The following is a 226,160-nucleotide window of genomic DNA, read 5'->3' on the forward strand; positions in this document are numbered from 1 at the left end:
AAGATGTCGATGGTCGTCCGCCGTGAGGAGGGCAAGCTCAGGACCTATTGCCACCTCGGGACCGGCAACTACCACCCGATCACCGCCAAGATCTACACCGACCTGTCCTATTTCACCTGCAATCCCGTGATCGCCCACGACATGGCGAACATCTTCAATTTCATCACCGGTTACGGCGAACCGGAACAGGGCATGCAGCTGGCGATTTCGCCCTACACGATGCGCCCGCGCATCCTGCGCCACATCGAGGAAGAGATCCAGCATGCCAGGAACGGTGCTCCGGCGGCGATCTGGATGAAGATGAACTCGCTCGTCGATCCTGATATCATCGATGCGCTCTATCGCGCCAGCCATGCCGGCGTCGAGATCGATCTCGTCGTGCGCGGCATCTGCTGCCTGCGTCCGCAGGTGCCTGGTCTCTCGGAGAAGATCCGCGTCAAGTCGATCGTCGGCCGCTTCCTCGAGCACAGCCGCATCTTCTGCTTCGGCAACGGCTACGGCCTGCCGTCCGACAAGGCGCTGGTTTACATCGGTTCGGCCGACATGATGCCGAGAAATCTCGATCGTCGCGTCGAGACCATGGTTCCGCTGACGAATCCGACGGTTCACGAGCAGGTCTTGTCACAGATTATGCTCGGCAACGTGATTGACAATCAACAAAGCTACGAGATATTGCCCGACGGTACGTCGCGCCGCATGGAAGTGCGCAGGGGCGAGGAACCGTTCAATGCGCAGCAGTATTTCATGACCAATCCGAGCCTGTCGGGCCGTGGTGAAGCTCTGAAGTCCAGCGCGCCGAAACTCATCGCCGGCCTGCTCGAAGGCCGCAACAACAAGTAATACTGGACCTAAATGGTTGAATCTGAAGCCCAGGGGCGCCTTCCAGGGATCGCTCCGGTCTCCGTTGTCGACATCGGATCGAATTCCATTCGTCTCGTCGTCTACGAAGGCATGTCCCGCTCGCCGACCATTCTTTTCAACGAAAAGGTCCTCTGCGGCCTCGGCAAGGGCATAGCCGTCACCGGCAAGATGGATGAAGAGAGCGTCATCAGGGCTCTGGCGGCGCTGCACCGTTTCAAGGCTCTGTCCGACCAGGCGCGCGCCGCCACCATGTATGTGCTGGCGACGGCCGCCGCCCGCGAGGCGAGCAACGGTCCCGATTTCATCCATCAGGCGGAAACCATCCTCGGCCGTAAGGTTCGCGTGCTGTCGGGGGAGGAGGAGGCGAAATTCGCCTCGCTCGGCATTATCAGCGGCTTCTTCAATCCCGACGGCATTGCCGGCGATCTCGGCGGCGGCTCGCTGGAACTGATCGACATCAAGGGCAAGGAGTTCGGCAAGGGCATCACGCTGCCGCTCGGCGGCCTGCGCCTGTCGGAATATGCGGGCGGCTCGCTTTCCAAGGCCAGAGCCTTCGCCCGCAAGCAGGTGAAGACGGCAAAGCTCTTGTCGAAGGGCGAGGGGCGCACTTTCTACGCCGTTGGCGGCACCTGGCGAAACATCGCCAAGCTGCATATGGAGATGACACATTATCCGCTGCATATGATGCAGGGTTATGAAGTCTCGCTCGAAGCGATGATGCTGTTCCTCGAACAGGTGGTGACCGCGCGCGATTCCAAGGAGCCGGCGCTGCAGGCCGTGTCCAAGCACCGCAGGTCGCTGCTGCCCTTCGGCGCCGTCGCCATGAAGGAAGTGCTGAGCGCCATGAAGCCGTCGATGATTTCCTTTTCGGCGCAAGGTGTGCGCGAGGGCTATCTCTACTCGCTGCTGTCCGAGGGTGAGCGCCGTCTCGATCCGCTGCTGGCCGCCGCCGGTGAATTGGCGATCCTGCGTGCCCGGTCGCCCGAGCATGCCCGCGAACTGGCGGAATGGACCGGCCGGATGATGCCCTTCTTCGACGTCCAGGAAACCGAAGAGGAAAGCCGCTATCGCCAGGCCGCCTGTCTGCTCGCCGATATCAGCTGGCGCGCCCACCCTGACTATCGCGGCCTGCAGGCACTGAACGTCATCGCCCACTCTTCCTTCGTCGGCATCAGCCATCCCGGCCGTGCCTTCATCGCACTGACCAATTATTACCGTTTCGAGGGGCTGCACGACGACGGCGCCACCGGCCCGCTTGCGCAGATCGCCACGCCACCCTTCATCGAGCGCGCCAAGCTGCTCGGCGGCATGCTCCGCGTCGTCTACCTCTTCTCGGCCTCGATGCCGGGCATCGTCAAGAACCTGACCTTCCGCAGATCATCGAACCCGGACTTCGACCTCGAATTCGTCGTTCCCTCCGAATATCGCGATTTCGCCGGCGAACGCCTGGACGGCCGCCTGCAGCAGCTGTCGCGGCTAACGAATAAGAGGCTGGCGTTTCGGTTCGAATAGGGCAGAGATTTTTAAGGGCCGTTGTTGACGGCGCCATCCCTCCACTCTCCCTCATTCCTGTGCTCGTCACAGGAATCCAGCCACCGCGCGTCCGCGCGGTGAATGACTCACTTGCTTTTAAAGATTCTCCCGCGCTCAAGGACTTGAGCGCACTGGATTCCTGTGACGAGCACAGGAATGAGGGAGGAAGTGGGTGCGTAAACCAAAGAAAAAGGCGGCACTTCCGCACCGCCCCTCCATCTCACATCAAACCCGAATTACTTCGCGTTCAAAAACTCACCAACCTCAAGCAGGCTGAACTCGTTATTATCCGCCTTGTCGACGGCGCGGCCGGCCGAGAAGGGCAGGTTGTTGTCGTTGCCGATGATGATGTGGGTGGCGTCGACGCGATCGACGTTTTCGATCGTCACGAACGGCATGTCGTAGACGCCGTCCTTGGCTCCGGCCTTCTTCTTGTTGTCGGGGTCCTGGATGTTCAAGAGGTCGATATAGCCGATCTTGCGGACGGCCTTGCCGGCATTGGCGTCGTTGAACTCGATCTTGTAGACGCGCTTCAGTTCAGTCGGCGCCTCGAAGCAATCCGGCTTCGGCTGCTTCGGATCGGCGCAGGCCTTGTCCTTGGTGCCGGCGCCGCTGTCGCGCTCGATGACGAGAGCGGTCGTATCGTCGAGCATGTTGAAATCGCCGATCGACACGCCCTTGTCATCGAACGGATAGAGCCAGCTGCGGCCGGTCCACTTCTTGGCGGCGGCGTCGAATTCGATGATGCGGATGGCGGTGTGGCCGTCGGCCGTTTCCATCGTGCCGTCATCCTTGTAGATGGCGCCTTCGAGCAGGCCGTAGAGCTTGGCGCCGTCCTTCGACATGGCGAGGCCTTCGAAGCCGCCGGAACGCTTCAGGTTGAAGACCGGCATCTTCGCGGCCGGATTGCCCGGCAGCTGGATCAGCGGATTGTCGGGCGACAGCACCGGCTTGCCGTCGAGCGTGGTGGCAATCACATCTGTCAGGCGGCCCGCGGTGTCGAATTTCAGGATATAGGGGCCGAACTCGTCGCCGAGCCAGAAACCATCGGCAACCGGCTGGATCGATTCGATGTCGAAGTCGGCCCCGGTGAGGTAGCGCGTGTCGGTGCCTTCGAGCACGATCGGGAACGGAGCGATCTTGTTCGGGTCGGAGAGGAAGAGGTTGTTGACGACTTCAGCCTTGTTGGCGGCCCAGTCGAACTTCATCTGATGCAGGAACAGCATGGAGTCGGAGGAATTGGCCTTGGAACCGAAGCCATTATCGGAGAGCGTCCAGAACGTGCCGTCGGCCATCGTCTTGATGCCCGAGAAACCCTGGATCGGCTGGCCGTCGAACGGAAGCTTCAGGTCGGTCACACGTGCACCGTCCTTGCCGGGAACGGTGCCGAGCGCTTCGGTGCGCTTGCGGTCTTGCGTCGTGAACTTGCCGGAATGCTTGAGGAATTCGGGGGCATTGGCCGGGGCCGCAACCATGGTGTTGGCAGGCAGGATCGCCTGGCCGGCGAGCTTGGCCGGGAATTGCTGCTGGTCGGCCGAAACGGGGCCGGCAATCAGGATGAAAAGCGATACGGAAGCAAAAAGGACGTTCTTCATAATATCCCCATGGAACGGATGCGAATGGCTTTCCGCTTAGCAGGGCTTCCGTGTCAGCGAATTGACGGTTGGGTGAAGCTTTGGTGACGGGTGATAAAAGCGCTTGCTCAGCCGTGCAGAACGACTGCGGGCGTGTTCAGAACGGTCACCGCACGCGAGGAAAGCGCCATGACGCCGAGCGCCTGGCCGCGTCCCTTGACGGCATGGATGCCGAGATCGTCGCAGGAGATGTCGTCGGGAAAGGTCAAGCGCCGGGCAAGCTCCGCGGAGATCAGCACCTGTCGGTTCAGACTGCGGCAGAGCGTCTCCAGCCGCGCGGTCGTATTCACCGTATCGCCGAAATAGCTGATCTTGTGGTGATCGACGCCGACTTCCGCGGTGATGATCTCGCCGCCATGAAGGGCGGCGCGAAGCTTCGGTACCTGTCCGTAATTTTTCCGCCAGCCGGCGGCATTGGCTTCGATATCGGCGATGATATCGAAGATGCAGCGCACGCAGCGCGCATCCTTGACGCCACGGGCAAGCGGCCACGTAATGATCGCCGCATCGCCGACATAGTCGTTGATCATGCCCTTGTGGCGCCGGACCGGCTCGGCGAAAGTCGCAAACAGCGAGCTCAGCAGCTGCTGTGCCCGGAGGTCGCCGTGCTTTTCGGCAAAAGCTGTCGAATCGACGAGATCGATGAACAGGAAGACACGCTCTTCCTTGACTGGATTGCGATAGCGGCTGATGAGCATGCTGACGAATACTTCGCGGCCGAGCAGTTCGCGCACGCGAAGGATGAAGATCAGTGCCGAGCAGACGGCAAGCGCATAGAGGAAGACGTCGAAGGGCATGATGACGAGATCGAGGAGCGACGACGGCTTCAGCACGCCGAAGGCCCGAAGGAGCAGGCCGGCGCAGGCAAAGCCGATGCTCATCAGGATCTCGTAGATCACCAGCTCAGTGATGATGAAGATGAAGGTCGGCAGCTTCTGGATGCGCCGGTAGAGCCCCCGGAACAGCACCTTGCGCTCGAAGGCGATGATCGGCATGCCGATGAAAAGCGCGAAGATCGCGCCGATGACCGGCGTCTGGTCGGAGTAGAACATCGAATCATAGACGACGCCGCTCGCCGCCAGGACGAGGACGATCAGGATCCAGTTCTGCGTCGGAGATATTTCCCGCATGCCGCCCCTTCGCTTCGCAGTTTCGCCCGGCCATTGTTTCAGCTGGGAAAACAGCGTCAAGCGAATTCGATTTGGTGTCAGAGCGCGACGGTTTCAACCTTCCGGCCGGCGAATCGCAGTCCGATCTGGCCCTGGATCAGCTGCAGCGCCGGCTCGCCGAAAAGATCGCGCCGCCAGCCGTGCAGGGCCGCGACGTCGGCCTTCTCGCCATCGGCGGCGATCTTGTCGAGATCCTCGCTGTTGGCGATCACCTTCGGCGCTACGCCGTGTTTTTCCGAGATCAGCTTCAACAGCACCTTCAGGAGTTCGACGGCGGCAGCGGCCCCTTCAGGGGCCTGCGCCTGCCGCGGCGCATGTGGCATCTCCGCCTTCGGAAGCGCGAGCGCCGCGTTGACGGCCTCGATGACGGCGGCGCCGGAGGTCGAGCGCTCCCAGCCCTTCGGAATGGTGCGCAACCGGCCGAGCGCTTCTGTATCCTTGGGCTGCTGCTGGGCGATCTCGTAGATCGCATCGTCCTTCAAGACGCGCGAACGCGGCACGTTGCGCGCCCGTGCCTCGCGCTCGCGCCAGGCGGCGACATATTTCAGGATCGCCAGCTCCTGCGGCTTGCGCAATCGCATCTTCAGCCGCTGCCAGGCGTCATCAGGATGCATGTCGTAGGTTTCGCGGGCCTCGAGAACGTCCATTTCCTCGCGAAGCCACGACGTGCGGCCTTCGCGGTCGAGCTGTGAACTCAGCGACAGATAGACGTCGCGCAGATGCGTGACGTCGGCCAGCGCATATTCCAGCTGCTTGTCGGAAAGCGGCCGGCGGCTCCAGTCGGTGAAGCGCGACGACTTGTCGATACGGACGTTCTTGATGCGACTGACCAGCTGATCATAGGAGACGCTGTCGCCGAAACCGCAGACCATCGCGGCGACCTGCGTGTCGAAGATCGGATGCGGAATGAGATTGCCGCGATTGAAGATGATTTCGATGTCCTGGCGTGCGGCATGAAAGACTTTCAGCACCTTGGTGTCGGCCATCAACTCGAAGAAGGGGGCGAGGTCGATGCCCTTGGCCAGCGGATCGACGAGAACCTCTAATGTCGGGCTTGCCATCTGGATCAGGCAGAGCTCCGGCCAGAAGGTCGTCTCACGCAGGAATTCGGTGTCGATGGTAATGAAGTCGGACTTGGCCAGCTCTTTGCAGGCGGCCGCCAAATCGGCGGTGGTTTCGATCATATCAATTCATTCGCAAGGAAAAGGTCGGTTGAACCTTCCTTCTCCTTTCGCTTCGATATGTCAATACAACAGCATAAGCTTCGCGCATTGCTGGCGAAGAATCACGTCCAAACTGAGGCAAGCAAATGCTTCAGCTCACTCTGACATAGCTGGTCATGCCGGTCTTCTGATGTTCGATGATGTGGCAATGCAGCACCCAGTCGCCGGGATTGTCGGCGACGAGGGCCAATTGCACCTTCTCGTCCGGCTGGACGAGGTAGGTGTCGGAGATGAGCGGCATCACCTCCCGCGTCGAGGACGAGATAACCGTGAAGCTCATGCCGTGCAGATGGATCGGATGGGCGTGCGGCGTTGTGTTCTCCAGATTGAAGACATAGCTCTTGCCGAGCTTCAGTTCCGCCAGCGGCGCCGTCGGATCCGGGGTATCGCCCGGCCAGGGCACCTTGTTGATCGCCCAGAAGCTGTAGCCGAGCGTGCCGCAGATACTCTCGACGGCGGCATTTTCCGCGGTGGCGCTCAACACCAGCGGAATCTGTTCGGCAGCGGAAAGATCGGCCTTAGGAACGGGGTTTTCGGCAAGCGGGCCGAGATCGCCGATATTGCGTTTCAACGACGGTCCAACGGCGCGCAGGCTGGCAATCGTCTTCGGCGTCGTGCCGCGGATATCCTCGAGCGTCGCGACGGCACCTTCGCCGTCCGGCATGCGCACGGCAAGATCGAGCCGCTGTCCGGGCCCGAGCTGTAGCAAGTCGAGGGGAAAGCGTTTCGGCACCGGATTGCCGTCGATGGCGATGACGGTCGCATCGGCGCCCCCCATCGTCAGCGAGAAAATGCGCGTCACGTCGGTGATGGCGATGCGCAGCCGCACCAGTCCCCCGGCCGGCGCGTCATATTGCGGTTCCTGATGCCAATTGGCAGTGCGCACCGTGCCGTATGTGCCGCTCTTGGCGGCATCGCGCGGCCGAAAGGGGGCGATGAACTGCCCGTCTCCGCCAAGCCGCCAGTCGCGCAGGTTCAGCAGTACCTCGGCATCGAAATCGGGATCGGCCGGGTCCTCGACCACGAGCATGCCGGTCATGCCGTGTCCCATCTGCGTCAGCGTGTTGCAATGCGGGTGATACCAGAAAGTGCCGGCATCGGGTGGCGTGAAAGCATAGTCGAAGCTGTCGCCGGTGTAGATATAGGGCTGCGTTACGAAGGGCACGCCGTCCATGCGGTTGTCGATGCGCAGCCCATGCCAGTGGATCGTCGTCGGCTCGTCCAGCTGGTTGTTCAGCCGTGCCGCGTAGGGCTGCCCTTTCGTCATCCTCAGAACCGGCGGCATGCCGTCATGGCCCCAGCTCATGACATCCCGGGTCGGCCCTTTCTCGGTCAGCATGGCCTCGGTCTTCACAGCCGTCAGCAGCTGCGGCTCCGGTGCTGCCGCGGCAGGTCCGAATTTGCCGGCAATGCCCATGCCGACTCCGTAGGCGCCCGCGACAGCGGAGGCCTTGAGAAGGTTGCGGCGGGTCAGGAAAGGCATGCGTGGCTCCACGATGAGAATGCACCTCCTTTTAAAGTTGACCGCCACCTTCATCAATACGGCAAGCGCAGCCAAACTGCCGCAGCTACGGGCCGCGGCTTCGCCATAAACGCGTGCCAATCGCGTGGCGAGCACGCGCCAAGCCTTGACAAATCGGAGCGTCCATGCGCTTTTCCGCCCGATTTTCTTGTCGGCGCTTGAGGGCGTTTGAACCCTTGCTGCCGTCTTAAGCCACATGCCAGGAATTGAGATCATGCATCGCTATCGCAGCCACACATGCGCCGCCCTCCGCAAGACGGATGTCGGCTCGACCGTCCGTATCTCCGGCTGGGTCCATCGCGTTCGCGACCATGGCGGCGTTCTGTTCATCGACCTTCGCGATCATTACGGCATCACCCAGGTCGTCGCCGATCCCGACAGCCCGGCCTTCAAGCTGGCCGAGACCGTGCGTGGCGAATGGGTCATCCGCATCGACGGCCTCGTCAAGGCCCGCACCGAAGACACCGTCAACAAGACAATGGCGACCGGCGAGATCGAGCTCTACGCGCAGGAGATCGAGGTACTGTCCGCCGCCAAGGAATTGCCGCTGCCGGTTTTCGGCGAGCCTGATTACCCTGAAGACGTCCGCCTCAAATACCGCTTCCTCGATCTTCGCCGCGAAACGCTGCACCGGAACATCGTCAAGCGCACCCAGGTCATCTCGGCGATGCGCCGCGAAATGGGCGCTGTCGGCTTCACCGAATATACGACGCCGATCCTGACGGCCTCCTCGCCGGAAGGCGCGCGCGACTTCCTCGTTCCCTCGCGCATCCATCCCGGCACTTTCTACGCGCTGCCGCAAGCGCCGCAGCAGTACAAGCAGCTGCTGATGGTTGCCGGCTTCGACCGCTACTTCCAGATCGCGCCGTGCTTCCGCGACGAGGACCCGCGCGCCGACCGCCTGCCAGGCGAATTCTACCAGCTCGACCTCGAAATGAGTTTCGTCACCCAGGAAGATGTCTGGAACACCATGGGTCCGCTGATGACCCAGATTTTTGAGGAGTTCGCCGAAGGCAAGCCGGTCACCAAGGAATGGCCGCGCATCCCCTATGACGAGGCGATCCGCAAATATGGTACAGACAAGCCGGATCTGCGCAACCCGATCGTCATGGAAGCGGTAACCGACCATTTCGCCGGCTCCGGCTTCAAGGTCTTCGCCGGCATGATCGCTTCCAACCCGAAGGTTCAGATCTGGGCGATCCCGGCAAAGACCGGCGGCTCGCGCGCCTTCTGCGACCGGATGAACGCCTGGGCGCAGAGCCAGGGCCAGCCCGGCCTCGGCTATATCTTCTGGCGCAGCGAGAACGACAAGCTCGAAGGTGCGGGACCGCTCGCCAAGAACATCGGCGAGGAGCGCACCGAAGCGATCCGCACCCAGCTCGGCCTCGGTGATGGCGACGCCTGCTTCTTCGTCGCCGGCGAGCCGGCAAAATTCTACAAGTTTGCCGGCGAAGCGCGCACCAAGGCCGGCGAGGAACTGAACCTCGTCGACCGCGACCGCTTCGAACTCTGCTGGATCGTCGACTTCCCCTTCTTCGAATGGAACGACGAGGAGAAGAAGGTCGATTTCGCCCACAACCCGTTCTCCATGCCGCAGGGTGGCCTCGATGCGCTGCAGAACCAGGATCCGCTGACGATCAAGGCTTTCCAATACGACGCCGTCTGCAACGGCTTTGAAATCGCCTCGGGCTCGATCCGCAACCAGTCGCCGGAAACCATGGTCGCCGCCTTCGAGAAGGTCGGCCTCAGCCAGCAGGACGTCGAGGATCGTTTCGGCGGTCTCTACCGCGCCTTCCAGTACGGCGCCCCGCCGCATGGCGGTGCGGCCTTCGGCATCGACCGCATCGTCATGCTGCTTGTCGGCGCCAAGAACCTGCGTGAGATCTCGCTGTTCCCGATGAACCAGCAGGCCCAGGACCTGCTGATGGGCGCGCCGACCCCGGCAAGCCCGACGCAGCTGCGCGAACTCTCGATCCGGCCGATCCCGCCGGTCAAGAAGGACTGAGAAAACAGGCTGCAAAGCGCCGATCGGCGTCCTTACGGCAGCGGGTGGCTGGGCGCTGTTCCAACATCCGCGCTGCAAGATGAACCTCGGTGGCCAGCATCGTCCTTGGAGGCCCTGCGGGGCACCTCAGGATGGGGCCGGATAGAGGTCGTTTTCAGAAAGATAAAAGGCCCGGCGGTGCGAACGGCCGGGCCTTTTCGTGGTCAGATCAAAGCGATCAGTCGTTGGCCGAAACCTTGACGCCGAGCACCTGCGGCAACGTGTTCGGAGCGCCCATGGCGGCACCGACGATGGTCGGGAAAGGCACCGGCTTTTCAGGGGTGGCCTTGACGGTCAGGCTCTTCGGGTCGTCGAGGAAGGTGTTGACGGCGGCCGAAACGGCGTTCTGAAGTTCCGGGATGTTGAGCTGCGCCAGCATGATCGGCGTCATCGCCTTCAGCGAATCCGCCATCTGCTTGCCCGACATGTTCTGCTGCGCACCGGCGTAATCGAGCGCGCGCTTGGTGATCGAGGCATCCTCGAAGCGCACCTGTGCGCCTTCGAAGGACAGCTGCTGCATCAGCCCCAGCATGGCAAGGCCGAGCGCCTGCTGCGCCTGTTCCTTGTTCGGATTGGCTTCGGACTCCTTCATCGCATCCTGCATCGATTTCATGAAGGCCATCGTATAGCCGGAGATCTTGAAGCCGAGGTTGAGCTTGCCGATGTTGGTGAAGTCGAAGCCGATTTCCGAAACGTCGATCGTGCCGGGCCCGAGCTCCCAGGCGCCCTTCATGGTGATGTCGCCCTGGACATGCTGCAGGGCGAGCTTCTCGATCGCATCCTTGCTCTTGGGATCGTCAGTCTTGGTGAGATCGGCCTTCATGCTCTTGAAGGCGCCGTCGAAATCGAAGCCGGATTCGTCCTCGCGCAGCGTCAAGTTCATGTCGCTTTGAAGCAGCGAGAAGACTTCCGTGCCGTCCTTGACCACTTTCAGCGGGCCGGTATGGGCAGTCTCGTAAAGCATCATGCCATCGAGTGTGTCGCCGCCCGGCGTTGCCGGGACGGAAATGCCGCCCAGCGTCAGTTCCTGCGCCGTAACGGTCACGCCGTCTCCCGTCTTGTTGATGTCGGGGAAGGCCGCTTCCTCGATGTAATAGCCGCCTTCCTCGTCTTCCTCCACGCCGGAAAGGGTGACTTCGCCGATGGGCAGGCTTTCGCCGCCGGTCGGCTTGACCGTCACATTCCTCAACGTCACGGTCGTTCCGTTGATATCGACGCCTTCAGCCGAAATCGTTCCGCCTTGAGCCTCATAGGCGGCATTGATCTTCTTCAAGAGATCGGCGCCGTCGAGAGCGAAAGCCGAGCCGGCGAGGGAGAAAAAGGCGGCGCCCGACAGCATCAGCCGCGTTGTCCGGTAAATGTTCATGGGTGATTCCTCTGGTGGCGTGGTGGCGGTTGGAAATCTGCAGTTACGCTACTACGGATTGGGCCCGCTTTGTATTTGCGGACTTCTAAATTTCCGTTGAAAGGAACGGCAAACGAAGTCCAAATTGCGGCCGAACGTTTGTCTCATCCTTTGATGTCGGTGCCAAGACTTCATCCACAGCTGCAATACCCCGGATTCCTTGCCCGCCGGCCGCTTCTGGGCTAGTCAAGACCCATGGGACAAGAGATTTTGCCGCCTTCCGGCGGAGACGACGACAATATCCAACCGGTCGACCTCAAGGCGGCTCTCGAGCAGCGCTATCTTGCTTATGCGCTGTCGACCATCATGCATCGCGCTCTGCCTGACGTGCGCGACGGGCTGAAGCCCGTCCATCGCCGCATCGTCTATGCGATGAACGAGATGGGGTTGAGGCCGACCTCGGCCTTCAGGAAATGCGCCAAGATCGTCGGCGAAGTGATGGGTAACTACCATCCACATGGCGACCAATCGATCTATGACGCGCTTGCCCGTCTCGCCCAGGATTTCTCGCAGCGCTACACGCTCGTCAACGGCCAGGGCAATTTCGGCAATATCGATGGCGACAGCCCCGCCGCCATGCGTTACACCGAATCGAAGATGACGGCGGTTTCCGAACTGCTGCTCGAAGGCATAGACCAGGATGCCGTCGATTTCCGTGACACCTATGACGAATCGAATTCCGAGCCGGTCGTCCTTCCCGGCGCCTTCCCGAACCTGCTCGCCAACGGCTCCTCCGGCATCGCCGTCGGCATGGCCACCTCGATCCCCTCGCACAATGCCCATGAGCTTTGCGACGCCGCGCTGCATCTGATCAAGCATCCTGATGCCACCGTCGAAAAGCTCGTCGAATTCATCCCCGGCCCGGATTTCCCCACAGGCGGCATCATTATCGACAGCCGCGACAGCATCATCGAGAGCTATCGCACCGGCCGCGGCGGTTTCCGTGTGCGGGCCAAATGGCAAACCGAGGATCTCGGCCGTGGCGGCTACCAGATCGTCATCACCGAAATTCCCTTCCAGGTGCAGAAATCGCGGCTGATCGAGAAGATCGCCGAACTGCTGATCGCCCGAAAGCTGCCGCTGCTCGAAGATATCCGTGACGAGTCGGCCGAGGACATCCGTGTCGTCCTGGTGCCGAAATCCAGGAGCGTCGATCCGACGATTCTGATGGAATCCATGTTCAAGCTGACGGAGCTCGAAAGCCGCTTCCCGCTCAACATGAACGTTCTGTCGATGGGCCGCATCCCGCGGGTCATGGCTTTGAACGAGGTGCTGAAGGAGTGGCTGGACCACCGCCGCGAGGTGCTGCAGCGCCGCTCGCGCTTCCGCCTGGCAGCGATCGACAAACGTCTCGAGATCCTCGGCGGCCTTCTGGTCGCCTATCTGAATATCGATGAAGTCATCCGCATCATCCGCGAGGAAGACGAGCCGAAGCCGGTCATGATGGCGCGCTGGGATCTGACCGACAATCAGGTCGAGGCGATCCTCAACATGCGGCTGCGCGCCCTGCGCAAGCTGGAAGAATTCGAGATCCGCAAGGAGTTCGACGAACTCACCAAGGAAAAGAGCGAGATCGAGGCGCTGCTAGCCTCCGACGACAAGCAGTGGCAGACGGTTGCCTGGGAAATCGGCGAAGTGAAGAAGAAATTCGCCAAGGCGACCGAGGTCGGCCGCCGCCGCACCCAGTTCGCCGACGCGCCGGAGGCCGATGAGGAAGCGATCCAGCAGGCGATGATCGAGAAGGAACCGATCACTGTCGTCATTTCTGAAAAGGGCTGGATCCGCGCCCTGAAGGGCCATATCGCCGATACGGCGACGCTGACCTTCAAGGAAGGCGATGGCCTGAAGGTGGCCTTCCCGGCGCAGACGACGGACAAGATCCTGATCGTCACGACAGGCGGCAAGGCCTTCACGCTCGGCGGTGACAAGCTGCCGGGCGGTCGCGGCCACGGCGAGCCGCTGCGCATCATGGTCGACATGGACAACGACCAGGCGGTGCTGACCGCTTTCGTCCACGATCCCGCGCGCAAGCAGCTGATCGTCTCGACGGCCGGCAACGGCTTCGTCGTTGCCGAGGCCGAGCTGATCGCCAATACTCGCAAGGGCAAGCAGATCATGAATGTCGCGCTGCCCGAGGAAACGCAGCTGCTCGTGCCCGTCGGCGGCGACCATGTCGCCGTGGTCGGCGAAAACCGCAAGCTGCTGGTCTTTCCCTTGGCGCAGGTGCCCGAAATGACGCGCGGCAAGGGCGTTCGCCTGCAGCGTTACAAGGATGGCGGCATTTCGGACGTCCGCTGCTTTGCGATGTCGGATGGCCTCGTCTGGGAAGACAGTGCTGGCCGTACCTTCACGAAGAACAAGGACGAGCTTGCCGAATGGCTGGGCGACCGCGCCAGCGCCGGCCGCACCGTGCCGAAGGGTTTCCCGCGCAGCGGTAAATTCGCCGGTTAACGTGATTGCGGCAAAGTTGCGGGGCGATTTTGCCTTGGGAACTGCGTGAAAACAAAGGGGCCGAGCATTTCTGTGCTCGAATGCTCCGAGCCGCAAAAATTCCGTCGCCCGTCTCTTGGCGGCCGCCGGAACTTCTCTATCTCTCTGCTGTTACCGAAAAGAAGAGAAGGCCGATTCTGTGGGCGGACGGAACTGGCTGTGGCCCGTACGCCTGGGGAAGGCGCGCGTGCCCTTACCGGAGGAAAATCGATGCCCGCCAGCACCATCAAATTGCATGTCAGCCACACCTATAGAGTGCCGCCCGCTGTCGTCTACGACGCCTGGCTCAACCCCGAGATCGCCCGCCGTTTCCTGTTTGCCACCGATGACGGTCACGTCATCCGCGCCGATATCGATCCGCATGTCGGCGGCCGCTTTTTCATCGTCGACCGCCGCCCGACCGGCGACGCCTTCCACCAGGGCGTTTTCCTGGAATTGAAGCGACCGCGCCGCATGGTCTTCTGCTTCTCGGTCGAAGAGCACGACCACAATTGCGACCGCGTGGAAATCGACATCGAGCCCCTTGGCGGCGGCAGCCGTCTGACGCTGACTCACGAAATGTGTGCCGAGTGGGCCGCGCATGAGGAAAAGACCCGAAAAGGCTGGGCGCATATCGTCGAAGGGCTCGGCCGCGAGCTGGAACAGCAGCAGATGAAGGCTACGGGGTGAGCGGCACGCTGAAATCCCTGAGGAAGCGGGTCGCACCTTCTTCGTCGATCTCGCCGGCTGCGACGTCTAATACAAATGCAATGACCTGCGCGTTATCTGCATCGATGACGTACCGGTTGAGGTAGAGAAACGTAAACGCCGCGAGATAGCCTGTACGCTTGTTTCCATCCACGAATGGGTGGTTCCTAACGATGCCGTAGAGATAGGCTGCGGCGAGTACGAAGATATCGGTTTCGCCATATGCAGCCTTGTTGAGTGGACGTGCCAAGCTGGTTTCCAATGCATTGGCATCTCGCAGACCAGACAAACCGCCATGCTCGGCAATCTGCTCACCATGCATATTTTCGACCGCTTGGCGGCCGAGCCATTTAAGCCGTATCATTTTGCGAGTTCGCGCAGCGCCACTCGATATTTTTCCATGCCGATGCGGGCTGCCCGCATTTGTTCGGCGAGGTCTGCTGATTCCGGCACGAGGTGGATGTTACCCTCGATCTCCCGCAGTTCGAGGCTGTCTCCGCTGCTGAGACCCAACCGCTGCAACACCTCTTTAGGAATGATAACCCCTTCGGAATTACCGATCTTGCGGATCGTGACGTTCATTTGCTTCATCCTCTTATGTGGTAACGTAGTTATAACATGAGGGATTGACAGGCGGCAACGTCTATTCCGCCAATGGCCTGACGCTCCTTCGCCGGACCATCCAGAAGCAATGCCCGGCGATCGCCGCCACCAGAATGCCGCCGCCAAGGAGCGTCATCGTCGCCGGCGTTTCCGCAAAGATCAGCCAGACCCAGATCGGGGCGAGGACGGTTTCGAGCAGGTAGAACATGCCGACCTCTGGGGCAGAGAGGTATCGCGGCCCGGTCGCCAGGCACCAAAAGGCGACGGGCATTACGATGGCGCCGTTGAGGAGGATCCATCCGGGATAGGCGACCGAGAGCCCCGAAGGCAGAGCTTGCGCAAGCCCGAGCGCGGCCGGCAGAATGGCCGCAAGCAACGGCACGAAGCCCATTTCCCGGCGTGAGGCGCGCCCGATTGTGATGGCCGCCGCAAGTATAAGCGCGCTGAGAATGGCCATAGCGTCGCCGAAGAAATGGCCGCTGGAAAGCCCCTCGCTCACGATCAGTCCGACGCCGACGATCATGAACAGCATGGCGATCAGCGTTGAGGGCTGCGGCTTCTCCTTGAGGAAAGTCCAGGAAAGAAGCGCGCCGAACATCGGGTTGAAGGCGACGATGAAGACGACGTTGGCTGTGGTCGTATTGAAGACTGCCAGCACGAAAGTGAGGGAGGAGAGGCCGTAGAGCAGACCGGCGAGCAGACCGGGCCGACCTGGAACGAGCACCGGCCATCTGCCTGAGGCGAGCCGCATCGCGCCAAGGATGATGAGTGTGGCGAGAACCGTCGCAGCGCTTCGCACGCCCAGAATCGACCAGATATCGCCATCGCCAAGGCGCACGAGCGGGATATCCATGGAAAGCGCCAGCCCGCCGATTGCCGTCAGCAGCAGACCCTTCCGATGGTCGGAAAGAGCGGTGGACATTTCAGAGCATTTCCTGGTCAGATTGAAGCATTCTGCCGGAGCAGGTTTTCGTCAGGGCAGAGGCGATTGGCGATGGGCATACCCCAAGGTACGTCCGAGCCGATCGCCTCTGATCCTGGCGGAAAGATGCCCGGCCTTTCAGGTTGGCTGAAACGGGCCGGCTGATCGACCGGCCGGCTTGGCCGTAGAGCTGGGCTACGACGCGCGCCGGCCGGTCGACCGTCAGTCTCCGTTTGAGCCAACAGAATGCTTCGATCTGACCAGGAAAGGCTCTAATCCTGATTGCTTTCGCGCATGGAGGAGGGATCGAAACGCTCCCAGCCGCGCGGGGTCAGATGTTCCTGTGGCTGGAAGCGTGTCTTGTAGTCCATTTTCCGCGACCCTTGCACCCAGTAGCCAAGGTAGACATGCGGCAGGCCGAGCGCCCTGGTGCGCCTGATATGGTCGAGAATCATGAACGTGCCGAGCGAACGCCGCTCGAGCCCGGGATTGAAATAGGAATAGACCATCGACAACCCGTCGCTCATCGTATCGGTCAGCGCCGCGGCAAGCAGTTCGCCCTTCGGCCGCTCCTCCAGTCCGGAACCTTCCTCGCGCCGGCGGTATTCGACGATTCGCGTATTCACATGCGTGTCTTCCACCATGATCGCATAGTCGAGCACGGTCATATCGGACATGCCGCCCTGCTGGTGGCGGTAGTCGAGATAGCGTCGGAAGAGCGAATATTGTTCGCTGGAAGGCTGGGCGGTGAATTCGGTGGCGATGACGTCGGAATTGGCGGCAAGCACCCGCTTCATCGATTTCGTCGGTTCGAATTCCTGGGCGAGAATCCGCACGGAAACACAGGCGCGACAGGATTCGCAGGCCGGGCGGTAGGCGATGTTCTGCGAGCGGCGGAAACCGCCTTGTGTCAGGATGTCGTTCATCTCGGCCGCACGCGGGCCGACCAGATGAGTGAAGACCTTGCGCTCCATCTCATGCGGCAGATACGGACACGCAGCCGGAGCCGTCAGATAAAACTGCGGGGATGGCGTTGTCTGCGTATTCATTTGTCGCGGAAGTTTCCTTGTCGAGACAGTGCCGTTTTCTGACAGCATGACCTAAGAATAGAAAACGTCAACAGCCGGACGATTCCCGTCCTTCATTTCAGTCTTCTAAAGTTAAATATGGAGTGTCTGCAACACGCGGCAAAGGGAAGGCGGAGACTTTATTTCATCCCCGCCGCGTTTCAAGCGGTGCGCACCGTCACCGTGCCGACCAGCAGGTCGTGAATCAGGCGGCTGCGTTCGATGAACAGGCCGGCGAGCAGGATGAGCGGCGTCAGCACCGAATTGAGGATCCAGAACAGCGCCAGATGCACGATCGCCGTCAGGAAATCCATCGGCCGCCCATCGACGCGCACGATCGCGATCCCCATCGCCCGCATGCCGAGCGATGCCTGGCTCGGTCCGCCGACGGTCAGGCCGAAGTAAATCCCGGCGACGATGACGAAGAGGGCAGGGTAGAGAAGGAAGCCGAGCCCGAGCGTGATGATCGACAGGAAGAACAGCACGATCGCTGCGGGGATCCACAGCAGCGCCACGATGAGGTAGTCGAGGATGAAGGCAAGGACACGGCGGCTCAACACGCCGCTATAGGCGCGCCAGTCCTCCGGTGCAGCAAAAAGCGGATTGGGGTTGTAGCTCATCTCGATCTCCTCTCGCAAAAGCGATGCCGCTGATATGGTATCGACGAAGCAAAATACAATCATCCGCATCGAAACCAGGAAATCGAGCAGGATGCCGGCCGAAAACCGCGCAGATTTCGGCCGTATGCTCGTACTCACCGTTTGCTGAGAATTCTCGCCACCTCGACTGCGAAATAGGTGAGGATACCATCGCATCCCGCCCGCTTGAAGGACAGCAGCGTTTCCAGCATCGCCCGCTCGCCATCGATCCAGCCGTTCATCGCTGCCGCCTTGATCTGGCTATATTCGCCGGAAACCTGGTAGGCGAAGGTCGGCAGACCGAAAGCCTCCTTCATCCGCCAGCAGATATCGAGATAGGGCAGGCCGGGCTTGACCATCAGCATGTCGGCGCCTTCCTCGACATCGAGGGCCGCATCGCGGATCGCTTCTGTGCCGTTGGCCGGGTCGATATAATAGGTCTTCTTGTCGCCCTTCAGCAGCCCCCCGGTCGAGATCGCCTCGCGATAAGGTCCATAGAAGGCGGAAGCGAATTTCGTCGCATAGCTCATGATACCGACGCTCTGGTGGCCGGCCGCGTCGAGTGCCATGCGGATCGCGCCGATGCGTCCGTCCATCATCTCCGACGGCGCGATGATGTCGGCGCCGGCATCCGCCTGCATCACGGCGGCGCGCGCCACCTGGTCGACGGTCTCGTCATTGACGATCTCGCCGTCTCTCAAGATTCCGTCATGGCCATGGCTGGTGAAGGGATCGAGCGCCACGTCGGTGATGACGCCGATATTGGGCACCGCCTTCTTGATCGCCGCCGTCGCCTGGTTGATCAGGTTATTGGCTTCGAGGCTGTTCGAGCCGGTCTCGTCGCGCAGTTGCATTTCGATGTTCGGAAAGGTGGCGAGCGCCGGAATGCCGAGGCCGGCCGCTTCGCGTGCGGCTTCGACGGCCTTGTCGATGCTCATGCGGTTGACGCCCGGCATGGCCGCGATCGGATCGACGATGCCGGAACCCGGCACGACGAAGATCGGCCAGATCAAGTCGTCGACGGTCAGCCGGTTCTCCTGCACGAGCCGGCGCGTCCAATCCGCCTTGCGGTTGCGCCGCATGCGGCGATGGCCGGTGATGTCGTCGACGAGATGCGTCCTGTCCTGCATGATATCTATCCCCAGCCCATTCCATTTATCGGAGCGCTCATTATCATGGCGCCCGGAAAATCCAAATCGGACGATTGGCCGCGGCGGAAAACACCTTATGACGATGTAACTGGAACCAAGTCTGCGCAATGGAAACCGATAGCCCGACGATCCCGAAACGCACGCTGGCGGATCTCCTCTTCATTCTCTTCCTGAGGCTGGTCGCCGTATCCTGCTTCTGGTTCGGCCTGCAATACTGGGCGATGCTCGTCGGCTATTCGCTCGTCGGCGCCGGCCGCTTCGATCTTTTGAGCCTGCCGTGGAAAGTGGCAAGCACCAGCCTGGCCGTGCTCTTCCCCGTCGCGTCCCTCGGTCTGTGGCTCACCGTCTCCTGGGGGCCGGTCATCTGGGTGCTGGCCGCCGGCGGCCAGGTCCTGATGTATGGCCTGCTGCCGGATATTTTCGGCCCCAACAAGCTGATCATCCTGCTGCATCTCATGGTCGCCGTCGTCTACTGCATTTTCCGCCTGCTGCTATGGCTGGAAAAGCGCCGGCACCGCCGCCAGGTAAGCGTTGATTTACCCTGAGACAACGTGGGGTTCCCAGTAAGGCTCCGTTAAGCCTGCGGTTTAAGTCGAATTTTATATGTATTCGATAGGGTCTCACTCAAGGCGGGAAGAAAACGACACCGCCAATCAAACAGTGAGGCAGTCAATATGAACACGAAAATCAAGCCGCAGGCGGTATCGAACTTCCGTGACCAGCAGGATCAGGGCATCCGTGATCTTTACATGGAATCCCTTCATCTTGTTGAACGTCTTCACCGTCGTCTTCTCGACGTCATCAAGGACGAATTCGACCGTCAGGGCCGCAGCGACGTCAACGCCATCCAGGCGCTGCTCCTTTTCAACATCGGCAATTCCGAGCTGACCGCCGGCGAGCTGCGCTCCCGCGGCTACTATCTCGGCTCCAACGTTTCCTACAACGTCAAGAAGCTGGTCGATCTCGGCTTCATCAACCACCAGCGCTCGCGCATCGACCGCCGCTCGGTCCGCATCAGCCTGACGGAAACCGGCCAGGACATCGCCGAGACGGTCGCCAAGCTCTACGAACGCCACATCGCCTCTATCGACAAGGTCGGCGGCATCGGCACCGACGAGTTCACCCAGATGAACAAGCTGCTCCAGCGCCTCGACCGCTTCTGGAACGACTCGATCATGTATCGTCTCTAAAATCCCTGACCTCCTTTCAGGGTTGCAGAAAACCGGACGTGTCCCTGCGCGTCCGGTTTTGCCGTTTGCCCGCGTGGCATCTTTGCAACGCAGGGCAGGCAAGCGTTATCGCCGGTATTCAAGCCGTTTTTTAGCCGTTATTAACCGGCACCGTTTAGCCCGTCATGGTTCGTTGCGTCGTGTCTCCGGCAGCCGGCGGTCTATCTTCCGAGCCGGTAACACGAATTGGCCATATTGGTGTGGCAGCGGAAGGTTTAACAACCGGCGCTTGAACCGATCGGAAATGTTCAGGCTGTCGCATCGCGCTTCTGTGATGCGGCTAGCGGAATTTTTTGATGCGCCGGGACAACGAATGCACAGAGATCTGCGTTACGGCGCAGTGATATCGCAAAGAGCCGCGGCTTTCCTTTATCGCGGCATTCAGTGGTTGGGACTATGTCGAAGAAAAACGGAATTGAAGCTCTTTCGCGCCGCGCTTTCCTGGCGTCGGCGGCAACGGTTGGCGCCGGCGCGCTTGCTGCCGGACCTGCATTTGCGCAATCGGCGCTCGATGGGCTCCTGAACGCGCCGCGCCGCGGCAACTGGGACGACCAGTTCGACGCCAAGGCGGCTTCGCGTACGGCGACCGCCGTCGTTTCCAACACGCCGATCCTCGGGCCTCAATCGGTCGCCAGCGCCCAGCAGGCGATCATGCAGTATCAGCAGATCGCGTCCGCCGGCGGCTGGCCTGAAGTCAATCCCGGCGACCAGCGCCTGCAGCTCGGCGTCAGCCATCCCGCCGTCCAGGCGCTGCGCCAGCGTCTGGCGATCACCGGCGACCTGCCGCGCGAAGCCGGCATGTCGAGCGCCTTCGATTCCTATGTCGACGGCGCCGTCAAGCGCTTCCAGGCGCGTCACGGTCTGCCGGCCGATGGTGTCCTCGGCGAATTCACCCTGAAGGCGATGAACATCCCCGCCGATGTCCGCCTGCAGCAGCTCAACACCAATATCGTCCGTCTGCAGACCTTCCCCGAAGACTTGGGCCGCCGTCACCTGATGGTCAATATTCCGGCCGCCTATGTCGAGGCGGTTGAAGACGGCAGCGTCGCGACCCGTCACACCGCGGTCGTCGGCCGCTTGAGCCGCCCGACGCATCTCGTCAACTCGAAGATCTACGAGGTCATTCTCAATCCCTACTGGACGGCGCCGCGCTCGATCGTCGAGAAGGACATCATGCCGCTGATGCGCAAGGATCCGACCTATCTCGAAAAGAACGCCATCCGCCTGATCGACGGCAAGGGCAACGAAGTCGCGCCCGAGACCGTCGACTGGAATGGCGAGGCGCCGAACCTGATGTTCCGTCAGGACCCCGGCAAGATCAACGCCATGGCGTCGACCAAGATCAACTTCTACAACAAGAACGGCGAGTACATGCACGACACGCCGCAACAGGGCCTGTTCAACAAGCTGATGCGCTTCGAATCCTCGGGCTGCGTCCGCGTCCAGAACGTGCGCGACCTGACGAACTGGCTGCTGCGCGAGACCCCCGGCTGGAGCCGCCAGCAGATGGAGCAGGTGATCGCAAGCGGCGTCAACACGCCGATCAAGCTCGCGGCGGAAGTCCCGGTCTATTTCGTCTACATCTCTGCCTGGGGCATGCCCGACGGCATCGTCCAGTTCCGCGACGACATCTATCAGATGGACGGCAATGCCGAATTGGCGCTCGATACCACGGCTGGCATGGAACAGCCGGTGCAATAAGCGGCGACCTCTGCATCGCCCCTCGAACCGCGCCCTCCCGGCGCGGTTTTTTTATTCCGGCGAGGGCGCTTTATCCCCGAGCTGCGATTCATCGGCGCCGCGCTGTCGCAAAATGACTGGAGCGCGCGCTTTGCTCAGCAAATGTCGTTCTTCGTATTGCCCTTGCCACAGGGGAAGGATAATACCTTCGCGCATTCCAGTTGAGGAGCCCGCCCATGACCAATGCTTCCACCGAATCCTTCTTCAATCGCTCGCTTGCGGACGTCGATCCCGAGATTTTCGGCGCGATCGGAAAGGAACTCGGTCGCCAACGGCACGAGATCGAACTGATCGCTTCCGAGAACATCGTCTCCCGCGCCGTCCTGGAAGCTCAGGGCTCCATCATGACCAACAAATATGCCGAGGGTTATCCGGGCAAGCGTTATTACGGCGGCTGCCAGTTCGTCGATATCGCCGAGGAACTGGCGATCGAGCGCGCCAAGAAGCTGTTCGGCGTCAATTTCGCCAACGTCCAGCCGAATTCCGGCTCGCAGATGAACCAGGCCGTGTTCCTGGCGCTGCTGCAGCCCGGCGATACCTTCATGGGCCTCGATCTCAATTCGGGCGGCCACCTCACGCATGGTTCGCCGGTCAACATGTCCGGCAAGTGGTTCAACGTCGTCTCCTACGGCGTGCGTGAAGGCGACAACCTGCTCGACATGGATGACGTCGCCCGCAAGGCCGAACAGCACAAGCCGAAGCTCATCATCGCCGGCGGCACCGCCTATTCCCGCATCTGGGACTGGAAGCGCTTCCGCGAGATCGCCGACTCGGTCGGCGCCTATCTGATGGTCGATATGGCCCACATCGCCGGTCTCGTCGCCGGCGGCCAACATCCGTCGCCGTTCCCGCATTGCCATGTCGCGACGACGACGACGCATAAGTCGCTGCGCGGTCCGCGCGGCGGCGTGATCCTCACCAATGAAGAGGATCTGGCCAAGAAGTTCAACTCGGCCGTCTTCCCCGGTCTGCAGGGTGGCCCGCTGATGCACATCATCGCCGCCAAGGCGGTCGCCTTCGGCGAGGCGCTGCAGCCTGAGTTCAAGGAATATGCCGCCCAGATCGTCAAGAACGCCCGGGCGCTGGCCGAAACGCTGATCGCTGGTGGTCTCGATGTCGTCTCCGGCGGCACCGACAACCACCTGATGCTCGTCGACCTGCGCAAGAAGAACGCCACCGGCAAACGCGCCGAGGCCGCTCTCGGCCGCGCCTACGTCACCTGCAACAAGAACGGCATTCCCTTCGACCCGGAAAAGCCCTTCGTCACCTCGGGCGTACGCCTGGGCGCGCCGGCTGGCACCACCCGCGGCTTCAAGGAAGCCGAATTCCGCGAAATCGGCAATCTGATCGTCGAGGTTCTCGACGGCTTGAAGGTTGCCAATTCCGACGAAGGCAATGCCGCTGTCGAAGCCGCCGTGCGCGGCAAAGTGGTCAACCTCACAGACCGCTTCCCAATGTATGACTACATGGGGTAAGGAGTAGCGATGCGCTGCCCCTATTGCGGTTCGGAAGATACTCAGGTCAAGGATTCGCGCCCGGCGGAGGACAACACGTCCATCCGCCGGCGGCGTATCTGTCCGGATTGCGGCGGCCGCTTCACCACCTTCGAGCGTGTGCAGCTGCGCGAGCTGATGGTCATCAAGAAGACCGGCCGCAAGGTGCCTTTCGATCGCGACAAGCTGGTGCGCTCCTTCGAAGTGGCGCTGCGCAAACGCCCGGTCGAGCGCGACCGCATCGAACGCGCCGTCTCCGGCATCGTCCGCCGGCTGGAAAGCTCCGGCGAGACCGAAATCTCCTCCGAGCAGATCGGCCTGCAGGTGCTGGAAGCCATGAAAAGCCTCGACGATGTCGGCTTCGTGCGCTACGCCTCGGTCTACCGGGATTTCTCGCTGGCCGAGGATTTCGAAAAGGTCATTTCGGAAATCAACGCCAAGATCGCCCGCGACCCGCTGGACAGATGAGCCATGAGCATCACGCCGCATGACGAGAGTTTCATGGCGGCAGCGATCCGCCTGTCGCGCCGGCATCTCGGCCGCACCGCCACCAACCCTTCCGTCGGCTGCCTGATCGTCAAGGATGGCGTCGTCGTCGGCCAGGCGGTCACCGCCCTCGGCGGCCGCCCGCATGCCGAGCCGCAGGCGCTCGCCGAAGCCGGCGAACTGGCCCGCGGCGCCACCGTCTATGTGACGCTCGAACCCTGCTCGCATCACGGCAAGACGCCGCCCTGTGCCGAGGCGCTGATCGCCTATGGCGTCGCCCGCGTCGTCATCAGCGTCACCGATCCCGATCCGCGTGTCTCCGGCCGCGGCATTTCCATGCTGCGCGAAGCCGGCATCGAAGTGGATGCCGGTGTGCTGGAGGCCGAGGGCCGGCGCTCGCTGGCCGGCTATCTCACCCGCCAAACGAAGAACCGCCCTTATGTGACTCTCAAGCTTGCCGTTTCCGCCGATGGCATGATCGGCCGTGCAGGGGAGGGACAGGTGGCGATCACCGGCCCGGAGGCCCGCGCCGAGGTACAGGCGCTGCGCGCCGAAACCGACGCGATCCTGGTCGGTATCGGCACCGCCATATCGGATGATCCGTTGCTGACGGTGCGGACACCGGGTCTGGAGGCGCAGTCGCCCATCCGCATCGTGCTCGATCCGTCGCTGGCCTTGCCGCTGACGAGCAAGCTGGTTGCGACGGCGCGGGACGTGCCGGTGATCTTGGTGGCGAGCGAGCAAGTGTGGCCTTTGTCGGCGGATGCGGAGGGTTTACCCCCCTCTGTCCTGGCGGACTACCGGGGTCGAGCCACGGGTCTCGACCCGTCCTTCGAACCCCCCACAAAGGGGGAGGTCGGCAAGGGGCGGGATCCGAATTCCCTCGCTCCTGTTAGCAACAAATCGACTTCAGGGAATGTAGCGCAAGGCGCTAGCCCCCAGCCGATCTCCCCCCTTGTGGGGGAGATGCCCGGCAGGGCAGAGGGGGGTACCGCACCCGCCGATGCCACCGACCTGGACTCCCGTCGCGCCGCACTCGAAGCTGCCGGCGTCGAGATCGTCTATTGCAATCCCTATCATCCGGAAATCCTGCTGCCGGCGCTTGCGACACGCGGCATTTCTTCGCTTCTGGTCGAGGGCGGTGCCAAGACGGCGCGGCTTTTCCTGGAAGCCGGTCTCGTCGACCGCATCCAGCTTTACCAGGCGCCCGTCACCATCGGCGCGGACGGTATTGAATCGCCGTTTGATGCAACCGACATACCATCCGGTTTCGCCCACATGGGCACGCGAATATTCGGCGCAGATCGCCTGGATGAATATGAAAGAGAGAGTTGATGTTCACCGGAATTGTCACTGATATCGGCACGATCGAATCCGTTTCCCCGCTGAAGGAAGGCATCCGGCTGCGGGTCGCCACCGCCTACGATCCCTCGACCATCGACATGGGCGCCTCCATCTCCCATTCCGGCATCTGCCTGACCGTCACCGCACTTCCTGATGAAGGCAGCAACGGCCGCTGGTTCGAGGTCGAGGCATGGGAAGAGGCGCTGCGGCTGACGACGATCGGCGCCTGGCGGGAGGGCAGCCGCATCAATCTCGAACGGTCGCTGAAAATCGGCGATGAACTCGGCGGCCACATCGTTTCCGGCCATGTCGACGGCAAGGCGGAAATCCTCTCGGTGACATCGGAAGGCGACGCCACCCGCTACCGCCTGCGGGCGCCCGAACATCTGGCAAAATTTGTCGCCCCCAAGGGCTCGATCGCGCTCGACGGCACCTCGCTGACGGTCAATGCGGTCGACGGCACCGATTTCGACGTCCTGCTCATCCGCCACACGCTTGAAGTCACCACCTGGGGCGAGCGCCAGGCCGGCGATTTCGTCAATTTCGAAGTCGACACCATGGCACGTTACGCTGCCCGGCTGGCTGAATTCCCGAGCGCCTGAATCGAAAGCCCTGTACCGGTTTCCTACTGTCCGGTTCGAGCCGATGGCTGCCCCTCACCCTAACCCTCTCCCCGTAAACGGGGCGAGGGGACGTGCCCTGCGAGAACTGGGCGAGGGACGGAGACGTTGCGGCATATCCCCTTCGCACCGCAAGCGGGGGTCCGAAGGACGGGTCGAGACGCGTGGCTCGACCCCGGTCGGTGCCGGCAGGCGGATGAGGGGCTGTCCGCGTCGATTTTCGGTGTTATGCGCCGGGTGGAAAGGGACAGCGCGTCTGGCCGCCGAGACTCACCAAACCGGCGAGAGCTTCGTCAGATACTGGCCGTAGGCACTCTTGCCGAGCTTCTCCGCGAGCTTGGCGAGGTCCTCCTGCGAGATGTAACCCATGCGCCAGGCGACTTCTTCGGGGCAGGCGATCTTGAAGCCCTGGCGTTTTTCCAGCGTGCTAACGAAACCGGCGGCATCGTGCAGGCTATCCGGGGTGCCGGTGTCGAGCCAGGCATAGCCCCGGCCCATCAGCTCAACGAAAAGCTGGCCGCGCTCGAGATAGGCGCGGTTGACGTCGGTGATTTCCAATTCGCCGCGCGGCGATGGCTTCAGGTTGGCGGCGATATCGACCACCTGCTGGTCGTAGAAATAGAGGCCGGTCACCGCCCAGTTCGATTTTGGCGCTGTCGGCTTCTCTTCGATCGACAGCGCATTCATCTTTTCGTCAAAGCCGACAACGCCATAGCGTTCCGGGTCGGTGACGTGATAGGCGAACACGGTCGCGCCTTCCCGCCGACTCGTGCCGGATTTCATGATTTCCGGCAATCCGTGCCCGTAGAAGATATTGTCGCCGAGAACGAGCGCCGAACTGTCGCCGTGCAAGAAGTCGGCGCCGATGATGAAAGCCTGGGCGAGGCCGTCCGGGCTCGGCTGTACGGCATAGGTCAGCGAAATGCCCCATTGCGAGCCGTCGCCGAGCAGGCGTTTGAAGGCTTCGAGGTCGTGGGGCGTGGTGATGATCAGCAACTCCCTGATGCCAGCGAGCATGAGCGTCGTCAGCGGATAGTAAATCATCGGCTTGTCATAGACCGGCATCAACTGTTTCGAGACGGCCTGCGTGATCGGATGCAGACGCGTGCCCGTGCCGCCGGCAAGGATAATTCCCTTCATGCTTTCTCCTTAAAGACCTTTGTTCAAAAGGTCTTGCATGACGATTGTCATGGATTGCTTCCACTCGGGGAGCCGGATTCCATATGTTCTGGCGAGCTTGTCGCCGTTGAGGCGTGAATTGGCAGGACGCTGCGCCGGTGTCGGGTAGTCCGCCGTCGGGATGCGCTCGACGCCGATGGTTCTACCGCCGGATTTACGAAGCTCCGAGAATATCGCTTCGGCGAAATCCGCCCAGCTTGCTTCGCCGCTGCCGGTCAGGTGAAAGGTGCCGCGCAGCGATGGCGCAGGGTCCGCGACGATACGGGTCGCGATCGCAAGAATCGCGTCGGCGATGTCGAGTGCCGAGGTCGGGCATCCCCTCTGATCGGCGACGACGCGAAGATGATCGCGCGTCTCGGAAAGCCGCAGCATCGTTTTCAGGAAATTGGCGCCAAACGGCGAATAGACCCAGGCGGTGCGCAAGATGACGTGGTTCGGGTTCGCCGCCGCGACGGCTTTTTCGCCCGCGAGTTTCGAACGCCCGTAGACGGAGATGGGCCCCGTCGCATCCTCTTCGCAATAGGCGGAGGCCTTGTCGCCGCTGAACACGTAGTCGGTCGAAATGTGGATCACGGGGACCCCGATCCGCGCGGCAGCCTCGGCAACCGCGCCGGCGCCTGCCGCGTTGACGGAAAAGGCAAGCTCGGCTTCGCTCTCGGCCTTGTCGACCGCCGTATAGGCGGCGGCGGAGACGATCACATCCGGCCGCAGAGCCGAGAAGGCGGCTGCAATGCGTGCAGGATCCGAAAGGTCCATTTCCGGGCGGCCGACCGCAATGATTTCGACGCCCGTTTCGGCGCCGCGTCGGAGCAGCGACTGAACGACTTGGCCCTGTTTACCGGTGACGGCAATGCGCATCGCTTATCACCCCTTGAAAACGCCGAGGCGTTCGCCGGAGTAGACGTTTTCGCGCAGCGGCCTCCACCACCATTCGTTTTCCAAGTACCAGTGCACGGTCTTCTCGATGCCGGTTTCGAAGGTCTCTTGCGCCTTCCAGCCGAGTTCGCTTTCGAGTTTCGTGGCATCGATCGCATAGCGTGCGTCGTGTCCGGGGCGATCCGTGACGTTGGTGATCAGACGTGCATGCGGTGCCTTGTCGCGGTAGACGCCGTCGAGAATGGCGCAGATGCGGTGAACGACATCGATGTTCCTGCGTTCATTGCGGCCGCCCACATTGTATTTTTCGCCGGGGCGCCCTCTGGATGCGATTGTGTAGAGCGCGCGGGCATGGTCTTCGACATAGAGCCAGTCGCGGACATTTGCGCCATTGCCGTAAACCGGAAGAGGCTTGTCCTCCAGTGCGTTCAGGATCATTAGCGGGATGAGCTTTTCCGGGAAATGGAATGGGCCGTAATTGTTGGAGCAATTGGAGACGACGACTGGCAGGCCGTAGGTGCGGTGCCAGGCGATTGCCAGATGGTCGCTCGCGGCCTTGGATGCGGAGTAGGGCGAGGACGGATCGTATGGCGTCGTCTCCTCGAAGAGGCCCTCGTCGTCGAGCGAGCCGTAGACCTCATCCGTCGAGACATGCAGAAACCGGAAGTCGCTCTTGCGGCGAGCGTCAAGCCCATCCCAATAGTGCCGTGCGGCATCCAGCAGGCTGAATGTGCCGACGATGTTGGTCTGAATGAAATCGGCAGCGCCCGAGATCGAGCGGTCGACATGGCTCTCTGCCGCGAGATGCATGACGATATCGGGGCGGAAGGACGCGAATGCTTCCTGCATCCCGGCGCGGTCGCAGATGTCGGCCCGAAGGAATTGATAGTTCGGCGCCGATTCGACGGATTTCAGCGATGCCAGATTGCCGGCATAGGTCAGCGTGTCGACATTCAGCACCTCGGCGCCGATCTCGCTGACGAGATGGCGCACCAATGCCGATCCGATAAAGCCAGCTCCGCCCGTGACCAGTATGCGCATCGTCGATCAATCCTGAGGTTGCTGTGCTGAATAGGAAAAGTGGCTTGGCAGATCTGCGAGCCGCGGCAGCGTCTTGTCCTTGTCGGACGATATCATGTCTCTCTCATCGAAGGGCCAGCGAATGCCGATCGCCGGATCGTTCCACGCGATGCCCCGATCATGTTGCGGGCTATAGGGTGCGGTTACCTTGTAGCTGATGACGCTGTTCGGCTCGATCGTTGCGAATCCGTGTGCGAAGCCGGGCGGTATCCAGAGCTGTTTGCCGGTGTCCGGCGAGAGCTCCTGAGAGAGCCAATTGCCGAAGCTAGGTGATCCCACGCGGATATCGACGACGACATCCATGATCCGGCCGGCAAGGCAGCGCACCAGCTTGCCCTGTGCGAAGGGCGGGATCTGGAAATGCAGCCCCCGGACGGTGCCGGCCTGCGCCGAAAGCGATTCATTGTCCTGGACGAACATGACGTCGGCCACATTTTCCCGGAACCAGGCATCCTTGAACACCTCGGAGAAATAGCCGCGATGATCGCCGAAGCGTGGCGGCGTGATTGCAACGATGCCCTGGATGGCCACAGTCTCAATGCGCATGACTTACCTTCTCTGCGGCCTTCATAACGCTCATCAGCATGTCCGCCTGCGAGCGGCTCCGAATGGCCTCAAAGCCTTTCGCGGCAATGGCATCTCGCTCGTCGGCATCGGCGATCAGCTTGTAGCACCGCTCGATCATGTCGTCATAAGGCTCAATTGCCAAGCCGCCGATGAAGGGCTGGAGGTCCGGATCGCGGATGTCGCCTTCCGTCAGCACGCAAACGCGATTGGCGAGCAGATAGGAAATGCGCACGATCTCGAAGACGCCGCTCGCATAATGATGGATGTTGATGACGATCTTGGCGCGGGCAATCGCCGCATCGCGTTCCGCACCATAGATGTTGAAGAGATGCGCCACCTTCAGCCCGCCGTCCTTCAGCGTTTTCAGGATATGGTGGCGGCGTTCGTTCATCGAGCCGTAGAAAAGCACGTCGATATCCTTGACCGGAGCGTGCTGAATCTGGCTCAGGCAACGGCTGTAACCGATTTCGAGAACACCGGCGTGGTCGATCCCCTTGGCGGCAAGGTTTTCGCGGTTGCGCGGGCTGTAGTCGAGCACCGGCATCGCCCTCAGGATCGACACATAGCGCGAATTGATCCAGCTGCTTTCTTCAGACACTTGCTCGAGGTTGATGAGAACGCTGTCTTGCGGCAGATGGCCGACGATTTCGGCCGGAAGCAGGTTGCCGCCATAAATGATCGGCGCACGGCCCGCGAACTCGTTCATGTCCCTAACGATCGGTGCCGAACCGCCGAGTTCCTCGAAGGCGCCCTGCAGGCCGAGCGCGACTTCGTCGAAGGCGTGGCTGTGATTGTAGTTTTCGGGCGTCACGATCCAGATGCAATGGCCATCCTTGTGGGCCTGCCATCCGCCGGCAAAGGGCTGCAATGCGTTGGCAAGCGGCTGCTCGATCGTCGGCGCGGCCGGTATAGCGGTCCTTTCCGTACGCACCGGCTGCTGCGGCACCGGGGAGGCGCCTGAGGCGTGCGGAGCATAGGCGCGCATCAATTCGCGGCCACCGATGAATTGGCCGCGCGGCATCCAGCCGGGCGGGTCATCAGCCCCCCAGATCAGATGCGGCTGCTTGATGAGCGGTTGGCGGCCTTGCTGCCACGCGGTCAGGAGAGCGTCGTCACGGCTCTGCAGAAAGGCTTCCTTGGCGGCGAAGAGGCCATGCAGCATCCGACCGAGGCGGACACCAAACTTCCATTCGAAATCGGCAAGGGCCGGTACGAAGGCAGCGATCTTCAATCCGGAGGCGATAGCCTGCTGGACATAAAGGCCGAGCAGACGCTCGATCACGAAGGGGCGCATCTTTGCGTTGGCATCGCGTGAGTAGTGAGCCGTACCGGAATAGGCGTTGCCCGCCGGCGTGCCGGCGCGCGCCTGGTTTTCCAGTGATTCGAGAATGCGTTCGCAAAAGGCGAAATACCCCGACCAGAATTTCCGGTTGCCGCAGAAATAGTTGCAGAACATGAAGGCAATCTTGTCCTGCGGCGGCGCGATCGGATAGCCGAGTTCCTGGAGATACAGGAAGATCGGCTCCATGCCGGGGTGACCACCAAGCAGCGAATGTTCCCAGACGTTGCTGTAGATCGCCGCGTGGCCGATCAGCGGATTGTAAAGATAGGCGTCCGCCCCTTCCGCTCTGGCCTTTTCCGCTTCCGTGACGAAGGACGGGAAGCTAGTCACCGACTTCATCTCGAATTTGCTCGAAAGTAGCCCCCAGAACACGTCGTCGCCGAGGCCGATCGCCTCGTGATGCCGATGCAGAGTGAGGAAGAGTTCATATTCGCGGGTCGTTGCTTGCGTATTGAACGAGATGTCGAACGGCATGGCCGCCGCGTCGAGCTGGCTGCGCTGCGAAGGATCGAGATAAGGCTGATAGATAATAACGGATCCCGTGCCGGCAGCCTTCTCCGTGAGAAGCGCCAGATCAGGAAGACCGGCCGGTAGAGCGGAAATGGGCTGATTGACCGTCAAGGTATTGTCCTTCGCGAATGGCCGCCGTCTTCGTGACTCACGAAACAGCATTCGGCTGGTTCGGGTGTCGACTATTGGACGTGAAGCTTGCGCCACACTGTTGGGCAGGAATTTCGCTGGTCAGCTTGGGAACAGGTTAAGCCGTGATGTTCGTGCCAGGCCAATTGCTTGATAGGGCCCAACTCGGACGGCGTCATGAAAAACGAAAAGATCTATGTAACGAAGCCCAGCCTGCCGCCGCTCGAAGAATTCATTCCTTCGCTGGAAGCGATCTGGAACAATCGCATCCTGACCAATGGCGGGCCGTTCCACGAGCTACTGGAGCGGGAGCTCTGCAACCATCTCGGCGTGAAGCACATCAGCCTCTTTTCCAACGCCACCGTTGCGCTGCTGACGGCGCTTCAGGCGCTCCGCGTCACGGGCGAAGTCATCACCACGCCTTATTCCTTCGTAGCCACGTCGCATTCGCTTCTCTGGAACGGTTTGAAGCCCGTCTTCGTCGACATCGATCCGGTGACGCTCAATCTCGATCCGGCGAAGATCGAGGCGGCGATCACGCAGCAGACGACGGCGATCATGCCGGTGCATTGCTACGGCCACCCGTGCGACGTCGATTCGATCCAGAAGATCGCCGATCTCTACAATCTCAAGGTCATCTATGACGCCGCCCATGCCTTCGGCGTGGAAGACGAGCGGGGAAGCATTCTCAATCACGGCGACCTTTCCATTCTGAGCTTTCACGCGACGAAGGTGTTCAACACATTCGAAGGCGGAGCGATCATCTGCCCTGATGTCAAGACGAAGACCCGCATCGACCAGCTGAAGAACTTCGGTTACGTCGATGAAGTGACCGTGGTGGCGCCGGGCACGAACGGCAAAATGAGCGAATTCAACGCTGCGCTCGGCCTGTTGCAGCTGAAATACATCAACTTCGCCCTTGAAAGGCGTGGGCTTATCGACGCTGCATACCGCGAGCGTCTGCGCGGCGTCGAGGGTATAGAATGCCTGCACCGTTCCGGCGAGACCGTCTCCAACTTCTCTTATTTCCCGATTCTCGTGCGCCCCGGCTATGCCATTTCGCGCGATGAGCTCTATGAGCTTCTGAAGGAAAACGGCATTCATCCGCGCCGTTATTTCTATCCGCTGATCTCAAGCTTTTCGATGTACCGCAGCCTGCCTTCCGCGCAGCCCGCGAATCTGCCGGTCGCAACCGAAGCTGCACAACAAGTGCTCTGCCTTCCCATCTATCCCGACATGGAAATGGAGATCGTCGACAAGGTCTGCGCGATCATTGCTTCTTAGGGGTAGATGAAATGAAACTGGCTATTATGCAGCCGTATTTTTTTCCTTACATTGGCTACTTTCAGCTGATCAGTGCGGTCGATAAATTCATCGTTTACGACAATATCAAGTACACGAAAAAGGGTTGGATTAACCGAAACCGCATGTTGCGCGACGGCCGGGACGCCACATTCTCTCTGCCGCTGAAGGCCGCGCCGGATAGTTTAGACGTGTACGAACGCAGCCTGTCGCCGGACTTCGATCGCAACAAGCTGCTGAATCAAATTCAAGGCGCTTATCGACGCGCGCCATTTTATTCCAGTGCTTTCCCGGTGATCGAGCAGGCGATAGGCTTCCCGGACAACAATCTTTTTTTCTATATTTTCAGCTCAATCAGGGAAATCTGCGGTTACCTTGGCATCAGGACAGACTTCGCCGTTTCCTCTGAAATAGCGATAAATCACGATCTCAAGGCCCAGGAAAAGGTTTTGGCACTTTGCGAGAAAGCGGGCGCGGAGGTCTACGTGAATGCAATAGGGGGTATGGAACTTTACTCTCAAGACGCGTTTGCTGCGCGCGGTATAGAACTGAAATTCATCAAGTCGAAGTCTGTGGAATATTCTCAGTTCGGTGCTGATTTCGTGCCCTGGCTGTCAATTGTGGATGTCATCATGTTCAATTCGGTGGAAGAGATTCAGAGGAATATGCTGGGTGCGTATGAGCTCATTCAATCCTAGATGCGGACGAGTGTTTCCTTTCGGCGGTCTGCCAAGAAGAAGATATCGGTGAAGCAATGTTCAAATGGAAGAAGTTAGGCAAGGTTTTCACGCCGCAGGAGGTGACTGATCGTCGGTGGCTTAAGGAGTTTGCTCAAGCGCCTGCAACACTGCTTTTTGACGATTTTGTGCGAATATACTTTTCCTGCCGCCCACCAGCAGATCAGGCCGGGCAATATGTCTCGCATTCTGCTTATATTGACGTGGATAGGGCTGACTTGTTTAAGATCATACGGATCAGCGAACGTCCGGTCCTGGAATTGGGCGGTCTCGGCGAATTCGATCAATTTGGTACTTATCCGATCTCCGTAGCCAGGGATGGCGACCTCATACGCGCTTACTATGCCGGCTGGACTCGATGCGAATCCGTGCCATTCAACGTCGGTATAGGATTGGCCTTGAGCACGGACGAAGGCCGGACCTTCTCTAAGGCGGGTTATGGACCCGTCGTGCCATACTCGCCGGATGAACCCTTCGTCCTGAGTGGTCCCAAGATTCGGCGTTTTAACGACCGGTGGTACCTGTTCTATATCTCTGGTTCCAAGTGGATCATGGCCGATGGGCGTGCGGAGCCTGTGTACAAAATCCGTCTAGCCACCTCTGAAGATGGCGTGCACTGGACGAAAGCGAACAGAGATCTGATCGAATCTGTCGTCGAGACCGATGAGGCACAGGCAAGCCCCGATGTGATCTTTGCCGGCGGGCGCTACCACATGTTCTTCTGCTATCGTCACAGCACGAATTATCGCGGCAAGGAAAAAGGATACCGAATCGGCTACGCCTCGAGCAACGATCTGGTCAACTGGCAACGTGACGATAGTAAAGCGGGGCTGACGGTGTCCGACACAGGCTGGGATGATGAGATGGTTAGCTACCCGCATGTCTTCGAGTTGGATGGCAAGACCTATATGGCCTATCTCGGCAATCAAGTCGGGCGCAACGGCTTCGGCCTTGCTGTTCTCGACGGAAAGCTTGGTGACGCATGACCAAGATGCGATGGAAGAAGCTGGGCAAGATCTTTGATCCCACGCTGCATCATCTGCCGGCAGGCTGTGTCGAGTTTGCGCAGTCGCCCCAGGCGCTCGTTTTCGATGGCTTTATACGAATCTACTTCTCAACGCGCGCAACTGACGTGAACGGCAAATATCTCAGCCATGTCGCTTTCGTCGATATGGATAAGACTCTGGACCGGGCCATTCGCGTTTCCGACAGGCCGGTTATTGAACTCGGCAAACTCGGTTGCTTTGACGAGCATGGCATCTTCCCGATGAATGTGATGCGACACGAAGGGAAGATCTACGGCTACACATGCGGCTGGAATCGAAGGGTTGCGGTCTCGGTCGATACGGCAATCGGGCTTGCCCTCAGTGACGACGACGGGATGTCGTTCAAGAGGATCGGCGATGGGCCGGTCTTGTCGGCGTCTCTCAAGGAGCCGTGCCTGGTCGGCGACGGCTTTGTGAAGTTCATCGATGGCATCTTTCACATGTGGTACATTTTCGGGACTGGGTGGAAAGAATACTCGCCGGGCGCGCCTCCGGATCGCACTTATAAAATTGGTCATGCGACCTCGCCAGACGGCATCAATTGGCAGAAGGAGGAAGGCAGGCAGATCATACCGGATCGGCTTGGTGCCGACGAAAGCCAAGCTCTGCCGACCGTCATCCGGATCGAAGATCGCTATCATATGTTCTTCTGCTATCGGCAATCGTCGGATTTTCGCACTAACAGGAAACGCGGCTATCAAATCGGCCACGCATATTCGCGCGATCTGATCAACTGGTCACGCGATGACCTTGAATTGGGGATTGAAGGAACGGACGGCGAATGGGATTCCGACATGTTGTGCTATCCGCACGTCTTTGAGGCGGATGAGTCAATTTACCTCCTCTATAACGGAAACCAGTTTGGCCGGCATGGATTCGGCGCTGCAATATTGGAACGTACTTCATGACGCCGGATTGGGGCCACAACCTCGCTTCGGCAAGCGACATCGCCTACCACTTGAATGAATCCGGAACTGATTTCGCCGAGGGGCTTCGCGCACGCGTGGACATCGACGCTTATGCGCTGAAAATCCTGCTCAATGCCGAGCGCTTTGAGGCATGGTCTGACGGTAGGTTGGTCGGGCTTCTGGCCATATATTGCAACAATCCCCAACAGACATCGGCATTCATTACGAATCTAAGTGTGTTCGAAGAATGGCGCGGCAGGGGGATAGCGGGAGCGTTGCTTGAACGGAGCATGGCTTTGGCCAGGCAGAAGAGGTTTGAAACCATACGCCTCGAGGTCGAGGCGAAAAACATTGCCGCCGTCGCTGTCTATCGCAGATATGGGTTCGTGGTGCTGGATAGCGAACAGTCAATGCTGACAATGAAGCGAGATTTGGGGTAGAGGATGGCTGAGAAAAAGCGCGATTATAATAGTGAAATCAAGGATGCTAGTGATCATCGCTACGCATACAACTTCGATTTTGACGTCATGCATCATTATATGCTGAAGTCTTTCATGCCCTTTTTCCGCACCGGAAGCCTGCTTGAACTTGGAAGTTTCCGGGGCGATTTCACGAAAAGGATCGTTCCCTATTTCGACGATATCACCTGCGTAGAAGCCTCCGATGAGGCAATAGCCGTCGCGCAGAACGAACTGGGCGACAGCCTGACATTTATCAATGACGTGTTCGAAGACGTGAAGCTTCCCAAGCGCTATGACAATGTCCTGCTGACACATGTTCTTGAGCATTTGGACGATCCGGTAGGCGTGCTGAAGCGCATCAATGACGAATGGCTATCGGAAGGTGGTAGGCTCTTCCTGGTATGCCCGAATGCGAATGCCCCGTCCCGCCAGATCGCTGTTAAAATGGGTTTGATAAGCCACAATTCCGCAATCACGAAGGCGGAAGCGGAGCATGGTCACCGCATCACATACTCACTGGATACCCTGGAGCACGATGCAAGATTGGCAGGATTGAACGTTGTGCATCGGTCCGGCATTTTCTTCAAAGCTCTGGCAAATTTCCAGTGGGATCGTTTGCTTCAGACCGACATCATTTCCAGCGAATATCTGGAGGGTTGTTATCAGCTGGGGCAAGTCTATCCCGATCTTTGCGCCAGCATCTTTCTCATGTGTGAAGCAGGCCGAGCGCAATAGGCTGTGCTTTGCCGAACTCGACTTCTAAATTCCAAGGATGTCCGATGCCGCGCGTATCGATCTGTATTCCAGCATACAAGGCCAACTATTTCGAACTGTGCCTACGAAGTGCGTTGGCTCAGAGCTTCACCGATGTCGAAATTCTGGTGTCGGATGATTGTCCGACTGATGAAATCCAGGCGATCTGCCGGAACTTCGAAAGGTTTGTCCAATACAGCCGCAATCCGAATCCCGGTCCCGAGAACAATGTGCGCAGGCTGGTGGAAATCGCGAGTGGCGAATACATCAAATTCCTGTTCGATGACGACGTGCTGCACCCTTTCTGCATACAGTTCCTGCTAGAGGCGCTTGAATCGACAAAGGAAAGAAACACGAGTCTTTCATTTTCTCCGCGTTATTTAATTGACGGAAAAAATCATACTACTGGCTTCATCAACCACTTCAACGCTTCCGGAGATAGCCTCAAGATCGTTTCTGGCGACGACTTCTTGCGATTGACGGCTCTCAATCACGTCAATCTAGTTGGAGAGTACACAACGGCTTTATTTCGGAAGAAGGATGCTTTCGATAGCAATGGTCAATTCCGATTGTATAAGATGGAAGGCGATCTCTTCCCTGGTTTGATTGATTTATCAGCATGGGTGGAACTGGCGCAGCTCGGCAACTTCGTCATCCATCCCACCCCGCTTTCCTATTTCAGGCGCCATGAGAACGCCACGTCGAACCCACAGGTCAACTGGAAGTTCATTTATGCAATCACTTACTATGAGGACGTGCTAAATTTCGCGTTTGAAAGAGGCTACTTGTCAGCAAGCGACTTGCCTACCTCATATCGCAACCTGCTGAATATCTACCGGTACTGGCAGAATTCGTTCCCCCAGCTTGGAGCAAGAATTGCGCAAATTGAAGAAGCACTGATGTAAAGAAAGGTGGCACATTCTCGAGCATTCGCAACTCCGCGTTCCGCGAGCCTCGGCCCATGCGGTGGATGCTCTGTGCTACGCCGTCCGCTTGACGAAATTCCCTAACGCGAAAACTGAATGACTTCGCCATTATACTGCGCGCGCGCCGTCTCGCGGAAGCCGAGCTTGGCTGCGACCCTGAGCGACGCCACGTTGTCGGGGCTGATGATGCAACTCATTGCCTTTTCCGGAAAACGCGCTGCCGCCCAGCCGATCAGGGCCGTCAGCGCCTCGGTGGCATAACCACGGCCCTGGGCCGAGGGCATCAGCGCCCAGCCGACCTCCATCGTTCCCTCGATTGACGGCTCCATTTCGCGGAGGGCTTCGAGAAATCCGGCTTCGCCGATGAACCGGCCGCTGGCCTTCTCGACGATCGCAAGAAAGCCGAAGCCCATATGATGCCACATGCCAGCAATGCGCAGCATGCGGGCCCAACTCTGCTCGCGCGTCGAGGGCGCGCCGCTGATGAAGCGGACGACATCCTCGTTCGCCCACAGCGCCGCATGCACTTCGAAATCGTCGAGGTGGTGAGGGCGAAGCGTCAACCGCTGCGTTTCGAGCGTGGGAATGTCGGTCACATCAGGTCCTCCGGAAGCCGCGCCGTCAGGCACCGGGTTCGCCCTCCCTGTAATCGAGTGGATTTTCCGCGCGTGCCATATGGCGGAATCGCCCCGGCCTTGCGCCATCTCTGCTGGTCTTGGCGAGAAACTTTCCAGAATCGGGATATTCCACGATCTCGGTCTTCGCCATCGTCGAGATGCCGAGATAGATAAGGGGCGCCGTGCCGGTATTGATGATCTGGTGCGCTGTTTCCGGGCCGCCGGCGGGCGCGCCGAGCACGTCGCCAGCCTTGATCGCATGGCGCTCGTCGCCGAAGCGGTATTCGCCGGTGCCTGCGATCACGTAGAAAAGCTCGTCTTCGACGTGGTGATTGTGGAAGGGGCAGCTCGATTTGCCCGACGGCACTTCATTATAGCTGATGCCGAGACCGGCCAGACCTAAACGTGCGCCGAACGAGGCGTCGGCGCCTTCATAGAATTCACCCTGTTTCCAGTGGTCGAGCGCGAGATCGGCGATATTGATCACCGCTTTCGATTCCTTAGCCATGATGTCCTCCTGTTGCAGGAAGAGAAGCTATCATCTTGGCGGAAAATTCAATGCCCGTCTGCGCTGATCCGGGAAATCCCCGGCATGGGCGGAGAGGAGACCGCCGCCCATGCTTCGAGCGCCGCGCGTCGGATGGAACGCGCCGAGACTCTCTATCCCTGGCGATGCGCAGGAATCTTAGCGGACGTAGAAAGTGAGGCTTCCGTCAGCCGCCTGTTCGGCATTGACGATGTTGCGGACGTCGACGCCTTCATTGTTGAGCCGGCGGGCAAGCGACCTGTTGGCGTCGATCGAGGCCTGGATGCCGCGGATGGCATAACCGGAGCGTTCCGGCGCCGAGCGCGGACCCGTCGTTTCATCATCGAGATTGCGCCAGTTATGGACCTGCTCGACGTTGAAATCATTGCCGTGGAAGGTCCTGAGCGTTTGCTCGATGCCTTGGGCGGTGTTCATCCCAAGGCTTTCGGCCCGACTGGCGCCGGCAAATGCAAGCGAGGAGAGGGCGGCGGCGGCGGTGAGTGTGACAATGCGGTTCATGATTGTATCCTTTCATCTGCTATGACGGTCGGCTGTCGTTGCAGGGGATCGTCAGCGTCACGACATGGAATTGGCATTGTCCTCTTCTCGATTCAATGGGCTAAGCCGCTGAAAATCCATTAATAATTCTTCATGAAAATTGCCTTCGAATTGCCGTTTTCCGAGCGTCCGGGGAAACTGGTTTGAAAGCCTTGCGCGGCTGTGCAGCTATCCCCTTGCCGATATTTCGTCTTTGGCGTTGCGGCATCGGGCGAAAGTGCTTGCCATTCTGATGAAGGCATGTTTTGACCGCGGCCTGCCGAGTGGAAAATGTCCTGCCAACGAAGGTGAATCCATGCCGAGAGAGACCGCTCCCCATATTTTGATCGTTGAAGCCCGCTTTTACGACGACATGGCCGACGCGCTGCTCGAAGGCGCGACCTTTGCTCTGCAGGAAGCCGGCGCCACCTTTGAGGTCGTCACCGTTCCCGGCGCGCTGGAAATTCCGGCAGCGATTGCCATGTCGCTCGATGGAGACGACAATGGCGGCACGCATTATGACGGCTATGTCGCCCTCGGCATGGTCATCCGCGGCGAGACCTACCACTTCGATATCGTATCGAACGAATCCTCGCGCGCACTGATGGATCTCGCAGTCAGCGAGTCCCTTGCCATCGGCAACGGCATCCTGACCGTGGAAAATGACGAACAGGCCTGGGCGCGCGCGCGCCGCTCGGACAAGGACAAAGGCGGATTTGCCGCTCGTGCAGCTCTGACGATGATCGAGCTGAAGCAGAAACTGGGTGCATGAAGAATGAGTGACGACAAGACGGAACGGCCGGTCAAGACTGCGAACCAGCGGGGCGCTGCCCGTCTTGCTGCCGTTCAGGCGCTTTATCAGATGGATGTCGGCGGCACGGGCGTTCTGGAAATCGTCGCTGAATATGAGGCGCACCGCCTCGGCCAGGAAATCGACGGCGCGACCTATCTGAAGGCCGATGCCGGCTGGTTCCGCTCCATCGTCTCCGGCGTGGTGCGCGATCAGGTCCGCCTCGATCCGCTGATCGCGGCAGCGTTGCAGGATGATTGGGCTCTGTCGCGGCTTGACAGCACCGTGCGCGCCATCCTGCGCGCCGGCGTCTTCGAACTCATTGACCGCAAGGACGTTCCGGTGGCGGTCATCGTCACCGAATATGTCGAAATCGCGCAGGCGTTTTTCGATGACGACGAACCGAAGCTCGTTAACGCCGTGCTCGACCGCATCGCCAAGCAGGTTCGCAGCGAGGCGAAGAGGTAACCTCTTAGCCGTCAAACCATCTTCCCGTTTCTTTCTTCATGCCGCAATGGTTTTCGCCCGTTGCGGTCTTGACGCCACGTGATCGACCACGCAATCTCCGCACGGCTTAGCTGTGGCATTTCTGTGGAGAGGAAAGGCGATTCGGCGGCGTATCTGCCGGAGGAGGAGTGAGCTCCGGCCTATGGGAGGAAAGAGCGAAATGACCATTCTTTTATGCGTAATCGCATGCGGTCTGCTCTCGGTGGTCTATGCCGCCTGGGCAACCCGGTCGGTGCTTGCCGCCGATCAGGGCAACAGCCGGATGCAGGAGATCGCGGGCTATATCCGGGAAGGCGCTCAGGCCTATCTGACGCGCCAGTATCGCACCATTGCCCTTGTCGGCGTCGTCGTCTTCATCGCAGCCTGGCTGCTTCTTTCCGCCACGGCCGCCATCGGCTTCCTGATCGGCGCCGTACTGTCAGGCGCTGCCGGTTTCATCGGCATGCACGTCTCCGTCCGCGCCAACGTGCGCACCGCGCAGGCCGCGTCCGCCAGCCTCTCCGCAGGCCTCGACATCGCCTTCAAGTCGGGTGCGATCACCGGCATGCTGGTGGCGGGCCTCGCGCTGCTCGGCGTCTCCATCTACTATACCATTTTGACCGTCGGGCTCGGCCATGAGAGCGGCTCGCGCGACGTCATCGATTCACTGGTGGCGCTCGGCTTCGGCGCTTCGCTGATCTCGATCTTCGCCCGTCTCGGCGGCGGCATCTTCACCAAGGGCGCCGATGTCGGCGGCGACCTCGTCGGCAAGGTGGAAGCCGGCATTCCCGAGGACGATCCGCGCAACCCGGCGACGATTGCCGATAACGTCGGCGACAATGTCGGCGACTGCGCCGGCATGGCCGCCGACCTTTTCGAGACCTATGCGGTTTCCGTTGTCGCCACCATGGTTCTGGCTGCGATCTTCTTTGCCGGCGCGCCGATCCTCGAGTCGGCGATGATCTATCCGCTGGCGATTTGCGGCGCCTGCATCATCACCTCGATCATCGGCACCTTCTTCGTCAAGCTCGGCTCGAACGGCTCGATCATGGGCGCTCTATACAAGGGCCTCATCGTCACCGGTCTCTTGTCCATCATCGGTCTCGGTGCCGCCACCTCGCTGACCGTCGGCTGGGGCTCGCTCGGCACCGTTGCCGGCGCCGACGTGACCGGCACCAACCTCTTCATCTGCGGTCTCGTCGGCCTTGTCGTCACCGCCCTGATCGTGGTCATCACCGAATACTACACCGGCACCGGCAAACGCCCCGTCGTTTCGATCGCCCAGTCGTCGGTCACCGGCCACGGCACCAACGTCATCCAGGGCCTTGCGGTCTCGCTGGAGTCGACGGCCCTGCCGGCGATCGTCATCGTCGGCGGCATTCTCGCCACCTATCAGCTCGGCGGCCTTTTCGGCACCGGCATCGCGGTCACCGCCATGCTCGGCCTTGCCGGCATGATCGTTGCACTCGATGCCTTCGGCCCGGTCACCGACAATGCCGGCGGCATCGCCGAAATGTCGCATCTGCCGCCCGAGGTGCGCAAGTCGACCGATGCGCTCGACGCCGTCGGCAACACCACGAAGGCCGTCACCAAGGGCTACGCGATCGGCTCGGCCGGTCTCGGTGCCTTGGTGCTCTTTGCCGCCTACGCCAACGATCTCAGGTATTTCGCCGCCCACGGCGACCAATATCCCTACTTTGCCAATATCGGCGAAATCTCCTTCGAACTGTCGAACCCCTATGTCGTCGCCGGCCTGCTGTTCGGCGGTCTGATCCCCTATCTCTTCGGCGGCATCGCCATGACAGCCGTCGGCCGCGCCGCCGGCTCGATCGTCGAGGAGGTGCGCCGTCAGTTCAAGATGAAGCCGGGCATCATGCAGGGCACGGAAAAGCCGGATTACGGCAAGGCCGTCGACCTTCTGACCAAGGCGGCTATCCGTGAGATGATCGTGCCGTCGCTGCTGCCGGTGCTGGCGCCCATCGTCGTCTATTTTGGCGTGCTACTGATCTCCGGCTCCAAGGCCTCCGCCTTTGCCGCGCTTGGCGCATCGCTGCTCGGCGTCATCATCAACGGCCTCTTCGTCGCTATCTCGATGACCTCGGGCGGCGGCGCCTGGGACAATGCCAAGAAGAGCTTCGAGGACGGTTTCGTCGACAAGGACGGCGTGCGTCACATGAAGGGTTCGGATGCACACAAGGCCTCCGTTACCGGCGATACCGTCGGCGATCCCTACAAGGACACAGCCGGTCCCGCCGTCAACCCGGCGATCAAGATCACCAATATCGTCGCGCTGCTGCTGCTCGCGGTCCTCGCCGGTTGACGCATGCTGCAATTCCACGGCGCCGACCGTCGATGGCGCTGCCCCTCACCCTAACCCTCTTCCCGTAAACGGGGCGAGGGGACTTGCCCCGCGAGAGGCAAGCGGGGGCCGGAGAGATCGCGGCTTATCCCCTTCGCCCCGTTTGCGGGGAGAAGGTGGCGCAGCCGGATGAGGGGCGGACGTCCAATCCCCCGGCCGAGATGCCTGTTTGAAAAGCGAGGTTTCACAACAAAAAACCCGCCGGAGCGATCCGGCGGGTTTTGTCGTTGAAGCTTGTCCGATCAGCGCAGGCTGCTTGGGTTCTGCGGTGTGCCGCCGGCGCCGCCGCCGAACAGGCTGCGGGCGGCGCTCGCAGCGCTGCCGCCGGAGAGCATCTGCTGTAGGAAGGTGAGTTCCTTGCCGCCGGTCGGCGTGACGCGTCCGATCGTGTCGAACACCTTGCCGTCCTGCAGCGTATAGTTGGCGCGCCGGCTGACGACGCCGTCCTTGTCGAAATAGATCGCCAGAACGCTCTGATCGACGACCTTCAGCTTCTGGAAGGCGACCGAACGCGTGCGCCGCTGTGAGATGTAATAGAAGACCTCGCCGTCGAAGGTCGCCGTCGTCGACGGGGTGCCGAGCGAAAGCAGCGCCTGCTCGCGGCTCGAGCCTTCTGGAACGAGGTCCAGCGACTGCTGGTCGGCGACGTATCCGCCATTGAGCACGGTGCCGGTCTGGCAGCCCGAAAGAGCAGTGGTGGAGGCGATTATGAAGGCAATGGCCGCGTTGCTGAAGAATTTCATGTCAGACTTGAAATACCGTTTCTTCAACGACATCTACTCCCTTGAGTGTCGATAGCAGCCGTTTGGGCTTTACACGCTTCCTCCTGCAAAACCATTGTGGCCATTCCGGGTCGAATTCCCGAATTCGTTCCGCCGACGCCTCGAAGGCATCGTCCCGAAACTGGCCACGATCGGCATTGCAATTCGCGCCTGCTTCGGTAAACCAGCTTTCGAAATCATGCAACAAGGCCGGACGCCAGCCGGCGTGAAGATTGAGGCATTTCCGGAAAAAACAATGATCTTCGGACTCTTCCGCAAGAAAAACAACAATCAGGCGATCGTTGACAGGCAATATGCGGCGCTGACGGCGGCCGCGCGCATGCCTGATCTCTATGAGCGGCTCAATGTGCCGGATACGGTCATGGGCCGTTTCGAAATGCTGTCGATCGCGATGATTCTGTTTTTTCGCCGCACGCGCGCCTCCGCCGTTAGCGGTCAGGAAATCGCCCAGGAGATCGTCGACGCTTTTTTCCAGGACATCGACTATTCGATCCGCGAACTCGGCATTGGCGACAACAGCGTGCCGAAACGCATGAAGAAGCTCGCCGGCATGTTCTACGGCCGGCTCGAAGCCTATTCGAAGGCGATGGATGCCGGCGATCGCGAAGCGCTCGCACTTGCCCTCCAGCGCAATATCTACCCCGAAAGTCCCGTCCCAGCCGATTTGTCCGGCCTCGCCGACTGGATGATGGCGGCCGAAGCCCAATTGTCCGCCGTTCCGGAGGAGATGATTGCCAGCGGCGCGGCAACTCTGCCGCCGGTTGTCTGAAGGAGGAAACGATGAAAAACGATCGGGACGATGTTCCCTTCTCCTATCGCGTGAAGGTCGGCCATATCTCCGCCAACCCCGTCGAGGTCCATATCGAGGCCGACGCCAGCGAATTGAAGGCGCTTGCCGAGGCCTGGAGCGTCGTCTCCGTCGAGAATCTCAGCGCCGACCTGCAGATTGCCCGCTGGAAGCGCGACGGCGTGCGCGTCAAGGGCCGGGTACAGGCGAAGATCGTCCAGTCCTGCGTCGTGACGCTGGAACCGGTCGAAGCCGCCATCGACGAAACCTTCGAGCAGATCTTCGTGCCTGAGGGTTCCAAGCTTGCCCGGCAGCCCGGCAATGATGCCGGCGAAATGCTGCTCGACCCCGACGGTCCTGATCTGCCCGAGACCTTTGTCGGCGATACGATCGACGCCGGCGAGGTGGTCGCGGAATTCGCCGCTCTTGCGATCGACCCCTATCCGCGCAAGGACGGCGTCGAGTTCGAAGGTCATATCGAGGATAGCGGCGAGAACGACAAAAAGCCTTCGGCTTTCGCAGTCCTCAAGGACTGGAAAAAGGACTGAAGCCACTCTGGCGTTTGGCACAATTCAGTTGTATGCGACGGCAAAACCGGTATTTTGGCCGAAATTTCGCCCCTCGGCGGAAAGAAGGATCAGGGACGCGTGATCAGAATATCTCTCGACCTCATGGGTGGCGACTTTGGTCCCCAGGTTGTCATCCCCGGCGCCGCCAAGGCGCTGGATCGGCATCCGGATATTTCCTTCGTATTTTACGGTCTTAAGGAACAGTGCGATCCTGTTCTCGCCAAGTTTCCGAAACTTAAGGAAAAATCGGTCTTTCACGATTGCGAGCTTGCGGTCAGCATGGAAGAGAAGCCGAGCCAGGCGCTGCGCCGCGGCCGCTATATCTCCACCATGTGGCGTTCGATCGAGGCGGTGAAGACGGGCGATGCCGATGTCGCGGTCTCGGCCGGCAATACCGGGGCGCTGATGGCGATGGCAAAGTTCTGTCTTCGCACCATGGCCAATATCGAACGCCCGGCGATCGCGGCGATCTGGCCGACGCTGAAGGGTGAGAGCATCGTGCTCGATGTCGGCGCGACGATCGGCGCCGATGCGCAGCAGCTGATGGATTTCGCCCTGATGGGCGGGGCTATGGCGCGCGCGCTTTTCGAGATCGAACGTCCGACGATCGGACTTCTGAACGTCGGCGTTGAAGAGGTGAAAGGCCAGGAAGAGGTCAAGGAGGCCGGTCGGCTGTTGCGCGAGGCGAACATCGATTCGCTCGAATATTCCGGCTTCGTTGAGGGCAACGATCTCGGCAAGGGTACCGTCGACGTCGTCGTCACCGAAGGATTCTCCGGCAATATCGCGCTCAAGACCGCTGAAGGCACTGCCAAGCAGATTGCCGAATATCTGCGTGCGGCCATGTCGCGCACGCTGCTCGCCCGCATCGGCTATCTCTTCGCCAAGAGCGCCTTCGACATGCTCCGCGAGAAGCTCGATCCGAGCAAGGTCAATGGCGGCGTGTTTCTCGGCCTGAACGGCATCGTCATCAAGAGCCATGGCGGCGCCAATGCCGAAGGCATCGCCGCCGCCATCGAAGTCGGCTACGATATGGCCAAGAACGGCCTCAATCAGAAAATAGAAAACGATCTTAAGAAATATCATGCCAAGCGCCTGCCCCCGATGGGCCCGGAAGCGGCATGAGCGATGGGGTACAATCGAATATGATCCGTTCAGTGGTTCGCGGGTTCGGAGCCGCACTTCCGAAGCGCGTTATGACCAATCGCGACATGGAGGCCATCGTCGATACATCGGACGAATGGATCGTCCAGCGCACCGGCATCCGCCAGCGTTACGTGGCCGGTGACGACGAGACGACGGCCTCGCTCGGCGAGGCTGCCGCGCGGGCGGCGCTCGAAAATGGCGGCCTGACGCCCGCCGACATCGATCTCATCATCTGCGCCACCTCGACGCCTGACAACACCTTTCCGGCGACCTCGGTGAACATTCAGAACCGTCTCGGCATGAGCCACGGTTTCGCCTTCGACGTTCAGGCCGTCTGCACCGGTTTCGTTTATGCGGTGACGACCGCCGACGCCTATATCCGCGGCGGCCTTGCAAAACGCGTTCTGGTCATCGGCGCGGAGACTTTTTCGCGCATTCTCGACTGGAACGACCGCACAACCTGCGTGCTCTTCGGCGACGGTGCCGGCGCGATCGTGCTCGAAGCGGCCGAAGGCGAGGGGACGTCTGCCGACCGCGGCGTGCTGACCGCCCATCTGCGCTCCGACGGTTCGCACAAGGACAAGCTCTATGTCGACGGCGGACCGTCGACGACGGGCAGCGTCGGCAAGCTGCGCATGGAAGGCCGCGAGGTCTTCAAATATGCCGTCGGCATGATCACCGATGTCATCCAGGCTGCGTTCGATTCGACCGGCACCACCGCCGACGATCTTGACTGGCTGGTGCCGCATCAGGCCAATCGACGCATCATCGACGGTTCGGCGAAGAAGCTGAACATCGCTGCGGAAAAGGTCGTCGTCACCGTCGATCTGCACGGCAATACCTCGGCTGCCTCGATCCCGCTCGCCCTTGCGACCGCTGCCGGCGACGGCCGCATCAAGAAGGGTGACCTCGTGATGCTCGAAGCGATGGGCGGCGGCTTCACCTGGGGCGCCGTTCTGTTGCGCTGGTAAGCACGAATCCTAAAAAACTGGCGGCGAACAAGAGCTTGACCGTGGGGCGCAAGACAAATACTCTTCCTTCGCTTTCACAAAATAATTTGTATTGGGCGGGGAAACCATGACCGGAAAAACAGTGACGCGAGCAGACCTGGCGGAATCGGTTTTCCGAAAGGTTGGCCTCTCCCGGACGGAATCCGCCGAACTTGTGGAAACCGTCATCGACGAAATCTGCAATGCCATCGTCCGCGGTGAAACCGTCAAGCTTTCTTCCTTCGCCACCTTTCAGGTTCGCGACAAGAACGAGCGAATCGGCCGCAACCCGAAGACCGGCGAGGAGGTTCCGATCTCTCCCCGCCGGGTGATGACCTTCAAGGCATCGAACGTGCTGAAGACGCGCATCCTCAAGGCGCATGTCTCTCGCAAGGTCAAGCTGAAGCCGCAGAACCCAGCCCTCTGATATCGGCTTCGTCCTGCTCGGAACGGCCTTTTTTCACTCGCATCGTCCATCGCCTGTGCGCAACGTCGACACATGACTTGAATTGTCGGCGCCAAACCTTTGAAATATGGTGAGTCGCCGTTGGATCGAGCCTGCGAGGTTGCGTAGCAGTATGACGTTGGACAAGAGCCCCGATGCCTTTCGCACCATCAGCGAAGTCGCAGACGATCTTGATCTGCCGCAGCATGTGCTGCGCTTCTGGGAAACGCGGTTTCCCCAGATAAAGCCGATGAAGCGCGGCGGCGGCCGTCGCTATTATCGGCCGGAGGATGTCGACCTTCTCAAGGGCATCCGGCATTTGCTCTATGATCACGGCTATACGATCAAGGGCGTGCAGAAGCTTCTGAAGACCAATGGCAACAAGTTCGTCATATCGGTCGGCCACGGCGATCTCGCCAGCGTCGAGGCACTTGCCTCGGGTGTGCAGGAGATGGGATCGGGCGAGCCGCGCGTCGGCACGTCCGAGGAGGACCAGATCGTCGGCCGCGCCAAGCCGCCGATCACCCGCCGGTTCTTCAACTTCGTCGCCGGAGACGACGATCAGCCGGAAGTCTCGATCGGTAAGTCGAGCGTCGGCAAGGAAGACAGGGCGCTGCTGCAGGAGGCGCTTTACGATCTCCTCGAATGCAAGCGTCTGCTCGATCAGGTGCGCTGAGGAAACCCTCCTCAGGCTTCGGCAAGCAGCTTCATCGCCTGTTCGAGCTCGCTGAGCTGGAAGGGTTTTCGCAGCACCGGCAGAGTGCTTGGGGTGCTCCCTTCCGGTGCACTGCCATAGCCAGTCGCATAGAGATAAGGTTTGCCGCGCTCGTCGAGCAGCTTTGCCACCGGCAGCGAACTCCGGCCGGCAAGCGAGACGTCGAGGATGGCGGCGTCGAACTCAGTGTCTCTGGCAGTTGCGAGCGCCCGTTCCAGATCGGGGGCAGTCGCGCAAACCCGATAGCCGAGGTCACTGAGCATGTCCTCGAGCAGCATGGCGATCAGTGCATCGTCCTCGACGATGAATATGTCTTTCATGATCCCGTCCACCATTCCCCTTGCCGGGCACGAAGATTTATCTGGCCCGCTGTGCAACGCGTCAAGACGCTGCGCGCGGCGGCAGACCTGTCGCGCAAAACCGTGGCGCGGTTTTACGACACGACATGTGTAAACATAAAAGGTTAAGGCACGGCAAGCGAATCTGAAAGATCGCGCCGTGCTTTGGAAACACTATATTGCCCGGCGAAATTCGATGTGCAAAAGCTGGTATGCCGTTTCGGCGACGGCTACCGCATAATTCCTGAAATCGGAATCGATTTACGGATCAAATTATGCAGTAATTCAAAGCGTTGCAGCGTCCTTTGCGCGTCTGAACGGACGCGCGGGGAGAAAGGGTGTGGAATGGATTTGCTGAGTGCCACGGATTGGCTGCGTCACAGGCCGGGCTACACCTATCCGCTGGCCGTTGCCTTCGTTGGTCTGACGTTCATTCTGCGACTTGCCGCCAGCGACTATCTCTCCGGTTTTCCCTTCCTGAGCTTCGTCCCGGCGATATTGCTCGCCAGTTTTATCGGCGGCGCCGGGCCGGGCATTGTCGCGGCCATGGTTGCGGCCTTCGTCGTTCAGCAGTTTTTCGTCGAGCCGCATGGCGCGTTCTGGCCGGTCAGCGTCGGCCAGTGGGTTGGTCTTTCGACCTATCTGGTCAATGCCGCGATCATCATCGGACTGATGGAGATGATCATCATCGCCCATGGCCGGCAGAGCCGCCTTCGCTCCGAGCTCAACAGTTTCAATTCGCGCCTGGAGGAGACGGTGGCCGAGCGCACTGCCGCACTCAGGCACGAGATGGAAGAGAATGCCGCCGCCCAGGCGCAGGTCCGGCAGTTGCAGAAGATGGAGACGATCGGTCAGCTCACAGGCGGCGTCGCCCATGATTTCAACAACATGCTGGCGATCATCATCGGCAATCTCGATCTCGCTCAGCGGCGCATGACGGGACATGAGGATCCGCGCCTGCTCAACTCCCTTCAGAATGCAAGAGATGGAGCCCAGCGGGCCGCGGTGCTCACCGCGCGTCTTCTCGCCTTCTCGCGCCAGCAGCCGCTCGCCCCGGAGGTGATCGACGTCAACAAGCTGGTCGGCGGCATGTCGGAGTTGCTGCGACGCACGCTCGGCGAACATATCCGCATCGAAACCGTTCTCGCCGGCGGCCTCTGGCCGAGCTTTGCCGATCTGAGCCAACTCGAAAACGCCATGCTGAACCTGGCCGTCAATGCACGCGACGCCATGCCTGGCGGCGGTCATCTGACGATCGAGACTGCCAATACGGAACTAGATGAGCGGTACTCGCGGATGCATTCGGAGGTCGAAGCGGGCCAGTATGTGATGATCAGCATTACCGACACCGGCACCGGCATGTCGCCTGATGTGATCGACCGCGCCTTCGACCCGTTTTACACCACCAAAGGACCCGGCAAGGGGACGGGACTCGGCCTCAGCCAAGTCTACGGCTACATCAAGCAGAGCGGCGGCCACATCAAGATCTATTCGGAGATCGACCGCGGCACGACGGTGAAGATCTATCTGCCGCGTCACGTCGGCAGGGCGGACGCCCGCCTGGCCGCTGGAGCACAGCCGATTCCTCAGGGCAGCGTCAACGATACGATTCTGGTGGTGGAGGACGACGAACACGTCCGCACCATGACTGCCGAAAGCCTGCATGAACTCGGTTACACCGTATTGCAGGCGGCAGGCGGCCCAGACGCGCTTCTCCTTCTGGAGGAGAATCCGGACGTCGACTTGATCTTCACCGATATTGTGATGCCGCAGATGAGCGGGCGTCAGCTTGCCGACGCCGTTCAGGAAAAATGGCCGACGATCAGAATCCTATACACCACGGGTTACACGCGAAACGCCATCGTCCACAATGGCGTGCTTGATCACGGCGTTTCGCTGCTCGCCAAGCCTTTCAGCCTCGAGCAGCTCGCCCATAAGATCCGCGAGCTTTTGAATATGCCGGTAAGGACGGGAGACGAGGGGCCGTGACGTGGCAGCCGTGCGTCTCCCGCCCTCAAATCCTTATTCAAGAACCTGGATCACGCGGTGCGTCTTCGGCTCAACGATCACCCGCCGCTCGTTGACGACGGTGTAGGCGTAGTCGGCGTTGGGCACAGTATGGACTTCGATAGTATCCGGCAGCGTGGTGCCAACCGTGATCTCGCCGTCATAGACGACGGACGGCGTGTTTTGCTCCATGACATAGGTACGCACCTCGCCGGGCAGGACGACGGAGCCGGTAGGTGCGGGATCGGTGACAACGACGGTGCTTTGTGCAAAGGCGGCCGAGCAGATGGTCAGCATGGCGGCGCTAGCCAGCATGATCTTACGCATGGGATGTTCTCCTTTTTGAACTCTGAACATCAAGGCAACGCCGCCCATACGGCATAGTTCCGCCAGCAGCTTGCCGTCGTGGCAGAGGCGGGGAGCCGATTCCTTGTTGCTAAGCCAATTTATGCTCCATACGGTTGAGCTGTCCGAATCACATTCAGTGCGAGTCGTCCGGTGGCAGCAGGGTCGGGCTCTTTACCCTTCGTTAACCATGTCGGCGGTTTATGGCAGGCGAACGGCCGGGTGGTCGTTGATTCGAAGGTCCGTCGCGTTTCGGTTCGCGAATGGACATCTGGAAAGACGGTTGCGGCGGCTCGACACATGCGCTTGCGGAAGACGATATCGCTGGTGGCAGTAGCGGGCATGATCGCCGGCTGCACGTCGACAGGCGGTGTGCGGCAGCCTTCCGGGCCGGAGGCGGTGGCGCCTGAAAAGGCGCTGGTTCTGCCGCCGCCGGGTGGCCCATCGATCGTCAGCGTCGTCGAGCGCAAGCGTGGCAATGGCGTCGAACAGATGGTCTCGCTGTTTACGTCCTCCTCGGTGCCCGGCCAGAATTTTCTGAAGATCCAGTTTTTCGGCGCCTCCGGCGCCAATCCCGGAACGGGCAATGCCGGCTTCAGCATGATCAACGAGAGCGCTATTGCCCGCGAAATGGCCCGCGCTGCCCCCGGCGTCCCGATGGCTACCTCGGCGACCTTCCTGCAAAACGCTTATGGCCCATTCGGTTATGCCTCCGGCCGAAGCCGCGCCGGCGATGCCTGCATCTTTGCCTGGCAACAGATCCGCTCCAGCGCGGCCGCCAATACGCAGGCCCGCAATTTCGGCATGATCCAGCTGCGTCTGCGCCTATGCGATGCGCGCGCATCCGAGCGCCAGCTGCTGGGCATTGTCTACGGCTACACGATAACAGGCACCTTCGACGGCGTGATTTGGAACCCCTATGGCGCTCCGCCGCCCGCTGACGCGGCGCTCGGGCGTACCGGCGCTCCGATCTATCCCGACGAGGGCGGATATCGCGCCAGTCCGATGCCGATCGGTTATGAGCCGGCGCCTGCCGTAACCAGTCTGCCGCGGACGGCTCCAGTTCGCAGCGCCCCGAGCCGGCAACCGGCGCAAGGCGCCGCACCGTTGCCTGCTCCGATCGGCCCGCGCGTGCCGCTGCCGGGCGAGGCGCCGCCGACGAACGCGGCGCCGGAGGCGGCCGCAGCGCCGTTGGAACAATCGGCAAGGGCTATCGGCGTCACCGTGCCGTCGCCGGACTGCATAGGCGACGCGGCCATGACGGCCGTCTGCCGGAGATAGAGCATGATGCCGGAAAGTGTGAGCGGTTTTCGGACGAAGTCATGATCTAACTCTTTAACTTAGAACAGGATTCAGATTTAGCCGACCTGGCCTGAAATCATCCTGTTCCAGCGAGCCTGCCCGGGGTGTCGGAGGATGCCCTCGGCGAGCAATTTCGAAGGAACGTCGATGCGCAAAGCCCGCAGCGTCTTCATATGGGCCCTGGTTTCGCTCTGCATGATCGTGCTGATCACCCTGCCGGTTAACCTGCAGACTCAGCTCATCACCAGTATCTCGGTGGTCACGGTGATGGCGCTGATCAAGATACTGAAGGGCGAGGGGACGTGGCGCCTGGTGGCGCTCGCTTTCGGCACGTCGATCGTGCTGCGCTACGTCTATTGGCGCACCACCAACACGCTGCCGCCGCTGAACCAGCCTGAGAATTTCATTCCCGGCCTGCTGCTCTATCTTGCCGAAATGTATAGCGTGGCGATGCTGGCGCTCAGCCTTTTCATCGTCGCCACACCACTGCCGCCGCGCCCATCGCGTGCCGCCAATCCGGGACGTTTGCCGCATGTCGACGTCTTCGTGCCCTCCTACAACGAGGATGCCGGCCTTCTCGGCAACACGCTGGCTGCTGCCAAGGCGATGGACTATCCGGCCGATAAGCTGCATGTCTGGCTGCTCGACGACGGCGGCACCTTGCAGAAACGCAACTCCGGAAAGTTGCTGGAGGCGCAGGCGGCGGCGGCCCGCCACATCGAACTGAAGCAGCTTTGCCAGGATCTTGACGTCACCTATCTCACGCGCGACCGTAACGAGCATGCCAAGGCTGGCAATCTCAACAATGGCATGAAACATTCGACCGGCGAACTCATCGCCGTCTTCGATGCGGACCACGCTCCGGCCCGCGACTTCCTGCTCGAGACCGTCGGCTACTTCGAAGACGATCCGAGGCTCTTCCTCGTCCAGACCCCGCACTTCTTCATCAATCCGGATCCGCTGGAGCGCAACCTGCGCACCTTCGACAAGATGCCGAGCGAGAACGAGATGTTCTACGGCATCATCCAGCGTGGCCTGGATAAATGGAACGCCGCCTTCTTCTGCGGTTCGGCCGCGGTTTTGAGCCGCAAAGCCCTCGAATCGCAGAACGGCTTTTCCGGCATCAGCATCACCGAGGATTGCGAGACGGCCTTAGCGCTGCATGGCAGCGGCTGGAACAGCATCTATGTCGACAAGCCCCTGATCGCCGGCCTGCAGCCGGCCACCTTCGCAAGCTTCATCGGCCAACGCAGCCGCTGGGCGCAGGGCATGATGCAGATCCTGCGCTTCCGCTTCCCGCTGTTCAAACGCGGACTGTCGATCCCGCAGCGCCTTTGCTACATGTCCTCCACGCTTTTCTGGCTCTTCCCGTTCCCGCGCACGATCTTTCTGTTTGCGCCGCTCTTCTACCTGTTCTTCGATCTGGAGATCTTCACCGCCTCCGGCGGCGAGTTCCTGGCCTATACGCTTGCCTATATGCTCGTGAATCTGATGATGCAGAACTACCTCTACGGCTCGTTCCGCTGGCCCTGGATTTCCGAACTCTACGAATATGTACAGACGGTGCATCTGCTGCCGGCTGTCGTCTCCGTCATGCTCAATCCGAGGAAGCCGACCTTCAAGGTCACCGCCAAGGACGAATCGATTGCCGTCAGCCGCCTGTCGGAGATCAGCCGTCCGTTCTTCGTCATCTTTGCGGTGCAGATCATTGCGCTCGTCATCACCGTCTACAGGATTTATGCCGAACCCTATAAGGCCGACGTCACACTCGTCGTCGGCGGATGGAATCTCGTCAACCTGATCATGGCCGGCTGCGCGCTGGGCGTCGTGTCGGAACGCGGCGAGCGCGCCCTGTCCCGCCGCGTCCGCGTCAACCGGCGCTGCGAATTCGGCGCCAATGGCAAATGGTACGCGGCCTCGATCGAGGACGTTTCCGTCCATGGCGCGAGGCTTCACATCTTCAACAAGCAGCTGGATGAGATGCTGGTCGGCGCACCCGGCGAGATCCGCTTCCGGCCCTATAGCGGCGCCGAGCTGGAAACCCTGCCGCTTATCGTCCGCAACATCGAGCCCTCGGGCGATATCAGCAATGTCGGTTGCCAGTATGTGCCGAAAAGCGCCCTCGACCACCGCCTGATCGCCGACCTGATGTTCGCCAATTCCGGTCAGTGGACCGAGTTCCAGGCCTCGCGCCGCCGCAATCCGGGCCTGATCCGCGGCACCATCTGGTTCGTCGGCACCGCGCTCTATCAGACCAGCCGCGGCCTCGTTTACCTGTTCCGCAGCATGCGGCCGGAACGGGAGGCACAGCAGCAGGCGGCAAAGGTCAATGCCGGATGAAAAGCATCGTCGCCGCCTCGTTTCTCCTGCTGAACGCTTCCGTCTTCGCTGAGGCGCAGACCGCACCCTTCGACATGTCCGGCGAACGGCCGCGCGGCGCATCCGTCGCCCCGAGACCGACGCCGCCGGCGACAGCACCGGTGCCTGTCACGCCTCCGATTTCGGTAGCACCCGCACCGGCGGCGCCGGCAGTTCCTGCGCCGATCACTGTCCTGGCGCAGCCGGCGCCCCGGCCTGGGGCGGCAGCAAATGCCGCTTCGCAGCCGGAGCCCCGCGTTATCAGGCATTATCTTGTGCCCTTCTCGAAATTCAGCCTCGGCGGCGAATACGATCGCCGCTCATGGTCGGTCTATCTGACCCCCGAGCAGGCGGCGGCCAAGGCAAGTTTCACCTTCGCCTATCAGAATTCGATCGTCGTCGCGCCCGAGGCCTCGGCGCTGACCGTCTATCTCAACAATCGCCCGATCGGCCAGCAGCGCGTCGGCTCGCCGGACGGCCCATCGGCCGTCACGTTCGAGGTTCCCTCCGGTCTGCTGCAGCCGGGCGCCAACCTCGTCACCTTCCAAGCCGATCAGCGCCATCGCACCGATTGCAGCATTGAATCGACTTATGAACTGTGGTCGAACATCGATCCGGCCGGAACCTATCTGAGTTTCGCCGGCAGGAATGCCGCTGAGCTCTCAAGCGCCGACGCAATCCGCGCCATCGGTGTCGACGGCACCGGCAGGACGGAGTTCGACATCGTCGTCCCGGCGCTGGAGCAGCCGGGAACCACCAAGCCGCTGCTGCGGCTGGCGCAGGGCCTGGCGGTGCTGAGCAGCATGCCGAACCAGGTCTTTGCCTTCAACACCGCTTCGCTTCCGGCCGCCGGTCCAGGCAGGCTCGGCGTGTTCGTCGGCACCGCCGCGGAGCTGCGGCCGCTCTTTCCCGGCCTGCCGCCCGGCGCCGAAAGTGCCCCGCTCGCCGCTTTCGTGACCGATCCGCGCAGCAGCTCGCCTGTGCTGCTCATCAGCGGCCCGTCCTGGCAGGCGGTCTCCGCGGCGATCGACACCATCGTCTCGCCGGTGGACAGGCCCGCCGATGTCCGCCGCGACGTGCTGACCACCGAGCGCTGGAGCGCACCGAACGCGCCGCTGATCTTTTCCGATACCAGCATTCCCTTGTCGGAGCTCGGGGTAAAAACCACCGAATTCTCCGGCCGCCGGTTGCGGACCAGCTTCAATGTCGCCGTGCCGGCGGATTTTTATGCCAATGCCTATGGCGAGGCGAAGGTGCTGCTCGATGCCGCCTATACCGACAAGGTTCTGCCGGGCAGCCACATCGATATCTACGTCAATGACAACATCGCCTCCACGGTTCCGCTGACCTCGACGGCAGGCGGCATTCTCCGCCATCTGCCGATCCGGGTGACGATGCGCCACTTCAAGCCGGGTCTGAATACCGTGGCGATCGAGGCGATCCTGACGACCGAGGGCGATGCCGCCTGCGCGCCGGGCGGCAGCGCCGATGCCAATGCGCGCTTTGCCCTGTTCGATACCTCCGAATTACACATGCCGGATTTTGCCCGCGTCGGTCAGCTTCCCAACCTGGCGGCCATGGCCGGCACGGCCTATCCCTATGGTCGGGCCACCGAGCCGACACCGCTCTTCATCGACCGCATCGACGCCGATACGCTCTCGGCCGCCGCTACCCTGCTCGGCCAAATGGCGATCATGGCCGGCCATCCGATCGCCGTCGAAAGCGTGGCTTCGCCGAATACGATCGGCGATCGCGACGCCATTTTCATCGGCTCGATTTCACAGATGCCGGCGACCGCCTTGACGCAGGCCAATGTCTCCACGGCGAGCCAGGCCTCGTGGCGTCCCGTGGTCGATGCGCAGCCCGGCGTCGTTGATACCGGTGTTGCGATCGAGGAATGGAATTCCAAGGTCAGCGGCGGTCTGTTGCGCGGACAGATCGCCGCCTTCCGCGAATGGGTGGCACGCAATTTCGATATTTCCCGCAGTTCGCTGCAATTCATCCCAGGGGCTGAAGAGATATTCTCGCCGCCAAATGTGGCCACGCTGCTGGTTGCCCAGGGCTCCAGCCCCGCGGGCACTGGCGCATGGACGGTGGTGGCGGCGCCATCGGCGAAGGATTTGCGTGAAGGGGTCGAGGTGATGACTTCGCAGCTGAACTGGACGCAGATATCAGGCCACATCACCACCTATTCCAGCAAGACCGGCAAGATCGAGGCGGTGCCGGTTACCCGTTTCGATTTCGTGCCGTCGACGCCCTGGTCGATCGCCAACTACCGGCTGATCGCCGCCAACTGGTTGTCGACCAATATTCTCTCCTATGCCGCGCTGCTGGTCGTCTTCGTGCTGTTGATCGGCGTCACCACGTCGGAAATGCTCAAAAAGCTGGGTCGGTCGAAATGAGGCGGTGGTGCATCCTCCTGCTGGCCGCAACGGTCGCGCTTCCACCGAGCCCGCCCGCCATCGCGCAGCAGGCGATGATCAATGCCGCCGCATGGTCGGCCTACAAGACGAAGTTTCTCGATCCGACCGGCCGCATCATCGACAACGGCAACGGCAACATCAGCCACAGCGAAGGGCAGGGCTATGGCCTGCTGCTCGCCTATCTCGCCGCAAGCCCCGCCGATTTCGAGCAGATCTGGTACTTTACCCGCACCGAACTGCTGTTGCGCGACGATGGCCTGGCCGTGTGGAAATGGGATCCGAACGTCAAGCCGCACGTGACCGACACCAACAATGCCACCGACGGCGACATTTTGATTGCCTATGCGCTGGCGGTGGCCGGCACCGCGTGGAAACGAGAAGACTATATCCTCGCCGCCTCCCGTATGGCGCAGGCGCTGCTTGCCGAAACCGTCGGCCGCTCGGGGGGCCGCACCTTGCTGATGCCGGGAACCGCAGGCTTTACCGGCAGCGACCGAGAAGACGGTCCCGTCGTCAACCCGTCTTACTGGATTTATGAGGCGATCCCGGTGATGGCCGCACTCGCTCCGTCGGATGCCTGGAAAAAACTGTCGGACGACGGCGTGGAGCTGTTGAAGACGATGCAATTCGGCCCGCGCAAGCTCCCTGCCGAATGGGTGAGCCTGCGCGATAAGCCGCGGCCGGCAGAGGGGTTCGACGCCGAATTCTCATATAACGCCATCCGCATCCCGCTCTATCTCGCGCGGGGCGGCATCACCGACAAGGAGCTGCTGATGCGCCTGCAAAAGGGGATGTCGCAGGACGGCGTTCCCGCCACCATCGATCTGACCACCGGCCGGCCGAAGACCGTGCTGTCGGATCCCGGTTATAGAATTGTTAACGATGTTGTGGCCTGTGTGGTCGATGGGACCAAGCTGCCGGGCTCGGCGCTGCAGTTTGCCCCCGCACTCTATTATCCGTCTACCCTTCAACTGCTGGGGCTGGCCTATATTGGGGAGAAGCATCCGGAGTGTCTGTGAAGTCTTCTCTCGTGGCGGTTTCAGCGGCAGTGGTGGTGGCAAGCCTCGTCACCGGGCTGAAGGACCGTGCCGCTCTGCAGGAAAAGTTTGGCATTCCTGCCGCCAAGCCGGCGCCGGAGTTGCTGATGATGGGCCGCATCAAGCCGACCGATGCTCCTGCCGGCAGCGCCGACTTCAATGCCGAGGCCGTCGCCGACAAGATCGAGGCGATCACCTCTCCGCGGCCTCCCGCACCGGACACGCCTGAGCCGAACACCGCAAAAGAGCCGCCTGCAGCAGCGCAATCTGAGGCGCCTCAGACAGCCGGCGAACCTGCGCCGGTCCCTCCCGCGATCGTCACCGAGCCGCCGGCGCCGGAACAGGCAGCAGCGCCGCCGCAGCCTGACGTCGATGAAAGCGCGCTTCGCTATTTTGCCAGCCGCGGCGACAAAGTGCGACTGCAGGCTGAAATCTCCCGCCTGCAGGCGCTTTATCCGAACTGGGTGCCGCCGGCCGATCCGCTCGCTGTGCCGCAGAACGGCGACAAACAGCTCGAAGCCATGTGGAAACTCTATTCCGATGGCCGTTATGCCGAGCTGCGCAAGACGATCGCCGACCGGCAGGCCGCCGATGCCGGCTGGCAGCCGCCGGCCGATCTGCTCGATCGGCTTGGTGTCGCCGAGGCCCGCGCCCGTCTGATCAACGCGTCGGATCTCAAGCAATATGCGACGGTGGTCGATATTGCCGCCGCGACGCCAAGCCTGCTGACCTGCAGCGAGGTCGACGTTCTCTGGCGCGTCGCCGAAGCCTTCGTTCGCACGGAGCGATCGCAGCGCGGCCAGGATGCCTATGCCTATATATTGAAGAATTGCGGTGATCCGGCCGAGCGCCGGGCGACGGTCGAAAAGGCCTCGACGCTGCTTGGCTATCAGCCCATGCAGACGCTGCTTGCGCTGGAGAAGCCCGCTGCCGACGGCGGCAGGGAATTTGATGCGATCCGCGACAACCTCGCCCGACGCTTCTTGGCCGAGAGCAATGAGGATCCGAAGCTTGCCATCGCGCCCAGTTACATCGCCCGCCTCGAAAAACTGGCCGAAAGCGAAGGTCTTGCCTCCGATGCGCTGCTGCTCGGCTGGTACCAGCTTCGCCGCAACAATCCTGCCGATGCCGAGAAGTGGTTCCGCGCCGCCCGATCCAAGGAGGAAACGGCAGCAGCTTCGCAAGGCCTGGCGCTGGCGCTGATTGCACGCAGGGCGCCTCAGGAGGCCGAGGACGTGATGTTCCGCTGGCGCGCCGATTCCGACGATGCGACATCGACCTATCTCGCAGCCACCGCCAATCTGATGGCGCTGCAGCCGCCGGCCGATCTCGCCGAAGATGTCTTGCATCGTATCGCCGCCGAGGTCATCGCCCGCAAATATGTGCCGACGGCGCAGCAGTTCGGCTGGTATGCACGCTCTCTCAACCAATTCCAGACCGCCGCGCGCTGGTTCGAAACCGCGCTTGCCTGGAAGCCGGACGACGAACCCTCCGCCTACGGCCTTGCTGTCACCAGAGAGCAGTTGAACGACCGCAAGGGCGTGCTCGACATCCAGCGCGCCTGGGCCGGCCGGTCGGCGCGTATTGCCAATCTCGTAGATACCTCCCTGCCGACAACGAATGCCGCCACGCAGCCGGCAAAGCCGCCGCTTGCCCCGCAGCAGCCGGTCCAGCCGGCAGAGCCGCCACAGACCCCGGCCGCTTCAACGCAGCCGGAGCCGCAAGTCTCCGTTCGCGCCGCAAGACCGGCGATGCAGACGGTGGCGGTCGAGCGCGGTCCGCGCCGGGCGCGGGGCTGCTCGACGACCATCGACCCCGGACAACTTGGGCCGTCCGAGGCGCTGTCGCGCGGCTGGTGCCTGATGGAGATCAATCGGCCGATGGAGGCGATCCCGGCCTTCGAGACGGCTTTGCAGAGCCCGGTCCGCAGGATCCGCGAAGACGCAGCCAATGGCCAGAGCCTTGCCTATCTGCGCGCCGGTCTTTCCAGCAATGCCGCCGTGGCGGCAACCAAGGCGCCGCAAAGCCGCCAGCGCGCTGCCGAACTGCAGGTGGCGATCCTCGCCGATCGGGCGCTGCAGGCCTTCGGCGCCGGCCGTTATCGCGAAACCCTCATCTATCTCGATCAGCGCGCCCAGCTGCAGCAGGAGCGCATCGATCTCATGGTTCTGCGCGGCTACTCCTATCTCAATCTGAAAATGTACGATGACGCGGGCCGCATCTTCCAGGCTGCCGCCGCGACCGGCAACCGAGATGCCACGCGCGGCCTCGCCGATCTGCGTAAGATCACCCATCCCGACGTCAACGACTGACGTTGACCTCGCCGCAACTCTCCGTTACTCGCCTGCCTACTGCCTCGCGCTCGCAAGGAACACCCCGTGCCCGCTATCAACGACGTCCTCGACAGGTCCTATGACGCCTTCCTCTTCGATATGGATGGAACGCTGCTGAATTCCATTGCCGTCGTCGAGCGTGTCTGGAGCGAATGGGCAAGACGCCATGGCCTCGAGCCGGAGGTCTTCCTGAAGACGATCCACGGTATCCGCGCCTCCGACGTGATCCGCGGGCTGGGTCTGCCGGGTGTCGATCCGGCCCACGAGGCGGATCTGCTGCTTGCCGAGGAGATGGAGGATGTCTCCGGTATCGTCGAGATCCCCGATGCCGTCCGCTTTCTGAACGCCATCCCCGACGGCAAATGGGCGATCGTCACTTCGGCGCCGATCGAGCTCGCCAGGCGCCGCATGGCCGCCGCTGGCATCCCGATGCCGAAGGTCATCGTCAGCGGTGGCGAGGTCAAATCGGGCAAGCCCAGCCCGGAAGGCTATCTGCTCGGCGCAAGCCGGCTCGGCGTCGATCCGGCGAGGTGTCTGATTTTCGAAGACGCCGTTGCCGGCATCCTAGCCGGTGAGGCGGCTGGCGCCGATGTCACTGTCATCACCGAAACTCACGCCACGCCCTTCGAAACCCCGCATTTCTCGATCGCCAACTATCAGGCGTGGCAGCCCCGCCAGACCGCCGAAGGCCGATTGAAGATCGCCGCGATCTGATTGTTGCCAGCCGAACTGCTTCCTTTTTGTGGGAGGCAGGTTTTTTCCGCTTGCATTGCACGCGCCGAAAATCTAAACGAAGCAAGCCGTTTCGGCAGGTCGGGGCGTAGCGCAGCCCGGTAGCGCACTTGACTGGGGGTCAAGGGGTCGCTGGTTCGAGTCCAGTCGCCCCGACCATTATCCCCTTGAAATCCAGTCAAAAACTTCCGCTTTGGCGGTTAGCGCCGCGGGTGTTTCGAATAAGAGAACATCGGCCGTCAGTGCGGTTTCTGCGCGATTGCGATCATCGATTTCGCCAGGAGCGGAATTCTCCCGACATATTCGAAGTCGACGTCTTCGAAACCGGTTTCATGCAGCAGCGTGCTGAGCGTTTCCGGCGACCAGAATTTGATATGACCGTGGTCCTTCAGCGGCATGAAATGGTCATCCATCTTTCCGCTCACGGCAAGCGCCAGATTTTTCCAGTAACCGTGGAAAGGCGTCGAGACAACGGCGATGCCGCCTGGTTTTACCAAATCGTACATCGTCGCCGTGAAAGCCTTGGGGTCGTATACATGCTCCACCACCTCCAGGCTGATCACCGCATCGAAGGTCCCGTAGCGGCTGGAAAGATCTTCGTATCCGGAGCCGATTTCCAGGGGAAGATCGGGATGGACCGCTTTCGCTTTCGCGATGCCGTCCTCCGACGGATCGACGCCGACGACGTCGTAGCCTTTCTGCGCAAGCACTGAGGCTGCCCCGCCGGTGCCGCAACCGAGGTCGAAGACCGCTGTTTCGTTTGCCTCGTGGAAACTGTTTTCAAGAACATCGACGACAGTCGGCAAGATATAGGAATGAGCGGTCGCCGGCTTGGCGTGGACATAGGTAGTCGCGTCCAGTTCGATAGACATTTCACCTCCTGAAAGAGTGGGCCCGCGGACATAATGGTACGGCGGAGTTTGACGGGAGTGTGGTGCCGTTGTGGTATTAAGGTGATTAACGCCCAAGGCGTTGCGCCGGCAGTCGATTGACGCTCCGATACAGATCGGCCGGCGTTCTTAACGCCCTCTTCATTACAATGCGAGGGATGGTGATGCGAGCACCAGAGACTCCCCGAAGCCGATTGACAGGGTGCCGAGAAGGTGCTGAAAACGACCGAAATCCGGATCCGTCGGATTGCGGCGGAATAAATGGTTGATCCGTCAGCTTCGGCTTTGGCTATTAAAGAAAATGGCGCGAGCAAATGCCTCCTTAAATGGAGAGATTACAAATAATTCATCTGGTTGTTTTAGGAGTACATTGGCCGGGTGGGTAGATAGTTGTTTTTTTGTTAAGGCTATACACGGCGTTGCGACAAGCTGTTTAGTTTTTTGCTTGGAAAATCTCAATTCGCTTCGCATGTTTCGTAAATACGTGTAGATTAACATGATCCTTGTCACAGATAGCCTGGTGCGAGCCCATGCCGGATATGAACCAGAATCTAACTTGCAGGCAGGCTCTTGCCAGCGCGTTCCAGGCTCTGTCGGACGAGGCGGTCAGGGCCGGCTGGCCGGAGGGCGACGTTGCCCTCGCGCTTGCTGAACTGGCCGAGGAGCGGGTGATCGAGATGACCGCCAAGGTGATCATGGAAGGCTCCATGCACCCGCAGATCGTGGCCGCTGGCCACCGCCGCAGCTGATCGCAAACACTCCGGATCGGTTGCTCCGTTTTCGTTGATCTCACACAGCAATCCTGCCGTCTTTGCTGCCGTCGAGTCCGCGCTTGCCGGGCCATCGCTTCAGATATTCGACGGCGTCCCAGGCAGTGGAAAGCGATGAGGTTGTCGGTTGGAGAATGGGTTCGGACAGGGGAGGGGAAGCGTCTTTCACTCAACGTTTGTACTCGCTCATTCCTTCTGCAAAGGTGGCGGTAACGCTCCGGACAATATTTTGTTCCACATGAATTTGCGCAGTTGCTAAAGTTCTGACCCTCGCGCATAATCGAATTATTGCCGGTTGCGGAGGGCGTCCGGCGATGCAAGCGTGAAGGCGTTTGCCCTCGGAGGGAAGTGCGGCGTGATGTTACGGTCATCAATTCATCCGCATGATTTACCGCTCTTTTCGGAAGATCTCGATCTGCTTTCGCAAGTGCTGGACAAGGTCTGCGTCGAACGCGGACTTGTCAGAACGGCGCCGGAGGCCGAGCGGATCGGTGCGGTCATCATTCAACTTTACAGGCAGGGCGTGAGAGACGGCGGCAAACTGGCCGACCTTGCCAAGACCTATCTGTGACACTCGGGTTCTGGTTTAATTTAGGACAGGGCGACGGTCATTCCGTCAATCGTCATTGGCGGCGTTGAGATTTTCCGGCCGGATGCCGTCATCGCTTGACGTACGTGCCCGCAACCGAATGCCGGGGCCGCCTTCATCCTGATTGCCGCTCGAAAGGAAGATGATGCCGTGCGCCTCGAGCGTGCTGCGCACGTCGAACAGCGCATGCGGCTCGCCGGCAAAATCGCCTTTTTCCAACGCAGCCACCGTCTCGACCGGCAGGCCGCTTGAGGCGGCGAGCTCTTCGAGACTCATCCCGATCATGGCGCGCGCGCCGCGTATCTGTGTCGCTGTTATCATGACGGAAAATCTAGCGCATTGACCGCACTTCTCAAGTGGCGTGGCCGACCGGACTGACCATATTGAGACGGGATTATGCCGAAGAACGCCTTCTCCCATAGGTTGGGCGGCGCGCGCTGTGACTCGGCGCCGACGGGAAGCCTGCCTCGACAACGGCTGGATCGGTGCGGTAGAGTATTTCCTCCCGCCTTCTGGCGCAGCTCCCCGCTTACAGGCAGGAGCGCCATGCCGGCGGCGCGCGTCTTAGAATATGGGCGGAACCGGCAAATGCGGAGCCAATGTCATGAGCTTTACGGCGCCGTCATTATTGGCCAGATCCCTTATCGATCCGCATGGCATAGGCGACGGCGCCATCCCGTTCGAATTCCGAAAAACCAAGGTGACGGTAGAAACCTCTGGCGCGTGCGTTGTTGGGATCGACACCGAGATGCACAGCTGCGACCCCTTGATTGCGAAGCGCTTCAAGCTCGGTGCTGATCATTCTGCGCCCCCAGCCGCCTGCCTGAAGTCCGGGAAGAATGTTGATGTGAAGATGGGCGGGGTACTGGTCTTGAAGCCAAACCGTTCCGCTGCGCGGATTTTGAATGCGTTCGATCAAGTCGGCATCGCGCGCGCAAGTGGGCGTCAGTCCCGCGGTCTGCCGGCGGACCAACGGCCACCAGTTCGCCTCCAGCTCTTTGTCGAACTCGCTGGTATCAGGCACCCCGACGACATAGCCGACCGGACGATCGCCTTGCACAAGAACAAAGGCAAACTCTCTGGCGAATTTGAGATAGGGTACCGACCAGATGTAGCCGGGCAGATGCGGGTCGCTGTAAAGGGCGCTGGCATCGTGACCGCCATTCGCGGTCCTCAGGCAGATTTCGAAAAAGGCTTCAGTATCCGCTTCGATCGCGGGACGGATGAAGCAGTTGCTGTCCATCGCTTTGCCACCTCCTGCGTGGCGCTTTGTCATTTGAGGTCGCGAGAGGAGCTGATGCACTGACGATTACCTCAGATTCGCCAACCAGGCAAAGCTCTGGGGGAAGAAAACGTTCGGCCGGTCGCCAGGCGCGAAGCCGGAACGGGGAGTGGAGAATAAACCAAATGAGGTGGAGCAGATGAACAGAACCGTGAAATCGATCAGCATACTGCCGGCATACCGATTGAAAGCAGCTGTCGCGCTTGCCGGCGCGGCGCTCGTGAGTTTTGGTCTTTCCGCCGCCCGCGCCGACGATCTGGCCGTGTGGGACGACCAGACCTTTGAAGGTCAGAGCGCGGTCATAGAGCAACTGAACAGGGACTTCGAGGCCGCGCATCCCGGTGTCACGATCAAACGCACCGCCCGCACCTTCGATGACATGAAGCTGACGCTGAAGCTTGCAGTTTCGGCCGGCGACGGCCCTGTTGTCACCAAGGTCAACCAGGGCGCCGGCGACATGGGCGCGATGGTCAAGGAAGGCTTGCTGCTGCCGGTCGACGAGTACATCAAGAAATATGGCTGGGATAAGCGGCAGTCGGATTCGGTGCTTGCCAGAGACCGCTGGGAGGGGGCGAAATTCGGCGTCGGCAAGACCTACGGCATATCGGGTCTCGCCGAGATCGTCGGCCTTTATTACAATAAGAAAATCCTCGACGACGCGGGCGTGGCGCTGCCGCAGACCTTCGAAGAACTGCTGGCCGCTCTCGACAAGCTCAAGGAAAAAGGCGTCGCGCCCTTCATGATGGGCTCGGCAAAACAGCATCTCGCCCTGCACATGATCGGCGCCATCGATCAAGCCCATATCGACGCGGCCAATCGGGCCGAGCTTGACGACCTGATCTACGGCAAAGGCGGTTCCTGGAACACCAAGGGTAATATCGAATCGGCCAAACTCGTGCAGCAATGGGCACAGGGCGGCTACTTTTATCCCGGCTTCGAGGGCATCTCGGGTGATGACGCCGTCCAGTTGTTCATATCAGGGCAGGGCGCATTCCTGATCTCCGGGACCTGGTACTTCGGCGACATGCAGAACAATCCGGATATCGGCTTCATGGCCATTCCCGCCCCGAAGGGCATTTCCAAGCCGATGAGCGTCGGCGGCGTGGATCTTGCCTGGGCGATAACCAGCCTTGCCAAAGACAAGGCAAAGCAGGACCTGGCCGGCGAGTACATCGACTATATGGTGTCCGAAAAGGCCGCCGAAAGCTGGGCCAATGCCGGCTATCTCCCCGCGACATCGCTCCCGGCGGATGCAAAGCCGAAGCTCACGCCGCTCCTGACCTCCGGCATCGAGATCTGGAAGACACTCAATGCCAACGATGCGCTCGGCCACTACCCCGATTGGTCGAGCCCGACGATGCTGAAGACAATCGACGACAACACGCCGCTTCTCTTGTCCGGCAAGATCACGCCCGAAGCCTTTGTCGATGCCATGGACAAGGACTATCAGGCCTATTTGAAGGATAAGAAATAAGCAGTGCGGACGCCGGTCACGACGGCCCGGGCGGTCCGACCGGCGTCCCGTTCATCACGTTAAAATACGTGCTACGAGCTCACGGCTTGTTGCGCGATGACCAGAGCTTTGGCAGGGAGTACTGGATGAAACGCTCCGCACTCGATGGAACGCGACAGACCAATTTCATCTATTTATTGCCTGGATTGCTGCTCTACGCAGCGTTTGTGTTTGGGCCGATTGTCGCGGCTTTGGCTTTGAGCCTGACCAGCTGGGACGGCCTGACCATGCCCAGATGGGTTGGCCTTGGCAATTACGCCGATCTCTTTTCCGACAGCCGTTTTTACATCGCCTTGCGCAACAATGCCGAGCTCATGATCTTCTACTGCGTCCTGCCGCTCGTGCTCGGCATAACGCTTGCCGCCTGCGTGTGGAACTTGAAGCAGCGCGAGCAACTCGCCCTCAGAACCTTCCTGTTCCTGCCTTACATCATGCCGACTGCCGTGTTGGGCATCATCTGGGCGTGGCTCTACAATCCGGCATTCGGCCCGTTCAATCAGTTTCTGAGAGCGGTGGGATTGGGCAGGTTCGCTTTGCCCTGGCTCGGAGATTTCAATTTCGTGCTTCCGGCGGTCGGGATCGTTGCCACCTGGTATTTCTTCGGTTTTTGCATGGTCATCTTCCTCACCGGAATCCAGCGCATCGACCCGTCTCTTTTCGACGCCGCCAAGGTCGACGGCGCTTCGGGGCGAAAGACCTTTTTCTGGATAACACTGCCGCTTCTCATGCCTGAGATCAGGGTGGTTTTGCTTCTGACGGTTATTGCCTCGATCAAAAGCTTCGATCTGATCTTCACGATGACCCGCGGTGGACCCGCCAACGCTACGCTCGTGCCGAATATCTACATGTATCAGCTCGGCTTCGAACTCAATCGCTTCGGCGCCGCAGCCGCCATCGCAATTGTCGGCGCCTTGCTGACATTCGCAATCAATTTCGCAATTCATCGGCTGTTGGGCTCCAGAAGCAAAGGATTGGCTTGATGAGCCGTTCGTCCAACATTCCCGCCGCGCTGTTCCTTCGCATTGTCCTCTGGCTCCTGGCTTTCGTAACGATCACCCCGTTCCTGCTTCTGTTGCTGACTTCGATAAAGAGCAAGGCCGACGTCCTGAAAGGCGCATTCGCCCTTCCGGCCTATCCGCATTTCGAAAATTACGTCGATGCCTGGAATGCCGGGCATTTCAACATTTACTTTTGGAATTCGATTGTCGTCGTCATACCCGTCGTTGCTGCAAGCGTCTTTCTAGGCCTGCTGACCGGCTTTGCCTTCGCCTACCTGTCATTTCCGCTGCGACGCACGCTGTTCGCGATCCTGACGCTCGGCATGATGGTGCCGGCGGAGGCCTTCATCATCCCGCTTTATTATGAAATGCGCTATCTCGGGCTGATCAATACCTATGCGGCTCTCATCATCCCGCAGATCGCCATGTCGATACCGTTCTCGACGATCTTCCTCGCCAGCGCGATGCAGCAATTGCCGGAGGAGGTTCTCGAAGCGGCGGTCCTCGATGGCGCCGGACGCTTCTATATCCTGCGCAAGATCGTCGTCCCGCTGATGATACCGGCGATGTCGACACTGGCGCTGTTCCTGTTCATATGGACATGGAACGAGTTTCTGATTCCGTTCATTCTGGTCAATGACGACGCCTATCGGACGCTGCCGCTCGGCATGCTGTTTTTCCAGGGGCGTTATACCGTCAACACGCCGGTTCTGACCGCCGGCGCTGTGATCGTCATTTTCCCGCTGATCCTGACCTACCTCGTTTTCCAGCGGCGGTTTATTGCCGGTCTGACGGCGGGTGCGACGAAATAGGTTGCGCCGCTTCTCTCGGCCTCCGACTGCGCCGGTGGCGGGCTTCCAGCGCTGCGCAGCCCCAGACCGTGCCAAGCAGCAGATAGACATGGCGCCAGTGGTCGATGTCGATCACGTTGCCGATCGCCGCATGGCCGAGGACAGAGATCCAGGCGACCATCAAAAAGGGTTGCCACGGCCGGTCGAGCAGCAGGTATCGGAAGCCGAGCGCCAGCGTCCAGATAAGCATGCCGACATAGCTGACGAAGCCGAGCCAGCCATAGGAGGTGAGCGATTTCAGCCAGATATTGTGCTCGTCCTCGGGAAACATCGTGCCGAACACCAGCGGGCCGATGCCGAGCGGGCGCTCCATCATCATGGTGAAGCCGATACGGTGACGCTCGAAACGGCCGAGATGTTCGCCGTCATATTGCTGCACCAGCTGGGCGCGGGCGGAAAACAGTTCGGCGACCTTCGGGACTTGAAGCGCCACCAGTAGCGACGCGATCAGCATGATGATCGCCGCCAGCGACAGCACCAGCACTCGCAGGCGAAAGGCGCCGCTGCGCTCCTTCAGCAGCATGATGAAGATCAGCAGTCCTACGCCGAGCGCAAACAGCCCCCAGGCGGCACGGGAAAAGGACAGGAAAATGCCGAGCGCCAGCACGAGCAGGGCGGCAGCCTTCAGCGGCGATTTCTTCAGGTCGCCCACTAGAATACCGTGGACGAGATAGAGCGATGGCGGCACCAGGAAGGGGCCGAAGACGTTCGGATCCTGGAAGGCGCCCTTGGCGCGGTCATAGAGGGTGAAGATCTGAGCGCCTGGAAAGGCATGGAAATAGCCGAGTATGCCGAGCGCCGAGGTGGCGACGGCGGCGAAGATCCAGGCATTGAAGATCAGTGGCAGCCGCTTGTGGCTGTCCTCGATGATTGCCGCGTAGAAGACCGCGGTCAGCGCCAGGAAGGTCGACACGGCGATATACATCGGCGCCGTTGCCAGATCCTTCATCTGCGTCAGTGACAGCATGCCGCCGATGTTGAAGGTGAGCAGCAGGGCAAGCAGGGGCGCCACACCGCGTGAAATCTTCAATCCCAGGATGAACCAGAGACCGATCAGCCCGGCCATCCAGAGTTCATAGGGGGCCGGCTCGTCGATGACGAAACCGGAGAGGAAGACGCCGAAGGCGACGAAGGCCGAGCCGATCAGGCGCAGCGTCATCCGCTGCGGCTGGGCGACACGCGGATATGTCGCCTCGACCGTGCTCAATAGGCGTTTTCCGTGTTGAGCAGCCGGATCGGCGTCAGGAACAGGATCTTCAGATCGAACCAGAGCGACCAGTTCTCGATGTAATACAGGTCGTAGGCCGTGCGGAACTTGATCTTCTCGTCATTGTCGACCTCGCCGCGCCAGCCGTTGATCTGCGCCCAGCCGGTGACCCCTGGCTTGACGCGGTGGCGGGCGAAATAGCCCTCGACGACATCGCCGAAGGCGCGGTCGCGAGCCTGGGCGAGCACGGCGTGCGGGCGCGGGCCGACCAGCGAAAGCTCGCCTCTCAGCACGTTGAAAAGCTGCGGCAGCTCGTCGATCGAGGTCTTGCGGATGAAGCGGCCGACGCGGGTGACGCGCGGATCGCCCTTGGTCACCGCGGCCTTGCCGGTGGGGTCGGCCATGTTGGTGTACATTGAGCGGAATTTGAAGACGTTGATGATTTCATTGTTGAAGCCATGACGCTTCTGCATGAAGAAAACCGGGCCTTCGGAGGTCGCCTTGATGGCGGCAGCAGTGACCAGCATCAGCGGCCACAGCAGGGCAAGGGCGACCACGGTGAAGAAGATGTCGAAGCCGCGCTTGGCAACCGAATCCCAGTCGCGGATCGGCTTCTTGAAAATGTCGAGCATCGGCACCGAGCCGACATGCGAATAGGCGCGCGGCCGGAAGCGCAGCCGGTTGGCATGCGCTGCAAGACGGATATCGACCGGCAGAATCCAGAGCTTCTTCAGAAGGTCGAAGATGCGCGCCTCTGCCGACAGCGGCAGGGCGATGATCAGCATGTCGATGCGCGTCAGCCGCACAAATTCGACGAGCTCCGCCACGGTGCCGAGCTTCGGATAACCGGCGACCATGATCGGCGAGCGCTTCTCGCCGCGGTCGTCGAAGATACCGCAGATGCGAATGTCGTTGTCAGCCTGCTGTTCCAGGATGCGGATCAGCTCCTTGGCTGGCTCGCCGCCGCCGACAATGACGGCGCGCCGCTCCATGATGCCGTTGCGCGCCCAGTTGCGAATGCCGTAGGCGACGAGGAAACGCTCGCCGGCAAGGAAGAGTGCACCGGCGGCAAACCAGGGGAGATAGGCCACGATCATTGCCGATGTGGTGCCGCGGACGAGCGCGAACAAGCCGATGGTGAGGACGAGGGCGATCGTCCATGCGGCGAGGATGCGCGGCATCAGCCGCAGCTTCGCCCGAAGTGCCGGAATGGTGTAGGTGTCGGCAAGCTGCAGGCAGGCCACGGTCAGAGCCGAAGCGATCGCCGCCATGCCCGCCCGCACCAACAGGGGATCGCTGCCGTCGCCGGGTGCGAAGAAGTAGACGATCAGGGCGATCGAAAAGAGGGCCAGGAATTCGAGCAGCCGTAATTGCCCGATGATGATGACAGGCGAACGGGTTCCGTCGCGGAACTGTTCGGCGATCTGCCGGGCATAGGCATTGATTTCGGTCGGCTCGGAGGCCTGCTCCCGACTTGCATTGCGTCGCGCTTCGATGTCGGAGACCTGCTTGCGCAGTGCTTCCACGTCGAACGGATCGCTTTTTTCCAGCTTGTTCATGGGGTTTTGTCGCTCGTTGTCAGCAAGCGAAATACCAGAAAGCCCCTAAGAAATATTTACGAGGCGGCAGACATTGCTTGGCCCGCGGCGGGATCGACCAGCTCATGGTACAATTTCAGCACATCACGCGCCATGACGGCGGAGGAAAATACCGCCTTTACCGCCTCCGGCTTCGGCATCGTCCTGCCATGCCAGCCGGGCATGGTCAGCGTTTCCGCCATCACGCGGGCGAGGTCGTCGGCATTGCCGGGTTCCACCAGTGCCGCGCTGTCGGCGCCGAGCACCTCGGGAATGCCGCCGACGCGGCTGGCGATGACCGTCTTGCCGGCGCCAAGGCCCTCGAGGACGATATAGGGCATGGCTTCGGCGCGCGAGGGAACGACAAGGTTCTGCGCCATCGAAAAAGCTTCGTGGACGCGCATTGCCGGCAGCATGCCGATGCGCTTGCCGAGGCCGCGTTCGACCATCATCTCGCGGTAACGGTCCCGGTCAGGCCCGTCACCGATCATCAGCGCCGACAGCGGCCTGCCGAGCAGCCGCTCGGTCTTGGCAAAAGCATCGACAAACAGATCGGGACCCTTGAGGTCCCGGAGCATTCCGACATAGATGAAATGGACGGCGTCCGAGCGGGTGGGGATCGGTTCGAAATCACGCTCGCCGATGCCGTTATAGATCAGTCTCGTCTTCGTCCGTGGTCTGCCCACCTTGCGCATATAGGTGTCGCGCTCATATTCGCAGATGAAGACCAGCGCATCGGTGAAATATTCCTGCAGGCGCTCCATCCTGAGGACGAATTGTCCGCTGAGCGAGGAGCGCGAATAGTGCAGGCTTCCGCCATGCGCGGTATAGAGGCGGGCTACGCGATACCTGTTCACCCGCAGGGCTGAGCCGGCAAGTCGCGCGAGCACGCCGCCCTTGGCGCCGTGCCCGTGCAGCACATCCGGCCGCAAGCTTTTGATTTTCTTGTACGTATCCCACATCGTCGCAATATCGGACGGGCTGACCGAGCGTCGGATCGGCACGCGTGTCAGGCCGAGCGAGAGATAGGGACGAATATCGTCGAACAGGTTGTCCTCATGCTCGCCGCCGGTCGAGCTGTCGCAGAGGATTCCGATGTCATGGCCCTCCTTCGCGTGCTCCTCGACCAGGTCGCGGACATGGCGGAAAATTCCGCCGACCGGCGATCTGAAGCAATGGAGGATGCGGAGCGGCTTCTGTTTTCCCATAACTCAGAAGAGCCGTTCGCGGACGTAGATCGTGTCACCGGCGATGATCGGCCCGGATATGTTGATGCGGCCGGTCAGCACCTGTCCGTTGATCTTGCGGGTGACATCGACCATGCTCTGGTTGGCGCGGCTGGTGAAGCCGCCGGCAACGGCGATGGCATTCTGCACGGTCATGCCGGGAACATAGGCATACTGGCCGGGCTGGCCGACTTCGCCCATGATGAAGATCGAACGGTAGCGGTCGACGTCGATGGTTACGTCGGGATCGCGAAGATAGCCCTGCTGCAGCTTCTGGGCGATCTGCCCTGAGAGTTGCTGCAGGGTTCGGCCGCGGGCAGGGACCTGGCCGATGAGGGGGAAGGCGATATAGCCGGCCTGATCGACCGTATAGGTATTGGTCAGGCTCTGCTGGTCGAAGACGGTGATGCGCAACCGGTCGCCGCTATCAAGCGTATAGGGCTGGATAGTCGCCTCATTGAAGGCTTTCGGCGCCGGCTTGTAGGTCGTGCAGCCGCCCAATGCCGCCGTCATGGCTGCAAGGCTCAGGGCCAAAAGGATCTTGGGCGGGGCGACAGACATCCGCAAGTGCTCACAGAAATGAACTCGGTGAAGCCGTTATCGATCTGTTAGGGTTAATGCCCGGTAAAAAGGGCATGACAAATTCCTGAGTTCTTTGCCGATCGGGCATATTTCTTGGCAAATCACCATTAACCGTTGAGTTACCACGGTCGTTTACGCTTGCGGCACCTTTGTTGTGGAGTAAGAGCATGTCCGGCGTATCGCGTGATCAGGATGTGGACATCGATCTCAGTCAGCTGGTTCGCGCCGTCTGGGCGCGCCGGCTCAGGATCTTGACGATCACGCTCGTGGGGGCGGGCGTCGCTTTCGCCGGCGCCAAGATCATGTCGCCGCAATATCGCAGCGAAACCCGCATCCTCATCGAGCCCCGCGCGCCGGCCTTCGCCAGCACTCAGCAGGTAAACGACGCAGGCGCCGGCCCGCTGATGGACGAGCTGAATATCGCCAGCCAGGTGCAGCTGTTGCAATCTGCCGATCTCCTGAAGAAGGTGATCAACGACCTGAAGCTCTACAATCTGCCGGAATTCGACGATGCCGCCAACGGCTCGGCGATGAGCAGCATCCTCGTGAAGCTGCATCTGAGGAAGAACCCGATGGAGAACCCGCCGGAAGAGCGGGTGATCGACGCTTTCGTCGAGCGGCTGCAGGTCTATCAGGTGCCGGGCTCACGCGTCATCGGCATCAGTTTCACCTCCAAGGACCCGAAGCTCGCTGCCGCCATTCCGAACGCCATGGCGAATGTTTATCTTTCCACCCAGAGCGGCGCCAAGCTCGATTCCAACTCCGAGGCGACGCGCTGGCTGGAGCCGGAGATCGAAAGCCTGCGCCGCAAGGTCAGCGAGGCCGAGAAGAAGGTCGCCGAATATCGCACCAGCCACGGGCTCTTGCAGACGAACGGCACGACCACGTTTCCCGCCCAGCAGCTGAACGACATCTCCGCCGAGCTCACCCGCGTGCGCGGCGACAAAGCCAATGCCGAGGCGAGGGCGCAGGCGGTGCGCAATGCGCTGTCTTCGGGCGAAGCTTCCGACACGCTGCCTGACATCATGTCCTCGCAGGCGATTCAGCGGCTGAAGGGAACGGAGTCGGGCCTGCAGTCGCAAGTCTCAGACCTGCAGACCAGCCTTCTCAATAGCCATCCGCGGCTGAAAAGTCTGCGTGCCCAGCTTGCTGACATCCGCGGACAGATCCGCCAGGAGACACAGAAGATCCTCGCGAGCATCGAAAACGAGGCGAAGGTCGCCGATCTCAGGGCAAGCGAGCTCGAGCGGCAGAAGGACACGGTGCAAGCCAACAGCGCCCGCGCCGGCGAGGACGAAGTCGGCCTCAATGCGCTGGAGCGCGAGGCGACCGCTCAGCGTCAGTTGCTCGAAACCTATCTGGTGCGCTACCGCGAGGCCGCCTCCCGCGCTGACAGCAATTCGAGCCCGGCCGACGCCCGCATCGTTTCCAAGGCCATCGAGCCCGTCGATCCCTATTTCCCCAAGGTCGTGCCGATCGTCGTCGTCGCAGCCGTCGCCACACTGATCCTCAGCGCCATCGTCACCATGCTGGCCGAACTCTTCAGCGGCCGGGCGCTTCGCCCGATCGATGCGTCGGCTGAGACAATCGAGGCGGAAACGGGCGCCGAAGAGAAGATTGCGCCGCAGGCAGCTCCCGTCGTCGCCGTCCGGAATCCCGCCCGGGCGAGCATGCTCGCCGTGGTCGCCGAGGAAGAGGATGCGATCGACGAGGCTGCTGCGCAGGTACCGGAGGACGACAATGAATTCTCCGTCGCCTCGGTTGCCGATTATCTCACCGGCAGCCGGGCGCCGCTGGCAATCGCGATATCTCCGACCGGTGACGATGGTTCGGCGGCGACGGTTTTGCTGACCCGCATTCTCGCCGATGCCGGCCGTCGCGTCGTCCTGATCGATATGACCGGTTCCGGCCATCCCACGGAACTGATGGCCGAAGACCAGGGCGCTCCTGGTGTCACCGACCTGCTCTGCGGCGAGGCCGCCTTCGGCGACACGATCCACAGCGATCGGCTTTCAGATGCCCATCTGATCCCGCAGGGCCGGAGCGACGTACGCCGCGCCATGCGCGGTGTCGATCGGCTGGCGCTGCTGCTCGATGCGCTGGCCTCTGCCTACGATCTCGTGGTCGTCGAATGCGGCGCTGCCGATGTTGCCGGCGTCTCGCGCCTGACGCGCAGCCGGGATGTCGAGATCATCCTCTCCCTGCCGCAGCTCGAGGAGACCGTTTTCGTAACCCTGATGACCGAATTCCAGGCTGCCGGCTACGAGCGCGTCGTGCTGATGTCGGAAGGCGAAGCGGCAGAGCAGAGGCTCGGCCAGGCAGCCTGAGGCATTGCGAGGGCGTCGCGATTTGCGGCAACCACATGCCAAGGACAAAGACCGTTCAGCCGATCCTTGCCCGGATCGCCTGGGCGAATTTATAGAGCTTCGGGCGCGCCTTGATATGCGCCTTGCCGCGCGTAACGATCCTGTGCGCGGCGCCGGCGGCGACGCCGATCGGCGAAACCGGCAGCACCACGTCGTAATGCGCGGTCTCGACCGGCGCCCAGGATCGTTTGTAGGTCTGGTCGCCGAGGCCGAAATCGAACAGCCCGACGCCTTTGCCGTGCAATCCCGAGATGGTCTGCCAATAGAGGAATTCGCCGGGGCTCGTATCCGGCACGAGGTCTTCGTCGATCGCCCCGAATTGGCAGATGACGTGATCGCCCTTGCGCGAGATGCCTGAGATCGCAGCGATCCGGTCCTCATTCCCGCCGTTCAGCCGCAGGACATGCATCTGCAGGCCGAAGGACTGCCTTGTATCATCCTGCTTGTCGATCAGGCCGTGCAGGAAGACTTTTGTTTCCCGATCGGCAAAGACGTCGGGCAGGCCAAGGCTGGCGAAGCGGGCGCTCTTCAGGCGGAAGAAGATATCGAGCAGGCGATGCTGCTCTTCCGATGTTTCGGGGATGACGTATTCGACGCCGCCGGCGGCCTCGAGACGCCTCGATTGAACGCGGAATTTCTTACGCCGGCTCTTGGCGTTAATCTGTTTCAGCGTGTCCTCGAAAACGGTAAGCAGCGGCAGTTGATAGGCGTGGTTCTGGTTTTGCACCATCGGCAGCCCTGTAAGCGGCGTCTGCCGTCCGCGCCATTCCAACGGAATGTTTTGCAGCAACAGCAGATCGGCCCGCCCCTTCAACGCTTGCTGAAGCTGACGAGCGAATTTTTCGGCGTCGATGCTGCCGCCGCTTTCGGCGAAATTCCTCGAGAATAGACCGGTATTGATATTGCTGTGATCGGCAGCGATGAATTTCGCGACGGCAAGACCGCGCGACTTGACGATCTCGACCGGCAGAATGAAGGCCGTCTCGCCGGCACAGGTGCCTTTGAGGATGGCCAGCGGGCGTTGAAAGGCGCTTACCCAGGCGGCGCACCAATCGTAGCTCTGATGGAGCGACTGGAGATTGTCGGCCTCCAGAGCCCGCCAATCATCCTCCAACGGCTGCATCGCGTCGAAAACCGCGATGTCGATATTGGCCATGGCAAGTTTCATGCTCACCTGGCGGAGGCGTGAAATCGCCGTGTCGGCCAGCGCTGCGTCGTCTGACGGCTGTTCACGGACGTCGAACTTTTGCGTCTGCACTGGAATTCTCCGGTCAAAATGCTGAGCGGGAAGGTAGTAATGCAGGGCGTATATTTGGTTTAATCGTCGGCTATCAGCGAGGTTTTCCGCCGATCACGGTTATTCGGCCGTTAATGCTTAGTGCTGCCGCGGTCCGGCCATCCATTTGATGACCACCATCGCCGGCAAGACCCAAAGCAGGCCGGTGAGCAGGAAGTAGAGCAGGTGCCCCCACCAGGGCGCGTTGCCGAGCGTCGCCACTGCGATCGTATTCGCCACCAGCGCATAGACGAGCACGAGCACGATGATGAGGATCGTGCCGATGAATTTGCGGAGGCGGACGGGCATTTTGATCTCTTGTTTGGGGTGGCGCGAACCGGCGCGACGGCATGCCGCAAAGGTTCGGGGCTTGTTTTGCATGAGCCGGTGGGGCAAATCAACTGCCGGATAGAAGGAGACATCATGGCCGTCGCGAACCTCACCACGGAACAGGTGATCCTGAGCGAAGTGCACAAGCAGAACCGCAATCGCCGCGCCTTGCGGCTGTGGCTCGGCTTCGTGCTTTTAGCACTCTTCTGTCTCGTGCTCGTCGGCGGCGCCACGCGGCTGACCAATTCCGGCCTGTCGATCACCGAATGGAAGCCGATCCATGGCGTCATTCCGCCGCTGTCGGCTGCCGAATGGGAGGAGGAGTTCCGCCTCTACCAGCGCATTCCAGAATTTCAGCAATTGAACAGCTCCATGACGGTCGACGAGTTCAAGGGCATTTTCTGGTGGGAATGGGCCCACAGGCTGATCGCCCGCGGCATCGGCGTGATCTTCGCGCTGCCGCTTATCTTTTTCTGGCTGACGGGACGCATCGAAAGGCGCCTGCGCTGGCCGCTCGTGGGCATTCTGGCGCTCGGCGGCCTGCAGGGTTTTATCGGCTGGTGGATGGTGTCCTCGGGTCTCTCCGTCCGCACCGATGTCAGCCAGTACCGGCTTGCGACACATCTCGTCATGGCCTGCCTGATCTTTGCCGGTTGCATGTGGATCATGCGCGGTCTCTCGCCGCATTCCAGCGATCCGGCGCCGGCACGAAGCTCGCGCGCATTTGCTGCCGCAATCGCCATTTTCTCGCTGTTCCAGATCTATCTCGGCGCGCTGGTAGCCGGGCTCGACGCCGGCCTTTCCTACAATACCTGGCCGCTGATGGATGGCGCCGTCATACCCTCGGATCTGCTGATCCAGCAGCCCTTCTGGATCAACGCCTTTGAGAACCCGAAGACCGTGCAGTTCATCCACCGCGGCGGCGCCTATGCGCTCTTCGCGCTGACCTTGATCAACATGGTCATTGCCCTGCGCGCTGCCCCCTGGACCACCCATGCCCGCCGCGCCGTCGTGCTTTTCTCGCTGGTGACGCTGCAGGCGGCAATCGGCGTCGCCACGCTGCTGATGCAGGTGCCGCTCCACTGGGGCCTGCTGCATCAGGCCGGCGCTCTGGTGGTCTTCGGTTTCGCCGTCGCCAACTGGCGCGGCTTCTACGGCGAATATCCGCGCGCCACGGCAATTGCGGTGCGCGATTGAAGCGCAAGCCGTTTAACGCAGCACGCCGTCGAGCAGCGGCATGCCGATGATCGCAGCGGCGGCGATCAGCACATAGCAGGCGATGCGGAAGGTCCGTTCCTCGGCCAGCCCGAACAGTTTCGAGCCCCCGTAAAGCCCCAGCGCATAACTTGGCAGAATAACGGCCGTCAGGGCAAAGACGGCGGGGACGAGCAGACCGCCGACATAATAGCTGATGGCGCTGAAGATAGTGGAAATGGAGAAATAGAGCACGACATTGGCTCTGACGGGCGTGAAATCGCTCTTGCCGCCGAGCCAATAGGCGACGACAGGCGGTCCGCCGAGCTGTGCGGCGCCACTGAACAGGCCGGCAATCAGGCCGACGCCGCTGCTGAGTGGTGCCGAAGGCGGGCCGTGATAACGCCATCCGGAGACGAGAAGCGCGAGCAGTGAGATGGCGATGATCGTGATGCTCCAGCGCAACAGCGTCGGGTCGAGCAGTGCCAGCATCGCCGTGCCGGCCGGGACGCCGAGTGCCGCACCCGCGGCCATGACGAAGACCTCGGGCCGGTTCGCGTTGCGCCAGGCGGGAGGGATCATCCCGAGCGTGGCAATGCCGTCGATGACGAGCAGGATCGGCGAGGCCAGTTTTGGCCCGATGATGGCGCCACCGAGCGGAATGAAGATCAGCGCTGCCCCGAAACCGGAAAAGCCGCGGGCGAGCCCGGCGATGAAGGCAAAGGCCATCAGGGCATAGATGCCGTGATCGGGCAGGGCGGCGGCAAACCAGGCCTGCCCGTCGGTGATAAGCGCATCCAGCGTCATGACGTCAGGAAGCGAGCATCAGGTCCATGTTCTGCACGGCGGCACCCGAGGCGCCCTTGCCGAGATTGTCGAGCAGCGCCACCAGATTGACCTGGGAACCGCCCGGCGTGCCGAAGACGAAGAGCTTCATCGTGTCCTTGCCTTCGAGTTCGACGGCGTTGACACGCGGGAGCGCCTTGCTATCGGAAAGCGGCACGACGGTGACGATGTCCTGGCCGGCATAATGGGCGGCGAGTGCCGCATGAATGCTCTCCATCGTGGTGCCCTCGGCGAGATCGTCGAGATGCAGCGGCACCTGCACGATCATGCCCTGCGCGAATTTGCCGACCGATGGCGAGAAGATCGGGGCGCGGTCGAGCAGGCCGTGCACGGTCATTTCGGGCACGTGCTTGTGGGTGAGGGGAAGACCGTAGAGGAAATGCGGGGCGGAGATCGCATCCCGGTGATCCGGATTTTCCATCTGGGCAATCATCTGCTTGCCGCCGCCGGTATAGCCGGAAACCGCATTGACCGTGACCGGGTAGCCGTCCGGCAGAATGCCGGCGGCACGCAGCGGCCGGATCAGGCCGATTGCACCGGTCGGATAGCAGCCGGGGTTGGCGACGAAACGCGCGGCTTTGATCTTGTCGGCCTGGGCGCCGTCCATTTCGGCAAAGCCGTAGGCCCAGCCGGGATTGACACGGAAGGCGGTCGAGGTGTCGATGACGCGCACATTGTTGTTGGCCGAGACCATCTGAACCGCTTCCTTCGATGCATCGTCGGGCAGGCAGAGGATGGCGATATCAGCGCTGTTCAGCATGTCCTCGCGCAAGGCGGCGTTGCGCCGCTCAGCCTCGGGAATGGACAGAAGCTCGACATCGCGGCGGCCGGCCATGCGCGTGCGGATCTGCAGACCCGTTGTGCCGTGTTCGCCGTCGATGAAGATTTTCGGTGCCATGTTAACCTGCGCTTTCAATGGGTTCAGAAGGTTTCCGGATTCATTTTGGGATAATAAGTCAGCCTTGTGACACGGCGATGGCGCGTCGCTCCGCATGAAGCCCCAGCATATACATCGCCACCGTTGCCCCGGCAATGGCGGTGATATCGGCATGGTCGTAAGGTGGCGAAACCTCGACGACATCGGCGCCGCGAATATCGAGCTGATGCAGGCGCTGCAGCACTGAGAGGATCTTGGCGCTCGACGGTCCGCCGGCGACCGGCGTGCCGGTGCCGGGCGCAAAGGCCGGATCGAGGCAATCGATATCGAAGGTGAGATAGGCCGGCGCACCGCGGGTGTGAGAGATGATCGCCGAAGCGATGTCGCCGGCAGTCATATCCTCGACCTGATAACCATAGAGAATATTGATGCCGCAATCCTCAGGCGCATGGGTGCGGATGCCGATCTGGATCGAGCGATCGGGGTCGATGATGCCTTCGCGGGTAGCCCGCGCGACGAATGAGCCATGGTCGATGCGCCGCTCTTCGTCGAACCAGGTGTCCTGATGCGCGTCGAACTGCACGAGCGCCAGCGGCCCGTGTTTTGCCGCATGCGCTTTCAGCAGCGGCCAGGTGACGTAATGATCGCCGCCGAGCGTCAGCAGAAAAGCGCCGCTGTCGAGGATCGCGTTCGCCTGGCGTTCGATCGCGCCAGGCGTATCCTGGTGATTGCCGTAATCGAGCAGGCAATCGCCGTAGTCGATCACGGCCATGTCGGCGAACAACTCTCGGTTGAAAGGATATTGCGCATCATTGTCGAATATCGCCGAGGCGCGCCGTGAGGGCCGAAGCGTGTGCCCGGCCGGTTCGACGTGGCGGCATCGAAGGGAATGCCCCAGACGGCAACATCGGCGCCGGAAAGTTCCTTGGTGAAGCGGCGGCGCATGAAGGACAGGGCGCCGGCAAAGGTCGGGTCGCTGGCAGCTGAGGTGAGGCTGGTCGCCGTGAAGGCGTGATCGATGGTCTTGTTCGCCAAGTCATGCTCCTTTTTTCGGTCGCAGAACCAATGTCGCGTCCAGTGCAGACGCTGCATTGCGGGGTGTTCGACGCAGAGCGTCGGCGTTGGTCCGCGCAAAGGAATTGGCCGATCCCTTTGCGCAGAAAGGGGTAGGCGAGGTGTGGACAGATTTCAAGCAGTCGTTCGGATAACAGCATCGCCGAGGCTTGCCAACGAGGCGCTGTCCTCCCTCTGCACTGACGATTTTGATAAAAGCTGTGGTTTAGTCAGTTCTTTCATAAAAGTCATACTTGCAGAAAAATTGCTATTTCTCTATGCAAGGCGGGGTTGCAGATTCGGGTGCTCATAGTCGGTAAGAATACGAAATTTTGGGAATATTTTAAGTGATTTACCGACGAGAGATTGACGGCCTGCGGGCAGCCGCAGTGATGCCCGTTATTGTATTTCATGCGGGCTTCAGTCTCTTCAGCGGCGGTTTCATCGGCGTCGACGTCTTCTTCGTGATCAGCGGATTTCTGATCACCTCGATTATCCTCGAGCAGATGCGCAACGGCACCTTCTCGCTGGCGGCGTTCTTCGAGCGCCGCGCCCGCCGAATCCTGCCAGCCCTGTTTCTCGTCGTTCTGTGCTGTCTGCCCTTTGCCTGGCTTTGGGTCATGCCGGAGGAATTTCGCGCCTTCTCCGACAGCCTGATTGCCACCAGCCTCTCCGGCGCCAATTTCCTGTTCTGGTTCAAGAGCGGCTATTTTGCGCCCGAGGCCAGAGAGGTGCCGCTGCTCCACATCTGGAGCCTGGCCGTCGAAGAACAGTATTACATGTTCTTTCCGCTGCTCGTCATATTCATGTGGAAGCGCAAGCCGAGCTGGCTCTTTGCGGTCCTGGTTGTGATCGCGCTTGCCAGCCTTGCCTACAGCGAGTGGGCGTCGCGCGCCTTTCCCTCGGCCAATTTCTATTTCTTGCCGTCGCGGGCCTGGGAATTTCTGGCCGGATCGATCTGCAGTTTCATCCAGTTAAAGGGGCAAACGCGCGGCAGCAATCCGTTGTCGCTCGTTGGCTTCGGCATGATCGCCTTCTCCGTCCTCTATTTCGACGAAACCGCGCCCATACCCTCGACGCTTGCCCTGGTTCCCGTGGTCGGCGCGATGCTCGTGCTGCTCTATGCGCGACAGGGAACCTGGGTGGCGGCAATGCTTTCAACCCGCGCCCTGACGATGATCGGCCAGATCAGCTACAGCGCCTATCTCTGGCATCAGCCGCTTTTTGCCTTTGCGCGGATCCGTAGTATTGATCCCCCGCCGCTGACCGTAATGGGCGCTCTCGCCTGCCTTTCGCTTGTACTGGCCTATATCTCGTGGCGTTTCGTCGAGCAGCCGTTCCGCAGGGTTGAGCGCCGATTGTTGCCGTCGACCCGCAGCCTGGTCGCATCGGTATCCGTGGTGCTTGCAGCCTTTATCGCCTTCGGCATTTACGGCCACGACACGCGCGGCATTCCATGGCGTCTCCCTGCGCCAATCAAGGAATTCATGGCGAACAATGATTGGAGCAAGACCTGCCTTCTCGAGGGCGCGTCAGGCTGGGATACGATGCCGATCAAGGGCTGCGTATTCAACGGCAGCCACGCACAGACATACGCCATCCTCGGAGATTCCCTGGCCTCGTCGCTGACGCCGGCGCTGGCCAAGCGTCTGGACGGCATGAATATCGGCCTGCAGCAGATCACCCACAGCTTCTGTGCGCCGGTCGCCGACGTCTCGATGGTCCCGCACCAGGCGCGCGACTGCGGTGCCTTCAACGCTGCGGCGATCGACTATCTCGTCAAGAGCAAGGTGAAAACGGTCTTTCTCGCAGCCTCCTGGAAGATCTTTTTCGAGCAGTCGCGCTATAGGTTCAGGGGCGAGGAAGTCGCGACGTTAGACGCAGGGCAGAGGTTGAGGGATGCCTTCGACAATACCGTCGGCGAGCTGACATCGGCCGGCATCCGCGTCGTCATCATCTATCCGCATCCGCGCGGCGACACGGAGATCGCCGCCAAGGTCGCGAAGCTGATGCACAAGGACACGCCGGCGCCGACGATCACGATCGCCCAGGATGAATTTCTCAAGCAATCGGCGCCTACCTATGCCTATCTCGACGACCCCAAGGATAGCCATGTGCTGCGCGTCGATCCGGCCAAGATTTTCTGCGGGATGGAGACGGGCAGGTGCGATCTGGCGCGGGGAGGCAAGACCTTCATTTCCGACAAGGTGCATTTCACCCCGGCAGGTGCGGAAGCCGTCGCCGACCAAATCATGGTAACTCTCGGGCGAGACCACATGGTGGATCCGAACGGTATGGCAGCGCTCTCTTCCGACTAATGCATGTCGCCCGGAAGTGTGCAGCGGTTCCGGGATAACGACCTTCATAAAACCAAAGGACTGAAGCGCGTCGGGATCTTTCAGACGCGGTTCTTCTGCTCTTATTTAGGCATGCCGTTGCCGCAGCAGCGCTGTATGGTCTTCCTCGTTCGGGCCCTGAAGAGCGAGCAGCGCCGCAGCGGATCCGCCCGGTTACGTTTATCAGGAGCCGATTGAACAGCAAAAAGGCCGGGTTTCCCCGGCCTTCGTGAAATCCATTTGTCCGAAACAATTAGCGCTTCGAGAACTGGAACGAACGGCGGGCCTTTGCCTTGCCGTACTTCTTGCGTTCGACGACGCGGCTATCGCGGGTCAGGAAGCCGCCCTTCTTCAGCACCGAGCGCAGGCCCGGTTCGAAGTAGGTGAGCGCCTTGGACAGGCCGTGGCGAACGGCACCGGCCTGGCCGGAGAGGCCGCCGCCGGCAACGGTTGCGACGATGTCGAACTGGCCGTCACGGGCAGCCGCGACGATCGGCTGGCGCAGGATCATCTGCAGCACCGGACGGGCGAAATATTCCGCGAATTCCTTGCCGTTGACGATGATCTTGCCGGAGCCCGGCTTGACCCAGACGCGGGCGACGGCGTTCTTGCGCTTGCCGGTCGCGTAGGAGCGGCCGAGCGAATCGACCTTGCGGACGTGCGCCGGAGCAGCAGCTTCGGAAGCCGTGCCGAGTTCCTTCAGGGAGGAGAGGTCAGCCATGATCAGGCGCTCCTTACGTTCTTTTTGTTGAGCGCGGCAACGTCGAGGGCGACCGGCTGCTGGGCTTCATGGGGATGGTTGGCGCCGGCGTAGACGCGCAGGTTCTTCATCTGGCGACGGCCGAGCGGGCCGCGCGGAACCATGCGCTCGACGGCCTTTTCGAGGACGCGCTCCGGGAAGCGGCCTTCGATGATCTGGCGTGCGGTGCGCTCTTTGATGCCGCCGGCGTAACCGGTGTGCCAGTAGTAGACCTTGTCGGAATACTTCTTGCCGGTGAAAACGACCTTGTCGGCATTGATGACGATGACGTTGTCGCCGTCGTCAACGTGGGGGGTGAAGGTTGCCTTGTGCTTGCCGCGCAGGCGCATAGCGATGATGGAAGCGAGACGGCCAACGACCAGCCCTTCGGCGTCGATGATCACCCACTTCTTCTCCACCTCTGCAGGCTTCTGGGAGAAGGTAGCCATAGTGAATACTCTCTTTTGGGACCCTTGCCCGAAGGCTGGAAGGGCGTTTCTTGTTGCTTGGATTGGCAGGCGCAAGACATGCCAAAAAGAAAGCAGCCCGGAAGGCTGCGTTCTGGTGCGGTGTATAAAGGGAATGTGACATCGGGTCAATATCGTCATTTTTGGCGACCTGAAAAAAACGATAGGAAAAACAAGAGCTTACTTATACGGTAATATAATACCTCATATTTGCCGAGATCGCTGGATGGCCTGCTTTGGCTTTTTACCGCTACCGCGACTTGGATTTGACGCGACGGGCCAGGATCGCAAGTGGTCCTAATCCTTGAACTCCCGCAGACATTTCATCATTTCCCGAAGGCCGCGTGTCAGATATTTGTCCCGGCGCAGAACCATGCCGAGCCGGCGCATGAGCTTCGGTTTCAGCGACGACGTTGTCACCAGACCGGCAAGGTCGCGCTTGAGCGCCAGCCCCGGCAGGATCGACCAGCCGAGCCCCACCGCCACCAACTCCTTGATAGCCTCGACGCTGCCGAACTCCATCGCAGGGCGGGTCCTGATATCGGGGGCGGCCAACCAAGCGTCGATTGCTCGCCTCGTATTGCCTCCCTCATAAAGCAGCAGCGTCCTGTCGCGCATGAAGGCAGCGTCCGGCCCGCCTTCGGGCACGAGGCTGCCGACGGGAGCGACCGCGAGCAACTCCTCCTCGTAAAACGGTTCGATCGCGAAATTCCGTCCCGAGGCCGGCAGAGCGACGACGGCGATGTCGAGACTGTTGGTTTCCAGATCGCGCAGAATATCGTCGGCATTGCCGATATGGACGGTGATTTCGAGGCCGGGCATCGCCTTCCTGGCAGCGGCGATGGCGCGTGGAAGCAGGTGGATCGAGGCGGTGCCGCCGCTGCCGATGCGCACGCGGCCGCTGGCGCCTTCCCTGTGCGGCAGCATCGCTTCTTCCGCCGCTGCCACTTGCTGAAGCAGACGCCTCGCGTGCGAAAGCAGGTCAAGGCCCGCCGCCGTCGGCTGCGCTCGCCGTCCGACACGCTCGATCAGCCGGACGCCGAGCCGCTGCTCAAGGCCTTTGACCTGCAGGCTGACCGCCGGTTGCGTCACGCCCTCCTTGTCGGCGGCGGCCGTAAAGCTTCCGAGGTCGGCGACATTGACGAAGCTCGCGAGCTGATCGAGATTAAGTGGCATATAAAAGAAATCCTTATGCATATCATAATATCCATAAGCTTCTTTCATTCCATCTTCCAGCGCATCCTTCCTTCGTTGAGAAAAGGACGAAGAGATGACCCTGGAATTCGATGCAATCTTTGAAACGCCGCGCAATGCGCTTCGGTCGAAACTCCGGCGGACGGTCCGCTGGGGTCGAGGCTTGTCGGCGGCCGTCGAGCATTGGCTCACAAAGCGACGCAGCCGCCGCAGGCTTTCGGAACTCACCGATGAAGACCTTCGCGATATCGGCCTGACCCGTGCGCAGGCGACGGCCGAGACATCGAAATCATGGTTCTGGTCCTGACCATGCCGCCGGGGGGAGGGAGGATCCTGCTCGAAAGTGCCGGCGCCTTGTGGCAGAACAGCTGTGTGGAAATCGAGCAGCAGGGAGCAGCATCATGGCCGAAATCGTATCATTCCGGAAGGAAGCGGACAGGGCGGACGGGTTGTTGCTTCGCTCCCTGCGCGATGGCGTGCTGCGTCTCGTGCTCAACGACCCGCCGGCCAACGCGCTTTCGATCGCGCTTCTCGAGGCGCTGATGGCTGAGCTCGAAAAGGCGGGATCGGATGCTGATGTGCGCGTCATCGTTATCGCCTCGACCGGCTCCGTCTTTTCCGCCGGCCATGACCTCAAGGAACTCACCGCCCATCGCGTCGATGAAGATCAGGGGGCTGCCTTCTTCGAGAAGAGTTTCCGGCTCTGCGCCGATCTGATGCTGAAGATCACCCATCTGCCAAAACCCGTCATCGCCGAGATCGACGGGCTTGCAATGGCTGCCGGCTGTCAGCTCGTTGCCTCCTGTGATCTGGCCATCTGCACGGACACCTCGACGTTCTGCACGCCAGGCGTCAATATCGGCCTGTTCTGTTCGACGCCGATGGTGGCGGTAACCCGTGCCGCCCATCGCAAGCAGGCGATGGAGATGCTGCTGACCGGCGAGACGATCGATGCTTCGACGGCCAAGGATTTCGGCCTCGTCAACCGCATCGTGCCGAAGCAATATCTGGCGCAGGTCGTTGCCAAATATGCGGCCGTGATCGCCGGCAAATCGCCATTGACACTAAAGATCGGCAAGGAGGCCTTCTATCGGCAGCTCGAACTGCCGGTGGAGGCGGCCTATGACTATGCCGCTAGGGTGATGGTGGAGAACATGCTGACGCAGGATGCGCAGGAGGGTATCGGCGCCTTTCTCAGCAAGCGCAAGCCGGAGTGGAAGGGTGAATGATCACCCTAGCTTCAGAACCAGCACGCCGGCTGCGATGACGACGCCGGCGACGTAACGCCAGATTCCGGCTTTTTCCTTGAACACGGCGACCGAGATGACCAGCCCGAAGACGATCGCGGTTTCCCGCAACGCGGCGACGGTTGCGACCGGGGCCTTCGTCATTGCCCAGAGCGCCAGTCCGTAAGATGCAATCGAACCTGCGCCGCCGATAAGGCCGCGCCACCAGTTGCGGCGAACGTGGCGCAGCACCGTCAGGCTGCCGCGCCGGGACGCCGCCCAGGCAAACAGCAGTATGGGCGGCAGCAGCGACATCCACAACGTATAGGAAACCGCGTTGCCTGAAAGGCGCGCGCCGATGCCATCGACATAGGTGTAGCTGGCGATGACGAAGGCATTGGCAATGGAGAGGACGACGGCACGGCCACTGCCCCGACGCGCCTCCAGGGCGAGCGTCAGGACGCCGGCTGAGATCGTCATGATGCCGGCGAGCGCGGCGCCGGAAAGGTCTTCACTGAGGACGACACCGCTTGTCGCGGCGATCAGCAACGGCGTGCAGCCACGCATCAGCGGATAGACCAGGCCGATATCCCCGGCCCGGTAGGCGGCGGCTACCAGCTGGAAATAGGCGAACTGCAGGATGGCCGAAGCGCCGATGAACGGCCAGGCCGCACTTTGCGGCAAGGGCAAAAATGCCAGGAACGGCAAGGCTGATACCGCGCCGCCGGCCGAAATCAGCGCCGCATCAAGGGATTTGTCGCTGCCCGCTTTGACGATCGCGTTCCATGTCGCATGCAGCAATGCACCGAACAGAACGAGCAGGATGACGTCGAGAGGCAAGGACCAAATCCGAAACTGCAGGGGAGGACATGCGCTTCGCCCCGGCGGGGCAAGCTTCTGCAAGGACAACTGCGATTTGCACGAAACTGCTTTGCCGCGGTCGCGGATGCCTTCCTGTCTGGAATATCACCCTTTCAATATCCAAACAATCGCGGGGTACCCGACAATTATTACGTGCGCGCGACATACGTTCAATCCACGAGATCTCCTCAACTATGAGATGCTGCTAATGGACGACGGAACATAGGGTGGCCCTAAAGGGAACGAAAGAGGAAAGCACCCGGAGGAATTTCGGAAGGGATCATTCTATGTTGCTGAAATACAGATATTATTCTATAACTTTGAAATACGCGGAAAATAAAGCTTTTGATTGTAAATTCCTTGGAAAATCGTAGCGCGCGATTGAGCCAGCCAACATTCGCAAACGCGAAGGGCGTAGGGCATCTGCCGCAATCACGGCGGCAAAAACCTCAAAGCTGATGATGTGGAACGAACAGCATCCCGTCCAGGTTGTCTATGTTCTGACAGTTCAGAACGGGGCAGCGAGGATCGTCTTTCGAGGGGATGTGGGTCCACTCGGCATAGTCGGTCGCGTCGCAATAATGGCTGTTGCGGACGTAACGATCATAGAGGGGCAGACCGCGGGGGGACTGATAGCGGAAGATGACGGCGCCCTGATTGTGGATGGCGGCGCGCACGCTGGCACAGCTCATGGTGAGTGGATTGTAGCGCGAGATTGCCAGTGCCGGCGATGCGGCGAGCACGAGCATGAGGGCAAGAGCGATTTTTTTCATCGAATCATCCTCAGAAACTATCCAACCCATATATACGGGAAAGGCGCGCAACTGGTTTCACGCAAAAGCAAAAATCACGCGCGCCGTGGCGAACGACTTTCGCAAGTGGAGAAGCGGACATGAATCACGACAGCTACACGGATGACTTCCTCGCCGGCATCTTGCATTCGGTGAAGACCATCGCCCTGACCGGCGCTTCGCCCAATCCGGCGCGGCCGAGCAACGGCGTCATGGGCTACCTGCTGTCGCGCGGCTATGAGGTCATTCCGGTCAACCCGGGGCAGGCGGGTAAACAGATCCACGGCCGCACTGTCTTTGCCCGGCTCGCCGACATTCCTGTGCCGATCGACATGATCGACGTCTTTCGCGCTGCCGAATATCTGGACGGCGTCGTCGAGGAGGCGCTGGTGCTGAGGCCGTTGCCGAAGGTCATCTGGGCGCAGCTCGGCGTCCGCGACGATGCGGCTGCGGCAAAGGCGGAGGCCGCCGGCATCAAGGTGGTGATGAACCGCTGCCCGGCGATCGAATATCCCCGGCTCATTGCCTGATCTCATTGCTGCGCTCCGCAGAGACGGATTTTCCACCGAACGCCGGTGGGTTGAAACGGATCGCGATTAACTTTCGTCCGGGAGAGGCTATGATCCCGGCCGTCAGCAATAACTGGAGGACGACATGGCCAAGAATGATCCGGGATTCAACACGTTGGCGATCCATGCCGGCGCCCAGCCCGACCCGGCGACCGGTGCGCGGGTAACGCCGATCTACCAGACGACCGCTTACGTCTTCAACGATTCCGATCATGCCGCCGCGCTCTTCGGCCTGCAGGCGTTCGGCAATATCTACACGCGCATCATGAACCCGACGCAGGCCGTGCTGGAGGAGCGCGTCGCAGCGCTCGAGGGCGGCACGGCGGCCCTTGCCGTCGCCTCCGGCCATGCCGCACAGATGATCGTCTTCCACACCATCATGCGCCCCGGCGAGAATTTCATCGCCGCCCGCAGGCTCTACGGGGGCTCGATCAACCAGTTCGGCCATGCCTTCGAGAATTTCGGCTGGCAGGTGCGCTGGGCCGATTCCGCCGATCCGGCAAGCTTCGAAAGCCAGATCGACGAGAAGACGCGCGGCATCTTCATCGAGAGCCTCGCCAATCCCGGTGGCACCTTCGTCGATATCGCGGCGATCGCCGAGGTTGCGCACCGCAACGGCCTGCCGCTCATCGTCGACAATACGATGGCAACCCCCTATCTCATCCGTCCGATCGAACACGGCGCCGACATCGTCGTGCATTCGCTGACGAAATTCCTCGGCGGCCACGGCAATTCCATGGGCGGCCTTATCGTCGACGGCGGCACTTTCGACTGGTCAAAATCCGGCAATTACCCCATGCTGTCCAGCCCGCGGCCGGAATATAACGGCATGGTCCTGCATGCGACCTTCGGCAATTTCGCCTTCGCCATCGCCGCCCGCGTTCTCGGCCTGCGCGATCTCGGGCCGGCGATCTCGCCCTTCAACGCCTTCCTGATCCTGACGGGGATCGAGACATTGCCGCTCAGGATGCAGCGCCACAGCGACAATGCGATCGCCGTGGCGAGGTGGCTGAAGGCGCACAGCAAGATCGCCTGGGTGAATTATGCCGGCCTCGAGGACGACCCGAACCACACCCTGCAGCAGCGCTACTCGCCGAAGGGCGCCGGCTCCGTCTTCACCTTCGGCGTCAAGGGCGATTATGAGGCGGGCAAAACGCTGGTCGAGGGCCTTGAGCTCTTCTCTCATCTTGCCAACATCGGCGACACCCGCTCGCTCGTCATCCATCCCGCCTCGACGACGCACCGGCAGCTGAGCGACGAACAGAAGATCGCCGCCGGCGCCGGCCCCGATGTGGTGCGCCTTTCCGTCGGCATCGAGGACGTCAAGGACATCATCGCCGACCTCGAACAGGCGCTTTCGAAGATCTGAAACAGCCCAACCGGGAGGTAAGGCTGGCGAGGGGATCAGCTGGTCTTCACCCGATCCGATTACCGTTGGACAATCACTCGGGTCCCCGGCTGGACCATATCGTAAAGCTCCTCGACGTCCTCGAGGTACATTCGAAAACAACCACTCGACGCATTGGTTCCGATGGAGGACGGGTCGTTGGTACCGTGGATGCGCAGCAGCCCATCGGCAAGGTATATCGCTCGGGTCCCTAGCGGATTGTTGGGGCCTGGCTTCACGACCGCTGGAAGCCTCGGGTTCTTCTGACGCATGCTGGCCGTTGGCCGCCATTCGGGATGCATTCGCTTCGACACCACCCGCGTCGTTCCGTACCATTGCTTGCCTTCGCGGCCGACGGCTATGGGGTAAACGAACTGCTCTCCGTTTGCTGTCGTATAAATAAGTGTGTGTTCGCGCGTGGCGATCACGATGTTTCCTCTAGCGCTTCGCGTCGAGGGTGCCCTGCGATCATACAGGGGTTCCTCATAGCCAGGGGCGGGGTCGTAATAGGGCGGAGGTGGATACGGGCTGTAGGGGTCATCATAGCCGTAGCCCCCGTATTCGTCGTATCCATCATACGGTTCATAAACTTGGGCGCGGGCCTGAACCACCGTTAGCAAAACGGCCACCGCAAGGAGAGCCAGCAATCTCATTTTTCGCCATCCGCCTGTCTATCAAGCGGTATTGGTCCCAACTCTATGGCGTCACTATGGCGGACCGGTGCGACGATGTTGAACGCATGCTGCAAAGGCGCATGGGAAAACCAATAATTGCGAGCGCGCCTCATCTAAACCTATGCTGCGAAGAACACTCAATTCGAAGAGATCCAGAATGACTGTTAGCAACTTCATCACCTTCGGCATCGATGGCGTCGAACCGGAGTTGGGCGCGCCCGAACCCGGTCGGATCATCTCCGGCGATCCGCAGTTCCGGACCTGGAATCTGGAGGAGGCCGAAGGCGGCCTCTATTGCGGCATCTGGGAGGCGACGCCCGGCAAATGGCGGATCGTTTACGAGGAATGGGAATATTTCAGCCTGCTGTCCGGCCATTCGATCGTCACCGAAGACGGCGGCGAGCCGGTTCATCTGAAGGCGGGTGACCGGATGATCCTCAGACCCGGCTTCAAGGGAACCTGGGAAGTCGTTGAAACGACTCGCAAGGACTATGTGATCAGGCTTTGAGCGGCGGCTGCAGATCGGCTGTGATGATGCCGGGCCTGTCCCGGTTTGCGGCGATTATGCGCCGGTTCTCCTGAAAAGACCGCTTCGCATTTGCGGATAGACGGCATTTGATCTTTCCCATTAATGGGACCTACATCGTCAAATGCTAGAGCTTACCTGCAGCGCATTGCGGACATGATGTCTCCTGCCGTCACAACAGACATGGCCTTGCAATTCATCTTTTCGGGATTGGCATGTCGTCGAATCTTGCGGGTAGGCACGTTCGCACCCAAACCTCTTCCATCATTGCGACAACGGTCTGCTTCCTTCTGGTAGCCCTCGTTCTCACAGGCCTCATGGCCCATGTCGTCGCGACTATGACCCGGTCGGCGAACGGGATCGACGATGCCCGCGCCACTCGCGCCGCCCGCGCCGCGATCGCAGCCTTTGTCGCCCGCCTCGGTGCGACAACGACGGATAATGCCGTCTGGGACGATGCCTATCGTGCGGCTTCCTCTCCGAATGCTGCGGATTGGGCCTATGAGAATTGGGGAAAGACCAGCGAGGATTACCCGCTTTACGACGGTGCGATCGTAATCGGACCCGACCGGACGTCGATCGTGTCGGCCTATGCCAAGGGCAAGCCCTTCGAGCCCGCCGCGTTCTTCGGCAGGGCCTTTTATCAGCAGATCAATGTGGCCGCCGATCCGGCGAAGGCGCCGTTGGTTAATTTCATCAAGACCGAAACCGGTATCGCGCTGATCGCATCGCAGGCAATCCAACCTTTCGATGACGTTGCCGACACTGCAAAATTCAGCACGCTGAGCTTTTACAAGGAATTCACGTCTGAAGTCCTCGATATGCTGTCGAATCAACACGAGCTTGACGGTTTGCGCCTGGAGAAGGTTCCGACGCCGGAATTCCTGAACGCCCCGATCACAGACATGAAGGGTGCGGTCATCGGCTATCTCGTCTGGCCCAGCAAGGCGCCCGGAAGCACGGTGTTCCATCAGGTGACGCCTTACATCGCGGCCGCCATCGTTATCCTCGTGCTGTTCCTGGTCGGTGTTCTGATGGTCGGCGCGTCCGAGGCGCGGCGTCTGCGCCAGCTGGCGCAGGCAGCGCTTTACGAAGCGGGCCACGATAGTCTGAGCGGCCTGTTGAACAGACAGGGGCTGCTCAGCCTGCTCGAAGAGCTGCAGGATCCGGCCTCAACGCCGCCCCGGCTCTATCTGGTCGATCTCGATGGCTTCAAGGCCGTCAACGATGCCTGGGGGCATGCCGTCGGCGATGACCTGATCCGCCTGGTCTCGAAGGCGTTGACGGCCTGCCATCCGGAAGTCGTCGCCGCCGCCAGGCTGGGGGGCGACGAGTTTGCGCTGGTGCATGTTGGCGCTGCCACCTGCGATGAGATGGAGAGGGCCGTTCTGGCGCTGTTTGCCGAGCCCTTCAAGATCGATGGGCGGACAATCGAGGTCGGCGCAAGCATCGGAGCTGCCGCGCGAGACGGAGACATCAAGCCCCTGGAGCTTCTGCGCAGAGCGGACATGGCGCTTTATCGCGCCAAGGCAAATGGCAGAGGCCAAGCGATCGAATACGACCCCGAGCTCGACCGTGAGCGCCAGCGGGTCGCCGAGCTGGAGACCCTCCTGAAGAGCGCCATCGGCGCCGGTACGATCGAAGCCGTCTTCCAGCCTCTCGTCTCTGCCTCGACCGGCACGGTGACCGGTCTTGAAGCGCTGGCGCGCTGGCGAACGGCGGCCGGCAATGTCAGCCCGGAGGTCTTCATTCCGCTCGCGGAAAGATGTGGTCTCATTGATGCGCTCGGCGCGCACATGCTGAGAACATCGGTCGCGCATGCCAAGAACTGGCCGGACCTGGCGCTGTCGGTCAATGTTTCGCCGGTCCAGCTCTGCAATCCGGAATTTGCCGCCGAAGTGATCTCGGTCCTGCGGGAACTCGATTTCGACCCGAAGCGCCTGACATTGGAGATCACCGAAGGCGTTCTGATGACGAATCCCGATCAGGCCCGGCGCTCGATCGACCAGCTCAAACGCGTCGGCATCAAGTTCGCGCTCGACGACTTCGGCTGCGGTTACGCCAGCATCGGCGCATTGCGGCAATTCGGCTTCGATCGCATGAAGATCGACCGCTCGCTCGTCTCCGCGCTCGACGAAGGCGCAAAGGGCGCCGATGTTCTTCGGGCAACCATCTCGCTGGCGACCGCCCTGCAGATCCCCGTTACCGCCGAAGGCATCGAGAATTCGCGCCAGGCGGCGATCCTGCGGGACGCCGGATGTGATCAGCTTCAAGGCTATCTGATGGGAAAACCCATGTCGGCCCGCGACATCTCCGGCAAGCTGCAGGAAGAGGCCGCCGCCTAAACATGTCTTACAAGAGTGTTTAGCGCGTCGGATTCAACCGGCACGCCGCACGGGTCCTCCAGTCGCCGAGGGTCAAGCCTCGGGATCACCACTGCAAATCCAGCCGCTCCAGCCCGTGGAAATGGTAGACGTCCTTGACCACGGGCGTCTTTGCGAGCCTCAGGCCGGCAAGCCGCTCGAACAGGATCGGCAGCACGACGTTGAGCTCCAGCCGCGCCAGCGGCGCGCCGATGCAGAAATGGATGCCGGCGCCGAAGGAGAGGTTGGGCGCCTCGCTGCGGTCGGGCCGGAAGGCGAGCGGATCGCTGAATTTCGCCGGGTCGAGATTGGCGGCGGCGAGGATGAGGCTGACCTTGTCGCCGCGCTTGAACGAGACGCCGTCGATTTCGGCGGGCTCGAGCGCCCAGCGCTGGAAGATGTGAACTGGCGCGCAGATGCGTAGCGTCTCCTCGACCGTGCGCTCCGCCGTCGTCTCGTCGCGGAAGAGCGTCGCCGGATCCGAGCCGCTGTCGAGGATGGTGCGCACGGAATTGCCGATCTGGTGCACGGTCGCCTCATGGCCGGCGTTGAGCAGCACGATCGTCGTCGAGATCAGCTCTTCCTCGGTGAGATATTGGCCCTTGTGTTCGGTATGAATCATGTGGGTGAGCAGGTCGTCGCGCGGCGCTGCGCGGCGCTCGGCGATGACGGTCCTGACATAGTCGGAAAATTCCTTCGCCGCCCGTTCGGCCTCTTCCTCCTGGGCGCGCGTGCGGCCGAACATGTACATGCGGACATAGGCGTGCGACCAGGCGAGCAGCTGCGGCCCCATCTCCTCGGGAATGCCGATCATGCGGGCGATCATCGTCACCGGGATGATGTCGGCAAAAGCCGAGAGCAGTTCGACCTCGCGCTTGTCGGCGAAGCCGTCGATCAGCCGGTTGGCGAGCTCGGCAAGCTCCGGCTTCATCCTCTCGACATGGCGCGAGACGAAGGCGCGGTTGACGAGGGTGCGCAACCGCGTGTGCTCCGGCGGTTCGAGTTCGAGCAGGGAATAACGTTCGGAGAGATCGAAATTTTCAAGATGCGGCATCGGCTCGGCAAGGCCGAGCTCCTCGCGGCTGGCGATATGCAGGATCTGCCGGCCGAAGCGGCGGTCGCGCAACAGCCCGTTCACATGGTCGTAGCCGGTGAAGAACCACTGTTTCTGCTCGGTCCAGTAGAAGGTCGGGCAATGAGCGTGAAGCGCGGCATAGACGGCATTCGGATTGCCATAAAAGGCCGGGTTGCGCGCGTCCAGCGAGGCATGGCGGCTGGCCTGATCGATCGAAAGAAAGGGCGGTATCGTCATGCCCCGAGGCTTAGCGGATTTGCCGGGCCTCGAAAAGATGCGGATCAGGAGAGCCGGCCGGAAACAAAGCTTGTCCGATCGGAGGCGCCGGCGACATTAAGATCCGTGTCTAAGCTCAAGGATTGATTCTATTTTCACGCGGCGGCTAACGCATGTCCCGGAAGTGTGCAGCGGTTCCGGGACAACGACATGCATAAAAAACAAAGAGCTAAAGCGCGTCGATGCGCTTTAGCCGGCCCGCGACAGTGTGCCCATGCGCCGCAGCGCCTCGACCTGATCATCGACCGTCGGCACGAGTTCGCCGGCAGTGGGGCTCGGGGTGGCCGGCGCCGGGGCCGCCGCTTCCGCTTCGCCGAAGGTGACCGTGCAGTTGCGGCCGGCGGCCTTGGCGGCATAGAGCGCCCGGTCGGCGGCCGAAATCAGCTTGTCGATATTGGCTTCGATCGAGGCGGCGAGCGCAATGCCGATACTGACGGTAACCGGAACGATCGCTTCGCCGGTGGCGACGGGAAGGCGGCAGAATTCGGTGCGGATCGCTTCGGCGATCGCCTCGGCTTCCATCTGGTCGGAGACGGCGGCAAAGGCGGCGAATTCCTCGCCGCCCATGCGGCCGAAGATGTGGTTTGGAATATACTGCCGGGCCATGCGCGCGAAGGCGGTGAGCACCGCGTCGCCGGACTGGTGGCCGAAGCGGTCGTTGACGCGCTTGAAATGGTCGAGGTCGAATAGGATCACCGCGACCTGCCGCTGTTCGCTATGGGCTCTTTCCTGAATGGTCTCGAAATAGCCGAGCAGGCCGCGGCGGTTGAGCACGCCCGTGAGTGAATCGGTCAGTGTCATTGTCCGCAGATGCCGTTCGGAGCGTTCCATGACCAGCCGGCAGGTAAGCGCGAAGGCGATGGTGAGCAGGAAGGCGCTCGCCATTGCCGAGACGCCGCCGAGATTGGTCGCGTCGATATCGCTGGGCAGCGTTACCGCCATCGTCAACGCCGAGCCGAAACACAGGCAGCCCTGTATGACGAACACGCCCATCAGCTTGATGCGGGTGCGCTCGCGGCGCATGTCGCCGGCGGCGACAGCCATGGCCAGCGCCGTCGCGCCGGTCGCCGAAGCGAGATTGTAGAGCACGACGCGGTTTGAATAGTCGGTGTTGACCCACGGCAGGAACACCCCGGCCAGCCAGATTGCAGGAGGCAGCAGCGCCCACCATTCGATCTTCTTGCGGTCGAGCGCCAGAAAACCCGCCACCCAGGCGCTCTGGCCGAGCAGGGCGATGGCATTGCCGATCTCGACGGACACCAGGCTGGGGACTTGGCCGCGCAGCGCGATCATCGCAAAGCCGATGCCGGTCAGAAGAAAGCCGAGGCCCCAATAGAGATAGGCTTCGTTCCTGACGTTGTGGCGCCAGGCGACGAAAAGCACCAGAGCGAGTGTCATGGCCTCCGAACACCAGATGGCGAGACCTGTAGCGATATTGAACACGGCAGCAACCCCTTGCCCGTCGACCTTGTCTGTTGGGGCGCATCCTTGCCGAGGAAGCTCGCCACTTCCTTAATGCTGTTGCGTTGCGGCATGATTTCCAGCCGGTATCTGGCGGTAGGCTTTCCGTTGGGTAAACGTATGTGAGCGCTGCCGGATGGAGTAAGCTTTCCTTCATCCTGTCATGGAGAAAAGCCGGGGGAGACGCCGCCGGGGGCTCGCGGTCATCAGCCATTTACGGGAAAGAGGCTGCTGGCGCCGAAGCTCGATGCATGTCGCCCGGAAGTGTGCAGCGGTTCCCGGATGACGACATGCATCAAAGAGGAGCCCGCCGTGCCCCGTCTTCTTAACGTTATCCTCATGCGTGTCTTGAAGAGGAGGGCACGGACACTCTATGTAGGGATATGGCATTTTCTTTGATTCCCGGCGGCCGCCGGCATGACGTTGACAAAGGACGCACATGAGAAACCCAGTTGATACCGCAATGGCCCTCGTGCCGATGGTCGTGGAACAGACCAACCGCGGTGAACGCTCCTACGACATCTATTCCCGCCTGTTGAAGGAACGCATCATTTTCCTGACTGGCGCCGTCGAGGATCACATGGCGACGCTCGTCTGCGCCCAGCTGCTCTTCCTCGAGGCCGAAAACCCGAAGAAGGAAATCGCCCTCTACATCAATTCGCCCGGTGGCGTCGTCACCGCCGGCATGGCGATCTACGATACGATGCAGTTCATCAAACCGGCGGTTTCGACGCTTTGCATCGGCCAGGCCGCGTCCATGGGCTCGCTGCTGCTGGCCGCCGGCCACAAGGACATGCGCTTCGCCACGCCGAACTCCCGCATCATGGTGCATCAGCCCTCGGGCGGCTTCCAGGGCCAGGCTTCCGACATCGAGCGCCACGCCCGCGATATCCTCAAGATGAAGCGACGGCTGAACGAGGTCTATGTGAAGCACACCGGCCGCAGCTACGAGGAAGTTGAAAAGACCCTCGATCGTGACCATTTCATGGATGCGGACGAAGCCCAGGGCTGGGGCGTGATCGACAAGGTTCTGACGTCCCGCCTCGAAATGGAAGGCGAGCAGGCCTAGTAATAAATTGGGATGGTGTTTTTGCCGCCACAGTTCTATCTCATTTGTGATCGAACAAGGCTTTCAACTGGCGACGAAGACGCTAATAGTAACTATTAATGCTATGTTGAATTTTTGTGACATAGCATTTGGCATTCGAAGGGGATTCGTTGCCGCCGGAACCAGGACATGGTTGACTGGAACCGGTTCGTAGCCCCTGAAGCCCTTCTCGGCAAAGGCTCCGGAAACGGAGTGCCGCCAGGAGCTGATAGAGTGGACCGCGATTTCGCCTTGAAATGCGGCGTGCTGGAAGGAAAATGATATGAGCAAGGTCAGCGGCAGCAACGGCGGCGACTCCAAGAACACCCTCTATTGTTCGTTCTGCGGAAAGAGCCAGCACGAAGTCCGGAAGCTGATTGCCGGACCGACCGTCTTCATCTGCGATGAATGCGTCGAATTGTGCATGGACATCATCCGCGAGGAAAACAAGTCCTCGATGGTCAAGTCCCGCGATGGCGTTCCGACGCCCCAGGACATCATCAAGGTCCTCGACGAATATGTCATCGGCCAGCGGCAGGCGAAGAAGATCCTGTCTGTCGCCGTTCACAACCATTACAAGCGCCTGGCGCACGCTTCCAAGAACGGCGAAGTCGAGCTGGCGAAGTCGAACATCATGCTGGTCGGCCCGACCGGCTGCGGCAAGACCTATCTTGCCCAGACGCTGGCCCGGATCATCGACGTTCCCTTCACCATGGCCGATGCGACGACGCTGACCGAAGCCGGCTATGTCGGCGAGGACGTCGAAAACATCATCCTGAAGCTCCTGCAGGCGGCTGACTACAATGTCGAACGCGCCCAGCGCGGCATCGTCTACATCGACGAAGTCGACAAGATTTCGCGCAAGTCCGACAACCCGTCGATCACCCGCGACGTCTCGGGCGAGGGCGTGCAGCAGGCGCTTCTGAAGATCATGGAAGGAACGGTCGCTTCCGTTCCGCCGCAGGGCGGCCGCAAGCACCCGCAGCAGGAATTCCTGCAGGTCGACACGACGAACATCCTGTTCATCTGCGGCGGCGCCTTCGCCGGTCTCGACAAGATCATCTCTGCCCGCGGGGAGAAGACCTCGATCGGCTTCGGCGCCACCGTCAAGGCTCAGGACGACCGCCGCGTCGGCGAAGTCCTGCGCGAGCTGGAGCCGGAAGACCTGGTCAAGTTCGGCCTCATTCCCGAATTCATCGGCCGTCTGCCGGTTCTGGCGACGCTCGAGGATCTCGATGAGGATGCGCTGATCCAGATCCTGTCCGAGCCGAAGAACGCGCTGATCAAGCAGTACCAGCGCCTGTTCGAGATGGAAGACGTCGAACTGACCTTCCACGAGGACGCGCTGCGCGAAATCGCCCGCAAGGCGATCGTGCGCAAGACCGGCGCCCGCGGCCTCCGTTCGATCATGGAGAAGATTCTTCTCGACACGATGTTCGAACTGCCGACGCTGGAAGGTGTGCGCGAGGTCGTCATCTCGGAGGAAGTGGTGCGCGGTTCGGCCCGTCCGCTCTATATCTATGCCGACCGTCAGGAAGAAAAGGCCAACGCTTCGGCGTGACCTTGCACTTTCGCACCATTATTTTGGGGGCTTGCCATCGGCAGGCCCCTTTCTATTTGAAAAATCATGTGAGGCGTTGTTAATATTTTGCCGGTGGGACCGGAATTGCCTTTGCCGATGTTGCGCAGGGGTAATGCTTGGCAATGATGGGATGATCTCGTAAGCCTTTTCTGGCGTTGTATTGAGCCTGGTCGGAAATGGTAAGCGCCGGTCCAGCTAGGCGCTTCATAGTGTTGACGTTCCGTTGTAACAAAGCTGTCACATCCCGGGGAACGCGGGCGTTAGCGTGGCTTGAAAAGCGTAGTCAGAACCTCCACTTGTAGAGCCAAGTGAGAGCCGGCCGGTCCCAAGCGGCCGTGCAGAGAGCCCGGTAACGGGACGATGGAAAGGACAAAAAAATGACGAAGAAAACGTCTGTAGCGAGCAGCACTGCCTACCCTGTTTTGCCTTTGCGCGACATCGTGGTGTTCCCGCATATGATCGTGCCGCTGTTCGTCGGACGGGAAAAATCGATCCGTGCGCTCGAAGAGGTCATGGGCTCCGACAAGCAGATCATGCTGGTGACGCAGATCAACGCCAGCGACGATGATCCGGACCCTTCGGCGATCCACAATGTCGGCACGGTCGCCAATGTGCTGCAGCTGCTTAAGCTGCCCGACGGCACCGTCAAGGTTCTGGTCGAAGGCCGCGCTCGCGCCGAGATCGACACCTATACCAGCCGCGAAGATTTTTATGAGGCGCTCGGCCATGTGCTCGAGGAGCCGCATGACGATCCTGTCGAGCTGGAAGCTCTTTCGCGCTCGGTCGTTTCCGAATTCGAGAGCTATGTAAAGCTCAACAAGAAGATTTCGCCCGAAGTGGTTGGCGCTGCCAGCCAGATCGACGACTATTCCAAGCTTGCCGATACAGTCGCCTCGCACCTGTCGATCAAGATCACCGAGAAGCAGGAGATGCTGGAGACGACCAGCGTCAAGGCTCGCCTCGAAAAGGCTCTCGGCTTCATGGAAGGCGAGATCTCGGTTCTGCAGGTCGAAAAGCGCATCCGTTCGCGCGTCAAGCGCCAGATGGAAAAGACCCAGCGCGAATACTACCTCAATGAGCAGATGAAGGCGATCCAGAAGGAGCTCGGCGACGGCGAGGAAGGCCGCGACGAGATGAGCGAACTGGAAGAGCGCATCGCCAAGACCAAGCTCTCCAAGGAGGCCCGTGAAAAGGCCGATGCGGAGCTGAAGAAGCTGCGCCAGATGAGCCCGATGTCGGCGGAAGCCACCGTCGTGCGCAACTATCTGGACTGGCTGCTCGGCATTCCCTGGGGCAAGAAGTCGAAGATCAAGGCCGATCTCAACAATGCCGAGAAGATCCTCGAAGCCGATCACTTCGGTCTCGACAAGGTCAAGGAGCGCATCGTCGAATATCTCGCCGTGCAGGCCCGCGCCACCAAGATCAAGGGCCCGATCCTCTGCCTCGTCGGCCCTCCGGGCGTCGGCAAGACCTCGCTCGCCCAGTCGATCGCCAAGGCGACCGGCCGTGAGTATGTCCGCATGGCGCTCGGCGGCGTTCGCGACGAAGCCGAAATCCGCGGTCACCGCCGCACCTATATCGGCTCGATGCCCGGCAAGGTCATCCAGTCGATGAAGAAGGCGAAGAAGTCCAACCCGCTCTTCCTGCTCGACGAGATCGACAAGCTCGGCCAGGACTATCGCGGCGATCCGTCCTCTGCTCTGCTCGAAGTGCTCGATCCGGCGCAGAACTCGACCTTCATGGACCACTACCTCGAAGTCGAATACGATCTGTCCGATGTGATGTTCATCACCACGGCGAACACGCTGAACATTCCGGCGCCGCTGATGGACCGCATGGAAATCATCCGCATCGCCGGCTACACCGAGGATGAAAAGCGCGAGATCGCCAAGCGGCACCTGCTGCCGAAGGCCATCAAGGAACATGCGTTGCAGCCGGAAGAATTCTCGGTCAGCGACGACGCCCTGATGGCGATCAGCCAGCAGTATACCCGCGAAGCCGGTGTCCGCAGCTTCGAACGCGAATTGATGAAGCTCGCCCGCAAGGCGGTCACCGAGATCATCAAGGGCAAGACGAAGTCCGTTCACGTGACGGCCGCCAACATCGCCGATTACCTCGGCGTCCCGCGCTTCCGTCACGGCGAAGCCGAGGGCGAGGATCAGGTCGGCGTCGTTACCGGTCTTGCCTGGACGGAAGTCGGCGGCGAGCTGCTGACCATCGAAGGCGTGATGATGCCGGGCAAGGGCCGCATGACGGTCACCGGCAATCTGAAGGACGTCATGAAGGAATCGATCTCGGCAGCGGCTTCCTATGTCCGTTCGCGCGCCGTCGATTTCGGCATCGAGCCGCCGATGTTCGAAAAGAACGACATCCACGTGCACGTGCCGGAAGGCGCGACGCCGAAGGATGGCCCCTCGGCCGGCGTCGCCATGGCGACCGCCATCGTCTCGATCATGACCGGCATCCCGGTCAACAGGCACGTGGCCATGACCGGTGAGATCACCCTTCGCGGCCGTGTGCTGCCGATCGGCGGTCTCAAGGAAAAGCTGCTCGCGGCGCTCCGCGGCGGCATCAAGAAGGTGCTGATTCCGGAAGAGAACGCCAAGGATCTGGCGGAGATCCCGGACAATGTGAAGAACAGCATGGAGATCATCCCGGTCTCCCGCATGGGCGAGGTGATCAAGCACGCGCTCGTCCGCCGGCCCGAGCCGATCGAGTGGGATGGCACGGTGGAAACGCCGGTGATCACATCGGTCGAAGGCCTTGATGAGACGGGCGCAACCATAGCGCATTGAGTGGCGCTTGCCACATTTATGCCCATTTGGCGCAAAAGACGCAAAAAGGCTGGCGGAAACGCCAGCCTTTTTTGTGAAAACGTCATGGAGACGCTTGCTTTTCCTTGATTTGCAGGGCTTTTGGGTTCCCGGCGGGCCTGATGAAACCTATTCTGCGCCTAGCTTACATTTGAGTCGTTTCATACCATTTAGAAAGGGGTGGAAACATGAACAAGAATGAACTCGTGTCCGCAGTGGCCGAAAAGGCAGGACTGACGAAGTCTGACGCGGCTTCCGCTGTCGACGCGGTTTTCGACGTTGTCCAGGCTGAACTCAAGAACAAGGGCGACATCCGCCTCGCAGGGTTCGGCAGCTTCACCGTTTCTCATCGTGCCGCATCGAAGGGCCGCAACCCGTCCACCGGCGCTGAAGTCGATATTCCGGCTCGCAACGTGCCGAAGTTCACGCCCGGCAAGGGCCTGAAGGACGCCGTCAACGGCTGATTTGAGATTATCCGCCAGCCGTAAACGAGACCGGCTGTGTAGGGTTTTTTTGAGAGGGGTTCGGCATTGCCGGGCCCCTTTTCGTTATGGCCGCTTGCCGCATACGGCACTTTGTTTTACCACGGAGCTGTTCTCAGGGCGGGGTGAAACTCCCCACCGGCGGTAAGGGCTGCGGCCCGAGCCCGCGAGCGTCTTCCCAAGCTTCGGTTAGGGAGGGGTCAGCAGATCCGGTGCGATTCCGGAGCCGACGGTATAGTCCGGATGAAAGAGAATGAGCATGGCCGCGCGCGGGCAGGGGACTGCCGGCCTCAGCGTGTCGTCGCCTCATGCGTCCTGATTTATGTTGGTCCCAGGTTTCGGATGAAAGACATGAATCAGAATTCCCTTGCAGTCTCGCAATCGCGCGCCCTTGCCGGCGCAACTTTCATGGTGCTTGGAGGCGTGGCCTTTTCGCTCCTCAACGTCGTCACCCAGTGGCTGACCATGAAGCTCGCCTTTCCTCCGGCCTCGGCGGCCTTCTGGCAATATGCCTTCGCCTTCCTTTTCTCCTTGCCCTTCCTGCGCAAGGCAGGTCTTTCGGCCATGCGCACCAACTATCCTTGGCGGCATGTCGTGCGCGTGGTCTTTGCCGCGCTCGGCGTCGCGGCCTGGGTTTCCGGCCTTGCTTCGGTGCCGATCTGGCAGGCGATTGCGCTCGTCATGACCTCGCCCTTCTTCATCATCCTCGGCGCCCGCCTGTTCCTCGGCGAGCGCGTCGGCGCCGCCCGATGGGCGGCCACCGCTGTCGGCTTTGCCGGCGCGATGATCATCCTGCAGCCATGGTCCGACAGCTTCACCTGGGCAGCATTGCTGCCGGTGCTCTCGGCGCTGCTCTGGGGCGCATCGTCGCTGATCACCAAGAGCCTGACCGGCATTGAGAAGCCGGAGACGATCACCGTCTGGCTGCTGGTGCTGCTGACGCCGATCAACGGCGGGCTGGCGCTTGCGGCGGGCCTTGCCGTGCCGACGGGTGCGACGCTAGCGCTCTTCCTGCTGGCGGGCCTCCTGACGGTCGTGGCGCAATATCTGCTGACCCTTGCCTATGCCAGCGCCGACGCTGCCTATGTGCAGCCGTTCGACGATCTGAAGCTGCCGCTCAATGTGCTCGCCGGCTGGCTGTTCTTCGGTTATGCGCCGGCCGGTTATCTCTGGCTGGGAGCCGGATTGATCCTCGCCGCATCGCTCTTCATCATGCGCAACGAGATCCGCCGGGAAAGGCAAGCGGCCTCCTCGTGAAAATGTCACGGACTGTCATGTCTCTGTCATGGCAGTCCCGCAGAAAACCCATGTTTCGACTATTCGACACATGGGGGATTTCATGACAATTTCATCGCGCAAGGCAGCGCTTGCTGCCGTGCTTCTCGCATCCGTCGCCCTTCCGGCCGCGGCCGAACCGGTTTTTAACCGCATCGCCTCTTTCCCGGTCGCCCAGAACCTGCCTGACGACAAGGACAAGCTCGCGGCGACATCGGCCGAAATCATCACCGCGACCGACGACGGCAAGACGCTGATCTACAGCGACAGCCCGCTCGGCGCGATCGGCTTCATCGACATCACCGATGCCAAGGCGCCGAAATCAGGCGGCGCGCTGATGATGGATGGCGAGCCGACATCGGTCACCTCGAGCGCCGGTAAGGCGCTCGTCGCCGTCAACACCTCCGAGAGCAAGGCGAAGCCCTCAGGCCGTCTGGCGATCGTCGACGTGGCGACCAAGAAGATCGAGAGCACCTGCGATCTCGGCGGCCAGCCGGATTCGATCGCCCTCAACAAGGACAAGACGCTCGGCACTATTGCAATCGAAAACGAGCGCGACGAAGACGTCAATGACGGCAAGATCCCGCAGATGCCGGCCGGCGACCTCGTCGTCTTCCAGGTTAAGAACGGCACTGTTGATTGCGGCAGCATCAAGCATGTGACGCTAACCGGTCTCGCCGGCGTTGCCCCTGAGGATCCGGAGCCGGAATTCGTCGCCTTCAACGGGCTGAACGAGATTGCCCTGACGCTGCAGGAAAACAACGAGATCGTCATCATCGACGCCAATACGGCCGAGGTGAAGACGCATTTCTCCGCCGGCAGCATCGATCTCACCGGCATCGACACCAAGCGTGATGGCGCCCTGAAATTCACCGGCGAATCGAAGGGCGTGCTGCGCGAGCCCGATGCCGTGAAGTGGCTGGACGACAACCGCCTCGTCGTTGCCGATGAAGGCGATTACCAGGGCGGCTCGCGCGGCTTCACCATCTTCGACAAGGCGGGCAAACTTCTCTACGAATCGGGCGCATCCTTCGAACGCGCCGTCGCCCATATCGGCCACTATCCGGAAAGCCGTTCGGGATCGAAGGGCGTCGAGCCGGAAGGCCTCGAAGCCGCCAAGTTCGGCGATGACCAATATTTCTTCCTGCTCGCCGAGCGCGCCTCGCTCGTCGGCGTCTATAAGGATACCGGTGCGGATCCCGAGCTCGTGCAGCTGCTGCCATCGGGCATTTCGCCGGAAGGCGCGGTCGCCATTCCCCAGCGCAATCTACTGGCGACAGCCAACGAACTCGACCTCGGCAAGGATGGCGGAGCACGCTCGCATGTGATGATCTACGAGCGTTCGGAAGGTGGGAAAGCCTATCCGCAGATCGTCTCCGCCGATAAGGACGGCAATCCGATCGGCTTCGCAGCCCTTTCCGGTCTCGCTGCCGTTCCCGGCAAGCCGGGCATGCTCTATGCCGTCAGCGACAGCGTTCTCGGCTCGCAGCCGACGATCTACACGATCGATGCCAGCACGAGGCCGGCCGTCATCACCGACGCCCTCGTCGTCAAGCGTGACGGCGCCCCGGCTCAGAAGCTCGACATCGAAGGCATCGCGGTCGCCGCCGACGGCTCCTTCTGGCTCGCCTCGGAAGGCTATGGCGAGCGTCTCGTCCCGCACGCCCTCTACAACGTCAACGCCAAGGGCGATATCAAGGCCGAGATCGCCCTGCCGAAGGAACTCGCCGCCAACGAAATCCGCTTCGGTTTCGAAGGTGTGACCATTATCGGCAGCGGCGACGATGCCACGCTCTGGATGGCGGTTCAGCGCGAGTGGGCCGACGACGAGAAGGGCTTCGTCAAGCTCGTCTCCTACAATCCGAAGAAGAAGGAATGGGGCGCCGTGCGCTATCCGCTCGACAAGACGGAAAGCGGCTGGGTCGGCCTGTCGGAAATTTCGGCTCAGGGCGACAGCGTCTACATCATCGAGCGCGACAACCTCGTCGGCGATGCCGCCAAGCTGAAGAAGCTCTACAAGGTGGCGATCTCGGAGCTGAAGCCCGCCAAGCTCGGCGGCGAACTTCCCGTCGTCAAGAAGACCGAAGCCCACGACTTCCTCGGCGAGTTGAAGACGGCGACCAACGGCTACGTGCTCGACAAGCTCGAAGGCTTCACCTTCGATGCATCGGGCAAACCCTACGCCGTCACCGACAACGACGGCGTCAGCGACTCCTCCGGCGAGACCTTGTTCTTCCCGGTTGATCTCAGCGCGACAAACTGAGTCGTCACAGACATACAAAAGAAGAAGCCGGGCGAAAGCTCGGCCTCTTCTCTTTGATGCCGTAACTCCTCACTTCCGTTATCACAGCCTTGATGCCGAGGACCCATGGGGCGTCCGCATTCGCAGTGAGGCGAGGGCATCCGACTGAAGAACATCTGCAAAGCAGAGGGCTTCGGCATGGATGCTCGGGTCAAGCCCGAGCATGACGGAGATTGGGGGGAAACGGGCGGCAGGAGGCGAGATGCTGTAGCAATTCCAATAGCTTGCGTGGTGCCGCGACGTCGGAGTTTGGCATGGACGCTTCCCCACACTTCGTCATCCTCGGCCTTGAGCCGAGGATCCATGCCGCGGCCTCTCACGCATGCGGGTGCATGCTCGGCTCAAGGCCGCGCATGAAGAAGGAGAGGCGTGAGGACGAGGTCGGCTCACCGATGCTTCGGCAGCCCCCAGCTCCAACCCTACCAGCGCTGATGCACATGCGGCGCGATCAACCGCGCATAAATCTCGCGTGTTGCCGCCATGACATCGGCCGAGAGCGGCGCCAGATCGGCGGCGGCCGCATTGGCCTTGGCCTGTTCGCCATTGCGGGCGCCTGGAATGACGACGGTGACGGCGTCGCTCATCAGAATCCAGCGCAGCGCAAAGGCGGCCATGGTCCCGCCGGCGGGCACCAGCTTGCGCACCTCTTCCACAGCCTGCAGGCCGACCTCGAATGGCACGCCGGCAAAGGTCTCGCCGACATCGAAGGCTTCGCCGTGGCGGTTGAAATTCCGGTGATCGTCGCTGGCAAAATGCGTCTCGCGGGTGATCTTGCCGGAGAGCAGGCCGCTTGCCAGCGGCACACGGGCGATGATCGCCACGTTCCTGCGGCGCGCCTCGGCGAAGAACAGGTGATCGGGGCGCTGGCGGAAAATGTTGTAGATGATCTGGATGCTGACGACGCCGGGATATTCGATAGCCTTCAGCCCGTCCTCGACCTTTTCGACGCTGACGCCGTAGCCCTTGATCTTGCCGGCCGTCTGCAGCGCGTCGAGACCTTCGAAGACCTCCGGCTGGTAAAACACTTCGCGCGGCGGGCAGTGCAACTGCACCAAGTCGAGGCTGTCGACGGAAAGGTTTTTCAGGCTGCGGTCGATGAAGCCTTCGAGATTGGCCTTGCTGTAGCCTTCGGCGATATGCGGATTGAGGCGGCGGCCCGCCTTGGTGGCGACCATCGGGCGCTTGCCGCCGCGCGCCTTCAGTACGTCGGCAATGATTTTTTCCGAGCGGCCGTCGCCATAGACGTCAGCCGTATCGATGAAGGTCATGCCGGCGTCGAGTGCGGCATTCAGCGCCGCGCGCCCGTCCGCTTCGCTGATATCGCCCCATGAGCCGCCGATCTGCCAGGCGCCGAAGCCGACATTGGTGACGGTGAAGGGCATACGTCCGAAAGCATGGTGTTTCATGAGAAATTCTCCCAATGCATGTTGTCCGGAAGTGTGCAGCGGTTCCGGGATAACGACATGCGTAAAAACAAAGAACTAAAGCGCGTCGCATGAACCAAGTTCAATGCGACGCGCTTTAGGTGATGAAAGATATTGGCCTATCAGCCGGGCGACTATGCGGCAATTGCCGATCCGGCCTTGATTGGTCGCTTCGATGAAATATCGTCAGCTTACAAGGCTTCAACCGCAATGGAATAGAAAAGGAAAAATCATGGAGATCAAACCCGCCGGCTCTCGCCCCTCGATGAAACCGCCGGCCGATTATTTCACCGGCGCCGTTCGCCAAGATCCGCTGATCGAGCCGCCGGCGCCCGCCCGGGTACGGGTAACCTCCGTCACCTTCGAACCCGGCGCCCGCACGGCCTGGCACACGCATCCGCTCGGCCAGACGCTGATCGTCACCTCGGGCAAGGGCCTTGCCCAGAGCTGGGGCGATGACATCCGCGAGATTCGCGCCGGCGACACCGTCTGGTTCGCGCCGGGCGAAAAACATTGGCACGGTGCTGGCCCGGACACGGCGATGACGCATATCGCCATACACGAGGCGCTGGACGGCAAACATGTCGACTGGATGGAGCATGTCAGCGACGCGCAATATTCCGGCGCGGTGTCGGCCGGTTAGAGCCGTTTCAGGCAATAGGAAAAATGCGCATGTGATTCGACGGTCAGGAACTCGAATTGCCAGCCATAATCCTTGCAGAATTTGGTGACCGCCTCGACGACGCCGTAGACGATCGGCTTGACCGTATTGCCGGTGCAGAAATCATGCCCGGCAATGCGCCCTGTCCGCTTCACTTTCTTTTCGCAGAGCAGCAGCTCCTGCCAGGTGAGTTCGAAGGAATGGTCGGTATCGATATAGGCCCAGTCGAGAAAGTCGTCCTCGAATTCGGCCAGCTTTTCGAGAGACGTGCCCTGCATCAGGTGCAGCCGCCCGGCCGCGATCTCGGCCGCGAATTGCGTGTGGATCGAATCGAGGCCGGAGCTGTAGCGGTCCATCGACCAGGGATCGATGAGGTAGAGCTGCGCCGGGCGGTTCTTTTCCAGGATTTCCGCCGTATATTCGCCGAAGGCGGCCCCCACCTCGACGCCGATGCCGCCATTCGGGATCCGGTAGAGCAACTCGCCGCGATCCGGCAACAGGCGGGCGTTTTCTATATGATGGGCGCTGAGTGGGGTGCGCGGCATGCTCGCCCTAAGCGCCTGCCTTTCTTCACGTGTCTTCATCTCTGATCTCGGATTGCGGGCGGTTGACGGCCCAGATGCGGGTCTGCGGGGAACGTAGGAGCAGGGGACCTCGATGACAACCACATGACGGGAATTTGCTTCTTTCGGACAAATCGCTAAGTTTCATTCGTGGACCGACGAAAAAGCCTCGGGAGGAGCGATTTCATGAGACGCATGTGGCCGGAAGAATTCAACGCCGTCTTCAACGGAGCCGAGGAGGTGATGTTGGAATCACCCGCCGAGGCCGGCGAAGCGCCGTTGCACCGGAAGGCGCTGAGGGCGCGCATCACCATGGAGGATTACGAGCGGATCTGGCCGCTCGCCGAGATGCGCTTCCGGCTGGGCGAAGGGAATCTGGCCGGCAAGGCCGTCACGCTGATCACCACCAATCCCCACTACCACGCCTGGCATCCGAAGGACGGCGGCAGCGTCGAGTCGGTCTCCGACAGCGGCCGCCACTTCAAGACGGATTATATCGTCGTGCATTTCCTGCTCGACGACGTCAAGGAAACCTCTCCCGCCTGATATGTCCAAGCCGGTGCCGGCCCGCGAGCCCGCACCGGCATCCGCATTCTGTTGACGCCGGCGTGATTCCGAGCCTGATGACAATCGCGGCGATATCGCTAAGTTTGCGGAAATTTCTCACCAAATTGGAGGTTCCCGTGACGGCGAACGTGCTGGATATTCCTGTCAAATCAGTGGATGGTCGTGAAACCACGCTCAACGACTACAAGGGCAGGGTGCTCTTGATCGTCAATGTCGCCTCGAAATGCGGGCTCACGCCGCAATATGAGGGGCTCGAAAAGCTCTACGGGGAAAAGCGCGAGCGCGGCTTCGTCATCGCCGCTTTCCCCGCCAACGATTTCAAGGGCCAGGAGCCCGGCACCGACGCCGAGATCCTCGATTTCTGCACCAGCACCTACGACGTCACCTTCCCGATCTTCTCGAAGATCTCGGTCAAGGGCGAGACCCAGCACCCGCTTTACCGGCAACTGATCAAATCAGGCGTGAAGACCACCGGCGACGGCCCGATGCGCGAACGGCTGAAAGCCCACGGCATATCAGCTGGCGACGAGGACGACATCCTCTGGAACTTCGAAAAATTCCTGATCGGCCGCGACGGTAAAGTCGTCGCCCGCTTCGCGCCTGACGTGACGGCAGATGATTCGCGGCTGGTTTCGGCAGTGGATAAGGAACTGGCAAAGGGATGAATGCCCTCGGGCTGCCAGGCGCTGAACGTCTTCAGATACCAAGCACGGTCACCATCGGAGGCGTAAAGTCCTTGAAGCCCAATCTCGGCCAGTCGCATCTCGCGTCAAAGCGCGCCTTTGGTTTGTGGCGCTGGCAGTTCGGCTTCGTCTTGAATGCATAGCCAGGCAGGCTGACATAGGTGGGACTTGGCGCGCCAACGGCAATCGCGATGCATAGCGTCAATGCGGAGATGAGAGTCCTCATGGCACCCCCCAGGCGTGAGAAACCTTCAAGCGCGGAGACTTTCCGGGCGGCGAATATTCCCACTTTTGCCGCCTCCCATCCATTCGCCCAATCGGAGGTGCCTCAGCAGCGGGAGTAGTCCGTTCTGGTGGAGGTCTCAGACGGCGAACGCATCAGAATCTGCCGGACGTCGCGCTGTTCTGGGGCGAAATGTCTTCCCCGAATCCACCTCGAAAGTGGGTACGAAGGAGCGCCGAGCGTCGGTCTGCGAGCCCGCGATATGACTTAGGTATTGATCGGACAGGAGAGAAAATGGTGGGCGATGAGAGACTCGAACTCCCGACATCCTCGGTGTAAACGAGGCGCTCTACCAACTGAGCTAATCGCCCATCGCGAGCGAAGCCGGATCGGCCTGCCGCGTTGGTGGCCGTGATCTATGCGGATCGCGGCAAAACCGCAAGAGTGTTTGTGAAGAATTTTTGATTTTTTTGGCGTCAGTCCTGTCCTTTGCCGTCGCGGTTGGGCACAGCCGGCTGTGGATAAAGGGGAGGGGAAGGTGGCAGGCATCACGGCTTCGACCGGGTCGTCGGCTTCGATCGGGCTCCGTGCCGCAGCGGCAAACGAAATTGCCGGCTTTTCATTCTCCCCGCATGGGTCTTGCCGAAACAATTCAACGACTGTCATGGTTTTGTCTCCAAACCTGCTTGACACTAAAAGACGAACCCCGTAGTTAGCCGCTCATCGAAACGGGCAGCCGTTTTGGTGAGGGTGCGAAGGCATCCGGATTGCTTGAAATGAAGTGCGGGTGTAGCTCAGTCGGTTAGAGTGCCGGCCTGTCACGCCGGAGGTCGCGGGTTCGAGCCCCGTCACTCGCGCCATTTCAAAAAAGGCGACAAATCGCCGCCGTCCGGCTCTTTCGTCCACTATGCGCGGGTGTAGCTCAGTCGGTTAGAGTGCCGGCCTGTCACGCCGGAGGTCGCGGGTTCGAGCCCCGTCACTCGCGCCATTCTCTTCCGATAGCCATGCAGTTTCCAGGGGTCAGGCATGCAGCTTGAATCAGCTTCTGCGGATTTGTCGCGACATCGTTGCATCTGCTTGATAATGTCCGCGCGCGACGCGTCGAATTGCCTCTGTAAAAGTCTTGCGCCGGGGCTTCGGCTGCGCTAACCACGGCTTGTTGCAACGCACGTTCGCTTGCCGGGCAATTGCCCAAATGCGCCGCCTGGCGCCTCCGGCAAGCAAGGATGAACATGATGACTGAACTGCTCAGTTCCTATATTCCGATCGCTATCTTCATTGCTATCGCGCTTGTCATCGGCCTGGCGCTGCTCATTGCGCCGTTCGCCGTGGCTTTCAAAGCGCCCGATTCGGAAAAGCTCTCGGCTTACGAATGCGGCTTCAACGCTTTCGACGACGCCCGCATGAAGTTCGACATCCGCTTCTATCTCGTGTCGATCCTCTTCATCATCTTCGACCTCGAAGTCGCCTTCCTCTTCCCCTGGGCCGTTTCCTTCGGCGCCATCGGCTGGTTCGGCTTCTGGTCCATGATGGTCTTCCTCCTCGTGCTGACCATCGGCTTTATCTATGAATGGAAAAAGGGAGCCCTGGAATGGGAGTGACCCCTGTGAGCAATCAGCCGCTCGTTGCCCGGCAGTCGAAGGGGATCATCGATCCCTCGACCGGCAAGCCGATCGGCAGCAATGACGCCTTCTTCGGCGAGATCAACAACGAACTCGCCGACAAGGGTTTCCTCGTCACCTCGACCGACGAGCTGATCAACTGGGCCCGCACCGGCTCGCTGATGTGGATGACCTTCGGCCTTGCCTGCTGCGCCGTCGAAATGATGCAGTTGTCGATGCCGCGTTATGACGTCGAGCGCTTCGGTTTTGCGCCGCGCGCCTCGCCGCGTCAGTCCGACGTGATGATCGTCGCCGGCACGCTGACCAACAAGATGGCACCCGCTCTGCGCAAGGTCTACGACCAGATGCCCGAGCCGCGTTACGTTATCTCGATGGGCTCCTGCGCCAATGGTGGCGGCTACTACCACTATTCCTATTCCGTGGTGCGCGGCTGCGATCGCGTCGTGCCGATCGATATCTACGTGCCGGGCTGTCCCCCCACGGCGGAGGCGCTGCTCTACGGCGTGCTTCTGCTGCAGAAGAAGATCCGGCGCACCGGCACGATCGAACGCTAAGGGTTAAGGACAAGGCATATGAGTGAAGCCCTGACTGAGCTTGCGTCCTATCTTGGCGAAGCGCGCGGCAATCTGATCGCCGCATCGCAGATGAAGTATGGCGAGCTGACGCTGACGGCGACGGGTGAAAACCTGATCCCGCTTTTGACCTTCCTGCGTGACGATGCCAAATGCGGTTTCGTCAACCTGATCGATATTTGCGGGGTCGACTGGCCGCAGCGCGAACTGCGTTTCGACGTCGTCTATCATCTGCTGTCGCCGAAGCAGAACCTGCGCATCCGCGTCAAGGTCGCGACCGATGAGGATACCCCGGTGCCGTCCGCCTGCGCCGTCTATCCCGGCGCCGACTGGTTCGAACGCGAAACCTGGGACATGTACGGCGTTCTCTTCACCGGTCATCCGGACCTGCGCCGCATCCTGACCGACTACGGCTTCGAAGGCCACCCGCTGCGCAAGGACTTTCCGACGACCGGTTTCGTCGAAGTCCGTTACGACGATGCTGCCAAGCGCGTCGTTTACGAGCCGGTCGAGCTTAAACAGGAATTCCGCAACTTCGACTTCATGTCGCCCTGGGAAGGTACTGAATACGTGCTGCCCGGCGACGAAAAAGCGAAGCAATAAACTGAAGGCGGCTGGTGGGCTTGTGCCTGCCACTCACTGGTTATCTGAGAACGCGAGCCCATCGCCATGACCGAACATAACGTCCGCAACTTCAACATCAATTTCGGACCGCAGCATCCGGCGGCGCATGGCGTTCTTCGTCTTGTCCTGGAGCTTGACGGCGAAATTGTGGAGCGGGTCGATCCGCATATCGGCCTCTTGCACCGCGGCACCGAGAAGCTGATCGAGACCAAGACCTATCTTCAGGCCGTGCCCTATTTCGATCGACTCGATTATGTCGCGCCGATGAACCAGGAGCATGCCTATGCCCTGGCCGTCGAAAAGCTGCTCGGCATCGACATCCCGATCCGCGGCCAGCTGATCCGCGTGCTCTATTCGGAGATCGGCCGCATCCTGTCGCATCTCCTGAACGTCACCACGCAGGCCATGGACGTCGGCGCGCTGACGCCGCCGCTCTGGGGCTTCGAAGAGCGCGAAAAGCTGATGGTGTTCTATGAGCGCGCCAGCGGCTCGCGCATGCATGCCGCCTATGTCCGTCCGGGTGGAGTCCATCAGGATCTGCCGGAAAAGCTGGTGCAGGATATCGGCGACTGGTGCGACCCCTTCCTGAAGGCGCTCGACGACATCGACAACCTGCTCACCGGCAACCGCATCTTCAAGCAGCGCAACGTCGATATCGGCGTCGTTTCGCTGGAAGACTGCTGGGCCTGGGGCTTCTCCGGCGTCATGGTGCGCGGTTCGGGCGCTGCTTGGGATCTGCGTCGCGCGCAGCCTTACGAATGTTATTCCGATCTCGAATTCGACATTCCGATCGGCAAGAACGGCGACAATTATGACCGTTACCTGATCCGCATGATCGAGATGCGCGAATCTGTCCGCATCATGAAGCAATGCGTCAACCGTCTGCTCTCGGATGCCAAGACCGGTCCTTTCTCGTCGATCGACGGCAAGGTCGTGCCGCCGAAGCGCGGCGAGATGAAGCGCTCGATGGAAGCGCTGATCCACCATTTTAAGCTCTATACCGAGGGCTACCATGTTCCGGCCGGTGAAGTGTACGCCGCGGTTGAAGCGCCGAAGGGCGAGTTCGGCGTTTATCTCGTCTCCGACGGCTCCAACAAGCCGTATCGCTGCAAGATCCGCGCGCCCGGCTATGCGCATCTGCAGGCGATGGACTTCATGTGCCGCGGCCACCAGCTTGCCGACGTCGCAGCCGTGCTCGGCTCGCTCGACATCGTCTTCGGCGAGGTGGACCGCTGATGCAGCGTCTGCCGCTTGCCGTCGCTCTCCTTCTTTCGGCATCCGGGGTTTCGGCTCAGGAGGCCGACACCCTCGGCACGCCGTTGGGCCATAAGGAAGTGACGCCGCCGGCGGCGCAAGCGTCCATGGGCGAGCTTTTGTCCAAGGGCTATCAGATCAAGGCTGCCATCCCGAATGGCAGCAAATTCGTCGTATTTATGCAGAAAGACCAGTCGGCCTATGCCTGCGAAATGCAGTCTTTGACCGCTTCGCGGTGTGGAACCCTAAACTGACAAGGCGTGAGGAAGAATGTCCGTTCGTCGATTAGCCGAAGATCAATTTCAGCCTGCCGCATTCGCTTTCAGCGATGAAAATGCGGTCTGGGCGGACAAGACGATCCAGAAATACCCCGCCGGCCGCCAGCAGTCGGCGGTTATCCCGCTGTTGATGCGGGCGCAGGAGCAGGACGGCTGGGTCACGCGCGCAGCGATCGAAAAGATCGCCGACATGCTCGACATGGCCTATATCAGAGTGCTCGAGGTCGCGACCTTCTATACGCAGTTCCAACTGCACCCCGTCGGCACGCGCGCCCATGTGCAGGTCTGCGGCACGACGCCCTGCATGCTGCGCGGCTCGGAAGCGCTGATGTCGGTCTGCAAGAGCAAGATCCATGCCCATCCCTTCGAGCGCAATGCCGAAGGCACGCTGTCGTGGGAAGAGGTCGAATGTCTTGGCGCCTGCGTCAACGCCCCGATGGTGATGATCGGCAAGGACACCTATGAGGATCTGACGCCGGCCCGTCTCGAAGAGATCATCGATACCTTCGCCGCCGGCAACGGCGCGAGCATCAAGCCGGGCACCCAGATCGACCGCATATTCTCGGCGCCGGAAGGCGGCCCGACTTCCCTGACGACGGAAGAGCCGAAAGCAAGGGCACGCGCCAAGAAGGCCGATACCGAAAGTGTGCCGGCTCCGGTCGACGCCGCTCCGGTTCCGCCGTCGGAGGCCGCCCGCCCGAAAAGCACCGATGCCGAGACCAATGCGGCGCTGAAGACGCCGGCAACGGCGCCGAAGGCGGCGGCCAGGAATGCCAAGGCAGCCGAGCAGCAGCCGGTTTCCGGCACGGCGCCCGCCGAACCGGCGCCGGCGCCTGCTGCCCAGACCGAAGCCGCCCCGGCGGCAAAGCCTGCGCTCGCCGACAAGAACCGTCCTGCCGGTATCGAAAAGCCCGCCGCACCGGATGATCTGAAGATGATCTCCGGCGTCGGCCCGAAGATCGAGGCGACGCTGAACGACATCGGCATCTTCACCTTCTCGCAGGTCGCGGGCTGGAAGAAGGCCGAACGCGAATGGGTCGACGGCTACCTGAATTTCCGCGGCCGCATCGAGCGCGACGACTGGGTCAAGCAGGCCAAGGTGCTCGCCAAGGGCGGCGAAGCGGAATATATCAAGGTCTTCGGCAAGAAGCCGCGGTAAGAGGTGAAGCATGTTACAAGATAAAGACCGCATCTTTACCAACATCTACGGCCTCAAGGACAAGTCCCTGAAGGGCGCGATGAGCCGCGGCCACTGGGACGGCACCAAGCAGATCCTCGAAAAGGGCCGTGACTGGATCATCAACGAGATGAAGGCGTCAGGCCTTCGCGGTCGCGGCGGCGCCGGCTTCCCCACCGGCCTCAAATGGTCCTTCATGCCGAAGGAAAGCGACGGCCGTCCGCATTACCTCGTCGTCAATGCCGACGAATCCGAGCCCGGCACCTGCAAGGACCGCGACATCATGCGCCACGATCCGCATACGCTGATCGAAGGCTGCGTCATCGCCAGCTTCGCCATGGGCGCCAATGCCGCCTATATCTATGTGCGCGGCGAATATATTCGCGAGCGCGAAGCGCTGCAGGCGGCGATCGACGAATGTTATGATTTTGGCCTGCTCGGCAAGAACAACAAGCTCGGCTGGGACATGGACATCTTCGTCCATCACGGCGCCGGCGCCTATATCTGCGGCGAGGAAACCGCGCTGCTCGAAAGCCTCGAAGGCAAGAAGGGTCAGCCGCGCCTGAAGCCGCCATTCCCGGCCAATATGGGCCTCTACGGCTGCCCGACGACGGTCAACAACGTCGAATCGATCGCCGTTGCGCCGACGATCCTGCGCCGCGGCGCCGGCTGGTTTTCCTCCATCGGCCGTCCCAACAATGTCGGCACCAAGCTGTTCATGCTCTCCGGCCACGTCAACAAGCCGTGCACGGTCGAAGAGGAAATGGGCATCACCTTCCGCGAACTGGTCGACCGCCATGCCGGCGGCATCCGCGGCGGCTGGGACAATCTGCTCGCCGTCATTCCGGGCGGTGCATCCTGCCCGATCGTTCCGGCCAAGGACATTATCGACTGCCCGATGGATTTCGACGGCCTGCGCGGCGTCGGCTCTTCCTTCGGGACGGCCGCCGCGATCGTCATGGACAAGTCCACCGACGTCATCAAGGCGATCGCCCGCATCTCCGCCTTCTTCAAGCATGAGAGCTGCGGCCAGTGCACGCCCTGCCGCGAAGGCACCGGCTGGATGTGGCGGGTGATGGAACGCATGGCCAAGGGCAATGCCCAGAAGCGCGAAATCGACATGCTGTTCCAGGTGACCAAGCAGATCGAAGGCCACACCATCTGCGCGCTCGGCGACGCCGCCGCATGGCCGGTGCAGGGTCTGATCCGTAACTTCCGTCCCGAGATCGAAAAGCGCATCGACCAGTATACGGCAAGCGCGCTCGACCACGGCGCGGTTCTGGAGGCGGCTGAATAATCATGACGGACAAGGCATCGAAAAGTGGGAAGAAGGAAGAGAGTGCCGATTTCGCGGCCGGCTTCGGCCGTCTTGCCGCCGAGATGCTGGAAAACGCACGGGCGATGCCGGTGCATCCGTTGATGGCGCATCCCGCCGCAGCCTTTGCCGCCGCAACGGCGATCGGCTTCGGGTTCTCGACGCAGATGGCGGGCGCCTTTTTCGGAGCCTTCCAGAGCGCTCTGGAAACGACCGGCAAGGTAGCTGCCGCTCTCGACGACACGCCGCCGGAGGAGCCGGCGCCGGAAGTCGATATCCGGCCAGAAAATATCCGTCCGGCCGTCAAGGCGTTTACCAAGCCTGCTGCGGAGAAGCCTGCTGCCGAGAAGAAAGCCGGGCCGAGACTGACGGTGGTCAAGCCCGACAGCGCGCCGATCCAGGCAAGCGAGCCGGCGCCGGCGAGCCAGCCGAAGCCGGCCGTCAAGGCAAAACCGGTTGCGCGGGCTGCCAAAGCCGACGATCTGAAGCTGATTGCCGGCATCGGCCCGAAGCTGGAGCAGGTGCTGAACGCCAAGGGCATTCGCAGCTTTGCCGAGATTGCCGCCTGGACCGACGAGGACATCGCCCGGCTCGACGGCGAGCTTGGCTTCAACGGCCGCATCGGCCGCGACGACTGGACCGGCCAGGCGAAAATCCTGGCAGGGCGCGGGCGCAGAAGGAAATGAACTGTCCGGCCGGATCGATCGGCCGGAGAAAGGGCAGAACGGCGCGGGGGCGGGGGCCTCAAGCTGCAGATGCCGATGCGGGTTCCGAACCTGGAACGCGCAATAGAGAATTTGGGCAACATCAGCTGCCAGCAGGACGAAAGATCCGGCTTGGCACTGAGACTGTTGCAAAAAACAGGTTTGTTTGCCGTCATCAGGCAAACGGGAAACAGGACTGAGCGACGATGGCAAAACTGAAGATTGACGGCAACGAGATCGAAGTTCCCGATCATTTCACGCTATTGCAGGCGTGCGAAGACGCCGGGGCCGAGGTTCCGCGCTTCTGCTTCCACGAGCGCCTGTCGGTTGCCGGCAACTGCCGCATGTGCCTTGTCGAAGTGAAGGGCGGCCCGCCGAAGCCGCAGGCTTCCTGCGCCATGAGCGTGCGCGATATCCGCGGCGGCCCGAACGGCGAACTGCCGGAGGTCTTCACCAACACGCCGATGGTCAAGAAGGCTCGCGAAGGCGTGATGGAATTCCTGCTGATCAACCATCCGCTCGATTGCCCGATCTGCGACCAGGGCGGCGAATGCGACCTGCAGGACCAGGCGATGGCCTTCGGCATCGATACCTCGCGCTATCAGGAAGATAAGCGCGCCGTCGAGGACAAGTATATCGGCCCGTTGGTCAAGACGGTGATGAACCGCTGCATCCATTGCACGCGCTGCGTCCGCTTCACCACCGAGGTCGCCGGCATTTCCGAACTCGGCCTGATCGGCCGCGGCGAAGACGCCGAGATCACCACCTATCTCGAACAGGCGATGACCTCCGAACTGCAGGGCAACGTCGTCGACCTTTGCCCGGTCGGCGCGCTCACCTCCAAGCCATTCGCCTTCACCGCTCGCCCCTGGGAATTGAACAAGACCGAATCGATCGACGTCATGGATGCCGTCGGTTCGGCGATCCGGGTCGATACCCGCGGCCGCGAAGTCATGCGTATTCTGCCGCGCGTCAACGAGGCGATCAACGAGGAGTGGATTTCCGACAAGAGCCGTTTCATCTGGGACGGTCTTAAGACCCAGCGCCTCGACCGGCCCTATGTCCGCCGCGACGGCCGCCTGCAGCCGGCGACTTGGGCCGAGGCTTTTGGCGCCATCAAGGCCGCCGTCGGCGCCACCTCGGGCGACAAGATCGGCGCGATCGCCGGCGATCTTGCTTCCGTCGAGGAAATGTATGCGCTGTCCGAACTGGTGAAATCCCTCGGCTCGGCCAATCTCGACTGTCGCCAGGATGGGGCGGCACTCGATCCGTCGCTCGGCCGTGCAAGCTACCTCTTCAACCCGACCATCGCAGGCATCGACCAGGCCGACGCGCTGCTGATCATCGGCGCCAATCCGCGCTTCGAGGCGGCCATTCTCAATGCCCGTATCCGCAAGCGCTGGCGCCGTGGCAAATTCCCGATCGGCGTCATCGGCGAGCCGGGCGAGCTGCGTTACAGCTATGACTACCTCGGCGCCGGTCCGGACACGCTGAAGGATGTGGTCGACGGCACACACGCCTTTGCCGACGTGCTGAAGACCGCCGCCAAGCCGATGATCATCATCGGCCAGGGCGCGCTGTCGCGCAGCGATGGCGCCGGCGTCCTTGCCAGCGTCGCCAAGCTTGCCGGTTCGGTCGGCGCGGTTGTCGAAGGCTGGAACGGCTTTGCCGTCCTTCATACCGCCGCCTCGCGCGTCGGCGGCCTCGACCTCGGTTTCGTGCCGGGTGCCAAGGGCGTCAATGCCGCTGAAATGCTGACGGCGATGGACGTGCTCTTCCTGCTCGGGGCCGACGAACTCGACTTCAGCGCCAAGAAGGCCAAGCTCACCGTCTATATCGGCTCGCATGGCGATAACGGCGCCCATCATGCCGACGTCATCCTGCCGGCCGCAGCCTATACCGAAAAGTCCGGCACCTGGGTCAACACCGAGGGCCGCGTTCAGATGGGCAACCGCGCAGGCTTTGCGCCGGGCGACGCCCGCGAGGATTGGGCGATCATCCGTGCCCTTTCCGACGTGCTCGGCAAGAAGCTTCCATTTGATTCGCTGAATGAATTGCGTGGCCGGCTCTATGCCGCTTTCCCGCATTTCGCCGCCATCGACGAGATCGCCGAAACCGATAGCGCCCAAATTGCCGCAGTTGCGAAAAAAGCCGGCAAGATGAACAAGTCAGGGTTTGCGTCGCCGGTCAAAGACTTCTATTTGACGAACCCGATAGCGCGGGCCTCGGCTGTCATGGCCGAGTGCTCGGCATTGGCCCGCAACAACTTCAAAGTCGCGGCAGAGTAAGGGCAGGGGACCATGGATTCTTTCTTTTCGACCTATGTCTTGCCGGCGATCATCATGATCGGTCAGTCGCTGCTGCTTCTCGTCTGCCTGCTCGTTTTCATCGCTTACGTGCTGCTCGCCGACCGCAAGATCTGGGCGGCCGTGCAGCTGCGCCGCGGCCCGAACGTTGTCGGCCCCTTCGGCCTGTTCCAGTCCTTCGCCGACCTTCTGAAGTTCGTCTTCAAGGAGCCGATCATTCCGGCCGGCGCCAACAAGGCGGTCTTCCTGCTCGCCCCGCTGGTCACGGTGCTGCTCGCACTGTCCACCTGGGCGGTGGTGCCGCTCGCCGACGGATGGGTGATTGCCAACATCAATGTCGGCATCCTTTATATCTTCGCGATCTCTTCGCTCGAGGTTTACGGCATCATCATGGGTGGCTGGGCTTCGAACTCGAAGTATCCCTTCCTCGGCGCCCTGCGCTCGGCCGCACAGATGGTCTCCTACGAAGTCTCGATCGGCTTCGTCATCGTCACCGTGCTTCTCTGCGTCGGCTCGCTGAACCTGACCGACATCGTCAATGCACAGCATACCGGCCTCGGCACCATGCTCGGCCTGCCTGCCTCGTTCCTCGACTGGCACTGGCTGTCGCTGTTCCCGATGTTCATCATCTTCTTCATTTCGGCACTAGCCGAAACGAACCGTCCGCCATTCGACCTTCCGGAAGCCGAATCGGAACTCGTCGCCGGCTTCATGGTCGAATACGGCTCCTCGCCATACATGATGTTCATGCTCGGTGAATATGCGGCCGTCTGCCTGATGTGCGCGCTGACGACGATCCTCTTTTTGGGCGGCTGGCTGCCCCCGGTCGATATCTGGATCCTCAACTGGGTCCCCGGAATCATCTGGTTCACGCTGAAGGCCTGCTTCGTGTTCTTCATGTTCGCGATGGTCAAGGCCTTCGTTCCGCGCTACCGCTACGACCAGCTCATGCGCCTTGGCTGGAAGGTCTTCCTGCCGCTGTCGCTCGCCATGGTCATCATCGTTGCATTCGTGCTGAAGCTGATGGGATGGGCTTGATGACGCCCGCTCTCGTTTCCGGCAAAATTGGAGGTTGAAGATGGCAAGCTTGTCCAGCTCCATCAACTCGCTGTTCCTCAAGGAATTCTTTGGCGCGTTCTTTCTGTCGATGCGCTATTTCTTCCGCCAGAAGGCGACCATCAACTACCCCTTCGAAAAGGGTCCGGTCTCTCCGCGTTTCCGCGGTGAGCATGCACTGCGCCGCTATCCGAACGGCGAGGAACGCTGCATCGCCTGCAAGCTTTGCGAAGCGATCTGTCCTGCCCAGGCCATTACCATCGAGGCCGGTCCGCGCCGCAACGACGGCACACGACGCACCGTGCGCTACGACATCGACATGGTGAAGTGCATCTATTGCGGCTTCTGCCAGGAAGCCTGCCCGGTCGACGCGATCGTCGAGGGTCCGAATTTCGAATTTGCGACGGAAACCCGCGAAGAGCTTTATTTCGACAAGGCGCGCCTTCTCGATAATGGAGACCGGTGGGAGCGCGAAATCGCCCGCAATATCGCGATCGACTCGCCGTACCGCTGATTCGGTTTTGTAATGCCGCGACGGAGCTCTGCTGCTCCTGTCGCGGTCAATATGCACAGGAGCTTTGCCGGACAGCACCGGCGAAAGCTCTATCGGGCAGAAAAACTCCCGGCTGCCCGGGGAAGATGAAAAAGGCACCAACATGGGTCTGCAGGCTCTATTTTTCTATCTTTTCGCCTTTGTCGCGGTGGCGTCGGCGTTCATGGTCATCTGGGCGAAGAACCCTGTTCACTCGGTACTGTTCCTGATCCTGGTGTTCTTCAACGCGGCCGGCCTGTTTCTGCTGCTCGGTGCCGAATTCCTGGCGATGATCCTGCTGGTTGTCTATGTCGGCGCCGTCGCCGTCCTCTTCCTCTTCGTGGTGATGATGCTCGATATCGACTTCACCGAATTGAGGGCAGGGGTTCTCGAATATGCGCCGATCGGCGGGCTGATCGGGATCATTCTCGCTGCCGAGCTGATCGTCGTCATCGGCGGCAGCGTCATCTCGCCCGAGATCGCCAAATCAGTCGCCATGCCGATCCCGGCGCTAACGGAGCGCACCAATACGGCCGCCCTCGGCGACGTGCTCTACACCAATTACGTCTACTTCTTCCAGATTGCCGGTCTGGTTCTGCTGGTCGCCATGATCGGCGCCATCGTCCTGACGCTCCGGCACCGCACCAACATCAAGCGGCAGAACATCCCCAGGCAGGTTGCCCGCACACCCGCCACCGCCGTCGAGGTGGTTACGGTCAAGCCCGGGCAGGGCGTCTAAAGGCAGGTCAAGGAACAAAGAACATGGTCATCGGTCTTTCCCACTACCTGACGGTCAGCGCCATCCTCTTCACGCTCGGCGTCTTCGGCATCTTTCTGAACCGCAAGAACGTCATCGTCATCCTGATGTCGGTCGAACTGATCCTGCTTGCCGTCAACATCAACATGGTCGCCTTCTCCTCCTTCCTGAACGACATCGTCGGACAGGTCTTTGCGCTGTTCATCCTGACGGTGGCGGCTGCCGAGGCGGCGATCGGTCTTGCAATTCTCGTTGTCTTCTACCGCAACCGCGGCTCGATCGCGGTCGAAGACGTCAATATGATGAAGGGCTGAGTGGCTCATGTTCCTCTATAAGGCTATCGTCTTTCTTCCCTTGATCGGTGCGATCGTCGCCGGCCTGTTCGGCCGCGCCATCGGCGCCAAGGCTTCGGAATATGTCACCAGCGGGCTGATGATCATCGCCGCCATCCTCTCCTGGTACGTCTTCTTCACCGTCGGCATGGGCCACGCCGAAGGCGGCCCGATCAAGGTCGAGGTGCTGCGCTGGATTCAGTCCGGCGGCATCGATGTCTCCTGGTCGCTGCGGGTGGACACGCTGACCTCGGTCATGCTGATCGTCGTCAACACGGTCTCGACGCTGGTTCACGTCTATTCGATCGGCTATATGCACACCGATCCGCATCGCCCGCGCTTCTTCGCCTATCTCTCGCTTTTCACCTTCGCCATGCTGATGCTGGTGACGGCCGACAATCTGGCGCAGATGTTCTTCGGCTGGGAAGGAGTCGGTCTCGCCTCCTATCTGCTGATCGGCTTCTGGTTCAAGAAGCCGTCGGCGACGGCTGCGGCGATGAAGGCCTTCATCGTCAACCGCGTCGGCGACTTCGGCTTCGTGCTCGGTATTGCCGGCGTCTTCGTGCTGTTCGGCTCGATCAATCTCGACACGATCTTCGCTAATGCCTCGAATTTCGCTCCGCATGAAGGCGGCGGCGAGGCGAGCGAAGTGATCCTCAACCTCTTCGGCATGCAGCTCGACAAGGCACATGCGCTGACCGGCATCTGCCTGCTGCTCTTCATGGGCGCCATGGGCAAGTCGGCGCAGTTCCTGCTGCACACCTGGCTGCCGGATGCCATGGAAGGCCCGACCCCGGTCTCGGCCCTCATCCATGCTGCCACCATGGTCACCGCCGGCGTCTTCCTTGTCGCCCGCATGTCGCCGCTCTTCGAACTATCGCACGATGCTCTTGTCGTCGTCACCGTGATCGGCGCGATCACCGCCTTCTTCGCGGCAACCGTCGGCCTGGTGCAGAACGACATCAAGCGCGTCATCGCCTATTCCACCTGCTCGCAGCTTGGCTACATGTTCGTGGCGCTCGGGGTAGGGGCTTATGGCGCGGCAATCTTCCATCTGTTCACGCATGCCTTCTTCAAGGCGCTGCTCTTCCTCTGCGCCGGCTCGGTCATCCACGCCGTCGATGGCGAGCAGGACATGCGCTACATGGGTGGCCTGCGGCCGCACATCAAGGTGACGTTCTGGCTGATGATCATCGGCACGCTGGCGATCACCGGCGTCGGCATTCCCTTCACGCCGATCGGCTTTGCCGGCTTCTTCTCCAAGGACGTGATCATCGAGGCGACCTATGCTTCGCATTCGCCGGTGGCAGGCTTTGCCTTCTCGCTGCTGGTCATCGCCGCGCTCTTCACCAGCTTCTATTCCTGGCGTCTGATCTTCATGACCTTCTTCGGCAAGCCGCGCGCTTCGCACGAGGTCATGCACCATGTGCACGAGTCGCCCCAGGTCATGCTGGTGCCGCTCTATCTGCTGGCGATCGGTGCGGTGTTTGCCGGCGTGCTCTTCGAAGGCCGGTTCTACGGCGAGGAATATGTCGAGTTCTGGAAGGGGGCGCTCTTTACCGGCGCCGAGAACGAACTCCTCGAAGAGTTCCACCACGTGCCGGCGCTTGTGGCTTTGTGCCCGTTCATCGCCATGGTGCTCGGCTTCGTCACCGCCTGGTACATGTATATCCGCTCGCCGCAGACGCCGCGCGTCCTCGCCAAGCAACACCGGGTTCTCTACCACTTCCTCTTGAACAAGTGGTACTTCGACGAGCTCTACGACTTCCTCTTCGTCCGCACGGCAAGGGCGCTTGGCCGCTTCCTGTGGAAGAAGGGTGACGTCGGGGTCATCGACACCTACGGCCCGAACGGCGTGGCCGCCCGCGTCGTCGCCGTCACCGACCGCGTCGTCCGCCTGCAGACCGGTTACCTCTATCACTATGCCTTCGCCATGCTGATCGGCATTGCGGCGCTCGTTACCTGGATGATGCTCGGGAGTTCCTTCTGATGACCGATTGGCCTATTCTTTCAACGGTCACCTTCCTGCCGCTCGTCGGCGTGGTGCTCCTGCTGCTGATGAACGGCGAGAGCGAGAGCGGCCGCAGGAACGTGCTGTGGATCTCGCTGATCACCACGGTGTTCACATTCATCGTATCGCTCTTCATCTGGATCGGTTTCGACAATGCCAATCCGGGCTTCCAGATGATTCAGAAGTTTGACTGGCTCGGCACCGGCATCGGTTACCATGTCGGCGTCGACGGCATCTCGATGCTGTTCGTCATCCTGTCGACCTTCCTCATGCCCTTCTGCGTGCTGGCGAGCTGGCTCTCGATCGAGAAGCGCCTGAAGGAATACATGATCGCCTTCCTCATCCTCGAAACGATGATGGTCGGCGTCTTCGTCTCGCTCGATATCGTGCTCTTCTACGTCTTCTTTGAGGCGGGCCTCATTCCGATGTTCCTGATCATCGGCGTCTGGGGCGGCAAGGATCGTGTCTATGCGAGCTACAAGTTCTTCCTCTATACGCTGCTCGGCTCGGTGCTGATGCTGCTCGCCATCATGGCGATGTACTGGCAGGCCGGAACGACGGATATCACCGCGCTGCTCGCCTACAAGTTCCCGCCGGCGCTGCAGACCTGGCTATGGCTTGCCTTCTTCGCTTCCTTTGCGGTGAAGATGCCGATGTGGCCGGTCCACACCTGGCTTCCGGATGCGCACGTCCAAGCGCCGACGGCAGGCTCGGTGATCCTGGCCGGCGTGCTGCTGAAGCTCGGCGGCTACGGTCTCATCCGCTTCTCGCTCGGCATGTTCCCGGTGGCGTCCGATTATTTCGCGCCGCTCGTCTTTGCCCTGTCCGTCATCGCCATCATCTACACCTCGCTGGTGGCAATGATGCAGGACGACATCAAGAAGCTGATCGCCTATTCCTCGGTGGCGCACATGGGCTACGTGACCATGGGCATCTTCGCCGCCAACATGCAGGGCGTCCAAGGCTCGATCTTCCAGATGCTGTCGCACGGCATCGTCTCGGGCGCGCTCTTCCTCTGTGTCGGCGTCGTCTACGACCGCACCCATACCCGCGAGATCAACGCCTATGGCGGCCTCGTCAACAACATGCCGAAATATGCCGTCGCCATGATGGTCTTCACCATGGCCAATGTCGGGCTTCCTGGCACGTCGGGCTTTGTCGGCGAGTTCCTGACGCTGATCGGCGTCTTCCGGGTCAACACCTGGGTCGCGCTCTTTGCCGCCACCGGCGTTATTCTCTCGGCCGCCTATGCGCTCTGGCTCTATCGCCGGGTGATCTTCGGTGCGCTGGAGAAGGAAAAGCTGAAGGCGCTGCTCGATCTTTCCAAACGTGAACAACTGATCCTCTACCCGCTGGTCGCACTGACCATCTTCTTCGGCGTTTACCCGGCTCCGGTCTTTGATGCGACGGCCGCCTCGGTGGATCTGCTGGTCAACAACTACACGGCCGCCGTGCACGCAGCGCAGAATGTTGCGCTGTCTATGAAATGATGACGGGACTTATCGGACATGACCGCTGAAACAATCCTCCTCAGTCTGCATCTTTCCGCGCCGGAGCTGATCCTCGCGGTCGGCGCCCTGGTCCTGTTGATGGTCGGCGTCTTCTCAGGCGAGCGGTCGGGCCTCGTCGTCACCGGCCTCGCCATCGTGCTGTTGCTAGCCTCCGGCCTGTGGCTGCTCTTCGTGCCGGCCGAAGGCCTTGCCTATGGCGGCGTCTATATGGCCGACGGCTTCTCCCGCTTCATGAAGCTGGTGGCGCTCATCGGCTCGCTGGTTGCCCTATTCATGACGATGGGCCACGCGAGGGAAAACCAGCTCGACAAGTTCGAGTTCCCGGTTCTCCTGGTGCTCGCGACCCTCGGCATCCTGCTGATGATCTCGGCCAACGATCTGATTTCGCTTTATCTGGCGCTGGAACTGCAGTCGCTGGCGCTCTATGTCGTCGCCGCGATCAACCGCGACAGCCTGAAGTCGACCGAAGCCGGTCTGAAATATTTCGTCCTCGGCGCGCTTTCCTCCGGCATGCTGCTCTACGGCATGTCGCTGGTCTATGGCTTCACCGGCCATACCCACTTCGCCGAGATCGCCCAGGCGCTTTCGGTCGAGGGCGCGCGTTCGCTCGGTCTCATCTTCGGCCTGGTCTTCATCCTCGCTGGCATTGCCTTCAAGATCTCGGCCGTTCCCTTCCACATGTGGACGCCCGACGTTTATGAGGGCGCGCCGACGCCGGTCACCGCCTTCCTGGCCGCAGCCCCGAAGGTTGCCGCCATGGCGATGATGACCCGCATCGTCATCACCGCCTTCCAGCCAGTTCTGGCCGACTGGCGGCAGGTTGTCGTGTTCATCTCGATCGCCTCGATGCTGCTCGGCTCGTTTGCGGCAATCGGCCAGAAGAACATCAAGCGGCTGATGGCCTATTCATCGATCGGCCACATGGGGTACGCGCTGGTCGGTCTTGCCGCCGGCAACCAGACCGGTGTTTCCGGCGTCATGCTTTACATGGTCATCTATATGGTCATGACGCTCGGCAGCTTTGCGATCATCATGTCGATGCGCCGCAAGGACGGCACCGTTGTCGAGGAGGTCAACGATCTCGCCGGCCTTTCCACCACCAACCCGTTCATGGCTGTGGTGCTGACGGCGCTGATGTTCTCGCTTGCCGGCATTCCGCCGCTCGCCGGCTTCTTCGCCAAATATTTCGTCTTCGTTGCGGCGATCGAAGCCAAGCTTTACGCGCTTGCCATCATCGGCGTTCTCGCCTCGGTCGTCGGCGCCTATTATTATCTGCGCGTCATCAAGCTGATGTGGTTCGATGAGGCGACCGGCGAATTCGCCCGGGTCTCCGGCTCCCTGCGCCTGGTCTTCGGTCTTTCCGGTCTCTTCGTCACCGCCTATGTGCTCATTGGCGGGCCGATCGGCGGTGCGGCAGAGCTTGCCGCCGCGACGCTCTTCTAATGGTTTCCGACAGGCGGCGCCGGATATCGCTCGGCGATTTCAGGCACGAGGCGCTGTCGGAAACATCGTCCACCAATAGCGAATGCCTCGCCCGGGCGCGGGCGGGCGATCCCGGAAATCTCTGGGTGACGGCCGAGAGGCAGACCGGCGGCCGCGGCCGCCGCGGCCGCCTCTGGGTGTCTGAACGCGGCAATCTCTACGCTTCCCTGCTTTTGATCGACCCGGCGCCGATGGAGCGCCTCGGCTCGCTGCCGCTGGCGGTTGCCGTCGCCGTGCATCAGGCGATCCGCCAAGTGCTGCCTCCGGGCGCCGAACCGCTCGAGGTCAAATGGCCGAACGATATTCTCATCGGTCGAAAGAAGACCTGCGGCATCCTCGTCGAGGGCGAGCAGTTGCCGGACGGCCGTTACGCGCTGATCGTCGGCATCGGCATCAATGTCTCGGTCATGCCTGATAATCCGCTTTATCCCGTCACCTGTCTGCGTCAGCATGCAAGCGCGGCTTCGCCGGAAGAGCTCTTCGCCCATCTCTTCGCGGCGATGGCGGATGTGCTCGATCAATGGGACCAGGGCCGCGGCATTGCCGAGATCACTGCGCGCTGGCGCACTATTGCCTGTGGCATAGGTGAAAAGATCACGGTCAATTTACCGGACCGGTCGATTTCCGGACAATTCGCCGGGATTGATGATAATGGCTTGTTGATGCTCGATACCGGCGCTGGCAGGATCATTCCCATTGCCGCCGGTGATGTGTTTTTTGAATAGCGGAAAAAACGAAAATTATGGTGAAACAGGACGAGTTGGTATTCCTGCCTCTGGGCGGCGTTGGGGAGATCGGCATGAATCTCGCTCTCTATGGCTACGGCCCGCCCGAGCATCGCCAGTGGATCATGGTCGATTGCGGCGTCACCTTTCCCGGCCCGGATCTGCCGGGCGTCGACCTCGTCCTGCCCGACATCCGCTTCCTCGCCAGCGAACGCAAGAACCTCAAGGCGATCATCATCACCCATGCCCATGAAGATCATTATGGCGCACTCGCCGATCTCTGGCCCGGGCTCAACGTGCCGGTCTATGCCTCGGACTTTACCGCGGGTCTGCTCGAAGCCAAACGCAATTTCGAGAAGGCGAGGATCGGCGAGGTGCCGGTGACGCCGTTCAAGGCCGGCGACACGATCAATGTCGGCCCGTTCAGCATCGAAGGTGTTGCCGTCAATCACTCGATCCCCGAGCCGATGTCGCTGATGATCCGCACGCCTGCCGGCAATGTCATCCACACCGGCGACTGGAAGATCGACCACGAGCCCTCGCTCGGGCCGCTGACCGATGAGACGCGCTTTCGCCAGTTGGGCGACGAGGGCGTGCTGGCGCTGATGTGCGATTCCACCAATGCCTTGCGTGACGGTGTTTCGCCCTCCGAGAAGGATGTGTCCGAAAGCCTGCGCAAGATCATCGAAGATGCCGAAGGCCGGGTGGCGATCACCACATTCTCATCGAATGTCGGGCGCATTCGCACCGTTGCCGAAGCAGCCGAGGCGGCCGGCCGCGAAGTACTGCTGCTCGGCAGCTCGCTGAAGCGGGTCGTCGACGTCGCCCAGGATATCGGCTTGATGGAAGGCGTGAAGCCCTTCATCTCCGAGGAAGAATACGGCTACATCCCCCGCGACAAGGTCGTCGTCATCCTGACCGGCAGCCAAGGCGAGGCGCGGGCGGCGCTTGCGAAGCTTTCCCGCGACGAGATGCGCAATGTGGCCTTTGCGGCAGGCGATATCGTCGTCTTTTCCTCGCGCGCCATTCCCGGTAACGAGAAGGCGATCCAGGACATCAAGAACGGCCTCGTCGAGCAGGGCGTGCACATCATCACCGATACTGAAGCCCTGGTCCACGTGTCCGGCCATCCCCGCCGCAACGAGCTGCAGCGGATGTACGAGTGGACGCGGCCGAAGGTCGTCGTGCCGGTGCATGGCGAGGCGACGCATCTGACGGCCCACAAGGAGCTTGCCGAGCAATCCGGCATCGCGGTCGTCCCGCGGGTGCGCAATGGTGATATCCTGCGGCTGGCGCCAGGTCCGGTCGAGGTGATCGGCGAAGCGCCGCACGGCCGCATCTACAAGGACGGCATGCTGATCGGCGATTTCGACGAGATGGGGATCGGCGAGCGCAAGAAGCTCTCCTATGTCGGCCATGTCGCGGTCAGCGTCGTGCTCGACGCCCGTTATGATATTGTCGGCGATCCCGATCTCGTCTCGATCGGCCTGCCGGTCTATGACGACGAGGGCGACGAAATGGAAGATACGCTCTTCGACGCGGCGATCAGCGCCATCGAAAGCATTCCGCGCGCCCGCCGCAAGGATATCGACATGCTGCAGGAAGCCGTTCGGCGCGCCATCCGCGCCGCTGCCAACCAGAGTTGGGGCAAGAAGCCAGTCGTAACCGCCTTCGTCACCAAGGTCTGATCATGCTCGGCCGGGTGAACCATATTGCCATCGCCGTCCCCGACCTGTCGGCCGCGGCCGCCGCCTATCGCGACACGCTGGGCGCTGCCGTGTCGCAGCCGCAGGCGCTGCCGGAACATGGCGTCACCGTCGTCTTCGTCGAACTGCCCAACACCAAGGTCGAATTGCTTGAGCCGCTTGGGGAAGCCTCGCCGATTGCAGCCTTCCTAGAAAAGAATCCGTCTGGCGGCATGCACCATATCTGCTACGAGGTGGACGATATCGTCGGCGCCCGTGACCGGCTGATCGAGGCGGGGGCGCGGGTGCTCGGCGACGGTCAGCCGAAGACCGGCGCGCATGGCAAGCCGGTGCTGTTTTTGCATCCCAAGGATTTCTTCGGCACGCTGATCGAACTCGAACAGGCCTGAGCTAAATGCGATGCCAAGTGCTTTCTCTGCGGCAGAGTGATCCGCAGGCGGCGAAATGGCTCGTTCGCTTTGAATTGGCTCGCATTCCGCCGTATAAGGACGCCAAATCAAAGCGACAGAACGTCCTTCGTCCTGACGCGCGACACTACCGGGAACAATAATGCTTCAGACCTTCCTTCAGGGATTTGCCGTCTACTTTATCATCTGGTGGATGACGCTTTTCGCCGTCCTGCCGATCGGCCTGCGCACCCAGGCGGAAGACGACGATATTGTGCTCGGCACCGTTCCAAGCGCGCCCACCCGCTTTCGCGCCGCCTTCGTCTTTTCGCTGACGACGCTGATTTCGGCTCTTATCTACGGCCTCTGGTATATCTGCGACACCTATTTCGGTTGGGGCTTCGACGCCCTTCCACAACTCGGTCCTAGCTTCTATTGAATTAGCTTTTGCTCAAAGTTTGAGCAGATGTAAAATTTTCCGGAACAATCCGTTTCGTCATATCGCCCTCACCCTGTTGCGGCAAAGAGCTCGCCTTACGGGATGGGTGCATCTCCTTACAGAAGGAGATCTCGTTCCTCGTCTGGAGGGGAGTTGAAAAGTCAAAAAAAAACAAGGCTGAAAGCCTTGTTTTAAGTATCGCGTGATCTGTAACCGTTGCCGGGGCAGCGACGAGCGCGCCTAAGATCTGATCCTCCCAAGACTTGACCGCGAATTCGGCAAGAATTTAGCTTCCTGCCTGTTTTGTGAGCTAAAGCTAGCTCAAACATTGGGCTTTGTCATTAGCTTTTTTTGCATTTTTGCTACACTCTAGCAAAATATTTCTGTTGACAAGATTTTCGTACAAGTCCTTATAAACACGCGCTTTTTTACGCCCTTTCTTTTCGCGGGCGCGAACATGCCTGTCCGGGAGGTCGCCGACGGCGGTTGCGGGTTTCCTTCCTGCCGCGAAGCGGCTATTAACGCTCCCACATTCATAATGTACCTTCGATTCCGCTTGCCGGCGGGATCTCAACTGCTCCGGAATCCGCCATGCGTCTGTCCCGCTACTTCATGCCCATCCTCAAGGAAAACCCCAAGGAGGCGGAAATCGTCTCCCACCGGCTGATGCTGCGTGCCGGCATGATCCGCCAGCAGTCGCAGGGAATCTATTCCTGGCTGCCGCTCGGCAAGCGCGTGCTCGACAAGGTCAACGCAATTATCCGCGACGAGCAGAACCGTGCCGGCGCCATCGAGCTGTCGATGCCGACCCTGCAATCGGCCGAGCTCTGGCAGGAAAGCGGCCGCTACGACGCCTACGGCAAGGAGATGCTGCGCATCAAGGACCGCCAGGATCGGCCGATGCTCTACGGTCCCACCAACGAGGAGATGGTGACGGATATTTTCCGCTCCTCCGTCAAATCCTACAAGGACCTGCCTCTCAATCTCTATCACATCCAGCTGAAGTTCCGCGACGAGATCCGTCCGCGTTTCGGCACCATGCGCTCGCGCGAATTCATGATGAAGGATGCCTATTCCTTCGACCTGACGCGCGAAGGGGCCGAACATTCCTACAACAAGATGTTCGCCGCCTATCTCAGAACCTTCGAGCGGCTCGGCCTGCGCGCCATCCCCATGCGCGCCGACACCGGCCCGATCGGCGGCAATCTCAGCCATGAATTCATCATCCTCGCCGATACCGGCGAATCCGAAGTCTTCTGCCACAAGGATTTCGTCGGCTTCGATATTCCGGACGAACGCACCGATTTCGACAGCGTCGAGGGCCTGCAGGCGATCTTCGAAAAGTGGACCTCGCTCTATGCGGCGACCTCGGAAATGCACGACGAGGCGGCTTTCAACGCCGTTCCGGAAAGCGACCGCCTCTCGGCGCGCGGCATCGAGGTCGGCCACATCTTCTATTTCGGCACGAAATATTCCGAGACGATGGGTGCGAAAGTGCAGGGACCCGACGGCAAGGAACACTTCGTTCACATGGGTTCCTACGGTATCGGCCCGACGCGCCTTGTTCCCGCCATCATCGAAGCATCGCATGACGACAACGGAATCATCTGGCCGGCTTCGGTCGCGCCCTTCGATATCGTGGTGATCAACATGAAGGCGGGCGATCAGGCTTGCGACGATACCTGTGAGCTGGTCTACGCCGCGCTGACCAAGGCCGGCAAGGATGTGCTCTATGACGATACCGACGACCGGGCCGGCACGAAATTCGCGACCGCCGACCTGATCGGCGTACCCGTCCAGATCATCGCCGGCCCGCGCGCGGTCGCAAACGGCGAGGTCGAAGTGAAGGACCGCAAGACCGGCGCCCGCGAAACGATGACCATCGAAGCGGCGATCAACAGGTTCGTGGCTTAAGGAAACGGAGGCGAAATGGCAGAGGCAGCAGTGGACCGGAGTTCAACATCCGGTTTGGGTCCGGCTGGCAAGCCATTTTCCACCTTCGAACGTCTCGTGGCCTGGCGCTATCTGCGCGCCCGGCGCAAGGAAGCCTTCATCTCTGTCATCGCCGGCTTCTCTTTCGTCGGCATCATGCTCGGCGTTGCGACGCTGATCATCGTCATGGCCGTCATGAACGGCTTCCGCACCGAGCTCGTCTCGCGCATCCTGGGCATTAACGGCCACATGATCGTCCAGCCGGTCGATGGCCCCTTCACCGATTATCCCGAGCTTGCCAGCAGGCTTGCCGCTGTGCCCGGTGTCAAGATGGCGCTGCCTTTGGTGGAGGGTCAGGTGCTTGCTTCCGCCCAGGCCGGCGGCAGCACCGGCGCCCTGGTGCGCGGCGCCCGCGCCGAAGACCTGACCAAGCTCAAGACGATCTCCGACAACATCAAATCCGGCGACATGGTGGGCTATGCCTCCGGCGAGGGCGTGCTGATCGGCACCCGCATGGCAGACCAGCTGGGTCTGCGCGTCGGCGACCTCATCACCCTGACCTCGCCCGAAGGTGACGTCACGCCGATGGGCGTCAATCCTCGCGTCAAATCCTACAAGGTCTCCGGGCTCTTCGAGATCGGCATGTCGGAATATGATTCCTCGATCATCTTCATGCCGCTCGAGGAAGCGCAGCTCTATTTCAATGCGGCGGGGCTGGTGCAGTCGATCGAGCTCTTCGTCGATCATCCCGATGATATCGACGCTCTGCGGCCGAAGGTGGAAGAGGCGGCCGGCCGCCAGATCAACTTGACCGACTGGCGACAGCGTAATCAGACCTTCTTCTCGGCGCTGCAGGTCGAGCGCAACGTCATGTTCATGATCCTGACGCTAATCGTGCTTGTGGCGGCGCTGAACATCATCTCCGGCCTCATCATGCTGGTGAAGGACAAGGGCAGCGATATCGCCATTCTGCGCACGATGGGCGCCAGCGCCGGCGCCATCATGCGCATCTTCTTCATGACTGGGGCGGCGATCGGTATCGTCGGCACCATCGCCGGCGTGCTGCTCGGCGTCCTCGTCTGTGTCAACATCGAATCCATCCGCCAGTTCTTCTCCTGGATATCAGGCACCGTGATCTTCAATCCGCAGGTCTATTTCCTCAGCCAGTTGCCGGCCGAGATGGATCTCAGCGAAACGATTTCGGTCGTGGTCATGGCACTAACGCTCTCCTTCATCGCCACCATCTTCCCGGCTTGGCGCGCCTCCAGGCTCGATCCGGTGCAGGCCCTGCGCTACGAATAAGGAATGCCGCCTTCATGAAACGCAACGTCGTTCTCAAGCTTACCGGCGTCGAGCGCCATTACGGGCAGGGCGATACGCTGCTCTCGATCCTGAAAGGGGCGGATTTCTCGCTGTCGAAAGGCGAGATTGTCGCCCTTGTCGCGCCCTCGGGCACGGGCAAGTCGACGCTGCTGCATGTCGCCGGTCTGCTTGAGCATCCCGATGGTGGCGAAGTCAGCATCAACGGCAAGGCCTGCGACGGGCTGAGCGACGAGAACCGCACGGCGATCCGTCGCCGCGAGATCGGCTTCGTCTATCAGTTCCACCACCTGCTGCCGGAATTTTCGGCGCTCGAAAACATCATGATGCCGCAGCTGATCGCCGGCCTGTCCTGGAAGGAAGCCGGAGAGCGGGCCGGCCAGCTTCTTGACTATATGCGCATCGGCCATCGCGGCTCGCACCGTCCGGCCGAACTATCAGGTGGCGAGCAGCAGCGTGTCGCGATCGCCCGCGCCGTCGCCAATGCACCGACCCTGCTTCTGGCCGATGAGCCGACCGGCAATCTCGATCCGGAAACCGCAAGCTACGTCTTCGACGCGCTGGAGGCCCTGGTGCGCCAGTCCGGCCTCGCCGCCCTTATCGCCACGCACAACCACGAACTCGCCCGCCGCATGGATCGGCGCGTGACGATCTCCGACGGCAAGGTCGTCGATTTCTGATCGATGTCGCCTGGACATGCGCAGCGGTTCCGGGAAAAAGACGAAGAGATGACGCGTCTTGGCGGCGGGTTGGAAGCGACCCGCTTCCGGCTCCGTCAGGGGATGATCAGTCCGCCGCGATAGTCGAGCGCGTAAGCCTTCCGGCCGTCGATCATGATGCATTCATGACCGCTGAACCGTTCACAGCCGCCTTCGCTGCGATCGATATAGCGGCCGAGCGGATGGTCGAATTCCATGCCGCCGAGAAACCGGCCCTGCCGGTACATGGCAGAAAGCGCCGCCTTGATCACTGTGCCAGCTGCGCTTGCATCGATGAGATCGGGCGCAATGACCCAGCCGAAATAATTCATCGCCCAGATCGGCTCGTCGGCAAACCACACCACCTCCTGTCCGGCAAAATCGGTGCCGCCGAAATAACTGTCGAGATAGCGCCAGTCGCCGCGCTCGTAGCCGATATCGTGAGACCCCGGCCGGCAGGGCGGGCGCGGCACGCCGCCGCCGACATAGCTGGCAGCTTTGGCTTCGACGACCAATTCGTTCAGCATCGCAGTCTCGGGCATAGGATCCTCCTCCTGACTCGCCAGTAGGGATATAGCAGGATAACCAGAACATAAACAGAACAAATACCAGGAGCCTTTGTCGTCGGCGAAATGTGTCCACCTTGTTTGCGGCACGGGGGATTGCGAAGCCGTGGCTCGGCATCTCAAGCCCGTCACCGAAGCTGCCACCGAATCGCTGCATCGCTGGAGTGTTTGTCAAACGCAAGGAGGAAGGAAAAGATTCCTGTTGACATCAGAACATAGATCGAACAAATTGAAAACATAACGAGTAAGGGAGAGCCAAATGACTGACATGATCCGTGATATCGCAGCATTCACCTCCATCGCAATGTTCGTTGCCAGCTTCTCACTCATCGTCATCGCGATCTAAATTTTTCAGGGGACTGCATGGTCATCATGCGGTTCGGACGCCGGACTTTCTGGACATCATCGCCCTCCATGCCGACAATGCGTCCGATTCATTCGGTGATTGGGAAGTGATGTCATGGCGGATACGGTAAAGGGTTCGACGGGTGAGGCAATCGGCGGCACGCCGGGCTTCATTCACCTGAGGGTCCACTCCGCCTATTCGCTTCTCGAAGGCGCACTGCCGCTGAAGAAGATCCTCTACAAGGCGACCGGCGACAGCCAACCGGCCATCGCGATCACCGACACCAACAATCTGTTCGTCGCCCTGGAATTCTCCCAGAAGGCAATGGACGAGGGACTGCAGCCGATCATCGGCTGCCAAGTCTCGATCGACATGGAAGACGGGCTGGAGACCGAAAAGCGTGGCGGCCAGCAGGCGTTGGTCAAGCTGCCGTCGATCGTCCTTCTCGCCGCGACGGAGGCCGGTTACGAAAGGCTGGTCGACCTCGTCAGCCGCGCCTATTTGGGCGGCGACAGCAACCAGGCCATTCATATCAAAGCCTCCTGGCTGGAGGACGCCGGCACGGAAGGGCTGATCGCCTTGACCGGCGCCCTGACCGGGCCGGTCGATGCGGCCGTCCGGGATGGTCATCCCGCCCAGGCCGAAGCGCGGCTGCTCATGCTGAAGCGTCTCTTCGGCGACAGGCTCTATGTCGAATTGCAGCGGCACGGCACCTATGACAAACGCCACGAGCAGAAGATCGTCGGGCTCGCCTATGCCCACGACCTGCCGCTGGTCGCAACCAACGAGGCCTTTTTTCCGACACGCGACGATTACGACGCCCATGATGCGCTGATGGCGGTTGCTCATAACGCCATCGTCTCCGACGACAGCCGCTTTCGCCTGACGCCGGATCATTATCTGAAGAGCCGGGCCGAGATGGCCAAGCTCTTTGCCGATCTGCCGGAAGCGCTGGAGAACACGATCGAGATCGCCAAGCGTTGCTCCTTCGTGTTGAAGACGCGCAAACCGATCCTGCCGCGCTTCACGGGTGCGACCGACGACGCCGAGGAGGCCGAACGCGCCGAGGCGGGCGAATTGCGCCGCCAGGCGGTCGAAGGGCTGGACATGCGGCTTTCGACCCTCGGCATGTCGCCGGGTTATGAGGAAAAGGATTATCGCGAGCGGCTGGAATTCGAGCTCAGCGTCATCGAGCGCATGCGCTTTCCCGGCTACTTCCTGATCGTTGCCGACTTCATCAAATGGGCCAAGCAGCATGACATTCCGGTTGGTCCCGGCCGCGGTTCGGGCGCCGGTTCGCTGGTCGCCTACGCGCTGACGATCACCGACGTTGATCCCTTGCGGTTTTCGCTGCTGTTCGAACGCTTCCTCAATCCGGAACGCGTCTCGATGCCGGACTTCGACATCGACTTCTGCCAGGACCGCCGCGAAGAGGTGATCCGATACGTCCAGGCCAAGTACGGCCGCGAGCAGGTGGCCCAGATCATCACCTTCGGTTCGCTGCAGGCCCGCGCAGCACTCCGCGACGTCGGCCGCGTGCTGGAGATGCCCTACGGCCAGGTTGACAAGATTTGCAAACTTGTGCCGAATAATCCGGCCAATCCGACGCCGCTCTCCAAGGCGATCGAGGAGGAGCCGAAGCTGCAGGAGGAGGCGGCGAAGGAACCGGTCGTCGCGCGCTTGCTCGATATCGCCCAGAAGATCGAGGGGCTTTACCGCCATGCCTCGACCCATGCCGCCGGTATCGTCATCGGCGACCGGCCGCTGTCCAAGCTGGTGCCGATGTATCGCGATCCGCGCTCCGACATGCCGGTCACCCAGTTCAACATGAAATGGGTTGAGCAGGCGGGCCTCGTCAAATTCGACTTCCTTGGCCTGAAGACGCTGACCGTCCTGAAGGTCGCCGTCGATTTCGTCGCCAAGCGCGGCATCAGTGTCGACCTTGCGGCCATTCCGCTGGACGACAAGAAGACCTACGAGATGCTGTCACGCGGCGAAACGGTCGGCGTGTTCCAGGTGGAAAGTGCCGGCATGCGCAAGGCGCTGATCGGCATGAAGCCGGACTGCATCGAGGACATCATCGCGCTGGTGGCGCTCTATCGTCCGGGCCCGATGGAGAACATCCCGACCTACAATGCCCGCAAGCACGGTGACGAAGAGCTGGAATCGATCCATCCGATGATCGACCACCTGCTCAAGGAAACCCAGGGCGTCATCGTCTATCAGGAACAGGTGATGCAGATCGCCCAGGTGCTGTCCGGTTATTCGCTCGGAGAGGCCGATCTTTTGCGCCGCGCCATGGGTAAGAAGATCAAGGCCGAGATGGACCAGCAGCGCGAACGCTTCGTCGATGGCGCTGTCAAGAACGGCGTATCGAAGCCGCAAGCCGACAATATCTTCGAACTGCTGGCGAAGTTCGCCAATTACGGCTTCAACAAGTCGCATGCCGCCGCATACGCCATTGTCTCCTACCAGACGGCCTATATGAAGGCGCATTATCCGGTCGAATTCCTCGCCGCCTCGATGACGCTCGACATGTCCAACACGGAAAAGGTCAATGACTTCCGCCAGGACGCCAAGCGCCTCGGCATCGAGGTGATCGCCCCGTCGGTGCAGACCTCCTTCCGCCAGTTCGAAACCGGCGACAACCGCATCTATTATGCGCTCGCCGCCCTCAAGGGCGTCGGCGAATCCGCCGTCGACCATATCGTCGAGGTGCGCGGCGACAAGCCGTTCGCCGGCATCGAGGATTTCTGCCTGCGCATCGATCCGCGCCAGGTCAATCGCCGCGTCTTGGAAAGCCTGATCTTTGCGGGTGCCTTCGATTGTTTCGGCACCGACCGCGCCCAGCTTTCAGCCGGGCTCGACCGTATCCTCGGCTATGCCCAGCGCTCCCAGGAAAACAAGCTGAGCGGCCAGTCGGATATTTTCGGCAGCACGCTCACCTCGGGCCCCGAGAAGATTGCTTTGCCGCCGTTTTCGCCCTGGCTTGCCTCGGAGCGGCTGCTCAAGGAATTCCAGGTGCTGGGCTTCTATCTGACCGCCCACCCGCTCGATTCCTACAGCAATATCCTGCAGAAGATGCGGGTGCAGACCTTTGCCGAATTTTCCGCAGCGATCAAACAGGGCGCGTCCAATGCGCGCCTTGCCGGCACCGTCATCTCCAAGCAGGAGCGCAAGACCCGCACCGGCAACAAGATGGGCATCATCGTCTTTTCGGATTCGTCGGGCCAGTTCGAGGCCGTGCTGTTTTCGGAAATGCTGAACCAATACCGCGACATGTTGGAGTCCGGAAAATCCTTCCTGCTGACCGCGACCGGCGAGGAGCGGCCGGAGGGCATCGGTCTGCGCATCCAGACGATCCAGTCGCTGGAGGAAAAGTCGCTCCAGATGCAGAAGGCGCTACGCGTTTATATCAGAGATTCCGGACCGCTGAAAATGGTCGCCGGCCATCTGAACGCCAAGGGCGACGGCCTGGTTTCCTTCATCGTCATCAAGGAAGAGGGCAAGCGCGAGGTCGAAGTGGCGCTGCCGGAGAAATACCGCATCACGCCGGAGATCGCCGCCGCTCTTCGTGCCGCCCCCGGAGTGGTCGACGTCGAGCTTGTCTGATCAGCCCGGTTGATCGCATCAGCCCCGCGTGATCGTTATGAAATTCGTGCCTTCGCCGGTCTCTGTGCCGAGGCCGGTATCGGAGATCGTCAGCGTCGAGCCGGGCGCGATCAGCGCGTCGATCTTGCGGCGGGTCTCGTCCGGGATGGTAATCCTGCTCAGCGAACGGGCAATCGGCTTGCCGGTGACAATCGAGCTTTCCTGATTGCTGATCCCGAGCCGCTTCATCGTTTCGCGGGAGAGATTGTTTTCGAGGGTGATGCCGAGCCAGTCCGCCGTGCCGGCCTTTTCATCGACCGCGTGCAAAGTGAAGAAATGCGTGCCGAGCGCCAGCCCCGGATCGGTGATCGTCACTGGCGCCTCGAACACCGGTTTGAACGCCTTCCGCACCATGATGACGCCGTTCGGCGGCTCGCCCTTGCCGGCCGCGGCATAGACGGCTTTGAGCAGCCTGTCGGAGATTAGGCTTCTGTCGCCCGCAAATTCCGCTGGACGCAGCGTCTTGAAGGCAGTGACCGCCTGCACGGTCGACGGGCCGAGCAAGCCGTCCGGATCGCCGGCTGAAAAACCGAGCTGGTTGAGAAGGGTCTGAATGTCGATCACCGTCTCGCGCAGCGTCCGGCGTGTGATCAGCATGCTGATCGGCTCGGATGGCGGCTCGATTTCGGGCTTTGGCATCAGCGCCGCTACCGGCATCGGCATGGCCGCCGTGTCGTTCATCGCCACCTGCACCGGCTTTTGCGGGCTGTCTGGCATGGAGGGCCGCAATTCGACATCCGAAAGCAGCGGCATCGCCACCGATGTCTCCGGACGGAAGAGGTTGGGGTGGTCGATCGGCTGCGGCGCCAGCTCGCCATCGCTGATAATGACGGGGATACCGTTGCCGGTCATGCCATAGAGCATTTTTGCGAAAGCGCCGGGCATGCGCACGCAGCCATGCGAGGCCGGATAACGCGGCACCGAATTGGATTCGTGCAGCGCGATGCCGGACCATGTCAGCCTTTGCATGAAGGGCATCGGCGCGTTCGAATAGAGATTGGATTCGTGGTATTTTTGCTTTTCCAGCACCGAGAAGATGCCGCTCGGCGTCGTGTGGCCGTCCTTGCCGGTCGAGACCTTCGAGGTCGCGACGACCTCGGTGCCGTCATAGACCGCAAGCGACTGCTTGTCCTTCGAAACGAAGATCTGCAGCGTGCGTGCATCCGCGGCAAAAGCAGGGTGCACGAGTGCGGTGGCCGACAGCAAGCCGAGGCCGAAGACGAAACGCGAGACCATGATACCCAACCATACGCAATACTGGTCCGGCACATTATGGGACGAAGTTTAAGGAAGATTTGATAGGCCGAACGGCAGCCGGGGTAACAGCCTCAGCGCTGTGATTTAACGCATGTCGTTACCCCCGAACCGCTGCGCAGTTCCGGGCGACACCTCAGTGATCGCGCTTGCTGCCGAAGGTATAGCCGGTCTCGACTGTGCCCTTGCCGAACTTGTCGCGCAGCTTGTCCATCGCTGCTTCGGCCGCTGCCCGCCGGCCCGACTGCCGGTCGATGAGATCGGGCGGGTCGGCGCGGGCGGCGTCGCCGAGATCGGTGACGCCGATGCCGATCAGGCGGAATTTCGTGCCGTCCGTCTCCTTTTCGAGCAGCTCGAGCCCGATCCGGAAGATCCTGTCGGCCAGCTGGGTCGGGTCCTCGAGCCTGCGGTTGCGGGTGCGCGTCTTGAAGTCGGCGCTCTTCATCTTCAGCACGACGGTGCGGCCGGCGATGTCGCCTTTCTTCAAGCGCCAGGAGACCTTTTCGGAAAGATTGCGCAGGATCGGCACCAGATCGTCGTGGCGCGAGATGTCGTCGAAGAAGGTCGTCTCGGCCGAGACGCTCTTGGCGGCATTATTGAGATGCACCTCGCGGTCGTCGATGCCGCGCGAGAGGCGGGCGAGCCGCTGGCCGATGCTGCCGTAGCGGCGCATCAGGTCGTTCTCCTCCATCTGCTGCAACTGGCTGATGGTGCGGATGCCATCCGCTTCCAGCGTCGCGGCAAGGGCCTTGCCGACACCCCAGATCGTGGTGACGGGACGCGGCGCCAGGAATTCGACCGCTTCTTCGCGGCCGATGATGGAAAAGCCGCGTGGCTTCTGCAGGTCGGAGGCGACCTTGGCGAGGAATTTGCAATAGGAAAGCCCGACCGAGACGGTGATGCCAATCTCCGTTTCGATGCGCCGGGCGAATTTGGCGAGCGTGCGCGCCGGCGGGTCGTGATGCAGCCGCTCGGTGCCGCCAAGTTCCAGAAATGCCTCGTCGATCGACAGCGGCTGCACCAGCGGCGTCAGATCCTGCATCAGCGCCCGTACCTGGCGCCCGACCCGGACATATTTCTCCATATCAGGACGGATGACGACGGCCTGTGGGCATGCCTCCAGCGCCTTGAACATCGGCATCGCCGAGCGCACTCCGTGGATGCGGGCAATGTAGCATGCAGTGGAGACGACGCCGCGTTTGCCGCCGCCGATGATCACGGGCTTGTCGGCAAGCTCGGGATTGTCGCGCTTCTCGACGGCCGCATAGAAGGCGTCGCAATCGATATGCGCCAGCGTCAGTGCATGGAGCTCGCGATGGCGCACCAGACGCGGACTGCCGCAGGATATGCAACGGCGCGCCTCACCCTTCTGCTCGGCAAGGCAGTCGCGACAAAAGCCGGGTGTCTTGTCAGGGGCGGGCGTCATGGTGAGAACAAAGGTTGAACGTCGCGACACTACGCCTTAAGCTGACGAGTCTCAAGAGCGGCGGGAGCTTTGCCTTTGGATAACGATATTCGTTTCGAGCCGGTGACGGCGGAACGCTGGGGTGACTTCGAAACCCTGTTCGGGCCGCAGGGCGCTTTCTACCATTGCTGGTGTGTGGCGCTGCGTCTGCCGCATGCGGTGAGGACGAAAATGCCGGCCGACGAGCGCAAGGCGCATATGCAGCAACGGATCGAGGCAGGGCCGCCGCCGGGCATCCTCTGTTATGCCGGTGGCGAGCCGGTCGCCTGGGTGCAGGTCGGGCCACGCCACGACGTGCCGCAGTTCAACTCGCCGCGCACCGTTTCGCGACCGCTGGAAGAGGGCGATGCGCATGATCCGTCGATCTGGGCCGTCAGCTGCTTCTTCCTGCTGCCCAGGCTGCGCGGCAAGGGAATGAGCCATCGGCTGCTCGCCGGCGCGATCGATCACGCCAGGCGCCAGGGCGCGCGGCTGCTGGAAGCCTGTCCGATCGACCAAGTGAAGCAGTCGAAATCCGTGACGCTCTGCATCGGCTCGACTGCGATCTTTGATGCGGCCGGCTTCGAGACTGTGGCTAGGCGCAAGGACGGGCGGCCGCTCATGCGGCTGGAATTGCGCGACTGAGCGTGCCGGCAAGGAAATGCGCCTCGATCAGCTCAGCGGCATGCGCCCAGTCGATGGCGCGGGTAATGTCGTCGGCCGCTGCCGGCGCGAAACGATGGACCGGTGAGTCCGGCATCAGATGAATGAGCAGGCAATCGGCCACATGTTCCCTGACGGAATGCAGATTGTGCGCCATATCATCGATGAAGGCGACGGGAAAGGAGCGGCTGGCATGCAGCGCGTGAACGATCGGCCCCTTGGGCTGCTCGCAGGCAAGCAGCGGAAAGAGCAGCCCGGCGCTGTCCAGCAGGCGGCGGCGCTGATCCTGGAACCGTGGCGGCATCGCCGTCAGGAAAAGGATATCGGCCGCCTGCGAAAGCCGGTCGAGCGTTTCGATGACGTGGTCGACCGGCGTCTGCCACAGTTCCTGCGCTTCGAAAAACTCTTCGATCAGCCGGCTGACCTGGTTGCCCTCGATCTCCGCACCGTCCGCCGTGGAGACGATGTTGCCGTGCAGCCGGAACGATCGCGGCAGGAACTCATGACCCAGGCTTTGAAGAAAAAGCTGGAACGGATCGATGAACTGCAGCACCACATCGTCGACGTCACAGACGATCAGCGGCCGCTCGCCGAGGCGGATATGGGAAATATCGAGATCGGTCACGCTCAGTATTCCCCGGAATCGAGACCCGGCGAGGAGAAATGCCGCCAGGCTGCGGTCACCGTCTCCGGGCTGAGGCCGCTCGCCGCGCAGAAGGCCATCGCCGTCGGCTCGTGGTTCATCAGGAAATCCATCATGCCGGCGAGGAAGCCCGGATCGTTGACGGCGTTGCGCACCTGCCCAGGGGCCACGCCCGTGAGCGCGAGGAAGCGGCCGAACATCTCGGGATCGTCGGCAAGCCAGCCGAGCACGGCGATCGCCGTCTCGTGCGGGTCGGCCGCCAGTTGTTTCGAAGTCTTGAAGTTGCTTTGCATTTCGAGGGGTAAGTTACCTTTTCTTCAACCAAATACCGCTAGCGTGCGCTATCGGTTTCACGGAGCTCTTCATCCGCATGTGTCTTTCTCATGGGACGAACCGCTGCGCGAACGGACGTAGGGACAGCTTGTCATGCCCAAACAGGTGATGATTGTAGAAGATAACGAGCTCAACATGAAGCTCTTTCGCGACCTCATCGAGGCGTCCGGCTATACCACGATCCAGACGCGCAACGGCATGGAGGCGCTCGATCTGGCGCGCAAGCATCGCCCCGACCTCATCCTCATGGATATCCAGCTTCCCGAGGTCTCCGGCCTCGAAGTCACCAAATGGCTGAAGGAAGACGACGAGCTGCACGTGATTCCCGTCATCGCCGTCACGGCTTTCGCGATGAAGGGCGACGAGGAGCGGATCCGCCAGGGCGGCTGCGAGGCCTATGTTTCCAAGCCGATCTCGGTTCCGAAATTCATCGAGACGATCAAGACCTATCTGGGCGATGCCTGACGCATCGGAAAGACGCTTATGACTGCGCGAATACTGGTGGTTGACGATATTCCGGCCAACGTGAAGCTGCTCGAAGCGCGGCTGCTCGCGGAGTATTTCGACGTGATGACCGCCGCCGACGGCCACGAGGCGCTGGCAATCTGCGAGCGCAATCAAGTCGATCTGATCCTGCTCGACATCATGATGCCCGGTATCGATGGTTTCGAGGTCTGCGAACGGCTGAAGGCCAGCCAGAAGACCGCCCATATCCCCGTCGTCATGGTCACAGCACTCGACCAGCCGGCCGATCGCGTGCGTGGCCTGAAGGCCGGCGCGGACGATTTCCTCACCAAACCGGTCAATGATCTGCAGCTGATCTCGCGGGTAAAGAGCCTGCTGCGGCTGAAAACATTGAGCGATGAGCTGCGCATCCGCGCCGACACCGCCCATACGATGGGCATGGGCGACCTGATGCGGGCAGGCGAGGGCCGCGCCGACGAGGCCGGCCAGGTGCTGCTGGTCGATGGCCGCGCCAATTCGCAGGAACGCATCGTCAGGGCGCTGAAGCCCGTCGCCGACGTGCTTGCCCTCTCCGATCCGCAGGCAGCCCTCTTCGAAGCAGCCGAGCACGCCTTCGACCTCGTCATCGTCAACGCCAATTTCGACGATTACGATCCGCTTCGCCTCTGCTCTCAATTGCGATCGCTGGAGCGCACACGCTTCCTGCCGATCCTGATCATCACCGAGCAGGGGGCTGACGAGATGGTCGTGCGTGCGCTTGATCTCGGCGTCAACGATTATATCATCCGTCCCGTCGATCCGAACGAGCTGGTCGCCCGCAGCCTGACGCAGATCCGCCGCAAGCGCTACAATGATCGGCTGCGCGCCAGCGTCAAGCAGACGATCGAGCTTGCCGTGACCGATCCGCTGACCGGACTTAACAACAGGCGTTATCTCGACAATCACCTCACCGTGCTCTTTAACCGGTCGATGGCGCGGGGGCGTCCGCTTTCGGTGCTGATCACCGATATCGACCGTTTCAAGCAGGTGAACGACACCTACGGCCATGACGGCGGCGACGAAGTCCTGCGCGAATTCGCAAACCGCGTCCGTTCGACCATCCGCGGCGCCGATCTCGCCTGCCGCTACGGCGGGGAGGAGTTCGTCGTAGCCATGCCGGACACGTCGCCGGAAGTGGCCGCCGCTGTCGCCGAGCGCCTGCGCGCGGCAGTCGAAAGCGCTCCCTTCATGCTGAAGCACTCCGGCGAAGCGCTCAACGTCACCGCCTCCTTCGGTATCGCCTCACGGATTGGCTCGGTGCTGACCCCCGACCAGCTGATGAAGCAGGCCGATCTTGCGCTTTACGAGGCCAAGAATACCGGCCGCAATCGCGTGGTTGCCGCAGCTGCCTGACGAATCACCCGGCCTCTTGCCGGGCTTTGTAGGTTTTTCCACTGTCGTAAGCCAATTATTACCGATTTTTAACCTTCGCCCATGCGACGCAGGCCAAAAATCTGCAACTTGATAGCCCAAAAATGGACTCCAGGCGTTGCTGTGGATAACGGCGGCGTGCGACATTTTCTGGAATGCCGGACGGCGCTCGGAATGAAATAGGGACTATAAAAGAATGTCTGCTGACAACAGGGTCAAATAGAGTGCGGCGGCGTCACCTCACGTAAGGGGAGGGGCGGCTTAAGTTATTAAGTTATATTGCCGAATTTCTTCTAAGCCTTCACCGCTAGGCTTTGGGTGCAAGCAGAGACGTCAAATCTTTGTGTGCGCCAATCCTGGACTTTTAACCATAAAATCAAGCTAAGAAAATTCATCATTAAGAATTTGTTGATTTTCTTTCATTTCTGCGCAAATTATCGGCTCATAAGAGAAGAGCTCCCGAAGAGGAGCTGTCCATACCCCATGATGCTCAGGTCCGCCGCATCTCCTGGGTCGTGGGGTTGGTCGGCTGGTAGGCAAGTCATAACGGTTCCTCGTGCCGTTTTGCATGCTGGCCGACCCCCTTTCAGGAAAACGCCGTCACTTCCCGAAGATGGAAGGGCGGCGTTGCTTGTTTGCGCTATCATTTCTCAAAGGCGACCGTTTCGGACAATAAAAAACGCGCAACCCAAGGGCGCGCGCTTTTTTGAAATCCGTCAGGCCAAGTGATTACTTGATCTTGGTTTCCTTGAACTCGACATGCTTCTTAGCAATCGGGTCATACTTCGTCTTCGTCATCTTGTCCGTCATCGTACGGCTGTTCTTCGTCGTGACGTAGAAGAAACCAGTGTCGGCTGTCGACAGCAGCTTGATCTTGATTGTTGTAGCCTTGGCCATGGTCGTCCTGCCTTTAAGAAAATGAAAGCCGTGGAAGCCGGATGGGGCTCCACGGCAAATTCTGGCGCGAAACTACGAATCCCGCCCGAAAAGTCAAGTCCGTTTTCGAATGAACATCAATCTGATGCCGGAAAGTAGGGCGTAAAAGCCGAAGAAGGCGGCAATCGCCCAGGCGAAACCGTTATTTCCGGCGACATCGATCGCTGCGCCGATCGCCTGCGGCCCGGCCACGGTTCCCACCGCATAACAGAAGACGAAGGCGGCATTGGCCGCCGCAAGGTCGGAACCGGTCAGACGCGAGCCGAGATGGCTGAGGCCGACCGTATAGAGGCCGGAGACGCAGCCGCCCCAGAACAGCAGGAGTCCGGCCATCAGCAGCCAGTTGTCGACCAACAATGGCAGCATCATCGAGCCGACGAAGCCCATCAGCGCCATGCCGGCGAGAAGCGGCCGCTTGTCCGAGATGCGGTCGGAAAGCAGGCCGAGCGGGATCTGAAAGATGACGTTGCCGACCCCCATCATAGTGAGTAGCAGTGCCGCCTGCGATTCGGTGAAATGGGCGCGCACGGCAAAGATCGGGAAAAGCGACAGGCCGCCCGCTTCGACGGCGCCGAAGATGAAGACCGCTGCCGTCGCCGTCGGCACCAGGAAGACGTAGCGCATGAAATGCAGCTCCGGCTTTTCCTCGAGCGCCGGGCTTTCGTAGCGGGCGATGAAGATCGGAATTGCGGCGAGCAGGATGGCGCCGGCGCCGACCAGGAAGGGGAAGATCCCGTCGCTGCCGAGCAGCGAAAACAGCAGCGGCCCGGCGGCAAAGCCCAGCGAAAGCACGGTCGCATAAATGCCGAGAACAAATCCGCGCTTGGACGGCGGCGAGGCGGCGTTGATCCAGAATTCGGAGAGGATGAACAGCGTCGTCGTTGCGCCGTGGAAGGCGAAACGCAGCGGAAACCACATCCAGAAATCCTGGGCATAGTAGAAACCGAGCGCGCTCAGCGCTGAAATCACCACAGCCCAGAGCATGGTCGGCGCCACACCGTATATGTGAGCGAGCTTGGTTGTAACGGGCGCGGCGGCCATCGCCGCAATGCCTGCCATTGCGGTATTGAGCCCGATCAGGGTCGATGAGATGCCTCGTTTTTCGAGGATGATGCTGAGCAGCGGAAGTCCGAGACCGATTGCGATGCCGACGGCTGATATCGACGAGATGGCTGCCACCAGAGAAGGCCAATGGATTTCTTCGAGATCGCCCGGTGTGCCGTTTCTCGGCTGAGACATTTATCCATCCTTAGAAAGCTTCGCGAGCGAATCGGCCGGTCGCTTCGCATAGAAAGACACGGACGTGCCAAATCCCGGTGACGAGCAGCGTTTCGCAGTATTTCCGATGTGAGTGACCGCCTGCGGAATGTAAAGCCTGTTCAGACAAGAAAAGCTTACCATGTCAACTCGTTGAGGATCGACGACGCCCGCGTCCGGTAGTGGTCGGTGGAGGGCAGCCACTACACGTTAAATATGTCTGGAAGGTGAAGGCATTCAATCCGGCCGCCGGGGAAGATCGTAATCATCGGGGCCATCGCTCTCCCCGCCGAAACCGTGCATGCGCAGCGCCCATTGCAGCCCGATGACGCCGCCTTTGATCGGCTGGATCGAGGCAAGCGCGGTGACGACGGTGATCGGGGCCCAGATGGCGAGATGAACCCATACCGGTAGAACGAAGGTCATGTCGGTCAACATGTAACCACCGACGAGGACATGGCCGAGGACGAGGATGACGATATAGGGCGGCAGGTCGTCGGCGCGGTGATGATGCATCGGCTCGCCGCAGGCAGCGCAGTGATCGACCGGTTTCAGGAAAGCGCGAAAGAGCTTGCCGTCGCCGCAGGCCGGACAGCGGTTCATCAGCCCGCGCAGGATCGAGCGCCGGAGCGGACGTTCGACCTCGGGCGTGCCCCCGTAGCGGACCGTAAGATCGGTCTGTGTGCCCATCGCATGTTCCTTTTCAGCCCGAAAGCGTAGGGCTCCTGAATCAGGCTCGATGACGTGAGATGCTTTAGCGCCGCCCGCGCGGCGGCCTCGTCCCCGGTTTCTTGCGAACCTGGCCCTTGTCGCGGCGGCCGGCCTTATGGAAGGAGCGCACCGCCGTCGGCATCTCGCGCCCCTCGCTCAGCATTTCGAAACGCAGCGCGCCGGCAAGCGGAATCGCTTCGGCAAGTTTCACGGTGACGCTGTCGCCGAGGCGATAGCCGAGCCCCGTGCGTTCACCCGAGAGTGCCTGATGCGCCTCGTCATAGATGAAATAATCGCTGCCAAGCGTCGATATAGGGATGAAACCATCGGCGCCATAGTCCGGCAGGGTGATAAAAAGCCCGGATTTCGTCACCCCCGAGACCCGGCCGGCAAATTCCTCGCCGACCCGGGTGCTCAAGTGATGGGCGATCAGCCGATCGATGGTCTCGCGCTCGGCCGCCATTGCCCGGCGCTCGAAGGTCGAGATTTCGGCGGCGATATCGTCGAGGGCGGCTTCTTCGTCCGGCGTGATGCCGCCTTCGCCGAAGCCGAGCGAGCCGACGAGCGCGCGATGCACGATGAGGTCGGCGTAGCGGCGAATCGGTGAGGTGAAGTGGGCGTACTTCATCAGGTTGAGACCGAAATGGCCGATATTCTCAGGGCTGTAGATCGCCTGGCTTTGCGAGCGCAGCACCATCTCGTTGACCATGGTCTGGTGCGCCGTGCCTTCCGCCTTGGCCAGAATGCCGTTGAAGCTATTGGCGCGCACATTGCCGCCCTTGGCGAGCGAGATGCCGAGGGTCGCCAGGAACTCGCGCAGGACTTCCTGCTTGGCAAGCGTCGGGCCGTCATGGATGCGGTAGACCAGGACCTGGCGCTTCTTTTCCAGCGTTTCGGCGGCGGCGACGTTCGCTTGGATCATCATCTCCTCGATCAGCTTGTGCGCGTCGAGCCGCGGCGGCACGAAGACACGATCGACCGTGCCGTCGGGCTTCAGCAGGATCTTGCGCTCCGGCATGTCGAGTTCCAGCGGCTGACGCCGGTCGCGTCCGCGTTTCATCACCGCATAGGCGTGCCAGAGCGGTTTCAGGATCGGCTCGAGCATCGGTCCGGTCTTGTCGTCGGGATTGCCGTCGATCGCCGCCTGCGCCTGCTGGTAGGAAAGCTTGGCGGCGCTCTTCATCATGATGCGATGAAATGTATGGCCGATCTTGCGGCCTTCGCCGGAGAAGCTCATGCGCACGGCAAGCGCCGGGCGATCGACGCCTTCCTTCAGCGAGCAGAGATCATTGGAGATCCGCTCCGGCAGCATTGGTACCACCCGATCCGGGAAATAGACGGAGTTGCCGCGTTTCAGCGCCTCGCGGTCGAGCGGCGAATTGGGCCGGACATACCAGGAGACGTCGGCGATCGCGACGGTGACGATGACGCCGCCGGGATTATCGGGGGAGGGGTCGAGCTCGGCATAGACGGCGTCGTCATGATCCTTGGCGTCGGCCGGATCGATGGTGATCAGCGGCACGTCGCGCCAGTCCTCACGATGCGACATCGTCGCCGGTTTCGCCGCCTCGGCCTCGGCCATCACGGCGGGCGGAAAGACATGCGGGATGCCGTGGGCATGGATGGCGATCATCGAGATCGCCTTTTCCGAGCCGACGGAGCCGACGACGGACAGGACTTTGGCACGCGGCAGGCCGAAGCGGCCGAGCCGGGCGACTTCGATCTCGACCAGGTCGCCATCCGCAGCGCCGCCGGTGAAATCGGGATCGATCACCATCTCCTCGCCGCGCCGCTCGATCGGCAGCAGCCGGCCGCCGCCGCCGGGCGCGGTGCGGAAAACCCCCATGGCGGCGCCGCGGCGCCTGTCGATCACCTTGATGATCCGCGCCGTATAGGCCGGCCCGCCGCGATCGACGGCCGGGAAGATCTTTGCCAGGATACGGTCGCCGAGGCCGGCAACGGGTGCCTTGCCCTTGCCCTGGCGGCCTGCCGGCGATTGCTGGCGGATAGCGACGGCAGGGGCCACGCCCTGATCTTCCGGCCATTCCGCCGGTCGGCCGATCAGATCGCCGTCCTTGTCGCGCGTGGTGATATCGAGAACGGTGACGGGCGGAAGGGCGCCGGGACGGATGAGCGACTTGCGGCTCTTCTGCAGCATGCCTTCCTGTTCGAGCTCCTGCAGCAGATGCTTGAGCTCGACGCGGCTGTCGCCCTTCAGCCCGAAGGCCTTTGCGAGCTCACGCTTCGAGGCCTTCTGCGGATGGTCGGCGATGAAGCGCAGGATCACCTCGCGCGAAGGCAGCGCGCCGTGGACGATGTTCAGCGGTTCGACGGCGGGAGCATCCTTGCCGGCACGGCCGATCTTGCCCGGGCGTTTGCCCGTGAGGTCCGTTCTGTCGCGCGGTGTCCTGCTCACTTCAGCCCTTTTTCGATTTCGCCGGCGCTTTCGCCTTCGTTGCCTTCGGCTTGGCGGCCGTCTTCGTGGTCTTGGCTTCGGCCGCAGCCGCCTTCGGCTTGGCTTTTGCCTTGGTCGGCTTTCCAGCGGGCGCCTTGCCGGCCTTTTCGGTGATCAGCGCCAGCGCTTCCTCGATGGTGATCGCCTGCGGATCCTTGCCCTTCGGCAGGGTGGCATTGACCTTGCCCCAATTGACATAGGGACCGTATTTTCCGTCACGGACGGTGATGGCGCCGCCGTCGGGATGATCGCCGAGCGACTTCAGCGCCGCCGGCGTGCCGCGCGCACCCCGGCCCGGCGCCTTGTTCGCCTTTTCGGCGATGACGGTCACGGCGCGGTTGAGGCCGACCGAGAACACGTCCTCGACAGTTTCCAGATTGGCGTAGGAACCGTCATGTAAAAGGAACGGGCCGTAGCGGCCGATGCCCGACGAGATCATCTTGCCGGTCTCAGGATGTTTGCCGATATCGCGCGGCAGCGAGATCAAAGCCATCGCCTTTTCATAGTCGATGTCTTCGGGCTTCCAGCCCTTCGGCAGCGACGCGCGCTTGGCTTCCTTGCCGTCGCCGCGCTGGATATAGGGCCCGAAGCGGCCCGAGCGCAGCGTCAGTTCCTCGCCCGTTGTCGGATCGGTGCCGAGGTTCTTCGGCTCGTTGAGGGCGACCCCTTCCGCTTCTCCGCCGTTTTCGGAGGAGAGCTGACGGGTGTAGTTGCATTCCGGATAGTTCGAACAGCCGACGAAGGCACCGTATTTACCGAGCTTCAGCGACAGGTTGCCTGTGCCGCAGACCTGGCAGATCCTGGGGTCGCTGCCGTCTTCGCGCTTCGGGAAGACCAGCGGCGCCAGCGCCTCGTTCAGCGAATCGAGCACATTGGTGACGCGCAGTTCCTTGGTGTCCTCGATCTGCGCGAAGAAATCCTTCCAGAAATCGCGCAGCACCTGCTTCCAGTTCAACTCGCCGGCCGAAATCCGGTCGAGCTTTTCCTCGAGGTCGGCCGTGAAGTCGTATTCGACATATTTGGTGAAGAAGCTCTCAAGGAAGGCGGTCACCAGCCGGCCCTTGGCCTGCGGGATCAGCTTGCGCTTGTCGATCGTCACATAGTCGCGGTCGCGCAGCGTCGCCAGCGTCGCCGCATAGGTGGAGGGTCGACCGATGCCGAGCTCTTCCATTTTCTTGATCAGCGAGGCTTCCGAATAACGCGGCGGCGGTTCGGTGAAATGCTGCGTCGAATTGATCTTCTGCTTGGCGAGCGCCTCGCGTGCATTGATCTCCGGCAGGCGGCCATCCTCGTCGCCGTCGTCGCTCTGCTCGCCGTCCTCTTTCTGGTCGGTATAGGCGGCGATGAAACCGTCGAAGCGGATGACCGAACCGACGGCGCGCAGGCCGGCCTTCTCGCCCTTGTTGTCGGCGGTGATTTCAGCCGTCGTGCGTTCGATCTCGGCCGACGCCATCTGGCTGGCGATGCCGCGCTTCCAGATCAGCTCGTAGAGCCGGATCTGATCGGCGTCGAGGAATTTGCGCAGACGATCGGGCGAGCGGTAGAAATCGGTCGGACGGATCGCCTCGTGTGCCTCCTGGGCGTTTTTCGCTTTGGTCGAATAGAAGCGCGCTTTTTCGGGCAGATAGCGTTCGCCGAACTGATCGAGGATGGCGCGCCGGGCCGCGTCAATCGCCTCGGGCGCCATCTGCACGCCGTCGGTTCGCATATAGGTGATGAGACCGACCGTCTCGCCGCCGATATCGACGCCTTCATAGAGTTTTTGGGCGATCTGCATGGTGCGCGAGGCGGAGAAACCGAGATTGGAGGAGGCGGCCTGTTGCAGTGTCGAGGTCGTAAACGGAGGTCCCGGATTGCGCTTGACCGGCTTCGCCTCGACCGTGTCGACGATATAGCTCGCGCCTTCGAGTAATGCCTTCAGGCGGCCGGCATCTTCGCCGTTGCCGATGGCGCGCGGCGGCAGCCGTTTGCCGTTCGCCGAAACCAGTCTTGCCTCGAACTCGTCGCCGCGCGGCGTCTTCAGAAGTGCGGAGAGATTCCAATATTCTTCCGAAATGAAGCGCTCGATCTCGGATTCACGGTCGCAGACCAGACGAAGCGCCACCGACTGGACACGTCCGGCCGAACGCGCGCCGGGCAGCTTGCGCCATAGGACAGGCGAAAGATTGAAGCCGACGAGATAGTCGAGCGCACGGCGCGCCAGATAGGCGTCGACCAGCGGCACGTCGATGTCGCGGGGATCGGCCATCGCGTCGAGCACCGCCTGCTTGGTGATCGCGTTGAAGACGACCCGCTTGACCGACTTGCCGTTCAGCACCCGCTTCTTGTTCAGCATGTCGAGGACGTGCCAGGAAATCGCTTCGCCTTCGCGATCCGGGTCGGTCGCCAGAAAAAGCCCGTCGGAGGATTTCACCGCCTCGGCAATATCCTTCATCCGCTTGGCCGAGGCCCCGTCGACCTCCCAGAGCATTTCGAAATCCTGATCGGGGAGGACCGAGCCATCCTTGGCAGGCAGATCGCGCACATGGCCGAAGGAGGCGAGCACTTTGTATCCCGAACCCAGATACTTATTGATCGTCTTGGCCTTGGCAGGCGATTCCACCACTACAACATTCATGATGATTCTCTAAAAAAGACTCCGCGCCGGCGTGGGAGCCAGCGCAACACGCAGCGCAACTTGGATACTGGCCCTCCGACATGGACAGGGAAATCGCTGCGGTCAAGGGGTTTGCTACAATTTTACTTCTTGCGTACGGTGCAATCGAGGGGAGATTGTGTGCTGAATACAATTTTAAGACGGCGCACCTATTGAATTCGACACGCGGCTCCTGCAACTCCCGAGGCGGCTCTCTTATATCGCGCAAAGCTCAAACGGAAAGCGAAACGAGGCCGCCCTGATGCCGATGCAGCCTGCCTGATATGTCGAGTTCCAGAAGAATGAGGTAGACGGCCGAGGCCGAAAGGCCGGTGTGGCGGATGACGTCGTCGATCTCGACCGGCGTCGGCCCGAGCGCATCGATGATGCGCATCCGGTCTGAATCGCCGGGCGGCATCGTTATTGGCCTGCTCTCGCCTGCCGGTTCCTCTGCCCTCGACGAGGGGAACAGCTCGAACTGCGCCAGCGGCGCCAGCGCCTCGATAACATCGCCAGGTTCGGTAACGATCGAAGCGCCGTCCTTCAGCAGGCCGTTGGTGCCGTGACAGCGCGGATCGAGCGGCGAGCCGGGCACGGCAAACACCAGCCGGCCGAACTCGCCGGCAAGGCGGGCGGTGATCAGTGAGCCCGAGCGCGTCGCTGCTTCGACGACCACGAGACCGAGCGCGATGCCGGCAATCAGCCGGTTCCGGCGCGGAAAATCGCGGGCGCGGGGCTCCCAGCCGAAGGGCATTTCGCTCACGGCCAAGCCGTTGCCGCCAGCTATCTCCTCGATGAGGCCGAGATTCTCCGGCGGGTAGGGCTTGTCGAGGCCGCCGGCAAGGGCCGCGATCGTGCCCGTCTCGAGGCTTGCCCGGTGCGCGGCCGTGTCGATGCCGCGCGCCAGGCCGGAAATCACCGTGTAACCCGCCCGGCCACAGTCGCGCGCCACGATCGCCGCAAATTTGGCGCCGGCGATCGAGGCGTTGCGCGAGCCGACGATGCCGACGGCCGGCCGCTTGGCGGCGGCAAGCGCGCCTTTGACGGCTAGAAGCGGCGGCGCGCCGTCGATCTGCTTCAGCGCCTGCGGATAGTCCGGCTCGCCGATGCCGACGAAGCGGGCGCCGAAACGATGCGCCGCCTCCAGTTCCCGGTGCGCCTCGGCCTCGCTGGCAATGCGGATTGCCCGCGTTGCGCCGCCGCGCGCCGAAAGCTCCGGCAGCGCCGCAAGCGCTGCCTCGGCCGAACCGAAATGATTGATGAGGTCGCGAAAGGTCGCAGGGCCCACATTGTCGGAGCGGATCAGGCGCAGCCAGGCAATCCTCTGCTTTTCGCTCAGCACCGTGCCTTTTGATCCCGCGCTCGGCGCGTCCATTATCCCTTCGCCCCGATCTTGCTTTCCGTCCCGCCCATCAGCCGGGAGATATTGGCTCTATGTTTCCAGTAGGAGATGATAGTCATGAGCGCCATAACCGCCGCAACCTTTTCATTGCCGAGGATCAATAGGGCGACCGGAATGACCAGCATGGCGACGAGCGCCGATAGCGAGGAATAGCGGGTGGTGGCGGCGACCGCCAGCCAGACGGCGGCGAAGAGCACGACCATGATCGGTGCGATGCCGAGAAGCGTGCCAATATAGGTGGCCACGCCCTTGCCGCCCTTGAAGCCGATCCAGACCGGGAAGAGATGGCCGATGAAGGCGAAGAAGCCGGCGATGATTGCGGCCTCCTCACCGAGGAAATAGCCGACGATCCAGGCTGCCGCCGATGCCTTCAGCGCGTCGAGCAACAGCGTTGCCGCGGCGAGCTTCCGGTTTCCGGTTCTGAGCACATTGGTGGCGCCGATATTGCCGGAGCCGATGCTGCGCACATCGCCGAGGCCGGCCGCGCGCGTGAGGATCAGCCCAAAAGGAATGGAGCCGAGGAGATAGCCGATGATGGCGGCAGCAAGCGCGATCGGCAGCGTGATCTGCCATGACATGAGATTGGATAACATATGCCCCCTCGGCCCTCCGATGGCCCGTCCTCAGTCCAGCCGGTCCCTAAAGTGTGTGGACAAGCTTTCCCGAGACGTATGTCGCGACCGCCCGCCCGCTGAAGCGCGCATCCTCGAACGGCGTGTTCTTCGAGCGGGAGAGAAGCATGTCTTTGGCGACAAGCCAAGGCTCATCGAGATCGATCAGCGTGATATCGGCGGCAGCACCCGGCTTCAGCGTGCCGGCATCCAGGCCGAAAATCTCCGCCGGCCGGGTGGACATGGCGTCGATCAGGCGCATCAGGCTGACCTGGCCGCCATGGTGAAGCCTGAGGGCAGCCGCCAGCATGGTTTCGAGGCCGACCGCGCCGTCCGCCGCTTCGCCGAAGGGCAGGCGCTTCGTATCGACGTCCTGCGGGTCATGCGCGGAGACGATGATGTCGATGGCGCCGCGCGCCAGCGCGTCGACCATGGCGACCCGGTCGTCCTCCGGGCGCAGCGGCGGATAGAGCTTGAAGAAGGTGCGGTATTCGCCGATGTCGTTCTCGTTGAGCGCCAGATTGTTGATCGAGATGCCGGAGGTCACCTTGGCGCCGCGGCTGCGGGCAAGCTCGATCGCCTCGACCGATTGCGGCACGGAAATCATCGCGGCATGATAACGGCCCCGCGTCAGCGCTGCGATCCGAAGATCGCGTTCGAGCGGGATGAGTTCGGCTTCTCGCGGAATGCCGGAGAGCCCAAGCCAGCTGGCGAAAAGCCCCTCATGCATGACGCCATTGGCGCCGAGATATTTGTCGCGTGTTTCGCAGCAGACGACGGCGCCGAATTCACGCGCATAGGTCATGATCCGGCGCAGCACCTGCGTATCGTGAACGCTGGAATGGGCATCGGTGAAGGCGACGGCGCCCGCCTGCATCAACAGGCCGATCTCGGTCATTTCCTCGCCGGCAAGATGCTTGGTGATGGCGGCGGCCGGATAGACGTTGACGGCGGCGGTATCGCGCGCCGTCTTCTTGACGAATTCGACGAGAGCGATGTCGTCGATGACGGGATCGGTGTCCGGCATGACGATAATCGAGGTGACGCCGCCGGCCGCCGCTGCCCGGCTTGCTGAGGCGATGGTCTCGCGGTGTTCGCCGCCGGGTTCGCCGATATGGACGCGCGCATCGACGAGGCCCGGTGTGGCCACGAGACCGGCGCAGTCACGCACGACGGCGTCGTCCGGCGTGCCCTGGTTCTGAGCTGCGCTGCCGGCGGCAAGAATGACGCCGTTTTCGGCGATGATCGTGCCGATTTCGTCGAGATTGCGCGAGGGATCGACGATGCGGACGTTCTTAAGGACGATCGGGTTGCTCATGCCTTCATTCCGCCGGTTCGGGGACCCTGGTTCTGCGAGACGAGCAGCGTCTCCATGACGGCCATGCGCACCGCGACCCCCATTTCCACCTGTTCGGCAATCACGCTCTGCGGGCCGTCTGCCACCTCGGAGGCGATTTCGACGCCGCGGTTCATCGGGCCCGGATGCATGACCAGCGCATCCTCTTTCGCCGCCTTCAGCGTTTCGGCGTCGAGTCCGTAGAAGTGATAATATTCCCGCACCGACGGCACGAAGGCGCCCGACATGCGCTCGCGCTGCAGCCGCAGCATCATCACCACGTCGGCGTCCTTCAACCCTTCCTTCATCGAGTGGAAGACCTCGACGCCCATCTCGGCGATGCCGGAGGGCAGGAGGGTGGCCGGCGCGACGACGCGCACGCGTGCGCCCATCGCATTGAGCAGCAGGATATTGGAGCGCGCCACCCGCGAATGCAGTACGTCACCGCAGATTGCCACGATGATGCGCGAGAGCTTGCCCTTGGCGCGGCGGATCGTCAGCGCGTCGAGCAGCGCCTGGGTCGGATGTTCGTGCTGGCCGTCGCCGGCATTGACCACCGAGCAGGAGACCTTCTGGGCGAGCAGCGCGGCCGCTCCGGCGCTCGAATGGCGGATGACAAGAACGTCGGGGCGCATCGCATTCAGCGTCATCGCCGTGTCGATCAGCGTTTCGCCTTTCTTCACGGAGGAGTTGCCGACCGACATGTTCATGACGTCGGCGCCGAGCCGTTTGCCGGCAAGTTCGAAGGAGGCCTGCGTGCGGGTCGATGCCTCGAAGAAGAGGTTGATCTGCGTCAGCCCGCGGAGTGTCGACGTCTTCTTTTCTCTCTGGCGGCTGATCTTGACGGCTTCGTCGGCCTTGTCGAGAAGATAGGTGATATCCTGCTCGGTGAGGCCCTTGATGCCGATGAGGTGGCGGTGGGGGAAAAAGACCATGACCCTGCCTCTTGCTGTCTCTGGCGGGTCTATAAAGAGTGCGGCCCGCCGGGGCAAGCATGCGCTGTGGGCAAAGGCTTATGTCCCCATGCATTTTCGCCAGAATTCCGATAGAGCAGAATGAACCGAATCATAACTTCCGGTTTCCCTTTGCCGGGTTCTTACACTAGAAGCGAATTATGACCTCCGCCAACCGGACTGACGACAAACTCGCAGAACTCAACCAGCCGAGCCTGTGGTCCGGCATCAACGCCTACCGGTCCGATCCGCTGATCGTCGATCTGACGGCGGCCCTGCCGCGCGGCATCCGCGAGGATCTGGAAAACATGGGCCGCTACGTCACCTCGCCGGAGGCGCAGGAACTGGCGCGCATGGCCAATCAGGGCGCGCCGCAGCTGCGCACCCATGGCCCGCGCGGCGAGCGCCTCGACGTTGTCGAATTCCATCCGGCCTGGCACGCGCTGATGCGCCGCTCCATGTCGGTCGGTCTGCATTCCTCCGTCTGGGATCCGCAGGCCGATACCGACGCCAAGGACGAGGCCCACAAGGTTCGCGCCGCGCGCTTCTATCTGACGGCGCAGCTGGAAACCGGCCATCTCTGCCCGCTGACGATGACCAGCGCCTCCGTTGCCGCGCTCTCTGCCTCGCCCGCGGTGCAAAAGGACTGGGCGCCGAAGATCCTCTCGCGCAAATATGATTCGTCCAACCGCCCCGCCATGCAGAAGTCCGCGGTGACCATCGGCATGGGCATGACGGAAAAGCAGGGCGGCACCGATGTCAGGGCCAATCGAAGCGCCGCCGAAAAGGTCAGCGAAGGCATCTACCGGCTCTCCGGCCACAAATGGTTCATGTCCGCGCCGATGAGCGATGCCTTCATCATGCTGGCGCAGACCAAGGAGGGCATGGGCTGCTTCCTCGTGCCGCGCCTTCTTGAGGACGGTTCGGCCAACGGCCTGCAGTTCCAGCGGCTGAAAGACAAGGTCGGAAATCGCTCCAATGCCTCTTGCGAGGTCGAATTCTCAGACACGTTCGGATTTCTGCTCGGCGGCTCCGATGCCGGCATCCGCACCATCCTCGACATGGTGACGCTGACCCGTCTCGATTGCGCACTGGCCTCGTCGGGCATCATGCGTGCCTCGCTCGCCGAGGCCGTGCACCACACGCGCGGCCGCAGCGTGTTCGGCAAGATGCTCGTCAACCAGCCGATCATGACGCGCGTGCTTGCCGACATGGCGCTCGACGTTGCCGCCGCCACCGCGCTGTCCTTCCGCCTTGCTGATGCCTTCGACAAGGCGCGCGGCAATGCCGAGGAGGCGGCCTATGCCCGCGTCATGACGCCGGTCGCCAAATACTGGTGCTGCAAGATCTCGCCCGCTTTGATCTATGAAGCGATGGAATGCATCGGCGGCAATGGCTACATCGAGGAACGCCCGATCGCCCGGCACTATCGCGAGGCTCCCGTCAATGCGATCTGGGAGGGCTCCGGCAACGTCATGGCGCTCGACGTTCTGCGTGTGCTCAACCGAGGCAAGGACCTGTTCGAGACGGTTTTTGCCGGCCTTGCCCGCGATCTCGGACCCGCCGGCAAGAAGACGATCGACGTGCTGCGCGCCGCCATCGCGCTCTGCGAACAGGATGAGGGTGCGGCGCGCCTGCTCGTCGAGCAGTTGGCGCTTGCGGCCGGTGCCGCCGAACTCTATCGGCTCGGGGCAGGGCGCATTGCCGATGCCTTCATCGAGACCCGCCTTGCCGGCGGCTGGCGCTCCACCTACGGCATGCTCGATTCCCGCTTCGACGCCAGCTACATCGTCGATCTTCTCTATCCGCCGGCGGGCTGACCGCAGGCGGGGACAGCTCGAGCCGGAGCACCGCCCCTCATCCGCCTGCCGGCACCTTCTCCCCGTAAAACGGGGCGAAGGGGACATGCCGCAAGCTCTCGGTCTCTCGCCAACGTCTCGCAGGGCACGTTCCCTCTTCCCGTCAGAACGGGGGTCCGCAGGACGGGTCGAGACCAGCGGCTTGACCCCGGCAAGGTTAGGGTGAGGGGCAGCCGTCGACGCACCGCATTGCTATCGCTCGGCTCGATTGGGCACCGCGACCACCTGGGACAATCACCGTCTGCCGTCCGGCTGGTCGCGACGTATCTCGTCCAGCTCGCCTTCCCAGCCTAATCCAGCGAGATCTGCGATCGCATTTTTCCGGCGGTACCTCTCGACGAGATTTCGTAAAGCCAGTTCTACCATGGTCTCTCTTGTCGCCAATCCCGTGGCGATCATTGCGGCGTCGAGCAAGCCATCATCGATATCGATCGTCATCCGCATGATCACCCCGCGTATACCAATATCGTCAAGGTACACGCCCAGCCTCCAGGGTTCAACTTTGCTAAACAAGCACCATAATAAACAAAAATCCGGCCGCGTCGCCGCGGCCGGATTTTCTCATTTACGTCCGAAAATCAGCGTTCAGAAGAAGCCACGGCGCTGCCACCAGCCGGCTTTCTTCGGCTTGCCGTCGTCGCTTTCGCCATTTTCGCTGCGGGTTGATTTCACCGTCGGCTCGGACGAGGCGATGTTGGATTCGCGGTTGGCGCGAACCGGCTTTGCCTCTTCCTGGGCAGGCGTTTGAAGGTCGGCGGAGGCCTCGGCCAACTCCGGCTCGGCTTCGGAGGCGGGTGCTGCTTCGGCTTCGACCACAAGCGCCTCGACCGGCGATGCGGCGGGCTTGCGGCGGCCGCGACCACGGGCGGGCTTCACTTCCTCGCTGACGACGGCCGCACCCTCGACGGCGGCCGCTGCGGCCTGGTCTTCGCCGGGCTGTTCGGCAACCGTCTCGACGATTGCAGCTTCGGCAGGAGCGACGTCGTTCGAAACATCGTCGCTTTCGTCCTCATCGCTGCCGTTGCCTTCGCCGGCTTCACCGGCCGTCAGTTCGGAACCGTCCTCGGCGCGATTGCGGCGACCGCCACGCTTACCGCGACGACGGCGCTTGCGGCGCTGTGAGTCGTCGTTTTCGGCACGGTCCTCGGGCGCAGCGCCGGTGGTTTCATCGCCTTCGGCGCCTTCGTCGTCGCCGTCCTCGTCCCCATCACCGGCTTCGCCCGCAGCCGATACAGGCTGGTCGGCATTGCCGTTGCGGCCGCGGCGGCGCCTGCGGCGCTTGCGCTTGCGATTGCCGTCGCCTTCGCCTTCCGAGCGGGCCGTGGCGGCGCGTTCGGCAGCAGCCGGCTTTTCCTCGAGTTCCTCGTCTTCGTCCTCTTCCGCCTCGATGATGATGTCGTCGTCGTCATCCTCGGGAATGGCTGCGAAGTTGAAGAGCGTTTCGATCTTGACCGGATTTTCCACGGCCTCGCCGCGATCGATAGCGAAATGCTGCGCACCGACCGAGCCGTCCGCATCGATGACGATCGCCACGCCGAAGCGGCTCTCATAATCGACGATCGTCTGGCGCTTGTGGTTGAGCAGGTAGAGCGCGATGTCGGGGGTGGTCCGCACGGTGATGTTGTGCGTCGTATTCTTGAGCAGATACTCTTCGATGCCGCGCAGGACATGCAGCGCGACGGAGGACTGCGAACGGACGTGACCGGTGCCGGCGCAATGCGAGCAGACTTGCGTGGTCGATTCGAGAACCGAAGCGCGAATACGCTGGCGCGACATTTCGAGCAAGCCGAAATGCGAGATCCGGCCGACCTGGATGCGGGCACGGTCGTTCTTCAGGCATTCTTTCAGCTTCTTCTCGACGGCGCGATTGTTGCGCTTTTCTTCCATGTCGATGAAGTCGATGACGATCAGGCCGGCGAGGTCGCGCAGGCGAAGCTGACGGGCGATTTCTTCCGCCGCTTCGAGGTTCGTCTGCAGCGCCGTGTCCTCGATCGAGTGTTCGCGCGTCGAGCGGCCGGAGTTGACGTCGATCGAAACCAGCGCTTCCGTCTGGTTCATGATCAGATAGCCGCCGGAGCGCAACGTCACCTGCGGCTGCAGCATGCGGTCGAGCTGGGCTTCGATGCCCGAACGCGAGAAGATCGGGTGGATGTCGCGATAGGGCTGAACCACCTTGGCGTGGCTCGGCATCAGCATCTTCATGAAGTCTTTCGCTTCACGATAGCCTTCTTCGCCGGCAACGATGATCTCACCGATATCCTTATTGTAGAGATCGCGGATCGAACGCTTGATCAGCGAGCCTTCCTCATACACCAGGCAGGGAGCGGTGGAGGCGAGCGTCAGCGTGCGCACGTTCTCCCACAGGCGCATTAGATATTCGAAGTCGCGCTTGACCTCGACCTTGGTACGGTTGGCGCCGGCGGTGCGCAGAATGACGCCCATGCCCTGCGGCACTTCGAGCATGCGCGCGATTTCCTTCAGGCGCTTGCGGTCGGCAGGGTTGGTGATCTTGCGGGAAATGCCGCCGCCACGCGCCGTATTCGGCATCAGCACGGAATAGCGGCCGGCGAGCGAGAGATAAGTGGTCAGCGCCGCGCCCTTGTTGCCGCGCTCTTCCTTGGCGACCTGCACCAGCAGGATCTGCCGGCGCTTGATGACTTCCTGGATGCGATACTGCTTGCGCGGCTTGCGCTGCACGCGGTCTGGCACTTCTTCCATCGCGTCTTCGGCGCCGACGGATTCGATGACTTCCTCTTCGCCGTGATCGTCATCGTCATCGTCGTCATCGTGACGACGCTTGCTGGTATCGACGTCTTCGGAGATCGAGTCGGTTTCCACCATCGCGGCCATTGCTCCGCCGGTCGAGCCGTCATCCTCGTTGTCAACGTTCGAAGCGCCTTCGGCTTCGACGTCTGTGGGCACGGCGTCCTCGGTCGCGGTCGTTTCGGCAGCCGCTTCGGTGACCTTCTTGCGGCTGCGGCGCGGCCGTGCCTTCTTGGCCGGCGCTTCCTCGGCGGCCTCGGGCGCTGCCTCGGCCTCGGCAGGCGGCGCAATCTCGTCGGCTACGGCAACCGGTGCTTCCGCAGGCACGATGCCGACATCCGGCTGGTCCTGGGTCGAAAGGTCGACCATCGGTGCGGTTTCGACATGCTCGACGTCTTCGTCGCGGCGGTGCTCTTCGGCCTCGGCCCGAAGCAGCGCCTGACGATCGGCAAGTGGTATCTGGTAATAATCGGGGTGGATTTCGGCGAAGGCCAGGAAGCCGTGCCGGTTGCCGCCGTAATCGACGAAGGCGGCCTGCAGCGAGGGTTCGACCCTCGTTACCTTTGCGAGATAGATATTGCCGCGGATCTGCTTCTTGTGCTGCGACTCGAAGTCAAATTCTTCTATGCGGTTTCCGCGAACGACAACGACGCGCGTCTCTTCCTCGTGAGACGCATCGATAAGCATTTTGTCTGCCATGTAAGCTGTGCTCCTCGGCGTGGCCGCGAGAGCGCATTCCCGACTGCTGTAGAAACAGAAAGAATGCGGTCCACCGTGGCCGCGCCGGATAATGAAAGTCGCGCCTGGCGCGAAGAGGAGAGCAGCAGCCAGACCGCAGCCGGAACCGTTTCGGTCCGGGGCCTGTACACTTCAGATAAAACCTGCTGCGAAACCATCAACAACCAAGCGTGATCGACAAATACGAAGACCCTTTTCGGGTCCGATGAGGTTGCTCCCTGAGAGCGTGGTGGCTGATCCACCAATGAAGTTCCGACAAAAAGCCGGAAAATCAGGATCCAGTACTGGGGTTGAAACGCATGAGACGGCGGACGATGACCGATGTGGCGCCAGGTCCAGATCTGGCTGGCAGCCCTTGCGGCGACTCTATCCCGTCAACACTTCTACCCTAAAATGCGTTGTATGTTTTCTCTGTCACAATAGCAAGGGAAAAGCCAAATGTGCCATAATATTGATGGATTTCGGAACACATAGAAGCTGGGGACAAGCGATTGCGATTCGGCAGGCGGCAAAGCGTTTCGCTCTCGGGCGTGCGCACGGCCATGTTCGGTCCATCGCGCTATAAATAGGATGTGGCGGTTTATTGTTTAAGAGGGCTCGGATCGCGGCGCAGTCCGCAACGCGGCGATCGACATTGGTAAGGCGGCTGATGACGGCGGTGCTTGTTGCCGGCTGTATTCTGCCTAATGTGGCGGGTTCGGCCGAGACGAGGGATCCGCTGCTTGCCTATGGCGCGCGCATCATCGGCGATGACGCCAGAACACGGATTGTCATCGATTTCGACCGCGAACCGCGGTTTTTAGTTCACTATATCGCCAATCCTGAGCGCATCGTCATCGACCTGCCGGCGACCGCCTTTGGCTTTCCGGGCAAGGATCTGGCCGCCCGCGGCCTCTTCAGAGACATCCGCTACGGCAAGATGGACGAGGAGAGCGCCCGCATCGTGTTGACAGCGGCAAGGCCGGCGAAGCTTTCCCTCGCCAAGGTGCAGGCCGATGAGGCCGGCAAGGGGCATCGGCTGGTGCTTGAGGCCGAGATGATCGACAAGCAGGCTTTTGCCGAACTGGTCAAGACGCAATCATGGGGCGACCGGGCCTGGAATGATCGGAATGCCGCGGCCCAGACGACGAGTGCCATTCCCGCACCTGCGAAAACCGCCCCCGGGGATTTCGTCATCGCCGTGGACGCCGGCCATGGCGGCATCGATACCGGCGCGATCGGCGTCGATACCAAGACCGAGGAAAAGCAGGTGACGCTCGCCTTCGCCAAGGCTCTGGCCGACCGGCTGAACAAGGAGCCGGGCATCAAAGCCTTCCTGACCCGCAATGATGATGAGTTCCTCTCGCTTTCGCAGCGCGTGCTGATTGCCCGCCAGAACCATGCCGGCCTGTTTATTTCGCTGCATGCCGACACGCTGAAGCAGAAGGATATCCGCGGCGCGACCGTCTATACGATCTCGGACAAGGCCTCCGACAAGCTCGCCGCCGATCTTGCCGAACGCGAAAACCTCTCCGACCAGATCGCCGGCAAGGAAACGGTCGCCGAGCCTCCCGAAGTCGCCGACATCCTGCTCGACCTGACGCGGCGAGAGACGCAGGCTTTCTCGATCTCGCTGGCCGAGAGCGTGCTGAATTCCTTCAAGGATCAGGTCGGTACCATCAACAATCCGCACCGCCATGCCGGCTTCCGCGTTCTGCAGGCCCCCGACGTGCCCTCGATCCTGCTCGAGCTTGGATTTCTCTCGAATGCCGAGGACGAGAAACTGTTGCTCGATGAGAGCTGGCGCGGCAAGATGGCCGATCTGCTGACCGACGCCGTGAAGCGGTATCGCAGCGGCGTCGTTGCAAATGGCGGTTGATGCGTGCAGCAGCTCAGAGTGTTACAGTCTCCCTTGCGTCTTTGAGAGACGCGCGGCCCAGCCCTGTCAGGGCGCCGGCCGGTTGAGTGAGGTCGATAACCATAAAAACAAAGAGTTGAGTGTGCCGCTTGAATCAATTTCGCAGGCACGCGCTGCGGATTGGCGGCGGGCAGGGCGTTGCTTGGATGTGACAGTCGCGATGAAACGGGACCTCAGCGGTGAATGCGGCGGGGAGGGCCCTATTTTGCTCACATTCACGCCGTTACTCCGGCTTATGTTTCACCGCCTGAAGCGCGGAATCGGCTTGTAGCGGTAGCGCTCATGGAGTAAGCCGCGCGCAACGTGCAAATTGCCTTGATCTGTGCAATCGTTGCGTCTGTGCCGATTGACGATCGAAGAGACCGGTAGCTGAAAATATGGTTAGACTTGTTGGATATTTCTTCGGAATGGCCTGCGTCCTGTTTCTGGTCGCGGCGGCGGGTATTGCCATCTATCTCGCCAATGTCGCGAAGGATCTCCCGGACTATGCCGTTCTGAACAGCTACGCGCCGCCGGTCACGACCCGCGTGCATGCCGGGAACGGCGCTCTGATGGCTGAATATGCCAAGGAAAAGCGTCTCTTCCTGCCGATCCAGGCCGTCCCCGACCGCGTCAAGGCCGCTTTTCTGTCGGCTGAAGACAAGAATTTCTACAACCATCCGGGTGTCGACCTGACCGGCCTCGGCCGCGCAATCCTCGTTAATCTGCAGAATTTTGGTTCCGGCCGCCGCCCGGTCGGCGCCTCCACGATCACCCAGCAGGTGGCCAAGAACTTCCTTTTGAGCTCGGATCAGACGATCGACCGCAAGATCAAGGAAGCAATTCTCTCCTTCCGCATCGAGCAGGCCTACAGCAAGGACAAGATTCTCGAGCTCTACCTGAACGAGATTTTTTTCGGCATGAATTCCTATGGCATCGCCGGCGCCGCGCTCACCTATTTCAACAAATCCGTTACCGAACTGACCGTTGCCGAAGCCGCCTATCTGGCATCGCTGCCGAAAGGTCCGGCCAATTATCATCCTTTCCGCCATCCCGAGGCTGCGCTCGAGCGCCGCAACTGGGTAATCGACCGTATGGTCGAGAACGGCTATGTCAGCCAGAGCGACGGCGCGGAAGCCAAGAAGCAGCCGCTCGGCGTTACCGCCCGCAGCACAGGTCCATCGCTCTTCGCTTCCGACTTTTTCGCCGAAGCCGTGCGCCGTCAGTTGATCGATCAATATGGCGAGAAGGTCCTCTACGAGGGCGGCCTTTCCGTGCGTACCTCGCTCGATCCGCAGATGCAGCTTGCTGCCCGTAAGGCGCTGCAGGATGGCCTCGTGACCTATGACGAGCGCCGCGGTTTTCATGGGCCCATCAAGCAGATCGATGCAAGCGGCGACTGGGGCAAGGCGCTTGCCGATATTCCTGCGCTCTCCGACGTGCCGGAATGGCGTCTCGCCGTCGTGCTCGCCGCATCGGATAGCAATGTCGACATCGGCTTGCAGCCGGGCAAGGACGGCAGCGGCAAGGTCGCGGCCGACCGGCAACGCGGCACGATAGACGCCAAGAACATGCAATGGGCCTACCGTTCGGCGGACGGCGCGCGCAAGACCGCAAAAACGCCGGCCGGCGTCTTGAACCCGGGCGACGTCATCTATGTCGAGAAGCTCGGCGATCAGTCGTCGACCTCCTATCGTCTGCGCCAGCCGCCGAAAGTGCAGGGCGGCCTGGTCGCCATGGATCCGAAGACCGGCCGCGTCCTCGCCATGGTCGGCGGCTTCTCCTATGCCCAGTCCGAATTCAACCGCGCCACCCAGGCGATGCGTCAGCCGGGCTCCTCCTTCAAGCCCTTCGTCTATGCGGCGGCGATGGACAATGGTTATACGCCGGCCTCCGTCATCATGGACGCGCCGATCGAAATCGTCTCGGGCGGCCAGGTCTGGAGGCCGGAAAACTACGGCGGCGAATCCGGCGGTCCGTCGACGCTGCGTTCGGGCATCGAGCATTCGCGCAACCTGATGACGGTGCGCCTCGCCAACGATCTCGGCATGAATATCGTTGCCGAATATGCCGAACGCTTCGGCATCTACGATCACATGCTGCCGGTTCTCTCGATGTCGCTCGGCGCCGGCGATACAACGGTGCTGCGCATGGTTTCGGCCTATTCGGTGATCGCCAATGGCGGCAAGCAGATCAAGCCAACCCTGATCGACCGTATCCAGGATCGCTACGGCAAGACGATCTTCAAGCATGAAGAGCGCCTCTGCGAGGGCTGCAATGCCGGCGACTGGCAGAACCAGGAAGAGCCGAATGTCGTCGATAACCGCGAAACCGTTCTCGATCCGATGACCGCTTACCAGATCACCTCGATGATGCAGGGCGTCATTCAGCGCGGCACCGCCGCCGGCAAGATCGATCTCGGCGGCCGCGACGTCGCCGGCAAGACCGGGACCACCAACGACGAGAAGGATGCCTGGTTCGTCGGCTTCACGCCGGATCTGGTCGCCGGCCTCTATATGGGCTTCGATACGCCGGGTCCGCTCGGCCGCGGCGGCACCGGCGGCGGTCTCTCCGCCCCGATCTTCAACGAATTCATGCAGGCCGCCGTCAAGGACACGCCGGAATCGAAGTTCGTCATTCCGCCGGGCATGAACCTGATCCCGATCGACCGCAAGACCGGTATGGCCGCCGTCGACGGCGATCCGAACACCATCATCGAGGCCTTCAAGCCCGGCACCGGCCCAGCCGACAGCTTCAACGTCATCGGCATGGACAGCACCATGGCGCCGGAAGAAATCCTGAAGACCTCGCCGCAGGCCAACCAGGCCGTCCAGACCGGCACACCCGGTCTCTTCTGACCGTCGCCCTAATTTTTGAAGCCTGCTGCGGGCCTTTACATCCGCGGCGGGCGTCTCTATGTCACCAGCACTTGAAAGACCGAGACAGAGAAGCAGGAAAATGCGAGCCGAAATCGAAAACGTGGTCGATGAAACCAAGCAGGCTATCACCCTGCTGAGGAGGCATCTTTGACTGGGACCAGGCGATAAGACGACTGGACTGGTTGAACAACAAGGCAGAGGATCCGAACCTCTGGAACGACGCATCCGAAGCGCAGAAGCTGATGCGCGAGCGCCAGCAGCTGGATGACGGCATCAACGGCGTCAAGCAGCTCGAACAGCAGCTCAACGACAACATCGAGCTGATCGAGCTTGGCGAGGAAGAGGGCGACCAGAGTGTCGTCAAGGAAGCCGAAGACACGCTGAAGGCCCTCAAGGCCGAGGCCGCGCGCCGCCAGGTGGAAGCCATGCTTTCCGGCGAGGCCGACGGCAACGACACCTATCTCGAAGTTCATTCCGGCGCCGGCGGCACCGAAAGCCAGGACTGGGCGAACATGCTGCTGCGCATGTATACCCGCTGGGCCGAACGCCAGCGCTTCAAGGTCGAGCTTCTCGAAGTTCACGACGGCGAAGAGGCGGGCATCAAGTCCGCAACCCTGCTCGTCAAGGGACACAACGCCTATGGCTGGCTGAAGACGGAATCGGGCGTCCACCGTCTGGTGCGCATCTCACCTTACGATGGCAACGCGCGTCGCCACACCTCCTTCTCGTCGATCTGGGTCTATCCCGTCGTTGACGACTCGATCCAGATCGAGATCAACGAAAGCGATTGCCGCATCGACACCTATCGTTCGTCGGGCGCCGGCGGCCAGCACGTCAACACGACGGATTCGGCCGTGCGCATCACCCATATCCCGACCGGAATCGTCGTGCAGTGCCAGCAGGAGCGTTCCCAGCACAAGAACCGGGCCAAGGCCTGGGACATGCTGCGCGCCCGCATGTATGAAGCCGAGCTGAAGAAGCGGGAGGACGCCGCCAACGCCGAAGCCGCTTCCAAGACGGATATCGGCTGGGGCCATCAGATCCGCTCCTACGTGCTGCAACCCTACCAGCTGGTCAAGGACCTGCGCACCGGCGTCGCCAGCACCGCTCCTGATGACGTGCTCGACGGCGATCTGAACGAATTCATGGAAGCGGCCCTTGCCCACCGCATCAGTGGCGCCGCCGACGCGGTCGTCGAGGATGTCGACTGACAGGTAGTTGCGAGATCGAATGACGAGAAGGCCCCGGAGACGGGGCCTTCTTCGTTCAGGCGATGGCGCGGATGTCGCCGTGCTGAAACAGCGCTGCCGACAGATCGGCGGTCTCGTCATGAATGGCGGCGCGCTCGATATCAGGGGGATCGGTGAAGAGCTCGGCCGCAAAGGCAAAGCCTAATCCCGTGCCCTCCGGTACGAAGACATAATGCCCGAGGCCGCCGCCGAAAATCTTCAGCGCGCTGCGCGCCAGTCGCGCATGCAGCCATGTTGAACATTCTTCGGCCGGTGCCGCCCTGTCCGCGTCGCCAACCAGGATAAGGGCGGGTGCCTCGACCGTTTTCAGACTTTCCTCGCTGAAAGCGAAAATGGAGCGACCCGGCGCGCAGAGCAGCGCGGCCGTGATCCTGTCGTCACGATAGGACTGCGACATGCGGGACCATGACTGGCGAAACACATCGCTCTCACGCAGCAACGAGGGGATATGATCGGCAAGGTCGGGAAACTCCCTTGGGCCGCGCGGCCCACCCGGTTTCAGTCTTGACGGTTCGAACTGCGAGAACTGGGCGACGGCGCCGAGAAGCAGCATGACGCTATAGGCTCCGGCCGAAAATCCGGCCGCAAACGCACGGGCTGTATCAATCCGGCCGGCGAGATCGCCGAGCCAGTCGCGGCTGCGGTCCAGCATCAGGCTTAGATCCGGCGCTCGTTCCCAGAGACAGGCAAACCCTTCGGCTCGATAGGGCTCGATCCCGGTATTGCCGTGATGGTTAACGCCGAGCGCAACAAATCCGCGATCGACCAGGCGCCGCGCCAGCCATTCCAGCCCCGCCGCAGATCCGCCGGTGCCGTGCGACAGCAGGACCAGGGGATAAGGCCTGCTTGCCGGCCGAATCGGCGCGTCGCGGGCGACTGCCGCCTTGCGAAACCAGCTTCGTTCCCGAATATCGCTTTCCAGCGCGTCATCGGCAGCCGGGTACCACAGAGCCCAGCTGACGGGCCTCGGGCCGGCTGCGTCCCAGTCCGGTCTTTGGTCGTCGTAAAGAACGCCGTCACGAAAGCCGAGTTTCATCGTCCAAGCCTGTGCAAACAGTGCCCGTTGTTCAATTGGTCGCTTTCTCGACGGTGATGTCACCGAATTCGTCGATCAGCACCGTCCAGCCATCCGGCTCGGCCGCAGGGTCGGTCTTCAGATAGATGGTGGCGAAGAGGCCTGGTTGCTTGCTGATGCCGCTCGAATTCTCCGGGCGTATATCGGTCACGTAGGGCTTCAGATCGCTGATCTCCTGCAACTCGACGGTCGAGGCGATCGCCGGGCCGCTCTCCGTCTGGGCAATCTGCTGAAGATAGACCTTCGAGGTCCGATCCGGCTGGCGCACGGCAAAGAGCTTGTAATAGCCATGGCGCTTTCCCTGAGGGGCGGAAACATTCTCGGCGGCGGAAGGCGCCCGCTCGATATCAGGTGCGTTGCCGTCGTCCTCCCAGTAGCCGGTGCTGGTGGCAAAGATCACCGAAGCCGGCAGGATGGCGTCCTGAGCGGGAGCGGCGATTGCGGCCGAGCATCCGACGAGGAACATCGTGGTCATCAATATCCGTCGCATTGCCATCGTCTCAATCCTTGAACTGCTCGGCGAGGATACGGTCGGACCAGGAGCGGTCGGGATCGGAGAGGATGCGCGCCGTCATATGCTCCGACTGGGCGATGCGGACATGCAGCACCGACTTGACCTCGGTATTGTCGGCCACCGCATTCACCGGCCGCTTCACCGGCTCGAGCACGTCGATATCGACGGTCACCTTGTTGGGAAGCAGAGCCCCCCGCCAGCGCCGCGGCCTGAAAGCGCTGACCGGTGTCATGGCGAGCAGCGGCGCCTCGAGCGGCAGGATCGGGCCATGGGCGGAAAGATTGTAGGCCGTCGATCCGGCTGGGGTCGCCACCATCAGCCCGTCGCAGATCAGCTCCTCCAGGCGCACGTGCCCGTCGACCACGACCCTGAGATTGGCGGCCTGATAAGACTGGCGGAACAGATAGACCTCGTTGATGGCAAGAGCCGTTGAATTGGTGCCGTCGGCATTGGCCGTCGTCATCTTCAGCGGCCGGAAGGCGTTTTCGACGGCGACGCAGATGCGCTCCTGAAGCCGTTCGGTGCTGTAATCGTTCATCAGGAAACCGACCGAGCCGCGATTCATCCCGTAGACCAGCTTGCCGGAGTTCATGGTGCTGTGCAGCGTCTGCAGCATGAACCCGTCGCCGCCGAGCGCGACAATAACGTCGGCCTTATCCTGCGGCACGTCGCCATAGATGCGAATCAGCTCTTCGCGCGCGGCGAGCGCCTCCATCGTTGGCGAGGCGATAAACGAAAGCGTCTGAAATGAACGGCCCATGCAATGCCCTTTGTGAAGCTGCTCTAGCTAAAGGATAAAAGGCCGCTGCGACAAGGCCGTTTTGCACGGCCCCGGCGTTTTGGCGCCAAGCCGGACTGTCCGCAGAATCGGATTTTCCTTTACAGGATCGCAGAATCTGTTAGTTGGGCAGCTATTGCCCTTGTAGCTCAGTTGGTAGAGCACCTGATTTGTAATCAGGGGGTCCCGGGTTCGAACCCTGGCGGGGGCACCATCCCTATTCTCCGATATGCTGTGACTCGATGAACCTTGCCTGAAGGGCTGCTTCAGCGGCAGTTCAGCCGCTCTGGGGCATTGTCTCCTCATCATCAATGAGGAAGCAGCGCCATGAAGCTCGCACACATTATTCTCACCGTAACCATTGCCGCCGGTGCGGCTTTTGCCTCCGTCGCACCTGCTTCCGCTATGCCCGCTGAACGGCCCGCGATGACGGCGCAGGGAGATGTCGTCAAAATTCGCGACAGCTGGCGAGGTGATCGTTGGCGTGATGACGGTGACTGGCGTGGCGACCGTGGCTGGCGCGATCGGCGCGATTGGCGCCGCTCCGACTGGCGCGATGATGACCGCCGCTGGCGGCGGTGGCGCGCGGAGCGGTGGCAGGAACGCCGGGAGTGGCGCCATCGCGATCGCGATCTCCCCTTCTGGCTCTACCGCGGTTGAGCGCGGTTGCGAATCGCCCGGGCCGTCAGCTCAATGCGCGACCGGTTCGTTGACGCTTGCCTCGATCCTGTCGCTCTGGCCTGCGCCGGAAGGCGACAGGATTGCAATGCTGAGAACGGAGGCGACCATGAAGGCGACGACGGCGATCATTATGCGCATGAGCGTACAATCCTCATTCGGTTGGGGATCAACGCGCAATCGCCGGCTGCGTTCCTCGCGGCCTATTGCACCGGTCCCGGCGTCGCCGGGCCGGGTGCCATCGGCGATAGAGGATCGGGCTGGTGGACCGGGTGCGAGGTGTCCACCCAGATGATGCTGAGGATGATTCCCACAAAGGCCGCGATGAACAGGATACCGAAAATCAGCGGTCGAATGGCCATGATGGGGATCACTCCTTCTTGCTTGTGACCGGTCGCTACGATCGATCGCCGCCCGATCATAGTGCTCCAGAAGGTCATTCCAAGGCAAAAGTGGATTTCTCCTGTCTAATGCCTGTCGCCCGGAAGTGTACACCCGGTCCCGCGATAACGACATGCATAAAGAAGAGCTAGACCGCGTCGCGGCGGACGAGCGAAAGCGGCTGCTGCCTTCTTCCCTGACTTGTGGAAATGCAGTCGGCGCGCATGTGGAAGCCAAGCGACGCACTGTCATGGCTCATCAGCGTCAGGCTGAGACCGTCGATATGCAGGCGGCGAGTTTCAGTCGGGCGACATTGGCAATCCCCTTTGCCGCGGCCCGTAAGCCGGCCTAGCGAGTCCAGCCTATGCCTTTAAGTAAAGCCGCGCTGCATAAAGCGCGATCGCCGCCGCGTTCGAAACGTTCAGCGATTTGATCGCGCCCGGCATGTCGAGGCGGGCCAGCGCGGTCACGGTCTCGCGAGTTTTCTGCCTGAGCCCCTTGCCCTCCGAGCCGAGCACCAGTGCCACCTTATCGCCCGAAAACGTGCCTTCGAGCGGCGCCGGCCCTTCCGAATCGAGGCCGATCGTGGAGAAGCCGAGCTTGTGTAATTCGCCAAGCGCATCGGCGAGATTGGTGATCTGTATATAAGGGATCAGTTCTAGCGCGCCGGAGGCGGACTTGGCGAGCACGCCCGACTCGGTCGGGCTATGTCTCTGGGTGGTGATCACTGCCCCGGCATTGAAGGCGACCGCCGAGCGCATGATCGCGCCGACATTATGCGGATCGGTCACCTGGTCGAGCACCAGCAGGAGAGGGCTGTCCTTCAGTGCTTCGAGCCGGCGAACCGGCAGCGGCCGTGTCTCCAGCATGACCCCCTGATGGATTGCCTCCGGGCCGAGCACCTTGTCGATCTCGTGCGGCGAGACGATCTCGAAGGCAATGCCGAGCGTCTCGACGTCGATTTCAAGCCGCGCGAGTGCGTTCTGTGTCACGGAGAGCTTGATCTTCTTGCGCTCGGGATTGTCGAGCGCCGCGCGTACCGTATGCAGGCCGTAGAGATAGACCTGATCGGGCGCCAGCGCCGGCGGCTTCCAATCCTCAGGCCCACGCTTGCGCTTCTGCGGCTGTGGTGTCGGGATCTCGCCGCGTTCGCGTTTGGCGTCACGGTGCGCACGCCTGAGGTTGGCGTAATGCGTATCCTTGGCGGATGGGTCTGCTGCGGCCTTGCCGCCGGATTTCTTGTCTTTGCTCATGCGGCTTTATAGCTATGGCCTTGGCTGCCGCATAGGCTTTCTTTCATATGCCGGCTTTCGGCGGCGAATGAAATTTTTCGTGTTTTTTCCGTTGTCATCGTGTTGACAGACGGAAATGCTCCGGTCATATACGCGGCGCAGACGACGGGCGGCAACGCTTCGAACTCTGACGAACTTGGTCTAACGATCCGGACGAAAACTGGAGAGATGCCCGAGTGGTTAAAGGGGACGGACTGTAAATCCGTTGGCTCAGCCTACGTTGGTTCAAATCCAACTCTCTCCACCATTCGTCATCGGATCGGACCATCCCGCGGGTATAGCTCAATGGTAGAGCAGCAGCCTTCCAAGCTGAATACGCGGGTTCGATTCCCGCTACCCGCTCCAGTTTTCCCGAAGTCCGTTGATACGACCGCTGCCGCGGCGATGCCGATGATGTTTCGGACGCCGGCAATGGCGGCGATCGTCTGGCAGGTGAGGGCGCTCGACGCCCAGCGTCCAGTGCTCTTCTCCTGTTGGGCAGGCAATTTTCTCTGGGATTTCAGCGGTTTTTGAGGGGGCGCGGCGAATCGCCTTGCAGGCGGCGAATTGTCTCCCATATGCGCCTTCACGCCAAGAATGGCGTCTGCAATTAAGTCTTGCGCAATTTCGCCGAAAGCCTTAAACGGCGGCACTAAACCGGTTCGCCGGGGCCACCATTTCGTTCACAGGAAGCATTCAAATGGCAAAGAGTAAGTTTGAGCGCAACAAGCCGCACGTCAACATTGGCACGATCGGCCACGTTGACCACGGCAAGACGTCTCTGACGGCAGCGATCACGAAGTACTTCGGTGAGTTCAAGGCGTACGACCAGATCGACGCGGCTCCGGAAGAGAAGGCGCGCGGCATCACGATTTCGACCGCGCACGTCGAATATGAGACGCCGGCCCGCCACTACGCGCACGTCGACTGCCCCGGCCATGCCGACTACGTCAAGAACATGATCACCGGTGCTGCCCAGATGGACGGCGCGATCCTGGTGTGCTCGGCTGCTGACGGCCCGATGCCGCAGACGCGCGAACACATTCTGCTGGCCCGCCAGGTTGGCGTTCCGGCGATCGTGGTGTTCCTGAACAAGGTCGACCAGGTTGACGACGCCGAGCTGCTCGAACTGGTTGAGCTCGAAGTTCGCGAACTGCTGTCGTCCTACGACTTCCCGGGCGACGACATCCCGGTTGTCAAGGGTTCGGCGCTTGCCGCTCTTGAAGATAGCGACAAGAAGATCGGCGAAGACGCGATCCGCGAGCTGATGGCAGCGGTCGACTCCTACATCCCGACGCCTGAGCGTCCGATCGACCAGCCGTTCCTGATGCCGATCGAAGACGTGTTCTCGATCTCCGGCCGCGGCACTGTCGTAACCGGCCGCGTCGAGCGTGGCATTGTCAAGGTTGGCGAAGAAGTCGAGATCGTCGGCATCCGTCCGACCTCGAAGACGACGGTGACCGGCGTTGAAATGTTCCGCAAGCTGCTCGACCAGGGCCAGGCCGGCGACAACATCGGCGCGCTGGTTCGCGGTGTTAACCGTGACGGCGTCGAGCGTGGCCAGATCCTGTGCAAGCCGGGTTCGGTCAAGCCGCACAAGAAGTTCATGGCTGAAGCCTACATCCTGACGAAGGAAGAGGGCGGCCGTCATACGCCGTTCTTCACCAACTACCGTCCGCAGTTCTACTTCCGCACGACCGACGTGACCGGCATCGTCACGCTGCCGGAAGGCACGGAAATGGTCATGCCGGGCGACAACGTCACGGTTGCCGTCGAGCTGATCGTTCCGATCGCGATGGAAGAAAAGCTGCGCTTCGCCATCCGCGAAGGCGGCCGCACCGTCGGCGCCGGTATCGTCGCTTCGATCGTCGAGTAATCCTGGGATTACCTGCAATTCAGGAAAAACCCCGCTGGCGACAGCGGGGTTTTTTCGTTTTGATGCCTGATCGACGGATTAACACGTGTTGTAAAAATATCGTTAAATAGGCCCGTCACAGTATTTTGTTCATCTCACGTTCAGAAAGCGGTTTGTGATTGGCGCATTTTAGTTCAGACTCCTTCTTGTAGAGAGGAGAATTCGCATGATTCCAAAGGCCACATTTGTTGCGACGATATTCGCAATGTATGTTTTCACGATGTTTTTCATCGCTGCGATCCCGCAAGAGGTTGTTCAATCGGCCGGCGTACAGGTCGATGAGGTCAGTATCGTCAAGTGACGGCCCTGCAAATCATCGCCGGATTCGGCGGTGATTGAAAGTGAATGATCAGGCGCTTAACGCAGGCGGCCTGATGAGGCGGGGGTGAACTCTCGCAGGACGCTCGCTTGCTCTTCGCGCGGAAGCGTCTAACTATGCCTCCGATCTCATGACGCGGAGGATATTCCATGAAAAAGCGGATCCTGTTCACGGGTGGTTCGGGCAAGGCGGGTCGTCATGCCGTGCCATGGCTCGTTAAATCAGGTTACGAGGTGCACAACCTCGATCTCGTGCCGCTGGACAGCCCCGGCGTCACCAATCTCATCGCCGACATCACCGATAGCGGTCAGGTCTTTAACGCGCTCTCCATGCATCGCGATTTTCCCGATCTCGACGCGGGCAGGGGCGTCCAGTCCTTCGATGCGGTCGTGCATTTCGCCGCCATCCCCCGCATCCTGATCAAGCCCGACAATGAGACCTTCCGCATCAACACGATGGGCACCTACAATGTCATCGAGGCGGCGGTGAAGCTCGGTATCCGGAAGATCATCGTCGCGTCGAGCGAGACGACCTACGGCGTCTGCTTCGCCGAAGGTCATCGCGATTTTCACCAGTTCCCGCTGGAAGAGGACTACGACGTCAATCCGATGGATTCCTACGGCCTGTCGAAGGTGGTCAACGAAAAGACCGCGCGCGCCTTTGCCGAGCGTTCGGGCTTCGACATTTATGCGCTGCGCATCGGCAACGTCATCGAGCCGCACGAATATGAGAGGTTCCCGACTTATTTCGCCAATCCCGAGATGCGCAAGCGAATCGCCTGGAGTTATATCGACGCCCGCGACCTCGGCCAGATCTGCCATCTCTGCATCGAGAAGAACGGTCTCGGCTATCAGGTCTTCAATGCCGCCAATGACACGGTTTCGGCCAATACGCCGTCGAAAGAACTGGCGAAGCGATTCTACCCGAACGTGCCCTTGACCCGCGAAATCGGCGAATATGAAGGGCTGCTTTCCAACCGCAAGATTCGCGAAGTGCTGGGCTTCAAGGAAGAGCACGACTGGCGGAAATATGTGAAGGTCTGAACGCTTGCGGGCAGCACGATGGGAAAGCCCGGTCGCCTGCAAATGAGCAGAACGGCTCTGAAAATCGAAAATCGTGCTTGCCAATCCGCCGCTGCCGTCTTAAAGGGAGCGCCATGCATTTCGGCAGTGATTTGCGGGCCTTGGCCCGGGCGCTGAAGGAGAGGCATGAAGGGGTATAGCTCAGTTGGTAGAGCGGCGGTCTCCAAAACCGCAGGTCGGGGGTTCGAGCCCCTCTGCCCCTGCCATCTTCCCTGATACGGACAGCGCGGCCATGCTCGCGGCATTCCGGCCGGGGTTGATCGGTGGTAACTTATTTCGTTAAACTTCGGTTTCCCTCTTGTGTATTCGGAAATCGGTGTTTATTTAGGGTTCAACAGACACGCGGTGCGTGGGGCTGATAGTTTCAGCTTTACGCGCCGTAATTGCGTGGGCAGTCGATGGCATCCAAATCCAATCCATTCGCGTTTCTGCAGCAGGTTCGCTCCGAGACGTCCAAGGTCACATGGCCGTCGCGCCGCGAGACGATGATCTCGACGGTCATGGTGCTGGTGATGGTGGTGTTCGCCGCGTTGTTTTTCTTTGCCGCTGACCAGCTGATCGGCTGGGTTCTGAGCTTCGTGCTCAATACCGGCAACTGATACGGGTGGAGATGAAAATGGCGGCACGTTGGTACATCGTCCACGCGTATTCCAATTTTGAAAAGAAGGTGGCTGAGGACATCGAGAACAAGGCTCGCCAGAAGGGGCTCGAGCACCTGTTCGAAAAGATCCTCGTGCCGACCGAAAAGGTGGTGGAAGTGCGTCGCGGCCGCAAGGTCGACAGTGAGCGCAAGTTCTTCCCGGGTTATGTCCTCGTCCGCGCCAATCTGACGGATGAAGCCTATCACCTGATCAAGAATACGCCGAAGGTCACCGGCTTCCTCGGCTCCGACAATAAGCCCGTTCCGATTCCGGATTATGAAGCCGAGCGCATTCTCGGCCAGGTCCAGGAAGGTGTTGAGCGGCCGAAGGCGTCGATCACCTTCGAGATCGGCGAACAGGTTCGCGTTTCGGACGGCCCGTTCGCTTCGTTCAACGGCACGGTTCAGGATGTGGACGAAGAACGTTCGCGCCTGAAAGTTGAGGTGTCGATCTTCGGCCGCGCAACGCCGGTCGAGCTGGAATACGCTCAGGTCGAGAAGGTCTGATTGTAGGAGATTGGAAGCTGGCCCGTGCGGCCTGTTTCCCGCGGACCTTGTCCGCATCCGCGTGGAAGGTGAGGGGTCTTAGCCGGACCCTAATGATCCGCACCACGCAACCGCAGCCGCCGGAGAGATCCGGCATCACGGGCCGGGCGACCGGTCGTTCATGAAAGGCAGAGAGATATGGCTAAGAAAGTTGCAGGCCAGCTCAAGCTTCAGGTCAAGGCAGGATCGGCAAACCCGTCCCCGCCGATTGGTCCGGCGCTTGGTCAGCGTGGCATTAACATCATGGAATTCTGCAAGGCGTTCAATGCCGCCACGCAGGAAATGGAAAAGGGTATGCCGATTCCGGTCGTCATCACCTATTACCAGGACAAGTCCTTCACCTTCGCGATGAAGCAGCCTCCGGTCAGCTACTGGCTGAAGAAGGAAGCGAAGATCACGTCCGGTTCCAAGACGCCCGGCAAGGGCGCAAAGGCCGGTACCCTCACCAAGGCTCAGATCAAGACGATCGCCGAAGCCAAGATGAAGGACCTGAACGCAGCGGATATCGAAGGTGCAATGGCGATGATCGAGGGTTCTGCCCGCGCCATGGGCCTGGAAGTGGTGGGTTAAGATCATGGCTGGCAAGCGCACTCGCAAGATCAACGAAGGTGTTGATCCCACCAAGCTCTACGCTCTGACCCAGGCCATCGGCATGGTCAAGGAGCGGGCTGTCGCCAAGTTCGACGAAACCATCGAAGTCTCGATGAACCTCGGTGTTGACCCGCGCCATGCCGACCAGATGGTTCGCGGCGTCGTCAACCTGCCGAACGGCACGGGCCGCACGGTTCGCGTCGCCGTCTTCGCTCGTGGCGCCAAGGCTGACGAAGCCAAGGCTGCCGGTGCCGATGTCGTCGGCGCCGAAGACCTCGTCGAGATCGTCCAGGGCGGCAAGATCGAATTCGATCGCTGCATCGCCACCCCCGACATGATGCCGCTCGTCGGTCGTCTCGGTAAGGTTCTCGGCCCGCGCGGCATGATGCCGAACCCGAAGGTCGGCACCGTCACCATGGATGTCGCCGGAGCCGTCAAGGCTTCCAAGGGCGGCGCTGTCGAGTTCCGCGTCGAGAAGGCTGGTATCGTCCATGCCGGCATCGGCAAGGCCTCTTTCGACGCCAAGGCTCTGGAAGAAAACATCCGCGCCTTCGCCGACGCCGTCATCAAGGCGAAGCCGGCCGGCGCCAAGGGCAACTACGTCAAGCGCGTGGCGATTTCCTCGACCATGGGCCCGGGCGTCAAGATCGAAGTCGGCTCGGTCACCGCACCGACTGCATAAGTTGATTGCCGGACCTCGGTCCGGTCACTGAATTTCCGGCCTCGCAAGGGGCCGGAATATTCCGGAGAAATCCGGAATCCTGTCCGAGATTGCAGGTGGTTTTCCCTTAATCACGTTGCCTGCATGAGACGGGTAAGACCCGAATTCATGAAGTTCGCTTCTAGAAACTCGGTTCGAGCCTTGGATGCCTTGTGCCTTCTTAGCCTTGATTGGCGCGGAAGCGCGGGGGGACAGGATCCTCAAGCGTCGCTTGGGATCTCGCATGATCCCGGGAGGCAAAAGGCAACCCGGCGGGCCCGTTTTCGGTCCCGCCAACTGGAGATAGGCAGTGGAAAGAGCGGAAAAACGCGAATTCGTCACGGAACTGAACGAAGTCTTCAAGGCTTCGGGCTCGGTTGTCGTGGCCCACTATGCTGGTGCCACAGTCGCGCAGATGAACGATTTTCGTTCGAAGATGCGTGCAGCTGGCGGTACCGTCAAAGTCGCGAAGAACCGCCTGGCCAAAATTGCCCTTCAGGGTACGGAAGCGGAAGGGATGTCGAATCTCTTCAAGGGTCAGACGCTGATTGCATACAGCACCGATCCGATCACCGCTCCGAAGGTCGTCATGGATTTCGCCAAGACCAACGACAAGATCGTTGTCCTGGGCGGCGCCATGGGAACAACCACGCTCAACGCCGATGCAGTCAAGTCGCTTGCGACCCTGCCTTCGCTCGATGAGCTGCGTGCGAAGCTGCTGGGCATGATCCAGACACCGGCTACCCGCATCGCTGGGGTTGTTGCAGCACCGGCAAGCCAGCTTGCCCGCGTGTTTGCGGCCTACGCCAAGAAGGACGAAGCCGCTTAAGGCGGTTTTTCGCTGTTTATAAACAACCGGTTCGAACCGAACAAAAGGAACTAGTAAAATGGCTGATCTCGCAAAGATCGTTGACGACCTCTCCTCGCTGACCGTTCTGGAAGCTGCAGAACTGTCGAAGCTTCTCGAAGAAAAGTGGGGCGTATCCGCTGCTGCTCCGGTAGCTGTTGCTGCCGCTGCTGGCGGTGCTGGCGCTGCTGCTCCGGTCGAAGAAGAAAAGACCGAGTTCGACGTCATCCTCACGGATGCCGGCGCCAACAAGATCAACGTCATCAAGGAAGTCCGCGCCATCACCGGTCTCGGCCTCAAGGAAGCCAAGGACCTCGTCGAAGGCGCTCCGAAGGCTGTCAAGGAAGGCGTTTCCAAGGCTGAAGCCGCTGACATCAAGAAGAAGCTCGAAGACGCCGGCGCCAAGGCCGACGTCAAGTAAGCTTGTACTGCTTTTGGGAGGTGGCCTTTGCTGCCTCCCATTTGCCGTTTTTCTGAACGAATTACCCAAAAGCCGCGTCAAAACGGCTTTTGGGTAATGGGTTCTTCAAAAGGATAGTCTCGCACCGAGGGCAGCACAGCAATCCGAGCTGGGCGTTTTCGGGAGTCGGACGAGATTGAACTACCCATTGATTGACGGGGTCGACTGGCCATCGGTTCCCGTCCGTTGCAGGCCCGGGTGCAAGATTTTGAAGGAGCGACGATGGCTCAGACCCTTTCGTTCAACGGTCGCAGGCGCGTACGCAAGTTTTTTGGTAAGATCCCCGAAGTCGCAGAAATGCCGAACCTCATTGAGGTTCAGAAGGCGTCCTACGACCAGTTTCTGATGGTGGAAGAGCCGAAGGGCGGCCGGCCCGACGAGGGTCTTCAGGCCGTCTTCAAGTCGGTTTTCCCGATCACTGATTTCTCCGGCGCCTCTATGCTGGAATTCGTATCTTACGAGTTCGAGCCGCCGAAGTTCGACGTCGACGAATGCCGCCAGCGCGACCTGACCTATGCCGCGCCGCTGAAGGTGACGCTGCGCCTCATCGTGTTCGATATCGACGAGGATACCGGCGCGAAGTCGATCAAGGACATCAAGGAACAGTCCGTCTACATGGGCGATATGCCGCTCATGACCAACAACGGCACGTTCATCGTCAATGGCACCGAGCGCGTCATCGTCTCCCAGATGCACCGTTCGCCGGGCGTCTTCTTCGACCATGACAAGGGCAAGAGCCATTCTTCCGGCAAGCTGCTCTTTGCTGCCCGCGTCATTCCCTATCGCGGCTCCTGGCTCGATATCGAATTTGACGCCAAGGACATCGTCTACGCCCGTATCGACCGCCGCCGCAAGATTCCGGTGACCTCGCTGCTGATGGCGCTCGGCATGGACGGCGAAGAAATCCTCGACACCTTCTACACGAAGTCGCTCTACAAGCGCGACGGCGAAGGCTGGCGCATTCCCTTCAAGCCGGAAACGCTGAAGGGCGCCAAGGCGATCACCGAGATGGTCGACGCCGATACCGGCGAAGTCGTCGTCGAAGCCGGCAAGAAGCTGACCCCGCGCCTGTTGCGCCAGCTGTCGGACAAGGGCCTGAAGGCGCTGAAGGCCGGCGACGACGACCTCTACGGCAATTACCTCGCCGAGGACATCGTCAACTACTCCACCGGTGAAATCTATCTCGAAGCCGGCGATGAGATCGATGAGAAGACGCTCGGCGTCATCCTGGCGAATGGTTTCGACGAGATCCCGGTTCTCGGCATCGACCACATCAATGTCGGCGCCTATATCCGCAACACGCTGTCGGCCGACAAGAACGAGAACCGTCAGGATGCTCTGTTCGACATCTACCGCGTCATGCGTCCGGGTGAACCGCCGACCATGGAATCGGCCGAAGCCATGTTCAACTCGCTGTTCTTCGATGCGGAGCGTTACGACCTCTCCGCCGTCGGCCGCGTCAAGATGAACATGCGTCTCGACCTGACCGTCGAAGACACCGTCCGCATCCTGCGCAAGGACGACATCCTGGCCGTGGTCAAGATGCTGGTCGAACTGCGCGACGGCAAGGGCGAGATCGACGACATCGACAACCTCGGCAACCGCCGCGTCCGCTCGGTCGGCGAGCTGATGGAGAACCAATACCGTCTCGGCCTGCTGCGCATGGAGCGCGCGATCAAGGAACGCATGTCCTCGATCGAGATCGATACGGTCATGCCGCAGGATCTGATCAACGCCAAGCCGGCCGCCGCAGCTGTGCGCGAATTCTTCGGTTCCTCGCAGCTCTCGCAGTTCATGGACCAGGTCAATCCGCTCTCGGAAATCACCCACAAGCGCCGTCTTTCGGCTCTTGGCCCGGGCGGTCTGACGCGCGAACGCGCCGGTTTCGAAGTCCGCGACGTGCATCCGACCCACTACGGCCGTATCTGCCCGATCGAAACGCCGGAAGGCCCGAACATCGGTCTGATCAACTCGCTTGCAACCTTTGCCCGCGTCAACAAGTACGGCTTCATCGAAAGCCCGTACCGCCGCATCGTCGACGGCAAGGTGACGAATGACGTGCTCTACCTCTCCGCCATGGAAGAGGCGAAGTACTATGTCGCCCAGGCCAACGCCGAAATGAACCCGGACGGCTCCTTCGTCGACGAATTCGTCGTCTGCCGTCACGCCGGCGAAGTTATGCTCGCCCCGCGCGACAGCATGAACCTGATGGACGTTTCGCCGAAGCAGGTCGTTTCGGTTGCTGCGGCACTCATCCCGTTCCTGGAAAACGACGACGCCAACCGCGCCCTCATGGGCTCGAACATGCAGCGTCAGGCCGTGCCGCTGCTGCGCGCCGAAGCCCCGTTCGTCGGCACCGGCATGGAGCCGGTCGTCGCCCGTGACTCCGGCGCCGCCATCGGCGCGCGCCGCGGCGGCGTGGTCGACCAGGTCGACGCGACGCGTATCGTTATCCGCGCCACGGAAGACCTCGAAGCCGGCAAATCCGGCGTCGATATCTACCGCCTGCAGAAGTTCCAGCGTTCGAACCAGAACACCTGCGTCAACCAGCGTCCGCTGGTCACCGTCGGTGACGTCGTCAACCGCGGCGACATTCTCGCCGACGGCCCGTCGACCGATCTCGGCGACCTGGCGCTCGGCCGCAACGCGCTCGTCGCGTTCATGCCCTGGAACGGCTACAACTACGAAGACTCGATCCTGCTCTCCGAGCGCATCGTTGCCGACGACGTGTTCACCTCCATCCACATCGAGGAATTCGAAGTGATGGCGCGCGACACCAAGCTCGGTCCTGAGGAAATCACTCGCGACATTCCGAACGTTTCGGAAGAAGCGCTGAAGAACCTCGACGAAGCCGGTATCGTCTATATCGGCGCCGAAGTTCAGCCGGGCGATATCCTCGTCGGCAAGATCACGCCGAAGGGCGAAAGCCCGATGACGCCGGAAGAAAAGCTGCTGCGCGCCATCTTCGGCGAAAAGGCCTCCGACGTGCGCGACACCTCCATGCGCATGCCGCCCGGAACCTACGGCACGATCGTCGAAGTTCGCGTCTTCAACCGCCATGGCGTCGAGAAGGACGAGCGCGCGATGGCGATCGAGCGCGAAGAGATCGAGCGTCTTGCCAAGGACCGCGACGACGAGCAGGCGATCCTCGACCGTAACGTCTACGGCCGTCTGATCGACATGCTGCGCGGCCAGGTCTCGATTGCCGGCCCGAAGGGCTTCAAGAAGGGCACCGAGCTTTCGAACGCCGTCGTCTCCGAATATCCCCGCTCGCAGTGGTGGATGTTCGCGGTCGAGGACGAGAAGGTCCAGAGCGAGCTCGAAGCACTCCGCGGCCAGTACGACGAATCCAAGTCGCGCCTTGAGCAGCGCTTCATGGACAAGGTCGAGAAGGTCCAGCGCGGCGATGAAATGCCTCCTGGCGTCATGAAGATGGTCAAGGTCTTCGTCGCCGTGAAGCGTAAGATCCAGCCGGGCGACAAGATGGCCGGCCGTCACGGGAACAAGGGCGTGGTCTCGCGCATTGTGCCTGTCGAGGATATGCCGTTCCTTGAAGACGGCACGCATGTCGACGTCGTTCTGAACCCGCTCGGCGTTCCTTCGCGCATGAACGTCGGCCAGATCCTGGAAACGCATCTAGGCTGGGCTTGTGCCGGCATGGGTCGCCAGATCGGCGAATTGATCGAAGCCTACAAGGCGAACGGCAACATCGAGCCGCTGCGCAAGACCATCGGCGATGTCGTCGGTGCCGGTCCGAAGGCCGAGCAGGTGCACGAATTCGACGATGACTCGGTTCTGCGTCTCGCCGACCAGTGGAAGCGCGGCGTTTCGATTGCAACGCCTGTCTTCGACGGTGCCAACGAAGGCGACGTCAACGACATGCTGCGTCTGGCGGGTCTCAAGGACACCGGCCAGTCGACGCTCTATGACGGCCGTACCGGCGAGCAGTTCGACCGCCAGGTCACGGTGGGCTACATCTACATGCTGAAGCTCAACCACCTGGTCGACGATAAGATCCATGCCCGCTCGATCGGTCCTTACTCGCTCGTCACCCAGCAGCCGTTGGGCGGCAAGGCGCAGTTCGGCGGTCAGCGCTTCGGCGAAATGGAAGTCTGGGCGCTCGAAGCTTACGGCGCGGCCTACACGCTGCAGGAAATGCTGACGGTGAAGTCGGACGACGTCGCCGGCCGCACCAAGGTCTACGAAGCCATCGTCCGCGGAGACGACACGTTCGAAGCCGGTATTCCGGAAAGCTTCAACGTTCTCGTCAAGGAAATGCGCTCGCTGGGCCTCAGCGTCGAGCTTGAGAACACCAAGCTTGATGAGGCGCAGGCAAACCAGCTGCCCGACGCGGCCGAGTAAGCATTGATAGGGCGTGCGCTGCCATGCGGCGCACGCCGGTCCCGCCGGACGCCGCATCCATGTCGGCCCGGAAGGGAAGTTTCGCCGCATCTTGCGGTTATTCTCGTTTAAGCGAGGGAGGCGGCTCCCGGGAAATTGCCGCTGACCATCGCATTTTGAGGGCGCTTTAGCCCATGAAGGAGACAGGCATGAACCAAGAGGTCATGAATCTTTTCAATCCGCAGGTGCCTGCACAGAATTTCGATTCCATTCGGATTTCGATCGCGTCTCCGGAGAAGATCCTCTCCTGGTCCTACGGTGAGATCAAGAAGCCGGAAACCATCAACTACCGCACGTTCAAGCCGGAACGCGACGGTCTGTTCTGCGCGCGCATCTTCGGGCCGATCAAGGACTACGAATGCCTGTGCGGCAAGTACAAGCGCATGAAGTACAAGGGCATCATCTGCGAAAAGTGCGGCGTCGAAGTCACGCTGTCGCGCGTTCGCCGTGAGCGCATGGGCCATATCGAGCTCGCCGCTCCCGTCGCCCACATCTGGTTCCTGAAGTCGCTGCCGTCACGCATTTCGACCCTCCTCGACATGACGCTGAAGGATGTCGAGCGCGTCCTCTATTTCGAAAACTACATCGTCACCGAGCCGGGCCTGACGGCGCTGAAGGAGCACCAGCTTCTTTCGGAAGAAGAATACATGCTCGCCGTCGACGAATACGGCGAAGACCAGTTCACCGCGATGATCGGCGCCGAGGCGATCTACGAGATGCTGGCCTCGATGAACCTCGAGAAGATCGCCGGCGACCTGCGCTCCGAGCTTGCCGACACGACGTCGGATCTCAAGCAGAAGAAGCTGATGAAGCGCCTGAAGATCGTCGAGAACTTCATGGAGTCGGGCAACCGTCCGGAATGGATGATCATGAAGGTCGTCCCGGTCATTCCGCCGGATCTGCGTCCGCTGGTTCCGCTCGACGGCGGCCGTTTCGCGACGTCGGATCTGAACGATCTCTACCGCCGCGTCATCAACCGTAACAACCGCCTGAAGCGCCTGATCGAGCTTCGCGCGCCGGGCATCATCATCCGCAACGAAAAGCGCATGCTGCAGGAATCGGTTGACGCGCTGTTCGACAACGGCCGCCGCGGCCGCGTCATCACCGGCGCCAACAAGCGTCCGCTGAAGTCGCTGTCCGACATGCTGAAGGGCAAGCAGGGCCGCTTCCGCCAGAACCTGCTCGGCAAGCGCGTCGACTATTCCGGCCGTTCGGTCATCGTCACCGGTCCGGAACTGAAGCTGCACCAGTGCGGCCTGCCGAAGAAGATGGCGCTCGAACTGTTCAAGCCGTTCATCTATGCCCGCCTCGACGCCAAGGGTTACTCCTCGACCGTCAAGCAGGCCAAGAAGCTGGTCGAGAAGGAAAAGCCCGAGGTCTGGGATATCCTCGACGAGGTCATCCGCGAGCATCCGGTTCTCCTGAACCGTGCGCCGACGCTGCACCGCCTGGGCATCCAGGCCTTCGAACCCACCCTGGTCGAAGGCAAGGCGATCCAGCTGCACCCGCTCGTCTGCACGGCCTTCAACGCCGACTTCGACGGCGACCAGATGGCCGTTCACGTGCCGCTGTCGCTCGAAGCCCAGCTCGAAGCCCGCGTGCTGATGATGTCGACCAACAACATCCTGCATCCGGCCAACGGCGCGCCGATCATCGTTCCCTCGCAGGACATGGTTCTCGGCCTCTATTATCTGTCGATCCTCAATCAGAACGAGCCGGGCGAAGGCATGGCCTTCTCTGATCTCGGCGAACTCCATCACGCCCTCGAGAGCAAGGTCGTGACGCTGCACACCAAGATCCGCGGCCGCTTCAAGTCGGTCGACGAGGATGGCAAGCCCTACTCGAAGATCTATGAGACGACGCCTGGCCGCCTGCTCATCGGCGAACTGCTGCCGAAGAACGGCAAGGTGCCCTTCGACATCTGCAACCAGGAAATGACCAAGAAGAACATCTCCAAGATGATCGACACGGTCTACCGCCACTGCGGCCAGAAGGACACGGTCATTTTCTGCGACCGCATCATGCAGCTCGGCTTTAGCCATGCCTGCCGCGCCGGCATTTCGTTCGGCAAGGACGACATGGTCATTCCGGATGCCAAGGCGAAGATCGTTGCCGACACCGAAAGCCTGGTGAAGGAATACGAGCAGCAGTATAATGACGGTCTCATCACCCAGGGCGAAAAGTACAACAAGGTTGTCGACGCCTGGGGCAAGGCCACCGAAAAGGTCGCCGAAGAGATGATGGCCCGCATTAAGGCGGTCGAATTCGACGAGAACACCGGCCGTCAGAAGCCGATGAACTCGATCTACATGATGAGCCATTCCGGTGCCCGCGGTTCTCCGAACCAGATGCGTCAGCTGGGCGGCATGCGCGGCCTGATGGCTAAGCCTTCGGGTGAAATCATCGAGACCCCGATCATCTCGAACTTCAAGGAAGGCCTGACCGTCAACGAGTACTTCAACTCGACCCACGGCGCCCGCAAGGGTCTGGCAGACACCGCCTTGAAGACCGCAAACTCCGGTTACCTGACCCGCCGTCTCGTCGACGTTGCGCAGGATTGCATCGTCACGCACGTTGATTGCGGCACCGAAACCGGCCTCACCATGACCGCCATCGTCGATGCCGGTCAGGTCGTCGCCTCGCTCGGCGCCCGCATCCTCGGCCGTACGGCGCTCGACGACATCGATCATCCGATCACCGGCGAGCGTATCGTCGATGCCGGCAAGATGATCCTCGAGCCCGATGTCATCGAGATCGAGAAGGCCGGTATTCAGTCGATCCGGATCCGCTCGGCGCTGACCTGCGAAATCCAGACGGGCGTCTGCTCGGTCTGCTACGGCCGCGACCTGGCCCGTGGTACGCCGGTCAACATGGGCGAAGCCGTCGGCGTCATCGCCGCTCAGTCGATCGGTGAGCCCGGAACTCAGCTCACCATGCGTACCTTCCACCTTGGCGGTACGGCGACCGTGGTCGACCAGTCGTTCCTGGAAGCGTCGTACGAAGGTACGGTGCAGATCAAGAACCGCAACCTGCTGCGCAACTCGGAAGGCAGCCTCGTTGCCATGGGCCGCAACATGACCGTTCAGATTCTGGACGAGCGTGGCGTGGAGCGCTCCTCGCAGCGCGTGGCCTACGGTTCGAAACTGCACGTCGACGAAGGGGACAAGGTTAAGCGCGGCCAGCGTCTGGCCGAGTGGGATCCTTACACCCGTCCGATGATGACGGAAGTGGCCGGTACGGTTCAGTTCGAGGATCTCGTCGACGGTCTCTCCGTTCTCGAAGCGACCGACGAATCCACCGGCATCACCAAGCGTCAGGTCATCGACTGGCGTTCGACCCCGCGCGGTTCGGACCTCAAGCCGGCGATCGTCATCAAGGACGCCAGCGGCAATGTCGCCAAGCTGTCCCGCGGCGGCGACGCCCGCTTCATGCTCTCGGTCGACGCCATCCTGTCGGTCGAGCCGGGCACGAAGGTCTCCCAGGGTGACGTTCTCGCCCGTTCGCCGCTCGAAAGCGCCAAAACCAAGGACATCACCGGCGGTCTGCCGCGTGTTGCCGAACTGTTCGAAGCGCGCCGTCCGAAGGATCACGCCATCATCGCAGAGATCGATGGTACAATCCGCCTCGGCCGCGACTACAAGAACAAGCGTCGCGTCATCATCGAGCCGGCGGAAGACGGTGTCGAGCCGGTCGAATACCTGATCCCGAAGGGCAAGCCCTTCCACCTTCAGGATGGCGACTATATCGAAAAGGGTGATTACATCCTCGACGGTAACCCGGCTCCGCACGACATCCTGGCGATCAAGGGCGTGGAGGCTCTGGCTTCCTACCTCGTCAATGAAATCCAGGAAGTCTACCGTCTGCAGGGCGTCGTCATCAACGACAAGCATATCGAGGTGATCGTCCGTCAGATGCTGCAGAAGGTGGAAATTACCGACGCAGGCGACTCGACCTACATCGTCGGCGACAATGTCGACCGGATCGAGCTCGAGGACGTCAACGACCACCTGATCGAGCAGGGCAAGAAGCCCGCCCATGGCGATCCGGTTCTGCTCGGGATCACCAAGGCGTCGCTGCAGACCCCGTCCTTCATCTCGGCCGCATCCTTCCAGGAAACGACCAAGGTACTGACGGAAGCGGCGATCGCCGGCAAGACGGATGGTCTGCAGGGTCTGAAGGAAAACGTCATCGTCGGCCGCCTCATCCCGGCCGGCACCGGCGGCACCATGACCCAGATCCGCCGTATCGCCACCTCGCGCGACGAGTTGATCCTCGAAGAGCGTCGCAAGGGCACCGGTGCAGCCGTTGCCACTCCGATGCTGCAGGACATGGCTGAAAAGGCCCCGGCCGCGGAATAATCCGCGGCTGAAGTCCCGGAACTTAAGATGCGAATTGAAAAACCGCCCGGAGCGATTCGGGCGGTTTCATTTTTGCTGTGCTCTGATCTATTCGGCGGGAGGGTAGGGGCTTTGCCTGTCAGCCATCTCTCTTCGAAGCAGCGCTCGCTGATGCAGCTGCGGTCAGTTGAACCGAATGATCGCGACCTCGCCGTCGACCGCGCCCTGGTACGCTGAGGCATGCGGCTCTTCCGCCGGAACTTCGGTCAGCATGCCGATCTGGTCGAGATCGGCCTCGATGAAGCCCTCTTCGGCAAGGGCGTTCAGGGCCTCGCGTACAGCCGTGTCGTCGTCGGGCGCCTTCAGCATGATATGCAGGTCGATGCCTTCGCTGGAGTCGGACTCATAGCCCTTGCCGATGATGATGAAGATCATCGGCCCATCGAAATTGTTGTCGTTATCAGGTGTCGTGATCATCGCCTGTCCTTCGGCTTCCGTGACGATTCGATCGCTCGAATCCTGCTGTGAGGGCTTAACGCCGCAATTGCTGATTCCTTAACTGCTTTTGCTGCGATGCCCAAGTTTTTATCTTGGATCACGCCCGTGGATTCGTCTACAAGGGTGAAAACAGGGCATCCGCCCCGCATATCAAGGCGATAGGGCGAGTTTATTTCTTAACCGGCCTTGACGAGAGGGGTGGAAACCAGTAGTACCCCGCCCATCAGATCCCATGTGAGGCTTGGCTGTTCGGGGCGACGCGCCCTGAAGTTCACCTCAAACAAGGTTCTAAACGCACGTTGAAGTCATGATGCTGCACGCATGACGCATAATTTCATGCGTCCTCTGCTCCTTGTGGTCCATCTGCGGAAGCGGATCGGGCCATATTTTGCGCATTGAACCGAAAGCATGCGTCATTGCCGGAGACGGCGCGAGTTCAAGCCCGCAAGGGTACTGAGATAAACGTAAGGGATGGTTGAATGCCTACCGTAAACCAGCTGATCCGCAAGCCTCGCCAGGCGAACGTAAAGCGTAATAAGGTTCCCGCTCTCCAGGAGAACCCGCAGAAGCGCGGCGTTTGCACGCGCGTCTACACGACGACGCCGAAGAAGCCGAACTCGGCTCTGCGTAAGGTCGCCAAGATCCGCCTGACCAACGGCTTCGAAGTCATTGGTTACATCCCCGGTGAAGGCCACAACCTTCAGGAACACTCCGTCGTGATGATCCGCGGCGGCCGCGTCAAGGACCTTCCGGGTGTCCGTTACCACATCATCCGCGGCGTTCTCGATACCCAGGGTGTCAAGAACCGCAAGCAGCGCCGCTCCAAGTACGGCGCGAAGCGTCCGAAGTAATTCGGTTTTGAATAGTCCGGCGCTGCGCGAGGTCCTCCGCGTGATGAAGCGCCTTAACGGTTGAAGAGACGAAAAGTATGTCCAGACGTCATAAAGCAGAAAAGCGCGAGATCAATCCGGATCCGAAGTTCGGCGATCTCGTTGTCACCAAGTTCATGAATGCCATCATGCTCGATGGTAAGAAGTCCGTTGCTGAAAACATCGTCTACGGTGCGTTCGACGCCGTTCAGGGTAAGTCCAAGCAGGAGCCGCTTTCGGTTTTCCATTCTGCGCTCGACAACATTGCCCCGCACGTTGAAGTCCGCTCGCGCCGCGTCGGTGGTGCGACCTATCAGGTTCCGGTCGACGTTCGTCCGGAGCGCCGCCAGGCCCTCGCCATTCGCTGGCTGATCGCCGCTGCCCGCAAGCGCAACGAAACGACCATGATCGATCGTCTTTCCGGCGAACTGCTCGATGCGTCCAACAACCGCGGCTCCGCCGTCAAGAAGCGCGAAGACACGCACAAGATGGCTGACGCCAACCGCGCGTTCTCGCACTATCGCTGGTAATTCCGAACGGTATCGAAAGGCAGTCCACAATGGCTCGCGAATATAAGATCGAAGACTACCGCAATTTCGGTATCATGGCGCATATCGACGCCGGCAAGACCACGACCACCGAGCGTATCCTTTATTACACCGGCAAGTCGCACAAGATCGGCGAAGTCCACGACGGCGCAGCCACCATGGACTGGATGGAGCAGGAGCAGGAGCGTGGCATCACGATCACGTCTGCTGCCACCACGACCTTCTGGAAGGGCCGTGACGGCAAGATGCGCCGCTTCAACATCATCGACACTCCCGGCCACGTCGACTTCACCATCGAAGTCGAGCGTTCGCTGCGCGTTCTCGACGGTGCGATTGCTCTTCTCGATGCCAACGCCGGTGTTGAGCCGCAGACGGAAACAGTCTGGCGTCAGGCTGAGAAGTACAACGTTCCGCGTATGATCTTCTGCAACAAGATGGACAAGACCGGTGCGGACTTCTACCGTTCGGTCGAGATGATCAAGACCCGTCTGGGCGCGATCGCTGTCGTCATGCAGCTGCCGATCGGCGCTGAAAGCGACTTCAAGGGCGTTATCGACCTGGTCGAGATGAATGCTCTCATCTGGCGCGACGAATCTCTCGGCGCCCAGTGGGACGTCGTTGAGATCCCGGAGGACATGAAGGCCAAGGCTGAAGAATATCGCGAAAAGCTGATCGAGACGGTTGTCGAGATCGACGAAGCGGCGATGGAAGCCTACCTCGAAGGCAACATGCCTGACAACGACAAGATCCGCGAACTCGTTCGTCGCGGCACGATCGACGTCAAGTTCCATCCGATGTTCTGCGGCACCGCTTTCAAGAACAAGGGTGTTCAGCCACTGCTCGACGCCGTTGTCGATTACCTGCCGTCACCGCTCGACATTCCGGCGATCAAGGGCATCGACTTCAAGACGGAAGCTGAAATCGAGCGGCATGCAGACGACGCCGAGCCGCTTTCCATGCTCGCATTCAAGATCATGAACGACCCCTTCGTTGGTTCGCTCACCTTCGCCCGTATCTACTCCGGCAAGCTCGAAAAGGGTTCGTCGGTCATGAACACGGTCAAGGACAAGCGCGAGCGCGTCGGCCGCATGCTGCAGATGCACTCCAACTCGCGTGAAGACATCGAAGAAGCCTTTGCCGGCGACATCGTTGCTCTCGCCGGCCTCAAGGAAACCACCACTGGCGATACGCTCTGCGACCCGCTGAAGCCGGTTATCCTCGAGCGTATGGAATTCCCGGAGCCGGTCATCCAGATCGCTATCGAGCCGAAGTCCAAGGGCGACCAGGAAAAGATGGGCCTCGCGCTCAACCGCCTGGCTGCCGAAGATCCGTCCTTCCGCGTGAAGACGGATCAGGAATCCGGCCAGACGATCATTGCCGGCATGGGCGAACTGCACCTCGACATCATCGTCGACCGCATGCGCCGCGAGTTCAAGGTTGAAGCAAACGTCGGCGCGCCACAGGTTGCTTACCGCGAAACCATCACGCGCCAGCACGAAGAAGACTACACGCACAAGAAGCAGTCCGGTGGTACCGGCCAGTTCGCGCGCGTCAAGATTGTCTTCGAACCGAACCCTGAAGGCGATGACTTCAAGTTCGAATCCAAGATCGTCGGTGGTGCTGTTCCGAAGGAATACATCCCGGGCGTTCAGAAGGGTATCGAGAGCGTTCTGTCTTCGGGTCCGCTGGCTGGCTTCCCGATGCTCGGCGTCAAGGCGACCCTCATCGACGGTGCCTTCCACGACGTTGACTCCTCGGTTCTGGCGTTCGAAATCGCTTCCCGCGCCTGCTTCCGTGAAGCTGCGAAGAAGGCCGGTGCTCAGCTGCTCGAGCCGATGATGAAGGTCGAAGTCGTTACCCCGGAAGATTACGTCGGTGACGTTATCGGCGACCTCAACTCCCGCCGTGGTCAGATCCAGGGTCAGGAAAGCCGCGGTGTGGCCGTTGTCATCAACGCCAACGTCCCGCTGGCGAATATGTTCAAGTACGTCGATAACCTGCGCTCCATGTCGCAGGGCCGTGCTCAGTACACGATGACCTTCGATCATTACTCGCCGGTCCCGTCGAACGTCGCAACCGAGATCCAGGCAAAGTATTCCGGTCAGAAGTGACCGGAATACCAATTGACCGATAACAAGAATTAGCTCCCCTCGGGGACTAGCAAAACGGAGAGCCGAAAATGGCAAAGAGTAAGTTTGAGCGCAACAAGCCGCACGTCAACATTGGCACGATCGGCCACGTTGACCACGGCAAGACGTCTCTGACGGCAGCGATCACGAAGTACTTCGGTGAGTTCAAGGCGTACGACCAGATCGACGCGGCTCCGGAAGAGAAGGCACGCGGCATCACCATCTCGACGGCGCACGTCGAATATGAGACGCCGGCCCGCCACTACGCGCACGTCGACTGCCCCGGCCATGCCGACTACGTCAAGAACATGATCACCGGTGCTGCCCAGATGGACGGCGCGATCCTGGTGTGCTCGGCTGCTGACGGCCCGATGCCGCAGACGCGCGAACACATTCTGCTGGCCCGCCAGGTTGGCGTTCCGGCGATCGTGGTGTTCCTGAACAAGGTCGACCAGGTTGACGACGCCGAGCTGCTCGAACTGGTTGAGCTCGAAGTTCGCGAACTGCTGTCGTCCTACGACTTCCCGGGCGACGACATCCCGGTTGTCAAGGGTTCGGCGCTTGCCGCTCTTGAAGATAGCGACAAGAAGATCGGCGAAGACGCGATCCGCGAGCTGATGGCAGCGGTCGACTCCTACATCCCGACGCCTGAGCGTCCGATCGACCAGCCGTTCCTGATGCCGATCGAAGACGTGTTCTCGATCTCCGGCCGCGGCACTGTCGTGACCGGCCGCGTCGAGCGTGGCATCGTCAAGGTTGGCGAAGAAGTCGAGATCGTCGGCATCCGTCCGACCTCGAAGACGACGGTCACCGGCGTTGAAATGTTCCGCAAGCTGCTCGACCAGGGCCAGGCCGGCGACAACATCGGCGCGCTGGTTCGCGGTGTTAACCGTGACGGCGTCGAGCGTGGCCAGATCCTGTGCAAGCCGGGTTCGGTCAAGCCGCACAAGAAGTTCATGGCTGAAGCCTACATCCTGACGAAGGAAGAGGGCGGCCGTCATACGCCGTTCTTCACCAACTACCGTCCGCAGTTCTACTTCCGCACGACCGACGTGACCGGCATCGTCACGCTGCCGGAAGGCACGGAAATGGTCATGCCGGGCGACAACGTCACGGTTGCCGTCGAGCTGATCGTTCCGATCGCGATGGAAGAAAAGCTGCGCTTCGCCATCCGCGAAGGCGGCCGCACCGTCGGCGCCGGTATCGTCGCTTCGATCGTCGAGTAATCCCTTCGGCCGCTCCGGCGGAGTGGCCGATTCGATGACATTATTATGAAGCAGGCGGCGGAAGCCGCTTGCTTATTACACAGAAATATAGCAAATGGCGCGCGAGCGCGATTTGCGTACTGCTTTGGATAACGAAGCGGTGACTAAACAACCAATTAAGGTGGGCTAGAAGGCCCTGAAGACTGGATAGGGTTCCGTTTCGGCGCCCTCTCGATCTTTGAAACCGGTGGTCCGCCTTAGGAAGAAAGAACAACCCGTGTCTTGTCCAGAGACATGTGGGAAACAAACACAAGGATAACGTCGAATGAACGGCCAAAATATCCGCATTCGCCTGAAGGCGTTCGATCACCGGATTCTCGATGCTTCTACGCGCGAGATCGTGTCGACGGCGAAGCGCACCGGTGCAAGCGTCCGGGGCCCCGTTCCGCTTCCGACCCGCATCGAGAAGTTTACGGTCAACCGGTCCCCGCACATCGACAAGAAGAGCCGCGAACAGTTCGAGATGCGCACGCATAAGCGCCTTCTCGACATCGTAGACCCGACCCCGCAGACGGTGGACGCGCTGATGAAGCTCGATCTCGCCGCCGGTGTCGATGTTGAGATCAAGCTCTGAGCTTGCTCGAGCTGAGTTGGAAGGATTGAACCGATGCGTTCAGGTGTGATTGCACAGAAGGTGGGAATGACCCGCGTCTACAACGACGCCGGCGAGCATGTCCCGGTAACGGTACTGCGTATGGACGGCTGCCAGGTCGTTGCCACGCGCACTGTCGAAAAGAATGGCTATACCGCAGTTCAGCTCGGTGCAGGCCAGGCGAAGGTGAAAAACACGTCGAAGGCGATGCGCGGCAACTTTGCTGTCGCCAACGTCGAGCCGAAGGCCAAGCTCGCAGAATTCCGCGTCTCGGAAGACAATCTGCTCGAGATCGGCACCGAGATCAAGGCAGGTCACTTTGCCGCCGGTCAGCTCGTCGACGTGACGGGCACGACGATCGGTAAGGGTTTTGCCGGCGCCATGAAGCGCCACGGTTTCGGCGGTCTGCGCGCCACGCACGGTGTGTCTGTTTCACACCGCTCGCACGGTTCGACAGGCTCGCGCCAGGATCCGGGCAAGGTTTTCAAGAATAAGAAGATGGCTGGTCACATGGGCCAGACGCGCGTCACGACGCAGAACCTGGAAGTGGTTTCGACCGACGAAGATCGTGGTCTGATCCTGATCAAGGGTGCTGTTCCCGGTTCCAAGGGTGCCTGGATCATCGTGCGCGACGCCGTCAAGTCGGCCGCGAAGTAAGGGAGCCAGATCAATGGAATTGAACGTCAAGACCCTCGAGGGAAAAGACGCCGGGAAGGTTTCCCTTTCGGACGAAATTTTCGGCCTCGAGCCCCGCGAAGACATTCTCGCCCGCGTCATCCGCTGGCAGCTTGCCAAGAAGCAGCAGGGCACGCACAAGGCAAAGGGCCGCGCTGAAGTTTCGCGCACCGGCGCCAAGATGTACAAGCAGAAGGGTACGGGCCGCGCCCGTCACCATTCGGCTCGCGCTCCGCAGTTCCGCGGCGGCGGCAAGGCCCACGGCCCGGTCGTCCGCAGCCACGAGCACGACCTTCCGAAGAAGGTTCGCGCGCTTGGCCTCCGCCACGCCCTTTCGGCCAAGATCAAGGCCGATGACGTCATCGTCATCGACAACCTGGTTGCTGCCGAAGCCAAGACCAAGGCTCTCGCGTCCGTTTTCGAGACGCTCGGCCTGACCAACGCCCTCTTCATCGGCGGCGCAGAGCTTGACGGCAACTTCAAGCTCGCAGCTCAGAACATCCCGAACATCGATGTTCTGCCGATCCAGGGCATCAATGTTTACGACATCGTGCGCCGCGGCAAGCTCGTGCTTTCCAAGGCTGCGGTTGAAGCGCTAGAGGAGCGATTCAAGTGACCGATCTCCGCCACTACGATGTGATCGTCTCCCCGGCGATCACCGAAAAGTCCACGCTGGTCTCCGAGAACAACCAGGTTGTTTTCAATGTCGCCAAGCAGGCGACGAAGCCGGAAATCAAGGCTGCGGTCGAGGCGCTGTTCGGCGTCAAGGTCACGGCCGTCAACACTCTGCTGCGCAAGGGCAAGACCAAGCGGTTCCGCGGTTTTGTCGGCAAGCAGAAGGACGTGAAGAAGGCTGTCGTGACGCTGGCTGAAGGCCAGACGATCGACGTCTCCACCGGTCTCTGAGGAATAAGAAAATGGCATTGAAAACATTCAATCCGACGACCCCGAGCCAGCGTCAGCTGGTCATCGTGGACCGCTCCTCGCTCTACAAGGGCAAGCCGGTCAAGGCGCTGACGGAAGGTCTGAGCAAGAGCGGCGGTCGTAACAACCTCGGCCGCATCACTGCCCGCTTCATCGGCGGCGGTCACAAGCGTAGCTACCGTCTGGTCGACTTCAAGCGTCGCAAGTTCGATGTCGAAGGCACCGTCGAGCGTATCGAATACGACCCGAACCGTACGGCTTTCATCGCGCTGGTGAGCTATGCCGACGGCGAGCAGGCTTACATCATCGCTCCGCAGCGTCTTGCTGCCGGCGACAAGGTCATCGCTTCAGAAAAGGCCGTCGACGTCAAGCCCGGCAACACCATGCCGCTGCAGTACATCCCGGTCGGCTCCATCATCCACAACGTGGAAATGAAGCCGGGCAAGGGCGGTCAGATCGCCCGTTCCGCCGGTTCCTACGCGCAGCTCGTCGGTCGTGACCAGGGCATGGCGATCCTTCGCCTGAACTCCGGTGAACAGCGTCTGGTCAGCGGCATCTGCCTCGCTTCGATCGGCGCCGTCTCGAACCCGGACCACGCCAACATCAACGACGGCAAGGCCGGTCGTACCGTTTGGCGCGGCAAGCGTCCGCATAACCGCGGTGTTGTCATGAACCCGGTCGACCATCCGCACGGCGGTGGTGAAGGCCGCACCTCCGGTGGTCGCCATCCGGTGACACCATGGGGCAAGCCGACCAAGGGCAAGCGTACCCGGTCGAACAAGTCGACCGACAAGATGATCATGCGCTCGCGTCATCAGCGTAAGAAGTAAGAGAGGAAGTCTCCAATGGCTCGTTCAGTATGGAAAGGTCCGTTCGTTGACGGCTATCTTCTCAAGAAGGCTGAGAAGGTTCGTGAAGGCGGACGTGCAGAAGTGATCAAGATCTGGAGCCGTCGCTCCACGATCCTGCCGCAGTTCGTCGGTCTTACCTTCGGCGTCTACAACGGCAGCAAGCATATCCCGGTCAGCGTCAATGAAGACATGGTCGGCCACAAATTCGGTGAATTCTCTCCGACCCGCACCTACTACGGTCACGGCGCGGACAAGAAGGCGAAGAGGAAGTAACAATGGGCAAGGCAAAAGCCGAACGCCGGCTGAAGGACAACGAGGCGCAAGCAGTCGCCCGCACGCTCCGCGTCAGCCCCCAGAAGCTCAACCTGGTTGCTGCGGCCATCCGCGGCAAGAAGGTGGAGCGTGCACTCGCTGAGCTGGAGTTCTCCCGCAAGCGCATCGCGGGCGCCGTCAAGAAGACGCTCGAATCCGCGATCGCCAACGCCGAGAACAACCACGATCTCGACGTCGACGCTCTTGTCGTCGCAGAGGCTTATGTCGGCAAGTCGATCGTCATGAAGCGCTTCCACGCTCGTGGCCGCGGTCGCGCGTCGCGCATCGAAAAGCCCTTCGCGCACCTGACGATCGTCGTTCGTGAAGTGCAGGCAGCAGAGGAGGCCGCATAATGGGTCAGAAAATTAATCCGATCGGTTTCCGTCTCGGCATCAATCGTACCTGGGATAGCCGCTGGTTCGCGGACAATGCCGAGTACGGTCAGCTGCTGCACGAAGACCTGAAAATGCGCAAGTTCGTCATGAGCGAACTGAAGCAGGCCGGGATCTCCAAGGTGGTCATCGAGCGTCCGCACAAGAAGTGCCGCGTCACGATCCACTCGGCCCGTCCGGGCCTGATCATCGGCCGCAAGGGCGCCGACATCGACAAGCTCCGCAAGAAGCTGTCCGATATGACCAACTCGGAAACGCACCTCAACATCGTCGAAGTGCGCAAGCCCGAAGTGGACGCAACGCTGGTCGCTCAGTCGATCGCCCAGCAGCTCGAGCGCCGCGTGGCTTTCCGCCGCGCCATGAAGCGCGCCGTTCAGTCCGCGATGCGTCTTGGCGCCGAAGGCATCAAGATCACCTGCGCCGGCCGTCTCGGCGGTGCGGAAATCGCTCGTACGGAATGGTACCGCGAAGGCCGTGTGCCGCTGCACACGCTGCGCGCCGACATCGACTACGGCACGGCTGAAGCCGAAACCGCATTCGGTATCTGCGGCATCAAGGTATGGATCTTCAAGGGCGAAATCCTTGAGCACGATCCGATGGCTTCCGAACGTCGCGCGCTGGAAGGCGACGCACAGGGTCCGGCAAGCCGCGAACGCGACCGTGGCGATCGTCGCCGCGAACGCGACAACGCGTAATTAGCGCTGGCGAAAGATAAGCTCGGAGAAGTAAGAAAATGTTGCAGCCAAAGCGTACTAAGTACCGCAAGCAGTTCAAGGGCCGCATCAAGGGCGTCGCCAAGGGCGGTTCTGACCTGGCATTCGGCGAATTCGGCCTGAAGGCTCAGGAGCCCAACCGCGTCAATGCACGCGAGATCGAAGCGGCCCGCCGCGCGATCACGCGTTACATGAAGCGCGCCGGCCGTGTATGGATCCGCGTGTTCCCGGACGTTCCGGTAACAGCAAAGCCGACCGAAGTCCGCATGGGTAAGGGTAAGGGCTCCGTTGAGTACTGGGCATGCAAGGTCAAGCCCGGTCGTATGATGTTCGAGATCGACGGCGTCAGCGAAGAGATCGCCCGTGAGGCGCTTCGTCTCGGCTCTGCCAAGCTCTCGGTCAAGACGCGCTTCGTACAGCGCATTGCAGAGTAAGGATTGAGCTCATGAAAGCCTCAGATGTTCGCGCGTTCACCGCCGACCAACTCAAGGACGAGCTTGCCAAGCTGAAGAAGGAGCAGTTCAACCTGCGCTTCCAGAAGGCGACCGGCCAGCTCGAAAAGTCCTCGCGCATCAACGAAGTCCGCAAGGACATCGCCCGCGTCAAAACCATTGCCCGCCAGAAGGCGGCAGAAGTTAAGGCCTAAAGGAAGAAAAACATGCCGAAGCGCATCCTGCAGGGCGTCGTCGTTGGCGACAAGAACGAGAAGACGGTAGTGGTTCGCGTTGAGCGTCGTTTCGCTCACCCGCTGCTCCAGAAGACCGTTCGTCGTTCCAAGAAGTACAAGGCCCACGACGAAAACAACCAGTACAAGATCGGCGATACCGTATCCATTGAGGAATGCGCGCCGATCTCGAAGGACAAGCGCTGGACGGTGATCGCCGCCCAGGGCAAGTAAACAGAATTTTGCGCGAGGCCTTGCGTCTCGCCGAAATATCTGTATGAAGCAGCGTCGGAACGCTCGAATGCTGGGCGTTCTTTTTGCTTTGAGCGCACGGAAGGTCCCGTTCGGGAAACCACCCTGGCACGATCGACCCCGCGCTATTCAGCTATTGCCGCGTTCCTACTTGCCTTAGCGGCAGGTTGGCCGGCGAACATTTTCATAAGCCGGAGTAGGGGGCCCAGGCCCAACCATTCCGGTAAACCAAGAAGGCGACCTGATATGATTCAGATGCAAACAAACCTCGACGTCGCGGATAATTCCGGCGCACGTCGTGTCATGTGCATCAAGGTGCTGGGCGGCTCGAAGCGCAAGTATGCCTCGATCGGCGACGTCATCGTCGTTTCGATCAAGGAAGCGATCCCGCGCGGCCGCGTGAAGAAGGGTGACGTGATGAAGGCGGTTGTCGTTCGCACCGCCAAGGACATCCGTCGTCCGGATGGCTCGGTCATCCGCTTCGACACCAACGCAGCAGTCCTCATCGACAACAAGAAAGAGCCGATTGGCACCCGTATCTTCGGACCGGTTCCGCGCGAACTTCGCGCCAAGAACCACATGAAGATCATCTCGCTGGCTCCCGAAGTACTGTAAGGAGCGGAAGCGATGCAGAAGATTCGTAAAGGCGACAAGGTCGTCATGCTCGCTGGCAAGGACAAGGGCCGTACCGGCGAAGTCGTTCAGGTCATGCCGAAGGAAGATCGTGCCGTTGTTCGTGGCGTCAACGTCGTGAAGCGCCACCAGCGCCAGACGCAGACCCAGGAAGCCGGCATCATCAACAAGGAAGCCCCGGTTCACCTGTCCAATATTGCAATCGTCGACAAGGACGGCAAGCCGACCCGCGTCGGTTTCAGGGTCGTTGACGGCAAAAAGGTCCGCGTGGCCAAGCGTTCTGGAGAAGTGATCGATGGCTGAGGCAAAGTACGAGCCGCGGCTCAAGAAGGAATATGTCGAGCGCATCCGCAAGGCGATGCAGGAGCAGTTCTCCTACGCCAACGAGATGATGATCCCAAAGCTCGACAAGATCGTGATCAACATGGGTGTCGGCGAAGCGACCGCTGACTCGAAGAAGCCGACGGTAGCTGCCGCCGACCTCGCAGCGATCGCCGGCCAGAAGCCGGTCATCACCCGTGCGCGCAACTCTATCGCAGGCTTCAAGGTCCGCGAACAGATGCCGATCGGCGCCAAGGTCACCCTGCGCGGCGCCCGCATGTACGAGTTCCTGGACCGTCTGGTCAACATCGCGCTCCCGCGCGTTCGCGACTTCCGCGGCCTGAACCCGAAGAGCTTTGACGGCCGTGGCAACTTCGCCATGGGCATCAAGGAGCACATTGTGTTCCCTGAGATCAACTACGACAAGGTTGATCAGATGTGGGGCATGGACATCATCGTTTGCACGACGGCGACGACCGACGACGAAGCACGGGCTCTTCTGAAAGAGTTCAGCTTCCCGTTCCGTCAATAACCGTAACGACGAGCGTAGAAAAGGAACCTGACATGGCGAAGACAAGCGCAGTTGAAAAGAACAAGCGCCGCCGTACTACGGTCGCCAACCAGGCCGCTAAGCGGGCTGCGTTGAAGGCGATCATCATGAACCAGGCTCTTCCGATCGAAGAGCGGTTCAAGGCCTCGATCAAGCTGGCATCCCTGCCGCGTGATGGATCGAAGACCCGTATTCGCAACCGTTGCGAAGTTTCGGGGCGTCCACGCGCATATTACCGCAAACTGCGCATGTCGCGTATTGCGCTGCGTGAACTGGGCAATCTCGGCAAGGTGCCGGGCATCGTCAAGTCGAGCTGGTAAGGAGCAGGTTAGATGACAATGACTGATCCGTTGGGCGATATGCTCACCCGTATCCGTAACGGCGCTTCCCGCCGCAAGTCGTCGGTCTCGACGCCTGCGTCCAAGCTCCGTGCACGTGTTCTCGATGTCCTGCAGTCCGAAGGCTACATCCGTGGCTATTCCGTTGTCGATTTCGGCAATGGCAAGTCGGAACTCAGCATCGAGCTGAAATATTATGAAGGCGCATCGGTGATCCGTGAGATCGGCCGTGTGTCCAAGCCGGGCCGCCGGGTTTATGTCTCGGTCAAGTCCATTCCGCAGGTCGCGAACGGTCTCGGCATCACCATCCTTTCGACTCCGAAGGGCGTGATGGCCGATCACCAGGCTCGCGAACAGAACGTTGGTGGCGAGGTTCTTTGCTCGGTCTTCTAAGATCGGGCAGGGATCTCCATAGCGAACAGACAGGATTGAAACATGTCTCGTATCGGTAAAAAGCCCGTTCAGGTGCCTGCTGGGATCACGGCTACGGTCGATGGCCAGAAGGTTACTGCAAAGGGCCCGAAGGGCGAGCTGTTTTTCGTCGCTAACGACGAAATCAGCCTCAAGCTCGAAGATAATGCGGTCGTCGTGACGCCCGTGAACCAGACCAAAGATGCACGGTCGAAGTGGGGCATGTCCCGCACGATGATCGAAGGTATCTTCAAGGGCGTCAAGGACGGTTTCGAGCGCAAGCTCGAAATCAACGGCGTCGGTTACCGCGCCGCCATGCAGGGCAAGAACCTGCAGCTGGCCCTCGGTTTCAGCCACGACGTGGTCTATGAACCGCCGGTCGGCATCACGATCGCTGTTCCGAAGCCGACGGAAATCGTCGTCAGCGGTATCAACAAGCAGCAGGTCGGCCAGGTTGCCGCCGAAATCCGCGAATATCGCGGTCCCGAGCCCTACAAGGGCAAGGGCGTCAAGTATGCCGACGAGCGGATCGTCCGCAAAGAAGGCAAGAAGAAGTAAGGATCACGCGAAATGGCTAGCAGGAAAGAAGCACTTGCACGTCGTGCCAACCGCGTGCGCCGTCATATCAAGTCGGTGGCCAATGGCCGTCCGCGCCTGTCGGTTCATCGCTCCTCGAAGAACATCTATGCCCAGATCATCGATGATGTGGCCGGCAAGACGCTTGCGTCGGCCTCCACCCTCGACAAGGATCTGCGCGGTTCTCTGAAGACCGGTGCCGATACCGCCGCCGCTGCTGCAGTGGGCAAGCTCGTCGCCGAGCGCGCCTCCAAGGCCGGCGTGTCGGACGTCGTTTTCGACCGTGGCGCCTTCATCTATCATGGCCGCATTAAGGCTCTCGCCGAAGCGGCCCGCGAAGGCGGTCTCACCTTCTGATCAGTTTCCGGCCGGACGCTTTTGCGCCGGCCGGATTTTCGCCGGACCGCAAGGCACTCCCCAAGAAGGGGAGGCTGATGCGGTCCACATTTGTTTGCCGATTGCACCCGGAAAAGAAAAAGGAAGAGGACAATGGCACAGGAAAGAAGGCCGCAGCGGGAAGACCGCCAGAGCCGTGAAGAGCGCGATAGCGAATTCGTCGACAAGCTCGTCGCGATCAACCGCGTCGCCAAGGTCGTCAAGGGCGGCCGTCGTTTTGGTTTCGCAGCACTCGTCGTCGTCGGCGACCAGAAGGGCCGCGTCGGCTTCGGCCATGGCAAGGCACGCGAAGTGCCGGAAGCCATCCGCAAGGCAACCGAAGCCGCCAAGCGCGAACTGATCTTCGTACCGCTGCGTGACGGCCGTACGCTGCATCACGACGTTCATGGCCGCCACGGCGCCGGCAAGGTTCTGCTGCGCTCGGCCAAGGTCGGCACCGGTATCATCGCCGGCGGTCCGATGCGTGCCGTTTTCGAAACTCTCGGCATGCATGACGTCGTCGCCAAGTCGACCGGTTCGTCGAACCCCTACAACATGGTTCGCGCCACCTTCGACGCTCTGAAGCACCAGGTTCACCCGAAGGACATCGCAGCTCAGCGCGGCATTAAGTATGCAACGCTGCAGGCTCGTCGTAGCGCCTCCGGCAACGCCTCTGAAGAATAAGAGGAGCTGACCAATGGCCAAGGCTACCAAGAAGGCTGAAGCGAAGACTGTCACGATCGAACAGATCGGCAGCCCGATTCGCCGTCCGGACGTCCAGCAGCGCACGCTGATCGGTCTCGGACTGAACAAGATGCACCGTCGCCGCACGCTGGAGGATACCCCTTCGGTTCGCGGCATGATCCGTGCTGTCCAGCATCTCGTTCGCGTCGTCGACGAGAAGTGAGACGGAGGAAACGCTCATGAAACTCAATGAAATCAAGGACAACGAAGGCTCGACCCACAGCCGCAAGCGCCTCGGCCGCGGTATCGGTTCGGGCTCGGGCAAGACCGGTGGTCGCGGTGTGAAGGGTCAGAAGTCCCGTTCCGGCGTCGCCATCAACGGCTTCGAAGGCGGCCAGATGCCGATCTATCGTCGCCTGCCGAAGCGCGGCTTCAACAACATCTTCGCTTCCGACTTCGTCGTCGTGTCGCTCGCCCGTATCCAGGCTGCGATCGACGCCGGCAAGCTCGATGCGAAGGCCACCGTTGACGCAGCCTCCCTCAAGGCTGCCGGCGTCATCCGCCGCGCCAAGGACGGCGTTCGCGTTCTCGCCGACGGCGAGCTCAAGGCCAAGATCACCATCGTCGTCGCAGGCGCTTCCAAGCCTGCCGTCGAGAAGATCGAAAAGGCCGGCGGCAGCGTGACCCTGCTTTCGGCTCCCGCTGCAGCCGAATAATAATCTGATGATATGTCGCCCGGGGTGCTTCACACCGGGCGATTTTGCTCCCATATGTGGGCCTCACAAAATGTTGGCTGGCGCGCCCGCGTCATGCCGATAAGACTGGAAACAAGGGTGAGGCATGGGGTTGCGCTGCAATCCGTTCCGAGCCCGGTTTTGAATAATTTTCATACTGATTCCGGGGCCGGCCTGTCCCTCAGAGACGGTCGGAATTGGTAGCGCGGAGAATCGCATGGCTTCTGCAGCGGAACAATTGGCATCCAACCTCAATTTTTCGACCTTTGCCAAAGCCGAGGATTTGAAGAAGCGCCTGTGGTTCACACTGGCAGCTCTCCTCGTCTACAGGCTCGGTACCCACATTCCGCTTCCGGGTCTCAACCCCGAAGCCTATGCCCAGGCTTTCCGCGGCCAGGCAGGCGGCATCCTCGGCCTTTTCAACATGTTCTCCGGCGGCGCAGTCGAGCGCATGGCGATCTTCGCGCTCGGCATCATGCCTTACATTTCCGCCTCTATCATCGTGCAGCTGATGACCTCGGTCGTGCCAGCGCTCGAAAACCTGAAGAAGGAAGGCGAACAGGGTCGTAAGATCATCAACCAGTACACCCGTTACGGCACGGTGATTCTCGGCGCACTGCAGGCCTACGGCATTGCCGCCGGTCTTGAGAGCGGCCAGGGCCTCGTCGTCGATCCGGGCTGGTTCTTCCGTGTTTCCACCGTCCTGACGCTGCTCGGCGGCACGATGTTCCTGATGTGGCTCGGCGAGCAGATCACCTCGCGCGGCATCGGCAACGGCATTTCGCTGATCATCTTCGCCGGCATCGCCGCCGGTCTTCCCACGGCCCTTGCAGGCACGCTCGAACTCGGCCGCACCGGTGCGCTGTCGACCCCGCTCATCCTGCTCGTCATTATCGTCGCGATCGGCGTGATCGGCGTCATCGTCTTCGTCGAACGTGCGCAACGCCGGCTGCTGATCCAGTATCCGAAGCGCCAGGTCGGCAACCGCATGTTCCAGGGCGACACCTCGCATCTGCCGCTGAAGCTTAACACCTCGGGCGTCATCCCGGCGATTTTCGCGTCGTCGCTGCTCCTGCTGCCGGCAACGATCGCCGGCTTTGCCAGCACCACAGCGATGCCGGCCTGGGCGACCTCGATCGTTGCGGCGCTCGGCCATGGTCAGCCGCTCTACATGGTGCTCTATGCGGCACTGATCGCCTTCTTCGCCTTCTTCTACACCGCCATCGTCTTCAATCCGAAGGACACGGCCGACAATCTGAAGAAGCACGGCGGCTTCATTCCCGGCATTCGCCCGGGTGAGCGCACCGCCGAATACATCGACTACGTGCTGACCCGTATCACGGTCATCGGCGCGATCTATCTCGTCTTCGTCTGCATCCTTCCCGAGATTCTGGTGTCGCAAACCGGCATTCCATTAGCCCTTGGTGGGACTTCGCTTTTGATCGTGGTTAGCGTAACTCTTGATACGGTTGCACAGATCCAGGGTCACCTGATCGCGCAGCAATACGAAGGCCTGATCAAGAAATCGAAGTTGCGTGGAGGAAAGAGGGGGCGATGAGACTTATCCTTTTGGGGCCGCCGGGCGCGGGCAAGGGAACCCAGGCCCAGCGGATCGTGGAAAAGCACGGCATTCCGCAGCTTTCCACGGGTGATATGCTGCGTGCGGCGGTAGGTGCCGGCACAGAAGTCGGCAAGCGCGCCAAGGCGGTGATGGACGCCGGCAAGCTGGTCTCGGATGAGATCGTCATTGCTATCGTTTCGGAGCGAATCGACCAGCCCGATTGCGCCAACGGCTTCATTCTCGACGGCTTCCCCCGGACGCTGGTCCAGGCTGATGCCACTGAGGCGATGCTGAAGGCGAAGGGTCTCGCTCTCTCTGTCGTTGTCGAATTCCGAGTCGATGATGCCGAACTAGTCCGTCGCGTTGCCGGTCGCTACTCCTGCGCGCAGTGCGGTAGCGTCTATCACGACACCGACAAGGTTCCGGCCAATGAAGGCGTTTGCGACAAGTGTGGTTCAACCCACTTCAAGCGCCGTCCGGACGACACTCCGGAAACCATGACGGCGCGGCTGCAGGTCTACTACAAGGAAACCTCACCGCTGATCGGCTACTACCATGCCAAGGGCAAGCTCAGGTCCGTCGACGGCATGGCGGAGATCGATCAGGTAACCGCCGAGGTCGAAGCCATTCTTTCCAAGCTTTAAGGCTTTGAAAATAAAACTTGGCGGAACGGTTGCTTTTCAGCAGTGATTCCGCTAAACACCGCGCCAACTCGCGACATTCCATGCGATCGGCGCGGATTTCCCAGGGAAGTCCGGGTTCGGTCGTTTTGACATGTTGCGGACCTAAATTTGAACGGGCGGTTCCAAAGACCGCATAACGAAGCCCACTTGCCGGATGGCAACTGGAATGCAAGGAGAACAGGCGTGGCACGTATCGCTGGCGTCAACATCCCGACTGCAAAGCGCGTCGTCATCGCGCTGACCTACATTCACGGGATCGGTCCGAAATTCGCACAGGAAATCGTCGAGAAGGTCGGTATTCCGGCTGAACGTCGTGTGCATCAGCTGACGGACGCTGAAGTCCTTCAGATCCGCGAAGCCATCGACCGCGACTATCAGGTCGAGGGTGATCTTCGTCGCGATACCGCGATGAACATCAAGCGCCTGATGGATCTCGGCTGCTACCGCGGCCTGCGTCATCGCCGCGGCCTTCCGGTCCGCGGTCAGCGCACGCACACCAATGCCCGCACCCGCAAGGGTCCGGCAAAGGCAATCGCTGGCAAGAAGAAGTAATTTCCGGGAAACCGGGATGAGGGGCTGGCGGGCTGCGCCGGCCTCTTTTGAGTTTGGAGCGGGACCATATAGGCGCCGTTCCGGTGTAGCCGCTGGCATTACGGCGGTGAAGAGATCAACGAAAGGAATAGCATGGCTAAGGAAGCCGTCCGCGTTCGCCGTCGCGAGCGCAAGAATATCTCGTCGGGTGTCGCTCACGTCAACTCGACCTTCAACAACACGATGATCACCATCACCGATGCGCAGGGCAATGCAATTGCCTGGTCGTCGGCCGGCGCCAAGGGCTTCAAGGGCTCGCGCAAGTCGACCCCGTTCGCTGCTCAGATCGCTGCCGAAGACTGCGCCAAGAAGGCCCAGGAGCACGGCATGAAGTCGCTGGAAGTCGAAGTCTGCGGTCCGGGTTCGGGTCGTGAATCGGCTCTGCGCGCGCTCCAGGCTGCGGGTTTCATGATCACGTCCATCCGCGACGTGACCCCGATCCCGCACAATGGCTGCCGTCCGCGCAAGAAGCGCCGCGTCTGATCATCGCTCTCGTCACCGGTGAGCGCTTTCGCGCTCCTGGTGGTTTTCAAGCTCGGTTGTCACGATTGGATGGTGGCAACGAACGGAAGGCAAACTCATGATTCAGAAGAACTGGCAGGAACTGATCAAGCCGAACAAGGTGGAGTTCTCCTCGAGCTCGCGCACCAGGGCGACGCTCGTTGCCGAACCGCTGGAGCGCGGCTTCGGCCTTACCCTCGGCAACGCGCTGCGCCGCGTTCTGCTCTCCTCGCTGCGCGGTGCCGCCGTCACGGCGGTGCAGATCGACGGCGTGCTGCATGAATTCTCCTCGATTCCGGGCGTTCGCGAAGACGTCACGGACATCGTGCTTAACATCAAGGAAATCGCCATCAAGATGGATGGCGACGACGCAAAGCGCATGGTCGTGCGCAAGCAGGGCCCGGGCGTTGTTACGGCTGGCGACATCCAGACGGTCGGCGATATCGAAATCCTCAACCCCGAGCATGTGATCTGCACGCTCGACGAGGGCGCCGAAATCCGCATGGAATTCACTGTCAACAACGGCAAGGGCTACGTTCCGGCCGAACGCAATCGTGCGGAAGATGCTCCGATCGGTCTCATCCCGGTCGACAGCCTTTATTCGCCGGTCAAGAAGGTGTCCTACAAGGTTGAAAATACCCGCGAAGGACAGGTTCTCGACTACGACAAGCTGAACATGACCATCGAAACCGATGGCTCGATCACCGGCGAAGACGCCGTCGCTTTTGCGGCGCGCATCCTCCAGGATCAGCTTGGCGTCTTCGTCAACTTTGACGAGCCGCAGAAGGAGACCGAAGAGGAAGCAGTCACCGAACTCGCTTTCAACCCGGCTCTCCTCAAGAAGGTGGACGAACTCGAGCTGTCGGTCCGTTCGGCAAACTGCCTGAAGAACGACAACATCGTCTACATCGGCGACCTCATTCAGAAGACCGAAGCAGAAATGCTCCGCACACCGAATTTTGGTCGCAAGTCGCTGAACGAAATCAAGGAAGTTCTCGCTTCCATGGGCCTGCACCTCGGCATGGAAGTGCCGGCATGGCCGCCCGAGAACATCGAAGATCTCGCCAAGCGTTACGAAGACCAATACTGAGAAAACAAAAGGCAGGCTCTATCGGCTGCCTTTCCCCGTCAAACAGCAGGCATATCGCCTGCATGTGCCAGGAAACGGCAGGCCCGGTAACGAAGTAAGGGCACTGCATTAAAGGAGAATAGCAATGCGCCACGCAAAGGCCGGCCGCAAGCTGAACAGAACCGCAAGCCACCGCAAGGCGATGTTCGCCAACATGGCGGCTTCGCTGATCACCCACGAGCAGATCGTCACGACTCTGCCGAAGGCCAAGGAAATCCGTCCGATCGTCGAGAAGCTCGTCACGCTCGGCAAGCGCGGCGACCTGCACGCTCGCCGTCAGGCGATCTCGCAGATCCGCGACGCCGCCGTCGTTTCGAAGCTGTTCGACACGATCGCAACGCGTTACGCCACCCGCAATGGCGGCTACCTGCGCATCATGAAGGCCGGCTTCCGCCAGGGCGACAACGCCGCCATGGCCGTCATCGAATTCGTTGACCGCGACACCTACGCCAAGGGCGCCGCGGACAAGGCCCGCGTCGCTGCCGAAGAGCAGGCCGTCGCCGCTTAATCTTCCGCTCCTGCGGAAACGAAACAGCCGGGCTGCAAAGCCCGGCTGTTTTCGTTGGTGCGGACGATGCGAGGAGCGGGGCGTCGGTCCGGGCAGGTAACGCCTCGTTCGATCATTGGAAATTGGCACTTCAGCCGCAGCGGCGGCTGGGTTTGAGACAGGACAGGTTCATTTGTCTGAAATCGTTCAAATCAGCTCTCGCCTACAGGTCCGTCGTCTCGCCGCCGTCCTTGTGGTGATCGCACTCGGGCTGGCGCTCAGGCGCTTTGGCTATGCGGCCGGTCTGCCCTTCGTCCTTGTCAAATATGGTGGGTCGGCGCTCTGGGGCGCAATGGTCTATCTGCTGGTGGCGCTGATTGTCGCCAGGCCAGGACCGGCTGTCATTGCCGTCATGGCGCTGTTCATCGCGATCTCGGTGGAATTATTCCGGCTCTACCACACGCCCTGGCTCGACGCGTTTCGACTGACCACAGCAGGCGCGCTGCTGCTCGGCCGCATCTTTTCCCCGTGGAACATTCTGGCCTACGCGGTTGGCATAGCGGCAGCGTACCTGTTCGATCCCGCACGCCGGTGATCCCTTATGAAGCCGACGCCACAGCGCGATTGCGCGTCCGGCCCTGGGCCTTTTTCCGGCTGCGGGCGATCGGCCGCCAGGAGCGGTAGAGGATAAGGGCGATGATCAGCCCGACATAGATATATTGCTCGAGATCGAGGATCTTGGTCGAAAGCGCGAAGTGCAGCGCCCCGCTGGCGGCGATGATGTAGACCAGTCGATGCAGCCAGTTCCAGTTCGCGCCAAGGCGGCGGATCGAGAAATTGTTGGACGTCGCCGCCAGCGGAATAAGCATCGCCAGCGCCGCCATGCCGAACATGATGAAAGGGCGCTTCAGCACGTCGTTGATGACCGCTTGGATATCCATCGCCTGGTCGAGCACCATATAGACGGTGAAATGCATCATCGCGTAGTAGAAGGTCAGTAGGCCGAGCGCGCGGCGGTAGCGCAGATAGTTCCAGCCGAGAAGCTCGCGGGCAGGCGAGACGGCAAGTGTTGCGATCAGGAATCGGATCGTCCAGATGCCGAGGAAGAGCTCGAAGGTCTTGACCGGATCGGCGCCGAGCTGATCGGTCGCGCCAAGATAGAAGGTCCAGGCGGCCGGCAGGAGCCCGACGGCATAAAGCAGCCAGACCGAGGCGGGTTGCCAGCGTTTCGGAATGGCGAGCGAAAAGTCCGCCATCAGAAGTTCGCCTTCAGGTCCATGCCGGCATAAAGGCTTGCCACCTCGTCGGCATAGCCGTTGAAGGGCAGGGTGGGGCGGCGGCTCGCGCCGAAGAAGCCGCTTTCGCCGATGCGCCTCTCGCTTGCCTGACTCCAGCGCGGATGGTCGACGGCAGGGTTGACGTTGGCATAGAAGCCGTATTCCTGCGGATTGGTCACCTGCCAGGTATTCTTCGGCTGCTGGTCGGTAAGGGTGATTCTGACGATCGACTTGATGCCCTTGAAGCCGTATTTCCACGGCACGACGAGGCGGATCGGCGCGCCGTTCTGGTTCGGCAGCGTTTCGCCATAGAGCCCGACGGCAAGCAGCGTCAGCGGATGGCGCGCTTCGTCGAGCCGCAGGCCCTCGACATAAGGCCAGTCAAGCGACTGGAAGAAACCCTTCTGCCCCGGCATCTCTTCCGGACGGACGACGGTTTCGAAGGCGACATATTTGGCGCTGCCGAGCGGCTCGACTTTGTCGAGCAGCGATGCCAGCGGAAAGCCGTCCCAGGGAATGACCATCGACCAGGCCTCGACGCAGCGCATCCGATAGGTGCGTTCCTCGATCGGGAATTCCTTGATCAGCGCCTCGAGGTCGAAGGTGCCAGGCTTGTTGACCATGCCGTCGAACTTGACCGTCCAGGGCAGCGGCTTGAAATCGCCGGAATTTGCCGCAGGGTCACCCTTGTCGAGGCCGAACTCATAGAAATTGTTGTAGGTGGTGACGTCCTTGATCGGCGTCGGCTTCTCGTCGACCTTATACTTGCTCTCGACGGCAGAAAGGGCGGCCGCACTCGCCTTGCCGGCGCCGTAAAGCGCCATGGCGCCGAGCGCTGCAGCACCGAGGAATTCCCGCCGGCGCATATAGATCTGGCGCGGCGTGATCTCCGACGACGCGATCTTCGGGGGGCGATAGCTTGGCATGTCGAAACCTCCAGGGCGGATTTCTTGAATATAGTTCTTAAACGAACCGCCCGCATGTTCGGATTAGCTATGCCTTGAATCTCGCCGACGGGAAGCCAATTTTTTGTGTTCGGCTGTGATGGAATAGGCTGTAACCAAAAGCTCGCGCCGAACCGTATATTATCGATGGCGCTCGAGGTGCCTTCCCGGCAGCGTACCGGATTTGACCTTGCCGGTAGTGACAGCCCCGGTCGATTGGATTAGGACAATTCCAAAAGGCAGCGTTCGCCCGGCCCGCAGGCTTCATGCCGCTTCGCTTCGCCTGACCATTTCCGACACGTCGAGGAAGACACCGATGCCAGCTTACCGTTCCAGAACCACGACCCACGGCCGCAACATGGCAGGCGCGCGCGGCCTTTGGCGCGCCACGGGCATGAAGGATTCGGATTTCGGCAAGCCGATCATCGCGGTGGTGAATTCCTTCACCCAGTTCGTGCCCGGCCACGTGCACCTGAAGGACCTCGGCCAGCTCGTCGCCCGCGAAATCGAGGCGGCCGGCGGTGTCGCAAAGGAATTCAACACGATCGCCGTGGACGACGGCATCGCCATGGGCCATGACGGCATGCTCTATTCGCTGCCGTCGCGCGAACTGATCGCCGATAGCGTCGAATACATGGTCAATGCCCATTGCGCCGACGCAATGGTCTGCATTTCCAACTGCGACAAGATCACCCCCGGCATGCTGATGGCGTCACTGCGCCTCAATATCCCGACCGTCTTCGTCTCCGGCGGTCCGATGGAAGCGGGCAAGGTTGTGCTGCACGGCAAGACCCACGCGCTCGATCTCGTCGATGCCATGGTCGCCGCCGCCGACGACAAGATCAGCGACGAGGATGTCCAGACCATCGAACGCTCGGCCTGTCCGACCTGCGGTTCCTGCTCCGGCATGTTCACCGCCAATTCGATGAACTGCCTGACGGAAGCGCTCGGCCTGTCGCTGCCCGGCAACGGCTCGACGCTCGCCACCCATGCCGACCGCAAGCGCCTCTTCGTCGAGGCCGGCCATCTTATCGTCGATCTCGCCCGCCGTTATTATGAGCAGGACGACGTCAAGGCGCTGCCGCGCACCATCGCCTCCAAGCAGGCTTTCGAGAACGCCATGGCGCTCGATATCGCCATGGGCGGTTCGACCAACACCGTCCTGCACATCCTGGCCGCCGCCCATGAAGGCGAGGTCGATTTCACCATGGCCGATATCGACGCGCTGTCGCGCCGCGTGCCGTGCCTTTCGAAGGTCGCGCCCGCCAAGAGCGACGTGCATATGGAAGACGTGCACCGCGCCGGCGGCATCATGTCGATCCTCGGAGAGCTCGACAAGGGCGGCCTGCTGAACCGCGATTGCCCGACCGTCCATGCCGAGACGCTGGGCGACGCAATCGACCGCTGGGACATTACCCGCACCAACAGCGACACCGTCCGCAATTTCTATCGCGCAGCTCCGGGCGGCATCCCGACCCAGGTCGCTTTCAGCCAGGAAGCCCGCTGGGACGATCTCGACACGGATCGCCAGAACGGCGTCATCCGTTCGGTCGAGCATCCTTTCTCGAAAGACGGCGGTCTTGCCGTGCTTAAGGGCAATCTTGCGATCGACGGCTGCATCGTCAAGACGGCCGGCGTCGATGAATCGATCCTGAAATTCTCCGGCCCCGCCCGCGTTTTCGAAAGCCAGGACGCCTCCGTCAAGGCGATCCTCGCCAACGAGGTGAAGGCCGGCGATGTCGTCGTCATCCGCTATGAGGGCCCGAAGGGCGGCCCCGGCATGCAGGAAATGCTCTATCCGACGAGCTATCTGAAGTCGAAGGGCCTCGGCAAGGCCTGCGCGCTGATCACCGACGGCCGCTTTTCCGGCGGCACCTCCGGCCTTTCGATCGGCCATGTCTCGCCGGAAGCGGCGAATGGCGGCACGATCGGCCTGGTCCGCGAGGGCGACATGATCGACATCGACATCCCGAACCGCACCATCAGCCTGCGCGTCGGCGAGGCCGAACTTGCCGCCCGCCGCGCCGAGCAGGACGGCAAGGGCTGGCATCCCACAGAAGTCCGCAAGCGCAATGTCACCACGGCGCTCAAGGCCTATGCCGCTTTCGCAACAAGCGCCGACCGCGGCGCCGTGCGCGACCTGAACGCCCGCTAAGAGCCAGCTGCTCTGCCGACCGGCCGCTTCAAAGCGGCCGGTTGATGTTTTTATAACTCTCGCCGAGCTGCTTCATCCGCTCGTCATAGGCCGCCTTGATACAGGCCGCATCTGCCCCGCATTCCTGCCGCTTCTTCAGCCAGGCCGTCTGTTCGTCCTGCAATGTTCCGCGCGAGCCCATGGCCATCAGCCCGGAGAGCAGCTCGAAGGTCGTGACCATCCTGACATCGGCATCGTTGAGTGCCCGGTTGTCACAGATTGCTTTTTCGTCCGGCTTCAATTCTTTCGCATCGCAATCGAAGCTCGCCGCCTTGGCCATCTCCGATCCCGAAGTGAGGATCGCCAGGATCGCCAGGCCAAGGGCCATCGTCATCGCTTTTTTTGCCATCATTCCTATGTTCCTGTTGCCGCCCATCAGGCCAGCTGGCGCAATGCCAGAGCCAGGAAGATGATGCAGGCGAGCCAGACGGCAAGCATGAAGATCAACCCGCCTCGCCCGGAGGGACGCTCGAGGCGCCTTGACGCTTCCACACGCAGCTCGCTCATCACATCAGCCGGAACAAGCCGTATCGCCAGCAGGATGCCGAGCGGCACGATGACGAGATCGTCGAGATAGCCGAGCACGGGAATGAAATCGGGGATGAGATCGACCGGCGACAGCGCATAGGCCGCAACGGCGCCCGCAACCGCCTTCGCATACCACGGCACCCTGGCATCGCGCGCAGCAAGCCACAGGGCGACGATGTCACGCTTCAGTGACTTCGCCCAGATTTTGGCTTTGGATATCAGTTGCATGGCCAGTCTTCCTGAATCGTATTCTCAAAGGCCTGAAGCAAAATCTCCTGAGGCCCCGACTGCCTTATTCTTCCATGCTTCCGCCCTCTTTCCTTTTTAGCGTCGGGTCGCAAAACAGGGCGATTTCAGGCCGGTTCGGCCTAAAATCTGAACCCTGTTCGCAATTGAATAGTTAGAGAATGATGTCGTTTGAAAACCGCTCACACTTTTCGGCATCATGCTCTAAAACGTTGCTCAAAAGGATTCAAAAGGGATAATCATGCAAGGCCCGTTCAAACACGCCTCCGTTTCGCTGCTCGCTCTGACGCTGTTTCTGCCAGCCGCGGCTTACGCACAGACGGCAAAGACGGTGCCCGAGAGCCAGATGCAGATGCAGCTCTCCTTCGCGCCGCTCGTCAAGCAGACATCGGGCGCTGTCGTCAATGTCTATGCGGAAAAGACCATCCAGCGTCAGTCGCCCTTTGCCGGTGATCCCTTCTTCGAGCAGTTTTTCGGCCAGCAGATGCCGAACCGCTCGGAAAAGCAGTCCTCGCTCGGCTCGGGCGTCATCGTCGAGGCGAACGGCACCGTCGTCACCAACAATCACGTCGTCGAAGGCGCCGATGATATCAAGGTGGCGCTGCCGGATGGCCGCGAATTCCCTTGCAAGGTGGTGCTGCGTGACGACCGCGTCGATCTCGCCGTGCTGAAGATCGACAGCAAGGAGAGCTTCCCGGCGCTGCCGATCGGTAATTCCGACGCGGTCGAGGTCGGTGATCTCGTGCTGGCGATCGGCAATCCCTTCGGCGTCGGCCAAACGGTGACGAACGGCATTGTCTCGGCGCTTGCCCGCAACCAGGTGGTCAGGAATGAGTTCGGCTTCTTCATCCAGACCGATGCCTCGATCAATCCCGGCAATTCCGGCGGCGCGCTGATGAACATGAAAGGCGAGCTGATCGGCATCAACACGGCGATCTTCTCGCGCGGCGGCGGCTCGAACGGCATCGGCTTCGCCATCCCCGCCAATCTCGTCAAGGTCTTCCTCGCCTCGGCCGATGCCGGCGTCAAATCATTCGAGCGGCCCTATGTCGGCGCGAGCTTCGATGCCGTGACCTCGGAAGTGGCTGAGGCGCTGGGGCTCAACAAGGCGCGCGGTGCGCTCGTCGTGAAGGTCTCGGAAGGCGGCCCGGCCGCCAAGGCCGGGCTGAAGGCCGGCGAAATTGTCACCGCCGTCGACGGGATTTCCGTCGAACATCCGGATGCGCTGCTCTACCGGCTGACCACGGCCGGTCTCGGCAAGTCGGTCAAACTCACCGTCGTCGAGAATGGCCGCGAGCAACAACTGTCGCTGACGCTCGATCGCGCCCCGGAAACCTCGCCGCGAGATCAGCGCACGATCGGCGGGCGTACCCCCTTCAGCGGCGCTGTCGTCGAGAACCTGTCGCCGCGGGTGGCCGACGAGCTGCGCATGCCGCCCGAGTCGGCCGGTGTCGTGGTCTCCGACGTGAAGGAGGGGTCGCCCGCCGCCCGTCTCGGTTTCGAGCCGAAGGACATCATCGTCTCGATCAACGGCACCGATGTGAATACCACCAGCGAACTTTCCGAGATCGCTGAGAGCGACCCCGGGCTCTGGCGGGTGGAGATCGAGCGTGATGGTCAGCGCATACGGCAGTTCTTCCGATGAGCAATGATCTCTTCGCGCCGCGTGTTCCGGAGGAGGTCGCCCCCAGGCGGCCGCTTGCCGACCGGCTGCGGCCGAAGACGCTCGCCGATGTCACCGGTCAGGACCATCTGACCGGTGAGGATGGCGTACTGAAACGAATGATCGAGAGCGGTTCGCTCGGCTCTATGATCTTCTGGGGCCCGCCCGGCACCGGCAAGACGACGGTGGCGCGTCTGCTTTCGGGTGAGGCCGGGCTGGCCTTCGAGCAGATATCGGCGATCTTTTCCGGTGTCGCCGATCTGAAGAAGGTGTTCGAGGCGGCCCGCATGCGCCGCATGGACGGCCGCCAGACGCTGCTCTTCGTCGACGAGATCCATCGGTTCAACCGCGCCCAGCAGGACAGTTTCCTGCCTGTTATGGAGGACGGCACCGTCATCCTCGTCGGCGCCACCACCGAAAACCCGTCCTTTGAGCTCAACGCCGCTCTTTTGTCGCGCGCCCGCGTCCTGACCTTCAAATCGCATGACGAGGAGAGCCTGGAGGAATTGCTGAAGCGCGCCGAGGCGATCGAGCAGAAGCCGCTGCCGCTGGTGGAAGAGGCACGTGCCAGCCTGATCCGCATGGCCGACGGCGATGGCCGCGCGGTGCTGACGCTCGCTGAAGAGGTCTGGCGCGCCGCCCGCGAGGGCGAGAGTTTCGATACCGAAGGCCTGACGCGCATCGTCCAGCGCCGCGCCCCGGTCTATGACAAGGCGCAGGACGGCCATTACAATCTGATCTCGGCACTGCATAAATCCGTTCGCGGCTCGGATCCCGATGCCGCGCTCTATTATCTCGCCCGCATGTTCGATGCCGGCGAGGATCCGCTCTATCTCGGCCGGCGGCTGGTTCGTATGGCGGTCGAGGATATCGGCCTTGCCGATCCGCAGGCGCTGGTGATCTGCAACGCCGCCAAGGATGCCTATGACTATCTAGGCTCTCCGGAAGGGGAGCTGGCGCTCGCTCAGGCCTGCGTCTATCTCGCCACCGCGCCGAAATCCAATGCCGTCTATACCGCCTTCAAGGCGGCAAGCCAAGCCGCCAAGCAGAACGGCTCGCTGCTGCCGCCGAAGCACATCCTCAATGCGCCGACCAAGCTGATGAAGGGCGAAGGTTACGGCGAAGGATATCGCTACGACCATGACGAGCCGGACGCTTTTTCCGGCCAGGACTATTTTCCGGAAAAAATGGGCCGGCAGACCTTCTACGACCCGCCGGAGCGCGGGTTTGAACGTGAGATTCGCAAGCGGCTGGAATGGTGGGCGAAGCTTCGCAAGGAGCGCAATCCGCGCTGAGCCGCCTCAATCTCACGAAGGGCGCGGCGTCTTCTGATTGGCTGGCGCGGCGATCACCTTGACGGCGGATTCCGCCAACCCGTGATGACCTTCCATGTCGACGACGACATGCCAGTGGCCGCTTTCCGGGACGGCGATCTTGACCGGCGATTTGCGTGCGACGCCGCCGATATATTTGAAATCGAGAACTTCGGTGAAGCGCTGGAAATTCGGCGCCGTCATCAGCCGCACATTGTTTACCGCATTCAACGACACCTCGACGATCGTTCCGGCGCGTTGTTCCTTAAGATCGTAATGGGTGAAGCGGAAATTCGGTTTCGGCATCGGTCTCGCGGCATCTGAAGTCTCTGCGCGAGATTTTACCAGCACGCCGGTTAAAGAAAAGTTGGAAATCGGCCATTCCGCCAATCGGCGTGTTGCCTGCGCGGAACCGTGCGGAAGGGCTCAGAGCGCAGCGTAGACGATGTAAAGTTCGACGCCGGCGAGCAGAACGCTGAAGACGATCAGCACCCAGGCGGTGCGCTTTTCACGCATCTGCCGGCTGCCGCGCCTGATCCTGCGTGGACGGAGAGGGTGGAAGGCGAAGGACGGAATATTTCGCATGGCATTTGACCCTTGCAATGATGCCGCGAGTCTACTGCCGGCCGCGATAGGAAATCCATTCGGGGCGAGGGGCGAAAATATAGAAATGGCATAAAGGCGGTTTGCACAAATTTCGAAACAGAGTGTCGGAAAATGATGGCCACTGCCGTCCTTGCGGTATCGATCCAAACCGGGAGCAAGGAACATGTCGAAGACGAGACTGATATCGATAATCGCAGCGGCGGCCGCCTTCCTGGCCGCGCCCGATATGGCAGGCGCCGGCGCGGCTTCTATCGAGGACAAGGCAGCAGCGCCGATCGTCAGGAAGGGAAGCGTGCCGGTCAACGGCATCGATTATTATTACGAGATCCGCGGCGAGGGAGAACCGCTGCTGCTGCTGCACGGCGGCCTCGGGCAGATCGAGATGTTTACGCCCGTCATGCCTGTTTTCACCGATCACCGGCAGGTGATCGCCGTCGGTCTCCAGGGCCATGGCCGCACGCCGCTCGGCAATCGGCCTATCGAGCTTCCTGATATCGGTGCCGATCTCGCGGTCCTGGTGAAGCAGCTCGGCTACGACAAGGTCGACGTCTTCGGCTATTCTTTCGGTGGCGGCGTGGCGCTGAATATGGCAGCGAATGCGCCAGATCGCGTCCGCCGGCTGGTGATCCTCTCTGCGCCCTATGCGCAGAACGGCTTCTTCCCGGAGATGCTGCCGCAGCAGGCAGCCGTCGGCGCCGGCATGGCCGAGATGATGAAGGACACGCCGATGTTCCTCTCTTATAAGGCGGTGGCGCCCGACGTGTCGGAATTTCCGAAGCTGCTCGACGCCATGGGAGCGCTGATGCGCAAGCCCATCGATTACAGCGATGCCGTCGCCAAGCTCACCATGCCTGTCATGCTGATGTACGGCGATGCCGACATGATCCGCCCCGAACACATGATCGACTTCTATCACAAGCTCGGCGGCGGCCTGCGCGATGCGGGCTGGATGCGGGAAAACATGTCGAAGAACCGCCTGGCGATCCTGCCCGATCTCACCCATTACGAGACCTTCGCCTCGCCCCTGATGGCGACCATGGCGATGACCTTCCTCGACGGTGGCGGCAAGGCGCCGAACTGGGCCGAGCAGGTCGGAAAATAGGCGAGGCGGCCGCTTTCCCGGCCGTCTTCCCGCCGTCGTAACAGCGCCGCCGCCACACTTCCGAGACCGGAAATGTGGCGGCGGCACTCATGTCTGTCTTCAGGCTGCGCTTGTTGCCTCGCTGGGAAAATCCGTCGAGACAGCGAGCTCCCGCCAGGCCGCCAGTTCCTTTTCGACGCTCGCATGCTGCGCCTCGATCATCGCCACGGTATCGCTGCCGAACGGCATGCGCAGCGGCGGGTTGGCCGAGCTGACCATCGTCATGATGCCGGCAGCGAGCTTGGCAGGGTTGCCGGGCTGGGCATGGTTGGCGTCGGCGGCGAAATTGCGCATGTTGCCCGCCGGCGTGCCTTCGTAGTCGGCAATGGTGGCCGGGCTTACCGCCAGCGACGTGTCGGAAAGAAAGTCCGTCCGGAAGAAGCCGGGTTCGACGATCGTCACCTTGATGCCGAAGGGTTCGAGCTCGGCGGCCATCGATTCCGACAGCCCCTCGACGGCGAACTTCGTCGAGCCGTAGACACCCCAGCCGGGATAGCCGAAATAACCGCCAATGGAGGAGAAGTTCAGGACATGGCCGGAGCGCTGGCGGCGCATGTAGGGCAGTACGGCGCGTGTCACCTTCAGGAGACCAAAGACATTCGTGGCATAGAGCTTTTCGATCTCTTCGGCCGTGGCTTCCTCGACGGCGCCGAGCAGTCCGTAGCCGGCATTGTTGGCGAGAACATCGATGCGGCCGAAGCGGGCGATGCCGGCAGCCGCAGCCTCTTTCGCCTGCGCCTCATTGGTAACGTCGAGGGCGACGGCAATGAGGTTCGGATGATCGCCGAACTGCTCGGTCACTGTCTTTGGATTGCGGGCGGTGGCGATGACGCCATCGCCGGCTGCCAGCGCTTCCTTGGTCATAAGCGCGCCGAAGCCGCGGGATGCACCAGTGATGAACCAGATTTTCATGACGGATTCCTTTGTGCTGATTGATTGTGTTGGCGTCGTGCCTCTGTGCTGACGGACTGAATTTGACCGAAAAACTGCTGATGTATAAGATTTGTTATTCCTGAAACTATGATGAGTGAAATTCAGCAATGCGCGCGACCGAACTCTCCGAACTTGCGGCCTTCGCGGCTGTGGCGCGGCACAAGAGCTTCCGCAAAGCGGGGGAGGAGCGGGGCGTCACTGCCTCTGCCGTCAGCCATGCCGTGCTCAATCTCGAGGACCGGATCGGCATCCGTCTGCTCAACCGCACGACACGCAGCGTTTCGTTGACCGAAGCCGGCGAACTCCTGATCTCCCATCTCGATCCGGCCTTCGGGGAAATGGCGGCGGCGCTCGATGCGTTGAACCGTTATCGCGACACGCCCTTCGGCAAGGTGAGGATCAACGTGCCGAATTCGATCGGTCCCATCGTCATCGGCCGCATCATTGCACCTTTGCTCCAGCGCAATCCGAATTTGCAGCTGGAGATCAACGCGACCGACAGGCTGGTCGATATCGTCGAGGAGGGTTTCGATGCCGGCATCCGTTTCGGCGAGCGCGTCACCGAGGGCATGATCGCGCTACGTATGAAGCCCCGGATCCGCCTGGTCGTGGTCGGTTCGCCCGCCTATTTCGAGACCCGGCCGAAGCCGGCGACGCCCCACGAGCTAAAGCGCCATCTCTGCATCCAGAACATGTTTCCATCAGGTGCGCGGTATGCCTGGGAGTTCGAGAAGGACGGCCAGACGGTGAGCTTTCAGCCGACCGGACCGTTGTCGCTCGATGATCACGAACTGATGATGCAGGCAGCGCTCGACGGCGTCGGTCTTGCCTATATCTGGGAGCCCCGTGTCGAAAGAGCGGTTGCCGGCGGCGAGCTGATCCAGGTGCTCGACGACTGGTGCCAGCCGGAGGAACCGCTCTATCTCTACTATCCGAGCCGCCGCCACATGTCGGCGGGCTTCAGGGCGGTCATCGACGCGATCAGGGCGGGGTAAAGACGCTCAATTCCTATCCGCGCATGCTGGCGATCGTCTGAAGCGCCTCAAAATAAATCGTCAGGTCGCGGGCGGGATCCTCCGGCAGCTCTGCCGCTCGGAATACCTTGCCTCCCGTTGCCTCGATGCCCCCGTCGATCATCAGGTTATCGGCCATGCCGTGATTTTCGATCGCGATGCCGTCCGGTCCGCGCGGGCGTCCGCTCGCCACATCGATCTCCAGCCCCGCATACCAGATCGAACGAACACGCAGGCCATAGTCGTCGGGGTGGTTGGTATAGGCGAAAACCGATTTCCCCAGCGCGATCATGAAGCCGATTTCGTAGACCGTGCCCGGGTCGGCGCTGATGCCTCGAAACGGCGTGATGTTGGCAAGGCAGATATCGGCCCGGCGCATCGCGTCGTCGTTGCGTGCGTAGATCTCTGCGGCCGTTCGCTTCACTGGCGTCTGATTTTCGTCGCAGCCGGGACCGGTCGGTTCGAAACCGAACTGGCGCGCCAATCGGCGTTTTTCGGCCATGATGGGCATGGCATCGGGAAGAAAGACTTCCGGGCCGGCAAGATAAATCGTGGTCATCGGTATCCTTCATGCCAGCGCGAGCCGAAGCGCCGGGGTTGGGGCAGGCAGCCTATTTCCGACGGAAGCGCGGCAATTGGCAAGCTGCGCCGGGACGGATTATCGTTTTTTCTTTTCGGCCTTCGGTTAAGGCGGGCGCATGACAAAGCGCGAGGTTCTTGCCCAACACCCTTTTGACTCCGGTGGGCGAAGCGGCCAAAGATACCGCATCGCCAGCATCGGGAGAGGTTGATGAAGGGTGGGACTTTGCCAAATCGAAGAGCGTCCAAGCGGCTCGGATATCTGTTTCCCGCCATCGCGGCGCTGCTGCTATCGGTGTCGGCAGCGCCGGGACAGGAAATCGGGCCGCAAAGCGAGGGCTCGCGCGTGCAAGTCGAAAAACTCCTCGGTCTCTGGAAGGAGCATTTTGCCGGCGCCGACAGCCTGCAGCAGCGGCGGACAGCGTTCGAGCGGCTGATGCAGACGATGCCGGGACCGACGCGCATCCAGGTCCGGCAGGTCGATGCCGATGGCGTCGATGCCGAACTGATGTGGCCGGCCCGGCTTCATCACCCGATCGGTGAGAGGGTGATCCTCTTTATTCATGGCGGCGGCTTTTCCGGCGGCTCCATCCGCACGCACAGCCTGTTCGCCGGCTCGCTCGCTAAGGCCGCATCCAGCGACGTGCTGCTGATCAATTATCGGCTGATGCCGGAACATGGCTATCCCGCCCAGATCAACGATGCGCTGACGGCCTACCGCTGGCTTCTCGACAACGGCTATCGCAACGACAATGTCGTGGTGGCAGGCGACGGTGCCGGCGGCAACATCGCGATCGAGACCGTGCTGCGGCAGATGCAGGCCGGAAAGGCGCTGCCGGCCGCCGTCATTGCGCTCAGCCCCATCACCGATCTTGCCGCGACGGGCGGATCGATGACATCGAATGCCGAAAACGATCCGCTGGTCGGCAAAGACTGGATCGAGACTTTACGCAAGGCCTATCTCGGCCGAAAGTCTCCGACCGATCCCCAGGCATCGCCGCTTTATGCCGACCTGACGGGCTTTCCGCCGCTGCTGCTGCAGGTCGGTTCCGGCGAAGTCCTGCTTGATGATACGCTGCGGCTCGCCGACAAGGCGCGCCAGGCGGGCGTCGACGTCACGACCGAGGTCTGGCCGGGCATGCCGCACCAGTGGCAGTTGTTTCCTTCGCTGCTCGACGATGCTGATCGGTCGAGCCAGAATATCGCCGAGTTTGCAATCCGGCATTTTGCCGACAAGCCGCAGGAGTAGGGGGCTACGCCATCATTGCGCTGTGCCGCGCGATGGGGAAGGCGCAAGAGGCCTCTCGACCTCCCGGCCGACGCTGAGCGCCTTGCGCACATTCGGCTCCAGCCGCTCGATATAGGCGTGGTCGGGTGCGGCACCCAACGCATCCAGCATTTTCGAGAAGAAGCACCGGGCCGCCGCCGCGGCCGTGACGTCGAAGACCTCGGCATCGCTCAGCCCATGTTTCTTCAGCCCGTCTATATCCTGCTGCGTCACCGACGTGGCGTCGCGCGCCACCTTGGCGGCAAAGGCCATGATCGCCCGTTCGCCGGCGTCGATCGGCGCCTTCTCGGTCTCGTTGACGACAGCCGTCAGCCCGTCGCTGGTAAAACCCTCGCGCAGCAGCACGGAGCCGTGCGCGAGCATGCAATAAGAGGATTTCAGTTCCTTGGCCGCCGCCAGTGTCGCCAGTTCGTAGCGCCTGAGGCTCATATGGCCGCGAATGCTCGCAAGCAGTGCTGCCCAGCACTCCATTACCTCCGGCCGGTGGCCGAAGGCACGATACATGTTCGGCAGATAACCATAATTGGCCTCGGCCGAGGCATACATCGAGGTCGTCTTCTCGCTGGCGGATGCATTGGGGGTGTGAATGAAAGCCATGGCATGGTCCTCCTCTATTGCGAGAAGGATAGGGTAGATATGCCAGACAGCAATCCTGCGCCGTCGGTTCGAGCGCGAGCCGTCAGCCCTGCTTAAGAGGCCTGAGTGATCGCGCAATCATTGTTTGCCGGAACGTCACCATGTCTTTTGACCGGAAGGGTAACGGTGAATGTCGATCCACACCCTCTTGCGCTTTGCACCTCTATCGAGCCCTGGTGCAGCTCGACGATCTGCTTCACCAGGTTGAGGCCGATACCGGTTCCGGCAATCCCGGTCGAAGTGCGAGCGCGGAAATAGCGCTGAAACAGCCGGGGCACGTCTTCGGCATCGATCCCCACCCCGTCGTCGCTGACCGAGATCTTGACGTTGCCGGTCTCCTCCCAGGCCGCAATGCGAATTTCGGACGTTCCCGGCGCGTATTTGACGGCATTGGAGAGCAGGTTGGTGAAGACCTGGGCCAAGCTGCGGGGATCGGCATCGATGAACTCAGGCAGCCCGTCTACGTCAAGCACGAAGCTATGCGTCTTCGAGATCGACGACTGCCGCTCGCAGCAGCTTCGGATCAATGATCTGAGCGCGCAGGCGCCGTAGCTGATATCGATCGTGCCGGTATCGAGGCGTCCGGCTGACAGGATACTCTCCATGAGATCGACGATGCGGCTTACCGATGCACGGATCTGTTCGACTTTGTCGCTCAGAAATTCGGGCTCGACCGCGCCTGCTTTTCGCAGCAGCCGCTGGGCGGCAGCGTCGATGATTGCGAGCGGAGTGCGGAACTCATGCGATGCCATCGCCACGAACTGCCGCTGCAATTCGTTGATGTTTCTTTCCTGCGCGAGCATTCGCTCCAGTTCACGCGCCTGCCGCTCGACCTCAGCCGTGCGGTTCCGCACCGTCACCTCGAGCTGATCGTGGTGGCGGCGCAGCTCTTCGGCGAGCCGCACGGTCTTGGTGACGTCCTCATGGGTCGCCACATATCCACCGTTCTGCATCGGATTGTGAGTGATCTTGACGATGCGGCCGTCGGTGAGCGCGATGTTCTGGCTGGCCGGCGCGCCGAGCGCCGTCGCTTCGAAGACGACGTCGAAATAGGTGGCGGTGTCGGCCGGACCGTTTCTCTCCTCGGCTCGATAGGCCAGGATATCTGCGAGCGGTGTTCCCGGTTGTGTCAGTCGATCCGGCAGATTGTACATCCGCGCGTATGATGCATTGCACAATATCAGGTTCTTGGCTGAATCGAACATGCACAACCCATGCGGCATATTGCTAAGGGCTGCGTCGAACCGGTGATGTTGCTCGGCCAGACTGTCTTCGACGCGAATGAGCGTCGAGATATCTTCATAGCTCAGGATCCAGCTTCCCTCGCTCGAGGGCGCGCAGGTCAGCGAGATCATCCGTCCGTCAGGCAATGCAAACTGCGAGGCGTGCGGCTTGCCGGTCGGCGAACGCGAACATGCCGCAGCATGACAGGCCGAGGTGCCCGGCAATCCGTCGATGCTCATTCCCTTACGGAGGACGCCCTCCGCAAGGCCGAGA

217 protein-coding genes, 8 tRNA genes, 2 pseudogenes and 1 riboswitch (2 of these 228 only partly in view) are annotated in these 226,160 nt (G+C 61.1%); of the genes and pseudogenes, 147 read left to right on the plus strand and 80 right to left on the minus strand.

Annotated features, from left to right (window positions below):
* A protein-coding gene (locus N2597_RS05855; protein ID WP_423228309.1) for an RNA degradosome polyphosphate kinase crosses the window boundary here: on the plus strand, positions 1–840 show its end. Its footprint begins 1,302 nt before the window's first position; only the last 840 of its 2,142 coding nucleotides appear in the window; the start codon falls outside the window, past its left edge; its stop codon occupies positions 838–840.
* A 12-nt stretch (positions 841–852) separates the two neighbouring features.
* On the plus strand, positions 853–2,373 hold the full coding sequence (gene ppx, locus N2597_RS05860; RefSeq protein WP_077993225.1) for an exopolyphosphatase: 1,521 nt from the start codon (positions 853–855) through the stop codon (positions 2,371–2,373).
* Positions 2,374–2,630: 257 nt separating this feature from the next.
* On the opposite strand, the gene N2597_RS05865 is transcribed toward ppx, so the two are convergent.
* From N2597_RS05865 to N2597_RS05880, 4 genes are all read right to left on the minus strand, one after another.
* Positions 2,631–3,989 carry an esterase-like activity of phytase family protein gene (locus N2597_RS05865; protein WP_077993226.1) on the minus strand — a complete coding sequence of 453 codons (1,359 nt, stop codon included), beginning with the start codon at positions 3,987–3,989 and terminating at the stop codon, positions 2,631–2,633.
* A gap of 107 nt (positions 3,990–4,096) precedes the next feature.
* Positions 4,097–5,158: an adenylate/guanylate cyclase domain-containing protein gene (locus tag N2597_RS05870; protein ID WP_077993428.1), complete on the minus strand. Its 1,062-nt coding sequence runs from the start codon at positions 5,156–5,158 to the stop codon at positions 4,097–4,099.
* Between the two features lie 77 nt (positions 5,159–5,235).
* Positions 5,236–6,381 carry a ribonuclease D gene (gene rnd / locus N2597_RS05875; RefSeq protein WP_183596865.1) on the minus strand — a complete coding sequence of 382 codons (1,146 nt, stop codon included), beginning with the start codon at positions 6,379–6,381 and terminating at the stop codon, positions 5,236–5,238.
* A gap of 130 nt (positions 6,382–6,511) precedes the next feature.
* Positions 6,512–7,903 (minus strand): multicopper oxidase family protein, encoded by a 1,392-nt coding sequence (locus N2597_RS05880; protein WP_096769352.1) that lies wholly within the window; start codon positions 7,901–7,903, stop codon positions 6,512–6,514.
* A gap of 253 nt (positions 7,904–8,156) precedes the next feature.
* Between N2597_RS05880 and aspS the strand changes: the two genes are divergently transcribed.
* Entirely contained in the window at positions 8,157–9,947 is a 1,791-nt protein-coding gene (gene aspS, locus N2597_RS05885; RefSeq protein ID WP_183596863.1) for an aspartate--tRNA ligase, read from the plus strand.
* 217 nt (positions 9,948–10,164) lie between these two features.
* Here aspS and N2597_RS05890 read toward each other — a convergent pair whose 3' ends face one another.
* Entirely contained in the window at positions 10,165–11,352 is a 1,188-nt protein-coding gene (locus tag N2597_RS05890) for an aq_1923 C-terminal domain (RefSeq protein ID WP_183596861.1), read from the minus strand.
* A 234-nt stretch (positions 11,353–11,586) separates the two neighbouring features.
* Between N2597_RS05890 and parC the strand changes: the two genes are divergently transcribed.
* Positions 11,587–13,842, plus strand: a complete 2,256-nt coding sequence (gene parC / locus N2597_RS05895) for a DNA topoisomerase IV subunit A (RefSeq protein WP_077993237.1) — start codon at positions 11,587–11,589, stop codon at positions 13,840–13,842.
* A gap of 249 nt (positions 13,843–14,091) precedes the next feature.
* Positions 14,092–14,550 carry an SRPBCC family protein gene (locus tag N2597_RS05900; protein ID WP_009995994.1) on the plus strand — a complete coding sequence of 153 codons (459 nt, stop codon included), beginning with the start codon at positions 14,092–14,094 and terminating at the stop codon, positions 14,548–14,550.
* On the opposite strand, the gene N2597_RS05905 is transcribed toward N2597_RS05900, so the two are convergent.
* The 6 genes from N2597_RS05905 to hemB all read right to left on the minus strand — a co-directional run bounded on the left by N2597_RS05905 (position 14,540) and on the right by hemB (position 18,928).
* Complete coding sequence (locus N2597_RS05905) at positions 14,540–14,932, minus strand: type II toxin-antitoxin system death-on-curing family toxin (protein ID WP_009995995.1); 393 nt, start codon at positions 14,930–14,932, stop codon at positions 14,540–14,542. The two genes, N2597_RS05900 and N2597_RS05905, sit on opposite strands and share 11 nt — an antisense overlap.
* A complete protein-coding gene (locus N2597_RS05910) occupies positions 14,929–15,150 on the minus strand; it encodes an AbrB/MazE/SpoVT family DNA-binding domain-containing protein (RefSeq protein WP_004673828.1) in 222 nt (73 codons plus the stop codon). Before N2597_RS05910 ends, N2597_RS05905 begins: the two co-directional genes overlap by 4 nt.
* A 61-nt stretch (positions 15,151–15,211) precedes the next feature.
* Positions 15,212–16,093: a DMT family transporter gene (locus N2597_RS05915; RefSeq protein WP_077993239.1), complete on the minus strand. Its 882-nt coding sequence runs from the start codon at positions 16,091–16,093 to the stop codon at positions 15,212–15,214.
* A 272-nt stretch (positions 16,094–16,365) separates the two neighbouring features.
* Complete coding sequence (locus tag N2597_RS05920; RefSeq protein ID WP_039618977.1) at positions 16,366–17,142, minus strand: arginyltransferase; 777 nt, start codon at positions 17,140–17,142, stop codon at positions 16,366–16,368.
* A 179-nt stretch (positions 17,143–17,321) separates the two neighbouring features.
* Positions 17,322–17,780 carry an RDD family protein gene (locus tag N2597_RS05925; protein WP_009994177.1) on the minus strand — a complete coding sequence of 153 codons (459 nt, stop codon included), beginning with the start codon at positions 17,778–17,780 and terminating at the stop codon, positions 17,322–17,324.
* Positions 17,781–17,914: 134 nt separating this feature from the next.
* Positions 17,915–18,928: a porphobilinogen synthase gene (hemB, locus tag N2597_RS05930; protein ID WP_183596859.1), complete on the minus strand. Its 1,014-nt coding sequence runs from the start codon at positions 18,926–18,928 to the stop codon at positions 17,915–17,917.
* Between the two features lie 128 nt (positions 18,929–19,056).
* Between hemB and N2597_RS05935 the strand changes: the two genes are divergently transcribed.
* From N2597_RS05935 to N2597_RS05965, 7 genes are all read left to right on the plus strand, one after another.
* Positions 19,057–19,494: a DUF6163 family protein gene (locus N2597_RS05935; RefSeq protein ID WP_039623170.1), complete on the plus strand. Its 438-nt coding sequence runs from the start codon at positions 19,057–19,059 to the stop codon at positions 19,492–19,494.
* Positions 19,495–19,623: 129 nt separating this feature from the next.
* The gene (gene ldtR, locus N2597_RS05940) at positions 19,624–20,139 is read left to right on the plus strand and encodes a transcriptional regulator LdtR (RefSeq protein WP_004673822.1); all 516 of its coding nucleotides are present in this window, start codon (positions 19,624–19,626) and stop codon (positions 20,137–20,139) included.
* Positions 20,140–20,574: 435 nt separating this feature from the next.
* On the plus strand, positions 20,575–21,879 hold the full coding sequence (locus tag N2597_RS05945; protein ID WP_183596857.1) for a L,D-transpeptidase family protein: 1,305 nt from the start codon (positions 20,575–20,577) through the stop codon (positions 21,877–21,879).
* A 215-nt stretch (positions 21,880–22,094) separates the two neighbouring features.
* Positions 22,095–23,393 (plus strand): serine hydroxymethyltransferase, encoded by a 1,299-nt coding sequence (gene glyA / locus N2597_RS05950; protein ID WP_064827317.1) that lies wholly within the window; start codon positions 22,095–22,097, stop codon positions 23,391–23,393.
* A 9-nt stretch (positions 23,394–23,402) separates the two neighbouring features.
* Positions 23,403–23,879, plus strand: a complete 477-nt coding sequence (gene nrdR / locus N2597_RS05955) for a transcriptional regulator NrdR (protein WP_003547190.1) — start codon at positions 23,403–23,405, stop codon at positions 23,877–23,879.
* 3 nt (positions 23,880–23,882) lie between these two features.
* Positions 23,883–25,232 carry a bifunctional diaminohydroxyphosphoribosylaminopyrimidine deaminase/5-amino-6-(5-phosphoribosylamino)uracil reductase RibD gene (gene ribD / locus N2597_RS05960; protein ID WP_183596855.1) on the plus strand — a complete coding sequence of 450 codons (1,350 nt, stop codon included), beginning with the start codon at positions 23,883–23,885 and terminating at the stop codon, positions 25,230–25,232.
* Positions 25,232–25,843, plus strand: coding sequence for a riboflavin synthase (locus N2597_RS05965; RefSeq protein ID WP_096762172.1), 612 nt, complete (start codon positions 25,232–25,234; stop codon positions 25,841–25,843). Before ribD ends, N2597_RS05965 begins: the two co-directional genes overlap by 1 nt.
* 288 nt (positions 25,844–26,131) lie before the next feature.
* On the opposite strand, the gene rfbA is transcribed toward N2597_RS05965, so the two are convergent.
* The 5 genes from rfbA to N2597_RS05990 are packed head-to-tail and all read right to left on the minus strand — an operon-like array spanning position 26,132 to position 31,526.
* Positions 26,132–27,001, minus strand: coding sequence for a glucose-1-phosphate thymidylyltransferase RfbA (gene rfbA, locus N2597_RS05970; protein ID WP_183596853.1), 870 nt, complete (start codon positions 26,999–27,001; stop codon positions 26,132–26,134).
* Between the two features lie 9 nt (positions 27,002–27,010).
* Positions 27,011–27,898 carry a dTDP-4-dehydrorhamnose reductase gene (rfbD, locus tag N2597_RS05975; protein WP_086156188.1) on the minus strand — a complete coding sequence of 296 codons (888 nt, stop codon included), beginning with the start codon at positions 27,896–27,898 and terminating at the stop codon, positions 27,011–27,013.
* Positions 27,899–27,904: 6 nt separating this feature from the next.
* Positions 27,905–28,957: a dTDP-glucose 4,6-dehydratase gene (rfbB, locus tag N2597_RS05980; RefSeq protein WP_077993253.1), complete on the minus strand. Its 1,053-nt coding sequence runs from the start codon at positions 28,955–28,957 to the stop codon at positions 27,905–27,907.
* Positions 28,958–28,963: 6 nt separating this feature from the next.
* Positions 28,964–29,542 (minus strand): dTDP-4-dehydrorhamnose 3,5-epimerase, encoded by a 579-nt coding sequence (gene rfbC, locus N2597_RS05985; protein WP_077993258.1) that lies wholly within the window; start codon positions 29,540–29,542, stop codon positions 28,964–28,966.
* Positions 29,532–31,526 carry a CgeB family protein gene (locus N2597_RS05990; protein ID WP_183596851.1) on the minus strand — a complete coding sequence of 665 codons (1,995 nt, stop codon included), beginning with the start codon at positions 31,524–31,526 and terminating at the stop codon, positions 29,532–29,534. The genes rfbC and N2597_RS05990 overlap by 11 nt, the downstream gene beginning before the upstream one ends.
* Before the next feature lie 195 nt (positions 31,527–31,721).
* On the opposite strand from N2597_RS05990, the gene N2597_RS05995 reads away from it, so the two are divergent.
* From N2597_RS05995 to N2597_RS06025, 7 genes are read left to right on the plus strand one after another with little or no spacing between them, the layout of a single operon-like run.
* A complete protein-coding gene (locus tag N2597_RS05995) occupies positions 31,722–32,828 on the plus strand; it encodes a DegT/DnrJ/EryC1/StrS family aminotransferase (RefSeq protein ID WP_077993262.1) in 1,107 nt (368 codons plus the stop codon).
* A gap of 11 nt (positions 32,829–32,839) precedes the next feature.
* Positions 32,840–33,544, plus strand: coding sequence for a WbqC family protein (locus tag N2597_RS06000; RefSeq protein ID WP_009989319.1), 705 nt, complete (start codon positions 32,840–32,842; stop codon positions 33,542–33,544).
* Between the two features lie 56 nt (positions 33,545–33,600).
* Entirely contained in the window at positions 33,601–34,569 is a 969-nt protein-coding gene (locus tag N2597_RS06005; protein WP_077993265.1) for a glycoside hydrolase family protein, read from the plus strand.
* Positions 34,566–35,537, plus strand: coding sequence for a glycoside hydrolase family protein (locus tag N2597_RS06010; protein ID WP_077993267.1), 972 nt, complete (start codon positions 34,566–34,568; stop codon positions 35,535–35,537). Before N2597_RS06005 ends, N2597_RS06010 begins: the two co-directional genes overlap by 4 nt.
* Positions 35,534–35,977, plus strand: coding sequence for a GNAT family N-acetyltransferase (locus tag N2597_RS06015; RefSeq protein ID WP_077993269.1), 444 nt, complete (start codon positions 35,534–35,536; stop codon positions 35,975–35,977). Before N2597_RS06010 ends, N2597_RS06015 begins: the two co-directional genes overlap by 4 nt.
* 3 nt (positions 35,978–35,980) lie before the next feature.
* Entirely contained in the window at positions 35,981–36,733 is a 753-nt protein-coding gene (locus N2597_RS06020; protein ID WP_183596849.1) for a class I SAM-dependent methyltransferase, read from the plus strand.
* Between the two features lie 44 nt (positions 36,734–36,777).
* Positions 36,778–37,656, plus strand: a complete 879-nt coding sequence (locus N2597_RS06025; protein ID WP_183596847.1) for a glycosyltransferase family 2 protein — start codon at positions 36,778–36,780, stop codon at positions 37,654–37,656.
* A 101-nt stretch (positions 37,657–37,757) separates the two neighbouring features.
* Here N2597_RS06025 and N2597_RS06030 read toward each other — a convergent pair whose 3' ends face one another.
* From N2597_RS06030 to N2597_RS06040, 3 genes are all read right to left on the minus strand, one after another.
* A complete protein-coding gene (locus N2597_RS06030; RefSeq protein ID WP_077993275.1) occupies positions 37,758–38,273 on the minus strand; it encodes a GNAT family N-acetyltransferase in 516 nt (171 codons plus the stop codon).
* Positions 38,274–38,298: 25 nt separating this feature from the next.
* Entirely contained in the window at positions 38,299–38,802 is a 504-nt protein-coding gene (locus N2597_RS06035; protein ID WP_183596845.1) for a cupin domain-containing protein, read from the minus strand.
* A 177-nt stretch (positions 38,803–38,979) separates the two neighbouring features.
* Positions 38,980–39,339: a hypothetical protein gene (locus N2597_RS06040; RefSeq protein WP_009992224.1), complete on the minus strand. Its 360-nt coding sequence runs from the start codon at positions 39,337–39,339 to the stop codon at positions 38,980–38,982.
* 334 nt (positions 39,340–39,673) lie between these two features.
* Here N2597_RS06040 and ribH point away from each other — a divergent pair, with 334 nt between their 5' ends.
* The 3 genes from ribH to N2597_RS06055 all read left to right on the plus strand — a co-directional run bounded on the left by ribH (position 39,674) and on the right by N2597_RS06055 (position 42,953).
* Positions 39,674–40,129, plus strand: coding sequence for a 6,7-dimethyl-8-ribityllumazine synthase (gene ribH, locus N2597_RS06045; protein ID WP_004674116.1), 456 nt, complete (start codon positions 39,674–39,676; stop codon positions 40,127–40,129).
* A gap of 3 nt (positions 40,130–40,132) precedes the next feature.
* Positions 40,133–40,615 (plus strand): transcription antitermination factor NusB, encoded by a 483-nt coding sequence (nusB, locus tag N2597_RS06050; RefSeq protein WP_183596842.1) that lies wholly within the window; start codon positions 40,133–40,135, stop codon positions 40,613–40,615.
* A 199-nt stretch (positions 40,616–40,814) separates the two neighbouring features.
* Complete coding sequence (locus tag N2597_RS06055) at positions 40,815–42,953, plus strand: sodium-translocating pyrophosphatase (protein WP_039619006.1); 2,139 nt, start codon at positions 40,815–40,817, stop codon at positions 42,951–42,953.
* 281 nt (positions 42,954–43,234) lie between these two features.
* On the opposite strand, the gene N2597_RS06060 is transcribed toward N2597_RS06055, so the two are convergent.
* Positions 43,235–43,768 carry an outer membrane protein assembly factor BamE gene (locus N2597_RS06060; protein ID WP_038688110.1) on the minus strand — a complete coding sequence of 178 codons (534 nt, stop codon included), beginning with the start codon at positions 43,766–43,768 and terminating at the stop codon, positions 43,235–43,237.
* Positions 43,769–43,952: 184 nt separating this feature from the next.
* On the opposite strand from N2597_RS06060, the gene N2597_RS06065 reads away from it, so the two are divergent.
* From N2597_RS06065 to N2597_RS06090, 6 genes are all read left to right on the plus strand, one after another.
* Positions 43,953–44,543, plus strand: coding sequence for a ubiquinol-cytochrome C chaperone family protein (locus tag N2597_RS06065; protein WP_077993430.1), 591 nt, complete (start codon positions 43,953–43,955; stop codon positions 44,541–44,543).
* A gap of 11 nt (positions 44,544–44,554) precedes the next feature.
* Positions 44,555–45,109, plus strand: a complete 555-nt coding sequence (locus N2597_RS06070) for a YceD family protein (protein WP_038688112.1) — start codon at positions 44,555–44,557, stop codon at positions 45,107–45,109.
* A 99-nt stretch (positions 45,110–45,208) separates the two neighbouring features.
* Positions 45,209–46,255: a phosphate acyltransferase PlsX gene (plsX, locus tag N2597_RS06075; RefSeq protein ID WP_038692436.1), complete on the plus strand. Its 1,047-nt coding sequence runs from the start codon at positions 45,209–45,211 to the stop codon at positions 46,253–46,255.
* Between the two features lie 20 nt (positions 46,256–46,275).
* The gene (locus N2597_RS06080; protein WP_039623174.1) at positions 46,276–47,247 is read left to right on the plus strand and encodes a beta-ketoacyl-ACP synthase III; all 972 of its coding nucleotides are present in this window, start codon (positions 46,276–46,278) and stop codon (positions 47,245–47,247) included.
* Between the two features lie 106 nt (positions 47,248–47,353).
* The gene (locus N2597_RS06085; protein ID WP_009987526.1) at positions 47,354–47,692 is read left to right on the plus strand and encodes an integration host factor subunit alpha; all 339 of its coding nucleotides are present in this window, start codon (positions 47,354–47,356) and stop codon (positions 47,690–47,692) included.
* Positions 47,693–47,843: 151 nt separating this feature from the next.
* Complete coding sequence (locus N2597_RS06090; RefSeq protein WP_096769339.1) at positions 47,844–48,386, plus strand: MerR family transcriptional regulator; 543 nt, start codon at positions 47,844–47,846, stop codon at positions 48,384–48,386.
* Between the two features lie 11 nt (positions 48,387–48,397).
* Here N2597_RS06090 and N2597_RS06095 read toward each other — a convergent pair whose 3' ends face one another.
* The gene (locus N2597_RS06095; RefSeq protein ID WP_039623176.1) at positions 48,398–48,745 is read right to left on the minus strand and encodes a response regulator; all 348 of its coding nucleotides are present in this window, start codon (positions 48,743–48,745) and stop codon (positions 48,398–48,400) included.
* Between the two features lie 363 nt (positions 48,746–49,108).
* Here N2597_RS06095 and N2597_RS06100 point away from each other — a divergent pair, with 363 nt between their 5' ends.
* The gene (locus N2597_RS06100; RefSeq protein ID WP_183596839.1) at positions 49,109–50,752 is read left to right on the plus strand and encodes an ATP-binding protein; all 1,644 of its coding nucleotides are present in this window, start codon (positions 49,109–49,111) and stop codon (positions 50,750–50,752) included.
* 33 nt (positions 50,753–50,785) lie between these two features.
* On the opposite strand, the gene N2597_RS06105 is transcribed toward N2597_RS06100, so the two are convergent.
* Complete coding sequence (locus N2597_RS06105) at positions 50,786–51,097, minus strand: DUF1236 domain-containing protein (RefSeq protein ID WP_039619014.1); 312 nt, start codon at positions 51,095–51,097, stop codon at positions 50,786–50,788.
* Between the two features lie 318 nt (positions 51,098–51,415).
* Between N2597_RS06105 and bcsN the strand changes: the two genes are divergently transcribed.
* The 7 genes from bcsN (at position 51,416) to N2597_RS06140 (ending at position 61,459) form a co-directional block, all read left to right on the plus strand.
* A complete protein-coding gene (gene bcsN / locus N2597_RS06110) occupies positions 51,416–52,396 on the plus strand; it encodes a cellulose biosynthesis protein BcsN (RefSeq protein ID WP_183596837.1) in 981 nt (326 codons plus the stop codon).
* A 168-nt stretch (positions 52,397–52,564) separates the two neighbouring features.
* Entirely contained in the window at positions 52,565–54,757 is a 2,193-nt protein-coding gene (bcsA, locus tag N2597_RS06115) for a UDP-forming cellulose synthase catalytic subunit (protein ID WP_077993291.1), read from the plus strand.
* Positions 54,754–57,177 (plus strand): cellulose biosynthesis cyclic di-GMP-binding regulatory protein BcsB, encoded by a 2,424-nt coding sequence (locus tag N2597_RS06120; protein ID WP_183596834.1) that lies wholly within the window; start codon positions 54,754–54,756, stop codon positions 57,175–57,177. The genes bcsA and N2597_RS06120 overlap by 4 nt, the downstream gene beginning before the upstream one ends.
* Positions 57,174–58,217, plus strand: a complete 1,044-nt coding sequence (locus N2597_RS06125) for a family 8 glycosyl hydrolase (RefSeq protein ID WP_183596831.1) — start codon at positions 57,174–57,176, stop codon at positions 58,215–58,217. The genes N2597_RS06120 and N2597_RS06125 overlap by 4 nt, the downstream gene beginning before the upstream one ends.
* The gene (locus N2597_RS06130) at positions 58,214–60,547 is read left to right on the plus strand and encodes a tetratricopeptide repeat protein (RefSeq protein ID WP_183596828.1); all 2,334 of its coding nucleotides are present in this window, start codon (positions 58,214–58,216) and stop codon (positions 60,545–60,547) included. Before N2597_RS06125 ends, N2597_RS06130 begins: the two co-directional genes overlap by 4 nt.
* Positions 60,548–60,613: 66 nt before the next feature.
* Positions 60,614–61,282 carry an HAD family hydrolase gene (locus N2597_RS06135; protein WP_183596826.1) on the plus strand — a complete coding sequence of 223 codons (669 nt, stop codon included), beginning with the start codon at positions 60,614–60,616 and terminating at the stop codon, positions 61,280–61,282.
* 100 nt (positions 61,283–61,382) lie between these two features.
* Positions 61,383–61,459: transfer RNA gene (locus N2597_RS06140), tRNA-Pro, on the plus strand.
* A gap of 80 nt (positions 61,460–61,539) precedes the next feature.
* Here N2597_RS06140 and N2597_RS06145 read toward each other — a convergent pair.
* The gene (locus tag N2597_RS06145; protein ID WP_038688130.1) at positions 61,540–62,172 is read right to left on the minus strand and encodes a class I SAM-dependent methyltransferase; all 633 of its coding nucleotides are present in this window, start codon (positions 62,170–62,172) and stop codon (positions 61,540–61,542) included.
* A 548-nt stretch (positions 62,173–62,720) separates the two neighbouring features.
* Here N2597_RS06145 and N2597_RS06150 point away from each other — a divergent pair.
* Positions 62,721–62,939: a hypothetical protein gene (locus N2597_RS06150; protein WP_009996469.1), complete on the plus strand. Its 219-nt coding sequence runs from the start codon at positions 62,721–62,723 to the stop codon at positions 62,937–62,939.
* A gap of 70 nt (positions 62,940–63,009) precedes the next feature.
* Here N2597_RS06150 and N2597_RS06155 read toward each other — a convergent pair.
* A pseudogene (locus tag N2597_RS06155) lies at positions 63,010–63,133 on the minus strand (DUF982 domain-containing protein); the annotation flags it as partial.
* Positions 63,134–63,318: 185 nt separating this feature from the next.
* On the opposite strand from N2597_RS06155, the gene N2597_RS06160 reads away from it, so the two are divergent.
* Positions 63,319–63,531: a hypothetical protein gene (locus N2597_RS06160; RefSeq protein WP_009996470.1), complete on the plus strand. Its 213-nt coding sequence runs from the start codon at positions 63,319–63,321 to the stop codon at positions 63,529–63,531.
* Positions 63,532–63,576: 45 nt separating this feature from the next.
* Here N2597_RS06160 and N2597_RS06165 read toward each other — a convergent pair whose 3' ends face one another.
* Together N2597_RS06165 and N2597_RS06170 are read right to left on the minus strand one after the other, a co-directional pair.
* Complete coding sequence (locus tag N2597_RS06165) at positions 63,577–63,870, minus strand: helix-turn-helix domain-containing protein (protein WP_183596824.1); 294 nt, start codon at positions 63,868–63,870, stop codon at positions 63,577–63,579.
* Positions 63,871–64,174: 304 nt separating this feature from the next.
* On the minus strand, positions 64,175–64,792 hold the full coding sequence (locus N2597_RS06170) for a GNAT family N-acetyltransferase (RefSeq protein ID WP_183597048.1): 618 nt from the start codon (positions 64,790–64,792) through the stop codon (positions 64,175–64,177).
* A gap of 178 nt (positions 64,793–64,970) precedes the next feature.
* On the opposite strand from N2597_RS06170, the gene N2597_RS06175 reads away from it, so the two are divergent.
* The 3 genes from N2597_RS06175 to N2597_RS06185 all read left to right on the plus strand — a co-directional run bounded on the left by N2597_RS06175 (position 64,971) and on the right by N2597_RS06185 (position 68,154).
* Positions 64,971–66,305: an extracellular solute-binding protein gene (locus tag N2597_RS06175; protein WP_183596822.1), complete on the plus strand. Its 1,335-nt coding sequence runs from the start codon at positions 64,971–64,973 to the stop codon at positions 66,303–66,305.
* Positions 66,306–66,430: 125 nt separating this feature from the next.
* Positions 66,431–67,324: a carbohydrate ABC transporter permease gene (locus tag N2597_RS06180; RefSeq protein WP_183596819.1), complete on the plus strand. Its 894-nt coding sequence runs from the start codon at positions 66,431–66,433 to the stop codon at positions 67,322–67,324.
* Positions 67,324–68,154 (plus strand): carbohydrate ABC transporter permease, encoded by an 831-nt coding sequence (locus tag N2597_RS06185; protein ID WP_009996698.1) that lies wholly within the window; start codon positions 67,324–67,326, stop codon positions 68,152–68,154. Before N2597_RS06180 ends, N2597_RS06185 begins: the two co-directional genes overlap by 1 nt.
* Here N2597_RS06185 and N2597_RS06190 read toward each other — a convergent pair.
* From N2597_RS06190 to N2597_RS06205, 4 genes are read right to left on the minus strand one after another with little or no spacing between them, the layout of a single operon-like run.
* Entirely contained in the window at positions 68,120–69,400 is a 1,281-nt protein-coding gene (locus N2597_RS06190; RefSeq protein ID WP_096762155.1) for an O-antigen ligase family protein, read from the minus strand. The two genes, N2597_RS06185 and N2597_RS06190, sit on opposite strands and share 35 nt — an antisense overlap.
* Positions 69,397–70,959, minus strand: coding sequence for an undecaprenyl-phosphate glucose phosphotransferase (locus N2597_RS06195; protein WP_086156190.1), 1,563 nt, complete (start codon positions 70,957–70,959; stop codon positions 69,397–69,399). The genes N2597_RS06190 and N2597_RS06195 overlap by 4 nt, the downstream gene beginning before the upstream one ends.
* Before the next feature lie 56 nt (positions 70,960–71,015).
* Positions 71,016–72,185, minus strand: coding sequence for a glycosyltransferase family 4 protein (locus N2597_RS06200; protein WP_038688144.1), 1,170 nt, complete (start codon positions 72,183–72,185; stop codon positions 71,016–71,018).
* A gap of 3 nt (positions 72,186–72,188) precedes the next feature.
* The gene (locus N2597_RS06205; RefSeq protein WP_010060356.1) at positions 72,189–72,764 is read right to left on the minus strand and encodes a polysaccharide biosynthesis/export family protein; all 576 of its coding nucleotides are present in this window, start codon (positions 72,762–72,764) and stop codon (positions 72,189–72,191) included.
* Positions 72,765–72,952: 188 nt separating this feature from the next.
* Here N2597_RS06205 and N2597_RS06210 point away from each other — a divergent pair, with 188 nt between their 5' ends.
* On the plus strand, positions 72,953–75,112 hold the full coding sequence (locus tag N2597_RS06210) for a GumC family protein (RefSeq protein WP_183596817.1): 2,160 nt from the start codon (positions 72,953–72,955) through the stop codon (positions 75,110–75,112).
* A gap of 55 nt (positions 75,113–75,167) precedes the next feature.
* Here N2597_RS06210 and N2597_RS06215 read toward each other — a convergent pair whose 3' ends face one another.
* Positions 75,168–76,409: a GNAT family N-acetyltransferase gene (locus tag N2597_RS06215; RefSeq protein WP_183596815.1), complete on the minus strand. Its 1,242-nt coding sequence runs from the start codon at positions 76,407–76,409 to the stop codon at positions 75,168–75,170.
* Between the two features lie 117 nt (positions 76,410–76,526).
* A complete protein-coding gene (locus N2597_RS06220) occupies positions 76,527–76,736 on the minus strand; it encodes a DUF2842 domain-containing protein (RefSeq protein ID WP_039619048.1) in 210 nt (69 codons plus the stop codon).
* A 114-nt stretch (positions 76,737–76,850) separates the two neighbouring features.
* On the opposite strand from N2597_RS06220, the gene N2597_RS06225 reads away from it, so the two are divergent.
* Complete coding sequence (locus N2597_RS06225) at positions 76,851–77,954, plus strand: COX15/CtaA family protein (RefSeq protein ID WP_183596813.1); 1,104 nt, start codon at positions 76,851–76,853, stop codon at positions 77,952–77,954.
* A gap of 12 nt (positions 77,955–77,966) precedes the next feature.
* On the opposite strand, the gene N2597_RS06230 is transcribed toward N2597_RS06225, so the two are convergent.
* The 3 genes and pseudogenes from N2597_RS06230 to speB form a co-directional block, all read right to left on the minus strand.
* Positions 77,967–78,758 carry a sulfite exporter TauE/SafE family protein gene (locus tag N2597_RS06230; protein ID WP_183596810.1) on the minus strand — a complete coding sequence of 264 codons (792 nt, stop codon included), beginning with the start codon at positions 78,756–78,758 and terminating at the stop codon, positions 77,967–77,969.
* A 4-nt stretch (positions 78,759–78,762) separates the two neighbouring features.
* Positions 78,763–79,695, minus strand: a complete 933-nt coding sequence (gene argC / locus N2597_RS06235; RefSeq protein ID WP_183596808.1) for an N-acetyl-gamma-glutamyl-phosphate reductase — start codon at positions 79,693–79,695, stop codon at positions 78,763–78,765.
* Positions 79,696–79,753: 58 nt separating this feature from the next.
* Positions 79,754–80,766 (minus strand): annotated as a pseudogene (speB, locus tag N2597_RS06240) (agmatinase).
* Positions 80,767–81,119: 353 nt separating this feature from the next.
* On the opposite strand from speB, the gene N2597_RS06245 reads away from it, so the two are divergent.
* The gene (locus N2597_RS06245; RefSeq protein ID WP_210281813.1) at positions 81,120–83,045 is read left to right on the plus strand and encodes an acyltransferase family protein; all 1,926 of its coding nucleotides are present in this window, start codon (positions 81,120–81,122) and stop codon (positions 83,043–83,045) included.
* A gap of 271 nt (positions 83,046–83,316) precedes the next feature.
* Here N2597_RS06245 and rpsI read toward each other — a convergent pair whose 3' ends face one another.
* From rpsI to N2597_RS06260, 3 genes are all read right to left on the minus strand, one after another.
* Entirely contained in the window at positions 83,317–83,784 is a 468-nt protein-coding gene (gene rpsI, locus N2597_RS06250; RefSeq protein WP_010035502.1) for a 30S ribosomal protein S9, read from the minus strand.
* 2 nt (positions 83,785–83,786) lie between these two features.
* Positions 83,787–84,251 carry a 50S ribosomal protein L13 gene (gene rplM, locus N2597_RS06255; protein WP_008521951.1) on the minus strand — a complete coding sequence of 155 codons (465 nt, stop codon included), beginning with the start codon at positions 84,249–84,251 and terminating at the stop codon, positions 83,787–83,789.
* Positions 84,252–84,566: 315 nt separating this feature from the next.
* The gene (locus N2597_RS06260; protein WP_183597045.1) at positions 84,567–85,466 is read right to left on the minus strand and encodes a LysR family transcriptional regulator; all 900 of its coding nucleotides are present in this window, start codon (positions 85,464–85,466) and stop codon (positions 84,567–84,569) included.
* A gap of 73 nt (positions 85,467–85,539) precedes the next feature.
* Here N2597_RS06260 and N2597_RS06265 point away from each other — a divergent pair, with 73 nt between their 5' ends.
* Positions 85,540–85,770: a DUF1127 domain-containing protein gene (locus N2597_RS06265; RefSeq protein WP_009995712.1), complete on the plus strand. Its 231-nt coding sequence runs from the start codon at positions 85,540–85,542 to the stop codon at positions 85,768–85,770.
* A 94-nt stretch (positions 85,771–85,864) separates the two neighbouring features.
* Positions 85,865–86,692, plus strand: a complete 828-nt coding sequence (locus N2597_RS06270) for an enoyl-CoA hydratase (RefSeq protein ID WP_183596804.1) — start codon at positions 85,865–85,867, stop codon at positions 86,690–86,692.
* Here the strand turns inward: N2597_RS06270 and N2597_RS06275 are convergent, their stop codons facing one another.
* Together N2597_RS06275 and N2597_RS06280 are read right to left on the minus strand one after the other, a co-directional pair.
* Positions 86,693–87,529, minus strand: coding sequence for an EamA family transporter (locus N2597_RS06275; RefSeq protein WP_077993321.1), 837 nt, complete (start codon positions 87,527–87,529; stop codon positions 86,693–86,695).
* 470 nt (positions 87,530–87,999) lie between these two features.
* Entirely contained in the window at positions 88,000–88,323 is a 324-nt protein-coding gene (locus N2597_RS06280; RefSeq protein WP_009995610.1) for a hypothetical protein, read from the minus strand.
* Positions 88,324–88,442: 119 nt separating this feature from the next.
* On the opposite strand from N2597_RS06280, the gene N2597_RS06285 reads away from it, so the two are divergent.
* Both N2597_RS06285 and N2597_RS06290 read left to right on the plus strand, forming a co-directional pair.
* A complete protein-coding gene (locus N2597_RS06285) occupies positions 88,443–88,871 on the plus strand; it encodes a CoA-binding protein (RefSeq protein WP_009995609.1) in 429 nt (142 codons plus the stop codon).
* A 124-nt stretch (positions 88,872–88,995) separates the two neighbouring features.
* Positions 88,996–90,279: an O-acetylhomoserine aminocarboxypropyltransferase gene (locus N2597_RS06290; RefSeq protein WP_183596802.1), complete on the plus strand. Its 1,284-nt coding sequence runs from the start codon at positions 88,996–88,998 to the stop codon at positions 90,277–90,279.
* A 59-nt stretch (positions 90,280–90,338) separates the two neighbouring features.
* Here the strand turns inward: N2597_RS06290 and N2597_RS06295 are convergent, their stop codons facing one another.
* Positions 90,339–90,950 (minus strand): L,D-transpeptidase, encoded by a 612-nt coding sequence (locus N2597_RS06295; RefSeq protein ID WP_039619072.1) that lies wholly within the window; start codon positions 90,948–90,950, stop codon positions 90,339–90,341.
* A 178-nt stretch (positions 90,951–91,128) separates the two neighbouring features.
* On the opposite strand from N2597_RS06295, the gene N2597_RS06300 reads away from it, so the two are divergent.
* The gene (locus N2597_RS06300; RefSeq protein WP_009989588.1) at positions 91,129–91,479 is read left to right on the plus strand and encodes a cupin domain-containing protein; all 351 of its coding nucleotides are present in this window, start codon (positions 91,129–91,131) and stop codon (positions 91,477–91,479) included.
* Between the two features lie 233 nt (positions 91,480–91,712).
* Positions 91,713–93,842, plus strand: coding sequence for a bifunctional diguanylate cyclase/phosphodiesterase (locus N2597_RS06305; protein ID WP_183596799.1), 2,130 nt, complete (start codon positions 91,713–91,715; stop codon positions 93,840–93,842).
* 85 nt (positions 93,843–93,927) lie between these two features.
* On the opposite strand, the gene N2597_RS06310 is transcribed toward N2597_RS06305, so the two are convergent.
* Together N2597_RS06310 and N2597_RS06315 are read right to left on the minus strand one after the other, a co-directional pair.
* Entirely contained in the window at positions 93,928–95,172 is a 1,245-nt protein-coding gene (locus N2597_RS06310) for a cytochrome P450 (protein WP_183596796.1), read from the minus strand.
* A gap of 228 nt (positions 95,173–95,400) precedes the next feature.
* The gene (locus tag N2597_RS06315; protein WP_077993330.1) at positions 95,401–96,654 is read right to left on the minus strand and encodes a GGDEF domain-containing protein; all 1,254 of its coding nucleotides are present in this window, start codon (positions 96,652–96,654) and stop codon (positions 95,401–95,403) included.
* Positions 96,655–97,111: 457 nt separating this feature from the next.
* Between N2597_RS06315 and clpP the strand changes: the two genes are divergently transcribed.
* The 6 genes from clpP (at position 97,112) to N2597_RS06345 (ending at position 106,174) form a co-directional block, all read left to right on the plus strand.
* Entirely contained in the window at positions 97,112–97,741 is a 630-nt protein-coding gene (gene clpP, locus N2597_RS06320; protein WP_038688182.1) for an ATP-dependent Clp endopeptidase proteolytic subunit ClpP, read from the plus strand.
* A 301-nt stretch (positions 97,742–98,042) separates the two neighbouring features.
* Positions 98,043–99,320, plus strand: a complete 1,278-nt coding sequence (gene clpX / locus N2597_RS06325) for an ATP-dependent Clp protease ATP-binding subunit ClpX (RefSeq protein WP_004680013.1) — start codon at positions 98,043–98,045, stop codon at positions 99,318–99,320.
* Positions 99,321–99,718: 398 nt separating this feature from the next.
* Positions 99,719–102,136: an endopeptidase La gene (lon, locus tag N2597_RS06330; RefSeq protein WP_077993333.1), complete on the plus strand. Its 2,418-nt coding sequence runs from the start codon at positions 99,719–99,721 to the stop codon at positions 102,134–102,136.
* A 206-nt stretch (positions 102,137–102,342) separates the two neighbouring features.
* Positions 102,343–102,618 carry a DNA-binding protein HupB gene (hupB, locus tag N2597_RS06335; RefSeq protein WP_003547346.1) on the plus strand — a complete coding sequence of 92 codons (276 nt, stop codon included), beginning with the start codon at positions 102,343–102,345 and terminating at the stop codon, positions 102,616–102,618.
* Positions 102,619–102,743: 125 nt separating this feature from the next.
* A riboswitch (FMN riboswitch) is annotated at positions 102,744–102,895 on the plus strand.
* 83 nt (positions 102,896–102,978) lie between these two features.
* Positions 102,979–103,893 carry a DMT family transporter gene (locus tag N2597_RS06340; RefSeq protein ID WP_423228306.1) on the plus strand — a complete coding sequence of 305 codons (915 nt, stop codon included), beginning with the start codon at positions 102,979–102,981 and terminating at the stop codon, positions 103,891–103,893.
* An 82-nt stretch (positions 103,894–103,975) separates the two neighbouring features.
* Entirely contained in the window at positions 103,976–106,174 is a 2,199-nt protein-coding gene (locus N2597_RS06345; RefSeq protein ID WP_225881376.1) for an esterase-like activity of phytase family protein, read from the plus strand.
* 458 nt (positions 106,175–106,632) lie between these two features.
* Here N2597_RS06345 and N2597_RS06350 read toward each other — a convergent pair whose 3' ends face one another.
* On the minus strand, positions 106,633–107,619 hold the full coding sequence (locus N2597_RS06350; protein ID WP_077993335.1) for an aldo/keto reductase: 987 nt from the start codon (positions 107,617–107,619) through the stop codon (positions 106,633–106,635).
* Between the two features lie 250 nt (positions 107,620–107,869).
* Between N2597_RS06350 and N2597_RS06355 the strand changes: the two genes are divergently transcribed.
* A complete protein-coding gene (locus N2597_RS06355) occupies positions 107,870–108,280 on the plus strand; it encodes a (R)-mandelonitrile lyase (RefSeq protein WP_183596788.1) in 411 nt (136 codons plus the stop codon).
* Here N2597_RS06355 and N2597_RS06360 read toward each other — a convergent pair.
* A complete protein-coding gene (locus tag N2597_RS06360) occupies positions 108,277–108,882 on the minus strand; it encodes a class I SAM-dependent methyltransferase (RefSeq protein WP_077993343.1) in 606 nt (201 codons plus the stop codon). The genes N2597_RS06355 and N2597_RS06360 overlap by 4 nt on opposite strands.
* A gap of 165 nt (positions 108,883–109,047) precedes the next feature.
* Here N2597_RS06360 and N2597_RS06365 point away from each other — a divergent pair, with 165 nt between their 5' ends.
* A complete protein-coding gene (locus tag N2597_RS06365) occupies positions 109,048–109,407 on the plus strand; it encodes a hypothetical protein (RefSeq protein WP_009994650.1) in 360 nt (119 codons plus the stop codon).
* 137 nt (positions 109,408–109,544) lie between these two features.
* A complete protein-coding gene (locus N2597_RS06370) occupies positions 109,545–110,093 on the plus strand; it encodes a glutathione peroxidase (protein ID WP_009994648.1) in 549 nt (182 codons plus the stop codon).
* A gap of 31 nt (positions 110,094–110,124) precedes the next feature.
* Here N2597_RS06370 and N2597_RS06375 read toward each other — a convergent pair whose 3' ends face one another.
* The gene (locus N2597_RS06375; protein WP_077993439.1) at positions 110,125–110,337 is read right to left on the minus strand and encodes a hypothetical protein; all 213 of its coding nucleotides are present in this window, start codon (positions 110,335–110,337) and stop codon (positions 110,125–110,127) included.
* Positions 110,338–110,629: 292 nt separating this feature from the next.
* Positions 110,630–110,705 (minus strand) — tRNA-Val (locus N2597_RS06380).
* A gap of 412 nt (positions 110,706–111,117) precedes the next feature.
* Here N2597_RS06380 and N2597_RS06385 point away from each other — a divergent pair.
* The 25 genes from N2597_RS06385 to N2597_RS06505 all read left to right on the plus strand — a co-directional run bounded on the left by N2597_RS06385 (position 111,118) and on the right by N2597_RS06505 (position 135,055).
* Positions 111,118–111,194: transfer RNA gene (locus tag N2597_RS06385), tRNA-Asp, on the plus strand.
* A gap of 51 nt (positions 111,195–111,245) precedes the next feature.
* Positions 111,246–111,322, plus strand: a tRNA-Asp gene (locus N2597_RS06390).
* Positions 111,323–111,569: 247 nt separating this feature from the next.
* Positions 111,570–111,935 carry an NADH-quinone oxidoreductase subunit A gene (locus N2597_RS06395; RefSeq protein ID WP_010055493.1) on the plus strand — a complete coding sequence of 122 codons (366 nt, stop codon included), beginning with the start codon at positions 111,570–111,572 and terminating at the stop codon, positions 111,933–111,935.
* Positions 111,926–112,510: a NuoB/complex I 20 kDa subunit family protein gene (locus tag N2597_RS06400; protein ID WP_077993345.1), complete on the plus strand. Its 585-nt coding sequence runs from the start codon at positions 111,926–111,928 to the stop codon at positions 112,508–112,510. The genes N2597_RS06395 and N2597_RS06400 overlap by 10 nt, the downstream gene beginning before the upstream one ends.
* Before the next feature lie 18 nt (positions 112,511–112,528).
* Positions 112,529–113,131: an NADH-quinone oxidoreductase subunit C gene (locus N2597_RS06405; RefSeq protein ID WP_077993347.1), complete on the plus strand. Its 603-nt coding sequence runs from the start codon at positions 112,529–112,531 to the stop codon at positions 113,129–113,131.
* Between the two features lie 66 nt (positions 113,132–113,197).
* Entirely contained in the window at positions 113,198–114,388 is a 1,191-nt protein-coding gene (locus tag N2597_RS06410) for an NADH-quinone oxidoreductase subunit D (protein WP_039619107.1), read from the plus strand.
* Positions 114,388–114,660, plus strand: coding sequence for a hypothetical protein (locus tag N2597_RS06415; protein WP_038688197.1), 273 nt, complete (start codon positions 114,388–114,390; stop codon positions 114,658–114,660). The genes N2597_RS06410 and N2597_RS06415 overlap by 1 nt, the downstream gene beginning before the upstream one ends.
* A 16-nt stretch (positions 114,661–114,676) precedes the next feature.
* Positions 114,677–115,843 carry an NADH-quinone oxidoreductase subunit E gene (locus tag N2597_RS06420; protein ID WP_183596785.1) on the plus strand — a complete coding sequence of 389 codons (1,167 nt, stop codon included), beginning with the start codon at positions 114,677–114,679 and terminating at the stop codon, positions 115,841–115,843.
* A 10-nt stretch (positions 115,844–115,853) separates the two neighbouring features.
* The gene (nuoF, locus tag N2597_RS06425) at positions 115,854–117,158 is read left to right on the plus strand and encodes an NADH-quinone oxidoreductase subunit NuoF (RefSeq protein ID WP_096769301.1); all 1,305 of its coding nucleotides are present in this window, start codon (positions 115,854–115,856) and stop codon (positions 117,156–117,158) included.
* A gap of 2 nt (positions 117,159–117,160) precedes the next feature.
* Positions 117,161–117,862 carry a helix-hairpin-helix domain-containing protein gene (locus N2597_RS06430; protein WP_039619109.1) on the plus strand — a complete coding sequence of 234 codons (702 nt, stop codon included), beginning with the start codon at positions 117,161–117,163 and terminating at the stop codon, positions 117,860–117,862.
* Between the two features lie 224 nt (positions 117,863–118,086).
* Positions 118,087–120,168: an NADH-quinone oxidoreductase subunit NuoG gene (nuoG, locus tag N2597_RS06435; protein ID WP_096762146.1), complete on the plus strand. Its 2,082-nt coding sequence runs from the start codon at positions 118,087–118,089 to the stop codon at positions 120,166–120,168.
* A gap of 12 nt (positions 120,169–120,180) precedes the next feature.
* Positions 120,181–121,224: an NADH-quinone oxidoreductase subunit NuoH gene (gene nuoH, locus N2597_RS06440; RefSeq protein ID WP_038688207.1), complete on the plus strand. Its 1,044-nt coding sequence runs from the start codon at positions 120,181–120,183 to the stop codon at positions 121,222–121,224.
* A 40-nt stretch (positions 121,225–121,264) separates the two neighbouring features.
* Positions 121,265–121,756: an NADH-quinone oxidoreductase subunit NuoI gene (nuoI, locus tag N2597_RS06445; RefSeq protein WP_004680064.1), complete on the plus strand. Its 492-nt coding sequence runs from the start codon at positions 121,265–121,267 to the stop codon at positions 121,754–121,756.
* A 142-nt stretch (positions 121,757–121,898) separates the two neighbouring features.
* Positions 121,899–122,513, plus strand: a complete 615-nt coding sequence (locus N2597_RS06450; RefSeq protein WP_039619113.1) for an NADH-quinone oxidoreductase subunit J — start codon at positions 121,899–121,901, stop codon at positions 122,511–122,513.
* A gap of 23 nt (positions 122,514–122,536) precedes the next feature.
* Positions 122,537–122,845: an NADH-quinone oxidoreductase subunit NuoK gene (nuoK, locus tag N2597_RS06455; RefSeq protein ID WP_003587269.1), complete on the plus strand. Its 309-nt coding sequence runs from the start codon at positions 122,537–122,539 to the stop codon at positions 122,843–122,845.
* Between the two features lie 7 nt (positions 122,846–122,852).
* The gene (gene nuoL / locus N2597_RS06460) at positions 122,853–124,853 is read left to right on the plus strand and encodes an NADH-quinone oxidoreductase subunit L (RefSeq protein WP_183596783.1); all 2,001 of its coding nucleotides are present in this window, start codon (positions 122,853–122,855) and stop codon (positions 124,851–124,853) included.
* Entirely contained in the window at positions 124,853–126,364 is a 1,512-nt protein-coding gene (locus N2597_RS06465; protein ID WP_096769298.1) for an NADH-quinone oxidoreductase subunit M, read from the plus strand. Before nuoL ends, N2597_RS06465 begins: the two co-directional genes overlap by 1 nt.
* 18 nt (positions 126,365–126,382) lie before the next feature.
* Complete coding sequence (nuoN, locus tag N2597_RS06470; RefSeq protein ID WP_183596780.1) at positions 126,383–127,828, plus strand: NADH-quinone oxidoreductase subunit NuoN; 1,446 nt, start codon at positions 126,383–126,385, stop codon at positions 127,826–127,828.
* The gene (locus N2597_RS06475; protein ID WP_096769296.1) at positions 127,828–128,592 is read left to right on the plus strand and encodes a biotin--[acetyl-CoA-carboxylase] ligase; all 765 of its coding nucleotides are present in this window, start codon (positions 127,828–127,830) and stop codon (positions 128,590–128,592) included. The genes nuoN and N2597_RS06475 overlap by 1 nt, the downstream gene beginning before the upstream one ends.
* 17 nt (positions 128,593–128,609) lie before the next feature.
* The gene (locus N2597_RS06480) at positions 128,610–130,280 is read left to right on the plus strand and encodes a ribonuclease J (RefSeq protein WP_183596777.1); all 1,671 of its coding nucleotides are present in this window, start codon (positions 128,610–128,612) and stop codon (positions 130,278–130,280) included.
* A gap of 2 nt (positions 130,281–130,282) precedes the next feature.
* The gene (mce, locus tag N2597_RS06485) at positions 130,283–130,687 is read left to right on the plus strand and encodes a methylmalonyl-CoA epimerase (protein WP_077993359.1); all 405 of its coding nucleotides are present in this window, start codon (positions 130,283–130,285) and stop codon (positions 130,685–130,687) included.
* 160 nt (positions 130,688–130,847) lie between these two features.
* Positions 130,848–131,123 carry a DUF1467 family protein gene (locus tag N2597_RS06490; protein WP_009995819.1) on the plus strand — a complete coding sequence of 92 codons (276 nt, stop codon included), beginning with the start codon at positions 130,848–130,850 and terminating at the stop codon, positions 131,121–131,123.
* 591 nt (positions 131,124–131,714) lie between these two features.
* Positions 131,715–133,037 (plus strand): proline--tRNA ligase, encoded by a 1,323-nt coding sequence (gene proS / locus N2597_RS06495; RefSeq protein ID WP_183596773.1) that lies wholly within the window; start codon positions 131,715–131,717, stop codon positions 133,035–133,037.
* Positions 133,038–133,052: 15 nt separating this feature from the next.
* The gene (locus N2597_RS06500) at positions 133,053–134,357 is read left to right on the plus strand and encodes a lipoprotein-releasing ABC transporter permease subunit (RefSeq protein ID WP_183596770.1); all 1,305 of its coding nucleotides are present in this window, start codon (positions 133,053–133,055) and stop codon (positions 134,355–134,357) included.
* Positions 134,358–134,371: 14 nt separating this feature from the next.
* Positions 134,372–135,055 carry an ABC transporter ATP-binding protein gene (locus N2597_RS06505; protein WP_183596768.1) on the plus strand — a complete coding sequence of 228 codons (684 nt, stop codon included), beginning with the start codon at positions 134,372–134,374 and terminating at the stop codon, positions 135,053–135,055.
* Between the two features lie 95 nt (positions 135,056–135,150).
* Here the strand turns inward: N2597_RS06505 and N2597_RS06510 are convergent, their stop codons facing one another.
* Complete coding sequence (locus N2597_RS06510) at positions 135,151–135,615, minus strand: DUF5680 domain-containing protein (protein ID WP_183596765.1); 465 nt, start codon at positions 135,613–135,615, stop codon at positions 135,151–135,153.
* A 484-nt stretch (positions 135,616–136,099) separates the two neighbouring features.
* Between N2597_RS06510 and dnaE the strand changes: the two genes are divergently transcribed.
* Positions 136,100–139,597, plus strand: a complete 3,498-nt coding sequence (gene dnaE, locus N2597_RS06515) for a DNA polymerase III subunit alpha (protein ID WP_183596762.1) — start codon at positions 136,100–136,102, stop codon at positions 139,595–139,597.
* Between the two features lie 18 nt (positions 139,598–139,615).
* Here dnaE and N2597_RS06520 read toward each other — a convergent pair whose 3' ends face one another.
* Both N2597_RS06520 and N2597_RS06525 read right to left on the minus strand, forming a co-directional pair.
* Positions 139,616–140,872 (minus strand): L,D-transpeptidase family protein, encoded by a 1,257-nt coding sequence (locus tag N2597_RS06520; protein WP_039619126.1) that lies wholly within the window; start codon positions 140,870–140,872, stop codon positions 139,616–139,618.
* 154 nt (positions 140,873–141,026) lie between these two features.
* Complete coding sequence (locus N2597_RS06525; protein ID WP_183596759.1) at positions 141,027–142,316, minus strand: DNA polymerase IV; 1,290 nt, start codon at positions 142,314–142,316, stop codon at positions 141,027–141,029.
* A 75-nt stretch (positions 142,317–142,391) separates the two neighbouring features.
* Here N2597_RS06525 and N2597_RS06530 point away from each other — a divergent pair, with 75 nt between their 5' ends.
* Positions 142,392–142,979 (plus strand): GNAT family N-acetyltransferase, encoded by a 588-nt coding sequence (locus N2597_RS06530; protein WP_077993369.1) that lies wholly within the window; start codon positions 142,392–142,394, stop codon positions 142,977–142,979.
* On the opposite strand, the gene N2597_RS06535 is transcribed toward N2597_RS06530, so the two are convergent.
* Both N2597_RS06535 and N2597_RS06540 read right to left on the minus strand, forming a co-directional pair.
* Positions 142,954–143,622 (minus strand): hypothetical protein, encoded by a 669-nt coding sequence (locus N2597_RS06535; RefSeq protein ID WP_077993373.1) that lies wholly within the window; start codon positions 143,620–143,622, stop codon positions 142,954–142,956. The two genes, N2597_RS06530 and N2597_RS06535, sit on opposite strands and share 26 nt — an antisense overlap.
* 2 nt (positions 143,623–143,624) lie before the next feature.
* The gene (locus N2597_RS06540) at positions 143,625–143,933 is read right to left on the minus strand and encodes a DUF3572 domain-containing protein (RefSeq protein ID WP_009990435.1); all 309 of its coding nucleotides are present in this window, start codon (positions 143,931–143,933) and stop codon (positions 143,625–143,627) included.
* Positions 143,934–144,066: 133 nt separating this feature from the next.
* Here N2597_RS06540 and N2597_RS06545 point away from each other — a divergent pair, with 133 nt between their 5' ends.
* Positions 144,067–144,438 carry a response regulator gene (locus N2597_RS06545; protein ID WP_003547430.1) on the plus strand — a complete coding sequence of 124 codons (372 nt, stop codon included), beginning with the start codon at positions 144,067–144,069 and terminating at the stop codon, positions 144,436–144,438.
* A gap of 18 nt (positions 144,439–144,456) precedes the next feature.
* Positions 144,457–145,830 carry a PleD family two-component system response regulator gene (locus tag N2597_RS06550; protein ID WP_077993375.1) on the plus strand — a complete coding sequence of 458 codons (1,374 nt, stop codon included), beginning with the start codon at positions 144,457–144,459 and terminating at the stop codon, positions 145,828–145,830.
* 747 nt (positions 145,831–146,577) lie between these two features.
* Here N2597_RS06550 and rpmG read toward each other — a convergent pair.
* The 9 genes from rpmG to N2597_RS06595 all read right to left on the minus strand — a co-directional run bounded on the left by rpmG (position 146,578) and on the right by N2597_RS06595 (position 158,126).
* The gene (rpmG, locus tag N2597_RS06555; protein ID WP_003587245.1) at positions 146,578–146,745 is read right to left on the minus strand and encodes a 50S ribosomal protein L33; all 168 of its coding nucleotides are present in this window, start codon (positions 146,743–146,745) and stop codon (positions 146,578–146,580) included.
* 93 nt (positions 146,746–146,838) lie between these two features.
* Complete coding sequence (locus tag N2597_RS06560) at positions 146,839–148,023, minus strand: MFS transporter (RefSeq protein ID WP_038688237.1); 1,185 nt, start codon at positions 148,021–148,023, stop codon at positions 146,839–146,841.
* A gap of 255 nt (positions 148,024–148,278) precedes the next feature.
* On the minus strand, positions 148,279–148,731 hold the full coding sequence (locus N2597_RS06565) for a DUF983 domain-containing protein (protein ID WP_183596756.1): 453 nt from the start codon (positions 148,729–148,731) through the stop codon (positions 148,279–148,281).
* A 64-nt stretch (positions 148,732–148,795) separates the two neighbouring features.
* A complete protein-coding gene (gene rnr / locus N2597_RS06570; protein ID WP_183596753.1) occupies positions 148,796–151,168 on the minus strand; it encodes a ribonuclease R in 2,373 nt (790 codons plus the stop codon).
* Position 151,169: 1 nt separating this feature from the next.
* Positions 151,170–153,824 (minus strand): type I DNA topoisomerase, encoded by a 2,655-nt coding sequence (gene topA, locus N2597_RS06575; RefSeq protein ID WP_183596750.1) that lies wholly within the window; start codon positions 153,822–153,824, stop codon positions 151,170–151,172.
* Positions 153,825–154,074: 250 nt separating this feature from the next.
* Positions 154,075–155,217 carry a DNA-processing protein DprA gene (gene dprA / locus N2597_RS06580; RefSeq protein ID WP_096769286.1) on the minus strand — a complete coding sequence of 381 codons (1,143 nt, stop codon included), beginning with the start codon at positions 155,215–155,217 and terminating at the stop codon, positions 154,075–154,077.
* Positions 155,217–155,837, minus strand: coding sequence for a glycerol-3-phosphate 1-O-acyltransferase PlsY (gene plsY, locus N2597_RS06585; protein ID WP_038688245.1), 621 nt, complete (start codon positions 155,835–155,837; stop codon positions 155,217–155,219). The genes dprA and plsY overlap by 1 nt, the downstream gene beginning before the upstream one ends.
* A 46-nt stretch (positions 155,838–155,883) precedes the next feature.
* Positions 155,884–157,173, minus strand: a complete 1,290-nt coding sequence (locus tag N2597_RS06590; RefSeq protein WP_183596747.1) for a dihydroorotase — start codon at positions 157,171–157,173, stop codon at positions 155,884–155,886.
* Entirely contained in the window at positions 157,170–158,126 is a 957-nt protein-coding gene (locus N2597_RS06595; RefSeq protein ID WP_038688250.1) for an aspartate carbamoyltransferase catalytic subunit, read from the minus strand. The genes N2597_RS06590 and N2597_RS06595 overlap by 4 nt, the downstream gene beginning before the upstream one ends.
* Positions 158,127–158,305: 179 nt before the next feature.
* Here N2597_RS06595 and N2597_RS06600 point away from each other — a divergent pair, with 179 nt between their 5' ends.
* Positions 158,306–159,964, plus strand: coding sequence for an acyl-CoA dehydrogenase family protein (locus tag N2597_RS06600; protein ID WP_183596744.1), 1,659 nt, complete (start codon positions 158,306–158,308; stop codon positions 159,962–159,964).
* 273 nt (positions 159,965–160,237) lie between these two features.
* On the opposite strand, the gene N2597_RS06605 is transcribed toward N2597_RS06600, so the two are convergent.
* Together N2597_RS06605 and N2597_RS06610 are read right to left on the minus strand one after the other, a co-directional pair.
* A complete protein-coding gene (locus tag N2597_RS06605; RefSeq protein WP_077993441.1) occupies positions 160,238–160,447 on the minus strand; it encodes a type II toxin-antitoxin system VapB family antitoxin in 210 nt (69 codons plus the stop codon).
* A gap of 141 nt (positions 160,448–160,588) precedes the next feature.
* Positions 160,589–163,465: an Rne/Rng family ribonuclease gene (locus tag N2597_RS06610; protein ID WP_183596741.1), complete on the minus strand. Its 2,877-nt coding sequence runs from the start codon at positions 163,463–163,465 to the stop codon at positions 160,589–160,591.
* A 622-nt stretch (positions 163,466–164,087) separates the two neighbouring features.
* Here N2597_RS06610 and N2597_RS06615 point away from each other — a divergent pair.
* From N2597_RS06615 to prfB, 3 genes are all read left to right on the plus strand, one after another.
* The gene (locus tag N2597_RS06615) at positions 164,088–165,362 is read left to right on the plus strand and encodes an N-acetylmuramoyl-L-alanine amidase (protein WP_183596738.1); all 1,275 of its coding nucleotides are present in this window, start codon (positions 164,088–164,090) and stop codon (positions 165,360–165,362) included.
* A gap of 416 nt (positions 165,363–165,778) precedes the next feature.
* Complete coding sequence (locus N2597_RS06620) at positions 165,779–168,238, plus strand: penicillin-binding protein 1A (RefSeq protein ID WP_183596734.1); 2,460 nt, start codon at positions 165,779–165,781, stop codon at positions 168,236–168,238.
* 100 nt (positions 168,239–168,338) lie between these two features.
* Positions 168,339–169,470, plus strand: a protein-coding gene (prfB, locus tag N2597_RS06625) for a peptide chain release factor 2 (RefSeq protein ID WP_183596731.1) whose coding sequence is annotated in 2 segments (ribosomal slippage) — positions 168,339–168,407 and positions 168,409–169,470 — 1,131 coding nt in all. Because the reading frame shifts where the segments join, the coding sequence is not laid out codon by codon here.
* A 55-nt stretch (positions 169,471–169,525) separates the two neighbouring features.
* Here prfB and N2597_RS06630 read toward each other — a convergent pair.
* Genes N2597_RS06630 through N2597_RS06640 form a run of 3 tightly spaced genes read right to left on the minus strand, consistent with a single transcriptional unit; the run spans position 169,526 to position 171,858 of the window.
* Positions 169,526–170,545 carry an alpha/beta hydrolase family protein gene (locus N2597_RS06630; RefSeq protein ID WP_096769281.1) on the minus strand — a complete coding sequence of 340 codons (1,020 nt, stop codon included), beginning with the start codon at positions 170,543–170,545 and terminating at the stop codon, positions 169,526–169,528.
* A 31-nt stretch (positions 170,546–170,576) separates the two neighbouring features.
* Positions 170,577–171,080: a hypothetical protein gene (locus tag N2597_RS06635; protein ID WP_077993405.1), complete on the minus strand. Its 504-nt coding sequence runs from the start codon at positions 171,078–171,080 to the stop codon at positions 170,577–170,579.
* A gap of 4 nt (positions 171,081–171,084) precedes the next feature.
* On the minus strand, positions 171,085–171,858 hold the full coding sequence (locus N2597_RS06640; protein WP_010059525.1) for an NAD kinase: 774 nt from the start codon (positions 171,856–171,858) through the stop codon (positions 171,085–171,087).
* A gap of 156 nt (positions 171,859–172,014) precedes the next feature.
* Between N2597_RS06640 and N2597_RS06645 the strand changes: the two genes are divergently transcribed.
* Both N2597_RS06645 and N2597_RS06650 read left to right on the plus strand, forming a co-directional pair.
* Positions 172,015–172,090 (plus strand) — tRNA-Thr (locus N2597_RS06645).
* Positions 172,091–172,203: 113 nt separating this feature from the next.
* Positions 172,204–172,536 carry a hypothetical protein gene (locus N2597_RS06650; RefSeq protein ID WP_077993407.1) on the plus strand — a complete coding sequence of 111 codons (333 nt, stop codon included), beginning with the start codon at positions 172,204–172,206 and terminating at the stop codon, positions 172,534–172,536.
* Between the two features lie 30 nt (positions 172,537–172,566).
* Here the strand turns inward: N2597_RS06650 and N2597_RS06655 are convergent, their stop codons facing one another.
* The 3 genes from N2597_RS06655 to rlmB form a co-directional block, all read right to left on the minus strand.
* Positions 172,567–172,695 (minus strand): hypothetical protein, encoded by a 129-nt coding sequence (locus N2597_RS06655; protein ID WP_280950801.1) that lies wholly within the window; start codon positions 172,693–172,695, stop codon positions 172,567–172,569.
* A 62-nt stretch (positions 172,696–172,757) separates the two neighbouring features.
* On the minus strand, positions 172,758–172,916 hold the full coding sequence (locus tag N2597_RS06660) for a hypothetical protein (protein WP_164519030.1): 159 nt from the start codon (positions 172,914–172,916) through the stop codon (positions 172,758–172,760).
* A gap of 381 nt (positions 172,917–173,297) precedes the next feature.
* The gene (rlmB, locus tag N2597_RS06665) at positions 173,298–174,188 is read right to left on the minus strand and encodes a 23S rRNA (guanosine(2251)-2'-O)-methyltransferase RlmB (protein ID WP_096769279.1); all 891 of its coding nucleotides are present in this window, start codon (positions 174,186–174,188) and stop codon (positions 173,298–173,300) included.
* A gap of 201 nt (positions 174,189–174,389) precedes the next feature.
* Between rlmB and N2597_RS06670 the strand changes: the two genes are divergently transcribed.
* The 15 genes from N2597_RS06670 (at position 174,390) to rpoC (ending at position 190,065) form a co-directional block, all read left to right on the plus strand.
* Positions 174,390–174,474: transfer RNA gene (locus tag N2597_RS06670), tRNA-Tyr, on the plus strand.
* Between the two features lie 24 nt (positions 174,475–174,498).
* Positions 174,499–174,572, plus strand: a tRNA-Gly gene (locus tag N2597_RS06675).
* Positions 174,573–174,617: 45 nt separating this feature from the next.
* Positions 174,618–174,740 (plus strand): hypothetical protein, encoded by a 123-nt coding sequence (locus tag N2597_RS06680; protein ID WP_009996412.1) that lies wholly within the window; start codon positions 174,618–174,620, stop codon positions 174,738–174,740.
* Between the two features lie 166 nt (positions 174,741–174,906).
* Complete coding sequence (gene tuf, locus N2597_RS06685; protein ID WP_009996414.1) at positions 174,907–176,082, plus strand: elongation factor Tu; 1,176 nt, start codon at positions 174,907–174,909, stop codon at positions 176,080–176,082.
* A gap of 205 nt (positions 176,083–176,287) precedes the next feature.
* Complete coding sequence (locus N2597_RS06690; RefSeq protein ID WP_009996098.1) at positions 176,288–176,422, plus strand: hypothetical protein; 135 nt, start codon at positions 176,288–176,290, stop codon at positions 176,420–176,422.
* Positions 176,423–176,589: 167 nt separating this feature from the next.
* Positions 176,590–177,483, plus strand: a complete 894-nt coding sequence (locus N2597_RS06695; protein ID WP_096772246.1) for an NAD-dependent epimerase/dehydratase family protein — start codon at positions 176,590–176,592, stop codon at positions 177,481–177,483.
* Between the two features lie 169 nt (positions 177,484–177,652).
* Positions 177,653–177,728, plus strand: a tRNA-Trp gene (locus N2597_RS06700).
* Between the two features lie 192 nt (positions 177,729–177,920).
* Complete coding sequence (secE, locus tag N2597_RS06705; protein ID WP_003573826.1) at positions 177,921–178,121, plus strand: preprotein translocase subunit SecE; 201 nt, start codon at positions 177,921–177,923, stop codon at positions 178,119–178,121.
* Between the two features lie 17 nt (positions 178,122–178,138).
* Entirely contained in the window at positions 178,139–178,669 is a 531-nt protein-coding gene (nusG, locus tag N2597_RS06710) for a transcription termination/antitermination protein NusG (protein ID WP_004669067.1), read from the plus strand.
* Positions 178,670–178,846: 177 nt separating this feature from the next.
* Positions 178,847–179,278, plus strand: coding sequence for a 50S ribosomal protein L11 (gene rplK / locus N2597_RS06715; protein WP_009985507.1), 432 nt, complete (start codon positions 178,847–178,849; stop codon positions 179,276–179,278).
* A 4-nt stretch (positions 179,279–179,282) separates the two neighbouring features.
* Positions 179,283–179,981, plus strand: coding sequence for a 50S ribosomal protein L1 (gene rplA / locus N2597_RS06720; RefSeq protein ID WP_038688272.1), 699 nt, complete (start codon positions 179,283–179,285; stop codon positions 179,979–179,981).
* Positions 179,982–180,309: 328 nt separating this feature from the next.
* Positions 180,310–180,828, plus strand: a complete 519-nt coding sequence (gene rplJ, locus N2597_RS06725; RefSeq protein WP_009994537.1) for a 50S ribosomal protein L10 — start codon at positions 180,310–180,312, stop codon at positions 180,826–180,828.
* Between the two features lie 58 nt (positions 180,829–180,886).
* On the plus strand, positions 180,887–181,267 hold the full coding sequence (gene rplL, locus N2597_RS06730) for a 50S ribosomal protein L7/L12 (RefSeq protein ID WP_009994538.1): 381 nt from the start codon (positions 180,887–180,889) through the stop codon (positions 181,265–181,267).
* 261 nt (positions 181,268–181,528) lie between these two features.
* Positions 181,529–185,668, plus strand: coding sequence for a DNA-directed RNA polymerase subunit beta (gene rpoB / locus N2597_RS06735; RefSeq protein ID WP_039619182.1), 4,140 nt, complete (start codon positions 181,529–181,531; stop codon positions 185,666–185,668).
* Between the two features lie 188 nt (positions 185,669–185,856).
* Positions 185,857–190,065, plus strand: coding sequence for a DNA-directed RNA polymerase subunit beta' (gene rpoC / locus N2597_RS06740; protein WP_038688278.1), 4,209 nt, complete (start codon positions 185,857–185,859; stop codon positions 190,063–190,065).
* Positions 190,066–190,227: 162 nt separating this feature from the next.
* Here rpoC and N2597_RS06745 read toward each other — a convergent pair whose 3' ends face one another.
* Positions 190,228–190,521 carry a hypothetical protein gene (locus N2597_RS06745; protein ID WP_009992164.1) on the minus strand — a complete coding sequence of 98 codons (294 nt, stop codon included), beginning with the start codon at positions 190,519–190,521 and terminating at the stop codon, positions 190,228–190,230.
* A gap of 500 nt (positions 190,522–191,021) precedes the next feature.
* Between N2597_RS06745 and rpsL the strand changes: the two genes are divergently transcribed.
* The 32 genes from rpsL to N2597_RS06905 all read left to right on the plus strand — a co-directional run bounded on the left by rpsL (position 191,022) and on the right by N2597_RS06905 (position 210,897).
* Positions 191,022–191,393: a 30S ribosomal protein S12 gene (gene rpsL, locus N2597_RS06750; RefSeq protein ID WP_003547537.1), complete on the plus strand. Its 372-nt coding sequence runs from the start codon at positions 191,022–191,024 to the stop codon at positions 191,391–191,393.
* Between the two features lie 77 nt (positions 191,394–191,470).
* Complete coding sequence (gene rpsG, locus N2597_RS06755) at positions 191,471–191,941, plus strand: 30S ribosomal protein S7 (RefSeq protein WP_004669085.1); 471 nt, start codon at positions 191,471–191,473, stop codon at positions 191,939–191,941.
* Positions 191,942–191,970: 29 nt separating this feature from the next.
* A complete protein-coding gene (gene fusA / locus N2597_RS06760; protein ID WP_038688280.1) occupies positions 191,971–194,070 on the plus strand; it encodes an elongation factor G in 2,100 nt (699 codons plus the stop codon).
* A gap of 68 nt (positions 194,071–194,138) precedes the next feature.
* Positions 194,139–195,314, plus strand: coding sequence for an elongation factor Tu (tuf, locus tag N2597_RS06765; RefSeq protein ID WP_009996414.1), 1,176 nt, complete (start codon positions 194,139–194,141; stop codon positions 195,312–195,314).
* Between the two features lie 304 nt (positions 195,315–195,618).
* Positions 195,619–195,927: a 30S ribosomal protein S10 gene (gene rpsJ, locus N2597_RS06770; protein ID WP_003547547.1), complete on the plus strand. Its 309-nt coding sequence runs from the start codon at positions 195,619–195,621 to the stop codon at positions 195,925–195,927.
* A 33-nt stretch (positions 195,928–195,960) separates the two neighbouring features.
* A complete protein-coding gene (rplC, locus tag N2597_RS06775; RefSeq protein WP_016734008.1) occupies positions 195,961–196,602 on the plus strand; it encodes a 50S ribosomal protein L3 in 642 nt (213 codons plus the stop codon).
* Positions 196,603–196,615: 13 nt separating this feature from the next.
* Positions 196,616–197,236 (plus strand): 50S ribosomal protein L4, encoded by a 621-nt coding sequence (gene rplD, locus N2597_RS06780; protein WP_010028977.1) that lies wholly within the window; start codon positions 196,616–196,618, stop codon positions 197,234–197,236.
* Positions 197,233–197,526, plus strand: coding sequence for a 50S ribosomal protein L23 (locus tag N2597_RS06785; protein ID WP_003547550.1), 294 nt, complete (start codon positions 197,233–197,235; stop codon positions 197,524–197,526). The genes rplD and N2597_RS06785 overlap by 4 nt, the downstream gene beginning before the upstream one ends.
* Positions 197,527–197,537: 11 nt before the next feature.
* Positions 197,538–198,374 carry a 50S ribosomal protein L2 gene (gene rplB / locus N2597_RS06790; protein ID WP_009986456.1) on the plus strand — a complete coding sequence of 279 codons (837 nt, stop codon included), beginning with the start codon at positions 197,538–197,540 and terminating at the stop codon, positions 198,372–198,374.
* A 15-nt stretch (positions 198,375–198,389) separates the two neighbouring features.
* Positions 198,390–198,668 (plus strand): 30S ribosomal protein S19, encoded by a 279-nt coding sequence (gene rpsS, locus N2597_RS06795; protein WP_003573797.1) that lies wholly within the window; start codon positions 198,390–198,392, stop codon positions 198,666–198,668.
* Between the two features lie 2 nt (positions 198,669–198,670).
* Positions 198,671–199,060, plus strand: coding sequence for a 50S ribosomal protein L22 (rplV, locus tag N2597_RS06800; RefSeq protein WP_004674922.1), 390 nt, complete (start codon positions 198,671–198,673; stop codon positions 199,058–199,060).
* A complete protein-coding gene (rpsC, locus tag N2597_RS06805) occupies positions 199,060–199,794 on the plus strand; it encodes a 30S ribosomal protein S3 (RefSeq protein ID WP_003573793.1) in 735 nt (244 codons plus the stop codon). The genes rplV and rpsC overlap by 1 nt, the downstream gene beginning before the upstream one ends.
* 38 nt (positions 199,795–199,832) lie before the next feature.
* A complete protein-coding gene (gene rplP / locus N2597_RS06810; RefSeq protein WP_003573792.1) occupies positions 199,833–200,246 on the plus strand; it encodes a 50S ribosomal protein L16 in 414 nt (137 codons plus the stop codon).
* 11 nt (positions 200,247–200,257) lie between these two features.
* Positions 200,258–200,458, plus strand: coding sequence for a 50S ribosomal protein L29 (rpmC, locus tag N2597_RS06815; RefSeq protein WP_003558545.1), 201 nt, complete (start codon positions 200,258–200,260; stop codon positions 200,456–200,458).
* A 12-nt stretch (positions 200,459–200,470) separates the two neighbouring features.
* A complete protein-coding gene (rpsQ, locus tag N2597_RS06820) occupies positions 200,471–200,710 on the plus strand; it encodes a 30S ribosomal protein S17 (RefSeq protein WP_004674926.1) in 240 nt (79 codons plus the stop codon).
* A 264-nt stretch (positions 200,711–200,974) separates the two neighbouring features.
* The gene (rplN, locus tag N2597_RS06825; protein WP_003573790.1) at positions 200,975–201,343 is read left to right on the plus strand and encodes a 50S ribosomal protein L14; all 369 of its coding nucleotides are present in this window, start codon (positions 200,975–200,977) and stop codon (positions 201,341–201,343) included.
* 12 nt (positions 201,344–201,355) lie between these two features.
* Complete coding sequence (gene rplX / locus N2597_RS06830) at positions 201,356–201,664, plus strand: 50S ribosomal protein L24 (RefSeq protein WP_183599977.1); 309 nt, start codon at positions 201,356–201,358, stop codon at positions 201,662–201,664.
* Complete coding sequence (gene rplE / locus N2597_RS06835; RefSeq protein WP_003573788.1) at positions 201,657–202,214, plus strand: 50S ribosomal protein L5; 558 nt, start codon at positions 201,657–201,659, stop codon at positions 202,212–202,214. Before rplX ends, rplE begins: the two co-directional genes overlap by 8 nt.
* 32 nt (positions 202,215–202,246) lie before the next feature.
* Entirely contained in the window at positions 202,247–202,552 is a 306-nt protein-coding gene (gene rpsN, locus N2597_RS06840; protein ID WP_003573787.1) for a 30S ribosomal protein S14, read from the plus strand.
* Between the two features lie 12 nt (positions 202,553–202,564).
* Positions 202,565–202,963, plus strand: a complete 399-nt coding sequence (gene rpsH, locus N2597_RS06845; RefSeq protein WP_003547562.1) for a 30S ribosomal protein S8 — start codon at positions 202,565–202,567, stop codon at positions 202,961–202,963.
* Between the two features lie 42 nt (positions 202,964–203,005).
* Positions 203,006–203,539, plus strand: a complete 534-nt coding sequence (gene rplF / locus N2597_RS06850; protein WP_038688286.1) for a 50S ribosomal protein L6 — start codon at positions 203,006–203,008, stop codon at positions 203,537–203,539.
* A gap of 12 nt (positions 203,540–203,551) precedes the next feature.
* The gene (gene rplR, locus N2597_RS06855) at positions 203,552–203,914 is read left to right on the plus strand and encodes a 50S ribosomal protein L18 (protein WP_077991471.1); all 363 of its coding nucleotides are present in this window, start codon (positions 203,552–203,554) and stop codon (positions 203,912–203,914) included.
* 132 nt (positions 203,915–204,046) lie between these two features.
* Positions 204,047–204,616 (plus strand): 30S ribosomal protein S5, encoded by a 570-nt coding sequence (rpsE, locus tag N2597_RS06860; RefSeq protein ID WP_003573784.1) that lies wholly within the window; start codon positions 204,047–204,049, stop codon positions 204,614–204,616.
* 13 nt (positions 204,617–204,629) lie between these two features.
* Positions 204,630–204,839 (plus strand): 50S ribosomal protein L30, encoded by a 210-nt coding sequence (gene rpmD / locus N2597_RS06865; RefSeq protein ID WP_003547566.1) that lies wholly within the window; start codon positions 204,630–204,632, stop codon positions 204,837–204,839.
* A gap of 16 nt (positions 204,840–204,855) precedes the next feature.
* Entirely contained in the window at positions 204,856–205,332 is a 477-nt protein-coding gene (gene rplO, locus N2597_RS06870; protein ID WP_038688291.1) for a 50S ribosomal protein L15, read from the plus strand.
* Positions 205,333–205,567: 235 nt separating this feature from the next.
* On the plus strand, positions 205,568–206,908 hold the full coding sequence (gene secY, locus N2597_RS06875; RefSeq protein WP_038688293.1) for a preprotein translocase subunit SecY: 1,341 nt from the start codon (positions 205,568–205,570) through the stop codon (positions 206,906–206,908).
* Positions 206,905–207,555, plus strand: coding sequence for an adenylate kinase (locus N2597_RS06880; protein ID WP_077991473.1), 651 nt, complete (start codon positions 206,905–206,907; stop codon positions 207,553–207,555). The genes secY and N2597_RS06880 overlap by 4 nt, the downstream gene beginning before the upstream one ends.
* 222 nt (positions 207,556–207,777) lie before the next feature.
* Complete coding sequence (gene rpsM, locus N2597_RS06885) at positions 207,778–208,146, plus strand: 30S ribosomal protein S13 (protein ID WP_003573772.1); 369 nt, start codon at positions 207,778–207,780, stop codon at positions 208,144–208,146.
* Between the two features lie 132 nt (positions 208,147–208,278).
* Positions 208,279–208,668 (plus strand): 30S ribosomal protein S11, encoded by a 390-nt coding sequence (rpsK, locus tag N2597_RS06890; RefSeq protein WP_003547577.1) that lies wholly within the window; start codon positions 208,279–208,281, stop codon positions 208,666–208,668.
* A gap of 97 nt (positions 208,669–208,765) precedes the next feature.
* Positions 208,766–209,776 carry a DNA-directed RNA polymerase subunit alpha gene (locus tag N2597_RS06895; protein WP_003547579.1) on the plus strand — a complete coding sequence of 337 codons (1,011 nt, stop codon included), beginning with the start codon at positions 208,766–208,768 and terminating at the stop codon, positions 209,774–209,776.
* 124 nt (positions 209,777–209,900) lie between these two features.
* Entirely contained in the window at positions 209,901–210,323 is a 423-nt protein-coding gene (gene rplQ, locus N2597_RS06900) for a 50S ribosomal protein L17 (protein WP_009995243.1), read from the plus strand.
* A gap of 172 nt (positions 210,324–210,495) precedes the next feature.
* The gene (locus N2597_RS06905; protein ID WP_039619199.1) at positions 210,496–210,897 is read left to right on the plus strand and encodes a ribosomal maturation YjgA family protein; all 402 of its coding nucleotides are present in this window, start codon (positions 210,496–210,498) and stop codon (positions 210,895–210,897) included.
* Between the two features lie 4 nt (positions 210,898–210,901).
* On the opposite strand, the gene msrQ is transcribed toward N2597_RS06905, so the two are convergent.
* Together msrQ and msrP are read right to left on the minus strand one after the other, a co-directional pair.
* Complete coding sequence (gene msrQ, locus N2597_RS06910; RefSeq protein ID WP_183599975.1) at positions 210,902–211,558, minus strand: protein-methionine-sulfoxide reductase heme-binding subunit MsrQ; 657 nt, start codon at positions 211,556–211,558, stop codon at positions 210,902–210,904.
* Positions 211,558–212,505 carry a protein-methionine-sulfoxide reductase catalytic subunit MsrP gene (gene msrP / locus N2597_RS06915; RefSeq protein WP_183599973.1) on the minus strand — a complete coding sequence of 316 codons (948 nt, stop codon included), beginning with the start codon at positions 212,503–212,505 and terminating at the stop codon, positions 211,558–211,560. The genes msrQ and msrP overlap by 1 nt, the downstream gene beginning before the upstream one ends.
* 334 nt (positions 212,506–212,839) lie before the next feature.
* Between msrP and ilvD the strand changes: the two genes are divergently transcribed.
* On the plus strand, positions 212,840–214,678 hold the full coding sequence (gene ilvD, locus N2597_RS06920) for a dihydroxy-acid dehydratase (protein WP_038688302.1): 1,839 nt from the start codon (positions 212,840–212,842) through the stop codon (positions 214,676–214,678).
* Between the two features lie 28 nt (positions 214,679–214,706).
* Here ilvD and N2597_RS06925 read toward each other — a convergent pair whose 3' ends face one another.
* The gene (locus tag N2597_RS06925; protein ID WP_183599971.1) at positions 214,707–215,069 is read right to left on the minus strand and encodes a lysozyme inhibitor LprI family protein; all 363 of its coding nucleotides are present in this window, start codon (positions 215,067–215,069) and stop codon (positions 214,707–214,709) included.
* Positions 215,070–215,092: 23 nt separating this feature from the next.
* Positions 215,093–215,473: a YkvA family protein gene (locus N2597_RS06930; RefSeq protein ID WP_183599969.1), complete on the minus strand. Its 381-nt coding sequence runs from the start codon at positions 215,471–215,473 to the stop codon at positions 215,093–215,095.
* Positions 215,474–215,732: 259 nt separating this feature from the next.
* Here N2597_RS06930 and N2597_RS06935 point away from each other — a divergent pair, with 259 nt between their 5' ends.
* Positions 215,733–217,136: a DegQ family serine endoprotease gene (locus N2597_RS06935; protein ID WP_077991476.1), complete on the plus strand. Its 1,404-nt coding sequence runs from the start codon at positions 215,733–215,735 to the stop codon at positions 217,134–217,136.
* Positions 217,133–218,449: a replication-associated recombination protein A gene (locus tag N2597_RS06940; RefSeq protein ID WP_183599967.1), complete on the plus strand. Its 1,317-nt coding sequence runs from the start codon at positions 217,133–217,135 to the stop codon at positions 218,447–218,449. Before N2597_RS06935 ends, N2597_RS06940 begins: the two co-directional genes overlap by 4 nt.
* A 12-nt stretch (positions 218,450–218,461) precedes the next feature.
* Here the strand turns inward: N2597_RS06940 and N2597_RS06945 are convergent, their stop codons facing one another.
* Together N2597_RS06945 and N2597_RS06950 are read right to left on the minus strand one after the other, a co-directional pair.
* Positions 218,462–218,773, minus strand: coding sequence for a DUF1883 domain-containing protein (locus N2597_RS06945; protein WP_038688313.1), 312 nt, complete (start codon positions 218,771–218,773; stop codon positions 218,462–218,464).
* A 120-nt stretch (positions 218,774–218,893) separates the two neighbouring features.
* On the minus strand, positions 218,894–219,052 hold the full coding sequence (locus N2597_RS06950; RefSeq protein WP_158775522.1) for a hypothetical protein: 159 nt from the start codon (positions 219,050–219,052) through the stop codon (positions 218,894–218,896).
* Positions 219,053–219,236: 184 nt separating this feature from the next.
* Here N2597_RS06950 and N2597_RS06955 point away from each other — a divergent pair, with 184 nt between their 5' ends.
* Positions 219,237–220,175, plus strand: a complete 939-nt coding sequence (locus N2597_RS06955; RefSeq protein WP_096764927.1) for an alpha/beta fold hydrolase — start codon at positions 219,237–219,239, stop codon at positions 220,173–220,175.
* 99 nt (positions 220,176–220,274) lie between these two features.
* On the opposite strand, the gene N2597_RS06960 is transcribed toward N2597_RS06955, so the two are convergent.
* Positions 220,275–221,126 carry an oxidoreductase gene (locus tag N2597_RS06960; RefSeq protein ID WP_106795223.1) on the minus strand — a complete coding sequence of 284 codons (852 nt, stop codon included), beginning with the start codon at positions 221,124–221,126 and terminating at the stop codon, positions 220,275–220,277.
* A gap of 128 nt (positions 221,127–221,254) precedes the next feature.
* On the opposite strand from N2597_RS06960, the gene N2597_RS06965 reads away from it, so the two are divergent.
* Complete coding sequence (locus N2597_RS06965) at positions 221,255–222,142, plus strand: LysR family transcriptional regulator (RefSeq protein ID WP_077991479.1); 888 nt, start codon at positions 221,255–221,257, stop codon at positions 222,140–222,142.
* Between the two features lie 13 nt (positions 222,143–222,155).
* Here the strand turns inward: N2597_RS06965 and N2597_RS06970 are convergent, their stop codons facing one another.
* Positions 222,156–222,719: a nucleoside 2-deoxyribosyltransferase gene (locus N2597_RS06970; RefSeq protein WP_183599965.1), complete on the minus strand. Its 564-nt coding sequence runs from the start codon at positions 222,717–222,719 to the stop codon at positions 222,156–222,158.
* Between the two features lie 294 nt (positions 222,720–223,013).
* Between N2597_RS06970 and N2597_RS06975 the strand changes: the two genes are divergently transcribed.
* Positions 223,014–223,988: an alpha/beta hydrolase gene (locus tag N2597_RS06975; RefSeq protein WP_179363939.1), complete on the plus strand. Its 975-nt coding sequence runs from the start codon at positions 223,014–223,016 to the stop codon at positions 223,986–223,988.
* Between the two features lie 12 nt (positions 223,989–224,000).
* Here N2597_RS06975 and N2597_RS06980 read toward each other — a convergent pair whose 3' ends face one another.
* Both N2597_RS06980 and N2597_RS06985 read right to left on the minus strand, forming a co-directional pair.
* Positions 224,001–224,624, minus strand: a complete 624-nt coding sequence (locus N2597_RS06980) for a carboxymuconolactone decarboxylase family protein (protein ID WP_009995084.1) — start codon at positions 224,622–224,624, stop codon at positions 224,001–224,003.
* 92 nt (positions 224,625–224,716) lie between these two features.
* Positions 224,717–226,160: the 3' portion of a sensor histidine kinase gene (locus N2597_RS06985; protein WP_096764923.1), read on the minus strand. The gene runs 107 nt beyond the window's last position; 1,444 of the gene's 1,551 nt are visible here — the last part of the coding sequence; the start codon falls outside the window, past its right edge; its stop codon occupies positions 224,717–224,719.

Source organism: Rhizobium sophoriradicis (genome assembly GCF_025200795.1).
In the GTDB taxonomy this organism is placed as follows: domain Bacteria; phylum Pseudomonadota; class Alphaproteobacteria; order Rhizobiales; family Rhizobiaceae; genus Rhizobium; species Rhizobium sophoriradicis.

Coding starts and splice junctions, on each gene's coding strand:
- rnd (WP_183596865.1), bottom strand. CDS start 6,381: ATGATCGAAACCACCGCCGATTTGGCGGCCGCCTGCAAAGAGCTGGCC.
- N2597_RS06125 (WP_183596831.1), top strand. CDS start 57,174: ATGAGGCGGTGGTGCATCCTCCTGCTGGCCGCAACGGTCGCGCTTCCA.
- bcsA (WP_077993291.1), top strand. CDS start 52,565: ATGCGCAAAGCCCGCAGCGTCTTCATATGGGCCCTGGTTTCGCTCTGC.
- N2597_RS06040 (WP_009992224.1), bottom strand. CDS start 39,339: ATGAACCGCATTGTCACACTCACCGCCGCCGCCGCCCTCTCCTCGCTT.
- nusG (WP_004669067.1), top strand. CDS start 178,139: ATGGCGGCACGTTGGTACATCGTCCACGCGTATTCCAATTTTGAAAAG.
- N2597_RS05995 (WP_077993262.1), top strand. CDS start 31,722: ATGAAAAACGAAAAGATCTATGTAACGAAGCCCAGCCTGCCGCCGCTC.
- rplP (WP_003573792.1), top strand. CDS start 199,833: ATGTTGCAGCCAAAGCGTACTAAGTACCGCAAGCAGTTCAAGGGCCGC.
- N2597_RS06225 (WP_183596813.1), top strand. CDS start 76,851: ATGGCCGTCGCGAACCTCACCACGGAACAGGTGATCCTGAGCGAAGTG.
- N2597_RS06160 (WP_009996470.1), top strand. CDS start 63,319: ATGTTACGGTCATCAATTCATCCGCATGATTTACCGCTCTTTTCGGAA.
- N2597_RS06395 (WP_010055493.1), top strand. CDS start 111,570: ATGACTGAACTGCTCAGTTCCTATATTCCGATCGCTATCTTCATTGCT.
- rpsE (WP_003573784.1), top strand. CDS start 204,047: ATGGCACAGGAAAGAAGGCCGCAGCGGGAAGACCGCCAGAGCCGTGAA.
- N2597_RS06230 (WP_183596810.1), bottom strand. CDS start 78,758: ATGACGCTGGATGCGCTTATCACCGACGGGCAGGCCTGGTTTGCCGCC.
- rpsJ (WP_003547547.1), top strand. CDS start 195,619: ATGAACGGCCAAAATATCCGCATTCGCCTGAAGGCGTTCGATCACCGG.
- N2597_RS06955 (WP_096764927.1), top strand. CDS start 219,237: ATGTCGAAGACGAGACTGATATCGATAATCGCAGCGGCGGCCGCCTTC.
- rfbA (WP_183596853.1), bottom strand. CDS start 27,001: ATGAAGGGAATTATCCTTGCCGGCGGCACGGGCACGCGTCTGCATCCG.
- N2597_RS06635 (WP_077993405.1), bottom strand. CDS start 171,080: ATGGCAATGCGACGGATATTGATGACCACGATGTTCCTCGTCGGATGC.
- proS (WP_183596773.1), top strand. CDS start 131,715: ATGCGTCTGTCCCGCTACTTCATGCCCATCCTCAAGGAAAACCCCAAG.
- rpoB (WP_039619182.1), top strand. CDS start 181,529: ATGGCTCAGACCCTTTCGTTCAACGGTCGCAGGCGCGTACGCAAGTTT.
- N2597_RS06285 (WP_009995609.1), top strand. CDS start 88,443: ATGAATCACGACAGCTACACGGATGACTTCCTCGCCGGCATCTTGCAT.
- N2597_RS06925 (WP_183599971.1), bottom strand. CDS start 215,069: ATGATGGCAAAAAAAGCGATGACGATGGCCCTTGGCCTGGCGATCCTG.
- rplV (WP_004674922.1), top strand. CDS start 198,671: ATGGGCAAGGCAAAAGCCGAACGCCGGCTGAAGGACAACGAGGCGCAA.
- N2597_RS06220 (WP_039619048.1), bottom strand. CDS start 76,736: ATGCCCGTCCGCCTCCGCAAATTCATCGGCACGATCCTCATCATCGTG.
- rplC (WP_016734008.1), top strand. CDS start 195,961: ATGCGTTCAGGTGTGATTGCACAGAAGGTGGGAATGACCCGCGTCTAC.
- secY (WP_038688293.1), top strand. CDS start 205,568: ATGGCTTCTGCAGCGGAACAATTGGCATCCAACCTCAATTTTTCGACC.
- N2597_RS06260 (WP_183597045.1), bottom strand. CDS start 85,466: ATGCATAAGGATTTCTTTTATATGCCACTTAATCTCGATCAGCTCGCG.
- N2597_RS06565 (WP_183596756.1), bottom strand. CDS start 148,731: ATGGGCACACAGACCGATCTTACGGTCCGCTACGGGGGCACGCCCGAG.
- N2597_RS06420 (WP_183596785.1), top strand. CDS start 114,677: ATGTCCGTTCGTCGATTAGCCGAAGATCAATTTCAGCCTGCCGCATTC.
- N2597_RS06170 (WP_183597048.1), bottom strand. CDS start 64,792: ATGGACAGCAACTGCTTCATCCGTCCCGCGATCGAAGCGGATACTGAA.
- N2597_RS06475 (WP_096769296.1), top strand. CDS start 127,828: ATGGTTTCCGACAGGCGGCGCCGGATATCGCTCGGCGATTTCAGGCAC.
- nrdR (WP_003547190.1), top strand. CDS start 23,403: ATGCGCTGCCCCTATTGCGGTTCGGAAGATACTCAGGTCAAGGATTCG.
- N2597_RS06550 (WP_077993375.1), top strand. CDS start 144,457: ATGACTGCGCGAATACTGGTGGTTGACGATATTCCGGCCAACGTGAAG.
- N2597_RS06465 (WP_096769298.1), top strand. CDS start 124,853: ATGACCGATTGGCCTATTCTTTCAACGGTCACCTTCCTGCCGCTCGTC.
- N2597_RS06545 (WP_003547430.1), top strand. CDS start 144,067: ATGCCCAAACAGGTGATGATTGTAGAAGATAACGAGCTCAACATGAAG.
- N2597_RS06880 (WP_077991473.1), top strand. CDS start 206,905: ATGAGACTTATCCTTTTGGGGCCGCCGGGCGCGGGCAAGGGAACCCAG.
- ribH (WP_004674116.1), top strand. CDS start 39,674: ATGCCGAGAGAGACCGCTCCCCATATTTTGATCGTTGAAGCCCGCTTT.
- N2597_RS06600 (WP_183596744.1), top strand. CDS start 158,306: ATGACCTCCGCCAACCGGACTGACGACAAACTCGCAGAACTCAACCAG.
- rpsS (WP_003573797.1), top strand. CDS start 198,390: ATGGCTCGTTCAGTATGGAAAGGTCCGTTCGTTGACGGCTATCTTCTC.
- ilvD (WP_038688302.1), top strand. CDS start 212,840: ATGCCAGCTTACCGTTCCAGAACCACGACCCACGGCCGCAACATGGCA.
- N2597_RS06070 (WP_038688112.1), top strand. CDS start 44,555: ATGAAAAACGATCGGGACGATGTTCCCTTCTCCTATCGCGTGAAGGTC.
- N2597_RS06175 (WP_183596822.1), top strand. CDS start 64,971: ATGAACAGAACCGTGAAATCGATCAGCATACTGCCGGCATACCGATTG.
- rplA (WP_038688272.1), top strand. CDS start 179,283: ATGGCTGGCAAGCGCACTCGCAAGATCAACGAAGGTGTTGATCCCACC.
- N2597_RS06405 (WP_077993347.1), top strand. CDS start 112,529: ATGAGTGAAGCCCTGACTGAGCTTGCGTCCTATCTTGGCGAAGCGCGC.
- nuoI (WP_004680064.1), top strand. CDS start 121,265: ATGGCAAGCTTGTCCAGCTCCATCAACTCGCTGTTCCTCAAGGAATTC.
- N2597_RS06490 (WP_009995819.1), top strand. CDS start 130,848: ATGCTTCAGACCTTCCTTCAGGGATTTGCCGTCTACTTTATCATCTGG.
- N2597_RS06200 (WP_038688144.1), bottom strand. CDS start 72,185: ATGGGAAAACAGAAGCCGCTCCGCATCCTCCATTGCTTCAGATCGCCG.
- N2597_RS06340 (WP_423228306.1), top strand. CDS start 102,979: ATGAAAGACATGAATCAGAATTCCCTTGCAGTCTCGCAATCGCGCGCC.
- N2597_RS05910 (WP_004673828.1), bottom strand. CDS start 15,150: ATGAACGTCACGATCCGCAAGATCGGTAATTCCGAAGGGGTTATCATT.
- rplX (WP_183599977.1), top strand. CDS start 201,356: ATGCAGAAGATTCGTAAAGGCGACAAGGTCGTCATGCTCGCTGGCAAG.
- rplD (WP_010028977.1), top strand. CDS start 196,616: ATGGAATTGAACGTCAAGACCCTCGAGGGAAAAGACGCCGGGAAGGTT.
- N2597_RS05935 (WP_039623170.1), top strand. CDS start 19,057: ATGGAAACCGATAGCCCGACGATCCCGAAACGCACGCTGGCGGATCTC.
- N2597_RS06505 (WP_183596768.1), top strand. CDS start 134,372: ATGAAACGCAACGTCGTTCTCAAGCTTACCGGCGTCGAGCGCCATTAC.
- N2597_RS06280 (WP_009995610.1), bottom strand. CDS start 88,323: ATGAAAAAAATCGCTCTTGCCCTCATGCTCGTGCTCGCCGCATCGCCG.
- N2597_RS06400 (WP_077993345.1), top strand. CDS start 111,926: ATGGGAGTGACCCCTGTGAGCAATCAGCCGCTCGTTGCCCGGCAGTCG.
- N2597_RS06090 (WP_096769339.1), top strand. CDS start 47,844: ATGACGTTGGACAAGAGCCCCGATGCCTTTCGCACCATCAGCGAAGTC.
- N2597_RS05900 (WP_009995994.1), top strand. CDS start 14,092: ATGCCCGCCAGCACCATCAAATTGCATGTCAGCCACACCTATAGAGTG.
- rpsN (WP_003573787.1), top strand. CDS start 202,247: ATGGCGAAGACAAGCGCAGTTGAAAAGAACAAGCGCCGCCGTACTACG.
- rplR (WP_077991471.1), top strand. CDS start 203,552: ATGGCTAGCAGGAAAGAAGCACTTGCACGTCGTGCCAACCGCGTGCGC.
- bcsN (WP_183596837.1), top strand. CDS start 51,416: ATGCGCTTGCGGAAGACGATATCGCTGGTGGCAGTAGCGGGCATGATC.
- nuoK (WP_003587269.1), top strand. CDS start 122,537: ATGGTCATCGGTCTTTCCCACTACCTGACGGTCAGCGCCATCCTCTTC.
- N2597_RS06350 (WP_077993335.1), bottom strand. CDS start 107,619: ATGAAACACCATGCTTTCGGACGTATGCCCTTCACCGTCACCAATGTC.
- N2597_RS05905 (WP_009995995.1), bottom strand. CDS start 14,932: ATGATACGGCTTAAATGGCTCGGCCGCCAAGCGGTCGAAAATATGCAT.
- N2597_RS06055 (WP_039619006.1), top strand. CDS start 40,815: ATGACCATTCTTTTATGCGTAATCGCATGCGGTCTGCTCTCGGTGGTC.
- N2597_RS06415 (WP_038688197.1), top strand. CDS start 114,388: ATGCAGCGTCTGCCGCTTGCCGTCGCTCTCCTTCTTTCGGCATCCGGG.
- N2597_RS06120 (WP_183596834.1), top strand. CDS start 54,754: ATGAAAAGCATCGTCGCCGCCTCGTTTCTCCTGCTGAACGCTTCCGTC.
- rpsQ (WP_004674926.1), top strand. CDS start 200,471: ATGCCGAAGCGCATCCTGCAGGGCGTCGTCGTTGGCGACAAGAACGAG.
- N2597_RS06430 (WP_039619109.1), top strand. CDS start 117,161: ATGACGGACAAGGCATCGAAAAGTGGGAAGAAGGAAGAGAGTGCCGAT.
- N2597_RS06935 (WP_077991476.1), top strand. CDS start 215,733: ATGCAAGGCCCGTTCAAACACGCCTCCGTTTCGCTGCTCGCTCTGACG.
- N2597_RS06025 (WP_183596847.1), top strand. CDS start 36,778: ATGCCGCGCGTATCGATCTGTATTCCAGCATACAAGGCCAACTATTTC.
- N2597_RS06205 (WP_010060356.1), bottom strand. CDS start 72,764: ATGTCTGTCGCCCCGCCCAAGATCCTTTTGGCCCTGAGCCTTGCAGCC.
- rpmC (WP_003558545.1), top strand. CDS start 200,258: ATGAAAGCCTCAGATGTTCGCGCGTTCACCGCCGACCAACTCAAGGAC.
- N2597_RS06590 (WP_183596747.1), bottom strand. CDS start 157,173: ATGAGCAACCCGATCGTCCTTAAGAACGTCCGCATCGTCGATCCCTCG.
- rfbC (WP_077993258.1), bottom strand. CDS start 29,542: ATGCGCATTGAGACTGTGGCCATCCAGGGCATCGTTGCAATCACGCCG.
- N2597_RS06930 (WP_183599969.1), bottom strand. CDS start 215,473: ATGCAACTGATATCCAAAGCCAAAATCTGGGCGAAGTCACTGAAGCGT.
- N2597_RS06745 (WP_009992164.1), bottom strand. CDS start 190,521: ATGATCACGACACCTGATAACGACAACAATTTCGATGGGCCGATGATC.
- nuoF (WP_096769301.1), top strand. CDS start 115,854: ATGTTACAAGATAAAGACCGCATCTTTACCAACATCTACGGCCTCAAG.
- topA (WP_183596750.1), bottom strand. CDS start 153,824: ATGAATGTTGTAGTGGTGGAATCGCCTGCCAAGGCCAAGACGATCAAT.
- N2597_RS06300 (WP_009989588.1), top strand. CDS start 91,129: ATGACTGTTAGCAACTTCATCACCTTCGGCATCGATGGCGTCGAACCG.
- rpmG (WP_003587245.1), bottom strand. CDS start 146,745: ATGGCCAAGGCTACAACAATCAAGATCAAGCTGCTGTCGACAGCCGAC.
- N2597_RS06660 (WP_164519030.1), bottom strand. CDS start 172,916: ATGGCCATTCGACCGCTGATTTTCGGTATCCTGTTCATCGCGGCCTTT.
- N2597_RS06290 (WP_183596802.1), top strand. CDS start 88,996: ATGGCCAAGAATGATCCGGGATTCAACACGTTGGCGATCCATGCCGGC.
- N2597_RS06060 (WP_038688110.1), bottom strand. CDS start 43,768: ATGTCGTTGAAGAAACGGTATTTCAAGTCTGACATGAAATTCTTCAGC.
- dprA (WP_096769286.1), bottom strand. CDS start 155,217: ATGGACGCGCCGAGCGCGGGATCAAAAGGCACGGTGCTGAGCGAAAAG.
- N2597_RS06185 (WP_009996698.1), top strand. CDS start 67,324: ATGAGCCGTTCGTCCAACATTCCCGCCGCGCTGTTCCTTCGCATTGTC.
- rfbD (WP_086156188.1), bottom strand. CDS start 27,898: ATGCGCATTGCCGTCACCGGTAAACAGGGCCAAGTCGTTCAGTCGCTG.
- N2597_RS06085 (WP_009987526.1), top strand. CDS start 47,354: ATGACCGGAAAAACAGTGACGCGAGCAGACCTGGCGGAATCGGTTTTC.
- N2597_RS06015 (WP_077993269.1), top strand. CDS start 35,534: ATGACGCCGGATTGGGGCCACAACCTCGCTTCGGCAAGCGACATCGCC.
- msrP (WP_183599973.1), bottom strand. CDS start 212,505: ATGCCAAGCTATCGCCCCCCGAAGATCGCGTCGTCGGAGATCACGCCG.
- N2597_RS06960 (WP_106795223.1), bottom strand. CDS start 221,126: ATGAAAATCTGGTTCATCACTGGTGCATCCCGCGGCTTCGGCGCGCTT.
- N2597_RS06020 (WP_183596849.1), top strand. CDS start 35,981: ATGGCTGAGAAAAAGCGCGATTATAATAGTGAAATCAAGGATGCTAGT.
- secE (WP_003573826.1), top strand. CDS start 177,921: ATGGCATCCAAATCCAATCCATTCGCGTTTCTGCAGCAGGTTCGCTCC.
- N2597_RS06195 (WP_086156190.1), bottom strand. CDS start 70,959: ATGAACAAGCTGGAAAAAAGCGATCCGTTCGACGTGGAAGCACTGCGC.
- N2597_RS06360 (WP_077993343.1), bottom strand. CDS start 108,882: ATGAAGACACGTGAAGAAAGGCAGGCGCTTAGGGCGAGCATGCCGCGC.
- rlmB (WP_096769279.1), bottom strand. CDS start 174,188: ATGAGCAAAGACAAGAAATCCGGCGGCAAGGCCGCAGCAGACCCATCC.
- N2597_RS05945 (WP_183596857.1), top strand. CDS start 20,575: ATGTCGAAGAAAAACGGAATTGAAGCTCTTTCGCGCCGCGCTTTCCTG.
- N2597_RS05880 (WP_096769352.1), bottom strand. CDS start 7,903: ATGCCTTTCCTGACCCGCCGCAACCTTCTCAAGGCCTCCGCTGTCGCG.
- N2597_RS06180 (WP_183596819.1), top strand. CDS start 66,431: ATGAAACGCTCCGCACTCGATGGAACGCGACAGACCAATTTCATCTAT.
- N2597_RS06295 (WP_039619072.1), bottom strand. CDS start 90,950: ATGAGATTGCTGGCTCTCCTTGCGGTGGCCGTTTTGCTAACGGTGGTT.
- N2597_RS06270 (WP_183596804.1), top strand. CDS start 85,865: ATGGCCGAAATCGTATCATTCCGGAAGGAAGCGGACAGGGCGGACGGG.
- N2597_RS06410 (WP_039619107.1), top strand. CDS start 113,198: ATGACCGAACATAACGTCCGCAACTTCAACATCAATTTCGGACCGCAG.
- N2597_RS06560 (WP_038688237.1), bottom strand. CDS start 148,023: ATGTCTCAGCCGAGAAACGGCACACCGGGCGATCTCGAAGAAATCCAT.
- hemB (WP_183596859.1), bottom strand. CDS start 18,928: ATGCAGGACAGGACGCATCTCGTCGACGACATCACCGGCCATCGCCGC.
- N2597_RS06510 (WP_183596765.1), bottom strand. CDS start 135,615: ATGCCCGAGACTGCGATGCTGAACGAATTGGTCGTCGAAGCCAAAGCT.
- rpsC (WP_003573793.1), top strand. CDS start 199,060: ATGGGTCAGAAAATTAATCCGATCGGTTTCCGTCTCGGCATCAATCGT.
- N2597_RS05890 (WP_183596861.1), bottom strand. CDS start 11,352: ATGAACATTTACCGGACAACGCGGCTGATGCTGTCGGGCGCCGCCTTT.
- N2597_RS06080 (WP_039623174.1), top strand. CDS start 46,276: ATGATCCGTTCAGTGGTTCGCGGGTTCGGAGCCGCACTTCCGAAGCGC.
- N2597_RS05965 (WP_096762172.1), top strand. CDS start 25,232: ATGTTCACCGGAATTGTCACTGATATCGGCACGATCGAATCCGTTTCC.
- N2597_RS06035 (WP_183596845.1), bottom strand. CDS start 38,802: ATGGCTAAGGAATCGAAAGCGGTGATCAATATCGCCGATCTCGCGCTC.
- clpP (WP_038688182.1), top strand. CDS start 97,112: ATGAGAAACCCAGTTGATACCGCAATGGCCCTCGTGCCGATGGTCGTG.
- N2597_RS05870 (WP_077993428.1), bottom strand. CDS start 5,158: ATGCGGGAAATATCTCCGACGCAGAACTGGATCCTGATCGTCCTCGTC.
- rpsL (WP_003547537.1), top strand. CDS start 191,022: ATGCCTACCGTAAACCAGCTGATCCGCAAGCCTCGCCAGGCGAACGTA.
- rplK (WP_009985507.1), top strand. CDS start 178,847: ATGGCTAAGAAAGTTGCAGGCCAGCTCAAGCTTCAGGTCAAGGCAGGA.
- N2597_RS06640 (WP_010059525.1), bottom strand. CDS start 171,858: ATGGGCCGTTCATTTCAGACGCTTTCGTTTATCGCCTCGCCAACGATG.
- N2597_RS06095 (WP_039623176.1), bottom strand. CDS start 48,745: ATGAAAGACATATTCATCGTCGAGGACGATGCACTGATCGCCATGCTG.
- rpsK (WP_003547577.1), top strand. CDS start 208,279: ATGGCTAAGGAAGCCGTCCGCGTTCGCCGTCGCGAGCGCAAGAATATC.
- N2597_RS06210 (WP_183596817.1), top strand. CDS start 72,953: ATGTCCGGCGTATCGCGTGATCAGGATGTGGACATCGATCTCAGTCAG.
- clpX (WP_004680013.1), top strand. CDS start 98,043: ATGAGCAAGGTCAGCGGCAGCAACGGCGGCGACTCCAAGAACACCCTC.
- N2597_RS06945 (WP_038688313.1), bottom strand. CDS start 218,773: ATGCCGAAACCGAATTTCCGCTTCACCCATTACGATCTTAAGGAACAA.
- rplB (WP_009986456.1), top strand. CDS start 197,538: ATGGCATTGAAAACATTCAATCCGACGACCCCGAGCCAGCGTCAGCTG.
- nuoG (WP_096762146.1), top strand. CDS start 118,087: ATGGCAAAACTGAAGATTGACGGCAACGAGATCGAAGTTCCCGATCAT.
- plsY (WP_038688245.1), bottom strand. CDS start 155,837: ATGTTATCCAATCTCATGTCATGGCAGATCACGCTGCCGATCGCGCTT.
- N2597_RS06970 (WP_183599965.1), bottom strand. CDS start 222,719: ATGACCACGATTTATCTTGCCGGCCCGGAAGTCTTTCTTCCCGATGCC.
- N2597_RS06480 (WP_183596777.1), top strand. CDS start 128,610: ATGGTGAAACAGGACGAGTTGGTATTCCTGCCTCTGGGCGGCGTTGGG.
- N2597_RS06630 (WP_096769281.1), bottom strand. CDS start 170,545: ATGAAACTCGGCTTTCGTGACGGCGTTCTTTACGACGACCAAAGACCG.
- N2597_RS06525 (WP_183596759.1), bottom strand. CDS start 142,316: ATGACGCCCGCCCCTGACAAGACACCCGGCTTTTGTCGCGACTGCCTT.
- N2597_RS06010 (WP_077993267.1), top strand. CDS start 34,566: ATGACCAAGATGCGATGGAAGAAGCTGGGCAAGATCTTTGATCCCACG.
- tuf (WP_009996414.1), top strand. CDS start 194,139: ATGGCAAAGAGTAAGTTTGAGCGCAACAAGCCGCACGTCAACATTGGC.
- N2597_RS06620 (WP_183596734.1), top strand. CDS start 165,779: ATGGTTAGACTTGTTGGATATTTCTTCGGAATGGCCTGCGTCCTGTTT.
- N2597_RS05915 (WP_077993239.1), bottom strand. CDS start 16,093: ATGTCCACCGCTCTTTCCGACCATCGGAAGGGTCTGCTGCTGACGGCA.
- mce (WP_077993359.1), top strand. CDS start 130,283: ATGCTCGGCCGGGTGAACCATATTGCCATCGCCGTCCCCGACCTGTCG.
- aspS (WP_183596863.1), top strand. CDS start 8,157: ATGCATCGCTATCGCAGCCACACATGCGCCGCCCTCCGCAAGACGGAT.
- ppx (WP_077993225.1), top strand. CDS start 853: ATGGTTGAATCTGAAGCCCAGGGGCGCCTTCCAGGGATCGCTCCGGTC.
- hupB (WP_003547346.1), top strand. CDS start 102,343: ATGAACAAGAATGAACTCGTGTCCGCAGTGGCCGAAAAGGCAGGACTG.
- N2597_RS06375 (WP_077993439.1), bottom strand. CDS start 110,337: ATGAGGACTCTCATCTCCGCATTGACGCTATGCATCGCGATTGCCGTT.
- tuf (WP_009996414.1), top strand. CDS start 174,907: ATGGCAAAGAGTAAGTTTGAGCGCAACAAGCCGCACGTCAACATTGGC.
- rplM (WP_008521951.1), bottom strand. CDS start 84,251: ATGGCTACCTTCTCCCAGAAGCCTGCAGAGGTGGAGAAGAAGTGGGTG.
- N2597_RS06450 (WP_039619113.1), top strand. CDS start 121,899: ATGGGTCTGCAGGCTCTATTTTTCTATCTTTTCGCCTTTGTCGCGGTG.
- N2597_RS06690 (WP_009996098.1), top strand. CDS start 176,288: ATGATTCCAAAGGCCACATTTGTTGCGACGATATTCGCAATGTATGTT.
- rpoC (WP_038688278.1), top strand. CDS start 185,857: ATGAACCAAGAGGTCATGAATCTTTTCAATCCGCAGGTGCCTGCACAG.
- rpsH (WP_003547562.1), top strand. CDS start 202,565: ATGACAATGACTGATCCGTTGGGCGATATGCTCACCCGTATCCGTAAC.
- argC (WP_183596808.1), bottom strand. CDS start 79,695: ATGGCACCGAAAATCTTCATCGACGGCGAACACGGCACAACGGGTCTG.
- rplO (WP_038688291.1), top strand. CDS start 204,856: ATGAAACTCAATGAAATCAAGGACAACGAAGGCTCGACCCACAGCCGC.
- rpsI (WP_010035502.1), bottom strand. CDS start 83,784: ATGGCTGACCTCTCCTCCCTGAAGGAACTCGGCACGGCTTCCGAAGCT.
- N2597_RS06540 (WP_009990435.1), bottom strand. CDS start 143,933: ATGCAAAGCAACTTCAAGACTTCGAAACAACTGGCGGCCGACCCGCAC.
- N2597_RS06500 (WP_183596770.1), top strand. CDS start 133,053: ATGGCAGAGGCAGCAGTGGACCGGAGTTCAACATCCGGTTTGGGTCCG.
- N2597_RS06310 (WP_183596796.1), bottom strand. CDS start 95,172: ATGACGATACCGCCCTTTCTTTCGATCGATCAGGCCAGCCGCCATGCC.
- N2597_RS05920 (WP_039618977.1), bottom strand. CDS start 17,142: ATGAATACGCAGACAACGCCATCCCCGCAGTTTTATCTGACGGCTCCG.
- N2597_RS06980 (WP_009995084.1), bottom strand. CDS start 224,624: ATGGCTTTCATTCACACCCCCAATGCATCCGCCAGCGAGAAGACGACC.
- N2597_RS06895 (WP_003547579.1), top strand. CDS start 208,766: ATGATTCAGAAGAACTGGCAGGAACTGATCAAGCCGAACAAGGTGGAG.
- rplQ (WP_009995243.1), top strand. CDS start 209,901: ATGCGCCACGCAAAGGCCGGCCGCAAGCTGAACAGAACCGCAAGCCAC.
- nuoN (WP_183596780.1), top strand. CDS start 126,383: ATGACCGCTGAAACAATCCTCCTCAGTCTGCATCTTTCCGCGCCGGAG.
- glyA (WP_064827317.1), top strand. CDS start 22,095: ATGACCAATGCTTCCACCGAATCCTTCTTCAATCGCTCGCTTGCGGAC.
- N2597_RS06655 (WP_280950801.1), bottom strand. CDS start 172,695: ATGCGCATAATGATCGCCGTCGTCGCCTTCATGGTCGCCTCCGTTCTC.
- N2597_RS06000 (WP_009989319.1), top strand. CDS start 32,840: ATGAAACTGGCTATTATGCAGCCGTATTTTTTTCCTTACATTGGCTAC.
- fusA (WP_038688280.1), top strand. CDS start 191,971: ATGGCTCGCGAATATAAGATCGAAGACTACCGCAATTTCGGTATCATG.
- rfbB (WP_077993253.1), bottom strand. CDS start 28,957: ATGCGCATACTGGTCACGGGCGGAGCTGGCTTTATCGGATCGGCATTG.
- N2597_RS06605 (WP_077993441.1), bottom strand. CDS start 160,447: ATGCGGATGACGATCGATATCGATGATGGCTTGCTCGACGCCGCAATG.
- rplE (WP_003573788.1), top strand. CDS start 201,657: ATGGCTGAGGCAAAGTACGAGCCGCGGCTCAAGAAGGAATATGTCGAG.
- rpsG (WP_004669085.1), top strand. CDS start 191,471: ATGTCCAGACGTCATAAAGCAGAAAAGCGCGAGATCAATCCGGATCCG.
- N2597_RS06065 (WP_077993430.1), top strand. CDS start 43,953: ATGCAACAAGGCCGGACGCCAGCCGGCGTGAAGATTGAGGCATTTCCG.
- N2597_RS06345 (WP_225881376.1), top strand. CDS start 103,976: ATGACAATTTCATCGCGCAAGGCAGCGCTTGCTGCCGTGCTTCTCGCA.
- dnaE (WP_183596762.1), top strand. CDS start 136,100: ATGGCGGATACGGTAAAGGGTTCGACGGGTGAGGCAATCGGCGGCACG.
- N2597_RS06305 (WP_183596799.1), top strand. CDS start 91,713: ATGTCGTCGAATCTTGCGGGTAGGCACGTTCGCACCCAAACCTCTTCC.
- N2597_RS06245 (WP_210281813.1), top strand. CDS start 81,120: ATGCCCGTTATTGTATTTCATGCGGGCTTCAGTCTCTTCAGCGGCGGT.
- N2597_RS06145 (WP_038688130.1), bottom strand. CDS start 62,172: ATGTCTATCGAACTGGACGCGACTACCTATGTCCACGCCAAGCCGGCG.
- rplN (WP_003573790.1), top strand. CDS start 200,975: ATGATTCAGATGCAAACAAACCTCGACGTCGCGGATAATTCCGGCGCA.
- N2597_RS06680 (WP_009996412.1), top strand. CDS start 174,618: ATGATGTTTCGGACGCCGGCAATGGCGGCGATCGTCTGGCAGGTGAGG.
- N2597_RS06695 (WP_096772246.1), top strand. CDS start 176,590: ATGAAAAAGCGGATCCTGTTCACGGGTGGTTCGGGCAAGGCGGGTCGT.
- parC (WP_077993237.1), top strand. CDS start 11,587: ATGGGACAAGAGATTTTGCCGCCTTCCGGCGGAGACGACGACAATATC.
- N2597_RS05865 (WP_077993226.1), bottom strand. CDS start 3,989: ATGAAGAACGTCCTTTTTGCTTCCGTATCGCTTTTCATCCTGATTGCC.
- N2597_RS06610 (WP_183596741.1), bottom strand. CDS start 163,465: ATGGCAGACAAAATGCTTATCGATGCGTCTCACGAGGAAGAGACGCGC.
- msrQ (WP_183599975.1), bottom strand. CDS start 211,558: ATGGCGGACTTTTCGCTCGCCATTCCGAAACGCTGGCAACCCGCCTCG.
- lon (WP_077993333.1), top strand. CDS start 99,719: ATGACGAAGAAAACGTCTGTAGCGAGCAGCACTGCCTACCCTGTTTTG.
- N2597_RS06965 (WP_077991479.1), top strand. CDS start 221,255: ATGCGCGCGACCGAACTCTCCGAACTTGCGGCCTTCGCGGCTGTGGCG.
- N2597_RS06150 (WP_009996469.1), top strand. CDS start 62,721: ATGCCGGATATGAACCAGAATCTAACTTGCAGGCAGGCTCTTGCCAGC.
- nusB (WP_183596842.1), top strand. CDS start 40,133: ATGAGTGACGACAAGACGGAACGGCCGGTCAAGACTGCGAACCAGCGG.
- N2597_RS06355 (WP_183596788.1), top strand. CDS start 107,870: ATGGAGATCAAACCCGCCGGCTCTCGCCCCTCGATGAAACCGCCGGCC.
- N2597_RS06005 (WP_077993265.1), top strand. CDS start 33,601: ATGTTCAAATGGAAGAAGTTAGGCAAGGTTTTCACGCCGCAGGAGGTG.
- N2597_RS06520 (WP_039619126.1), bottom strand. CDS start 140,872: ATGGTCTCGCGTTTCGTCTTCGGCCTCGGCTTGCTGTCGGCCACCGCA.
- nuoH (WP_038688207.1), top strand. CDS start 120,181: ATGGATTCTTTCTTTTCGACCTATGTCTTGCCGGCGATCATCATGATC.
- N2597_RS06165 (WP_183596824.1), bottom strand. CDS start 63,870: ATGATAACAGCGACACAGATACGCGGCGCGCGCGCCATGATCGGGATG.
- N2597_RS06100 (WP_183596839.1), top strand. CDS start 49,109: ATGGATTTGCTGAGTGCCACGGATTGGCTGCGTCACAGGCCGGGCTAC.
- rplF (WP_038688286.1), top strand. CDS start 203,006: ATGTCTCGTATCGGTAAAAAGCCCGTTCAGGTGCCTGCTGGGATCACG.
- ldtR (WP_004673822.1), top strand. CDS start 19,624: ATGAACACGAAAATCAAGCCGCAGGCGGTATCGAACTTCCGTGACCAG.
- N2597_RS06105 (WP_039619014.1), bottom strand. CDS start 51,097: ATGCGTAAGATCATGCTGGCTAGCGCCGCCATGCTGACCATCTGCTCG.
- rpmD (WP_003547566.1), top strand. CDS start 204,630: ATGGCCAAGGCTACCAAGAAGGCTGAAGCGAAGACTGTCACGATCGAA.
- rplL (WP_009994538.1), top strand. CDS start 180,887: ATGGCTGATCTCGCAAAGATCGTTGACGACCTCTCCTCGCTGACCGTT.
- N2597_RS06595 (WP_038688250.1), bottom strand. CDS start 158,126: ATGGTCTTTTTCCCCCACCGCCACCTCATCGGCATCAAGGGCCTCACC.
- N2597_RS06265 (WP_009995712.1), top strand. CDS start 85,540: ATGACCCTGGAATTCGATGCAATCTTTGAAACGCCGCGCAATGCGCTT.
- N2597_RS06940 (WP_183599967.1), top strand. CDS start 217,133: ATGAGCAATGATCTCTTCGCGCCGCGTGTTCCGGAGGAGGTCGCCCCC.
- N2597_RS06650 (WP_077993407.1), top strand. CDS start 172,204: ATGAAGCTCGCACACATTATTCTCACCGTAACCATTGCCGCCGGTGCG.
- N2597_RS06365 (WP_009994650.1), top strand. CDS start 109,048: ATGAGACGCATGTGGCCGGAAGAATTCAACGCCGTCTTCAACGGAGCC.
- N2597_RS06950 (WP_158775522.1), bottom strand. CDS start 219,052: ATGCGAAATATTCCGTCCTTCGCCTTCCACCCTCTCCGTCCACGCAGG.
- ribD (WP_183596855.1), top strand. CDS start 23,883: ATGAGCATCACGCCGCATGACGAGAGTTTCATGGCGGCAGCGATCCGC.
- nuoL (WP_183596783.1), top strand. CDS start 122,853: ATGTTCCTCTATAAGGCTATCGTCTTTCTTCCCTTGATCGGTGCGATC.
- N2597_RS05925 (WP_009994177.1), bottom strand. CDS start 17,780: ATGAGCTACAACCCCAATCCGCTTTTTGCTGCACCGGAGGACTGGCGC.